Annotated in this window: 211 protein-coding genes, 1 tRNA gene, 10 pseudogenes and 1 riboswitch (1 of these 223 cut by a window edge); of the genes and pseudogenes, 94 read left to right on the plus strand and 128 right to left on the minus strand. The window is 69.9% G+C overall.

Annotated features, from left to right (window positions below; all coding sequences use genetic code 11):
• The 6 genes and pseudogenes from ACIQHQ_RS13980 to ACIQHQ_RS14005 form a co-directional block, all read left to right on the plus strand.
• A pseudogene (locus ACIQHQ_RS13980) lies at positions 1-495 on the plus strand (alpha-1,4-glucan--maltose-1-phosphate maltosyltransferase); the annotation flags it as partial.
• Complete coding sequence (gene treS / locus ACIQHQ_RS13985) at positions 492-2,192, plus strand: maltose alpha-D-glucosyltransferase (protein ID WP_107455377.1); 1,701 nt, start codon at positions 492-494, stop codon at positions 2,190-2,192. The pseudogene ACIQHQ_RS13980 and the gene treS, both read left to right, overlap by 4 nt.
• Positions 2,193-2,382: 190 nt before the next feature.
• Entirely contained in the window at positions 2,383-3,825 is a 1,443-nt protein-coding gene (locus ACIQHQ_RS13990; protein WP_402612189.1) for a maltokinase, read from the plus strand.
• Between the two features lie 27 nt (positions 3,826-3,852).
• Positions 3,853-6,675, plus strand: coding sequence for a 1,4-alpha-glucan branching enzyme (glgB, locus tag ACIQHQ_RS13995; protein WP_402612190.1), 2,823 nt, complete (start codon positions 3,853-3,855; stop codon positions 6,673-6,675).
• 128 nt (positions 6,676-6,803) lie between these two features.
• Positions 6,804-7,268: a hypothetical protein gene (locus ACIQHQ_RS14000; protein WP_402612191.1), complete on the plus strand. Its 465-nt coding sequence runs from the start codon at positions 6,804-6,806 to the stop codon at positions 7,266-7,268.
• On the plus strand, positions 7,265-7,675 hold the full coding sequence (locus ACIQHQ_RS14005) for a hypothetical protein (protein WP_402612192.1): 411 nt from the start codon (positions 7,265-7,267) through the stop codon (positions 7,673-7,675). The genes ACIQHQ_RS14000 and ACIQHQ_RS14005 overlap by 4 nt, the downstream gene beginning before the upstream one ends.
• Positions 7,676-7,720: 45 nt before the next feature.
• On the opposite strand, the gene ACIQHQ_RS14010 is transcribed toward ACIQHQ_RS14005, so the two are convergent.
• The 4 genes from ACIQHQ_RS14010 to ACIQHQ_RS14025 all read right to left on the minus strand — a co-directional run bounded on the left by ACIQHQ_RS14010 (position 7,721) and on the right by ACIQHQ_RS14025 (position 11,404).
• Positions 7,721-9,982 carry a HelD family protein gene (locus tag ACIQHQ_RS14010; protein WP_402612193.1) on the minus strand — a complete coding sequence of 754 codons (2,262 nt, stop codon included), beginning with the start codon at positions 9,980-9,982 and terminating at the stop codon, positions 7,721-7,723.
• A 140-nt stretch (positions 9,983-10,122) separates the two neighbouring features.
• On the minus strand, positions 10,123-10,437 hold the full coding sequence (locus tag ACIQHQ_RS14015) for a thioredoxin domain-containing protein (RefSeq protein ID WP_361302446.1): 315 nt from the start codon (positions 10,435-10,437) through the stop codon (positions 10,123-10,125).
• Positions 10,438-10,451: 14 nt separating this feature from the next.
• Positions 10,452-10,865, minus strand: a complete 414-nt coding sequence (locus ACIQHQ_RS14020; RefSeq protein ID WP_402612194.1) for a MerR family transcriptional regulator — start codon at positions 10,863-10,865, stop codon at positions 10,452-10,454.
• A 29-nt stretch (positions 10,866-10,894) separates the two neighbouring features.
• Positions 10,895-11,404 carry an Lrp/AsnC family transcriptional regulator gene (locus tag ACIQHQ_RS14025; RefSeq protein WP_402612195.1) on the minus strand — a complete coding sequence of 170 codons (510 nt, stop codon included), beginning with the start codon at positions 11,402-11,404 and terminating at the stop codon, positions 10,895-10,897.
• 45 nt (positions 11,405-11,449) lie between these two features.
• On the opposite strand from ACIQHQ_RS14025, the gene ACIQHQ_RS14030 reads away from it, so the two are divergent.
• The 3 genes from ACIQHQ_RS14030 to ACIQHQ_RS14040 all read left to right on the plus strand — a co-directional run bounded on the left by ACIQHQ_RS14030 (position 11,450) and on the right by ACIQHQ_RS14040 (position 13,622).
• On the plus strand, positions 11,450-12,364 hold the full coding sequence (locus tag ACIQHQ_RS14030; RefSeq protein ID WP_402612196.1) for an NAD-dependent epimerase/dehydratase family protein: 915 nt from the start codon (positions 11,450-11,452) through the stop codon (positions 12,362-12,364).
• A gap of 1 nt (position 12,365) precedes the next feature.
• A complete protein-coding gene (locus tag ACIQHQ_RS14035) occupies positions 12,366-13,265 on the plus strand; it encodes an aldo/keto reductase (protein WP_402612197.1) in 900 nt (299 codons plus the stop codon).
• Positions 13,266-13,331: 66 nt separating this feature from the next.
• Positions 13,332-13,622: a WYL domain-containing protein gene (locus tag ACIQHQ_RS14040; RefSeq protein WP_402612198.1), complete on the plus strand. Its 291-nt coding sequence runs from the start codon at positions 13,332-13,334 to the stop codon at positions 13,620-13,622.
• Here the strand turns inward: ACIQHQ_RS14040 and ACIQHQ_RS14045 are convergent.
• Together ACIQHQ_RS14045 and ACIQHQ_RS14050 are read right to left on the minus strand one after the other, a co-directional pair.
• Positions 13,623-13,970 (minus strand): annotated as a pseudogene (locus ACIQHQ_RS14045) (IS5/IS1182 family transposase); the annotation flags it as partial.
• 276 nt (positions 13,971-14,246) lie between these two features.
• A pseudogene (locus ACIQHQ_RS14050) lies at positions 14,247-15,919 on the minus strand (DHA2 family efflux MFS transporter permease subunit).
• 109 nt (positions 15,920-16,028) lie between these two features.
• On the opposite strand from ACIQHQ_RS14050, the gene ACIQHQ_RS14055 reads away from it, so the two are divergent.
• Complete coding sequence (locus ACIQHQ_RS14055) at positions 16,029-16,643, plus strand: TetR/AcrR family transcriptional regulator (protein ID WP_402612199.1); 615 nt, start codon at positions 16,029-16,031, stop codon at positions 16,641-16,643.
• An 80-nt stretch (positions 16,644-16,723) separates the two neighbouring features.
• On the opposite strand, the gene ACIQHQ_RS14060 is transcribed toward ACIQHQ_RS14055, so the two are convergent.
• Positions 16,724-18,121, minus strand: a complete 1,398-nt coding sequence (locus ACIQHQ_RS14060) for a cation:dicarboxylate symporter family transporter (protein WP_402612200.1) — start codon at positions 18,119-18,121, stop codon at positions 16,724-16,726.
• Between the two features lie 178 nt (positions 18,122-18,299).
• Between ACIQHQ_RS14060 and ACIQHQ_RS14065 the strand changes: the two genes are divergently transcribed.
• From ACIQHQ_RS14065 to ACIQHQ_RS14075, 3 genes are all read left to right on the plus strand, one after another.
• Entirely contained in the window at positions 18,300-19,970 is a 1,671-nt protein-coding gene (locus tag ACIQHQ_RS14065; RefSeq protein ID WP_402612201.1) for an ATP-binding protein, read from the plus strand.
• Positions 19,967-20,656, plus strand: coding sequence for a response regulator (locus ACIQHQ_RS14070; RefSeq protein ID WP_390990959.1), 690 nt, complete (start codon positions 19,967-19,969; stop codon positions 20,654-20,656). The genes ACIQHQ_RS14065 and ACIQHQ_RS14070 overlap by 4 nt, the downstream gene beginning before the upstream one ends.
• A 122-nt stretch (positions 20,657-20,778) precedes the next feature.
• Complete coding sequence (locus ACIQHQ_RS14075) at positions 20,779-21,057, plus strand: hypothetical protein (protein WP_402612202.1); 279 nt, start codon at positions 20,779-20,781, stop codon at positions 21,055-21,057.
• On the opposite strand, the gene ACIQHQ_RS14080 is transcribed toward ACIQHQ_RS14075, so the two are convergent.
• Positions 21,054-21,482, minus strand: a complete 429-nt coding sequence (locus ACIQHQ_RS14080) for a PPOX class F420-dependent oxidoreductase (RefSeq protein WP_402612203.1) — start codon at positions 21,480-21,482, stop codon at positions 21,054-21,056. The two genes, ACIQHQ_RS14075 and ACIQHQ_RS14080, sit on opposite strands and share 4 nt — an antisense overlap.
• 201 nt (positions 21,483-21,683) lie before the next feature.
• Between ACIQHQ_RS14080 and ACIQHQ_RS14085 the strand changes: the two genes are divergently transcribed.
• Positions 21,684-22,460 (plus strand): helix-turn-helix domain-containing protein, encoded by a 777-nt coding sequence (locus ACIQHQ_RS14085; RefSeq protein WP_402612204.1) that lies wholly within the window; start codon positions 21,684-21,686, stop codon positions 22,458-22,460.
• Here the strand turns inward: ACIQHQ_RS14085 and ACIQHQ_RS14090 are convergent.
• The gene (locus ACIQHQ_RS14090; RefSeq protein WP_402612205.1) at positions 22,457-23,482 is read right to left on the minus strand and encodes an ATP-dependent 6-phosphofructokinase; all 1,026 of its coding nucleotides are present in this window, start codon (positions 23,480-23,482) and stop codon (positions 22,457-22,459) included. The two genes, ACIQHQ_RS14085 and ACIQHQ_RS14090, sit on opposite strands and share 4 nt — an antisense overlap.
• Positions 23,483-23,704: 222 nt before the next feature.
• Here ACIQHQ_RS14090 and pta point away from each other — a divergent pair, with 222 nt between their 5' ends.
• From pta to pyk, 3 genes are all read left to right on the plus strand, one after another.
• Positions 23,705-25,807: a phosphate acetyltransferase gene (pta, locus tag ACIQHQ_RS14095; protein ID WP_402612206.1), complete on the plus strand. Its 2,103-nt coding sequence runs from the start codon at positions 23,705-23,707 to the stop codon at positions 25,805-25,807.
• Positions 25,804-27,018 (plus strand): acetate kinase, encoded by a 1,215-nt coding sequence (locus ACIQHQ_RS14100; protein ID WP_402612207.1) that lies wholly within the window; start codon positions 25,804-25,806, stop codon positions 27,016-27,018. Before pta ends, ACIQHQ_RS14100 begins: the two co-directional genes overlap by 4 nt.
• A 73-nt stretch (positions 27,019-27,091) precedes the next feature.
• Complete coding sequence (pyk, locus tag ACIQHQ_RS14105; RefSeq protein WP_402612208.1) at positions 27,092-28,519, plus strand: pyruvate kinase; 1,428 nt, start codon at positions 27,092-27,094, stop codon at positions 28,517-28,519.
• A gap of 100 nt (positions 28,520-28,619) precedes the next feature.
• On the opposite strand, the gene ACIQHQ_RS14110 is transcribed toward pyk, so the two are convergent.
• From ACIQHQ_RS14110 to ACIQHQ_RS14130, 5 genes are all read right to left on the minus strand, one after another.
• On the minus strand, positions 28,620-29,009 hold the full coding sequence (locus ACIQHQ_RS14110) for a hypothetical protein (RefSeq protein WP_402612209.1): 390 nt from the start codon (positions 29,007-29,009) through the stop codon (positions 28,620-28,622).
• Positions 29,010-29,132: 123 nt separating this feature from the next.
• Positions 29,133-30,521, minus strand: coding sequence for a hypothetical protein (locus ACIQHQ_RS14115; RefSeq protein ID WP_402612210.1), 1,389 nt, complete (start codon positions 30,519-30,521; stop codon positions 29,133-29,135).
• Entirely contained in the window at positions 30,511-31,068 is a 558-nt protein-coding gene (locus ACIQHQ_RS14120) for a DUF6114 domain-containing protein (protein ID WP_402612211.1), read from the minus strand. Before ACIQHQ_RS14120 ends, ACIQHQ_RS14115 begins: the two co-directional genes overlap by 11 nt.
• 117 nt (positions 31,069-31,185) lie before the next feature.
• Positions 31,186-31,818 (minus strand): DUF6230 family protein, encoded by a 633-nt coding sequence (locus tag ACIQHQ_RS14125; RefSeq protein ID WP_062929130.1) that lies wholly within the window; start codon positions 31,816-31,818, stop codon positions 31,186-31,188.
• A gap of 620 nt (positions 31,819-32,438) precedes the next feature.
• The gene (locus tag ACIQHQ_RS14130) at positions 32,439-33,413 is read right to left on the minus strand and encodes a tetratricopeptide repeat protein (protein WP_402612212.1); all 975 of its coding nucleotides are present in this window, start codon (positions 33,411-33,413) and stop codon (positions 32,439-32,441) included.
• 236 nt (positions 33,414-33,649) lie between these two features.
• Here ACIQHQ_RS14130 and ACIQHQ_RS14135 point away from each other — a divergent pair, with 236 nt between their 5' ends.
• Positions 33,650-34,273 (plus strand): TetR/AcrR family transcriptional regulator, encoded by a 624-nt coding sequence (locus ACIQHQ_RS14135; protein ID WP_402612213.1) that lies wholly within the window; start codon positions 33,650-33,652, stop codon positions 34,271-34,273.
• A gap of 81 nt (positions 34,274-34,354) precedes the next feature.
• Here the strand turns inward: ACIQHQ_RS14135 and ACIQHQ_RS14140 are convergent, their stop codons facing one another.
• From ACIQHQ_RS14140 to ACIQHQ_RS14165, 6 genes are all read right to left on the minus strand, one after another.
• The gene (locus tag ACIQHQ_RS14140) at positions 34,355-37,357 is read right to left on the minus strand and encodes a polymorphic toxin-type HINT domain-containing protein (RefSeq protein WP_402612214.1); all 3,003 of its coding nucleotides are present in this window, start codon (positions 37,355-37,357) and stop codon (positions 34,355-34,357) included.
• Positions 37,358-37,739: 382 nt separating this feature from the next.
• Positions 37,740-39,440, minus strand: a complete 1,701-nt coding sequence (locus ACIQHQ_RS14145) for a methylmalonyl-CoA mutase (RefSeq protein WP_402612215.1) — start codon at positions 39,438-39,440, stop codon at positions 37,740-37,742.
• A 118-nt stretch (positions 39,441-39,558) separates the two neighbouring features.
• A complete protein-coding gene (locus ACIQHQ_RS14150; RefSeq protein WP_402612216.1) occupies positions 39,559-39,897 on the minus strand; it encodes a DUF3817 domain-containing protein in 339 nt (112 codons plus the stop codon).
• Positions 39,898-39,940: 43 nt separating this feature from the next.
• Positions 39,941-40,450, minus strand: a complete 510-nt coding sequence (locus ACIQHQ_RS14155) for a MarR family winged helix-turn-helix transcriptional regulator (protein WP_402612217.1) — start codon at positions 40,448-40,450, stop codon at positions 39,941-39,943.
• A 71-nt stretch (positions 40,451-40,521) separates the two neighbouring features.
• Positions 40,522-40,815 (minus strand): MTH1187 family thiamine-binding protein, encoded by a 294-nt coding sequence (locus ACIQHQ_RS14160; RefSeq protein ID WP_030854324.1) that lies wholly within the window; start codon positions 40,813-40,815, stop codon positions 40,522-40,524.
• On the minus strand, positions 40,812-41,156 hold the full coding sequence (locus ACIQHQ_RS14165) for a DUF3817 domain-containing protein (protein WP_390990996.1): 345 nt from the start codon (positions 41,154-41,156) through the stop codon (positions 40,812-40,814). The genes ACIQHQ_RS14160 and ACIQHQ_RS14165 overlap by 4 nt, the downstream gene beginning before the upstream one ends.
• A 170-nt stretch (positions 41,157-41,326) precedes the next feature.
• On the opposite strand from ACIQHQ_RS14165, the gene ACIQHQ_RS14170 reads away from it, so the two are divergent.
• The 4 genes from ACIQHQ_RS14170 to ACIQHQ_RS14185 all read left to right on the plus strand — a co-directional run bounded on the left by ACIQHQ_RS14170 (position 41,327) and on the right by ACIQHQ_RS14185 (position 44,000).
• Positions 41,327-41,959 carry an AIM24 family protein gene (locus ACIQHQ_RS14170; RefSeq protein WP_031105041.1) on the plus strand — a complete coding sequence of 211 codons (633 nt, stop codon included), beginning with the start codon at positions 41,327-41,329 and terminating at the stop codon, positions 41,957-41,959.
• Complete coding sequence (locus tag ACIQHQ_RS14175) at positions 41,959-42,609, plus strand: AIM24 family protein (protein ID WP_402612218.1); 651 nt, start codon at positions 41,959-41,961, stop codon at positions 42,607-42,609. Before ACIQHQ_RS14170 ends, ACIQHQ_RS14175 begins: the two co-directional genes overlap by 1 nt.
• Complete coding sequence (locus tag ACIQHQ_RS14180; RefSeq protein ID WP_402612219.1) at positions 42,606-43,406, plus strand: AIM24 family protein; 801 nt, start codon at positions 42,606-42,608, stop codon at positions 43,404-43,406. The genes ACIQHQ_RS14175 and ACIQHQ_RS14180 overlap by 4 nt, the downstream gene beginning before the upstream one ends.
• Positions 43,407-43,523: 117 nt before the next feature.
• Positions 43,524-44,000, plus strand: coding sequence for a MarR family winged helix-turn-helix transcriptional regulator (locus tag ACIQHQ_RS14185; RefSeq protein WP_402612220.1), 477 nt, complete (start codon positions 43,524-43,526; stop codon positions 43,998-44,000).
• Positions 44,001-44,013: 13 nt separating this feature from the next.
• On the opposite strand, the gene ACIQHQ_RS14190 is transcribed toward ACIQHQ_RS14185, so the two are convergent.
• Positions 44,014-45,426, minus strand: a complete 1,413-nt coding sequence (locus ACIQHQ_RS14190) for an ATP-binding protein (protein ID WP_402612221.1) — start codon at positions 45,424-45,426, stop codon at positions 44,014-44,016.
• Positions 45,423-46,091 carry a response regulator transcription factor gene (locus ACIQHQ_RS14195; RefSeq protein WP_402612222.1) on the minus strand — a complete coding sequence of 223 codons (669 nt, stop codon included), beginning with the start codon at positions 46,089-46,091 and terminating at the stop codon, positions 45,423-45,425. The genes ACIQHQ_RS14190 and ACIQHQ_RS14195 overlap by 4 nt, the downstream gene beginning before the upstream one ends.
• Positions 46,092-46,207: 116 nt before the next feature.
• Here ACIQHQ_RS14195 and ACIQHQ_RS14200 point away from each other — a divergent pair, with 116 nt between their 5' ends.
• Positions 46,208-46,849 (plus strand): PepSY domain-containing protein, encoded by a 642-nt coding sequence (locus ACIQHQ_RS14200; RefSeq protein ID WP_402612223.1) that lies wholly within the window; start codon positions 46,208-46,210, stop codon positions 46,847-46,849.
• A gap of 486 nt (positions 46,850-47,335) precedes the next feature.
• On the opposite strand, the gene meaB is transcribed toward ACIQHQ_RS14200, so the two are convergent.
• Positions 47,336-48,292 (minus strand): methylmalonyl Co-A mutase-associated GTPase MeaB, encoded by a 957-nt coding sequence (gene meaB, locus ACIQHQ_RS14205; RefSeq protein WP_388251787.1) that lies wholly within the window; start codon positions 48,290-48,292, stop codon positions 47,336-47,338.
• 34 nt (positions 48,293-48,326) lie between these two features.
• Positions 48,327-49,526 carry an acetyl-CoA C-acetyltransferase gene (locus ACIQHQ_RS14210; protein ID WP_402612224.1) on the minus strand — a complete coding sequence of 400 codons (1,200 nt, stop codon included), beginning with the start codon at positions 49,524-49,526 and terminating at the stop codon, positions 48,327-48,329.
• 148 nt (positions 49,527-49,674) lie between these two features.
• Here ACIQHQ_RS14210 and mce point away from each other — a divergent pair, with 148 nt between their 5' ends.
• From mce to ACIQHQ_RS14245, 7 genes are all read left to right on the plus strand, one after another.
• A complete protein-coding gene (mce, locus tag ACIQHQ_RS14215; RefSeq protein ID WP_102911843.1) occupies positions 49,675-50,115 on the plus strand; it encodes a methylmalonyl-CoA epimerase in 441 nt (146 codons plus the stop codon).
• Between the two features lie 233 nt (positions 50,116-50,348).
• A complete protein-coding gene (gene scy, locus ACIQHQ_RS14220) occupies positions 50,349-54,296 on the plus strand; it encodes a polarized growth protein Scy (protein WP_402612225.1) in 3,948 nt (1,315 codons plus the stop codon).
• A 183-nt stretch (positions 54,297-54,479) separates the two neighbouring features.
• Positions 54,480-55,415, plus strand: coding sequence for a cellulose-binding protein (locus ACIQHQ_RS14225; RefSeq protein WP_184850054.1), 936 nt, complete (start codon positions 54,480-54,482; stop codon positions 55,413-55,415).
• Positions 55,416-55,500: 85 nt separating this feature from the next.
• Positions 55,501-56,469: an ATP-binding cassette domain-containing protein gene (locus ACIQHQ_RS14230; RefSeq protein ID WP_402612226.1), complete on the plus strand. Its 969-nt coding sequence runs from the start codon at positions 55,501-55,503 to the stop codon at positions 56,467-56,469.
• 2 nt (positions 56,470-56,471) lie between these two features.
• Positions 56,472-57,242: an ABC transporter permease gene (locus ACIQHQ_RS14235; RefSeq protein WP_402612227.1), complete on the plus strand. Its 771-nt coding sequence runs from the start codon at positions 56,472-56,474 to the stop codon at positions 57,240-57,242.
• Between the two features lie 126 nt (positions 57,243-57,368).
• On the plus strand, positions 57,369-58,730 hold the full coding sequence (locus tag ACIQHQ_RS14240; RefSeq protein WP_402612228.1) for an ABC transporter ATP-binding protein: 1,362 nt from the start codon (positions 57,369-57,371) through the stop codon (positions 58,728-58,730).
• The gene (locus ACIQHQ_RS14245; protein ID WP_402612229.1) at positions 58,727-59,605 is read left to right on the plus strand and encodes an ABC transporter permease subunit; all 879 of its coding nucleotides are present in this window, start codon (positions 58,727-58,729) and stop codon (positions 59,603-59,605) included. Before ACIQHQ_RS14240 ends, ACIQHQ_RS14245 begins: the two co-directional genes overlap by 4 nt.
• Positions 59,606-59,611: 6 nt before the next feature.
• Here the strand turns inward: ACIQHQ_RS14245 and ACIQHQ_RS14250 are convergent, their stop codons facing one another.
• Complete coding sequence (locus ACIQHQ_RS14250; protein ID WP_402612231.1) at positions 59,612-59,944, minus strand: ATP/GTP-binding protein; 333 nt, start codon at positions 59,942-59,944, stop codon at positions 59,612-59,614.
• Between the two features lie 441 nt (positions 59,945-60,385).
• Here ACIQHQ_RS14250 and ACIQHQ_RS14255 point away from each other — a divergent pair.
• Positions 60,386-60,800, plus strand: a pseudogene (locus tag ACIQHQ_RS14255) (IS200/IS605 family accessory protein TnpB-related protein); the annotation flags it as partial.
• A gap of 207 nt (positions 60,801-61,007) precedes the next feature.
• Positions 61,008-62,036, plus strand: coding sequence for an LLM class flavin-dependent oxidoreductase (locus ACIQHQ_RS14260; protein ID WP_402612671.1), 1,029 nt, complete (start codon positions 61,008-61,010; stop codon positions 62,034-62,036).
• Positions 62,037-62,117: 81 nt separating this feature from the next.
• Here ACIQHQ_RS14260 and ACIQHQ_RS14265 read toward each other — a convergent pair whose 3' ends face one another.
• The gene (locus tag ACIQHQ_RS14265; protein ID WP_030246492.1) at positions 62,118-62,510 is read right to left on the minus strand and encodes an SCO5389 family protein; all 393 of its coding nucleotides are present in this window, start codon (positions 62,508-62,510) and stop codon (positions 62,118-62,120) included.
• Between the two features lie 253 nt (positions 62,511-62,763).
• Between ACIQHQ_RS14265 and nucS the strand changes: the two genes are divergently transcribed.
• Positions 62,764-63,435 (plus strand): endonuclease NucS, encoded by a 672-nt coding sequence (gene nucS, locus ACIQHQ_RS14270; RefSeq protein ID WP_031140730.1) that lies wholly within the window; start codon positions 62,764-62,766, stop codon positions 63,433-63,435.
• Between the two features lie 67 nt (positions 63,436-63,502).
• Here the strand turns inward: nucS and ACIQHQ_RS14275 are convergent, their stop codons facing one another.
• The 4 genes from ACIQHQ_RS14275 to ACIQHQ_RS14290 form a co-directional block, all read right to left on the minus strand.
• Positions 63,503-66,007, minus strand: coding sequence for an ATP-binding protein (locus tag ACIQHQ_RS14275; protein WP_402612232.1), 2,505 nt, complete (start codon positions 66,005-66,007; stop codon positions 63,503-63,505).
• A 267-nt stretch (positions 66,008-66,274) separates the two neighbouring features.
• Entirely contained in the window at positions 66,275-66,598 is a 324-nt protein-coding gene (locus ACIQHQ_RS14280; RefSeq protein WP_186284954.1) for an STAS domain-containing protein, read from the minus strand.
• Positions 66,599-66,747: 149 nt separating this feature from the next.
• The gene (locus ACIQHQ_RS14285; RefSeq protein WP_402612233.1) at positions 66,748-67,596 is read right to left on the minus strand and encodes a 3-hydroxyacyl-CoA dehydrogenase family protein; all 849 of its coding nucleotides are present in this window, start codon (positions 67,594-67,596) and stop codon (positions 66,748-66,750) included.
• Between the two features lie 126 nt (positions 67,597-67,722).
• On the minus strand, positions 67,723-68,364 hold the full coding sequence (locus ACIQHQ_RS14290; RefSeq protein ID WP_402612234.1) for a TetR/AcrR family transcriptional regulator: 642 nt from the start codon (positions 68,362-68,364) through the stop codon (positions 67,723-67,725).
• A gap of 78 nt (positions 68,365-68,442) precedes the next feature.
• Here ACIQHQ_RS14290 and ACIQHQ_RS14295 point away from each other — a divergent pair, with 78 nt between their 5' ends.
• Genes ACIQHQ_RS14295 through ACIQHQ_RS14305 form a run of 3 tightly spaced genes read left to right on the plus strand, consistent with a single transcriptional unit; the run spans position 68,443 to position 70,578 of the window.
• The gene (locus ACIQHQ_RS14295) at positions 68,443-69,225 is read left to right on the plus strand and encodes an ABC transporter ATP-binding protein (RefSeq protein WP_402612235.1); all 783 of its coding nucleotides are present in this window, start codon (positions 68,443-68,445) and stop codon (positions 69,223-69,225) included.
• A 17-nt stretch (positions 69,226-69,242) separates the two neighbouring features.
• Positions 69,243-69,986 carry an ABC transporter permease gene (locus ACIQHQ_RS14300; protein WP_402612236.1) on the plus strand — a complete coding sequence of 248 codons (744 nt, stop codon included), beginning with the start codon at positions 69,243-69,245 and terminating at the stop codon, positions 69,984-69,986.
• A gap of 19 nt (positions 69,987-70,005) precedes the next feature.
• Complete coding sequence (locus tag ACIQHQ_RS14305; protein ID WP_402612237.1) at positions 70,006-70,578, plus strand: cob(I)yrinic acid a,c-diamide adenosyltransferase; 573 nt, start codon at positions 70,006-70,008, stop codon at positions 70,576-70,578.
• Here ACIQHQ_RS14305 and ACIQHQ_RS14310 read toward each other — a convergent pair.
• On the minus strand, positions 70,575-70,763 hold the full coding sequence (locus ACIQHQ_RS14310; RefSeq protein WP_402612238.1) for a DUF5708 family protein: 189 nt from the start codon (positions 70,761-70,763) through the stop codon (positions 70,575-70,577). The two genes, ACIQHQ_RS14305 and ACIQHQ_RS14310, sit on opposite strands and share 4 nt — an antisense overlap.
• Positions 70,760-71,338 carry a hypothetical protein gene (locus ACIQHQ_RS14315; protein WP_402612239.1) on the minus strand — a complete coding sequence of 193 codons (579 nt, stop codon included), beginning with the start codon at positions 71,336-71,338 and terminating at the stop codon, positions 70,760-70,762. The genes ACIQHQ_RS14310 and ACIQHQ_RS14315 overlap by 4 nt, the downstream gene beginning before the upstream one ends.
• Positions 71,339-71,490: 152 nt before the next feature.
• On the opposite strand from ACIQHQ_RS14315, the gene ACIQHQ_RS14320 reads away from it, so the two are divergent.
• The 4 genes from ACIQHQ_RS14320 (at position 71,491) to ACIQHQ_RS14335 (ending at position 75,646) form a co-directional block, all read left to right on the plus strand.
• A complete protein-coding gene (locus ACIQHQ_RS14320) occupies positions 71,491-72,684 on the plus strand; it encodes a sensor histidine kinase (RefSeq protein WP_402612240.1) in 1,194 nt (397 codons plus the stop codon).
• Positions 72,681-73,322, plus strand: a complete 642-nt coding sequence (locus ACIQHQ_RS14325) for a response regulator (protein ID WP_402612241.1) — start codon at positions 72,681-72,683, stop codon at positions 73,320-73,322. Before ACIQHQ_RS14320 ends, ACIQHQ_RS14325 begins: the two co-directional genes overlap by 4 nt.
• Positions 73,323-73,446: 124 nt before the next feature.
• On the plus strand, positions 73,447-75,270 hold the full coding sequence (locus ACIQHQ_RS14330; RefSeq protein ID WP_402612242.1) for a glycosyl hydrolase family 18 protein: 1,824 nt from the start codon (positions 73,447-73,449) through the stop codon (positions 75,268-75,270).
• Positions 75,271-75,415: 145 nt separating this feature from the next.
• Positions 75,416-75,646, plus strand: a complete 231-nt coding sequence (locus ACIQHQ_RS14335) for a hypothetical protein (protein ID WP_402612243.1) — start codon at positions 75,416-75,418, stop codon at positions 75,644-75,646.
• Between the two features lie 58 nt (positions 75,647-75,704).
• Here ACIQHQ_RS14335 and ACIQHQ_RS14340 read toward each other — a convergent pair whose 3' ends face one another.
• The 26 genes from ACIQHQ_RS14340 to ACIQHQ_RS14465 form a co-directional block, all read right to left on the minus strand.
• Complete coding sequence (locus tag ACIQHQ_RS14340) at positions 75,705-76,151, minus strand: DUF2550 domain-containing protein (protein WP_062929096.1); 447 nt, start codon at positions 76,149-76,151, stop codon at positions 75,705-75,707.
• A 130-nt stretch (positions 76,152-76,281) separates the two neighbouring features.
• The gene (locus ACIQHQ_RS14345) at positions 76,282-76,659 is read right to left on the minus strand and encodes a F0F1 ATP synthase subunit epsilon (RefSeq protein WP_102908178.1); all 378 of its coding nucleotides are present in this window, start codon (positions 76,657-76,659) and stop codon (positions 76,282-76,284) included.
• 112 nt (positions 76,660-76,771) lie between these two features.
• The gene (gene atpD / locus ACIQHQ_RS14350; RefSeq protein WP_390991063.1) at positions 76,772-78,208 is read right to left on the minus strand and encodes a F0F1 ATP synthase subunit beta; all 1,437 of its coding nucleotides are present in this window, start codon (positions 78,206-78,208) and stop codon (positions 76,772-76,774) included.
• Positions 78,209-79,126, minus strand: coding sequence for a F0F1 ATP synthase subunit gamma (locus ACIQHQ_RS14355; RefSeq protein WP_402612244.1), 918 nt, complete (start codon positions 79,124-79,126; stop codon positions 78,209-78,211).
• A 20-nt stretch (positions 79,127-79,146) separates the two neighbouring features.
• On the minus strand, positions 79,147-80,736 hold the full coding sequence (gene atpA, locus ACIQHQ_RS14360; RefSeq protein WP_283972410.1) for a F0F1 ATP synthase subunit alpha: 1,590 nt from the start codon (positions 80,734-80,736) through the stop codon (positions 79,147-79,149).
• Between the two features lie 126 nt (positions 80,737-80,862).
• Positions 80,863-81,678, minus strand: a complete 816-nt coding sequence (locus ACIQHQ_RS14365) for a F0F1 ATP synthase subunit delta (RefSeq protein WP_402612245.1) — start codon at positions 81,676-81,678, stop codon at positions 80,863-80,865.
• A complete protein-coding gene (locus tag ACIQHQ_RS14370) occupies positions 81,675-82,223 on the minus strand; it encodes a F0F1 ATP synthase subunit B (RefSeq protein WP_390991072.1) in 549 nt (182 codons plus the stop codon). Before ACIQHQ_RS14370 ends, ACIQHQ_RS14365 begins: the two co-directional genes overlap by 4 nt.
• A gap of 38 nt (positions 82,224-82,261) precedes the next feature.
• Positions 82,262-82,498 (minus strand): ATP synthase subunit C, encoded by a 237-nt coding sequence (locus tag ACIQHQ_RS14375; protein WP_031104199.1) that lies wholly within the window; start codon positions 82,496-82,498, stop codon positions 82,262-82,264.
• Positions 82,499-82,577: 79 nt separating this feature from the next.
• A complete protein-coding gene (gene atpB / locus ACIQHQ_RS14380) occupies positions 82,578-83,345 on the minus strand; it encodes a F0F1 ATP synthase subunit A (RefSeq protein WP_402612672.1) in 768 nt (255 codons plus the stop codon).
• A 273-nt stretch (positions 83,346-83,618) separates the two neighbouring features.
• Complete coding sequence (locus tag ACIQHQ_RS14385; RefSeq protein ID WP_402612246.1) at positions 83,619-84,056, minus strand: hypothetical protein; 438 nt, start codon at positions 84,054-84,056, stop codon at positions 83,619-83,621.
• A 297-nt stretch (positions 84,057-84,353) separates the two neighbouring features.
• A complete protein-coding gene (locus tag ACIQHQ_RS14390) occupies positions 84,354-85,697 on the minus strand; it encodes an MraY family glycosyltransferase (protein WP_402612247.1) in 1,344 nt (447 codons plus the stop codon).
• A 129-nt stretch (positions 85,698-85,826) separates the two neighbouring features.
• Positions 85,827-87,065, minus strand: a complete 1,239-nt coding sequence (glyA, locus tag ACIQHQ_RS14395; RefSeq protein WP_402612248.1) for a serine hydroxymethyltransferase — start codon at positions 87,063-87,065, stop codon at positions 85,827-85,829.
• Positions 87,066-87,133: 68 nt separating this feature from the next.
• On the minus strand, positions 87,134-87,814 hold the full coding sequence (locus ACIQHQ_RS14400) for a protein-tyrosine-phosphatase (protein WP_402612249.1): 681 nt from the start codon (positions 87,812-87,814) through the stop codon (positions 87,134-87,136).
• Positions 87,811-88,458, minus strand: coding sequence for an L-threonylcarbamoyladenylate synthase (locus tag ACIQHQ_RS14405; protein WP_402612250.1), 648 nt, complete (start codon positions 88,456-88,458; stop codon positions 87,811-87,813). The genes ACIQHQ_RS14400 and ACIQHQ_RS14405 overlap by 4 nt, the downstream gene beginning before the upstream one ends.
• Positions 88,459-88,528: 70 nt before the next feature.
• Positions 88,529-89,374, minus strand: coding sequence for a peptide chain release factor N(5)-glutamine methyltransferase (gene prmC / locus ACIQHQ_RS14410; RefSeq protein WP_390991086.1), 846 nt, complete (start codon positions 89,372-89,374; stop codon positions 88,529-88,531).
• Between the two features lie 39 nt (positions 89,375-89,413).
• Positions 89,414-90,490, minus strand: coding sequence for a peptide chain release factor 1 (gene prfA, locus ACIQHQ_RS14415; protein ID WP_062929083.1), 1,077 nt, complete (start codon positions 90,488-90,490; stop codon positions 89,414-89,416).
• A 291-nt stretch (positions 90,491-90,781) separates the two neighbouring features.
• Entirely contained in the window at positions 90,782-91,003 is a 222-nt protein-coding gene (gene rpmE, locus ACIQHQ_RS14420) for a 50S ribosomal protein L31 (protein ID WP_031140670.1), read from the minus strand.
• Between the two features lie 139 nt (positions 91,004-91,142).
• Positions 91,143-92,279 (minus strand): LCP family protein, encoded by a 1,137-nt coding sequence (locus ACIQHQ_RS14425; RefSeq protein ID WP_402612251.1) that lies wholly within the window; start codon positions 92,277-92,279, stop codon positions 91,143-91,145.
• Between the two features lie 207 nt (positions 92,280-92,486).
• A complete protein-coding gene (locus ACIQHQ_RS14430) occupies positions 92,487-94,274 on the minus strand; it encodes a trypsin-like serine protease (protein WP_402612674.1) in 1,788 nt (595 codons plus the stop codon).
• 136 nt (positions 94,275-94,410) lie between these two features.
• Entirely contained in the window at positions 94,411-96,459 is a 2,049-nt protein-coding gene (gene rho / locus ACIQHQ_RS14435; protein ID WP_402612252.1) for a transcription termination factor Rho, read from the minus strand.
• A 402-nt stretch (positions 96,460-96,861) separates the two neighbouring features.
• Entirely contained in the window at positions 96,862-97,791 is a 930-nt protein-coding gene (thrB, locus tag ACIQHQ_RS14440; RefSeq protein WP_402612253.1) for a homoserine kinase, read from the minus strand.
• A gap of 342 nt (positions 97,792-98,133) precedes the next feature.
• Positions 98,134-99,192: a threonine synthase gene (gene thrC, locus ACIQHQ_RS14445; RefSeq protein ID WP_402612254.1), complete on the minus strand. Its 1,059-nt coding sequence runs from the start codon at positions 99,190-99,192 to the stop codon at positions 98,134-98,136.
• Between the two features lie 6 nt (positions 99,193-99,198).
• Positions 99,199-100,491, minus strand: a complete 1,293-nt coding sequence (locus tag ACIQHQ_RS14450) for a homoserine dehydrogenase (RefSeq protein WP_402612255.1) — start codon at positions 100,489-100,491, stop codon at positions 99,199-99,201.
• A gap of 155 nt (positions 100,492-100,646) precedes the next feature.
• Positions 100,647-102,038, minus strand: a complete 1,392-nt coding sequence (lysA, locus tag ACIQHQ_RS14455) for a diaminopimelate decarboxylase (RefSeq protein WP_402612256.1) — start codon at positions 102,036-102,038, stop codon at positions 100,647-100,649.
• A 16-nt stretch (positions 102,039-102,054) separates the two neighbouring features.
• Positions 102,055-103,290, minus strand: a complete 1,236-nt coding sequence (gene nrtL / locus ACIQHQ_RS14460; RefSeq protein ID WP_402612257.1) for an ArgS-related anticodon-binding protein NrtL — start codon at positions 103,288-103,290, stop codon at positions 102,055-102,057.
• Positions 103,291-103,393: 103 nt separating this feature from the next.
• Positions 103,394-103,906: a PleD family two-component system response regulator gene (locus ACIQHQ_RS14465; RefSeq protein ID WP_402612258.1), complete on the minus strand. Its 513-nt coding sequence runs from the start codon at positions 103,904-103,906 to the stop codon at positions 103,394-103,396.
• A 115-nt stretch (positions 103,907-104,021) separates the two neighbouring features.
• Between ACIQHQ_RS14465 and ACIQHQ_RS14470 the strand changes: the two genes are divergently transcribed.
• Positions 104,022-104,093 (plus strand) — tRNA-Arg (locus tag ACIQHQ_RS14470).
• 219 nt (positions 104,094-104,312) lie between these two features.
• Here ACIQHQ_RS14470 and ACIQHQ_RS14475 read toward each other — a convergent pair.
• From ACIQHQ_RS14475 to ACIQHQ_RS14525, 11 genes are all read right to left on the minus strand, one after another.
• On the minus strand, positions 104,313-105,167 hold the full coding sequence (locus ACIQHQ_RS14475; RefSeq protein WP_402612259.1) for a nuclease-related domain-containing protein: 855 nt from the start codon (positions 105,165-105,167) through the stop codon (positions 104,313-104,315).
• A 106-nt stretch (positions 105,168-105,273) separates the two neighbouring features.
• Positions 105,274-106,647: a tyrosine-type recombinase/integrase gene (locus ACIQHQ_RS14480; RefSeq protein ID WP_402612260.1), complete on the minus strand. Its 1,374-nt coding sequence runs from the start codon at positions 106,645-106,647 to the stop codon at positions 105,274-105,276.
• On the minus strand, positions 106,644-106,838 hold the full coding sequence (locus tag ACIQHQ_RS14485) for an AlpA family transcriptional regulator (protein ID WP_030246378.1): 195 nt from the start codon (positions 106,836-106,838) through the stop codon (positions 106,644-106,646). The genes ACIQHQ_RS14480 and ACIQHQ_RS14485 overlap by 4 nt, the downstream gene beginning before the upstream one ends.
• Positions 106,814-108,133 carry a replication initiator gene (locus ACIQHQ_RS14490; RefSeq protein WP_402612676.1) on the minus strand — a complete coding sequence of 440 codons (1,320 nt, stop codon included), beginning with the start codon at positions 108,131-108,133 and terminating at the stop codon, positions 106,814-106,816. The genes ACIQHQ_RS14485 and ACIQHQ_RS14490 overlap by 25 nt, the downstream gene beginning before the upstream one ends.
• Positions 108,134-108,263: 130 nt before the next feature.
• Positions 108,264-108,521 (minus strand): SpdD protein, encoded by a 258-nt coding sequence (locus tag ACIQHQ_RS14495; protein ID WP_402612261.1) that lies wholly within the window; start codon positions 108,519-108,521, stop codon positions 108,264-108,266.
• 26 nt (positions 108,522-108,547) lie between these two features.
• A complete protein-coding gene (locus ACIQHQ_RS14500; RefSeq protein WP_030901895.1) occupies positions 108,548-108,742 on the minus strand; it encodes a hypothetical protein in 195 nt (64 codons plus the stop codon).
• Positions 108,743-108,751: 9 nt separating this feature from the next.
• Positions 108,752-108,943, minus strand: a complete 192-nt coding sequence (locus tag ACIQHQ_RS14505; RefSeq protein WP_142159485.1) for a mobile element transfer protein — start codon at positions 108,941-108,943, stop codon at positions 108,752-108,754.
• Positions 108,943-109,134 carry a hypothetical protein gene (locus tag ACIQHQ_RS14510; RefSeq protein WP_104783024.1) on the minus strand — a complete coding sequence of 64 codons (192 nt, stop codon included), beginning with the start codon at positions 109,132-109,134 and terminating at the stop codon, positions 108,943-108,945. Before ACIQHQ_RS14510 ends, ACIQHQ_RS14505 begins: the two co-directional genes overlap by 1 nt.
• Before the next feature lie 18 nt (positions 109,135-109,152).
• A complete protein-coding gene (locus ACIQHQ_RS14515; protein WP_402612262.1) occupies positions 109,153-109,809 on the minus strand; it encodes a DUF2637 domain-containing protein in 657 nt (218 codons plus the stop codon).
• Between the two features lie 79 nt (positions 109,810-109,888).
• A complete protein-coding gene (locus tag ACIQHQ_RS14520) occupies positions 109,889-111,262 on the minus strand; it encodes an FtsK/SpoIIIE domain-containing protein (RefSeq protein ID WP_402612263.1) in 1,374 nt (457 codons plus the stop codon).
• Positions 111,263-111,267: 5 nt separating this feature from the next.
• The gene (locus tag ACIQHQ_RS14525; protein WP_398663734.1) at positions 111,268-111,618 is read right to left on the minus strand and encodes a hypothetical protein; all 351 of its coding nucleotides are present in this window, start codon (positions 111,616-111,618) and stop codon (positions 111,268-111,270) included.
• Positions 111,619-111,970: 352 nt separating this feature from the next.
• Between ACIQHQ_RS14525 and ACIQHQ_RS14530 the strand changes: the two genes are divergently transcribed.
• A complete protein-coding gene (locus ACIQHQ_RS14530; protein ID WP_398663733.1) occupies positions 111,971-112,201 on the plus strand; it encodes a hypothetical protein in 231 nt (76 codons plus the stop codon).
• Positions 112,202-112,215: 14 nt separating this feature from the next.
• Here ACIQHQ_RS14530 and ACIQHQ_RS14535 read toward each other — a convergent pair whose 3' ends face one another.
• From ACIQHQ_RS14535 to ACIQHQ_RS14545, 3 genes are all read right to left on the minus strand, one after another.
• Positions 112,216-112,944, minus strand: a complete 729-nt coding sequence (locus ACIQHQ_RS14535) for a GntR family transcriptional regulator (protein WP_398663732.1) — start codon at positions 112,942-112,944, stop codon at positions 112,216-112,218.
• Between the two features lie 86 nt (positions 112,945-113,030).
• Positions 113,031-113,471: an ATP-binding protein gene (locus tag ACIQHQ_RS14540; RefSeq protein WP_402612264.1), complete on the minus strand. Its 441-nt coding sequence runs from the start codon at positions 113,469-113,471 to the stop codon at positions 113,031-113,033.
• A 276-nt stretch (positions 113,472-113,747) separates the two neighbouring features.
• The gene (locus ACIQHQ_RS14545; protein WP_402612265.1) at positions 113,748-114,488 is read right to left on the minus strand and encodes a GntR family transcriptional regulator; all 741 of its coding nucleotides are present in this window, start codon (positions 114,486-114,488) and stop codon (positions 113,748-113,750) included.
• A gap of 144 nt (positions 114,489-114,632) precedes the next feature.
• On the opposite strand from ACIQHQ_RS14545, the gene ACIQHQ_RS14550 reads away from it, so the two are divergent.
• Positions 114,633-115,730 carry a DUF1152 domain-containing protein gene (locus tag ACIQHQ_RS14550; protein ID WP_402612266.1) on the plus strand — a complete coding sequence of 366 codons (1,098 nt, stop codon included), beginning with the start codon at positions 114,633-114,635 and terminating at the stop codon, positions 115,728-115,730.
• Between the two features lie 717 nt (positions 115,731-116,447).
• Here the strand turns inward: ACIQHQ_RS14550 and ACIQHQ_RS14555 are convergent.
• From ACIQHQ_RS14555 to ACIQHQ_RS14575, 5 genes and pseudogenes are all read right to left on the minus strand, one after another.
• A complete protein-coding gene (locus tag ACIQHQ_RS14555) occupies positions 116,448-117,410 on the minus strand; it encodes a hypothetical protein (protein ID WP_402612267.1) in 963 nt (320 codons plus the stop codon).
• A gap of 1,064 nt (positions 117,411-118,474) precedes the next feature.
• On the minus strand, positions 118,475-119,056 hold the full coding sequence (locus tag ACIQHQ_RS14560; protein WP_402612702.1) for a hypothetical protein: 582 nt from the start codon (positions 119,054-119,056) through the stop codon (positions 118,475-118,477).
• 93 nt (positions 119,057-119,149) lie between these two features.
• Positions 119,150-119,734: pseudogene (locus ACIQHQ_RS14565) on the minus strand (DNA adenine methylase); the annotation flags it as partial.
• 21 nt (positions 119,735-119,755) lie between these two features.
• Positions 119,756-121,141: a hypothetical protein gene (locus tag ACIQHQ_RS14570; protein ID WP_344458771.1), complete on the minus strand. Its 1,386-nt coding sequence runs from the start codon at positions 121,139-121,141 to the stop codon at positions 119,756-119,758.
• A 16-nt stretch (positions 121,142-121,157) separates the two neighbouring features.
• On the minus strand, positions 121,158-123,215 hold the full coding sequence (locus ACIQHQ_RS14575; protein ID WP_402612268.1) for a helicase HerA domain-containing protein: 2,058 nt from the start codon (positions 123,213-123,215) through the stop codon (positions 121,158-121,160).
• A gap of 819 nt (positions 123,216-124,034) precedes the next feature.
• Between ACIQHQ_RS14575 and ACIQHQ_RS14580 the strand changes: the two are divergent.
• A pseudogene (locus ACIQHQ_RS14580) lies at positions 124,035-124,304 on the plus strand (hypothetical protein); the annotation flags it as partial.
• A 364-nt stretch (positions 124,305-124,668) separates the two neighbouring features.
• Positions 124,669-125,124 carry an Asp23/Gls24 family envelope stress response protein gene (locus ACIQHQ_RS14585; RefSeq protein WP_402612269.1) on the plus strand — a complete coding sequence of 152 codons (456 nt, stop codon included), beginning with the start codon at positions 124,669-124,671 and terminating at the stop codon, positions 125,122-125,124.
• Positions 125,125-125,309: 185 nt separating this feature from the next.
• On the opposite strand, the gene ACIQHQ_RS14590 is transcribed toward ACIQHQ_RS14585, so the two are convergent.
• Entirely contained in the window at positions 125,310-126,167 is an 858-nt protein-coding gene (locus ACIQHQ_RS14590) for an MBL fold metallo-hydrolase (RefSeq protein ID WP_402612270.1), read from the minus strand.
• Positions 126,168-126,244: 77 nt separating this feature from the next.
• Positions 126,245-127,273 (minus strand): Ku protein, encoded by a 1,029-nt coding sequence (locus ACIQHQ_RS14595; RefSeq protein WP_402612678.1) that lies wholly within the window; start codon positions 127,271-127,273, stop codon positions 126,245-126,247.
• Between the two features lie 54 nt (positions 127,274-127,327).
• On the opposite strand from ACIQHQ_RS14595, the gene ligD reads away from it, so the two are divergent.
• Positions 127,328-128,209 (plus strand): non-homologous end-joining DNA ligase, encoded by an 882-nt coding sequence (ligD, locus tag ACIQHQ_RS14600; RefSeq protein ID WP_402612271.1) that lies wholly within the window; start codon positions 127,328-127,330, stop codon positions 128,207-128,209.
• A gap of 203 nt (positions 128,210-128,412) precedes the next feature.
• Here the strand turns inward: ligD and ACIQHQ_RS14605 are convergent, their stop codons facing one another.
• A complete protein-coding gene (locus tag ACIQHQ_RS14605; RefSeq protein WP_402612272.1) occupies positions 128,413-129,216 on the minus strand; it encodes a nuclease-related domain-containing protein in 804 nt (267 codons plus the stop codon).
• Between the two features lie 119 nt (positions 129,217-129,335).
• On the opposite strand from ACIQHQ_RS14605, the gene ACIQHQ_RS14610 reads away from it, so the two are divergent.
• The 7 genes from ACIQHQ_RS14610 to ACIQHQ_RS14640 all read left to right on the plus strand — a co-directional run bounded on the left by ACIQHQ_RS14610 (position 129,336) and on the right by ACIQHQ_RS14640 (position 136,095).
• The gene (locus ACIQHQ_RS14610) at positions 129,336-129,839 is read left to right on the plus strand and encodes a dual specificity protein phosphatase family protein (RefSeq protein WP_402612273.1); all 504 of its coding nucleotides are present in this window, start codon (positions 129,336-129,338) and stop codon (positions 129,837-129,839) included.
• Between the two features lie 239 nt (positions 129,840-130,078).
• Positions 130,079-130,813 carry a hypothetical protein gene (locus tag ACIQHQ_RS14615; RefSeq protein WP_402612274.1) on the plus strand — a complete coding sequence of 245 codons (735 nt, stop codon included), beginning with the start codon at positions 130,079-130,081 and terminating at the stop codon, positions 130,811-130,813.
• Complete coding sequence (locus ACIQHQ_RS14620) at positions 130,810-132,057, plus strand: ATP-binding protein (RefSeq protein ID WP_402612275.1); 1,248 nt, start codon at positions 130,810-130,812, stop codon at positions 132,055-132,057. Before ACIQHQ_RS14615 ends, ACIQHQ_RS14620 begins: the two co-directional genes overlap by 4 nt.
• A gap of 114 nt (positions 132,058-132,171) precedes the next feature.
• A complete protein-coding gene (locus tag ACIQHQ_RS14625; RefSeq protein ID WP_402612276.1) occupies positions 132,172-132,630 on the plus strand; it encodes an SH3 domain-containing protein in 459 nt (152 codons plus the stop codon).
• Positions 132,631-132,682: 52 nt separating this feature from the next.
• Entirely contained in the window at positions 132,683-134,047 is a 1,365-nt protein-coding gene (locus ACIQHQ_RS14630) for an FtsW/RodA/SpoVE family cell cycle protein (protein WP_402612277.1), read from the plus strand.
• A complete protein-coding gene (locus ACIQHQ_RS14635) occupies positions 134,044-135,537 on the plus strand; it encodes a penicillin-binding transpeptidase domain-containing protein (RefSeq protein ID WP_402612278.1) in 1,494 nt (497 codons plus the stop codon). Before ACIQHQ_RS14630 ends, ACIQHQ_RS14635 begins: the two co-directional genes overlap by 4 nt.
• 45 nt (positions 135,538-135,582) lie before the next feature.
• Positions 135,583-136,095, plus strand: a complete 513-nt coding sequence (locus ACIQHQ_RS14640; RefSeq protein ID WP_402612279.1) for a DUF3291 domain-containing protein — start codon at positions 135,583-135,585, stop codon at positions 136,093-136,095.
• 7 nt (positions 136,096-136,102) lie between these two features.
• On the opposite strand, the gene ACIQHQ_RS14645 is transcribed toward ACIQHQ_RS14640, so the two are convergent.
• Positions 136,103-137,215 carry a ferritin-like domain-containing protein gene (locus tag ACIQHQ_RS14645; protein ID WP_402612280.1) on the minus strand — a complete coding sequence of 371 codons (1,113 nt, stop codon included), beginning with the start codon at positions 137,213-137,215 and terminating at the stop codon, positions 136,103-136,105.
• 121 nt (positions 137,216-137,336) lie between these two features.
• On the opposite strand from ACIQHQ_RS14645, the gene ACIQHQ_RS14650 reads away from it, so the two are divergent.
• On the plus strand, positions 137,337-138,275 hold the full coding sequence (locus ACIQHQ_RS14650; protein ID WP_402612281.1) for a diiron oxygenase: 939 nt from the start codon (positions 137,337-137,339) through the stop codon (positions 138,273-138,275).
• Positions 138,276-138,329: 54 nt separating this feature from the next.
• Here the strand turns inward: ACIQHQ_RS14650 and ACIQHQ_RS14655 are convergent, their stop codons facing one another.
• Positions 138,330-139,076 carry a hypothetical protein gene (locus ACIQHQ_RS14655; protein ID WP_402612282.1) on the minus strand — a complete coding sequence of 249 codons (747 nt, stop codon included), beginning with the start codon at positions 139,074-139,076 and terminating at the stop codon, positions 138,330-138,332.
• Between the two features lie 565 nt (positions 139,077-139,641).
• On the opposite strand from ACIQHQ_RS14655, the gene ACIQHQ_RS14660 reads away from it, so the two are divergent.
• The 3 genes from ACIQHQ_RS14660 to ACIQHQ_RS14670 all read left to right on the plus strand — a co-directional run bounded on the left by ACIQHQ_RS14660 (position 139,642) and on the right by ACIQHQ_RS14670 (position 141,917).
• Positions 139,642-140,295 carry a TetR/AcrR family transcriptional regulator gene (locus tag ACIQHQ_RS14660; protein WP_402612283.1) on the plus strand — a complete coding sequence of 218 codons (654 nt, stop codon included), beginning with the start codon at positions 139,642-139,644 and terminating at the stop codon, positions 140,293-140,295.
• A gap of 10 nt (positions 140,296-140,305) precedes the next feature.
• On the plus strand, positions 140,306-140,629 hold the full coding sequence (locus tag ACIQHQ_RS14665; protein ID WP_402612284.1) for a hypothetical protein: 324 nt from the start codon (positions 140,306-140,308) through the stop codon (positions 140,627-140,629).
• A gap of 106 nt (positions 140,630-140,735) precedes the next feature.
• Positions 140,736-141,917, plus strand: coding sequence for an NlpC/P60 family protein (locus tag ACIQHQ_RS14670; RefSeq protein ID WP_402612285.1), 1,182 nt, complete (start codon positions 140,736-140,738; stop codon positions 141,915-141,917).
• Positions 141,918-141,935: 18 nt separating this feature from the next.
• Here the strand turns inward: ACIQHQ_RS14670 and ACIQHQ_RS14675 are convergent, their stop codons facing one another.
• Genes ACIQHQ_RS14675 through ACIQHQ_RS14695 form a run of 5 tightly spaced genes read right to left on the minus strand, consistent with a single transcriptional unit; the run spans position 141,936 to position 147,853 of the window.
• A complete protein-coding gene (locus ACIQHQ_RS14675; RefSeq protein WP_402612286.1) occupies positions 141,936-143,198 on the minus strand; it encodes a styrene monooxygenase/indole monooxygenase family protein in 1,263 nt (420 codons plus the stop codon).
• 12 nt (positions 143,199-143,210) lie between these two features.
• Positions 143,211-143,858, minus strand: coding sequence for an ATP/GTP-binding protein (locus ACIQHQ_RS14680; protein ID WP_352115310.1), 648 nt, complete (start codon positions 143,856-143,858; stop codon positions 143,211-143,213).
• Complete coding sequence (locus ACIQHQ_RS14685) at positions 143,839-144,261, minus strand: DUF742 domain-containing protein (RefSeq protein ID WP_097220385.1); 423 nt, start codon at positions 144,259-144,261, stop codon at positions 143,839-143,841. Before ACIQHQ_RS14685 ends, ACIQHQ_RS14680 begins: the two co-directional genes overlap by 20 nt.
• Positions 144,258-144,782 (minus strand): roadblock/LC7 domain-containing protein, encoded by a 525-nt coding sequence (locus tag ACIQHQ_RS14690; RefSeq protein WP_402612287.1) that lies wholly within the window; start codon positions 144,780-144,782, stop codon positions 144,258-144,260. Before ACIQHQ_RS14690 ends, ACIQHQ_RS14685 begins: the two co-directional genes overlap by 4 nt.
• On the minus strand, positions 144,779-147,853 hold the full coding sequence (locus tag ACIQHQ_RS14695) for a nitrate- and nitrite sensing domain-containing protein (RefSeq protein ID WP_402612288.1): 3,075 nt from the start codon (positions 147,851-147,853) through the stop codon (positions 144,779-144,781). The genes ACIQHQ_RS14690 and ACIQHQ_RS14695 overlap by 4 nt, the downstream gene beginning before the upstream one ends.
• A gap of 368 nt (positions 147,854-148,221) precedes the next feature.
• On the opposite strand from ACIQHQ_RS14695, the gene ACIQHQ_RS14700 reads away from it, so the two are divergent.
• On the plus strand, positions 148,222-149,007 hold the full coding sequence (locus ACIQHQ_RS14700; RefSeq protein ID WP_402612289.1) for a protein phosphatase 2C domain-containing protein: 786 nt from the start codon (positions 148,222-148,224) through the stop codon (positions 149,005-149,007).
• Positions 149,008-149,019: 12 nt separating this feature from the next.
• Here the strand turns inward: ACIQHQ_RS14700 and ACIQHQ_RS14705 are convergent, their stop codons facing one another.
• Positions 149,020-149,511: a MarR family winged helix-turn-helix transcriptional regulator gene (locus ACIQHQ_RS14705; protein WP_402612290.1), complete on the minus strand. Its 492-nt coding sequence runs from the start codon at positions 149,509-149,511 to the stop codon at positions 149,020-149,022.
• A 175-nt stretch (positions 149,512-149,686) separates the two neighbouring features.
• Positions 149,687-152,149 carry an endopeptidase La gene (gene lon / locus ACIQHQ_RS14710; RefSeq protein WP_402612291.1) on the minus strand — a complete coding sequence of 821 codons (2,463 nt, stop codon included), beginning with the start codon at positions 152,147-152,149 and terminating at the stop codon, positions 149,687-149,689.
• A gap of 175 nt (positions 152,150-152,324) precedes the next feature.
• Between lon and ACIQHQ_RS14715 the strand changes: the two genes are divergently transcribed.
• The gene (locus tag ACIQHQ_RS14715) at positions 152,325-152,984 is read left to right on the plus strand and encodes a GNAT family N-acetyltransferase (RefSeq protein WP_402612292.1); all 660 of its coding nucleotides are present in this window, start codon (positions 152,325-152,327) and stop codon (positions 152,982-152,984) included.
• A 12-nt stretch (positions 152,985-152,996) separates the two neighbouring features.
• Here ACIQHQ_RS14715 and ACIQHQ_RS14720 read toward each other — a convergent pair whose 3' ends face one another.
• Positions 152,997-153,797, minus strand: a complete 801-nt coding sequence (locus tag ACIQHQ_RS14720; RefSeq protein WP_402612293.1) for a rhomboid-like protein — start codon at positions 153,795-153,797, stop codon at positions 152,997-152,999.
• A 173-nt stretch (positions 153,798-153,970) separates the two neighbouring features.
• Here ACIQHQ_RS14720 and ACIQHQ_RS14725 point away from each other — a divergent pair, with 173 nt between their 5' ends.
• From ACIQHQ_RS14725 to ACIQHQ_RS14745, 5 genes are all read left to right on the plus strand, one after another.
• Positions 153,971-154,648 (plus strand): spermidine synthase, encoded by a 678-nt coding sequence (locus ACIQHQ_RS14725; RefSeq protein ID WP_402612294.1) that lies wholly within the window; start codon positions 153,971-153,973, stop codon positions 154,646-154,648.
• 136 nt (positions 154,649-154,784) lie between these two features.
• A complete protein-coding gene (locus tag ACIQHQ_RS14730) occupies positions 154,785-155,525 on the plus strand; it encodes a response regulator transcription factor (RefSeq protein ID WP_030851757.1) in 741 nt (246 codons plus the stop codon).
• Complete coding sequence (locus tag ACIQHQ_RS14735) at positions 155,522-156,634, plus strand: sensor histidine kinase (RefSeq protein WP_402612295.1); 1,113 nt, start codon at positions 155,522-155,524, stop codon at positions 156,632-156,634. Before ACIQHQ_RS14730 ends, ACIQHQ_RS14735 begins: the two co-directional genes overlap by 4 nt.
• Positions 156,635-156,915: 281 nt before the next feature.
• Complete coding sequence (locus ACIQHQ_RS14740) at positions 156,916-160,764, plus strand: multifunctional oxoglutarate decarboxylase/oxoglutarate dehydrogenase thiamine pyrophosphate-binding subunit/dihydrolipoyllysine-residue succinyltransferase subunit (RefSeq protein WP_402612296.1); 3,849 nt, start codon at positions 156,916-156,918, stop codon at positions 160,762-160,764.
• A gap of 86 nt (positions 160,765-160,850) precedes the next feature.
• The gene (locus ACIQHQ_RS14745) at positions 160,851-161,030 is read left to right on the plus strand and encodes a DUF6104 family protein (protein WP_003992906.1); all 180 of its coding nucleotides are present in this window, start codon (positions 160,851-160,853) and stop codon (positions 161,028-161,030) included.
• Between the two features lie 58 nt (positions 161,031-161,088).
• Here the strand turns inward: ACIQHQ_RS14745 and ACIQHQ_RS14750 are convergent, their stop codons facing one another.
• Positions 161,089-161,919: a hypothetical protein gene (locus tag ACIQHQ_RS14750; RefSeq protein WP_402612297.1), complete on the minus strand. Its 831-nt coding sequence runs from the start codon at positions 161,917-161,919 to the stop codon at positions 161,089-161,091.
• Between the two features lie 149 nt (positions 161,920-162,068).
• On the opposite strand from ACIQHQ_RS14750, the gene ACIQHQ_RS14755 reads away from it, so the two are divergent.
• Both ACIQHQ_RS14755 and ACIQHQ_RS14760 read left to right on the plus strand, forming a co-directional pair.
• Positions 162,069-163,034: a DUF4097 family beta strand repeat-containing protein gene (locus ACIQHQ_RS14755; protein WP_402612298.1), complete on the plus strand. Its 966-nt coding sequence runs from the start codon at positions 162,069-162,071 to the stop codon at positions 163,032-163,034.
• A gap of 1 nt (position 163,035) precedes the next feature.
• Positions 163,036-164,103: a helix-turn-helix transcriptional regulator gene (locus tag ACIQHQ_RS14760; protein WP_402612299.1), complete on the plus strand. Its 1,068-nt coding sequence runs from the start codon at positions 163,036-163,038 to the stop codon at positions 164,101-164,103.
• An 18-nt stretch (positions 164,104-164,121) separates the two neighbouring features.
• On the opposite strand, the gene ACIQHQ_RS14765 is transcribed toward ACIQHQ_RS14760, so the two are convergent.
• From ACIQHQ_RS14765 to ACIQHQ_RS14780, 4 genes are all read right to left on the minus strand, one after another.
• The gene (locus tag ACIQHQ_RS14765; protein WP_402612300.1) at positions 164,122-164,694 is read right to left on the minus strand and encodes a Clp protease N-terminal domain-containing protein; all 573 of its coding nucleotides are present in this window, start codon (positions 164,692-164,694) and stop codon (positions 164,122-164,124) included.
• Positions 164,694-164,903, minus strand: coding sequence for an HTH domain-containing protein (locus tag ACIQHQ_RS14770; protein ID WP_024884443.1), 210 nt, complete (start codon positions 164,901-164,903; stop codon positions 164,694-164,696). Before ACIQHQ_RS14770 ends, ACIQHQ_RS14765 begins: the two co-directional genes overlap by 1 nt.
• Positions 164,904-165,003: 100 nt before the next feature.
• Positions 165,004-165,969: a zinc-binding dehydrogenase gene (locus tag ACIQHQ_RS14775; RefSeq protein WP_402612302.1), complete on the minus strand. Its 966-nt coding sequence runs from the start codon at positions 165,967-165,969 to the stop codon at positions 165,004-165,006.
• A gap of 452 nt (positions 165,970-166,421) precedes the next feature.
• A complete protein-coding gene (locus ACIQHQ_RS14780; RefSeq protein WP_402612303.1) occupies positions 166,422-167,654 on the minus strand; it encodes an NADP-dependent malic enzyme in 1,233 nt (410 codons plus the stop codon).
• 626 nt (positions 167,655-168,280) lie between these two features.
• Here ACIQHQ_RS14780 and ACIQHQ_RS14785 point away from each other — a divergent pair.
• The 4 genes from ACIQHQ_RS14785 (at position 168,281) to ACIQHQ_RS14800 (ending at position 172,353) form a co-directional block, all read left to right on the plus strand.
• Positions 168,281-169,231: an ABC transporter substrate-binding protein gene (locus ACIQHQ_RS14785; protein ID WP_402612304.1), complete on the plus strand. Its 951-nt coding sequence runs from the start codon at positions 168,281-168,283 to the stop codon at positions 169,229-169,231.
• 32 nt (positions 169,232-169,263) lie between these two features.
• Complete coding sequence (locus ACIQHQ_RS14790; RefSeq protein WP_402612305.1) at positions 169,264-170,205, plus strand: amino acid ABC transporter permease; 942 nt, start codon at positions 169,264-169,266, stop codon at positions 170,203-170,205.
• A complete protein-coding gene (locus tag ACIQHQ_RS14795) occupies positions 170,202-170,963 on the plus strand; it encodes an amino acid ABC transporter ATP-binding protein (RefSeq protein WP_402612306.1) in 762 nt (253 codons plus the stop codon). Before ACIQHQ_RS14790 ends, ACIQHQ_RS14795 begins: the two co-directional genes overlap by 4 nt.
• A 730-nt stretch (positions 170,964-171,693) precedes the next feature.
• Positions 171,694-172,353 (plus strand): CGNR zinc finger domain-containing protein, encoded by a 660-nt coding sequence (locus ACIQHQ_RS14800; RefSeq protein ID WP_402612307.1) that lies wholly within the window; start codon positions 171,694-171,696, stop codon positions 172,351-172,353.
• Between the two features lie 65 nt (positions 172,354-172,418).
• Here ACIQHQ_RS14800 and sodX read toward each other — a convergent pair.
• Positions 172,419-172,904: pseudogene (gene sodX / locus ACIQHQ_RS14805) on the minus strand (nickel-type superoxide dismutase maturation protease); the annotation flags it as partial.
• Between sodX and sodN the strand changes: the two are divergent.
• Positions 172,816-173,211, plus strand: a complete 396-nt coding sequence (gene sodN / locus ACIQHQ_RS14810) for a superoxide dismutase, Ni (protein WP_020136639.1) — start codon at positions 172,816-172,818, stop codon at positions 173,209-173,211. The pseudogene sodX and the gene sodN sit on opposite strands and share 89 nt — an antisense overlap.
• Before the next feature lie 60 nt (positions 173,212-173,271).
• Here the strand turns inward: sodN and ACIQHQ_RS14815 are convergent, their stop codons facing one another.
• Both ACIQHQ_RS14815 and ACIQHQ_RS14820 read right to left on the minus strand, forming a co-directional pair.
• A complete protein-coding gene (locus ACIQHQ_RS14815; RefSeq protein ID WP_402612308.1) occupies positions 173,272-173,460 on the minus strand; it encodes a hypothetical protein in 189 nt (62 codons plus the stop codon).
• A gap of 57 nt (positions 173,461-173,517) precedes the next feature.
• A complete protein-coding gene (locus tag ACIQHQ_RS14820) occupies positions 173,518-174,672 on the minus strand; it encodes an anion permease (RefSeq protein ID WP_402612309.1) in 1,155 nt (384 codons plus the stop codon).
• A gap of 104 nt (positions 174,673-174,776) precedes the next feature.
• On the opposite strand from ACIQHQ_RS14820, the gene ACIQHQ_RS14825 reads away from it, so the two are divergent.
• Positions 174,777-175,511, plus strand: a complete 735-nt coding sequence (locus ACIQHQ_RS14825) for a VOC family protein (RefSeq protein WP_402612310.1) — start codon at positions 174,777-174,779, stop codon at positions 175,509-175,511.
• Here ACIQHQ_RS14825 and ACIQHQ_RS14830 read toward each other — a convergent pair.
• The 5 genes and pseudogenes from ACIQHQ_RS14830 to ACIQHQ_RS14850 form a co-directional block, all read right to left on the minus strand.
• On the minus strand, positions 175,508-175,744 hold the full coding sequence (locus tag ACIQHQ_RS14830; RefSeq protein ID WP_402612311.1) for a hypothetical protein: 237 nt from the start codon (positions 175,742-175,744) through the stop codon (positions 175,508-175,510). The genes ACIQHQ_RS14825 and ACIQHQ_RS14830 overlap by 4 nt on opposite strands.
• Before the next feature lie 46 nt (positions 175,745-175,790).
• A pseudogene (locus ACIQHQ_RS14835) lies at positions 175,791-176,044 on the minus strand (sigma factor); the annotation flags it as partial.
• A gap of 29 nt (positions 176,045-176,073) precedes the next feature.
• Complete coding sequence (locus ACIQHQ_RS14840; RefSeq protein ID WP_402612312.1) at positions 176,074-176,487, minus strand: YciI family protein; 414 nt, start codon at positions 176,485-176,487, stop codon at positions 176,074-176,076.
• Positions 176,488-176,573: 86 nt separating this feature from the next.
• Positions 176,574-176,858 carry a hypothetical protein gene (locus tag ACIQHQ_RS14845; RefSeq protein ID WP_402612313.1) on the minus strand — a complete coding sequence of 95 codons (285 nt, stop codon included), beginning with the start codon at positions 176,856-176,858 and terminating at the stop codon, positions 176,574-176,576.
• 26 nt (positions 176,859-176,884) lie between these two features.
• Positions 176,885-177,469, minus strand: coding sequence for a dihydrofolate reductase family protein (locus tag ACIQHQ_RS14850; protein WP_402612314.1), 585 nt, complete (start codon positions 177,467-177,469; stop codon positions 176,885-176,887).
• Between the two features lie 397 nt (positions 177,470-177,866).
• On the opposite strand from ACIQHQ_RS14850, the gene ACIQHQ_RS14855 reads away from it, so the two are divergent.
• Complete coding sequence (locus ACIQHQ_RS14855) at positions 177,867-177,959, plus strand: hypothetical protein (protein ID WP_402612315.1); 93 nt, start codon at positions 177,867-177,869, stop codon at positions 177,957-177,959.
• Between the two features lie 394 nt (positions 177,960-178,353).
• Here the strand turns inward: ACIQHQ_RS14855 and ACIQHQ_RS14860 are convergent, their stop codons facing one another.
• The 3 genes from ACIQHQ_RS14860 to ACIQHQ_RS14870 form a co-directional block, all read right to left on the minus strand.
• On the minus strand, positions 178,354-178,968 hold the full coding sequence (locus ACIQHQ_RS14860; protein ID WP_402612316.1) for a GNAT family N-acetyltransferase: 615 nt from the start codon (positions 178,966-178,968) through the stop codon (positions 178,354-178,356).
• 364 nt (positions 178,969-179,332) lie between these two features.
• Positions 179,333-180,499, minus strand: a complete 1,167-nt coding sequence (locus tag ACIQHQ_RS14865; protein ID WP_402612317.1) for a family 2 encapsulin nanocompartment cargo protein polyprenyl transferase — start codon at positions 180,497-180,499, stop codon at positions 179,333-179,335.
• A 111-nt stretch (positions 180,500-180,610) separates the two neighbouring features.
• Positions 180,611-182,017, minus strand: a complete 1,407-nt coding sequence (locus ACIQHQ_RS14870) for a family 2B encapsulin nanocompartment shell protein (RefSeq protein ID WP_402612318.1) — start codon at positions 182,015-182,017, stop codon at positions 180,611-180,613.
• Between the two features lie 253 nt (positions 182,018-182,270).
• Here ACIQHQ_RS14870 and ACIQHQ_RS14875 point away from each other — a divergent pair, with 253 nt between their 5' ends.
• Positions 182,271-183,179: a 1-aminocyclopropane-1-carboxylate deaminase/D-cysteine desulfhydrase gene (locus ACIQHQ_RS14875; RefSeq protein WP_402612319.1), complete on the plus strand. Its 909-nt coding sequence runs from the start codon at positions 182,271-182,273 to the stop codon at positions 183,177-183,179.
• A 15-nt stretch (positions 183,180-183,194) separates the two neighbouring features.
• Here ACIQHQ_RS14875 and ACIQHQ_RS14880 read toward each other — a convergent pair whose 3' ends face one another.
• Entirely contained in the window at positions 183,195-184,793 is a 1,599-nt protein-coding gene (locus ACIQHQ_RS14880; RefSeq protein ID WP_402612320.1) for a Na+/H+ antiporter, read from the minus strand.
• 62 nt (positions 184,794-184,855) lie between these two features.
• Between ACIQHQ_RS14880 and ACIQHQ_RS14885 the strand changes: the two genes are divergently transcribed.
• From ACIQHQ_RS14885 to ACIQHQ_RS14895, 3 genes are all read left to right on the plus strand, one after another.
• A complete protein-coding gene (locus tag ACIQHQ_RS14885) occupies positions 184,856-185,116 on the plus strand; it encodes a UBP-type zinc finger domain-containing protein (RefSeq protein ID WP_402612321.1) in 261 nt (86 codons plus the stop codon).
• 259 nt (positions 185,117-185,375) lie between these two features.
• A complete protein-coding gene (locus ACIQHQ_RS14890; RefSeq protein WP_003992877.1) occupies positions 185,376-185,789 on the plus strand; it encodes a hypothetical protein in 414 nt (137 codons plus the stop codon).
• Positions 185,790-185,806: 17 nt separating this feature from the next.
• Entirely contained in the window at positions 185,807-186,940 is a 1,134-nt protein-coding gene (locus ACIQHQ_RS14895) for an RNA polymerase sigma factor SigF (RefSeq protein ID WP_402612322.1), read from the plus strand.
• A gap of 3 nt (positions 186,941-186,943) precedes the next feature.
• Here ACIQHQ_RS14895 and ACIQHQ_RS14900 read toward each other — a convergent pair whose 3' ends face one another.
• A complete protein-coding gene (locus ACIQHQ_RS14900) occupies positions 186,944-187,393 on the minus strand; it encodes a hypothetical protein (RefSeq protein ID WP_402612323.1) in 450 nt (149 codons plus the stop codon).
• Positions 187,394-187,509: 116 nt separating this feature from the next.
• Here ACIQHQ_RS14900 and ACIQHQ_RS14905 point away from each other — a divergent pair, with 116 nt between their 5' ends.
• A complete protein-coding gene (locus ACIQHQ_RS14905) occupies positions 187,510-188,478 on the plus strand; it encodes a diacylglycerol/lipid kinase family protein (RefSeq protein WP_402612324.1) in 969 nt (322 codons plus the stop codon).
• A gap of 321 nt (positions 188,479-188,799) precedes the next feature.
• On the plus strand, positions 188,800-189,057 hold the full coding sequence (locus tag ACIQHQ_RS14910; RefSeq protein WP_003992873.1) for a WhiB family transcriptional regulator: 258 nt from the start codon (positions 188,800-188,802) through the stop codon (positions 189,055-189,057).
• Positions 189,058-189,261: 204 nt separating this feature from the next.
• Here ACIQHQ_RS14910 and ACIQHQ_RS14915 read toward each other — a convergent pair whose 3' ends face one another.
• Positions 189,262-190,728: a sensor histidine kinase gene (locus tag ACIQHQ_RS14915; protein WP_402612680.1), complete on the minus strand. Its 1,467-nt coding sequence runs from the start codon at positions 190,726-190,728 to the stop codon at positions 189,262-189,264.
• 351 nt (positions 190,729-191,079) lie between these two features.
• Positions 191,080-191,769, minus strand: a complete 690-nt coding sequence (locus ACIQHQ_RS14920; protein WP_402612325.1) for a TetR/AcrR family transcriptional regulator — start codon at positions 191,767-191,769, stop codon at positions 191,080-191,082.
• A gap of 97 nt (positions 191,770-191,866) precedes the next feature.
• On the opposite strand from ACIQHQ_RS14920, the gene ACIQHQ_RS14925 reads away from it, so the two are divergent.
• Both ACIQHQ_RS14925 and nagB read left to right on the plus strand, forming a co-directional pair.
• Complete coding sequence (locus tag ACIQHQ_RS14925) at positions 191,867-192,619, plus strand: SDR family oxidoreductase (RefSeq protein ID WP_402612326.1); 753 nt, start codon at positions 191,867-191,869, stop codon at positions 192,617-192,619.
• 415 nt (positions 192,620-193,034) lie between these two features.
• Positions 193,035-193,820, plus strand: coding sequence for a glucosamine-6-phosphate deaminase (nagB, locus tag ACIQHQ_RS14930; protein WP_390991307.1), 786 nt, complete (start codon positions 193,035-193,037; stop codon positions 193,818-193,820).
• A 242-nt stretch (positions 193,821-194,062) separates the two neighbouring features.
• On the opposite strand, the gene ACIQHQ_RS14935 is transcribed toward nagB, so the two are convergent.
• The 4 genes from ACIQHQ_RS14935 to ACIQHQ_RS14950 all read right to left on the minus strand — a co-directional run bounded on the left by ACIQHQ_RS14935 (position 194,063) and on the right by ACIQHQ_RS14950 (position 198,810).
• Positions 194,063-195,601 (minus strand): glycoside hydrolase family 3 protein, encoded by a 1,539-nt coding sequence (locus ACIQHQ_RS14935; protein ID WP_402612327.1) that lies wholly within the window; start codon positions 195,599-195,601, stop codon positions 194,063-194,065.
• A gap of 9 nt (positions 195,602-195,610) precedes the next feature.
• On the minus strand, positions 195,611-196,456 hold the full coding sequence (locus tag ACIQHQ_RS14940; RefSeq protein WP_402612328.1) for a carbohydrate ABC transporter permease: 846 nt from the start codon (positions 196,454-196,456) through the stop codon (positions 195,611-195,613).
• Positions 196,453-197,442, minus strand: coding sequence for a carbohydrate ABC transporter permease (locus ACIQHQ_RS14945; protein ID WP_402612329.1), 990 nt, complete (start codon positions 197,440-197,442; stop codon positions 196,453-196,455). The genes ACIQHQ_RS14940 and ACIQHQ_RS14945 overlap by 4 nt, the downstream gene beginning before the upstream one ends.
• Positions 197,443-197,529: 87 nt before the next feature.
• Entirely contained in the window at positions 197,530-198,810 is a 1,281-nt protein-coding gene (locus tag ACIQHQ_RS14950) for an extracellular solute-binding protein (RefSeq protein ID WP_402612330.1), read from the minus strand.
• A 310-nt stretch (positions 198,811-199,120) separates the two neighbouring features.
• Between ACIQHQ_RS14950 and ACIQHQ_RS14955 the strand changes: the two genes are divergently transcribed.
• Positions 199,121-199,885, plus strand: a complete 765-nt coding sequence (locus ACIQHQ_RS14955) for a GntR family transcriptional regulator (RefSeq protein ID WP_363117207.1) — start codon at positions 199,121-199,123, stop codon at positions 199,883-199,885.
• 141 nt (positions 199,886-200,026) lie between these two features.
• Positions 200,027-200,533, plus strand: a complete 507-nt coding sequence (locus ACIQHQ_RS14960; RefSeq protein WP_402612331.1) for a DinB family protein — start codon at positions 200,027-200,029, stop codon at positions 200,531-200,533.
• A 12-nt stretch (positions 200,534-200,545) separates the two neighbouring features.
• On the opposite strand, the pseudogene ACIQHQ_RS14965 reads toward ACIQHQ_RS14960, so the two are convergent.
• Positions 200,546-200,763, minus strand: a pseudogene (locus tag ACIQHQ_RS14965) (IS5/IS1182 family transposase); the annotation flags it as partial.
• Positions 200,764-201,101: 338 nt separating this feature from the next.
• On the opposite strand from ACIQHQ_RS14965, the gene ACIQHQ_RS14970 reads away from it, so the two are divergent.
• The 5 genes from ACIQHQ_RS14970 (at position 201,102) to ACIQHQ_RS14990 (ending at position 208,009) form a co-directional block, all read left to right on the plus strand.
• On the plus strand, positions 201,102-201,371 hold the full coding sequence (locus ACIQHQ_RS14970) for a DUF3311 domain-containing protein (RefSeq protein WP_402612332.1): 270 nt from the start codon (positions 201,102-201,104) through the stop codon (positions 201,369-201,371).
• Entirely contained in the window at positions 201,368-202,996 is a 1,629-nt protein-coding gene (gene mctP / locus ACIQHQ_RS14975) for a monocarboxylate uptake permease MctP (RefSeq protein ID WP_402612333.1), read from the plus strand. Before ACIQHQ_RS14970 ends, mctP begins: the two co-directional genes overlap by 4 nt.
• Positions 202,997-203,184: 188 nt before the next feature.
• Positions 203,185-203,318, plus strand: a riboswitch (cobalamin riboswitch).
• Positions 203,319-203,439: 121 nt separating this feature from the next.
• Entirely contained in the window at positions 203,440-205,791 is a 2,352-nt protein-coding gene (locus ACIQHQ_RS14980) for a ribonucleoside-diphosphate reductase subunit alpha (protein ID WP_402612334.1), read from the plus strand.
• Positions 205,791-206,798 carry a ribonucleotide-diphosphate reductase subunit beta gene (locus ACIQHQ_RS14985; RefSeq protein WP_402612335.1) on the plus strand — a complete coding sequence of 336 codons (1,008 nt, stop codon included), beginning with the start codon at positions 205,791-205,793 and terminating at the stop codon, positions 206,796-206,798. The genes ACIQHQ_RS14980 and ACIQHQ_RS14985 overlap by 1 nt, the downstream gene beginning before the upstream one ends.
• 248 nt (positions 206,799-207,046) lie before the next feature.
• Positions 207,047-208,009, plus strand: a complete 963-nt coding sequence (locus tag ACIQHQ_RS14990; protein ID WP_402612336.1) for a GlxA family transcriptional regulator — start codon at positions 207,047-207,049, stop codon at positions 208,007-208,009.
• 13 nt (positions 208,010-208,022) lie between these two features.
• Here ACIQHQ_RS14990 and ACIQHQ_RS14995 read toward each other — a convergent pair whose 3' ends face one another.
• The 10 genes from ACIQHQ_RS14995 to ACIQHQ_RS15040 form a co-directional block, all read right to left on the minus strand.
• A complete protein-coding gene (locus ACIQHQ_RS14995) occupies positions 208,023-209,393 on the minus strand; it encodes a cytochrome P450 (protein ID WP_402612337.1) in 1,371 nt (456 codons plus the stop codon).
• A complete protein-coding gene (gene cyc1, locus ACIQHQ_RS15000) occupies positions 209,390-210,475 on the minus strand; it encodes an epi-isozizaene synthase (protein ID WP_402612338.1) in 1,086 nt (361 codons plus the stop codon). Before cyc1 ends, ACIQHQ_RS14995 begins: the two co-directional genes overlap by 4 nt.
• Positions 210,476-210,770: 295 nt before the next feature.
• Positions 210,771-211,421 carry a peptide deformylase gene (def, locus tag ACIQHQ_RS15005; RefSeq protein ID WP_390991344.1) on the minus strand — a complete coding sequence of 217 codons (651 nt, stop codon included), beginning with the start codon at positions 211,419-211,421 and terminating at the stop codon, positions 210,771-210,773.
• A 127-nt stretch (positions 211,422-211,548) separates the two neighbouring features.
• The gene (locus ACIQHQ_RS15010; protein ID WP_402612681.1) at positions 211,549-212,529 is read right to left on the minus strand and encodes a tetratricopeptide repeat protein; all 981 of its coding nucleotides are present in this window, start codon (positions 212,527-212,529) and stop codon (positions 211,549-211,551) included.
• Between the two features lie 117 nt (positions 212,530-212,646).
• On the minus strand, positions 212,647-213,894 hold the full coding sequence (locus tag ACIQHQ_RS15015) for an HD-GYP domain-containing protein (protein WP_402612339.1): 1,248 nt from the start codon (positions 213,892-213,894) through the stop codon (positions 212,647-212,649).
• Positions 213,891-215,228 carry an HD-GYP domain-containing protein gene (locus tag ACIQHQ_RS15020; RefSeq protein WP_402612340.1) on the minus strand — a complete coding sequence of 446 codons (1,338 nt, stop codon included), beginning with the start codon at positions 215,226-215,228 and terminating at the stop codon, positions 213,891-213,893. The genes ACIQHQ_RS15015 and ACIQHQ_RS15020 overlap by 4 nt, the downstream gene beginning before the upstream one ends.
• Positions 215,229-215,378: 150 nt before the next feature.
• A complete protein-coding gene (gene rsrA / locus ACIQHQ_RS15025; protein WP_402612341.1) occupies positions 215,379-215,690 on the minus strand; it encodes a mycothiol system anti-sigma-R factor in 312 nt (103 codons plus the stop codon).
• Positions 215,687-216,373: an RNA polymerase sigma factor SigR gene (gene sigR, locus ACIQHQ_RS15030; RefSeq protein ID WP_030232305.1), complete on the minus strand. Its 687-nt coding sequence runs from the start codon at positions 216,371-216,373 to the stop codon at positions 215,687-215,689. Before sigR ends, rsrA begins: the two co-directional genes overlap by 4 nt.
• Positions 216,374-216,629: 256 nt before the next feature.
• Positions 216,630-217,277 carry an alpha/beta family hydrolase gene (locus tag ACIQHQ_RS15035; protein WP_402612684.1) on the minus strand — a complete coding sequence of 216 codons (648 nt, stop codon included), beginning with the start codon at positions 217,275-217,277 and terminating at the stop codon, positions 216,630-216,632.
• 10 nt (positions 217,278-217,287) lie between these two features.
• On the minus strand, positions 217,288-218,103 hold the full coding sequence (locus ACIQHQ_RS15040) for an SOS response-associated peptidase (protein ID WP_402612342.1): 816 nt from the start codon (positions 218,101-218,103) through the stop codon (positions 217,288-217,290).
• A gap of 50 nt (positions 218,104-218,153) precedes the next feature.
• On the opposite strand from ACIQHQ_RS15040, the gene ACIQHQ_RS15045 reads away from it, so the two are divergent.
• The 4 genes from ACIQHQ_RS15045 (at position 218,154) to ACIQHQ_RS15060 (ending at position 221,809) form a co-directional block, all read left to right on the plus strand.
• On the plus strand, positions 218,154-218,876 hold the full coding sequence (locus tag ACIQHQ_RS15045) for a M50 family metallopeptidase (RefSeq protein ID WP_402612343.1): 723 nt from the start codon (positions 218,154-218,156) through the stop codon (positions 218,874-218,876).
• Between the two features lie 110 nt (positions 218,877-218,986).
• Positions 218,987-220,303, plus strand: coding sequence for a 3-phosphoshikimate 1-carboxyvinyltransferase (gene aroA / locus ACIQHQ_RS15050; RefSeq protein WP_402612344.1), 1,317 nt, complete (start codon positions 218,987-218,989; stop codon positions 220,301-220,303).
• Between the two features lie 17 nt (positions 220,304-220,320).
• Complete coding sequence (rsgA, locus tag ACIQHQ_RS15055) at positions 220,321-221,331, plus strand: ribosome small subunit-dependent GTPase A (protein WP_402612345.1); 1,011 nt, start codon at positions 220,321-220,323, stop codon at positions 221,329-221,331.
• A 154-nt stretch (positions 221,332-221,485) separates the two neighbouring features.
• Positions 221,486-221,809 (plus strand): DMT family transporter, encoded by a 324-nt coding sequence (locus ACIQHQ_RS15060; protein ID WP_402612346.1) that lies wholly within the window; start codon positions 221,486-221,488, stop codon positions 221,807-221,809.
• Positions 221,810-221,816: 7 nt separating this feature from the next.
• Here ACIQHQ_RS15060 and ACIQHQ_RS15065 read toward each other — a convergent pair whose 3' ends face one another.
• The 3 genes and pseudogenes from ACIQHQ_RS15065 to ACIQHQ_RS15075 all read right to left on the minus strand — a co-directional run.
• On the minus strand, positions 221,817-222,425 hold the full coding sequence (locus tag ACIQHQ_RS15065) for a TetR/AcrR family transcriptional regulator (RefSeq protein WP_402612347.1): 609 nt from the start codon (positions 222,423-222,425) through the stop codon (positions 221,817-221,819).
• A 219-nt stretch (positions 222,426-222,644) separates the two neighbouring features.
• Positions 222,645-222,830: a hypothetical protein gene (locus ACIQHQ_RS15070; protein WP_402612348.1), complete on the minus strand. Its 186-nt coding sequence runs from the start codon at positions 222,828-222,830 to the stop codon at positions 222,645-222,647.
• A pseudogene (locus ACIQHQ_RS15075) lies at positions 222,827-223,027 on the minus strand (ABC transporter); the annotation flags it as partial. The pseudogene ACIQHQ_RS15075 and the gene ACIQHQ_RS15070, both read right to left, overlap by 4 nt.
• A gap of 402 nt (positions 223,028-223,429) precedes the next feature.
• Between ACIQHQ_RS15075 and hisN the strand changes: the two are divergent.
• Entirely contained in the window at positions 223,430-224,230 is an 801-nt protein-coding gene (hisN, locus tag ACIQHQ_RS15080) for a histidinol-phosphatase (RefSeq protein ID WP_402612349.1), read from the plus strand.
• A gap of 695 nt (positions 224,231-224,925) precedes the next feature.
• Positions 224,926-225,079, plus strand: the 5' end (the start) of a protein-coding gene (locus ACIQHQ_RS15085; protein WP_402612685.1) for a DUF1353 domain-containing protein. It continues 401 nt past the right edge of the window; 154 of the gene's 555 nt are visible here — the first part of the coding sequence; the start codon lies at positions 224,926-224,928; its stop codon lies off the right edge, out of view.

A 225,079-nucleotide genomic window follows, 5' to 3' on the forward strand; every position in this document is an offset into this window, starting at 1 on the left:
TCCGGCTACGAGCTGTGTGAGAACACCCCGCTGAAGGAGGGCGGCGAGGAATACCTGGACTCGGAGAAGTACCAGCTCAGGCACCGTGACTGGGAGGCGGCCGAACGTGAGGGCCGCACCATCACCGGGCTGCTGACCCGGCTCAACACCGTCCGGCGGGAGAACCCGGCCCTCCAGCAGCTGCGCGACCTGCACTTCCACCACGCCGACCAGGAAGCGGTGATCGCCTACTCGAAGCGGAAGGGTTCGAACACGGTTCTGGTGGTCGCGAACCTCGACCCCCACCACACCCAGGAGGCCACGGTCTCGTTGGACATGCCGCAACTCGGCCTCGACTGGCACGAGTCGGTGCCGGTACGCGACGAGCTCACCGGTGAGATCTACCACTGGGGCAGGGCCAACTATGTGCGCCTCGAACCGGGCCGCAGGCCCGCGCACGTCTTCACGGTTCTGCGACCGTCCACCCCGGAGATCGGAGGGTCACCCACAACATGATCGTCAACGAACCCGTTCCGGACACCTTCGAGGACACTCCCGCGAGGGACCGTGACCCGGAGTGGTTCAAACGCGCCGTCTTCTACGAGGTGCTCGTCCGCTCGTTCCAGGACAGCAACGGCGACGGCGTCGGCGACCTCAAGGGCCTGACCGCCAAGCTCGACTACCTCCAGTGGCTGGGCGTCGACTGCCTGTGGCTGCCGCCGTTCTTCAAGTCCCCGCTGCGCGACGGCGGCTACGACGTCTCCGACTACACGGCCGTACTGCCGGAGTTCGGCGACCTGGCCGACTTCGTGGAGTTCGTCGACGCCGCACACCAGCGCGGCATGCGCGTGATCATCGACTTCGTCATGAACCACACCAGCGACCAGCACCCGTGGTTCCAGGAGTCGAGGAAGGACCCCGACGGACCCTACGGCGACTACTACGTGTGGGCCGACGACGACAAGCAGTTCCAGGACGCGCGGATCATCTTCGTCGACACCGAGGCCTCCAACTGGACCTACGACCCGGTCCGCAAGCAGTACTACTGGCACCGCTTCTTCTCCCACCAGCCGGACCTCAACTACGAGAACCCGGCCGTGCAGGAGGAGATGATCTCCGCACTGAAGTTCTGGCTGGACCTGGGCATCGACGGGTTCCGGCTGGACGCGGTGCCGTACCTGTACCAGCAGGAGGGCACCAACTGCGAGAACCTCCCGGAGACGCACGACTTCCTGAAGCGGGTGCGCAAGGAGATCGACGCGCAGTACCCGGACACGGTGCTGCTGGCGGAGGCCAACCAGTGGCCCGAGGACGTCGTCGACTACTTCGGCGACTACCCGAGCGGTGGCGACGAGTGCCACATGGCGTTCCACTTCCCGGTCATGCCGCGCATCTTCATGGCGGTACGCCGCGAGTCCCGCTACCCCGTGTCGGAAATCCTGGCCAAGACACCGGCCATTCCGTCGAACTGCCAATGGGGCATCTTCCTGCGCAACCACGACGAGCTCACGCTCGAGATGGTCACCGACGAAGAGCGCGACTACATGTGGGCCGAGTACGCCAAGGACCCCCGCATGCGCGCCAACATCGGCATCCGCAGGCGGCTGGCCCCGCTGCTGGACAACGACCGCAACCAGATCGAGCTGTTCACGGCCCTGCTGCTGTCGTTGCCAGGCTCGCCGATCCTGTACTACGGCGACGAGATCGGCATGGGCGACAACATCTGGCTCGGCGACCGCGACGCGGTGCGCACGCCGATGCAGTGGACCCCGGACCGCAACGCCGGCTTCTCCTCGTGCGATCCGGGGCGGCTGTTCCTGCCCACGATCATGGACCCGGTCTACGGCTACCAGGTCACGAGTGTCGAGGCGTCCATGGCCTCGCCGTCCTCGCTGCTGCACTGGACCCGCCGCATGATCGAGATCCGCAAGCAGAACCCCGCCTTCGGACTCGGCTCGTACACCGAGCTGCCGTCGACGAACCCGGCGGTGCTGGCGTTCCTGCGGGAGTACGAGGACGACCTGGTGCTGTGCGTGAACAACTTCTCCCGTTTCGCGCAGCCCACGGAACTGGACCTGAGCGCCTTCGAGGGGCGGCACCCGGTGGAGCTGTTCGGCGGGGTCCGCTTCCCCGCGATCGGCGAACTGCCGTACCTGCTGACGCTCGGGGGCCACGGGTTCTACTGGTTCAGGCTTCGCAAGGAAACCATGTGAGGCCTGAAAAGGCCTGTTGAAGCCTGATGCGCGGGGCGGGCGGCAAACCCCGGCGGCGGGGCGTTTCCTCCGCCCCGCCCGGGGCACGCATCAGTAACACCCCGCCCACCCGCGTGAGCCGGAGGGGCGCCGTCCGGGCCGGCCGCAGGCGCCGGAGGCGCACCAAACATGGGTGAAAGGACGCGACGCCATGTCGGAAGCCGTCACACGCACCGTCACCACCCCGCCCGGCCTTCTTGCCTCCCTGGATCCGCTGCTACGGGAATGGCTGCCGCGGCAGCGCTGGTTCGCCGGCAAGGGACGGCCGGTCACCGGGTTCACGCTGGTCGAGGCGACCGAGCTGCTCCCGGCCACGTCCAAGCTGGGCCTGTACCACCTGCTCGTCCGCGCCCACCAGCCCGTCGTGCCCTCCCACGGTGCGCCGGGTCACCCCGGTGACTGCTACCAGCTGCTGATAGGCGTGCGCGAGGCGCTGCCGCCTCGGCTGGCGCCCGCGCTGATCGGACATGTGCCGACGGGACCGCTGGCCGGCCGGACCCTCTACGACGCCCTGCACGACACCAGGCCGGCCGAGCTGCTCCTGGAGGCGCTGCGCACCCGGGCCCGTATCGGCAGGCTCCGCTTCGACCGGGACGCCGGGCAGGACATCCGCTCCCCGCTGGTGCCGCGCGTGGTCACCGCCGAGCAGTCCAACTCGTCGATCATCTACGGAGATACGTTCATCCTGAAGCTGCTCCGCCGGATCGTGCCCGGGGTCAACCCGGATCTGGAGCTGCCGCTCGCGCTGGCCCGCGAGGGGTGCCCCCGCGTTCCCGCTCCGACGGCCTGGATGGTCGCGGACATCTCCCCCACGGCGGACCCGGTCGTCACGGCGGGTCCGGGCGACCCCGCCGGCCAGCCGTACGTCCTCGGAGTGCTCCAGCCGTTCCTGCAGGGCGCCTCCGACGGCTGGGAGCTGGCCCTGCGCGAGCTGGCCAAGGGCGAGGACTTCAGCGCCGAGGCGCGGGCCCTGGGGCGGGCGACCGCCGAGGTGCACACCGCGCTGGCCCGGGCGCTGCCGACCGTCACGCTCGGTCACATGCAGCTCCAGATGATGGTCGACGGCATGATCGAGCGGCTGGACGCGGCCGTCCAGGCGGTGCCCGCGCTGCGGTCGTACGCCGGTGGGCTGCGGTCGGCGTTCACGGCGCTGGGCGATCTCGCCGCCGAGGGCCGCACCTGGACCGCGCAGCGGGTGCACGGCGATCTGCACCTCGGCCAGTGTCTGCGCTCGCCGTCCGGCGAGTGGTGGCTGATCGACTTCGAGGGGGAGCCGGCCCGGCCTCTCGCCGAGCGGCGCATGCCGCAGCCGGCGGTGCGGGACGTCGCCGGCATGCTGCGGTCCTTCGACTACGCGGCGCGCTCGGCCGACCCTCCCCGGCCGGACTGGGCCGAGACCTGCCGTTCCGCGTACTGCTCCGGCTACGCGGAGGCCTCCGGCCTCGACCCGCGCACCGACCCGGTGCTGCTGCGGGCCTACGAGACGGACAAGGCGATCTACGAGGTGGTGTACGAGGCCCGGCACCGCCCCGACTGGCTGCCGGTGCCCCTGGCCGCCATAGACCGGCTCGCCTCGTCCGGCCACCTGACCTGACCGACCCTCGTCCTGGAGGCTCCGCCCGTGACCCCCCGTCCTGAGTCCAGCGGTTCACATCCCAAGGGCACCGCCGGGGAGAAGATCCCCGAGCAGCCCACGGCCGCGCAGAAGAAGAGCGCCGCGAAGAAGACGGCGGTGCCGAAACAGGCGGCGGCGAAGAAGACGGCCGCCGCGAAGAAGGCCGCCGTCAAGAAGACGCCCGCCGCGCAGTCACCGGCGGTGAAGGCCACGGCCAAGAAGGCGACGCCGGCGAAGACGACGGCGAAGAAGGCGGTGGCCAAGAAGGCGGCTCCCGAGGAGGCGGTGGCGCCCGGGAAGGCGGCGGCGAAGAAGGCTGCGCCGGCGAAGACGGCCGCGAAGAAGGCGCCGGCCGAGAAGGCGGCGCCCGTCAAGGCCGCCGCCAAGAAGGCCGTCACGAAGAAGGCCGCCGCGACGAAGGCCACGGCTGCGAAGTCCCAGGCCTCGAAGGCACCGGCCACCAAGGCGGCCACGCCGAAGACGACGGCCAAGAAGGCGGCCACCACGAAGACGGCCGTCAAGAAGGCCACCACCGCCAAGGCCCCCGCGAAGAAGGCGCCCGCGGGCAAGGCGCTCATCGGGACGGCCTCCGCCGAGCCGGCCGCCTCCGCCCAGGTCGCCCCTCCGGAGATGGAGGTCGCCGTCTCACCCGCCGTCGACGCGGTGGACCGCGAGCGGCTGCTCGGCGGTACGCACCACGACCCGCACTCGGTGCTCGGGGCGCACCCGGTGCCCGGCGGTATCGCCTTCCGGGCGTTCCGGCCCTACGCCCTGTCGGTGACCGTCGTCGCCGGGGAGCTGCGCGCCGAGCTGCACGCCGACGGCGAGGGGTTCTTCTCCGGCCTGTTGCCGCTGCGCGAGGTCCCCGCCTACCGGCTGGTCGTGGAGTACGAGGGGACGGTCCTGGAGACCGAGGACGCCTACCGCTTCCTGCCCACGCTGGGCGACCTCGACCTGCACCTGATCGGTGAGGGCCGGCACGAGGAGCTGTGGACGGCGCTGGGCGCGCACCCGATGACCCACGAGGGGGTGACCGGCACCCGGTTCGCGGTGTGGGCGCCGAACGCGCGCGGTGTGCGCGTGGCCGGCACGTTCAACTTCTGGGACGGCACCGGCCACGTCATGCGGTCGCTGGGTTCGTCCGGGGTGTGGGAGCTGTTCCTGCCGGACGTCGGCGAGGGCGAGCTGTACAAGTTCGAGATCACCCGGCCCGACGGTTCGAGGACGATGCGTGCCGACCCGATGGCCCGCCGCACGGAAGTACCGCCCGCGACCTCGTCGGTCATCACGTCCTCGCAGTACGAGTGGGGCGACGCCGAGTGGCTGGCCCGGCGCGCCGAGGCCCCGGCGCACGAGGCGCCGTTCTCGGTGTACGAGATCCATCTGCCCTCCTGGCGGCCCGGCCTGACGTACCGCCAGCTGGCCGAGCAGCTTCCCGGGTACGTGAAGGACCTGGGCTTCACGCATGTGGAGCTGATGCCGGTCGCGGAGCATCCGTTCGGCGGCTCCTGGGGCTATCAGGTGACCGGCTTCTACGCTCCGACGGCCCGGCTGGGCACGCCGGACGACTTCCGGTTCCTGGTCGACAAGTTGCACCAGGCCGGTATCGGCGTCCTCATGGACTGGGTGCCGGCGCACTTCCCGCGGGACGACTGGGCACTGGCCGAGTTCGACGGCCGGCCGCTGTACGAGCACGCGGATCCGCTGCGGGCGGCGCACCCCGACTGGGGCACGCTGGAGTTCGACTTCGGGCGCAACGAAGTGCGCAACTTCCTCGTCGCGAACGCCGTGTACTGGTGCGAGGAGTTCCACATCGACGGCCTGCGCGTGGACGCGGTGGCCTCGATGCTCTACCTGGACTACTCGCGCGAGCCGGGCCAGTGGACGCCCAACGAGCACGGTGGCCGGGAGAACCTGGACGCGGTGGCGTTCCTGCAGGAGATGAACGCGACGGTGTACCGCAGGGTGCCCGGCGTGGTCACGATCGCCGAGGAGTCCACCGCCTGGGACGGCGTCACCCGGGCCACCCACCACAAGGGCCCGAGCGGCTTCGGCGGCCTCGGGTTCGGGCTGAAGTGGAACATGGGCTGGATGCACGACTCGCTCCAGTACATGAGCCACGAGCCGGTGCACCGCAAGTACCACCACGGTGAGATGACGTTCTCGATGGTGTACGCCTACAGCGAGAACTACGTCCTGCCGATCTCCCACGACGAGGTCGTGCACGGCAAGCACTCCCTGGTGTCGAAGATGCCCGGCGACTGGTGGCAGCAGCGCGCCGGGGTGCGCTCCTACCTGGGCTTCATGTGGGCCCACCCGGGCAAGCAACTGCTGTTCATGGGACAGGAGTTCGCGCAGGGTGCCGAGTGGTCCGAGGCGCACGGCCCCGACTGGTGGCTGCTGGACCCGGGCTACGGGGCCGAGCCCGACCACCGGGGCGTGCGTGACCTGGTGCGCGACCTGAACACCGTCTACCGGGCGACCCCGGCGCTGTGGCGCCTGGACACGGACCCGGCCGGTTTCGAGTGGATCGTCGGGGACGCCGCCGACGACAACGTCGTCGCGTTCCTGCGGCTGGATCCGGAGGGCACCCCGGTGCTGGCGGTGTCCAACTTCGCGCCGGTCACCCGCCAGGACTACCGCCTGGGCGTTCCGGAGGACGTCCCCGCCTGGCACGAGGCCGTCAACACCGACGCGGCCCGCTACGGCGGCAGCGACGTCACCAACCCCCACCCGGTCAAACCGGAACCCCAGCCCTGGCACGGCCGCCCGGCCAGCATCCGCCTCACCCTGCCACCGCTGGCGACGGTGTGGCTCCGGCCGGCATAGGGGGGCCGGGGCTCCTGTGACAGGGCTGTGACCGGAGGTATGGCCTCCGTCACAGCCCGTCCGGGCGGGTGCTGGTGGGGTGTCCGTATGCGTGCCGTCCCGTTCACCTCGCAGATCCAGCCGCGCTGATGGGCTTCGGCATCTCCGCGGCCTGTGCCGTCGGCGCACTCGTCGCCGCGGCGGGTGTCGTCGCGATGGCGTTGCCCGGGCGGCCCCGGCCGTGGCCGGTGCATCTGATGCGCCGTGCGGCGGGGGCGGCCGCGTGGGCGGCGGCGGCCGTGTACTCGCAGGGTGCCTTCACCGTGCTGATGTCGGAGCAGGCCTTCGGTGACGGCGCGAACTCGATGCCCGCCCCGGCCTGCCGCGACGGCTTCGACCCGGCCACGGTCGAGGGCCTGAGCCACCACCGGTCCTCGTACCTGCCGCTGCGTTTCGACTGCGTCCGCGAGGACGGCTCCGTCTACGCCGGCGATCCGGACTACGTGTGGATGAACTGGGCGAGCGCGTCCCTCGCCCTGTCCGCCGCGCTGCTCGTCATCGGCGCGGGCTACGCGAGCGAGCTCCGGGCCCGCGAGGCGGCCGTGACGTCATGATGCTGCTGCCCGTCTTCGCCGGGCTGGTCGTCGGCTGGGTCGCGCTGCGGGGGCTGCTGGCGCATCCGCTGCTGCCGCTGTGGGTGAAGACGTCGGTCTTCTGGGCGGTGCCGCTCACCGCGGCCACGTGGCTGTTCATCATGGCGGCGGACGACCCCGTCCTCTTCCCGGAGACCGCCCCCTGCCCCAGGGAACCGTTTCAGGAGGGCGTCATCGGGAGCGGAAAGGTATCGGGAGTCTCCACCCCGTTTCCGCCGCGGGCCTACTGCGTGTGGGAGGACGGCACCGTCTACGAGCTCGCGCCCGGGGCCGAGTTCCTGTTCTGGGTCTTCTTCGCCCTGACGGTCGTACCGCTCGCCGCCGGGCTGTGGCACGCCCTGCGGGATCCGAAGTCGCTGCTGGGATAGACGACCCCGCACCCGGCCCAAGGGGGCGGGTACGGGGCCGCTTCGCTACCCGAAAGCCTCGGCCAGGGCCTTCGGCAGTTCCCCCGTGTGCAGGAGGCCCAGCCGCTGGGTGGCCCGGGTCAAAGCCACGTACAGATCGCTGGTGCCGTACCGGCCGGGCTCGACCACCAGAACGGAGTCGAACTCCAGGCCCTTGGCCTGGCGCGGGTCGAGCAGGACGACGTTCCGGGTGAGGTCGGGTTCCGCGCCCGCAGTGACGCCTTCCAGCCGGGCCGCGATACCGCGGTGCAGGTCGCGCGGCGCGATCACCGCGAGCCGCCCCTCGGCCGGGGTGAGCTCCTCGACCGCCTTGGCGACGGCGCCCGGGAGGTCGTCGGTGGCGCGGGCCCAGGGGCGCACGCCCGTGGAGCGGACGGAGCTGGGCGGTTCGAACCCGGGGTGCTCGGCGCGCACCACGGCCGCCGCGACGTCCATGATCTCGGCCGGGGTGCGGTAGTTGACGCCCAGGCGGGTGTGCTCCCAGCGGTCCTCGACGTACGGGGAGAGGATGTCCGACCAGGAGCCGACCCCGGCGGCCTCCGCGGTCTGGGCCGGGTCGCCGACCAGGGTCATCGAGCGGGTCGGGCTGCGCCGCATCAGCAGCCGCCACGCCATCGGCGACAGTTCCTGCGCCTCGTCGACGATGATGTGCCCGAAGGCCCAGGTGCGGTCGGCGGCGGCTCGCTCGGCGGCGCTGCGGTGGTCGTCCTCCTCGTGCCGCTCGGCGAACCGCTCGGCGTCGATGATGTCGTGCGCGGACAGCACCTCGGAGCTCTCGGGGTCGCCCTCCTCCTTGTCCTCGAACTCGTAGGTTCGGGACGCGTACGACACCTCCAGCACGCCCTGCGCATAGGCGATCTGCTGCTCCCGCTCGCGCTGGGCGCGCTCGCGGGCGAGCCGGTCGTCCTCGCCGAGGAGTTCGGCGGCCTCGTCGAGCAGCGGCACGTCCGCCACCGTCCAGCGCCGGGTCACGGGGCGCCGTACGGCGTCGGCGTCCGCGGGGGGCAGGAACTCCTCCGGGGCGGCGAGGAAGTCGGCCACGAGCCGTTGCGGGGTGAGCACCGGCCACAACTGGTCGATGGCGGACCAGACTTCGGGGTTCTCGGCGAGGTCGTCACGGATCTGGGTGATGTCGCTGGGGTCGAGCAGGCTGGACCCGTCGAAGGGATCGGTGCCGATCCGCTCGGCGTACATATCGGTGAGGGCGTTGAGGATGTGCCCCTCGAAGTGCTCGCGGGCGGCGTTGTGCGGCAGCTTGGCGGCACGCGCGCGCTCGCGCGCGACGCCCACCAGGCCGTCGTCGAGCATGAGGACCTCGCGGTCGTGCTCGATGGCGATCACCGGGTCGGGCAGCGCCTGCCGGCTGCGGACGACGTCGGCGAGCACGTCGGCCATGCCGGCGCGGCCCTTCACGGCGGCCGCCTCGGGCGGGTCGGTGGCGGTCGCCCTCACGCCGGGGTACAGCTCGCCGACGGTCGCGAGGAGCACGCCGGTCTCGCCGAGGGAGGGCAGCACCTCGCCGATGTAGCCGAGGAACGCCGGGTTGGGCCCGACGATCAGCACCGCCCGCTTGGCGAGCAGTTCCCGGTGCTCGTAGAGCAGGTAGGCGGCGCGGTGCAGGGCGACGGCCGTCTTGCCGGTGCCCGGGCCGCCCTCCACCACCATCACGCCGCGGTGCGGGGCGCGGATGATGCGGTCCTGGTCGGCCTGGATGGTCTGCACGATGTCGCTCATGCGGCCGGTGCGCGCGGAGTCGAGGGCGGCGAGCAGGACGGCGTCGCCCGTCGGGTCCTCATGGCCGGTGCGGGTCCGGTCGCCGAGGTCGAGGAGTTCGTCGTGCAGCTGGGTGACCCTGCGGCCGTCGGTGGCGATGTGCCGGCGGCGCCTGAGGCCCATCGGGGTGTGGCCGGTGGCCAGGTAGAAGGGCCGGGCGACGTCGGCGCGCCAGTCGATCAGGACGGGGGTGCGCTCGGCGTCGTCCGTGCGCAGCCCGATCCGGCCGATGTGATGGGTGACGCCCGAGGTGAGGTCGATCCGGCCGAAGCACAGGGAGCCGTCGACCGCGTTCAGGGCGGCGAGCAGCCCGGAGCGCTCGGCCACGAGGATGTCCCGCTCGAGTCTGGCCTGCATGGGGGTGTCGCCCTGCGCGAGAGCGTCCGTGACGGAGGTCTCGGCGTCGCCGCGCAGCGCGTCCACGCGCGCGTACAACTCGTCGATGAATTCCTGTTCCCGGCGCAATTCATCGTCCGGAAATTCGGTGTTTGACAATTCCACTCCCGCCCCGATATACTGTGCTCACTGAACTTCACCGTGCCTTCAGTCGACTTGAAGTCACGAACAAACAAATATACGCAAGGAAATCCCCCGAGCGCAATTGCTCGGGGGATTTCCTTGTGTCGGGGGCAGTGTCACAGCACGTCGGCGAGTTCCTCCAGCAGCCGCCGCTTGGCCCGCGCGCCGACCATCGCCTTCACGGGCTCACCGCCGCGGAACACCATGAACGTCGGCATGGAGAGCACCTTGTAAGCGTTGGTCGTCTCCGGGTTGGAGTCGACATCCAGCTGCACGACCTTCAGCCGGTCGCCCTCCTCGGAGGCGAGGGCCTTGAGCACCGGGCCCATCTGCCGGCACGGCGGGCACCAGTCGGCGGTGAACTCCACCAGCACCGGCAGCTCCGCGCCGATCACCTCCGCCTCGAAGTCCGCGTCGGTCACATCGGTCACTTCGGTCACTCCGGTCACGTTGTGTCCCCTCCCAGCTCGCATATGGGTTCCGGGCCGCCCGGAACCTCCGCCTCGGCGGCCAGCTCGGCCCGGGCCAGCTGCCGCGCGACGGTGTCCCGCACGCCGGTCAGCTGGCCGATCAGCGCGTCGAGTTCGTCCAGCTTGCGCCGGTAGACCGCGAGCGACGCCGGGCAGGAGTCGCCCTCGGGGTGCCCGGCTCGCAGACACTCCACGAAGGGCCGTGTCTCCTCCAGGTCGAATCCGAAGTCCTGGAGCGTCCTGATCTGCCGGAGCAGCCGCAGATCGCTCTCGTCGTAGGTCCGGTATCCGTTCCCGGTGCGCCGCGCGGGCAGCAGCCCCCGCGACTCGTAGTACCGCAGCGTCCGCGTCGTGGTCCCGGCCCGTGCGGCCAGCTCGCCGATTCGCATGCACACGAACGTATTCCTTGACCCCGGCGTCAAGGCAACAGCGGTTTCCGCTCCACCGGGGAGGTCAGCACGATCGAGGTCGTGGTGCGGCCCAGGGCGGACACGTTCTCCAGGACCTCCTCCAGGTGCACGGTGTCGCGGACGGCCACCTTGACGATCCAGCAGTCCTCCCCGACCACGTGGTGCACCTCGGTGATCTCGGGCCGCTCGATCAGCTCCAGGGTCCTCGGGTGCTTGAGGTTGTAGCCGCCGTGCGGGTCGACGCGGATGAACGCCTGGATGCCGTAGCCGAGCCGGGCCGGCACGACGTGGGCGCCGTAGCCGCTGATCACGCCCGCCGCCTCCAGCCGCCGCACCCGTTCGGTGACGGCCGCGGGGCTGAGCCTGACCCGGCGGCCCAGCTCGCTGAGCTTGATCCGGCCGTCGGTCTGGAGCAGCTGGAGGATCTGCCGGTCCAGCGTGTCGAAGGCCACCGATGTTTCGTCGGCGGCAGTGCGCAGATACCGTGGTTCTTTCGGCACGGCGGCCTGAACTCCCATGGTTCCCCCTTCAGAGCGTGGATGTACGCCGGGAGAATTATGGCCATGGAAAAGGCCCTGGAAGTACTGGTCATCGGCGGGAACCGTTACGTCGGAAAGCGTCTGATCGCACGGCTGCTCGCCGAAGGCCACCGTGTCACCGTGCTGAACCGGGGGTCCTCCCCGCCGCCCGCCGGGGTGGAGCCGCTGCGGGCGGACCGGGACGACGAAAGGTCGCTGACCGGCGCGCTCGGCGCGCGGGTCTTCGACGTGGTCGTCGACCAGGTCTGCTACACCCCGCGCCAGGCCGCGATCGCCCGCCGCGTCTTCGCCGGCCGTACCCGGCGCTATGTGATGACCTCCACGGTCGAGGTGTACGAGTACGAGGACTCCCTCGCCCTCGTGCGCGAGGAGGCCGTCGACCCGTCCGCCGTCGCCGTCGACCTCGATCAGCCCTGGGACGACCCCGCGTTCCTGGAGGCCCACTACGGGGAGGGCAAGCGGCAGGCCGAGGCGGTCCTCGCGGCCGGCGGCGCGGCGTTCCCGTACGCGGCGGTGCGGGTGGCCCATGTGCTGGGCGGGGACGACGACTTCACGGGCAGGCTGGTCCACTATGCCGAGCGGATACGCACCGGCGAGCCGATCGCCGTGCCGGCGGCGAACCGGCCGGCCACCTATGTGTACGTCGAGGAGATCGCCCGCTTCCTGGCCTGGGCGGCGGGCGAGGACTTCACCGGGCCGGTGAACGCGGCGTCTTCCGGGGCGTTGAGCACCGAGGAGCTGTGCGCGGCGGTGGCCGCTCATGTCCCGGGCGGCCGGGCGGAGTTCCGGCCCGTGGAGGTCGGCGAGGTCTCGCCGTTCTCCTTCCGCCGCTCCTACGGCATGGACAACGCCCGGGCCGCCCGGCTCGGCTTCACCTTCACCGACGCCCGGCAGTGGCTGCCGCGGGCCGTCGCCGAGACGCTCGGGAAGGGCGACTGACATGCGGTACAGGACACTTGGCGGCCTGCGGGTGAGCGCCGTCGGGCTCGGGGCGATGCCGCTGTCCATCGAGGGCCGGCCGGACGAGGAGCGCGCCCTGGCCACCGTGCACGCCGCGCTCGACGCGGGTGTGACCCTCCTGGACACGGCCGACTCGTACCATCTGCCGGGCGCGGAGCCCGGCCACAACGAACGTCTGGTGGCCCGCGCGCTGGCCACCTACGGCGGTGACACCTCCGGCGTCCTGGTGGCGACGAAGGGTGGCCGCGGCCGCCCGGCGGGCGGGGACTGGACGGTGAACGGCTCCCCGCGCCACCTCAAGGCAGCCGCCGAGGCGTCGCGCAAGCGGCTGGGCGTGGAGGCGGTCGGCCTCTACCAGTTGCACAAGCCCGACCCCGCGGTGCCCTTCGAGGAGTCGGTCGGCGCGCTGCGCGAGCTGCTCGACGCGGGCACGATCCGGCTGGCCGGTGTGTCCAACGCGGACGCGGACCAGATCCGCCGGGCGCGCGAGATCCTCGGCGACCGGCTGGTGTCGGTGCAGAACCGGTACTCCCCCGCCGTCCGGGACAGCGAGCGGGAGCTGCGGCTGTGCGCGGAACTGGGACTGGCGTTCCTGCCGTGGAGCCCGCTGGGCGGACTGGCCCGCAGCTCCCTGGACGGGCCGTCGCGCACGGAAGGGGAGCAGCGCTTCGCCGCGTTTCACGCGGTGGCGGCGGAGCGCGGGGTCAGTCCCCAACAGGTCGGACTGGCCTGGCTGCTGGCCCGGTCCCCGGTGGTCGTCCCGATCCCGGGGGCGAGCCGCCCGCAGACGATCAGAGATTCGGCGTCCGCGGCGGACCTGCTGCTCACCGAAGAGGAAAGGACCCGACTGGACGAGGCGGCCGGGCCGGGCCGCGCCTGACTACCGAGGCTCAGCGCCCTCCCCCTGGTTGAATCCCATCTCCACCCCGATCCGGTCGCATTCGTCATGAGCACGCACGACCGGGGCGACACCCTGGCGGAATGGCCATGTTGCGGGTCGGCGCTCGTCGCGCTACCTGCGCCCATGGTCGCCCGGTTCGCCCCAGGCGGGTCGACGGTCGAGCACGACACCGACTCCAGCTGCCGACTCACGCTCGGCGCGTGGTCATGGGCGGGGCTGGCAGGACTGCTCCTGACTTTCGACGCTGACGTCACGGACATAGAACCGGCAGAGCTCAGGCAGGCGCTGCGCTCCCTGCGCACCCGCATCGACGAAGGACTCAGGTGTGCTACGTGAGTTCGCCGAGAACCGGTAGGTGCGCCAGGAGGTTGCGACTTGCGGGTCACGGACCGGGACCAGGGTGCCGTCCGTGATCCATGACTGGTCGGTGCCCGGTACCGGCCTGGGCGCCGACTCCAGCGCAAGCAGCGGGCCAAGGCACCGGATGAGCCGGCAGACGGTGGCAGATGAGCAGCCGAAGAGCGGCGCGAGCTGCCGGCCGGCGCAAGACACCACGGCCGGCCACCACCGGGGCCGTTGCCGCCTCGCTCCCTCACCACCCGAAGCAGCTTCTCAAAGCGCCCCACCGGCAACCCGGTGAACATCTCCACCCACCGGCTCAGCCTTCAACTCCCCACCCGACAGGCAAAATGCTCGACACCAAGCCTTCTGCAACACTCTCAGGGGTGCCGCCCCATCGCGCCGTCCGCCCGGACAGCGGGCCCGGCGCCATCCGGCGCACGCTCCCGGCACCGCCGGACTTCGCGGGGCAGGGGGGACGTCGCGGACGCCCTCTGGGGCCGGGAACGAGTGTGGCGCCTGCCGCCTCGTCGGCGGTGGCACCTCCCTCGCGACCGGTCTCAGGGGGTGCTGTTCGAAGAGTCCTGCCTGCCCCGCGTCGCCCGGCACGCTCCCCGAGTACTAGCGGGCCCCGGCCGACTCCAGTTCCTTGTCCTCCCCGGCGGGTTCGTCCACCGGCTTCGCCCTGCCGGGCAGCAGCAGCGCCACCACCACCGTGCCGGCGCCCAGGATCACGGCTCCGATCAGGCTGGTGTGCGCCACCGCGTCGGAGAACGCGGATCCGACCGCGTCGGCCATCTGCCGCGCGCCGCCGCCCAGTTGTTCGGCCTGCGACCGAAGCCGCTCCGCCTGCTGGGGGTCACTGGTGTGCGCGGCCTGCTCGGCGAGCTGCCGGGCCTTGTCGCCGATGCCGTGGGCGACGGCGTACCCGGCCCCGACGGAGTCCTGGGCCGTGGCCAGGGAGGAGGCGGGGAGCTTGCTGCCGGCCGTCGCGTCCGAGAGGTGGCCGGAGTACGACGTCGCCAGCAGCGAGCCCAGGATCGCGATGCCCAGCGAACCGCCGAGCTCCAGCGACGTGTCGTTCACGGCGCCGCCGACGCCCAGCTCGGACTCCGGGAACGCCCCCATGATCGCGTCCGTGCAGGGCGAGAGCGCGAGCCCGATCGAGAGGCCGAGGACGACGAGGGGCGCGATGAAGCCGCCGTACGACGAACCGGCGTCGACCTGGGTGAGCAGCGCCAGGGCCGCCGTGCCGCCGACCATGCCGGCCGTGACGGTCCACTTCATGCCGAGCCGGGGCGTGAGGAAGCCGGTGAGGGCCGCCCCCACGAACACGGCACCCGCGAGCGGCAGCATGCGCAGTCCCGTGTCCAGGGCGTCGTAGCCGAGGACGAACTGGAGGTGCTGCGTCAGGTAGTAGAAGGCCCCGAAGACCGCGAGGAAGAACAGGGCGACGGCGAGGTTGGAGCCGGCGAAGCCGCGGTCCGTGAAGCGGCGGACGTCGAGGAGCGGGCGGGGGTGGCGCAGCTCCCACAGGACGAAGGCGACGAGCCCGGCGCCGGCGAGGACCGCCGCGGTGACGGCCTTGACTCCCCAGCCGAAGTGCGGGCCCTCGATGATCATGTAGACCAGCGCGGCGATCCACACCACCGACAGCAGTCCGCCGCCGTAGTCGATGCGCCCCCGGTCGGTGGCCTGGGACGGCGGTACGAGGACGAGGGCGCCGACGAGGGCCAGGACCGCGACGGGGACGTTGATGAGGAACGTCGAGGACCAGCCGTGGTCCTCCAGCAGCACCCCGGCGACCAGCGGTCCGGCCGCGATGGCGAGCCCGGCCGTGGCGGTCCACAGGGTGATGGCCTTGGCCCGTTCGGCGCGCGGGAAGGTGGCGGCGAGCAGGGACAGCGTGGCGGGCATGATCATCGCGGCACCGACGCCCATCACGGCCCGTGCGGCGATGACCGTCGTGGAGCTTCGGCGAGGAAGCCGAAGACGGAGCCGCCCGCGAACACGACCAGCCCGAGCACGAGCGCGCCCCGGCGGCTGTACTTGTCGCCTATCGCGCCGAGCAGCAGCATCAGCGCGGCGTAGGGGACGGTGTAGCCGTCGATCACCCACTGCAGGTCGGCGCTGGACAGCCCGAGGTCCTCGGTCATGTCGGGCGCGGCGACGGTGAGGGCGGTGTTCGCCATCACGATGATCAGCAGGCTCAGGCAGAGCACGAGGAGCGCCCACCAGCGGCGTGCGTAGGGGCGGTCCATCCTCTCGGCCGGTTCGTTCATGACGAGTCGCATGGCAGGGGTTGCCTTCCTCGCTGAGTTGCACATGGCTGTGCATTTACACAACAGTGTGCAATCTACGTCGTTGCACAGAAGTGTGCAACTCGATGGGGGAAGGGGCACAATGACGTCCATGACCACGGGACCCAGCCGCGCCGACGCCAACCGCCGCCGCATCCTCGACGTCGCCCTCGCCGAGCTGCTGCGCGACGCCGACGCGTCCATGGACCAGATCGCCCGCGCCGCGGGCGTCGTACGGCGGACGGTGTACGGCCACTTCCCGAGCCGCGAGGCGCTGATCAGCACGCTCGTCGACGAGGCGGTGGAAGCCCTGTCCGGCGCGCACGCGGCGGGCCGCGCGGGCGTGCGGGACCCGGCCGAGGCGGTGGCGCGCTCGGTGCTGGCCGTGTGGGAACTCGCCGACCGCTACCGGCTGCTGATCGCGCTCGCCCAGCGCACGGTCACCATGCAGGGCATCAGGGAACGGCTCGCCCCCGTCCGGGAGGCCGCCACCGAGGTGCTCCGGCGCGGCCTCGACCAGGGCGTCTTCAGCTCACCCCTGCCCGCGCCGGCCCTGGCGTACGTGCAGGAGCAGATGCTGGTCGCGCTGATGGAAGCGGTGAACGACGGGCTCGTGGCAGCGCAGGAGGCGGGCCGCTGCGCCGCGGTCACGATTTTGACCGCGGCGGGCGTGCCCGCCTCCGATGCCACCGAGCTGGTGGCGAAGCTGAACGACTGATCTTCTCTGCGGGTGGACCGGGCGGCTGAGCGACGGGGGGACACCCAGCCGCCCGGAGTCTCGCGGGGGCGGCGCGGCCCTCAGGCCTTCGCCAGCTCCTTCTCGCCGCCCTGGTCGGGCACCTCGGCCTCGACGCGGTCCTCGGCCGGGCCGCCGTGCCCGTCGTCCAGCAGCGTCTTCTCGTCGAAGGGCAGCTGACCGGCGAGGACCTGGTTCACGCGGTCCTTGTCGATCTCCTTCGTCCAGGTGCCGATCAGCACGGTGGCCACGGCGTTGCCGGCGAAGTTGGTCAGGGCGCGGGCCTCGCTCATGAAGCGGTCGATGCCGACGATGAGGCCGATGCCGTCCACCAGGGCCGGCTTGTGCGACTGCAGACCGCCGGCCAGCGTCGCGAGGCCGGCGCCGGTGACACCGGCGGCGCCCTTGGAGGCGACCAGCAGGAAGAGCAGCAGCGGGATCTGCTCGCCGATCGACATCGGCGTACCCATGGCGTCGGCGATGAACAGCGAGGCCATGGTCATGTAGATCATGGTGCCGTCGAGGTTGAAGGAGTAGCCGGTCGGGACGGTGATGCCGACCACCGGCTTGCTGACGCCCAGGTGCTCCATCTTGGCGATGAGCCGCGGCAGCGCGGACTCGGAGGAGGACGTGGACAGGATCAGCAGGAACTCGCGGCCCAGGTACTTGAACAGGGTCAAGATGTTCAGGCCGGAGACGGCCCGCAGCAGGATGCCGAGCACGATGAAGACGAACAGGAAACAGGTGACGTAGAAGCCGAGCATCAGCACGGCGAGGCTCTTGAGCGCGTCCAGGCCGGCGGAGCCGGTGACGGCGGCGATGGCGCCGAAGGCACCGATCGGGGCGGCCCACATCACCATCGCGAGGATGCGGAAGACGAGCCGCTGGATGTGCTCGATGCCGCGCAGGATGGGCTGGCCGGCCGAGCCCATCCCCTGGAGCGCGAAGCCCGCGAGGAGGGCGATCAGCAGGGTCTGCAGGACCGACTCGTTGGTGAAGGCGGAGACGATCGTGGTCGGGATGATGCCGAGCAGGAACTCCGTGGTGTCCTTGGCCTCGGCGTCGACCTGCGCATGACCGGCGTCCTTGATCGCGTCGGTCACCGCGAGGCCGGTGCCCGGCTCCAGGATGTTGCCGACGACCAGGCCGATGCCCAGCGCGACCAGCGACATCACCGTGAAGTAGCTCAGGGCGATACCGCCGACGGCACCGACCTTGGCGGCTTTCCGCACCGAGCCGATGCCCAGGACGATGGTACAGAAGATGATCGGCGAGATCATCATCTTGATCAGGGCCACGAAACCCGTGCCGATGGGCTTCAGCCCGACAGCGAAGTCGGGTGCGGCCAGACCCACCGCGATACCGGCGGCGACCGCGATGATCACCGCGATGTAGAGATAGTGCGTGCGGTCCCGCTTGGCTTTGGGTGCGGCAGGTGCCGTATCGGCTGCGCTGGTCACGGCGGCCCTCCTTGACGACGTCGTCGGCATCACCGGCGTGCGGCTCACGTCCGGGGGAAAGGGAGCGGGGCTCCCGGGGATGCGTTATGGGGAATGCCCGTGACTATGTCCTGCTCTGTGAGCGCGGTCACCCTTCCGTTCATTTAGTTCACAATCAGCCACGGTGCACACTGACGGCATGCGCCTCACCGTCCCCGGTCCCCGCAGTCTGGCGGGCCAGCTCTTCGCCATGCAGGCCGTGCTGATAGCCGTCGTCGTGGCCGGATACGCGCTGTTCACCTATGTCAGCGACCGCAGCCAGGCCGAGGAGGCCGCGACGCGCCAGGCCAGGGCGGTGGCCCGGTCCGTCGCGGACTCCCCGTCCGTGCTGGCGGCGACCCGCACCAGCGATCCGACGGCCGAGCTCCAGCCGTACGCGCTGAAGGTGATGCGGGACACCGAGGTCGACTTCATCACGATCATGGATCCGCGGGGCATCCGCTGGACGCACCCCGACCCCCGGCAGATCGGCCAGACCTTCCGGGGCCACACCGAGCGGGCCCTGAGGGGCGAGACGTTCACCGAGACCTACACCGGCACGCTCGGTCCGTCGGTCCGCGCGGTCACCCCGATCCGGGACGGCCGGAAGGTGGTCGGTCTGGTCAGCGCGGGGATCCGGGTCGACCAGATCACCCAGCGGGTCCAGGGCCAGCTGACGGCCCTGCTCGGCGTCGCGGCGGGCGCGCTGGTGCTGGGCGCGGTCGGCACCTACGTCATCAACGCCAGGCTGCGCCGTCACACCCACGGCATGAACGCGACCGAGCTCAGCCGGATGCACGACTACCATCAGGCCGCCCTGCACGCCGTACGCGAGGGCCTGCTGATGCTGGACGGGCAGTACCGTGTGGCGCTGATCAACGACGGAGGTCGTGAGTTGCTCGGCGTGGCCGGGGACGTGGTGGGCAGGTCGGTGGCGGAACTGGGATTGCCCGCCCCGCTGACGGGTGCCCTGCTGGCGTCGGAGCCACGGGTGGACGAGGTGTATCTGACGGCGTCCCGGGTCCTGGTCGTCAACACCTCACCGGTGTCGGGCGGCGAGCGGCGCGGTACGGTCGTCACGCTGCGCGATGTCACCGAACTCCAGTCGCTGATGGGCGAGTTGGACTCCGAGCGGGGCTTCACACAGGCGCTGCGCTCACAGGCCCACGAGGCGGCGAACCGGCTGCACACGGTCGTGTCGCTGATCGAGCTGGGCCGGGCGGAGGAAGCGGTGGAGTTCGCGACCGCCGAGCTGGAGCTGGCGCAGGCACTGACCGACCAGGTCGTGGCGGCGGTGAGCGAGCCGGTGCTCGCGGCGCTGCTGCTGGGCAAGACGGCCCAGGCGAACGAGCGGGGCGTGGAGCTGATGGTGTCGCAGGACAGCAGCCTGGACGACGGCCTGCTGCCGCAGACCCTGCCCGCGCGGGACCTGGTGACCATCCTCGGCAACCTGATCGACAACGCCGTGGACGCGGCGCAGGGCAGCACGGGGGCCCGGGTGACGGTGGCGGCGTACACCCGGGACACCGGGGACACCCCGGAGCTGGTGCTGCGGGTCTCCGACACGGGCCCGGGCGTGGACCCCGAGCACGCCGAGGCGGTCTTCCAGCGCGGCTTCACGACGAAGCCGGCGGGCCCGGGCGGCCGGGGCCTCGGGCTGGCGCTCGTACGACAGGCGGCGCAGCGGCACGAGGGCTCCCTGACGGTGACGGAGGCCGAGGGGGGCGGAGCGGAGTTCGAGGTTCGGCTGCCGCTGCGGGAGTCCGGGGCGGCGGGCGCGATCGTGACATCCGGGGCCACGGTGGCCAGAGGCGCTGGAGGCGACGCATGACGGACACCGAGCAGGCCATTCGGGTGCTGGTGGTGGAGGACGACCCGGTCGCCGCCGACGCGCACGTGATGTACGTGGGCCGGGTGCCCGGGTTCGTGGCCGTGGGCAAGGCGCATTCGGGTGCGGAGGCCCGCCGGGTCCTGGAGCGCACCCCGGTGGACCTCCTCCTGCTCGATCTGCACCTGCCGGACGTGCACGGGCTGCAACTGGCCCGGTCCCTCAGGACGGCCGGTCACCACGCGGACGTCATAGCGGTGACGTCGGCGCGCGACCTGGCCGTCGTACGCGAGGGCGTCTCGCTGGGGGTCGTGCAGTACGTCCTGAAGCCGTTCACCTTCGCGACCCTGCGCGACCGCCTGGTGCGCTACGCGGAGTTCCACGCGGCGGTCGGCGAGGCCAGCGGTCAGGACGAGGTGGACCGGGCGCTCGCGGCCCTGCGCGCGCCGGGCCCGGCCGCCCTGCCCAAGGGGCTGAGCGCGCCGACGCTGGAGCGGGTGACGGTGGCCCTGCGCGACAGCGCGGAGGGCCTCACGGCCGCGGGAGTCGCGGAGACCGTGGGCATCTCCCGGATCACGGCCCGCCGTTACCTGGAGCATCTCGTCGACGCGGGCCGCGCGGCCCGCCGCCCGCAGTACGGCACGGTGGGCCGGCCGGAGTTGCAGTACCGCTGGGTCACGGGCCAGTGACGGCCCATCAGCCGCCGATCGAACCGCCGCACACGCATCGACCCGACGGGACCCACGCAACTCAGGTTCACGACGCAACCGTCCCGGCCACGACGACGTGCGCCCGGAAGGAGGTCGTGCCCGTGCGCCCCACCGCCGCCCTCACCCCCCTCGCCGCCCTGGTCCTCGCCTCGAGCAGCCCTCACCGCCTGCGGCGGGGGCCCGGCAGCGACCCGGATACCGTGCAGGTCTCCTTCAAACAGTCCACGGACACCTCCGTCAAGGCGATGGACACCTGTCTCACGGACATGGGGAAGCAGTTCGAGAAGGCCCACGTCGCCATCGCCCGGTCCGCCGACGTGCAGGACGCCCGACGTCCGCCGGGCCGCGCCCGATGCGCGGCCGGACGCGGACACCCCTAAGGGATGTCCGTCCCCTCCGGCAGTACGCCCGGCCGGAACGGCTCGACCCCCTCCAGCCTCCGCACCCGTGTCGGCTCGATCAGCAGCATCACCCGGCGCTCACCCGGCAGCAGCCACGGGTACCGGTCCTCGCCGAGGTACTTCCGCGCCAGCCGGTCCATCGCCCGCTCCGCGGCCTCTCCCTCCACGAACCGCACGACCTTCCCCCGGATCTCCGCCCGGTCGTACGGGTTGCCGGGGTCGTGGTGCGACAGCGAAACGTAGGGATTGCGCCGCAGATTCTCTTCCTTCACCCGCCCCATCGAGGTGTTGACCATGACGTACTCTCCTTCGATGTCCGCCCACATGGGCGACACCTGAGGCGCCCCGTCCGCCCCCACGGTCGCGAGGTGCCAGAAGTTCGGCGCGAGAAGACGCTCGCGCATATGCCCTTTGAGCTTGCCGTTCACGTGAGTCGCCGCCTTTCCGGGCCCGCGATCACCGGCCCCGGCGCCATCCTCACCCCGCCACCGCCCCGGCCGACAGACGATCTTCGGCCGCGGTCCAACCCGCCGGTAGCCGTAGCTTCCTACAATCCGTGATCCTGGCCGAACAGACCGTAGTCAGCCCTCTCCGGTCGCCCTAACTTGTGGGCCGTGCGCCGACCTTCAGCCCGACCGAGCCAGCCCCCGTACCCTCCCCCGCCGCGGTCCGCCCCCGCGGTCCCGCCCTTCAACGCCCCCGCCGCCCGCCGGCTGCGCGCGGCCCTCGGCATGGCACCCGAGCACGTCGCCTACGGCATGCGCGTCTCGTACGGGCATCCCCACGTCACCCCGGACCACGTGAGGGCCTGGGAACGCGGGGCCGCCGCCCCGACCAACTCCGAGCTCACCGCACTGGCGGGCGTGCTGTGGTGCTCGCCCGCCGAACTCATCGGCAGACCGCGCACCCTGCGAGAACACCGCATCGCCCGCTGCCTCGCCCCGGAGGACGTGGCCCGGGCCGTGGGGCACGACGTGCACGCGTATCTGCGCATGGAGGAGTCCGGCATCTGGCGCGGCACCGACCGCCAGTCAGCCGCCCTGGCCGATCTGCTCGGGCTGGGACTGCCCGACTTCGTCACCGTCACCGGCAGGAACGCCAAGCTCGGGGACCTGCTGCGCAGCGCCGCCACCACCCGCTGGCAGGCCCGGGTCCGCCCGGTGGCCACACTCGTGCCCCTGGACCGGCGGTTCCTGGAACGCGCCCTGCGGGCGCTGCACGCGGACTACCAGGGCTACATGGCCGCCACCCTGAGCTGGGGCGGCGGCAGCGGTGACGCGGGCGGCGCCGGCCAGGACTTCCTGGACCGGATCGTGGAGCACTTCTGGACGAAGCTCCAGGACGACACCGACCTGGGGGCCGGCTGGGCAGCCGCCCTCTAGAAGACCGACTCCGCCTCGTCCATCCGGTCCTTCGGTACCGTCTTCAGCTCGGTCACGGCCTCCGCGAGCGGGACCATCACGATGTCCGTCCCGCGCAGGGCGGTCATCCGGCCGAACCTCCCCTGGTGTGCCGCCTCCACCGCGTGCCAGCCGAACCGCGTGGCGAGCACCCGGTCGTAGGCGGTCGGCACACCACCGCGCTGAATGTGGCCGAGGATGACCGGCTTGGCCTCCTTGCCGAGGCGCCGCTCCAGCTCGTGGGCGAGGGCGGTGCCGATGCCCTGGAAGCGCTCGTGGCCGAACTTGTCTATGGCGCCCTTGACGTAGTCCATGGTGCCTTCGGCGGGATGGGCGCCCTCGGCGACGCAGACCACGGCGAACTTCTTGCCGCGGGAGAAGCGCTCCTCGACCATCTTCACGAGGTCGGCCGGGTCGAACGGGCGCTCCGGCAGGCAGATCCCGTGCGCGCCGGCGGCCATGCCGGACTCCAGCGCGATCCAGCCGGCGTGCCGGCCCATGACCTCCACCACCATCACCCGCTGGTGGGACTCGGCGGTGGTCTTCAGCCGGTCCATCGCCTCGGTGGCGACCCCCACCGCGGTGTCGAAACCGAAGGTGCGGTCCGTGGAGGAGATGTCGTTGTCGATCGTCTTCGGGACGCCCACGACGGGCAGGCCCGCGTCGCTGAGCATGCGCGCGGCCGTCAGCGTGCCCTCGCCGCCGATCGGGATCAGCGCGTCGATCCCGAATTCGTGGATCATGTCGGAGGCGTTCTCGCACGCCTCCCGGAGCCGGTCGCGCTCCAGCCGGGACGAGCCGAGGATGGTGCCGCCGCGGGCCAGGATGCCGCTGACCGCGTTCAGATCGAGGGAGCGGTAGCGGCCGTCGAGCAGGCCCGCGTAGCCGTCCTCGAAGCCGATGACCTCGTCGCCGTAGTTGTCGACCGCCCGGTGCACGACCGACCGGATCACGGCGTTCAGGCCGGGGCAGTCGCCGCCTGCGGTGAGAACTCCGATACGCATCGTGCTGTGTCTCCTGCTCGCTGTTGATACCGGTGAGCCACTGCCGATTGTTTCACGCTCCGCGGCCCGGTGCGGCACCCCCGGCCTGCCGGGTGCCTTATATAGCCGCAGAGGTATTGTCAAGAGGGTTCTGCTCACCTCGGTGGGCGATTTTTGTGCCCCTGGCTGGATAGCAGTGGGGCGAGAGGCGTACCCCCATCCGAGACGAAACGGAGAGCGCGCGTGACCCGCAGCGTGTACGTGACCGGCATCGACCGAGGCGACGGACGCCAGGTCGTCGAACTGGGGGTCATGGAGCTCCTCACCCGGCAGGTCGACCGGGTGGGCGTGTTCCGCCCCCTGGTCCACGACGGGCCCGACCGCCTCTTCGAGCTGCTGCGCGCTCGTTACCGGCTCACCCAGGACCCGGTCACCGTCTACGGCATGGACTACCACGAGGCGTCCGCCCTCCAGGCCGAGGCCGGCACCGACGAGCTGGTGTCCACGCTCGTCGACCGTTTCCACCTCGTCGCCCGGGACTACGACGTCGTCCTGGTCCTCGGCACCGACTACGCCGACACCCAGCTCCCGGACGAGCTGTCGCTCAACGCCCGCCTGGCGAACGAGTTCGGCGCGTCCGTGATCCCGGTCGTCGGCGGCCGCAAGCAGCCCGTGGAGTCGGTGCTCGCCGAGACACGCAACGCCTACCGCGCCTACGCCACCCTCGGCTGCGACGTCCTGGCCATGGTCGCCAACCGGGTGGCCCGCGAGGACCGTGACGAGATCGCCGGCCAGCTCGACTCCCGGCTGCCGGTGCCCTGTTACGTCCTGCCCGACGAGCCCGCGCTGTCCGCGCCGACCGTCTCGCAGATCGGTCACGCCCTCGGTGCCAAGGTGGTGCTCGGCGACGACTCGGGGCTCGCCCGGGACGTGCTCGGCTTCGTCTTCGGCGGCGCGATGCTGCCGAACTTCCTGGGCGCCCTGACCCCGGGCTGCCTCGTCGTCACCCCGGGCGACCGCGCCGACCTGGTCGTCGGCGCGCTCGCCGCGCACAGCGCCGGCACCCCGCCGATCGCGGGCGTGCTGCTCACCCTGGACGAGGTGCCCGGCGACGACATCCTCACCCTCGCCGACCGGCTCGCCCCCGGCACCCCGGTGCTGTCGGTGGCCGGTACCAGCTTCCCCACCGCCGAGCAGCTGTTCTCCCTGGAGGGCAAGCTCAACGCCGCCACGCCGCGCAAGGCGGAGCGGGCCCTCGGCCTGTTCGAGCGGTACGCCGACACCGGCGACCTCGCGCGCCGCGTCTCCGCGCCGAGCAGCGACCGCGTGACGCCGATGATGTTCGAGCACAAGCTGCTGGAGCAGGCGCGCTCCGACCTGCGCCGGGTCGTCCTGCCCGAGGGCACCGAGGAGCGTGTGCTGCACGCGGCCGAGGTGCTGCTGCGCCGCGGCGTGTGCGAGCTGACCCTGCTCGGCCCGGTCGACCAGATCCGCAAGAAGGCCGCCGATCTCGGCATCGACCTCGGTGAGTCCCAGCTGATCGACCCGGCCGCCTCCGAACTGCGTGACGCCTTCGCCGAGAAGTACGCGGCCCTGCGCGCGCACCGGGGCGTCACCGTGGAACTGGCCTACGACGTGGTGTCCGACGTGAACTACTTCGGCACGCTGATGGTCCAGGAGGGCCTCGCCGACGGCATGGTGTCGGGCTCGGTGCACTCCACGGCCGCGACCATCCGGCCGGCCTTCGAGATCATCAAGACCAAGCCGGACGCCGACATCGTCTCGTCCGTGTTCTTCATGTGCCTGGCCGACAAGGTCCTCGTCTACGGCGACTGCGCGGTCAACCCGGACCCGAACGCCCAGCAGCTCGCCGACATCGCCATCCAGTCGGCGAGCACGGCCGAACAGTTCGGCGTGGAGCCGCGAATCGCGATGCTGTCGTACTCCACCGGCACCTCCGGCTCCGGCGCCGACGTCGACAAGGTGCGCGAGGCCACCGAGCTCGTCCGCTCGCGCCGGCCCGACCTGAGGATCGAGGGCCCGATTCAGTACGACGCCGCCGTGGAGCCGTCGGTCGCGGCGACCAAGCTGCCCGGCTCCGAGGTCGCCGGGCAGGCGAGCGTGCTGATCTTCCCCGACCTGAACACCGGCAACAACACCTACAAGGCCGTGCAGCGCTCGGCCGGCGCGATCGCCGTCGGCCCGGTGCTCCAGGGTCTGCGCAAGCCGGTCAACGACCTGTCCCGGGGCGCCCTCGTCCAGGACATCGTCAACACCGTCGCCATCACGGCGATCCAGGCCCAGACCCCCGCCCCGTCCCCGAGCGAGAAGGCGACCGCCCAGTGAGCCCCACCCGTGTCCTCGTCCTGAACTCCGGTTCCTCGTCGGTGAAGTACCAGCTGCTCGACATGCGCGACAGCAGCCGGCTGGCGGTGGGCCTGGTCGAGCGCATCGGCGAGCAGACCTCCCGGCTGAAGCACACCCCGGCCGGCGGTGAGAGCCGGGAGCGCGGCGGTGCGATCGCCGACCACGACGCCGCTCTGAAGGCCGTCGCCGAGGAGCTCGCCAAGGACGGCCTCGGCCTGGACTCGCCCGAACTGGCCGCGATCGGGCACCGGGTGGTGCACGGGGGCAAGACCTTCACCGAGCCGACCGTCGTCGACGACGCGGTGCTCGCCGAGATCGAACGGCTCATCCCGGTGGCCCCGCTGCACAACCCGGCCAACCTCACCGGCATCCGCACGGCCCAGGTACTGCGCCCCGACCTGCCGCAGGTCGCCGTCTTCGACACCGCCTTCCACACGACCATGCCGGAGTCGGCCGCCCGCTACGCGATCGACGTGAAGACCGCCGACGAGCACCGCGTCCGCCGCTACGGCTTCCACGGCACCTCGCACGCCTACGTCTCCCGGGCCACCGCCGGGCTGCTGGGCAAGGACCCGTCCGAGACGAACGTGATCGTGCTGCACCTGGGCAACGGGGCGTCGGCGTCCGCCGTGCGGGGCGGCCGGTGCGTGGACACCTCCATGGGTCTGACGCCTTTGGAGGGGCTCGTGATGGGTACGCGCTCCGGAGACATGGACCCGGCCGTCATCTTCCATTTGATGCGTGTTGGGGGAATGTCCGCCGACGAGATCGACACTCTTCTCAACAAGAAGAGCGGCCTGCTCGGCCTGTGCGGTGACAACGACATGAGGGAGATCCGCCGCCGCGTCGACGAGGGTGACGAGCAGGCGGAGCTGGCGTTCGACATCTACATTCACCGGCTGAAGAAGTACATCGGCGCCTATTACGCGGTACTCGGGCGCGTGGACGCGGTCGCCTTCACGGCCGGTGTCGGTGAGAACGCGGCTCCCGTGCGGGCGGCCGCCCTGGCGGGCCTCGAGGAGCTGGGCCTGGCGGTGGACGGCGAGCGCAACGCCGTGCGCGGTGACGAGGCACGGCTGATCTCGCCCGAGGGCGCCCGGGTCGCCGTGGCGGTGGTGCCCACCGACGAGGAATTGGAGATCGCGACACAGACCTACGCGCTGGTAATTGGTTCGGGGAATCACACCTGAGCGGCAACCCGCCCTTTTGTATTTTCCGCCAGACGGAATATTCCGTTGCGAAACAAACCGATAGGATCGCCCCATGCGCCGTTCGAAAATCGTCTGTACTCTCGGCCCCGCGGTCGACTCCCACGATCAGCTTGTCGCGCTGATCGAAGCCGGCATGAACGTGGCCCGCTTCAACTTCAGCCACGGCTCGCACGCCGAGCACCAGGGCCGGTACGACCGGGTCCGTGCCGCCGCCAAGGAGACCGGCCGGGCCATCGGTGTCCTCGCCGACCTCCAGGGCCCGAAGATCCGTCTGGAGACCTTCGCCGAGGGGCCCGTGGAGCTGGTGCGCGGTGACGAGTTCACCATCACCACCGAGGACGTCCCCGGCGACAAGACGATCTGCGGGACGACCTACAAGGGACTGCCCGGAGACGTCTCCCACGGCGACCAGATCCTCATCAACGACGGCAACGTCGAGCTGAGGGTCACCGAGGTCGAGGGCCACCGGGTGAAGACGATCGTCATCGAGGGCGGCGTCATCTCCGACCACAAGGGCATCAACCTGCCCGGCGCGGCCGTCAACGTGCCCGCCCTGTCCGAGAAGGACGTCGAGGACCTCCGCTTCGCGCTGCGCATGGGCTGCGACCTGGTCGCGCTGTCCTTCGTCCGCGACGCCAAGGACGTGGCCGACGTCCACAAGATCATGGACGAGGAGGGCCGCCGGGTCCCCGTCATCGCCAAGGTGGAGAAGCCGCAGGCGGTGCAGAACATGGAGGACGTCGTGATGGCGTTCGACGGTGTGATGGTCGCCCGCGGTGACCTGGCCGTCGAGTACCCGCTCGAGAAGGTCCCGATGGTGCAGAAGCGCCTGATCGAGCTGTGCCGGCGCAACGCCAAGCCGGTGATCGTGGCGACCCAGATGATGGAGTCGATGATCACCAACTCCCGTCCGACCCGCGCCGAGGCCTCCGACGTGGCCAACGCGATCCTGGACGGCGCCGACGCGGTCATGCTGTCCGCAGAGTCGAGCGTGGGCGCGTACCCGGTCGAGACCGTCAAGACGATGTCGAAGATCGTCACCGCGGCCGAGCAGGAGCTGATGTCCAAGGGGCTCCAGCCCCTCGTCCCGGGCAAGAAGCCGCGCACGCAGGGCGGTTCGGTGGCCCGTGCCGCGTGCGAGATCGCCGACTTCCTCGGCGGCCGGGGCCTGGTGGCCTTCACCCAGTCCGGCGACACGGCCCGCCGCCTGTCCCGCTACCGCGCCCAGCAGCCGATCATCGCCTTCACCACCGACGAGGGCACCCGCAACCAGATGGCGCTGAGCTGGGGCGTGGAGCCGCACGTGGTGCCGTTCGTGAACAGCACCGACGAGATGGTCGACCTGGTCGAGCAGGAGCTGGTGAAGCTGAACCGTTTCAACGACGGCGACATCGTGGTCATCACCGCCGGTTCACCCCCCGGCGTGCCCGGCACCACCAACATGGTGCGGGTCCACCACCTGGGCGAGGCCAAGGGCTGATCCGCCCAGGGCCGTGAAGGCCCGCACACGCCACCGAGGGCGCCCCCTGGGATCCAGGGGGCGCCCTCGTCCTGATGCGCTCAGTGGTTTCCGTCGCGTGTCACGCCTCGGCAACCGCCCGAAGGACGGCTTGGGCCAGGGCGTAGAAGTTCTCCCGGTAGAAGCCCAGGCGGATGTTGAACGGCTCCTCCGCGAAGAGGCCACCGCGCTCGACGAACATGACGGGTGCGGCGGTCAGCGCGCTGTGCACCATGTGGAGTTCCTCCATGGTGAGGCGGAAGTCGCGCGACTCCGTGTGCCGTCCTGCCAGGCGTTCCACCAGCGCGTCGACGGCCTCCCGGCCCGAGCCGACCAACAGGGTCAGCTCCGTGTCACCGCGGTCCCGCTCGCGCAGATAGCTCAGCGCCTCGTACATCGCCGCCACCTGCCGGGGCGCGAGCCGGGCGGTGAACGCGTCGCCGTCGCGGGTCAGTTTCAGCTGGGTTCTCACGTGTCTCTCCTTCCCGAGTCAGCGCAAGAGGGCCGTGAAGGCCCGCACACGCCACCGAGGGCGCCCCCTGGGATTTAGGGGGCGCCCTCGGAGTGCGGCTCTCGAACGGGCCCTGAGGGGCGCTCAGTCGGTGATGAAGTTGTGCAGCCCGGGCACGTGCAGGGTCCCGCCGAACTGGCCGGCCTGAGTGACCTTCGCGTTGGTGAAGTAGATCAGCGGGATGTTCAGCGGCGGCGGGTGCTCCGGGTCGAACGTGACCGGGATCAGCCCGAGCAGGTTGCCGGAGATGCTCTCCGTGTACATCACGGTGTCGCCACCGGTGATCGTGGACGTCGAGCCCTTGGCTGCCTGCACGTGGTAGGTCTTGCCGGACTGCTTGTCCTTGACCGTCTGGTGGAGGTCGCCGATGTCGGTGCCGCCCGATATGACGTACTTCAGGACCTTCTTGACGGTGCCGTTGGCGGTCCGCACCTCGACGATGCCCTTGTAGTCGGCGCCCTTCAGCGTCAGGGAACTGGCGTTGAGATACCACGGGTCGTCGGGCAACGGCACCTTGTTGTCGACGCCGCCCTCGGCGTCGGTGGCGGCCGGGCAGTCGTCCGGGTCGGTGGTGGCGCTCGGGGAGGGGCTGGGCGAGGCGGTCGCCTCCGCGGCCTTCTCCGCCGCCTCCGCGGCCTTCTCCGCCGCCTTCTCGACGGCCTTGGTGGTGTCCTCCACCGTCTTGCCGGTGTCCTTCGCCGTGTCGGACGCCTTGCCGGTGGTGTCCTTGACGGTGTCCTCGACCGTGCCGGCGGCCTTCTCGGCCGTGTCCTCGCCGGCGCCGGAGGTGTCCTCGGCCGGCTTCTCGGTGCTCTGCGACGCCGATGCGGACGGGGTCGGGTCGGGGCTCGCCTCGTCCTTGTCCTCGCCGTTTCCGCCGTCGAGGATGCCGCCGATGGCGTCGCCGATGTCCTCCAGCACGTTGCCGCCGCTCTCGGACGGCGAGGGGGACGGCGTGGCCGTCGCGTCGTCGCCGCCCGTGGCGGGCGCGCTCGTGGACGGGGCCGGCTCCGGCTCGGGCTTGTCGTCGGCACCTGAATCCGACGAAGAGGAACCGCCGTTGTTCGCGTCCGTGCCGCCCGAGGGGGACGGCTCCGGGGCCGTGTCGCCCTGGTTGTCCTTCTCGTCCGTGGCGCCGTCGCTCGCCGAGGGGGACGGCGTGGGCGAGGCGGACTCGTCGTCCTTGGAGTCCTTGTCGGAGTCCTCCAGGGCCGCCACGCAGTCCTTGTACTCGTCGGCCGTCAGGCTCTTCGACGTCGGGGCCGCCGGGGTGTCGCTGTCAGCGATGGCGAGCGTCGACGTGAAGCCCATGCCCATGAGCACCGCCGTCGGCATCGCCGCCATGGCTATCGCCTTGCCGGTCGGCCTGCTGAACCTGGTGAACAGCGGCTTCTTGGGCGCCGCGTGGCGCGGCCCGGTTCTCACACGGGACGCCTCCACCTCAACCCCGTGGGTCACCTCGTCAGCCGGCACTGTGCCTCCCGTTCGCCCCGTTGGCCGGGTTCGTTCCTGACAAATCGTTCGGCCCGTCCACGCCGTCCACGGTCTTCAGCAGCGTGGTGTCGTGGTCGGTGGCCTCGGGAGCCTTGCCCGTGCCGGCCATGACGGCGGGCTGTCCCGCGGGCCCCGCGCCCGGCGCCCAGGCCACGGCCATCGCCCCGCCCACGAGGGCGAGGAGGAAGCCGATGAGGAAGCCGCCGAGATTCGACACGGGGAGGGACACCAGCGCCAGCAGGATCGCCGCGACTCCCGCGAAGACGCGGACGTGCTTCTGGAACCAGAGGCTGACGCCCAGTACGACGAGCAGCACGCCGATGATCAGGGATCCGGCACCCGCGGTGGTCGCCATCGCCAGCGTCAGGTGACCGATCTGGAGGTTCGCGTACGGGAAGTAGGCGATGGGCAGGCCACTGAGAAGGACCATCAGCCCGGCCCAGAACGGCCGCTCACCCCGCCAGGCGCGGAACTGCTGCCTTCGGACGGCGAACTGGTCGGTGGCGGCAGGAGTCTCGGCGCTCATGGAAAACAGCTCCCTGGTACAGCGTTGCTGTGGTGGTGATGTGGGCCCCGCGTGAAGGCGCGGCCGGAAGGTGGACGGGCGGGGGCGCCACCGGCTCCCCCGCCCGTCAACGAGTGCTTAGTAGCACTCCTTGACACCCGTCGACAGCGACATCTTCAGGCCGCTGAGCTTGAAGGTTCCGGCGGTGGTCGCCCACGCCGTCTGCTTCACGTCGGTCAGGGTCGCCTTGTCGGCCTGCTGGGCGAAGCCGTACGGGTTCGCCGTCTCGCCCTTCCGCATGGCCGGACCCTTGGTGGCGTCCTTGGCGGCCACACCGATGTCGATGTTCTCGAACGTCGCGTCGGCGCTGAGGTCGGCAACATCGATGTAGAGGTTCTGGGCCTCTACCGGCTTCGCACCCTGACCCGCACGCAGGATCAGGCTGACGTTCCCGAGCACCGGAATGTTCGGGGTGACGACCGACTGGCACAGGTTCTTGATCGTCGCCTGCTTGAACGACGAGACGGCGACCGGGTGGACGGCCTTCTTGCCGTCCATCGTGTATCCCTCATCGAGGGCGCCGTACTGCGAGAAGCCCGTGCCGACGAGCTGGTCGGTCGTGACCTTGAACGACTGCCCGGAGACACTGAACGACGCGGCGAGAGCGCCCTGCGCGAGGGCGACACCTATCGCAGCCGTGGCGGCGACGCTGGGCACCATGACCACAGCGAACCGCTTCCATCTGGTCCCGCCACGCACCTGGGACTCCATATTTCCTCCTTCTCGGACGTACATCTCCTGTCCTGGCTCGCCCCGATTGGCGCTCTGCCGGGCAGGGATGGGAGAAGTGCTACGTCCTCGGGAAGGAGAGCGCCTGCACTCGGCGGCGCAACTGCGCCCGAATCACCGGCGATCACCCCCGAGCGACAACCACTGGTCGCGCCTGACACGCATCACGCACAACCCTGCTGGACAGGCTTCGCCGGAAGGGCGAAGACCCCCCTGTCCAAGAGCCGGCGCCACTGCCGCCGGCTCTGCTCGGTGGGGACCCAGGTTGTCCCGTGACCCAACCGGCTGCCGGGGTACGGGAATGGACCGAGCGTGGCCGATCGTGGTGCATTCTCGCCGCACGCACAAGGGGGTTCGTTACTCGCTAGTAACGGCCGGATAACCGAACAGCGACCCATCGGTCTCGGCCGACGACACAGGGTGGCCTCGAACGCCGACACAAAGCTGTTGATCGATGGACAGAATCCGACAGATCAACGCCCGAGACTTACTCGTAGTAACAGCGGCCGCGATTACCAAGATTTGGTAAAGCGCGGCCGCAGTGACCTTCTATCGGCAAACTTTTCACGCGGGCACCACATGCCCGCGCGTTTAACGACTGGTCAGAACAGGGCGCGCGCCAGGGCCCTGCGCGCAGCGATCACGCGGGGATCGTCGGGCCCGACGACCTCGAACAGCTCCAGCAGCCGCACCCGTACGGTGTCCCGGTCGTCACCCACCGTGCGCTGCACGGTCTCGATGAGCCGGCCGAACGCGTCCTCGACGTGGCCGCCCACCAGATCCAGGTCGGCGGCGGCGATCTGCGCCTGCACATCGGCCGGCTTGTCGGCCGCGTCCCGGCGCACCTGCTGCGGGTCGACGCCCTGCACCCGCTGGAGCAACTCGGCCTGGGCGAGGCCCAGCTTGGCCTCCTCGTTGGCCGGGTCCTCGTTCAGTACGTTCTTGTACGCCTGGACGGCGCCGGACAGGTCGCCCGAGTCGAGGGCCTGCACGGCGGCCTCAAGAAGCCCGTCGTGCGGGCCGGCCGGCCGCTCGGGAGCCGCCGGGGCGCCGCCCGGCTGGGCCTCGGGGTCGACGGTGAGACCGGTCAGGCCGAAGCGCTGCTCGCCGACCTGCACCAGCTGGTCCAGGGTCTGCCGGATCTGCGCCTCGCCGGCCGCTCCCTGGAAGAGGGGCAGTGCCTGACCCGCGACGACCGCGAACACCGCGGGGATTCCCTGGATGCCGAACTGCTGCATCAGCATCTGATTGGCGTCGACGTCGATCTTGGCGAGCAGGAAGCGGCCGTTGTACTCGACGGCCAGCCGCTCCAGGACCGGGCTGAGCTGCTTGCAGGGCTCACACCACTCGGCCCAGAAGTCGATGACGACGGGCACCTCGGCGGAACGCTGCAGGACGTCCCTCTCGAACCCCGCCTCGTCGACGTCGATGACGAGGTCGGCCGGGGAGATCGCCCCCGTCCCGCCCTCCTGGGCGGACTGCGCGCGCGCCTGCTCCGCCTTCGCCTTGGCCTCCTGGGCCGCCTTCACCGCGGCGAGGTCGACGACTCCGCTCATGGACATGTTCCGTGGCTGCATGCGCCTATCCTCCCCCGTCCTGCGCGCGCGTGTGAAAAACGGTGTGAAAGCCAGGCCGGTCGAGTGCCTTTCGGCGCCGGGTCCCCACCCCACGCCGGGTGCGCGAGGCCCGTGTACGTCCATCGCGGGCTTCCGCTACGAGTCGTAGCGTAATGCCCCGCCGTGGCGCCGGGACACCACCCCCCGGTGATCTCCCTCACGGCCGCGACGGGAATCGCCAGGTCTATGGTCGTGACATGCAGAGCCGCAGCCCAGCCAGCCGCACCGGGCGCCCGCGCAGCGCCACGGCGGACGCCGCGATCCTGGCGGCGACACGCGAGGCTCTGGTGGAACTGGGCTGGTCCAAACTCACCCTGGGGGACGTCGCCACGCGCGCCGGGGTTGCGAAAACCACGCTCTACCGCCGCTGGGCGGGCAAGAACGAACTGGTGGTCGACGCGGTCGCGGAACTCTTCGACGAGCTGGAACTCCCCGACTGCGGCTCCCTGGCCGCCGACATCGAGGGCGTGGTCCTGCAGTTCGCGGCGATCCTGGCCCGTCCGGAGGCGCGGAGCGGACTCATGGCGGTGGTCGCGGAGTCAACGAGAGACGACGCCCTTCGGGAACGTATCCGCGAGTCGATCGTGAACCGCCAGAAGTGTCTGGTCGTGGAGGGCCGGACCAGAGCACAGGCCCGTGGCGAGCTGCTGCCGGAGACGGACCCGTCGGAGTCAGCCCGCGCGGTGGATCTGATCTTCGACATGATCGCAGGTGCCGTCGTGCACAGGGCCCTGGTGAGCGCTGAGCCCGTCGACACAGACTGGGCACAGAGTCTCGCCAGGCTCCTGGTGAACGGCCTGACGGCGTCCGCGACAGCCTGACGCCCATTCCGATTTCATGGCGAGGGCCCGCGCTCGGGTGAGTGCGGGCCCTCGCAGCGGCCGGGGTTCCCCCACCGTCGCCTACCGAACCAGGTGCTCGATCTCCTCGACGTGGTACTCGCCGTATCCGAACCGTTCGCCGATGGACCGGTACCGCTCGTACTGCCCCCGCGTCACCGGTACTGACAGCACCAGCAGGAGCCGGAGGAACAGTCGGAATCCGAGGTCGGGGTCGACCTGATGGACCACCTGTTCCAGCGCAGCCGTGGCCTCCGAGGCCGAGACCGGCTGCCAGTGAGGGCTGACGAACTTGTCCGCCACCGCGAGCGCCGTCTCCCGCACCTCATGCGACACCAAGTCCGCCAGCTCCGTACGTGCAGGCGGCACGACAGGGGCGTAAGCGGGGGCAACCTCTCGCTGCCGCGCCCTGCACACGTCCTCGACCAGCCGCAGCCATTCGCGTCCGTCGACACGTAGTGCCGCGTCCGAGACGGCGACCCACAGCGTGGTGATCGTGCCACCGGACAGTGGTGAATCCAGCAGACGCAGTGCATCCTCCAGCAGAAGAGCCGCTGCCGTGCCCGGGGACTGCCCGGGCTCGTCCGCGTCGGCTACCCGCTGGATCTCTCGCCGGGCCGTGTCGGCACTCCAGTCCTGGTGCGCGTTCCCTGCGAGGGCCGAGAACCCGAAGTCCCACTTGGTGTCACGGCGCGTGGTGTCGATGGGCGGCCAGTCGGCGGCGAGACCCTCGCGCACGACCGCAACCGGGTACCCGAGCCGCTCGGCGAAGCCAAGGAACCGGTGGTATCGCTCCTTCGAGACCCGTATCGAGTAGAGCTTGAGGGTTCGCAGGAAGAGCCGGAAGCCGAGATCGGCGTCGCTGCTTGTGACCACCCGCTCCAGCCCCGGGACCAACTCGGGCAACCGCGCGGCGCGGGTCAGCTTCGTGGCCAGCCCGCGGATCTCCGCGACGATCTCCTCGGACAGCCCCTCATCGCGTACCGGCTGGACCGGAGGGGGGACGTAGGAGCGCTTGTTCTGCCGGAGGCGGTCCGTGGCGAGGTCCGACACCGCCCGCAGCCAGGTACGGATGTCCATGCCGTGGTCGGCCGGATCAAGAATCCGGCCGACCACGGCCAGCCACACCGTGTGGAGGACCTCCTCCGGCAACGGGCCGGCCAGCAGCCGACGGGCGTCCTCCCCCAGTTCCACGGCTTCCTCACCATCCGACCCGTCCGCCAGCCGAGCCACGACACCGAGCGCTGTCGGAAGATCGACGGCGGGGGCGGCGGCAGAACGGTCTGGGCAGCACAACTGCTCCGCCAGACCGGTGAGCCCGAAGTCACCGGAGTAACCCAGTTCGACATACGTCGGACGTTGCTTGGGCATGGATCGTGTCCTACCTGAGTGTGAGCTAGAGCGGGTATGCGGTCTCGACGACGAAGCCGTACCGGCCGTTGTGTGGCCCCTGACCTTCATCAAGATCACCCGAACCTCGTTGCCGGCGTTCTCGACCGTCACCCCGTCCGGGTGGTACCGCTTGCCCAGGGACGGATAGGCATCCCACTTCCCGGTGATCGCCCGGTATTGCTCACCGTCCCTGGCCTTCGAAGCCCAGCCCAGGAACTTCTGCCACTTGTCGTTGTCGAACACCTTCTCTCCGGTCGAGAGCCGCTTGCTGAAGTAGTCGCCGACCACACGGTCCACCGCCTGCTGGGCGATCTCCTGGCTCGTCCAGATCGTCTTGATCTCGTTCTTCTGCTGAGCGAGGGCGAACGCCTGCTGCGGAGTCCGCCGGACGTGATCCTTCAGCGTGTGGATCTCATCCTCGTATCTCGACAGGGCCGAGAGGTCCTCGTCGCCCAGGTTCAGGCAGTTGTGGACGAGCACGTCGGCCGCCGCGGCTCCCTCGGTGCGCACATAGAACGTGTGCAGGCCGTCGACCGTGAGGTCGAACACCCGGCGCGGGGTGACCGACCGGTCGCGTACCTCGGTCACGGTGCGGAGCGTTCCGTCCGGGCCGATCAGGCGGTCCCCCGGACGCAGTTTCGAGGCAAGGACCCATCCACGTTCGCTGGTGCGGATCTTGTGTCCAGCGGTGGTGTCCAGGCTGCTGTCACCGGCCAGGTTGACGGTCACCAGCCGCTCGGTGTCGTGCCGGAACGTGTCGGTGACGGACTCGGAACGCAACCGTCCGGTGCTCGGATCGGCAGCCACGACCTGGTCGCCTTCACGCACCTCACGGATTGCCTTGCGGCTTCCGTCGGCCATCAGCACCTGGGTGTCACCGGGGAAGCTGTTGACCTTGCATGTCGTGACGACGTCCTCGTAGGCGTTCACACCGGCCTCAAGCTTGGCCAGCGTTGCCGGACTCACGTCCAGGGCCTTCAGCGCCTTGAACGCGTCCGCGACCCCGACTCCGGTCTTCATGGCGGCGTCGAGCGCGCGGATCCCGTCGGCGATCTTCGTGAACGCCTTGCCGGGGATGAAGTTGGACGCGAACCAGGCGCAGCTCGACTTGTCACCGTGGTAGCAGCGGGCGACATCGCCGAGCACGATCTCGTACAGGACCGCGCCGACCATCTCTCCGAAGAGGTTCTGCCAGCCGATCCGGGTGATCTCGCCGAAGCTGAAGTGGTGGGTCCACTTCTGCTTCTGGTTGGGAAGGGTCTCGGTCTTGAGGAAGACCGTGTCCGCTTTCGGGCAGCCGCTCTCGGTGGCGGGCACGTCGGGGTTGACGCAGAAGTAGTAGCTGACCGTGAGGTTCAGGTTCAGCTCGTACGTCACCGTGCAGCCCTGCGGGACGTAGTCGCACGTGTCGAGCGGCCTGGCCGGCCCCGCCTCGGTGATCTTGTCGATGATGTAGAAGACACCGCCGACGCCAGTTCCGGCACCGTCCTGGACGACCTGGTTGGCCTCCTTGCGCGCGGCCGACTCGGCCGCCTCCTGTGCCGACTGCGCGTACTTCTCGGCGTCCTTCGCCGCCTCCTCCGCTGCCGTGGCTTCGGCGTCCGCGCGGTTCGCCGGCCGTCGGCCGCGCCGAGGGCCATGCCACGGCCGCCCGGTCCTCAGCCGACCAGGCAACCGCGACAGCGGACGTCAGAACGGGCGTGAGCAGTCCGGATCTATGGCGTCCGGGGCTGATGAACCCTCGTTTGGGGCGCACGAAAGCATCCCTTTCATCGCATGGCGGGCAAACGGGGGCGTTCGTCCGGCAGGGCATGCGAGAAGGGCCGGTTGCTGCGCACGACGGCCTGTCCCTCCCCCGTGGCGACGGTGTCCCCCCGATCGCCTGTGGTCACGCGCGGCGACGAAGTGGTCAGCTTCGTGAAGCGCGACGGTCACTATAACTTCACAAATAAGGTCAGGATTAGGGGTTTTCAGGGCACGCTTGTGCAACAAATGCAAAGAACTGGGCGGGTCAGTGAAGTCTCCACTGACCCGCCCCATCCCGCCTCTCAGGGCGTCAGAAGCCCGCCGGCTCCGTGTACACCCCCCACTCGTCCCGCAGCACTCCACAGATCTCCCCGAGCGTGGCCTCCGCGCGCACCGCGTCCAGCATCGGCTCGATCATGTTGGCGCCGCTGCGGGCGGCGGCCAGCATGGCGTCGAGGGCGGTGCGCACCGCGGCGTCGTCACGGGCCGCCTTGCGCCCGCCGAGGACCCGGACCTGCTCGCGCTCCACCTCGTGGCTGACCCGCAGGATCTCCAGATCCCCGGTCACCGACCCGTCGTGACAGTTCACGCCGACGACCCTCTTGTCGCCCTTCTCCAGGGCCTGCTGGTAGCGGAACGCCGACTCGGCGATCTCCCCGGTGAACCAGCCGTCCTCGATCCCGCGCAGGATGCCGGAGGTGATCGGTCCGATGGGGTGCTTCCCGTCGGGGTGCGCCCGCAGTCCGCGCTCCTTGATCTGCTCGAAGATCTTCTCCGCGTCCGCCTCGATGCGGTCGGTCAGCTGCTCGACGTACCAGGAACCCCCCAGCGGGTCGGCCACGTTGGCCACCCCGGTCTCCTCCATCAGCACCTGCTGCGTGCGCAGCGCGATCTCCGCCGCCTGTTCGCTCGGCAGGGCGAGGGTCTCGTCGAGCGCGTTGGTGTGCAGCGAGTTCGTCCCGCCGAGCACGGCCGCCAGCGCCTCCACCGCCGTCCGTACGACGTTGTTGTACGGCTGCTGCGCGGTGAGGGAGACGCCCGCGGTCTGCGTGTGGAAGCGGAGCCACTGCGCCTTCTCGGACGTGGCGCCGTAGACGTCCCGCATCCAGCGGGCCCAGATGCGCCGCGCCGCGCGGAACTTGGCGATCTCCTCGAAGAAGTCGACGTGCGCGTCGAAGAAGAAGGACAGGCCGGGAGCGAAGACGTCCACGTCCAGCCCGCGCGAGAGACCCAGCTCGACGTACCCGAAGCCGTCCGCCAGCGTGTACGCCAGCTCCTGCGCGGCCGTCGAGCCGGCCTCGCGGATGTGGTAGCCGGAGACCGACAGCGGCTTGTAGGCGGGGATGCCGGCCGCGCAGTGCTCCATCAGGTCGCCGATGAGCCGCAGGTGCGGCTCGGGCTGGAAGAGCCACTCCTTCTGGGCGATGTACTCCTTGAAGATGTCCGTCTGGAGCGTGCCGTTGAGGACGGACGGGTCGACGCCCTGCCGTTCGGCGGCGACCAGGTACATGCAGAAGACGGGGACGGCCGGGCCGCTGATGGTCATCGACGTCGTGACGTCGCCCAGCGGGATGTCCTTGAACAGGACCTCCATGTCGGCCGCGGAGTCGATGGCGACACCGCAGTGCCCGACCTCGCCCAGCGAGCGCGGGTCGTCGGAGTCGCGGCCCATGAGCGTCGGCATGTCGAAGGCGACCGAGAGCCCGCCTCCGCCGTTGCGGAGGATCATCTTGTAGCGCTCGTTGGTCTGCTCGGCGTTGCCGAACCCGGCGAACTGCCGGATGGTCCACGTCCGCCCTCGGTAGCCGGTCGCGTACAGGCCGCGGGTGAAGGGGTACTCCCCCGGCCAGCCGATCCGGTCGAACCCGTCGTAGGTGTCACCGGGCCGCGGCCCGTACACCGGCTCCACGGCGTCGCCGGAGAGCGTGGTGAAGTCGGCCTCGCGCTTGCGCGCGGCGTCGTACCGGGCCTGCCAGCGGCGGCGGCCCTCCTCGATGGCGTCAGCGTCCATACCCTCGAATTTACTTGGACGTCCTAGTAAATGTCGATGGCTGACGGGAGTGACCTGGCGAACGGGTGAGACCGACCGCCGCACGCGCGCGTGCGGCGGTGACGGAGCCTGCGCGCGGTTACGCCTTGGCGGGTGCGGGCGCGCCCTCGGCGATCCGGGACTCCAGCTCGTGGCTGATCCGGCGCTCCACGAAGAACGCGGCCGTCGGGATGGTTCCGGCGAGCAGCACCCACAGCTGCTTGCCCACCGGCCACTTCGCCTTGGAACCCAGGTCGAAGGCGAAGATCAGGTACACGACGTACAGCCAGCCGTGCGCGATGCTGACGACGCGCGTGAAGTCGGCCGCGCCGTTCAGGTCGAGCACATACTTGCCGATCATGCCGAAGGTCAGCAGGACCAGCAGCACGCCGGTGACGTAGGCCATCACGCGGTAGCGAGTCAGCACGCTCTTTTTCATGCGGTCGAGCGTAACGACCCGTTCCGGGAGATCTTGCCCCGGGTCACTCCTCTTCGAAGTCGCCCGCCGCCACGCGCAGCGGCCGCAGCATCGCGAAGATCTCCGCGCACTCCTCGGCGTCGTACACCCCGAGCCCGAAGTCCATCGCCATCAGGTCCCGGGTGGCCGCCTCGACGACCTCGCGGCCCTTTTCGGTGATGCTGGCGAGGGTGCCGCGGCCGTCGTTCGGGTTGGGCCGCTTGGCGACCAGACCCGACTTCACCAGCCGGTCCACGGTGTTCGTCACGGAGGTGGGGTGCACCATGAGCCGCTCACCGATCTTGGACATCGGCAGTTCGCCGGACTTGGAGAAGGTGAGCAGCACCAGCGCCTCGTAGCGCGCGAACGTCAGCCCGTAGGGCCTGACCACGGCGTCGACCTCGGCGAGGAGGATCTGCTGGGCACGCATGATCGAGGTGATCGCGGCCATGGACGGCACGTTTCCCCAGCGCTGCTTCCAGCGTTCGTCGGCGCGCGCGATCGGATCGAAGGAGAGACTGAGCGGCTTCGGCACGAACCCGACCCTACCGGCCGGTCACATGGTGGTCAGCCCTGTCTCGCCCTTCGGTCCGCCCCGCGCCGCACCTACTCGGCGAGGTGCCGTTCCACCGTCTCCACCTTGGACGTGAGGCCGTCCGTCACGCCGGGGCGGATGTCCGCCTTGAGGACGAGGGAGACCCGGGGCGCACGCCGCTCGACCGCGGCGACCGCGCGGCGGACGACGTCCATGACCTCGTCCCACTCTCCTTCCACGGAGGTGAACATCGCGTCGGTCCGGTTCGGCAGCCCCGACTCGCGCACCACCCGCACGGCGTCGGCGACGTACTCCCCCACGTCCTCGCCGACCCCGAGCGGCGTCACGGAAAAGGCGACGATCACGCGCCCACCACGCCTTCCTTGCGGGCGCGGGACGCGATGACCGCGTCGTCGGCCTCACGCCGCAGCCTGCGCTCGGCGAAGAACCCGCCGGCGGGCAGCACCGAGAGGACGAAGTACAGCGCGGCGGTCTTCAGCGACCACTTCGCACGGTTCCACGCGTCGGCCCAGAAGATCACGTACAGGACGAACAGCACCCCGTGCACCATGCCCATCACCGGCACGGCGTTGAAGTCCGTGGTCCGCTTCAGTACCGAGCAGACCAGCAGGAGGAGGAACGAGATCGCCTCCGGGGCCGAGACCAGACGGAGGCGGCGGATGGCGGTGGCGGTCTTGAGGTCCACGGGTCACCTTCGGTGGGAGAGAAACGGTTTGTGAACGCACGCACAAGCGTCCCGCCCATTGTGGCAAACCGCTGGGGCCCCTCGGCCCCTCGGGGTGCACTCAGGGACGTTCTCCACCCACGGGCCCTGTCCGCGGGGCCCGGCCTGCGGATACCTTCGCGTACGTGGCGATGTTCCGACTTCAGAGCAGCAAGGTGCTCGCCGTCGACATGACCGGGGATGCCGTGAAGGCGAAGAACGGCTCGATGGTCGCGTACGACGGGGAGATGGCCTTCAAGAAGCTCAGCGGCGGCGGCGAGGGCATCCGGGGCATGGTGACCCGGCGGCTGACCGGTGAGCAGATGACGTTGATGGAGGTGAAGGGGCGCGGGACCTGCTGGTTCGCGGACCGCGCCTCCGAGATCAACCTGGTCAGCATCCAGGGCGACAAGCTCTACGTCGAGTCGAGCAACCTGCTCGCGACCGACGGCGGGCTGCGCACGGGCACGGAGTTCACCGGCCTGCGCGGCGCCTCGCAGGGCAACGGGCTGTTCACGACGACCGTCGAGGGCCACGGCCAGGCCGCGATCATGTCGGACGGCCCGGCGGTGGTGCTGCGCGTGAGCGCGCAGTACCCGCTGACCGTCGATCCGGGGGCGTACGTGGCGCACCAGGGGAACCTGCGGCAGTCCTTCCAGTCCGGTGTGACGTTCCGCACGCTGCTTGGAGAGGGTGGCGGCGAGGCATTCCAGATGCGGTTCGAGGGGGACGGTCTGGTGTACGTGCAGCCGAGCGAGCGGAACACGATCGCGGGAGACGTGTGATGGCCTTCCGGGAGATCAACGCGAAGATGGTCGAGGCGACGGTCACGCCGGGGCAGCGGCTGTTCAGTCAGCGCGGCGCGATGCTCGCCTACAAGGGCGAGGTGTCCTTCACGCCCAACAGGGCGGGCGGCCAGGGCGGGATCATGTCGATGATCGGCCGCCGCGTCGCCGACGAGGACACCCCCCTGATGACCGTCGAGGGCAGTGGCACGGTCCTCTTCGGGCACGGCGGGCACCACGTCCAGGTGATCCGGCTCACCGGTGACACGCTCTACGTGGAGGCGGACCGCCTCCTGGCCTTCGAGGGTTCGCTCCAGCAGGGCACGATGTTCCTGGGCTCGCAGGGCGGCGTCATGGGCATGGTGCGCGGCCAGGTCAGCGGCCAGGGGCTGTTCACGACGACGCTGAAAGGGCACGGGGCCGTCGCGGTGATGGCCCACGGCGGCGTCGTCGAGATCCCGATCAGCCCGCAGCGGCCGGTCCATGTGGACCCGCAGGCCTACGTCGCCCACCACGGCGATGTCCGCAACAGGCTGTCCACCGCCCTGGGTTGGCGGGACATGGTGGGCCGCGGCTCGGGCGAGGCGTTCCAGCTGGAGCTCAGCGGCAGCGGTGCGGTGTACGTCCAGGCGTCGGAGGAGAAGCTGTGAGCACGTACGGAAGCCCCGGCTCCGGCCCCGTGGTCTTCGACCCGGCGACGCTGCCGCCCGACGACAACGTCAACGCGTACTCCTTCTGCGTGGAGCTCAAGGGGAGCCAGTGGTTCCTGCAGAAGGGGAAGATGATCGCCTACTACGGCTCGATCGACTTCAACGGCGTCGGACACGGCCGGCTGGACCGTCTCGTCCGCACGTCCTTCCATTCGCCACTGCACGCGAGCGACTGGGTCGTGGCGGAGGGCTCGGGCAAGATGCTCCTCGCCGACCGGGCCTTCGACGTCAATTCGTACGACCTCGAAGAGGGCAACCTGACCATTCGCTCGGGCAACCTCCTCGCTTTTCAGCCAACTCTGGCACTGAAGCAATCAATCGTGCCGGGTTTTCTGACCCTCATCGGAACCGGAAAGTTCGTGGCCGCGTCGAACGGCCCGGTGGTGTTCATGGAACCCCCGATCCGGGTCGACCCCCAGGCCCTGGTCGGCTGGGCCGACTGCCCCTCCCCGTGCCACCACTACGACCACGGGTACATGACCGGCGTCATGGGCGGTCTACGTGCACTGACGGGCCTCGGCGGAGCCTCCGGCGAGGAGCACCAGTTCGAGTTCGTCGGCGCCGGGACGGTGCTGCTCCAGTCGTCGGAGACCCTGATGACCGAGCACGCCACAGGATCCGTTCCGCACCAGGCGGGCGTGCCCGGCGGCGGGGCGCACAGCCCCCAGGCCGGGCAGTCCGGGGTACCGCGTCTTCCCGGACAGCTGGGGGACCTCCAGCGTCGCTTCGGGCTGTGAGCGGTAGTCTGCGGAGTGTGACATCGAACGCCTGCGCACTGCTGTTCGCCCAGGTGTGCGCGGTCACACGCCACCCCTCACTAGTTCGCCTTTCAACATTTTAGGTAGACTTCATTCATGGAGACCGAGACGGCCACCCGCTGGCTGACCGATGCGGAGCAGTGCGCCTGGCGCACCCACCTGGAGGTCAACAGGCTGTTGACGTACCAGCTCGAGAAGGACCTGCAGCCGTTCGGCCTGACAATGAACGACTACGAGATCCTGGTGAATCTCTCCGAGTCCGAGGACCACAGGATGCGGATGAGCGACCTCGCCTCCGCCACCCTCCAGTCCAAGAGCCGCCTCTCACACCAGATCACGCGCATGGAGAACGCGAACCTGGTCCGGCGGGAGAACTGCGAGTCGGACCGCCGGGGACTCTACGCGGTCCTGACCGACCACGGCATGGCGACGATGCAGAAGGTCGCGCCCCACCATGTGGCGTCCGTGCGCAGGCACTTCATCGACCTGCTGTCCCCCGATGCCCTGACCGAACTCGACAAGTCCCTCAAGCCCATCGCGGAGCACCTGCGCGGGCAGCGCGGACGCCCGTGACCGCAGCCCCCGGCTAGGCGAGCGGCAGGCGGAGTTCGAACAGGGCTCCGCCTGCTGGCCCCCGGCCGGCGGTGAGCGTGCCGCCGTGCCGGACGGCGACGTCCCGGGCGATGGCGAGCCCCAGCCCCGCCCCGCCGTCGTCGCGGCTGCGGGCGGCGTCCAGGCGCACGAACCGCTCGAAGATCCTCTCCCGGTCGCCCTCGGGCACCCCGTCGCCGTCGTCCGCCACCCCGGCCACGGCCCGGTCCCCCTCGCGCCGCACGCTCACGGTGACGGCCGACCGGGCATGCCGCTGGGCGTTGTCGAGCAGATTGGCGAGCACCCGCCCCAACTGCCCGCGTGATCCGGCCACCTCCACCGGCTCCGCGTCCACGGTGACACCCGGCCGCCCCTCGGCCGCCTCCCGGGCGAGCCCGGCGAGGTCCACCTTCGTGTCGCCCCGCCGCTCCCCCGCGTCCAGCCGGGCGAGCAGCAGCAGGTCGGCCGCCAGCCGCTGGAGCCGGACGGTGTCCTCCACGGCCCCGTCGAGGTCCAGCAGCTCGGGGTGCGCGGCGGCCACCTCCAGCTGCGTCCGCAGCGAGGCGATCGGGCTGCGCAGCTCGTGGGAGGCGTCGGCGACGAAGCGCCGCTGCCGCTCCACGGACGTCTCCAGTGCCGCGAGCGTCTCGTTGGTGGTGCTGGCGAGCCGGGCGATCTCGTCGTGCGTGTCCGGCTCGGGAACGCGCCGCGCGAGATCCTCGGACCGGGTGATCGCGGCCATCTCGCGCCGGATCCCCTCGACGGGCCGCAGCGCCCGCCGGGTGACCAGCCAGGTCACGCCCGCGACGACACCGAGCAGCAGCGGGAACCCGATCAGCATCACCGTCAGCGCGGTCCGCACGGCCCCGTGCTCGGCGGACAGCGGGGAACCGGCGTAGACCTTGAGGTGCCCCCGGTCGTGGGTCTCCACCTCGACGGCGGCGAACCGGTAGTCCTGCGCGCCCCCGTCGATCGTCGCGGATCCGTTGCTGAAGACGGTCTCCCCGGAGATCTCACCGGGTTCGAGGGCCTCGCCGGCGTCCTCCGCGTCGTCATCGTCGTCGCCCCCGGACGGCTTCGCCGCCGGCTGCGGCTTCACCCGGCCGGTGTCCGTCCCGCTGATGCGCTCCAGATCCTCACTGGCCGCGACCAGCCGCCGGTTCTCGTCCAGGACCTGCACCGGCCCGTCGTCGCCGTCCAGGCCCGAGAGCTTGTCGTACGGCGTCCCGGCGGCGAGCTCGGAGGCGACCGCCCGGGCGGAGCGCTCCGCCTGGGTACCGGCCTCGCCGATCAGATTCGAGCGCAGGGACAGCAGCACGGCGGCCCCGGCCGCGACGAGCGCCACCGCGACCACGAGCGTCGCCCCCAGCGTGGCCCGCGCCCGCACGGACCCGAACAGCCGCCTCACGAGGGCGTCTCCAGCCGGTACCCGGCCCCGCGCACGGTCCGGATCAGCCCCGCCCGCAGCTTCCGCCGCAGGGTGCTGACGTACACCTCGACGATGTTCGGATCACCCTCGTACGCGAAGTCCCACACGTGCTCCAGGATCTCGGACTTGGACACCACCTCGCCGGCCCGCAGCACGAGTTGCTCCAGCACGGAGAACTCCTTGGCGGTGAGGGCGATCTCGTCCTCACCCAGGAACACCCGCCGGGCCGCGGTGTCCACCTTCAAATCCCCGTGCACCTGCACCGGCGAGGCCCCCGTGCCCTGTCCACGCCGCCGCAGCAGCGCCTTGATCCGGGCGACGAGCACGACGTACGAGAACGGCTTGGTCAGATAGTCGTCCGCGCCGGTGTCCAGACCTTCGGCCTCGTCGTACTCGCCGTCCTTGGCGGTCAGCATCAGGATCGGCACCTCGTGCCCGGCGGCGCGCAGGGCGGCGCAGACCCGGTAGCCGTTGAGGCCGGGCAGCATGATGTCGAGAATGACCAGGTCGTACGCCCCCTCCGAGGCCTGGTGCAGGCCCTCCCGTCCGTCGTGGACGACGTCCACGGCGTACCCCTCGGCCGTCAGGCCCCTGGCGAGCGACAGGGCCAGCCGCTTCTCGTCCTCCACGATCAACAGGCGCATGCGTAAAGAGTCGCAAAAGCAACCTGAAGATCCCTTCAGGGGTCTTCAGGTTCCTCTCAGCCTCGATCAGCCAGAGTCGAAGACGTCGAAAACGAAACGACTCGGGAGGAATCCGCATGAAGCGCAACATCGTGATCGCCGCTGTGACCGCCGCCGCTCTGATCGGAGGCGGCACGGCCACGGCCCTCGCGACCACGGGAGACGACGAGGGCTCGGCGCGGCAGGCGGCCGACACCCGGCTGACGGGCGACGACGCCCGGGACGACCAGGACGACCGTGACGACGATGCCGAGCGGGTCGCTTCCACCGACGTCACCGCGCCCGAGGCGATCGCCTCCGCGCTGAAGCACACGTCGGGTACGGCCGTCTCCGCCGAGCTGGACGACGAGGACGACGGCGGCAAGGTGGTCTGGAAGGTCGACGTCCTGTCCGGCGACAACGCCTGGCACAGCGTGAGCGTCGACCCCTCGAACGGCAAGGTGCTCGGTGCGCACACGGACGACGAGGACGACACGGCGCAGGTGCGGGCGGCGCTGAAGGGTTCCTCGCTGACGGCCGAGGAGGCCGCGAAGGCCGCCGCCGGCAAGGGCGTGGTGACCTCCGTCGGCCTGGACGAGGACGGCAAGGACAAGTCCTGGGAGGCCGAGACGCACAAGTCCGGCGGTGCCGAGCAGGACTGGAAGATCGACCTCAAGACGGGCAAGGTCACGGCGGACCGCTCGGACGCGCAGGACGACGACGCCGACGACCAGGACTGATCGGTTCTGCCAGATCTCCATCGCCCCGGCGTCCGTGCTGACGCCGGGGCGTTGCGCAGCTCGGCGCGACGAGGTACCTCCCCCAGGGCCTGTCGTTCGGATCACGCCGCAGACGCGCGGTCTGCACGCACATCTGCGGCGTTGTCGTCGGTCGCCGACGCTCCGCGTCGGCTCCCTCCGCCTCGCAGGTGCACGCACCAGAGCGCGCTCACCGGAACGGACAGCACCGTCACGTCCCTGCGACCTGATCCGATCGACAGGCCCTGGCGGCGCGCATGCCCGCAGCTGGTGCGCCCGCCGACGCACGGAAGGGGACGTGTCGGGGGGTGTCCGCCCGCAGCGGTTGGCCCGTCAACGGACAGTCAGCCGGTTCGCAGCCCCATCGCGCCGTTCCGAGGACGGGCCCCCGGGCGCGGCCCGACCCCCCACGGAGGGAAGGCGAAGGCGCGCACCCCACCCCCGGCCGAGCGCCGCAGGCACCCGCGCTCAGCCCTCCGTCAGCCCCGCCACCAGTTCGTCCGCCGCCCGGTACGGATCCAGCTCCCCCGCCACGATCCGCTCCGCCAGGGCCCCCAGCCGCCGGTCCCCGTGCAGGTCCCCGATCCGTTCCCGCAGGGCCGTCACCGCGATCGTCTCGACCTCGCGCGAAGCCCGGGCCGTGCGCCGCTCGGCGAGAACCCCTCGCTCCTCCATCCAGGCACGGTGCTTCTCCAGCGCCTCGACGACCTCGTCGACGCCCTCACCCCGCGCGGCCACCGTCTTCACGATCGGCGGACGCCAGTCGCCCGGCCCCCGGGACTCCCCCAGCCCCAGCATGTGGTTCAGCTCGCGGGCCGTCGCGTCCGCCCCGTCCCGGTCGGCCTTGTTCACGACGTACACGTCGCCGATCTCCAGGATCCCGGCCTTGGCCGCCTGGATCCCGTCGCCCATCCCCGGCGCGAGCAGCACGACGGAGGTGTCCGCCTGCGAGGCGATCTCCACCTCCGACTGCCCCACTCCCACCGTCTCGACGAGGATCACGTCACAGCCGGCCGCGTCCAGGACCCGGATCGCCTGCGGGGCCGACCAGGCCAGTCCGCCCAGATGCCCGCGCGTGGCCATCGAGCGGATGTAGACGCCCGGGTCGGACGCGTGCTCCGACATCCGCACCCGGTCCCCGAGCAGCGCGCCGCCCGAGAACGGGGACGACGGGTCGACGGCGAGCACGCCGACGCGCTTGTCCTGCTTGCGGTACGCGGACACCAGCGCCGAGGTCGACGTGGACTTGCCGACCCCGGGCGACCCGGTCAGCCCCACCACGTACGCCCCGCCCGTCAGCGGCGCGAGCGCCGCCATGACCTCCCGCAGCTGCGGGGACGCCCCCTCCACCAGGGAGATCAGCCGGGCCACGGCCCGTGGCCGGCCTTCCCTGGCCTGGGCCACCAGTGTGGAGACGTCCTGCATCACAGCTCCGTTCAGATCAGGGACGTACCGGAAATCAGGCCTTGGGCACGCGCACGATGAGCGCGTCGCCCTGCCCGCCGCCACCGCACAGCGCGGCCGCACCCACGCCGCCGCCGCGCCGCTTCAGCTCCAGCGCGAGATGCAGCACGAGACGCGCGCCGGACATCCCGATCGGGTGACCCAGGGCAATGGCGCCACCGTTGACATTCACCTTTTCGGTGGAAACACCGAGGTCCTTCATGGACTGCACGGCCACGGCCGCGAACGCCTCGTTGATCTCGATGAGGTCGAGGTCCGAGACCTCCAGGCCCTCCTTCTTCAGCGCGTGCAGGATCGCGTTGGACGGCTGCGACTGGAGCGAGTTGTCCGGCCCGGCCACGTTGCCGTGCGCCCCGATCTCGGCGATCCACTCCAGGCCGAGCTCCTGGGCCTTGGCCTTGCTCATCACCACGACGGCGGCGGCACCGTCGGAGATCTGCGAGGCCGACCCGGCCGTGATCGTGCCGTCCTTGGCGAAGGCCGGACGCAGCTTGCCCAGGGACTCGGCGGTGGTGTCGCCGCGGATGCCCTCGTCCTTGCTGAAGAGCACCGGGTCGCCCTTGCGCTGCGGGATCTCGACGGGCGTGATCTCGGCCTCGAACAGGCCGTTCTTCTGCGCGGCGGCGGCCCGCTGGTGCGACAGGGCGGCGATCTCGTCCTGCTCGGGCCGCGCGATGCCGAGACGGGTGTTGTGCTTCTCGGTCGACTCGCCCATGGCGACGCCGTCGAAGGAGTCGGTCAGACCGTCGTGGGCCATGGCGTCGAGCATCTGGACGGCGCCGTACTTGTAGCCCTCACGGGACTTCGGAAGCAGGTGCGGGGCGTTGGTCATGGACTCCTGACCACCGGCGACGACCACGTCGAACTCACCCGCACGGATGAGCTGGTCCGCGAGCGCGATGGCGTCGAGGCCCGACAGACACACCTTGTTGATGGTCAACGCCGGGACGTTCATCGGGATGCCGGCCTTGACCGCGGCCTGGCGGGCCGGGATCTGCCCCGCTCCGGCCTGGAGCACCTGGCCCATGATCACGTACTGCACCTGGTCGCCGCCGATCCCCGCACGGTCGAGGGCGGCCTTGATCGCCAAGCCGCCGAGGTCGGCTCCGGAGAAGGACTTCAGCGATCCGAGCAACCGCCCCATGGGCGTACGCGCCCCCGAGACGATCACCGAGCTGGTCGTAGCAGAAGACATGAGCTGCGATCCCCTTACCGGCTGCACAGCCGAGGAGTGAACGAGGGTTTACTTCGAATGTACTGAGTGGCACTCCGTGCCGTCATCGGGCTGTCGGTGTGATCGCGCGCACGTTGCGTAACCACCTCCGGAGCGCTGCACTGAATCCATGCTGACGCGAATCGACCACATCGGAATCGCCTGTTTCGACCTCGACAAGACCGTCGAGTTCTACCGTGCCACCTACGGCTTCGAGGTGTTCCACTCCGAGGTCAACGAGGAGCAGGGCGTGCGCGAGGCCATGCTCAAGATCAACGATACGTCCGACGGCGGCGCCTCGTACCTGCAGCTCCTGGAGCCGACCCGCGAGGACTCCACCGTCGCGAAGTGGCTGGCGAAGAACGGGGAGGGCGTCCACCACATCGCTTTCGGTACGGCGGATGTCGACGGGGACGCCGACGAGATCAAGGGCAAGGGCGTACGCGTGCTGTACGAAGAGCCGCGACGCGGTTCCATGGGGTCACGGATCACCTTCCTGCACCCCAAGGACTGTCATGGCGTACTGACAGAACTGGTCACTTCGGCGCCCGTTGAGTCACCTGAGCACTGACCCTCGTACAGAGGGGCCGGTAGGGTTGGGGGCGGTCGCCGCTCAATCCAGGGCGACCGCGGTCCCGCCGTGCGACGGCAGGACCACCGGGGTCCGGGTTTCGGGGGACGAGCGTCGGGGCAGCAGCCTGCGCTCCGCCGATGATCTGACACCATTCCCCGGGGGCCCCGTCCGGCGGATGGACGGAGCTCGTTTGGAGAGAGTTGCGACCAGGGGACGGATGGGACCGCGCAGTGCGGGGCTACGAGAGCCAGGAGCGAGAGCCGGCGGCTGACGTCGACCACCTCTCTCGGTTCGAAGCCGAGATGAAGCGGCTGAAGACCGAACGGGAAAAGGCGATCCAGCACGCCGAGGACCTCGGCTACCAGGTCGAGGTGCTGCGCGCCAAGCTGCACGAGGCGCGGCGCACCATCATGTCCCGGCCCTCCTTCGAGGGGGGCGACATCGGCTGGCAGGCCGAGCAGTTGCTGCGCAACGCGCAGATGCAGGCCGACCAGATCCGCGCGGACGCCGACCGCGAGCTGAGCGAGGCCCGGGCGCAGACCCAGCGGATCCTCCAGGAGCACGCCGAGCAGGCGGCCCGGCTCCAGGCCGAGCTGCACCAGGAGGCGGTGACCCGCCGCCAGCAGCTGGACCAGGAGCTGTCCGAGCGCCGCCAGACGGTCGAGTCGCACGTCAACGAGAACGTGGCGTGGGCCGAGCAGCTGCGGGCCCGTACCGAGCAACAGGCCCGCCGGCTGCTGGAGGAGTCCCGGGCCGAGGCCGAGCAGGCCCTGGCCACCGCCCGTGCGGAGGCCGAGCGGCTGGCGACCGAGGCACGGCAGCGGCTGACGAACGCGGCCGAGGAGGCCCGCGCCGAGGCCGAGCAGATCCTGCGCCGCGCCCGCACGGACGCCGAGCGCCTGCTCAACGCCGCCTCCACACAGGCCCAGGAGGCCACCGACCACGCCGAGCAGCTGCGTACGTCCACCGTCTCGGAGTCGGAGTCGGCGCGCCGCGAGGCCCAGGAGCTGAGCCGGGCCGCCGAACAGCGGATGGCCGAGGCCGAGGAGGCGCTGCGCAAGGCGCAGACGGAGTCGGAAAAGCTGCTCTCGGAGGCCAAGGAGACCGCCGCCAAGGCCCTGGCGAGCGCCGAGTCCGCGAACGAGACCCGTACGCGCACCGCCAAGGAGCAGGTCGCCCGGCTCGTCGAGGAGGCCACCAAGGAGGCCGAGAACACCAAGTCCGAGGCCGAGCAGCTGGTCGCCGACGCTCGCGCCGAGGCCGAGAAGATCGTCGCGGAGGCCGCCGAGAAGGCCCGCACGCTCACCGCCGAGGAGACCGCGACCCAGCTGTCGAAGGCGGCCAGGACCGCCGAGGAGGTCCTCAACAAGGCGTCGGAGGACGCCAAGAAGACCACGAAGGCCGCGGCCGAGGAGGCCGAGCGGATCCGCTCGGAGGCCGAGGCGGAGGCGGACCGGCTGCGGGCCGAGGCGCACGACATCGCCGAGCAGCTCAAGGGCGCGGCGAAGGACGACACCAAGGAGTACCGCGCCAAGACGGTCGAGCTGCAGGAGGAGGCCCGCCGACTGCGCGGCGAGGCCGAGCAGCTGCGGGCGGACGCGGTCGAAGAGGGCGAGAAGATCCGCGCCGAGGCCCGCAAGGAGGCCGTGGCGCAGATCGAGGAGGCGGCGAAGTCCGCCGAGGAGCTGCTCGCCAAGGCCAAGGCGGACGCGGACGAGCTGCGCACGACGGCCCAGGCGGACAGCGAGAAGGTCCGCACCGAGGCCATCGAGCGGGCGACGACGCTGCGCCGGCAGGCGGAGGAGACGCTCCAGCGCACCCGGCAGGAGGCCGAGCGGCACCGCGAGGAGGTCGTCGAGCAGGCCGAGGCGCTCAAGCAGGACGCCGAGCGGGCGGCGCGGGAGCTGCGCGAGGAGACCGAGCGGGCCGTAGAGGCCCGTCGTGCCGAGGCCGCCGAGGAGCTGACGCGGCTCCAGGCGGAGGCCGAGGAGCGGCTGACGGCCGCAGAGCAGGCGCTGTCGGACGCCCGTGAGGAGGCCGCGCGGATCCGCCGCGAGGCCGCCGAGGAGAACGAGCGGCTGCGGGCCGAGGCCGCCGAGCGGATCCGTACGCTCCGGCAGCAGGCCGAGGCGGAGGCCGAGCGGCTGCGCGACGAGGCCGTGTCGGACGCGTCCGCGGCGCGTGCCGAGGGCGAGGCCGTCGCCGTACGGTTGCGCTCGGAGGCGGCGAACGAGGCCGAGCGGCTGAAGTCGGAGGCGCAGGAGAGCGCCGACCGCATGCGCGCGGAGGCGCAGTCGGCCGCCGAGCGGCTCGCCGCGGAGGCGTCCGAGACGCTGGCCGCCGCCCAGGAGGAGGCCAACCGGCGCCGCCGCGAGGCCGAGGAACTCCTCGGCAGCGCCCGGCAGGAGGCCGACCAGGAGCGTGAGCGGGCCCGCGAGCAGAGCGAGGAGCTGCTGGCCTCGGCGCGCAAGCGCGTGGAGGACGCCCAGTCCGAGGCCGTACGGCTGGTCGAGGAGGCCGACCGTCGCGCCACGGAGATGGTGTCGGCGGCCGAGCAGCACGCCCAGCAGGTCCGGGACTCCGTCGCGGGGCTGCACGAGCAGGCCCAGGAGGAGATCACCGGGCTGCGCTCCGCCGCCGAGCACGCGGCGGACCGGACACGCCGGGAGGCCCAGGAGGAGGCGGACCGGGTCCGCTCCGACGCCTACGCCGAGCGGGAGCGGGCGAGCGAGGACGCGGGCCGGCTGCGGCGCGCGGCGCACGAGGAGTCCGAGGCCGCCAAGGCGCTCGCCGAGCGGACGATGTCCGAGGCGATCGCGGAGGCGGAGCGGATCCGCACGGACGTCGCCGAGCACGCCCAGCGGGTGCGCACGGAGGCGTCGGACGCGATCGCAGAGGCCGAGCAGAGCGCCTCGCGCACCAGGGCGGACGCCCGGGAGGACGCCAACCGCATCCGGTCGGACGCGGCGACGCAGGCGGACACCCTCATCACCGAGGCGCGCAACGAGGCGGAGCGGCTCACGACGGAGACGATCCAGGAGACGGACCGGCTCCGGATGGACACGGTCACCGAGGCCGAGCGGGTCCGGACGGAGGCGATCTCCGAGGCCGAGCGCGTCCGCTCCGAGGCGGCCACCGAGGCCGAGCGGGTGCGGGCGGAGTCGGTCGCCAAGGCCGAGCAGCTGGTCGGGGAGGCCACCGGCGAGGCGGAGCGGCTGCGGGCCGAGGCCGCCGAGACGGTCGGTTCGGCGCAGCAGCACGCGGAACGGATCCGCAACGAGGCCCAGCGCGTCAAGTCGGACGCGCAGGCCGAGGCGGAGCGGCTGGTCAGCACGGCGCGCGAGGAGGCCGACCGCACGCTGGACGCGGCCCGCAAGGACGCCAACAAGCGGCGTTCCGAGGCGGCCGAGCAGGTCGACAAGCTCATCACGGAGACCACGGCCGAGGCGGACAAGCTGCTGACCGAGGCACAGCAGCAGGCGCGCAAGACCACCGCGGATGCCGAGTCGCAGGCCGACACGATGGTGGGCGCGGCCCGCACCGAGGCCGACCGGCTGTTGTCCGAGGCGACGGTCGAGGGCAACCTGCTGGTGGAGAAGGCCCGTACGGACGCGGACGAGCTGCTGGTCGGCGCGCGCCGGGACGCCACGCAGATAAGGGAGCGCGCCGAGGAGCTGCGCGACCGCATCACTTCCGAGATCGAGGATCTGCACGAGCGGGCCCGTCGCGAGTCGGCCGAGACGATGAAGTCGGCGGGCGACCGGTGCGACGCGCTCGTCAAGGCGGCCGAGGAGCAGCTGGCGAAGGCGCAGGCCAAGGCCAAGGAGATCGTCTCGGAGGCCAACTCCGAGGCGGGCAAGGTCCGTATCGCCGCGGTGAAGAAGGCGGAGGGGCTGCTCAAGGAGGCCGAGCAGAAGAAGTCCACGCTGGTCCGGGAGGCCGAGGAGCTCAAGGCCGAGGCGATCCGCGAGGCCAAGCGCACGGTCGAGGAGGGCAAGCGCGAGCTGGAGGTCCTGGTCCGCCGTCGCGAGGACATCAACGCCGAGATCTCCCGTGTCCAGGACGTCCTGGAGGCGTTGGAATCCTTCGAGGCCCCCTCTTCGGGCAAGGACAACGGAGTCAAGGCCGGCGCCACGGTCGGCGCACCCCGTTCGGGTGGCAAGTCCTCGGATAGCTAGCCAAATGGGGCGAATCCGGTGTGTGCTGGGGCCTTTGACCAAGTCTTTGGCAAGCGGTCCGGGGGTTAGCCACTCAAAAGGGGTGTCATTTTCCAGATCAAACGCGCATCCGCTCGATGACACACCGTTTCGGCCCCTAGGATTCCACCTATCACCTCACCGGTCTCATTCGACAGGAACCCCATGAGCGACACTTCCCCCTACGGCTTCGAGCTTGTGCGGCGTGGATACGACCGCGCTCAGGTGGACGAACGTATCTCCAAGCTCGTCTCCGACCGTGACAGCGCTCTCGCCCGCATCACCGCTCTGGAAAAGCGCATCGAAGAGCTCCACCTCGAGACGCAGAACGCCCAGGCCCAGATCACCGACGCCGAGCCGTCGTACGCGGGTCTCGGTGCGCGCGTGGAGAAGATTCTCCGCCTCGCCGAGGAGGAGGCGAAGGACCTGCGCGAGGAGGCCCGCCGCGCCGCCGAGCAGCACCGCGAGCTCGCCGAGTCGGCGGCCCAGCAGGTGCGCAACGACGCCGAGTCGTACTCCGCGGAGCGCAAGGCGAAGGCCGAGGACGAGGGCCTGCGGATCGTCGAGAAGGCCAAGAGTGACGCCGCCCAGCTGCGTTCCGAGGCGCAGAAGGACGCGCAGTCCAAGCGTGAGGAGGCGGACGCCCTCTTCGAGGAGACCCGCGCGAAGGCCGCCCAGGCCGCCGCCGACTTCGAGACGAACCTGGCCAAGCGCCGCGAGCAGTCCGAGCGCGACCTGGCCTCCCGTCAGGCCAAGGCCGAGAAGCGCCTCGCCGAGATCGAGCACCGCGCCGAGCAGCTGCGTCTGGAGGCCGAGAAGCTCCGCACGGACGCCGAGCGCCGCGCCCGCCAGACGGTGGAGACGGCCCAGCGCCAGGCCGAGGACATCGTGGCCGACGCCAACGCCAAGGCCGACCGCATCCGTTCGGAATCCGAGCGCGAGCTGGCCGCCCTCACCAACCGCCGCGACAGCATCAACGCCCAGCTGACGAACGTCCGCGAGATGCTCGCGACGCTCACGGGCGCCGCGGTGGCCGCCGCCGGCACGCCGGCCGAGGACGAGCCGATCTCCCGCGGGGTCCCGGCGCAGCAGTCCCGGTAACAGCCCGGCATACGGAGTCTGAACCTCCGTAAAGCCCTCTGCCGCTCGGGTGGCAGAGGGCTTTGCCACGTTCTAGCGTGGCGGCATGATTGAGCTGGAGGGGCTGACCAAGCGGTACGGCGAGAAGGTGGCGGTCAACAACCTGTCCTTCACCGTGAGACCGGGCATCGTCACCGGCTTCCTCGGGCCCAACGGCGCGGGCAAGTCCACGACCATGCGGATGGTCCTCGGTCTCGACCACCCGACCGCCGGCGACGTCCGTATCGACGGCAAGCACTACCACCAGCTCAAGGACCCCCTGACCTACATCGGCGCCCTGCTGGAGGCCAAGGCCTGGCACGGCGGGCGCACCGCCTACAACCATCTGCTGTGCCTCGCGCAGAGCAACGGCATTCCGAGCAGCCGTGTGCGAGACGTGCTGGAGACCGTCGGGCTGACGGCGGTCGCCAGGAAGAAGACCAAGGGCTTCTCGATGGGCATGGGGCAGCGGCTCGGCATCGCGGCCGCGCTGCTCGGCGACCCGCGGATCCTGATGTTCGACGAGCCGGTCAACGGCCTCGACCCCGAGGGCATCCACTGGATCCGCACCCTGATGAAGTCGCTCGCCGCACAGGGCCGGACCGTGTTCGTCTCCTCCCACCTGATGAGCGAGATGGCGCTGACGGCCGAGCACCTCGTCGTCATCGGGCAGGGCCGGCTGCTCGCGGACACCTCCATGGCGGACTTCATCGACCGCAACTCGCGGTCGTACGTCCGGGTCCGCAGTCCGCAGCGGGAGCGGCTGCTCGACGTGCTGCACCAGGCGGGGATCGTGGCCGTGGAGAGCGGCGAGGGAGTGCTGGAGGTGGACGGCGGCAAGGCGGAGCAGATCGGTGAGGTGGCAGCGCAGCACCGGATCACGCTGCACGAGCTGAGCTCGCAACAGGCTTCCCTGGAGGAGGCGTTCATGCAGCTGACGGCGGGGTCGGTGGAGTATCACGCACACAGCGAAACCGGCATGGCGAGTTCCGAGCCTCCGCGGCAGCAGTGGGGCGACGGCTGGAAGAGGGGCTGAGCATGGCGGTGACACAGGTCGTACGGTCGGAGTGGACCAAGATCCGGTCGGTGGCGTCCACGGTGTGGACACTCTCGCTGGTGGTGGTCGTGACGGTCGCCCTCGGCATGCTCATCTCGGCCCTGTCGAAGAGCGAGTTCGACTCCATGAACGCGCAGGACCGGGCGGAGTTCGACCCGACGTTCATCAGTTTCGCGGGGATGAGTCTCGGCCAGCTGGCGATGATCGTCTTCGGTGTGCTGGTCGTGTCGAACGAGTACAGCACCGGCATGATCCGCACCTCGCTGGCCGCGGTGCCGCAGCGCGGCTCCTTCCTGTTCAGCAAGATCGCGGTCGCGTCGGCGCTCGCCCTGCTGGTGGGCCTCGTCACCAGCTTCGCCGCCTTCTTCCTGGGGCAGGCGATGCTGGGCTCGCACCGGGCGGAGATCGGCGACCCGGGGGTGCTGCGGGCCGTGATCGGCGGCGGCCTCTACATGGCGCTGATCGCGATGTTCTCCATGGGTGTCGCCGCGATGCTGCGCTCGCCGATGCTGTCACTGGGCATCCTGATGCCGTTCTTCTTCCTGATCTCCAACATCCTGGGCAACGTCGACGCGACGAAGAAGGTCGGCCGATTCCTGCCGGACCAGGCCGGCAGCAAGATCATGCAGGTGGTCACGCCGATCGACGACGACACCCCGTACGGGCCCTGGGGAGGCCTCGGGATCATGGGGCTGTGGGTGCTCGCGGCGCTGATCGGCGGTTACGTCCTGCTGAAGAAGCGGGACGCCTAGAGGGGACAGGCTCGCCCCCCCGGCCCTTTACCTCCTCTTGGGTGGAACCGTCAGCGCCTCGATATCCTCCTAACCCTTACGGGGGCGTGTGCCCCGCTGTCCTGAACCTTGCGATGGGTGCGGAGCATGATCGAAGCAGTCGGCCTGACGAAGCGCTACGGCGACAAGACCGCTGTGTACAACCTTTCCTTCCAGGTGCGGCCCGGAGCCGTCACCGGCTTCCTCGGGCCGAACGGCTCGGGCAAGTCGACGACGATGCGGATGATCCTCGGTCTGGACAACCCGACGGCCGGACATGTGACGATCGGCGGCCACCCGTACCGCAGGCTGCCCAACGCCGCCCGCCAGGTGGGCGCGCTGCTGGACGCCAAGGCGGTGCACGGCGGCCGGTCCGCCCGCAACCATCTGCTGTCCCTGGCCCAGCTGTCGGGCATCCCGGCCCGGCGGGTGGACGAGGTGCTCGGGGTCGTCGGTCTGCAGGACGTGGCCAAGAGGCGGTCCAAGGGCTTCTCCCTCGGCATGGGGCAGCGGCTCGGCATCGCCGCGGCGCTGCTCGGCGACCCGCAGGTGCTGCTGTTCGACGAGCCGGTCAACGGCCTCGACCCCGAGGGCATCCACTGGGTGCGCAATCTGATGAAGGCACTGGCGGCGGAGGGGCGCACGGTCTTCGTCTCCTCCCACCTGATGAGCGAGATGGCGCTGACCGCCGACCACCTCATCGTCATCGGGCGCGGTCAGCTGCTCGCGGACATGAGCGTGACCGCCTTCATCTCGGCGAACTCGGCGGACTTCGCGCGGGTGCGCACCCCCGACACCGAGCCGCAAGCGCGCGAGAAGCTGTCGGCCGCGCTGACCGAGTCGGGCGGGCACGTGCTGCCCGAGCAGGACGGCGCTCTGCGCGTGACGGGGCTGGCCCTGTCGCGCATCAGCGACATCGCGCACGACCACGGCGTACGGCTGTGGGAGCTGTCGCCGCACCAGGCCTCCCTGGAGGAGGCGTACATGCGGATGACGCAGGGCGCCGTCGACTACCGCTCGACGACCGACCAGAAGGAAGGGCTCCAGCAGCCGCTGCCGCCCGGCGCGCAGCCGCCGATGCCGGTGCCCGGGCAGGGTCAGGCGGGCTGGTACGCCCCGCCGCCGCCCCAGCAGGGCGGCCGGCCGTTCGCTCCGCCGCAGGGTGCACCGGGCCAGGCCCCGGCGGGCCCGTACGGCGCCCCGGAGGGCGCCCCGAGCGTCCCCGGTGTGGGAACACCCAACCCGTACGCCCAGCCCACGCCTGAGGCGTCTGGGGCACCGCAGGGCGCCCCGCAGCCCGCGGCGCCGGCCGCCGCGGGCCAGGCGGCCGGCACCGGATCCCCGTCCGCGCCGCAGGACTCGGCCCCGTCCGCGCCGCAGGTGCCCGCCGCCCCGCCGGCCACCTCGGCACCCGCGCGACCCGCCGCCGCCCCGACCTCCGACCTGACCAAGCCCGAGGACGCCCGATGAGCAGCCCCCAGTCCCAGATGCCGCAGGCCGCGCCCGCCTGGCAGCCGGCGCCCGGTTCCGCCCCCCACTCCGGCCAGGGCTACACCTCGCCGATCCCGGTCGTGCGCACCCACCTCGGGAACGCCATCGCCTCGGAGTGGACGAAGATCAGGTCGGTGCGCTCCACGATGTGGACGCTCGGCGTGTTCGTCCTGCTCGTCGTCGGCATCGGACTGCTGACCGGCGTGGTGGTGGCGAACTCCGACCCGGCCCTGGACGGCCAGAGCCCGCTCGGACTGGGCTTCTTCGGACTCCTGCTCGGCAGCATGTGCATCATCACGCTGGGCGTGCTGACCACGGCCTCGGAGTACGGCACCGGCATGATCCGCACCACGATGGTCGCGTGCCCGAGCCGCGGCCGGGTGCTGGTGGCGAAGGCAGTGGTGTTCTTCCTGGTCGCTTTCGTGGTGACGCTCGTGTCCGCGTCGCTCGTGGCCTCCCTGCACGTGGCCATGCTGGAGGGCGACGGTGCCAAGTCCCCCTCCGGTGGTGAGTGGCTGAAGGGCACGGTCGGCATCGCGCTCTATGTCGCGCTGCTGGGCCTGCTCTCGCTGCTCATCGGTTCGATCATCCGGCACTCGGCGGGCGCCATCACCATCATGATCGGTGCCGTGCTGGCCCCGCTGGTGATCGCGCTGTTCATGTTCTCGGAGTCGCTGCAGGACGTGCGCGACGCCCTGTTCGAGTACTCGATCCCGAACCAGCTGAGCGTCTTCTACGCCAACTCCCTCAGCGATTCCGGCCCGTCCGGCTGGGACCCGCTGTGGATCATCCTCGGCGTCACGGCCGTGGCGTTCGCGGGCGCCTTCGCGCTGCTGGAGAAGCGGGACGTCTGAGTTCCCTCAGAACCTCGGCGCGTTACGGGACCGCCGCACCCCGGGGGTGCGGCGGTCCCGCGCGTTCCAGCAGGCCTTGTGCCAGTGCCGTCTGTCGTCGACGCCCGTGTGCTCCGACCAGGCCACCACGTGCGGCACCCCGTCCGGGATCATCTGGTCGCAGCCGGGACAGCGGTACGACTTGCCCTGCGCGCTCGCGCCGGCCACGTGCCGCACGCTCCAGTTCTCGCCCTGCCAGTTCTCCGAGGACTGCCAGCCCCCGTAGCGGCCTGGGCGGTCGTCCTCGACGCTGCGGCCGAACGAAACGGCGTCCTTGGGTCGGTTGCGACGCGGGGACACGGGACACCTCTCGGGGCTGTACGGGAAGCAGGGGCCGAGTCCAGCCTACGCGGATCCACGGGGTTGGTACGGCTGCCGCTTGACCGAGCGTAAGCGTGTACAGGCGCGTGTGAGTGAGTGCCGGTGGTGACGACGGGGCGGCGGGTGCGGAGTTGACTGAACGGGAGTTTGCAGGTCGAACGCGTGACCTTTGCGGCTGGGGCTCGTTGGATGCGGTGACGGATCTTCGACATCGGGCCGGGGGTGGCGGGGTGGGCGGGCTGCGGGAGGTGGCGGCGCCGTTTGTGGTGCCCGGCCCTTCGGGGGTGGCGGTCCGAGCCCGGCTGCGGGTGTCGGAGACGGACGCGGCGGTGCTGGCCGAGGTCGGTGTGTTCCTCGGTGGGCTTGCATCCCGGGATCTCGCGGTGCGCTCGCGGCAGGGTCTGGCTCATGATGCCACCGCGGCTGGTGTCGACGGCTGCCGAGCAGGGCATCGCGGTCGTCGCGGTGGATCCGGCGTACACCTCCCGGTGGGGTGCCCAGTACTGGCAGCGGCCGCTGACGACGCCCACCCGTCAAGCGTCCCGGCACGATGCGGCAGGCATCGCGATCGGGCGACGCGCTCTCGGGCATCCGATCAGGCGACTGACGGCACCGCCCCCACACGACCAGAGTGATCGTGCGGGGCATCGGACCGCCCAGGCCTCACCGGAGACCCGACGGCGTGAGGAAACCCGCCCCCGCCTTCCCGGACACCGATCACGAGTCGTGCCGCCCGGACGCGGGGCGAAAGCGGGCGACCAGCGTGCCCCACACCGTTTCAGGGCACGCGGCTGAGCATGAGCCCTGGCAACAGGGCTCAATCCCGCTCAGTCTTCAGGAACGGTACGCGTACGGCGCCAATACGCCCCAAGTCCCTCACGGGCAGGGCGGGCTTCTGCGGCTGCTCTCCCCCGGCCCCCGGCGGAGCGCCCCATTCTGCAGACAATCCGCAAAATACTCCGCCCGGCCGTGTCCTCGGCACGTGTCCGACGGTTATGCCCTGTGGGGAGCTCCGTGTCGGAGCCAAGGAAGCAGGAAAGCAATGCGCGTTGGAAGTTTCGTGTTGGCGGCCCAGTTCCCCGGTCAGGGCGAAGGGGAGGCGCTGCACCGGGCGGTCCGTTCGGCCGAGGTGGCCGAGGAGGCCGGGCTCGACACGGTCTGGCTGGCCGAGCACCACTTCGTGCCGTACGGCACGTGTCCGTCGGCCATCACCCTGGCGGCCTTGCTGCTGGGCCGCACCCGCCGCATCCGGGTCGGCACGGCGGTCAGCGTCCTGCCCACCGTCCACCCCGTGGCCCTGGGCGAACAGGCCGCGCTGCTGCACCACACGAGCGACGGCCGTTTCACACTGGGCGTCGGGCGCGGCGGCCCGTGGATCGACCTCGAGGTGTTCGGGGCGGGCCTGGAGGCGTACGAGAAGGGGTTCCCGGAATCCCTGGAGCTTCTGGTGCGGTGGCTGCGCGAGTCCTCCGTGGCCGCCGACGGGGAGCGCTTCCGCTTCCGTGCGGTCCCGGTGGTGCCACGGCCGTCTCAGGCCCTGGCGGAAGGGCCGGGACCCGAGCTCGTCGTCGCCTGCACCTCGCCGGCGAGCGTGCGGCTGGCCGCCGAACGAGGTCTGTCGATGCTGCTCGGCATGCATGTGGGGGACGAGGAGAAGGCCGAGATGGTCGCGCTGTGGCGACAGCACGCCCGGGCGAGCGGACGTTCGGCGGAGGAGATCCACGGCGCCTCCCATGTGTCGGCCGGTGTCTGTCAGATCGCGGACCGGCGGGTCGACGCGGCGGAGACACTGATGAAGGCCATGCCGGGCTGGCTCAAGCAGGGCCTGGAGGCGCATGTCACGGTCGACGGGCGCACGCGCCGGATGCGTGACCCGCTGGCGTACACCGAACTGCTCTGCGGGCTGCACCCGGTGGGCACTCCGCGGCTGTGCGCGGACCGGCTTGCGGCGACCAGCGAGCGGACGGGCATCTCCCGCTTCGCGCTGCTCGTCGAGGGCTCCGGAGACCTGGCGGCGACCGAGGAGAACGTGCGTCGGCTGGGCGCCGAGGTGCTCCCCCAACTCGTCTGACGGCGCCGTGGATTCCTGGGGGCTTGCCGCTCCGGTACAGAACTGCACCTCCCGCGTACGGAGCGGCAAGCACGCGGTTCGTCAGCAGTCCCGGAACTCAGGTGACTGGTTCAGCACCTGACTGCGGACCGAGGTGAAACGACCCAGCTTCTCGTCGACCGAGGAGTCAAGCGGGAACACGGCCACCCGGTGGCAGTTCTGGAAGGCCAGACGCACACCGAAGTGCCGCTGCAGCGCGCCGCGTATCGCGTCACTCGCAAGCGCACGCAGCAGCTGGCCGCGTGCCTGCTCGTCCGGCGGAGGCGTCTGGTTGTCGGCGAACGCACCGCCGTCCACCTTCAGCTGGGCCACCAGGGAGCTGATCATCTCCCACGCATAGGGCAGGGAGGTCCGGACGCAGTCGACGAATTCCGCTTCGTCGACCTCGCCTCGCTCGGCCTGTTCGAGTAGGGCCGGTGAGACGTCGAGCGACATGAGTTCTCCTCTCGCACCCCCAACGAGCAGGGGTTGCCTGACAGATAGGGGAGTTTCGCGACACCGGACACGCTGCGTACACGCACCGCGACCTCCCGTTCCTACGGTAAGCAACGGACGGTGACGGCACCAGGAAAATGCGCAGATGAGACACTCCCGGTGAGCACACCCTGCACACAATCGGCCATTACCGAACACGTGTTTTCCAGGGCGAATCGCGTGGACAGGTGCCCGTCGAGTAGCGTTGCCGACCATGCGTCTCGTCATTGCCCGCTGCTCCGTGGACTACGCCGGGCGGCTCACCGCCCACCTTCCCTCGGCCCCGCGCCTGATCCTGGTGAAGGCGGACGGCAGCGTCTCGATCCATGCCGACGACCGGGCCTACAAGCCCCTGAACTGGATGTCGCCGCCGTGCACCCTGAAGGAGGGCACCGGCGAGGAAGAAGGCGTCTGGACCGTCGTCAACAAGGCGGGCGAGAAGCTCATCATCACGATGGAAGAAGTCCTCCACGACTCCTCGCACGAACTGGGCGTCGATCCCGGCCTGATCAAGGACGGCGTGGAAGCACACCTCCAGGAGCTGCTCGCCGACCGCATCGAGACACTCGGCGAGGGCTACACGCTCATCCGCCGTGAGTACCCGACGGCCATCGGGCCGGTCGACATCCTGTGCCGGGACGCCGACGGCAAGACCGTCGCGGTGGAGATCAAACGGCGCGGTGAGATCGACGGCGTGGAGCAGCTCACCCGCTATCTGGAGCTGCTGAACCGCGACCCCCATCTCGCCCCGGTGCGCGGCGTCTTCGCGGCCCAGGAGATCAAACCGCAGGCGCGCGTCCTCGCGACGGACCGCGGCATCGGCTGCCAGGTCCTCGACTACAACGCGCTGCGGGGCATCGAGGACGACAAGCTGCGGCTGTTCTGACAGCCCCTACGCCGACGAGCAGGGCCGGGTCCGTGGAACGGACCCGGCCCTGCTGTCTGTACGGGTGTCAGATCACCGTCTCGGAGCCGCTCGGCGTCCCCGTGGCGCTCTGCGAGGCGCTCGCCGTGCTGCTCGTGGGAGCGCTCGGCGCCGGGCCGCTGGCCGAGTCGGAGGTGGACGGACTGGTCGTCGGCGGCTCCGAGGTGGGCGGCTCCGAGGTCGGCGGTTGTGAGGTCGGCGGCTCGGACGTCGGCGGCTTCGACGTCGCGGGCGGCTTGGACGTCGCGGGCGGCTTCGATGTCGCGGGCGGCTTCGATGTGGACGGCGGTTTCGAGGACGTCGGCGGCTTCGACGGTGACGCGGAACCGCTCGGGTCCTGCGAACCGCTCGGGGCGCCCGTCGGCGTCGGGTCGTCCGACGTGCCGGGTGTGCCGTCCGGGCCGGGGTCCGTCGGACGGCTGGTCACCGCACCGGTGTCGCCGTCGTCGTTCGCCGCCGGATCGGCGTCCAGGCTGCCGTCACCGACGTCCTGACTGGCGGACGGGTTGACGCCCACCTGGTCGGACGGCGGGTTCTGCTCGTTGCCGGAGGTGGCGCCGAGCGTCACCACCGTGCCCAGGACGGCGACGAGCAGGGCTCCGGCACCGGCGGCCACGCGGTTGCGCCGGGCCAGGCCCTTGAGGCCGCCGCTGGCCGTGCGGGAGGGCGCGGGCGAGCTGCGGTGGGTGACCAGGGCCGGCGAGGGCGGCGGCTGGAGCGTGGGGAAGGCCGCCGGGACACCGCCGGGCGGGGACGCCGACTCCTCGCCGCGGGCGTCGGGCACCTCCTCCCCCGCGGTCGGGCCGAGCCCGATCGGTGTGCCCGAGCGGTCGGCGACCAGGGCGAGGGCGCGGCGGCCGGCGACGGTGCCGCGCTTGTCGGCGAGGGCGCCGCGCAGGCCGATGGAGGCCTCCAGTTCGGCGCGGGCCCGGTCGAGCTGCCCCCCGCACAGGGCGAGGACGCCGAGCTCGTGGTGGAAATAGGCCTCCTCGGCGACGTCCCCGGCGAGCCGGGCGGCCTCGGCACCGGCCCGCAGGACCCGCTCCCAGGCGCTCCAGTGCAGTCCGGCGGCGAACGCGGGGGCGGCGGTGCGGGCCAGGTGCACGGCCGCGCTCTCCTCGCCCTCGGCGGGCCGGCGGGTGGCCGGCGCGAGGACGGCCAGGGCGGCGAGGATCGCGTCGGCCTCGGCGCACACGCGTTCCGGGGTGACCGAGGGGTGCCCGGCCCACCAGGAGTAGTGCTGGGCGGCGCTGCGGGCGCCGGCCTCGGCCTCGTCGGCGTATCCGGCGGCCTCCAGTTGGGCGGACACGCCCGCCGCGAGGCGGTAGCGGGAGCCGACCGGGGAGACCAGGCCGCAGGAGACCAGTTCACCGAGCGCGGCGTCCGCGTGGGTGTCACCGACCAGGGCGGGCAGATGCGCCTGGTGCGGGACTTCGCCGCCGAGGGCGACGGCGAACCGCAGCGTGGCGCGGGCGGAAGCGCTCAGCCGGGAGGCGAGCAGCGGGGCGGGGGCGGCGGCCTCGCCGAGCGCGGGCAGCGGCACGTCGTCGCCGAGGTCGTAGGTCTCGGCGGTGCCGGCCGGGGGCGCGTCCTCGAAGACACCGAACTCGTCGACGGCACCGGTGCCGGCGCGCAACCGGTCACGTTGCCGCAGCAGGGCGCCGGCCTGGACGAAACGCAGCGGCAGGCCCTCGGACTCGAACCAGAGGTCGCCCGCCCAGTTGGACTCTTCCTCGGTGAGGGACCGGCCCACCGCGTGCTCCAGCAGGTCGAGCCCGGCCGCCCGCTCCAGCCCGCCGAGGAGGACCTCCTCGACGCCGGCGCTCGCGGAGGGAGCGGGCACGTCCGGGGTGGCGCCGAGCAGGAAGGCGCACTCGGGGGTCGCCTCCAGCAGTTCGTCGAGCGCCGCACCGCCGAACTCCAGGTCGTCGACGACGACTACCGCGCCGATGTCACGGACGTGGGTGAGTACGTCGTCCCGGTCCGGGCGGTGCAGCGGGGCGTTGTACACCGCGTGGAACAGGTCGTACAGCAAGTCGTCGCCGGTGCGGCCGAAGCCGTTCAGGCGGACGACGCCGTCGGGGGCGAGGTCGGAGCAGTCCTCGGCGACGAGGTCGAGCAGGCGGGTGCGACCGGAGCCGGCCGGGCCGGTGAGGCGGGTGGAGCGGCCGCGGGCCAGCAGGCGCACCAGGCGCTCGCGTTCGTCCTGGCGGGCCAGCAACGGCAGGGCCGCACGCGCGGGGCCGGGCGGGACGGGCGGGTGGGCCGCGCGGTCGGCCTCGGCGCGCTCGGCCTCGGTCAGCTTCACAGGCCGCGCGGGCCGTTCGGCGGGCGGGCAGACCTCTATCTCGCTGCCGTCGACGGGGTTGACGGTCAGCAGGAAGTCGCCGGAGACGAGCTGCACGGTGCGGGCGAGCGCCGGCGCGTGGTGCGCGAAGTCGGGTGTGAGGGATTCCCTGGGAGGGCGCTGGCGCGGCACCGGGCCGTCGCCGTCGTGGCCGTACTCCTCGGGTCCCCGGTTCTCAGGATCCATAGGTCAAGCCCCCCAAAAGGGTGTGTGTGCTTGGAAAAGCCCCTCCCGGCCTTGCTGCACACCGCGCTGTCGCTTCTGGTCCGGTCCCGCTCGAAGGGTGTCGAGGCAGCGGGCAGCCGAACCCTAAACCTTCGCACAGTATCTACGACAGTCCGGGGTACCGCGCCGTCCGTAACGTCACGGTCTCATGAGGATTGTGCGCGTCGCGCGATTCGACGACGTGCGTCCGGGTCTCCCCGGTCGCCCGGCTCACACCCGTACGAGGCGTCACACACGGGGAAGCGACTCCACCCCGATGCCCCCCTCGATCGCCAGGATCCGGTGCAGGCGGGTGGCCACCAGCAGGCGCTGCATCTGCGGCGGTACACCGCGCAGCACCAGACGCCGGCCGCAGCGGCCGGCCCGCCGGTGGGCCCCCATGATCACGCCCAGTCCGGTGGCGTCCCAGGAGTCCAGTTCGGACAGGTCCAGCACCAGGTCGCCGACTCCGTCGTCGACGGCCGAGTGCAGGACCGTACGGGCGTCCGCCGCGCTCCGGACATCGAGGCGGCCCCCGACGACCAGCTCGGCGTGGTCGCCCCTGATGTGCATATGCGCTCCCCGTGCGTGCGAATCGTGCTCCGCGTTCTGATGTGGGTGATGCAACCTCTGACTGTGTGGAGGAGCCAGAGGTTGCTTCTTGTGAGCGAACCGATACGGAATTCACCCTGGCGTGTGACGCCCCCGCGGCATGTGCGGTTTCAGTGCTTGTAGAAGCCCTGCCCGCTCTTGCGTCCGATGTCACCGGCGTCAACCATCCGGCGCATCGACTCGGGAGCCGCGAACTTCTCGTCCTGGGACTCGGTGTAGATGTTGTTCGTCGCGTGCAGCAGGATGTCGACGCCGGTCAGATCCGCCGTCGCCAGCGGGCCCATCGCGTGACCGAAGCCCAGCTTGCAGGCCAGGTCGATGTCCTCGGCGCTGGCCACGCCCGACTCCTGCAGCTTCGCGGCCTCGACGACCAGGGCGCAGATGAGACGGGTCGTCACGAAGCCGGCGACGTCGCGGTTGACGACGATGCAGGTCTTGCCGACCGACTCGGCGAACTCCCGGGCCGTGGTGAGGGTTGCGTCACTGGTCTTGTAACCGCGGACCAGTTCACACAGCTGCATCATCGGCACCGGCGAGAAGAAGTGCGTGCCGACGACCCGCTCCGGGCGCTCCGTCGCCGCCGCGATCTTGGTGATCGGGATGGCGGAGGTGTTGGAGGCCAGGATCGCCTCGTCCTTCACGATCTTGTCGAGCGCACGGAAGATCTCGTGCTTGACTTCCAGCTTCTCGAACACGGCCTCGACCACGACGTCCGCGTCGGCCGCGGCGTCCAGGTCGGTGGTCGCGGTGATGCGGGCCAGGGCGGCGTCGGCGTCGTGCGCCTCCAGCTTGCCCTTGGCGACGAACTTGTCGTACGACGCCTTGATGCCGTCGGTGCCCCGCGTCAGCGCCTCGTCGGTGACGTCGCGCAGGACCACCTCCCAGCCCGCCTGCGCGGACACCTGGGCGATGCCGGATCCCATGAGGCCGGCTCCGATGACGGCGAGCTTCCGTGCCACTGTGCGACTCCCCTGACGCGCTGCTTATGTCTGCCTCTCGGGCGGACACTAGCGCTCGTGAAGGGCTGTGTGACCAGTAAGTAATGCGCGTCACGTCTCACATGACGGACGTCACACCGGCGTGCGTCATACGACGCCTCGTACGGCGTAGTTGAGCACCTTCTCGCTCAACAACTCCTCGATGTCGTCGAGGAGGACGAGCATCTCTCGTGACACTTCGTCCGGGTTGCGCCCCTTGGCCATCTCGCGGCCGATTGCGACGAAGACGGTGCCGTGGATCCAGCAGATCTGACCGGCGATCAGCCGTGGCATCGGATCACCGCGATCGGCACCCACCTCCTCGCGGAGGGTTGCCTCCAGGTTGTCCTGCACCTCCTGCTGGATGCTCCACAGCCGGGAGCGCAGCGGGGGCGCCTCGTCGATGCAGCGCATGAAGCGGTCATAGCCGTCGATGAGGCCCATCCGGGGCGAGACGGCCTCGATCTCGGCGCGCAGCTCGCGCAGCACCGCCCGGGCGGCCGACTCCCTCGCGTCCCGGCCGCGCACCCAGCGGGAGAGCCGGTCGACGACGCCCCGGGAGCGGTCGAAGAAGAGGTCCTCCTTGGCTGGGAAGTAGTTGTAGACGGTGTTCACGGAGACGTCGGCCGCCTCCGCCACGTCCGCGATCGTCACCGTCACGAAACCGCGCTCCAGGAACAGCCCGGTGGCGATGTCCGAGATGCGCTGCCTGGTCTCGCGCTTCTTCCGCTCCCTGAGCCCCTCAGCCATGCCCGCATCCTACTTCTCTGGGCCCTCCCAAAATTTGGAGCCATTGCAAACTTTAAGAGACTCTGTTTTTCTGGAGTCATGACCATCATCAGTACGGCCGGACTGGCCCGTACCTTCCAGACCAGGAGCGGCCCCGTGGAGGCCGTGCGCTGCGTCGACCTGACCGTCCGCGAGGGCGAGATCCTCGGCTTCCTCGGCCCGAACGGGGCCGGCAAGACGACGACCCTGCGGATGCTGACGACCCTGCTGGAGCCGACCGGCGGTGCCGCCACCGTCGCGGGCTGCGACCTGGCCACCGACGCGGCCGGGGTGCGGCGGGCCTGCGGCTACGTGGCTCAGTCCGGCGGGGTCGATCCGCAGATCAGCGTGCGGGAGGAACTGATCACCCAGGGCCGCCTGTACCGGCTGACCAGGGCGCAGGCCGCCGAGCGCGCCGGGGAGCTCGCCCGCGACCTGGACCTCACCGGGCTGCTGGACCGCAGGTGCGGCGCGCTCTCCGGCGGGCAGCGGCGTCGGCTGGACATCGCGATGGCGCTCACCCACCGCCCCAAGGTGCTGTTCCTGGACGAACCGACGACCGGTCTCGACCCGGGCAGCCGTGCCGACCTGTGGGACCTGGTGCGGCGGCTGCGCGACGAGTACGGCACGACGGTGTTCCTGACCACGCACTACCTCGACGAGGCCGACGCCCTCTCCGACCGGCTGGTCGTGGTCGACCGCGGCGTGGTCGTCGCCGAGGGCACCCCGGCCGCCCTGAAGCTGCGCCACGGCGGCTCGCCGGACGCCTCGCTCCAGGACACGTTCCTGGCCATCACCGGCCGCAACGCCACGCAGGCCGATCCGACCCCCGTCGCCGTATAGCCGCCAGAGGAGTCCCGATGCTGTTGCACGACACCGCGCTCGTCTACGGACGCTACCTCCGTCAGTCCGTGCGCTCCCGCTTCGCACTGCTCTTCGGTGTCCTGATGCCGCTGCTGTACCTGCTGTTCTTCGGTCCGCTGCTGACCGATCTGCCGCTGGGCGGGCAGGGCAGCTCGTGGCAGGTGCTGGTGCCCGGGCTGCTGCTTCAACTCGGACTGTTCGGAGCGTCCTTCACGGGCTTCTCGGTCATCATCGAGAAAGGTCAGGGAGTGGTGGAGCGGATGCGGGTGACACCCGTCAGCCGGCTCGCCCTGCTGCTGGGGCGGGTCCTGCGGGACGCGACCGTGTTCGTCTTCCAGGCGGTACTGCTGGTGCTGGCGGCACTCGTGATGGGCCTGCGGGCCCCGCTCGCGGGCGTTCTCATCGGCTTCGCGTTCGTCGCGCTGCTGACGGTGTCGCTGGCCGCGCTGTCGTACGCGCTGGCGATGAAGGTCCGCACCCCGCAGGAGTTCGGCCCGGCGATCAACGCCATGACGATGCCGATGATGCTCCTGTCCGGCTTGATGCTGCCGATGACGCTGGGGCCGAAGTGGCTGGACGTGCTGTCCCACTTCGTACCGTTCCGCTACCTGGTGGACGCGGTCCGGGACGCGTACGTCGGCTCGTACGCCACGGAGCACATGCTGTACGGCGTCCTGGTGGCCGTCGGCTTCACCGCGCTGTCCGTGACAGTGGGCACACGCGTGTTCCGAACCGCCTGAGCGTAACTACGCTGGCCACATGGTCAATCTGACGCGCATCTACACCAGGACCGGCGACCAGGGCACCACCGCCCTCGGCGACATGAGCCGGGTCGCCAAGACCGACCTGCGGATCTCCGCGTACGCCGACGCCAACGAGGCGAACGCGGCGATCGGCACGGCGATCGCGCTCGGCGGCCTGGACGAGGAGATCGTCACGGTCCTCACCCGTGTCCAGAACGACCTGTTCGACGTGGGGGCGGACCTGTCGACGCCGGTGGTGGAGAACCCGGAGTTCCCGCCCCTGCGGGTCGAGCAGTTCTACATCGACAAGCTGGAGGCGGACTGCGACCGCTTCAACGAACAGCTGGACAAGCTCCGCTCCTTCATTCTCCCCGGCGGCACCCCCGGCGCGGCCCTGCTGCACCAGGCCTGCACGGTCGTACGCCGGGCCGAACGCTCGACGTGGTCCGCCCTGGAGGTCCACGGCGAGACGATGAACCCCCTGACGGCGACCTACCTCAACCGCCTGTCCGACCTCCTGTTCATCCTCGCGAGGACGGCGAACAAGGAGGTCGGCGACGTGCTGTGGGTGCCGGGCGGGGAGCGTTAGTTCCTGCGGCGAGCCTCCTGCCACAGGCCGGAGGCGACCAGTACGCCGCCGACGCACATCATCACGACGCCGACCTTCGTGAGGGTGACGACAGGGACCTCCACATCGCCGGTGAACAGCCACAGCCCGAGGCCGATCACGAAGGTGACGATCCCTTCCACCAGATTCCCGCGGCCCTTGCTCATCGGTGCACCCCCTCCTTCTCCAGCCGCGTCTCCGGCTCGCCCGCGGGAGCCTTCCGCGGCCAGATCGCATAGCTGAGCGCGATCAGGCCGTGGAGCCCGGCCGTGCGCCAGGCCACCCAGCGCCAGCTCTCCAGGGAGGTGACGCGACTCGGGTCGTCCACGTACCAGATGGCGAGCTGGAGCAGCACGGTCGCGACCACGGCCGCCGCCAGCGTCCCCAGCCACACCGTGCCCTCGTGGCGCGCCCGGGCCATGCCGTAGCGCGGAGGCTTCGGCGGGGGCGGGCCGCCACCGAGCCGGTGGGCCGCGTGCCCGTCGAGCCACTTCACGGTGCGGTGGCCGTGCCCGACGGTGTAGCCGATGTACAGCGCGGCCAGGCCGTGCGTCCAGTTCGGATCCGCGCCGTTCTTCAGGTCCAGCGCGGTGGCCACCAACAGGACGACCTCCAGCAGCGGCTCGCACAGCAGCAGCGCCAGTCCGGTGCGCGGCATGCGCAGCAGATAGCGGACGGACAACCCGGCCGCCAGCAGCACCCAGAAGCCGATCTCGCAGGCTGCGATCAAGGCGACGATCACGGTTCGCTCCTCTCGGTCACCCTTCCAGGCTCCCGGTCGGTGCGGCCCGCAGCGTCGTCTCGACTGACGAACCCGCGGTACATCGAAAGATGCAGTCGGGGACCCTACGCGGGGATCACGCGCGGGGCGCGACGGCCGTGTTGGATGGGGCCATGGCCGCACGACTCCCCCGCCCGCACCGCTTCGACCTCTACGTCGCGCTGGGCGGACTTCTCGGCGGACTGCTGCTGTGGGGCCTCGGCCTGGCCACTCGTCCGCACACCGAGCCGTACGTGCTGCTGCCGGGCCGCTGGCCGGTGCTGCTGCCGCTCCTCGTCATGGCCGGCTGCGAGCTGCTGCGCCGAACCGCCCCGCGCACCGCCCTGCTGATCGGCACGGCCGCGATCGTCGCGGACGTCCTCACCCAGGGCAACCTGGTCACGATCCTGATGTACACCGACCTCATGTACGCGGCCGTCCTGTACGGCCCGCCCGCCTCGGCCCACCGCATCCCGCGGATCACCGGGCTGCTGTCGGTGGCGGGAACGGTGGTGCCGTTCGCATGGTGGCGCGAGCCCGAGGCCCTGCTGATCGGCGTGGTCACCGGTGTCGTGGCCTTCGCGCCCGCGGCCACCGGCCTGATCGTCCGCAACCACCGCGACGCCGCCGTGGCGGCCCGGCTGCGCGCCGAACAGACCGCGCTGCTCGCCGAGATGGACCGCACCCAGGCCGTCACCGCCGAACGCGCGCGGATGGCCCGCGAACTGCACGACATGGTCGCCAACCACCTCTCCGCGATCGCGATCCACTCCACCGCCGCCCTGTCCCTCGACGACCGGAAGACCTCCCAGGAGGCGCTGGTGGTCATCCGCGAGAACAGCGTGGCGGGGCTCTCGGAGATGCGACGGCTGATCGGCATCCTGCGCGACTCCAGCGGTGATCTGGAACCGGCCGCGGCTCCGACGCTCGACGGCCTCGCCGCGCTGGTGGAGGGCGCCCGCGCCAACGGTCTCGACGTCAACCTGGACGCCGGCCACGGTGAGGTGCCCGCGCCCGTCGAGCTCGCCGCCTACCGGATCGTGCAGGAGTCGCTGACCAACACCCTCAAGCACGCCGCCCCGGGGCGGGTCGGCGTCACGCTCGCCCGGCAGGACGGCTCGCTGACCGTCACCGTGACCAGCCCCTACGGTGACCGGGACGGCCCGCGCGCTCCCGGCTCCGGAGCCGGTCTGGTGGGCATGCGGGAGCGCGTCGCCCTGCTGGACGGCACCTTCGCGGCCGGCCCCGAGGATTCTCCCGACGGAAAGATCTGGGCCGTACGCGCCACCCTCCCCGTCCACGACACCGTCGAAGGAGACACCGCATGATCCGCGTCCTGGTCGCCGAGGACCAGTCAGCCGTACGCGCCGGTCTGGTCCTCATCCTGCGCAGCGCGCCCGACGTCGAGGTGGTCGGCGAGGCGGCGGACGGCGAGCGGGCGGTGGCACTGGCCCGGGAGCTGCGGCCGGACCTGGTGCTGATGGACGTGCAGATGCCGCGTCTGGACGGGGTGTCGGCGACCCGGCAGGTCGTCGCGGAGCGGCTCGCCGACGTGCTGGTGCTGACCACCTTCGACCTCGACGAGTACGTGTTCGGAGCGCTGCGCGCGGGCGCGTCCGGCTTCCTGCTGAAGAACACCGAGGCGGCGGACCTGCTGGAGGCGGTACGGACGGTCGCGCGCGGAGAAGGGCTGATCGCCCCGGCGGTGACCCGGCGGCTGATCGCGGAGTTCGCCGCGAAGCCGGTCCGGGAACCCGCGGCCGATCCGGCCGTGCTCGACCAGTTGACCCGGCGGGAGCGTGAGGTGCTGGCCTGCCTCGGCGAGGGCCTGTCCAACGCGGGCATCGCCGAGCGGCTCGACATGGCCGAGGCGACCGTGAAAACCCATGTCAGCAGGCTGCTGGGGAAGTTGGGGCTGCGGAGCCGGGTGCAAGCCGCGGTGCTGGCTCAGGAGTTGGGTGTCTGAGCCGGGTTCCGGGTGCGGTGGTCCAGACCTATTGACCGGTGGTCCAGACCTTTCTATTCTCACCGCACCATGTGTGGCGTGAGGCTCAGTCACGCCCCCCACAACTCCATCAAGGAGGCGCAGCATGCGCTTCAGACACAGAGCCGCGGCAGGGTTCGCGACCCTGTTGCTCCCCTTCGCCGGCCTCGTCAGCCTGGCGAGCCCGGCCCAGGCAGCGACGTCCGCCACCGCGACCTACGCCAAGACCCAGGACTGGGGCTCCGGCTTCGAGGGCAAGTGGACGGTGAAGAACACCGGCACCACCGCCCTCAGCTCCTGGACCGTCGAGTGGGACTTCCCCTCCGGCACCTCCGTCACCTCCTCCTGGGACGCCGACGTCACCTCCTCCGGCACCCACTGGACCGCGAAGAACAAGTCCTGGAACGGCACCCTCGCCCCCGGGGCCTCCGTCACCTTCGGCTTCAACGGCTCCGGCTCCGGCTCCCCCGCCAACTGCAAGCTCAACGGTGGCAGTTGCGACGGCGGCACCACGGAACCCGGTGACAGCGCACCGAGCACCCCCGGCACCCCCACCGCCTCGGACATCACCGACACCTCGGTGAAGCTGTCCTGGTCCGCCGCCACCGACGACAAGGGCGTCAAGAACTACGACGTCCTGCGCGACGGCACCAAGGTCGCCACCGTGACGACCACCTCGTACGCGGACAGCGGGCTGACGAAGGGCACGGACTACTCGTACTCCGTCCGGGCCCGTGACACCGCCGACCAGACCGGCCCGGTCAGCGGCGCCGTCCGGGTCCGCACCACGGGCGGCACCACCGAGCCGCCCACCGGTGACAAGATCAAGCTCGGCTACTTCACCGAGTGGGGCGTCTACGGCCGCAACTACCACGTCAAGAACCTGGTGACCTCGGGCACGGCGTCGAAGATCACCCACATCAACTACGCCTTCGGCAACGTCAAGAACGGCCAGTGCACCGTCGACGACACCTACGCCGCCTACGACAAGGCCTACACCGCCGACCAGTCCGTCAGCGGCACCGCCGACACCTGGGACCAGTCGCTGCGCGGCAACTTCAACCAATTGCGCCAGCTGAAGGCCAAGTACCCGCACATCAAGGTGCTGTACTCCTTCGGCGGCTGGACCTACTCCGGAGGCTTCGGCCAGGCCGCGGCCAACGCCACCGCGTTCGCCAAGTCCTGCAAGGCCGTCGTGGAGGACCCGCGCTGGGCCGACGTCTTCGACGGCATCGACATCGACTGGGAGTACCCGAACGCCTGCGGCCTGAGCTGCGACACCTCCGGCCCCGCGGCCTTCAGGACCCTGATGTCGGCGCTGCGCACCGAGTTCGGCTCGAACTACCTGGTCACCGCGGCCATCACCGCCGACGGCTCCTCCGGCGGCAAGATCGACGCGGCCGACTACGGCGGCGCCGCCCAGTACCTCGACTGGTACAACGTGATGACGTACGACTACTTCGGCGCCTTCGACAAGGACGGCCCGACCGCCCCGCACTCCCCGCTCACGTCCTACCCGGGGATCCCGCAGGCGGGCTTCAACTCGGCCGACGCGATCGCCAAGCTCAAGGCCAAGGGCGTCCCGGCCAAGAAGCTGCTGCTCGGCATCGGCTTCTACGGCCGCGGCTGGACCGGCGTCACCCAGTCCGCCCCGGGCGGATCGGCGACCGGCGCGGCTCCGGGCACGTACGAGGCGGGCATCGAGGACTACAAGGTCCTGAAGAACTCCTGCCCGGCCACCGGGACCATCGCCGGCACCGCCTACGCGCACTGCGGCAGCAACTGGTGGTCGTACGACACGCCGGCCACGATCGCCGGGAAGATGAGCTGGGCCAAGAACCAGGGCCTGGGTGGAGCGTTCTTCTGGGAGTTCAGCGGCGACACGAGCAACGGCGAACTGGCGAACGCCATCGACAACGGGCTGAGGTAGGTCCGCACACCTCCCGGGAAACCGGCCGCGGGCAGCCACCGAGGCTGGCCGGGGCCGGTTTCACGCGCCTCTCACGCCTCCCGGCGCACGCCTGACAGCCAAGGGGCACAAGACCCACGACGTCACGCTCAAGCGGCACGCCGGCGTGAACAGCGCGGTCACCTACGACGCCCGGGCGCGCAACCAGATCACCGGCTTCCAGCTCACCGGTTTCGGCGCCACGACCACCAGCGGGACCGTCCCCGTCGTCGGCGAACGGTGTGTGGGCGACGACGGCGTCAACCACAACGGGACGTGGGTGTCGGTCACCGCGGAGTCCAGCACGGGCGACCTGTCCGTCGTCCGCGGAGGGACGGCCGTGCCACTCGGCACCTGACCACCCGGGGGGGGGAGCGGGCCGCATGGGCGCTCCCCCCACCCAGCGAGTGAACGTGCTACGCCACGTTCACTCGCTGTCCGGGCGGGGCTGCCTCCAGCCATGCGAGGAAACCGGTCAGCGCGTCTTCGCTCATCGCGAGTTCGAGACGCGTGCCCCGGTGCAGACAGGTCAGGATCACATGGTCGGAGAGCAGCGCCAGCTCCTCCTCGCCCTCCGGCACCCGGCGGCCGGCCACCTCGATCGCGGAACGCTCCAGGACACGGCGCGGACGCGGCGAGTACGAGAAGACGCGGTACCACTCGACGCGGTCACCGTTGTAGCGGGCCACCCCGTACGCCCAGCCCTTGCCGCTCCGGTCACCCTCCTCCGGGGTGTCCCAGCGCAGGCTGGCGTCGAAGGTGCCGCCCGACCGCTGGATCAGCCGACGACGCAGGCCGAAGACGAACAGGCCCACCACCACGAGGGCCACCACGATTCCGCACACAGTCAGAGCGAGGACCATCGACACCGACCTCCTCGTCTCCTAGGTAACGGAACGTAAAAATCACCCACATCCGCCTCAGCCGCGGCTGGGTCCGGATCTCTCCGGTACCCAGCCGCGGCTGAGTGACGTCATCACACGGCGGACGGGGTCAGCGCGCCGCCGTGGCAGCCCGCAGGCGGACGTCCGCGCGGCGCCGGGCCTCCGCGTCGTCCTCCGCCTTCGCGCGCTCGAGCTCCTGCTCCGCGCGCTGGACATCGATCTCGTCCGACAGCTCGGCGACTTCCGCCAGCAGCGAGAGCTTGTCGTCCGCGAACGAGATGAATCCGCCGTGCACGGCGGCGACGACCGTCCCGCCCTCACTCGTACGGATGGTCACCGGGCCCGACTCCAGCACACCGAGCAGCGGCTGGTGACCGGGCATGACGCCGATGTCGCCGGACGTGGTGCGCGCGACGACCAGGGTGGCCTGGCCGGACCAGACCTCACGGTCGGCCGCGACCAGCGCGACGTGCAGCTCAGCAGCCAAGGGTGGCTCCTCGGGTCACCACCCGGCGGGAGTGCCGGGTGTTGGTTACAAGTCTAGTAGGCGTGAATGAGGGGGCGGGACGAACCCCGCCCCCTCATGACGAGCGCGAGGCTCAGGAGACGCCGAGCTCCTTCGCGTTCTTCTTCAGGTCCTCGAGACCACCGCACATGAAGAACGCCTGCTCCGGGAAGTGGTCGTAGTCGCCGTCGCAGATCGCGTTGAACGCGGCGATCGACTCGTCCAGCGGCACGTCCGAACCGTCCACACCGGTGAACTGCTTGGCGGCGTGGGTGTTCTGGGACAGGAAGCGCTCCACGCGACGGGCACGGTGGACGACGAGCTTGTCCTCCTCGCCGAGCTCGTCGATACCGAGGATCGCGATGATGTCCTGCAGGTCCTTGTACTTCTGCAGGATGTTCTTCACGCGCATCGCGGCGTTGTAGTGGTCCGCCGAGATGTACCGCGGGTCGAGGATGCGGGACGTCGAGTCCAGCGGGTCCACGGCCGGGTAGATGCCCTTCTCGGAGATCGGACGGGAGAGCACCGTCGTCGCGTCGAGGTGGGCGAAGGTGGTGGCCGGGGCCGGGTCGGTCAGGTCGTCCGCGGGGACGTAGATCGCCTGCATCGAGGTGATCGAGTGACCGCGGGTCGAGGTGATGCGCTCCTGGAGGGTGCCCATCTCGTCGGCCAGGTTCGGCTGGTAGCCCACCGCGGAGGGCATACGGCCGAGCAGGGTCGACACCTCGGAACCGGCCTGGGTGAAGCGGAAGATGTTGTCGATGAAGAACAGCACGTCCTGCTTCTGGACGTCGCGGAAGTACTCCGCCATCGTCAGGCCGGCCAGGGCCACGCGCAGACGGGTGCCCGGGGGCTCGTCCATCTGACCGAAGACCAGGGCGGTCTTGTCCAGAACGCCGGACTCTTCCATCTCCGCGATGAGGTCGTTGCCCTCACGGGTGCGCTCACCGACGCCCGCGAAGACGGAGACGCCCTCGTGGAGGTTGGCGACACGCATGATCATTTCCTGGATCAGCACGGTCTTGCCGACACCGGCACCACCGAACAGACCGATCTTGCCGCCCTTGACGTACGGGGTGAGCAGGTCGACGACCTTCAGGCCCGTCTCGAACATCTCGGTCTTCGACTCGAGCTGGTCGAACGCGGGGGCCTTGCGGTGGATGGACCAGCGCTCACCCTCGTGGACCTCGTCGCTGTTCAGCACCTCACCGAGGGTGTTGAACACCTTGCCCTTGGTGAAGTCGCCGACCGGGACGGTGATGCCCGCACCCGTGTCGGTCACCGGGGCCTGGCGGACCAGGCCGTCGGTGGGCTGCATGGAGATGGCGCGGACCAGGCCGTCACCCAGGTGCTGGGCGACCTCCAGGGTCAGCGTCTTCTTCTCGCCCGCCAGCGCCGGGTCTGCGACCTCGACGTGCAGGGCGTTGTAGATCTCCGGCATCGCGTCGACGGGGAACTCCACGTCGACGACCGGGCCGATGACCCGCGCGACGCGGCCCGTCGCCGTGGCCGTCTCAACAGTGGTGGTCATTTATCGGTCACTCCCCGCGGTCGCGTCGGCCAGGGCACTCGCGCCACCGACGATCTCGCTGATTTCCTGGGTGATTTCGGCCTGGCGGGCCTGGTTGGCAAGCCGGGTGAGCGTCTCGATGAGCTCTCCGGCGTTGTCGGTGGCCGACTTCATCGCGCGCCGCGTGGCGGCGTGCTTGGAGGCGGCCGACTGGAGCAGCGCGTTGTAGATGCGGCTCTCGACGTAGCGCGGCAGCAGGGCGTCGAGGACGTCCTCCGCCGAGGGCTCGAAGTCGAACAGCGGGAGGATCTCGCCCTTGGGCGCCGCCTCCGCCGCGACCTCGTCGAGGCTGAGCGGCAGCAGCCGCGCCTCGATCGCCGTCTGCGTCATCATCGACACGAACTCGGTGTAGACGATGTGGAGCTCGTCCACGCCGCCCTCTGCCGTCTCCGTCTCGATGGCCTCGATCAGCGGTGCCGCGACCTTCTTGGCGTCCGCGTACGACGGCTCGTCGGTGAAGCCCGTGAACGTCTCCGCGATCTTGCGCTCGCGGAAGTTGTAGTGGGCGACACCACGGCGGCCGACGATGTAGCTGACGACCTCCTTGCCCTCGGCCTCCAGCTTCGCCGTCAGCTTCTCCGCGGCCTTGATGGCGTTGGAGTTGAAGGCGCCGGCCAGACCGCGGTCGCTCGTGAGGAGCAGGACCGCGGCACGGGTCGGGTTCTCCGCCTCCGTCGTCAGCGGGTGCTTGGTGTTAGAGCCGGTGGCGACCGCCGTGACCGCGCGGGTGAGCTCGGTCGCGTACGGGGTGGAGGCCGCCACCTTGCGCTGCGCCTTGACGACGCGCGAGGCGGCGATCATCTCCATCGCCTTGGTGATCTTCTTGGTCGCGGTGACGGATCGGATGCGACGCTTGTAGACCCGGAGCTGGGCTCCCATGAGTCAGGTCCCTTCCGTCGTCACTTGCCGGCAGCCGGGGCGTCCTCGCCGAGCAGCTTGCCGTCGGAGGTCTCGAACTGCTTCTTGAACTCGACGATGGCCTCGGCGACGGCCTGAAGGGTGTCGTCGGACATCTTGCCGCCCTCACGGATGGAGGTCATCAGACCCTGCTCCTTGCGGTGCAGGTAGTCCAGCAGCTCCTTCTCGAAGCGGCGGATGTCGGCGACGGGGACGTCGTCCATCTTGCCGGTGGTGCCGGCCCAGACGGAGACGACCTGGTCCTCGGTGGCCATCGGCTGGTACTGCGGCTGCTTCAGCAGCTCGACCATGCGCTGACCACGCTCCAGCTGCGCCTTGGACGCGGCGTCCAGGTCGGAACCGAAGGCGGCGAACGCCTCCAGCTCACGGAACTGGGCGAGGTCCACGCGCAGACGGCCGGAAACCTGCTTCATCGCCTTGTGCTGGGCGGAACCACCGACGCGGGAGACGGAGATACCGACGTTCAGCGCGGGGCGCTGACCGGCGTTGAACAGGTCCGACTCCAGGAAGCACTGGCCGTCGGTGATGGAGATGACGTTGGTCGGGATGAACGCCGAGACGTCGTTGGCCTTGGTCTCGACGATCGGCAGACCGGTCATCGAGCCGGCACCCATCTCGTCGGAGAGCTTCGCGCAGCGCTCCAGCAGGCGGGAGTGCAGGTAGAAGACGTCACCCGGGTAGGCCTCACGGCCCGGCGGGCGGCGCAGCAGCAGCGACACGGCGCGGTAGGCGTCGGCCTGCTTCGACAGGTCGTCGAAGATGATCAGGACGTGCTTGCCCTGGTACATCCAGTGCTGACCGATGGCCGAACCGGTGTACGGCGCCAGGTACTTGAAGCCGGCCGGGTCGGACGCCGGGGCGGCGACGATGGTCGTGTACTCCAGCGCGCCGGCCTCCTCCAGAGCGCCGCGCACGCCGGCGATGGTGGAGCCCTTCTGGCCGATGGCGACGTAGATGCAGCGGACCTGCTTGTTCGGGTCGCCCGAGCGCCAGTTGTCGCGCTGGTTGATGATCGTGTCGACAGCCAGGGCGGTCTTGCCGGTCTGGCGGTCACCGATGATCAGCTGACGCTGACCACGGCCGATCGGGGTCATCGCGTCGACGGCCTTGTAGCCCGTCTCCATCGGCTCGTGCACCGACTTACGGACCATGACGCCCGGGGCCTGCAGCTCCAGGGCGCGACGGTCTTCGGTCTCGATCTCGCCGAGGCCGTCGATCGGGTTGCCGAGGGGGTCCACCACGCGGCCGAGGTAGCCCTCGCCCACCGCAACGGAGAGAACCTCACCGGTACGGGAGACCGGCTGACCCTCCTCGATGCCGCTGAACTCGCCGAGGACGACGCAGCCGATCTCGCGCTCCTCGAGGTTGAGGGCGAGACCGAGGCTGCCGTCCTCGAACTTCAGCAGCTCGTTGGCCATGACCGAGGGCAGACCCTCGACCTTCGCGATGCCGTCGCCGGCGAAGGTGACCGTACCGACCTCCTCGCGCGAGGCCGCGTCCGGCTTGTACGCCTGGACGAAGTTCTCCAGCGCGTCCCGGATCTCCTCCGGCCGGATCGTGAGCTCCGCCATCTGGGTTCCCTGCTCTCCTTGTTGGGCCCGAAGTTTCACTTTGGGGGTCTGGGGGCGACCCCCAGGATTCTTCTGCACGGCCCAACCAGGGCCGTCGTAAGTACGTTGTGCCTATTGAGTTGCTGCTCAGCCGGCGAGCCGGCGGCTGGCGTCCTCGATGCGGTCCGCGAGGGAGCCGTTGATGACCTCGTCACCGACCTGCACCCGCATCCCGCCGAGGACCTCGGGGTCCACGTCCAGGTTGAGGTGCATCGTGCGGCCGTAGAGCTTCGCGAGGGCGGCGCCCAGGCGCTGCTTCTGCGGGTCGCTCAGCGGTACCGCCGAGGTGACGATGGCCACCATGCGGTCCCGGCGATCGGCGGCGAGCTTGGACAGGGACTCGAGTCCCGACTCCAGGCTACGTCCCCGCGGCGCGGTCACGAGGCGCGTGACCAGACGCTCGGTGGCCGACTGCGCCCTGCCGCCGAGCAGGCTGCGCAGCAGCTCACCCTTGGCCGAGGTGGTGGCCTTGCGGTCGGTCAGCGCGGCCCGCAGCTCGGTGCTGCCGGAGACGATCCGGCCGAACCGGAACAGCTCGTCCTCGACGTCGTCGAGCTTGCCGGCCTGCTGGGCGGCGGTGAGGTCGGCGGTGTCGGCCAGCTGCTCCAGCGCGTCCACCAGGTCGCGCGACTGCGACCAGCGGGAGCGCACCATGCCCGCCACCAGGTCGGCGGCCGGGCCGCTGACCTGGGTGCCGAGCAGACGCCGGGCCAGTTCGGCCTTGGCCTCTCCGGCCTGCGCCGGGTCGGTGAGGACCCGACGCAGCGACACCTCGCGGTGGAGCAGCGCGGTGACGGCGGCCAGCTCGTCGGCGAGCGAGCCCGCGTTCACGGACGTCGAGTCCGTCAGCGCGTCGAGACGCTCGCGTGCGGCTGCCAGGGCCTCGCGGCTCGCTCCGTTCATCGTCCGGCCTCGGCCTTCTCCTCGAGCTCGTCGAGGAACCGGTCGATGACACGGCTCTGGCGGGCGTGGTCCTCGAGGGACTCGCCGACGAGCTTGCCGGCCAGGTCGGTGGCGAGCTTGCCGACGTCCTGGCGCAGCGCGGAGGAAGCGGCCTTGCGGTCGGCCTCGATCTGGGCGTGACCGGCGGCGACGATCTCCTCGCGCTGCCGCTGGCCCTCGGCCCGCATCTCGGCGATGAGGGCGGCACCCTGCTCCTGCGCCTCCTGGCGCAGGCGCGCGGCCTCGTGCCGGGCCTCGGCGAGCTGTGCCTTGTACTGCTCAAGGACGCTCTGGGCCTCGACCTTCATGGTCTCGGCCTCTTCGATACCGCCTTCGATCGCCGCGCGGCGCTCCTCCAGAACCTTGTTGATGTTCGGAAGCAGCTTCTTCCAGAAGAAGAAGAACACGATGGCGAAGGCGATGGTGCCGATGAGCAGCTCGGGGCCCGGAGGAACGAGCGGGTTCTGCTCTTCCTCGGCCGCCAGCTGCACCAGGTTGGCGATCACATCAGTGCCTTTCGTCGATGCGTGTCAGTAAGCGGTGATTACTTACCGAACACGAACGGCATAACGATGCCGATGAGGGCGAGCGCCTCACAGAAGGCGAAGCCCAGGATCTGGTTGGCACGGATCAGGCCGGCGGCCTCGGGCTGGCGAGCGAGGGCCTGGGTGCCGTTACCGAAGATGATGCCGACGCCGATGCCGGGGCCGATGGCGGAGAGGCCGTAGCCGATGGAGCCGAGCGAACCGGAGACAGCGGCGAGGGTCTCAGTGGCAGCCATGCTGAATCTTCCTTCTCTTTCACGGACCGGCGGGGGTTGGCCACCGGACGTTCTTGGGACTTGCGGGGGCGGGCGGGGCTCAGTGGTGCTCGGCCAGAGCGCCCTGGATGTACGTGCAGGAGAGGAGCACGAAGACGTACGCCTGGACGGCCTGCACGAAGAGCTCGAAGACGATCATGGCCATGGTCATCACGAAGGAGATACCGGCCGCCGGGATCATCCAGCTGTTGAGCAGGTACCAGGAGGCGACGGTGAACATGACCAGCATCAGGTGACCGGCGAACATGTTGGCGAACAGTCGCACCGCGTGCGTGAACGGCCGGACGAGCAGGTTCGAGAAGAACTCGATGATCATGACGAGCGGCAGCACAGGGCCGAGCGACTTGTCGTAACCGGTGATGTTCTTGAAGAACCCGACGAATCCGTGCCGCTTGAAGGTCAGCGACACCCAGGTCACGTAGACGATCGCGGCGAGGACCGCCGGGAAGGCGATGACGGACGAGACCGGGAACTGAGCGAGCGGGATCACGGACCAGATGTTCATGATCCAGATGAAGAAGAAGAGCGAGACCATCAAGGGGACGTACTTCTCGCCCTCCTTCTTGCCGAGGGTCTCGTAGACGATGCCGCGGCGGACGAAGTCGTAACCGGCTTCACCGACCATCTGCAGCTTGCCCGGCACCACCTTGGCCTTGCCGAAGGCCGCGTAGAAGAAGCCGATGACGAGGATGGTGGTGATGAGGGCGAGCAGCATCACCTTGTTGAACTCGTACCCCCCGACCGTGGCGATCGGCTTGAAGAGGAACGAGTGCAGGCCCGGTGCCGGAAAACCACACCCGTCGGACATGATCCGACAGCTCCAGTCAAAGGCGAGCTGGGTCTGGTCAGCACTCACCGCGGGCTCCTTCGGTGTGACGCATAGGTACGGCAACCTCGTTGTGTCGGCGCGGCGCGCAGCCGCGGATCGGCACCGGACTGGTGTTACGGATGTGAGGGCGGCTGGGGGGCATCGAGCCTCGCGTTCGAGCAGGCGTCAGCTCAGATGCCCGCGCCCGCGATGCCGCAGTTGGCACCGGACGATAGCAGGAGTTCCTACTGCCCTTTATCGCGCCCCTACTCGTCACGACGACGACCCGGTCTTCTCGGGCTTCTCACTCTTGTCGGAGTCCGGGTCGATGTAGAAGATCTTGGCCTTCATATGCGCACGAGCCTGCGCGGCCATCCACACGACGGTCGCGATGACGAGCCCGAGGGCGAACGCCTTCGCGTTGAAGAGAGAGGTGTCCTTGAAGAGGGCGACGAAGATCAGGAGAAGCAGCAACTGGGCGACATAGAGCATCAGCCCCATGGCCTGGAACAACTGCGGGAGCGTTTTTGCCGTCCACTGGAGAACGTACAGACCGACCCCCATGAAGAGGATGGCCACTACGGTGCCGACGGCGGCGCCGACAGCTCCCTTTCCTCCGGCCACCACGCCACTGACGGCGACCGCAACGGCACCGGCAGCGGCTGTGGGTACAGCGCACTGCAAGAGGTTCCGGGCGTCATTGGACGGCATGGCGGCAACTCCGCTTTCGCAGGGGGCAGGGGTGTCGTCATGGACGAGCGTAGTCCCGGGCTGAGTGGAGTCCTCACGCCCATGGACCGTCGCACTGCGGTCCTTCGGCTCTATCCGGGGGTTCTCGTGAACCGTATCACAAACTATTTGATGCAGTCTTTACCTGAAGGTGTGCGGACCGTCACACATGAGAGTGAGCATGCGCGTCTGAGCGAGAACCTTGCCGACATGTCTGGTATTGGGGCACTTCGCACCCCCATCGCAACCCCACGACTTGGCAATGCTCTCGTCAGATTCTTACCTTGTCCCCGCCTTGCGCCGGTCGGCCATGTGCGCATGGGGGCCGATGGCGGTCGCCCCGTTGACGCCGGAGACCCCGGACACCACGGGGGTGCGGTTCTCGGAGCCGGCGGCGGGCTGGTCCGCCGGGGAGGCCGGCATCGACGCCTCGGGTGAGAGGGCCGCGACCGAGCCGCGGCGCCGGTAGCGCGGCGGCACGAAACGCTCCATCCAGCGCGGGGCGCGTGGCCGGAAGCGCGGCAGCAGAAGCAGCAGGAGACCGATCGCGCTGAGGAACACGACACCGAGCACGATCCACATGGACGCCGAGTTGACCGAGTAGGCGAGCGCGCCGAAGGCGATCAGCGCCGACCAGAAGTACATGATCAGCACCGCGCGGCTGTGCGAGTGGCCGATCTCCAGCAGCCGGTGGTGCAGGTGGCCGCGGTCGGCGGCGAACGGGGACTGGCCGCGCCAGGTGCGGCGCACGATCGCCAGAATCAGGTCGGCGGCCGGGATCGCGATAATCGTCAACGGCATCAGCAGGGGGATGAAGACGGGAAGCATCGCGTGGGTCGTTTCGCGGTCCCCGCCGAGGTTGACGTTGAGTGCCTCAACGTCCAACTGGCCGGTGACAGACACGGCGCTCGCCGCGAGGACCAGGCCGATCAGCATGGACCCGGAGTCGCCCATGAAGATCCGGGCAGGGTGCATGTTGTGCGGCAGGAAGCCGAGGCACATACCCATGAGCACCGCGGAGAACAGGGTCGCGGGGGCCGCCGCCTCAGCACCGTAGCCGTACCAGATCCGGTAGGTGTACAGGAAGAACGCCGCCGCGGCGATGCACACCATCCCTGCCGCCAGGCCGTCCAAGCCATCGACGAAGTTGACCGCGTTGATGGTGATGACCACGAGCGCCACGGTGAGCAGGTTGCCCTGCCATGGCGTGACGGACACCGTTCCGACGCCGGGGATGGGCAACCACAGAATGGTCAGGCCTTGCAGGATCATGACCCCGGCCGCGATCATCTGGCCGCCCAGCTTGATCAAAGCGCCCAACTCGAACTTGTCGTCCAGCACACCGATCAGCCAGATCAGGGCCGCCCCGGAGAGCAGCGCCCGGGGTTCGTTCGACGTCTCGAAGACCTGGTTGAGGTTGGTCAGGTGGTCGGCGACCAGCAGGCCCGCGCACAAGCCGAAGAACATCGCGATACCGCCGAGGCGCGGAGTGGGCTCCCGGTGCACGTCACGTGCCCGGATCTCCGGCATCGCTCCGGCCACGATCGCGAACTTCCGTACCGGCCCTGTCAGCAGATACGTCACCGCGGCCGTGATGCAGAGCGTCAGGAGGTATTCACGCACGGGCTTCCCCACAGGTCTCGCTGGCCATCTCAGCCCCACACCCTAGCGATGCGCGCATACCAGTGGGGACTTCCGGGTAGCGACGATGGTTGCACGAGTGGCGGTGCACCCTGGTGCGCCTACCCCGACTCAAGTGGGATACGGCGGAAATCGGCCGGCCAGCTCCCGCACATCTTCACGGGCTCTCGAGGTATCCGTCACGCCCCGGAGCACCCCCGCGAGCAGTCCGGCGATCCGCACCATCTCCGCCTCGCCCATGCCCTGCGTGGTGATCGCGGCCGTGCCGAGCCTCAGCCCCCGGGCGTCGCCGTGCGGCAGGGCACAGCAGTCCATGACCAGGCCGGCCGCGGCGAGACGGCCCCGGGCGGTGCGTCCGTCGACGCCGAGCGGCGCCGGGTCGGCGGTGATCAGGTGGGTGTCCGTGCCGCCGGTGGTGACGGCCAGTCCCTCGGCGGCCAGCCGGGCCGCCAGAACCCGCGCATTCGCCACCACCTGATGGGCGTACGCGGCGAACGCCGGTGTCGCCGCCTCCCCGAACGCGACCGCCTTGGCGGCGATGGTGTGCATCTGCGCACCGCCCTGTGTGAAAGGAAACACGGCCCGGTCGACCCGCTCGGCCAGCTCCGCGCGGCACAGGATCAACCCGCCGCGCGGTCCCCGCAGCACCTTGTGGGTGGTCCCGCAGACGATGTCCGCGTACGGCACCGGATTCGGGGCCGCTCCCCCGGCGACGAGCCCGAGGGGGTGCGCGGCGTCCGCGATGAGGTACGCGCCCACCTCGTCGGCGACCTCGCGGAAGAACGCGTGGTCGAGGTGGCGCGGGTAGGCGATCGAGCCGCACACGATCGCCTTGGGCCGGCGCGTGCGGGCCAGGGTGCGCACCTGCTCGTGGTCCATGAGCCCGGACTCGGCGTCCACGCCGTATCCGACGAAGTCGAACCAGCGGCCGGAGAAGTTGGCGGGCGAGCCGTGGGTGAGATGCCCGCCGTGGGGCAGGCCGAGCGCGAGGACGGTGTCACCGGGGCGCAGGAGGGCGGCGTAGGCGGCCAGCACCGCCGAAGAGCCCGAGTGTGCCTGGACGTTGGCGTGGTCGGCGCCGAACAGGGCCATGGCCCGCTCGACGGCGACGCGTTCGGCGACGTCGACGATCTCGCAGCCGCCGTGGTGCCGCGCTCCGGGGTAGCCCTCGGCGTACTTGTTGGCGAGGGGTGAGCCGAGGGCGGCCAGCACGGCCGGGGAGCAGAAGTTCTCGGCGGCGATCAGCTGGAGCGTGGTCGACTGCCGCTCCCGCTCCGCGAGCAGGAGGTCGGCGAGCTCGGGGTCCTGGCGGCGCAGGACGTCGGCCTCGATGGCAGGGGTGACCGTCATGGTGGGCTCCGGGCGTCGACGGTGACGTACGACCAATGTAGGCCCGGGGCGTTCGGAGCGCTCGGTCGTTACGTCCGTGCGGGGACGCCCGTGAGGGCCGTGACGACCGGATCGAGTGCCTGGTGTATCTCGTCCCCGATGGACCGGAAGAACGTCAGGGGGGCGCCGTACGGGTCGTAGACCTCGTCGGCCTCGGCGGTCGGGGCCAGGAGCCACCCGCGTAGAGCGGCCGCGGCGCGGACCAGCGCACGCGCGCGGACGACCACGCCGTCCTCCAGGGACGGCAGGGTCGCCGGGTCGATGGCCTTGACCAGGCGGGTGAACTCCTTGAGCGTGAAGGTGCGCAGACCCGCCGAGTGCCCCATGGAGATGACCTGCGCCCGGTGGTCCCGGGTGGCGGTCAGCACCAGGTCGGCGCGGATCACGTGCTCGTCGAGGAGCTCGCGCCCGGTGAAGCCGGAGGCGTCCGCGCCGAAGTCGGCCAGGACCGTCTCCGCGTGGGACTCCATGGGTGCGCCCTCGTGGCCCCAGGTGCCCGCGCTCTCCACGATGAGCCCACCGCCGAGGATGCCCAGCCGCTCCTTGACGAAATGGCGGGTCAGCCGCTCGGTGATGGGCGAGCGGCACACGTTGCCGGTGCTGACGTGGAGGATGCGGAAGCTGTCGCGCGGAAGTCCCACGAAGGTCGTCGTGATCTCCGCCGCGCTTTCCCCGTTGCCTATGCCACGCCCCGATCCAGGGGCCGTCAATTCGCCACCTCGAGGTCGGGTACGACCTTTCGCAGCTCGTCCGCCGAGAGGGCGCCCGCGCGCAGCAGCACCGGCACCTCACGGGTGACGTCGACGATCGAGGACGGCACGTTGCCGGGGGTCGGACCGCCGTCGAGGTAGACGGAGACGGAGTCGCCCAGCATGCCCTGCGCGGCGTCGCAGTTCTCCGGCGCCGGGTGGCCGGTGAGGTTGGCGGAGGAGACGGCCATGGGGCCGACCTCGGTGAGCAGCTCGATGGCGACGGGGTGCAGCGGCATGCGCACGGCGACCGTGCCCCGGGTGTCCCCGAGGTCCCACTGGAGGGACGGCTGGTGCCGGGCGACGAGCGTCAGGGCGCCCGGCCAGAAGGCGTCGACCAGCTCCCAGGCCAGCTCGGAGAAGTCCGTGACGAGGCCGTGCAGCGTGTTCGGGGAGCCGATGAGGACGGGGGTGGGCATGTTGCGGCCCCGGCCCTTCGCGTCCAGCAGATCGGCGACCGCCTCCGAGGAGAACGCGTCGGCGCCGATCCCGTACACCGTGTCCGTCGGCAGCACCACGAGCTCGCCACGGCGGACGGCGGACGCTGCCTCGCGCAGACCGGTCACACGGTCGGTCGCGTCGTTGGTGTCGTATCGCCGTGCCATCTTTAGCTGGCCTCCTCGTACACGTGCTGCTGGGATGAAGTCCGCGAGGACCGCGGGGCGCCCGGTGTGCTCACGGCAGCGCCTTGCGGGCCGTGGCGAAACGCGGGCGGTTGTTCAGGTCCGGGTGGTCTGCGGCGTCGGTCCAGCCGCGGTCCTCGGCGAAGATCCACGGAACCTGGCCGCCCTGGGTGTCGGCGTGCTCCACCACCACGACGCCGCCGGGGCGCAGCAGCCGGTGCGCGGTGCGCTCCAGGCCGCGGATCAGGTCGAGGCCGTCCTCGCCGGAGAACAGGGCCATGCCGGGGTCGTAGTCCCGGGCCTCGGGGGCGACGTACTCCCACTCGGTGAGCGGGATGTACGGCGGGTTGGTGATGACCAGGTCGACCTGGCCGTCCAGGTCCGGGAAGGCCGTCAGGGCGTTGCCCTGCCGCAGGTCGACCCTGGACCCCTCGACGTTCTTGCGGGTCCACTTGAGGGCGTCCTCGGACAGCTCCACGGCGTGCACGCGCGAACGCGGCACCTCCTGGGCCAGGGCGAGCGCGATGGCGCCGGAACCGGTGCACAGGTCGACGATGCACGGCTCGACGACGTCCATGGCCCGTACGGCGTCTATGGCCCAGCCGACCACGGACTCCGTCTCGGGCCGCGGCACGAACACCCCGGGGCCGACCTGGAGTTCCAGGTAGCGGAAGTAGGCGCGCCCGGTGATGTGCTGGAGCGGCTCGCGGGCCTCACGGCGGGCGATGACCTCCCAGTAGCGGGCGTCGAAGTCGGAGTCCTTGACGGAGTGCAGCTCGCCGCGCTTGACGCCGTGCACGAACGCGGCGAGCTCCTCCGCGTCGGTGCGCGGCGAGGGCACGCCGGCGTCGGCGAGCCGCTGGGTGGCCTGGGCCACCTCCGCGAGCAGCAGGTTCACGCAAGTCCTCCGTATTACTCGTACGTGTTCGTGCGTGCCTTACGCAGCCGCCAGCTTCGCAGCCGAGTCCGCGTCGACGCAGGCCTGGATGACCGCGTCGAGGTCACCGTCCAGGACCTGGTCCAGGTTGTACGCCTTGAAGCCGACGCGGTGGTCCGAGATGCGGTTCTCCGGGTAGTTGTACGTGCGGATCTTCTCGGAGCGGTCGACGGTGCGGACCTGGCTGCGACGGGCGTCGGCAGCCTCCCTCTCCGCCTCCTCCTGCGCCGCCGCGAGCAGCCTGGAGCGCAGGATACGCAGTGCCTGCTCCTTGTTCTGCAGCTGGCTCTTCTCGTTCTGGCAGGAGGCGACGACTCCGGTGGGGATGTGCGTGATGCGCACGGCGGAGTCGGTGGTGTTGACGGACTGACCGCCGGGCCCGGAGGACCGGTAGACGTCGATGCGCAGGTCGTTCGGGTTGATCTCGACGTCGACCTCCTCGGCCTCGGGCGTGACGAGCACACCGGCCGCGGAGGTGTGGATACGGCCCTGGGACTCCGTCGCGGGCACGCGCTGCACGCGGTGCACGCCGCCCTCGTACTTCATCCGCGCCCAGACGCCCTGGCCGGGCTCGGTGGCGCCCTGGCCGCCCTTGGTCTTCACGGCGACCTGGACGTCCTTGTAGCCGCCGAGCTCGGACTCGGTGGCGTCGATGATCTCGGTCTTCCAGCCGACGCGCTCGGCGTAGCGCAGGTACATGCGCAGCAGGTCGCCGGCGAACAGCGCCGACTCGTCGCCGCCCGCGCCCGCCTTGATCTCGAGGATGACGTCCTTGTCGTCGCTGGGGTCACGCGGGACGAGGAGAAGCCGCAGCTTCTCCGTCAGCTCCTCGCGGGCCTTCTCCAGCTCCTTGACCTCGGCGGCGAACTCCGGGTCGTCGGCGCCCAGTTCGCGCGCGGTCTCGATGTCGTCGCCGGTCTGCTTCCAGGAGCGGTACGTGGCGACGATCGGGGTGAGCTCGGCGTAACGCTTGTTCAGCTTGCGCGCGTTGGCCTGGTCGGAGTGGACCGACGGGTCGGCGAGCTTCTTCTCCAGGTCGGCGTGCTCGGCGACGAGTTCCTCGACGGCCTCGAACATCTTGGGCTCCTGTGAACGGACGGGGGTGAAGGGCGGGCGACCAAAAACGCCGGTCCCGGAGCGCCCGGTGTGGGGCGCTTCCGTGGACCGGCGCTAGGGCCTGCCCGGCGGATCAGGTCGGAGGGAAGCCGCTGGACCTGTCAGTGCCGGTGAGCGGGGCCTGGTGCGTGCAGCTGCAAGGCGGAGGAAGGAACCGACGCGGAGCGTCGGCGACTGACGACAACGCCGCAGATGTGCGTGCCAGGCCCCGCGTCTCCGACAGGATCCGCCGGGGAGGCCCTAGGAGGCTCGCTACTTCTTGGAGCCGGCGGCCTTGCCGAAGCGGGCCTCGAAGCGGGCCACACGGCCACCGGTGTCGAGGATCTTCTGCTTGCCCGTGTAGAACGGGTGGCACTCGGAGCACACATCGGCGCGGATGGCGCCGGACTCGATGGTGCTGCGGGTGGTGAACGACGCGCCACAGGTGCAGCTGACCTGCGTCTCGACGTACTCGGGGTGGATGTCGCGCTTCAAGGTGTCTCCTAGGTTCGGGAGGGCGCCGGGTCGCTGACGCGGGATGCGGGAGCGTGAACCGGAGCCGACGTACCAGTCTGCCAGGACTGGGCCCATCCCCCAAAACCGGGGGTTGCCGCGATCTATTCCGCGCGGCCCCTCAGGAGCCGCTGACCACTCCCTTGGCCTCACCCGTGGCCGTTCCCTTGGTGGCGCTCGCGGGGATCGGCTCGTCGTTCTCCAGGGCCTGCCAGATCTGGTCGGCCTTCTTCTCCTGGAGGAGGACACGGTTGGGGTCGGCCGGGTCGTAGGCCACCGGCATGGTGATCATGTGCATGTGGGACGGGCTGATGCCCTTGAGGCCGTTCGCGAAGGACGCGAGCTTGTTGACCGAACCGAGGTCGGAGTCGGTCGTCACGGCCTTGGTAGCGGTTTCCGCGAGGTCGAGCAGCCTCTTCGGGTCCGAGAAGACGCCGACGTCCTTGATCTGGTTGACCAGGGCCTTGACGAAGGCCTGCTGGAGCTGGATGCGGCCCAGGTCGGAGCCGTCACCGACGCCGTGTCTGGTGCGGACCAGGCCGAGGGCCTGCTTGCCGTCCAGCGTGTGGGTGCCGGCCTTCAGCTTCAGATGGCTGTCGGGGTCGTCGATGCTCTTGGTCGTGGTGATCTCGACGCCGCCGAGGTCGTCGATGAGCTTCTGGAAGCCGGAGAAGTCGACCTCCAGGTAGTGGTCCATGCGCAGGTCGGTGATCGACTCGACGGTCTTCACGGCGCAGGTCGCCCCGCCGGTGGAGTACGCGGAGTTGAACATCACGCCGCGGGCGGCGGGGTGCTCTTCGCCCTTGGTGTCCGTGCACGAGGGACGGTCGATGAGGGTGTCGCGCGGGATGGAGACCACGCTGGCCTTCTTGTGGCCCTTGTAGACGTGCACGATCATGGCCGTGTCGGAGCGGGCGCTGCCGTCGTCGGTGCCGCCGCCGAGCTTCTTGTTGCCGCCGGCGCGGGTGTCGGAGCCCAGGACGAGGATGTTCTCGGAGCCGTTGTCGGCCTTCTTGGGCCGGTCCGTACCGAGGGCCTGGTCGATGTCGACGCTCTTGAGGTTGCCGTTGAGCTTGAAGTACATGTACCCGGCTCCGGCGCCGCCCAGCACGACGATGCCCGCGGCGGTCCACGCCGTGATCACCAGGCCCTTGTGACGCTGCTGGGGCTTGTGGCGCCGGCCCTTGCCGCGGTGACGCGCTCCGTTGGTGCCGGTGTCGCCCGGTATGCCCGGCCCCGGCGTGCTCTCGGCAGACATGTGCTCCTCAGCTCTTCTACGGTCGGTTACCCCCTGCGGTCAGTGCCAGGCGTGGCCGGAAAAGACCCTTCCTCGCACTATCGTCGCTCCACCTGGCCAGACGGAGGAACTCGGGAAAGGGTTGCACAACGCACTGTGCCCACCGTGTGGAACGGTGGGCACAGTGCGTGTTCGTCACTGCGGGGTGAACCCCGCTCACCTGCGGTTTCAGCCGAAGATGTCGTACTGCTTGAAATCGGTGCCGACGGACTTCCTTGTGGCGAAGATCTCGCTGGTCCCCTTGCCCGTGCCCGGGTACAGGTAGAGCGTGCCGCCGGGGGTGCGGGCCAGGAAGTCGGCCTTGCCGTCGCCGGTGACGTCACCGGGCGCGTCGAAGGCGTTGTAGCCGCTCCACGTGCGCACCTTGACCCGGGCCGAGAAGGCGCCCGAGCCGGCCGTGCCGGTGCCCTTGTAGAGGTAGAGGTAGCTGCCGGACGAGCTGCGGGCGATCAGGTCGGTCTTGCCGTCCCCGTTGAAGTCGCCCTTGCCGCGCACGGAGTTGTACTGGTTCCAGCCGGAGCCGACCTTCACGCGGGTCGCGAAGGTGCCGTTGCCCTTGCCCGGGTAGATCCACATGACGCCCGCCGAGTCGACCGAGAGCAGGTCGGGCAGGTAGTCGCCGGTGACGTCACCGGGAGTGACGATACGGGTGCGGCTCTTCCAGTTGTCGGCGATCTGCTTGGTGGACCAGGTGCCGCTGGAGATGACGTAGTGCGCCCAGAAGAGGTCGCCGTCGCTGCTGCGCCGGTAGACCAGGTCCTGGTAGCCGTCGCGGTCGAGGTCCGTCTGCAGGACGACGTTCACGCCGCTCCAGTCGCCCCAGGACTCGCGGGCGGCGAAGGACGTGCCGTTGGAGTTCTTGGAGTAGCCGGTCTTGGTGGAGGCGTTGCGCACCCAGAGGTCGGCCTTGTGGTCGCCGCTGATGTTGGTGTCGTCGAGCCGCGGATAGGCGGCGCCGACGTAGGAGCTGACCTTGGCGAAGACGCTGTAGGCGCCCTTCGCGACACAGTCGGTCACGCCCCAGGACACGACACCGACGATCCGGTTGTTGACGACCAGGGGGCCGCCGGAGTCGCCGTTGCACGCGGAGACGGTGCCCGCGTCGCTGCCGGTGGCGGGCTTGCCCGCGCACACCATGTGGCCCTTGACGAAGTCGCTGCCGTACGCGCCGGAGCAGGTCGTGTCGGACTGCATGGGCAGCGTGGCGGTCTTCAGCGTCTCGGAGATGTCGTCGCTGGTGGAGCTGGTGCGGCCCCAGCCGTAGACCTTGGCGCTGGTGCCGGCCTTGTACGACGTGGTGTCGCCGGACGTCGTCATCCGGATCGGGGTGACCTTGACCGGGACCGGCAGGGTCAGCACCGCGATGTCGTTGTCGATGGTCGTCGCGTTGTACGACGGGTGGTTCCACTGCCGCCAGACGCCGGTGACGGTGCCGCCGTGCAGGTCGGTGCCGTCGGCCGAGGGCAGCTGGGCGGTGCCGGTGACGACGGCGCCGTTGCCGTTCCAGTTGTAGCCCTTGACGCAGTGCGCGGCGGTGAGGATCTTCGTCGGCGCGACGACGGCGCCGCCGCAGAAGAAGCCGATGTCATCGCCGGTGGTCGAGGTGCCCCGGTCGTCGTAGTAGTGGAGCTGCGCCATCCACGGGGCCGTGCTGATGGTGGTCTCGTTGCCACCGATGATCTTCGGGTCGATGCCGCCGGCGACCGTGCCCGCGCTGAGCGCGGCCTTGCTCGTCTTGCCGGCGACGTCGTCACCGGCCATGGCGCCCGCGACGCGCTTCTCCAGCTCGGCGAGCGACGGAGAGCTGGTGACGGGCTTGACCGTCGGCTGCGGCAGCGCGGTGGCCGCGTCGGCGGACGTCGTCAGCAGCGCGCCGGCCACGGCGGCGGCGACACCGGCCGCGGCGACGGGCAGTGCGATGCGTATCCGGCGTCTGTGCCGACCGCCCCCGGGCATGGGTGTGCGCACGTATGTCCCCCCTCGGGATCACAAGTTCGAAGAGAGCGTGATCCTACCCGCACACCAACAGCACAAGAGGGCCACCCCCGTTCGGGAGCGGCCCTCTTGTGCGTTCTTACCGGCTCGACCTGCCTCAGTCGCCGTTGCCCGGCGTCGGAGTGGTCTTCTGGATCTGCATCAGGAACTCGGCGTTCGACTTCGTCTGCTTCATCTTGTCGAGCAGCAGCTCGACCGCCTGCTGCTGGTCGAGGGCGTGCAGCACCCGGCGCAGCTTCCAGACGATGGCGAGCTCGTCGGGGGCGAGCAGGATCTCTTCCTTGCGGGTGCCGGACGCGTCGACGTCCACCGCCGGGAAGATGCGCTTGTCGGCGAGCTTCCGGTCGAGCTTGAGCTCCGCGTTGCCGGTGCCCTTGAACTCTTCGAAGATGACCTCGTCCATGCGCGACCCGGTGTCCACCAGGGCGGTGGCGAGGATGGTCAGCGAGCCGCCGTCCTCGATGTTGCGGGCGGCACCGAAGAAGCGCTTCGGCGGGTACAGGGCGGTCGAGTCGACACCACCGGACAGGATGCGGCCGGAGGCCGGGGCGGCGAGGTTGTACGCACGGCCCAGACGGGTGATCGAGTCGAGCAGCACGACCACGTCATGCCCCAGCTCCACCAGACGCTTGGCGCGCTCGATGGCCAGCTCGGCGACCGTGGTGTGGTCCTCGGCCGGGCGGTCGAAGGTCGAGGAGATGACCTCGCCCTTCACCGACCGCTGCATGTCGGTGACCTCTTCGGGACGCTCGTCGACGAGGACGACCATCAGGTGGCACTCGGGGTTGTTGTGGGTGATCGCGTTGGCGATCGCCTGCATGATCATGGTCTTGCCGGTCTTCGGCGGGGCCACGATCAGACCACGCTGGCCCTTACCGATCGGCGCGACGAGGTCGATGATGCGGGTGGTGAGGACGCCCGGGTCCGTCTCCAGACGGAGGCGGTCCTGCGGGTACAGCGGCGTCAGCTTGTTGAACTCCGGTCGCCCGCGCCCGGATTCGGGTGCCATGCCGTTGACGGAGTCCAGGCGCACCAGCGCGTTGAACTTCTCGCGCCGCTCGCCGTCCTTGGGCTGGCGCACGGCGCCGGTGATGTGGTCGCCCTTGCGCAGGCCGTTCTTGCGGACCTGGGCGAGGGAGACGTACACGTCGTTCGGGCCGGGCAGGTAGCCGGACGTGCGGATGAAGGCGTAGTTGTCGAGGATGTCCAGGATGCCCGCGACGGGGATCAGGACGTCGTCCTCGTTGATCTGCGGCTCGGAGGCGATGTCGTCGCGGCCACGACGGCCCCGGCGGTCGCGGTAGCGGCCGCGACGCCCACGACGGCCGCCCTCGAAGTCGTCGTCGTCCTGCGGCTGCTGCTGGCCGCGGTCCTGACGGCCGCCGCCGCCCTGGCTCTGCTGCTGGCCGCGCTGGCCGCCCTGCTGGTCGTCGCCCTTGCCACCGCGACGGTCACGGTCACGGTCGCGGTCACGCCCGCGGTCGCGGCGGTCGCGGCGACGGCCCTCGCCGTCACCGGCGTCGGACTTGGCCTCGTTGTTCTGCGACTGCTGCTGCGACGGCGTCTCGGCCTTGGAGTCGTTCTTCGCCTCGGCGACGATGGTCTCCGTGGCGGAAGCCGGGGCTCCGGCCTCGGCGGTGGCCCGGCGACGGCGGCGCTCGGGCGCGTCGTCTCCCCCACGCTCGTTCTCGCCCGACCGGGAGTCGCCTGCGGCGGGCTGGCCGGGGATCTCGATCTGCTGCTGGGCCACGGCCCTGTCGGCCTTGTCCGCGGGGGCCTGGGAGGCCTCCTTCGCGTCCGCCTTCTTGTCCGCCTTCTCGGCGTTGTCGCCCGTACGGGTCCGCGAGGTGGCGCGGCGCTTGGGCTTGGTCTCGGCGGGGGCGTCGGCCTTCGCGGCCGGAGCGGCGCCGCCGGACGCCTGCGCCTCCTTGATGACCTCGATCAACTGGCTCTTGCGCATACGCGCGGTGCCCCTGATGCCGAGGCCGGATGCGACCTGCTGCAGCTCGGCCAGCACCATGCCCTCGAGGCCGGTACCACGGCGCCGCCGGGAGCCGGCACCGCTGGCAGGCGCGGAGGCGTCCGTGGCGGGCGCGGCAGCGGTCTCCTCGACACGTGCGCCCATCAGATCGGTGGTGTCGCTCACGAAGGGTCCTTCCCTGGAGCGGACGTCGGCCTGTCTGGCTCGGCGACCGGTTGTGCTGTCCGGCTTCGGTTCGTGTGGTGTGAACCGTGCCGGGGCGGTGGTCCGCCTAAGCGGCGGAGGAATCTGGTGATGGCGCTTCCTTGAGCCGTGGCACCCAGTGTCAGTGTCACGCGGCGTGGTCGCACCGGTTCCGGAGCATGCCCTGCGCCCCGCTCAGTGTCCTTGTACGGCGTACGGTCCGACGTACGGAACACAGTGCGGTTTGGGGGGCTCCCGGAAGAATGTCTGTCCCGGACGGGGACACGAGGCACCTCGCCATGGTGGGGTCGGGTGCAGACTTGAGATTAACACTACCGGATCCAACAAACATTCCCCCTCTCGAAATCCGGCAATCGCGCGCTTTCAGATGTCACCTGGGGTCGCGAGCGGCAGCACGCTCGCGCCCTGCTGATCGAGGCGCAGCCGGTTAGCGGCCCAGTCCGCGCCCGCCAGGGCCTCGACCTTGTCGGCGCTGTCCGCGTCGGCCAGCGCCATGACCGTCGGTCCGGCCCCGGAGATCACCGCGGGGATGCCGTCGCCCCGCAGCCGCTCCACCAGTGCCGCGCTCTCGGGCATGGCGGGGGCGCGGTACTCCTGGTGCAGACGGTCCTCCGTGGCGGGCAGGAGCAGTTCGGGGCGTCGTGTCAGGGCTTCGACGAGCAGGGCGGCCCGGCCCGCGTTGGTGGCCGCGTCGACATGCGGCACGGTGCGCGGGAGCAGACCGCGCGCGGTTTCGGTGAGGACCGGCTTTCCGGGGACGAAAACCACCGGAACGATGGAATCCGAGGGCTCCATCCTGATCGCGCGCGCCGCGCCGCCCTCCATCCAGGACAGCGTGAAGCCGCCGAGCAGGCACGCCGCGACATTGTCGGGGTGGCCTTCGATCTCGGTGGCGAGCTCCAGCAGCGCGGTGTCGTCGAGCTTGGCGTCGGCACCTATGGTCACGGCGCGGGCGGCGACGATCCCGGCGCAGATGGCGGCCGACGAGGAGCCGAGGCCCCGGCCGTGCGGAATGCGGTTGGCGCAGACGATCTCCAGGCCGCGCGGCTGCCCGCCCAGCAGGTCGAACGCGGTGCGCAGGGAACGTACGAGAAGGTGCTGCTCGTCGCGCGGGAGGGTCTCGCTGCCCTCACCCGCGATGTCGATGTGCAGCCCGGAGTCGGCCACCCGGACGACCACGTCGTCGTACAAGCCCAGCGCGAGGCCGAGGGCGTCGAAGCCCGGGCCGAGGTTGGCGCTGGTGGCGGGGACGCGCACCCGGACGGCGGCGGCGCGGAACGCTGGACCGGCCATCGCTCGATGACTCTCCTTGAGCTGCGGTGATTGTCGAATGACGTTCAGTGGACATTCGATGCCGTACGAGAACCCTGGGGGCCGCTGCCGGCCGGGGTGGCCGGCAGCTGTCCCGGCCGCGGAGACGGCTCGGCACCGCGCTCCCTGCGGAGGCATATGCGGCGGGCGGGTTCAGTACAGCCTATCGAAGGAAGGTTCTGTGACGACACAGGGCGCACAGGAGGCGCACGATGCGTGTCGTAAGCCCCCTGTGCACCCCCCGTAGGGAACCTCCCCGGGCGAGCGCCGTCTTACGCCGGAACGTGTCGGGCGCTGCACCGGCGCTCGGTGCATACCCGCACGTCAGGCCAGGCCGAGGCGCTCCGCCGCGGTCGCCGCGTCGACGGGTACCGTGACCGGCTGCGGGGCACCGGCGACAGCCCAGTCGGGGTCCTTCAGGCCGTTGCCGGTGACGGTGCACACGATGCGCTGCCCCGGGTCGACCTTGCCCTGCTCGGCCGCCTTCAGCAGACCGGCGACCGACGCGGCGGACGCCGGCTCGACGAAGACGCCCTCCTGCGACGCCAACAGCCGGTAGGCGCGCAGGATCTCACGGTCCGTCACCTCGTCGATGAAGCCGCCCGACTCGTCCCGCGCGGCGAGCGCGTACTGCCAGGAGGCCGGGTTGCCGATGCGGATGGCGGTGGCGATGGTCGAGGGGTCCTTGACGACCTCGCCGCGCACGATCGGGGCGCTACCGGAGGCCTGGAAACCCCACATGCGGGGAGTACGGGAGGCGATGCCGTCGGCGGCGTACTCCTTGTAGCCCTTCCAGTAGGCCGTGATGTTGCCCGCGTTGCCCACCGGCAGGACGTGGATGTCGGGCGCGTCGCCGAGCATGTCCACGATCTCGAAAGCCGCCGTCTTCTGACCCTCGATACGCACCGGGTTGACGGAATTGACCAGCGCCACGGGGTAGTTGTCACTCAGACCGCGCGCGAGCGTGAGGCAGTCGTCGAAGTTGCCGTCGACCTGGAGGATCTTCGCGCCGTGCACGAGGGCCTGGCCCATCTTGCCGAGCGCGATCTTGCCCTGCGGCACGAGCACGGCGCAGACCATACCGGCCCGCACGGCGTACGCGGCGGCGGAGGCCGACGTGTTGCCGGTGGAGGCGCAGATGACGGCCTGCGCGCCCTCCTCCTTGGCCCGGGTGATGGCCATGGTCATACCGCGGTCCTTGAAGGAGCCGGTCGGATTCGCGCCCTCCACCTTGAGGTGGACCTCGCAGCCCGTGCGCTCGGAGAGCACCTGCGCGGGCACGAGGGGCGTGCCGCCCTCACGGAGCGTCACGACCGGCGTGCTGTCGGATACCGGCAGCCGGTCCCGGTACTCCTCGATGATTCCGCGCCACTGGTGGGTCATTGCTGGTTACTCTCCTTCAACCCGCATGATGCTGGCGACACCACGCACGGTGTCGAGCTTGCGCAACGCCTCGACGGTCCCCGTCAGGGCGGCGTCGGACGCACGGTGCGTGACGACGACGAGGGAGGCCTCGCCGTCCTTCCCCGATTGGCGAACCGTATCGATCGAGACTCCGTGCTCGGCGAAGACGGTCGCGACCTGGGCGAGAACACCCGGTTTGTCGGCCACGTCGAGGCTGATGTGGTACCGCGTGACCACGTCACCCATCGGGGACACCCGCAGCGCGGCGTAGGCGGACTCGCCCGGTCCGGTCGTGCCGCTGAGCCGGTTGCGGCAGACAGCCACGAGGTCGCCCAGCACGGCCGAGGCGGTGGGGGAACCGCCTGCTCCGGGGCCGTAGAACATGAGCTGCCCGGCGGCGTCGGACTCGACGAACACGGCGTTGTAGGCGCCGCGGACGGAGGCCAGCGGGTGGCTCAGCGGGATCATCGCGGGGTGCACCCGCGCGGTGACGGACTGCCCGTCCTCGGCTCGCTCACAGATGGCGAGCAGTTTGATGGTGCAGCCCATCTCCTTGGCGGAGGCGAAGTCGGCCGCGGTCACCTCGGTCATGCCCTCGCGGTAGACGTCGTCGAGGCGCACGCGCGTGTGGAAGGCGATACCGGCGAGGATCGCGGCCTTGGCGGCGGCGTCGAACCCCTCGACGTCGGCGGTCGGGTCGGCCTCCGCGTAGCCCAGGGCGGTGGCCTCGTCGAGGGCCTCCTGGTAGCCGGCGCCGGACGAGTCCATCTTGTCGAGGATGAAGTTCGTCGTGCCGTTGACGATGCCCATCACCCGGTTGATCTTGTCGCCGGCGAGGGACTCGCGCAGCGGCCGGATCAGCGGAATGGCACCGGCGACGGCGGCCTCGTAGTAGAGGTCCTTGTCGTGCTGTCCGGCGACGGCGTGCAGGGCGGCCCCGTCCTGGGCCAGCAGCGCCTTGTTGGCGGAGACGACGGAGGCGCCGTGCTCGAAGGCGGTGGTGATGAGGCCTCGGGCGGGCTCGATGCCGCCGATGACCTCGATCACGACGTCGATGTCGCCGCGTTTGACGAGGGCGGTGGCGTCGGTGGTGACGAGTTCTGGCGCGATGCCCTCACGCACCTTGTCGGGCCGCCGTACGGCCACGCCCGCGAGTTCCACCGGGGCCCCGATCCGGGCCGTGAGGTCGTCGGCGTGCGTCGTCATGATGCGCGCCACTTCTGAGCCGACCACTCCACAGCCCAGCAGCGCCACCTTCAGCGGACGCGTACGCATCATCCGACCTCGTTTCCTCTTTACCGTCTTCGGTGGAACCAGTCTCACTCACCGGACGGGAGTTTCTGCCCCCGGTCCGGATCGTGAGACATCTATTTCATTTTCGCGGGGGCGGCAGACAGGAGATCTTCCGCCGCCCGTCGCCCGCGGCTTGTCGCTCAGCCGACGTCGAGACGCAGCAGGTCCTCCTCCGTCTCCCGGCGGACGATCACCCGGGCCTCACCGCCGTCGACGGCGACGACCGGCGGGCGGAGCACGTGGTTGTAGTTGCTGGCCATCGACCGGCAGTACGCGCCGGTGGCCGGTACGGCGACGAGGTCACCCGGTGCCAGGTCGGACGGCAGGAACGCGTCCCTGACCACGATGTCCCCGCTCTCGCAGTGCTTGCCGACGACGCGGGCCAGCATCGGCTCGGCGTCCGAGGTGCGGGAGACCAGCGCGACGCTGTACTCGGCGTCGTACAGCGCGGTGCGGATGTTGTCCGACATGCCGCCGTCGACGGAGACGTACGTCCGCAGCCCGTCGAGGGGCTTGATGGTGCCGACCTCGTAGAGCGTGAAGGCCGTCGGCCCCACGATGGCCCGCCCCGGCTCGACGGAGATACGGGGAGTACGCAGCCGGGCGGCCTCGCACTCCCGCGTGACGATCTCGGTGAGCGCCTTCGCGATCTCGTGCGGCTCGCACGGGTCGTCGTCACTCGTGTACGCGATGCCGAGCCCGCCGCCGAGGTCGATCTCGGGCAGCTCGACACCGTGCTCGTCGCGGACGGCCTTCAGCAGCGAGACGACCCGGTGGGCGGCGACCTCGAACCCGGACATGTCGAAGATCTGCGACCCGATGTGGCTGTGGATGCCGACGAGCTCCAGACCGTCGAGCTGCAGCGCCCGCCGCACGGCCTCGGCGGCCTGCCCGCCGGCCAGGGGGATCCCGAACTTCTGGTCCTCGTGGGCCGTGGCGATGAACTCGTGGGTGTGGGCCTCGACGCCGACGGTGATCCGGATGAGGACCTTCGGCCGCTTCCCGAGGCTCTGCGCGATGTGGGCGACGCGCACGATCTCCTGGAAGGAGTCGAGCACGATGTGCCCCACACCGGCCTCGATGGCCCGGGTGATCTCGTCGACGGACTTGTTGTTGCCGTGGAAGGCGATGCGCTCGGCGGGCATGCCGGCGGACAGGGCGGTGGCCAGCTCACCGCCGGAGCAGACGTCGACGTTCAGCCCTTCCTCGTCGAGCCAGCGCACGACGGCACGGGAGAGGAACGCCTTGCCGGCGTAGAAGACGTCGGCGCCGGCCCCGAAGGCGGTGCGCCAGGCACGCGCGCGGGCCCGGAAGTCGGCCTCGTCCAGGACGTAGGCGGGGGTGCCGAACTCCTCGGCGAGCCGGGTGACGGGAATGCCGCCGACGGTCACGACACCGTCCTCGTCACGCGCCACGGTCTGGGCCCACACCTTGGGATCCAGCGCGTTGAGGTCGGCGGGCGGAGCGGAGTAGTGGCCCTCGGGGAGGACATCGGCGTGACGGGGCCCGGCGGGGTGTGCGGAACGGCTCATGATCTGTACGTGTCTCTCAGAGATGGTCGGGAGCGTCGATGCCGAGCAGGGACAGGCCGCCGGCCAGCACCGCCCCGGCGGCTTCGGCGAGCGCGAGCCGGGCACGGTGGGCGGCCGAGGGTTTCTCCTCACCGAGGGGCAGCACGGTGGGGAACAGGGGCATCGCGGCATCGGCGACAGCGAGCAGGTGCCGGGCCAGGCGGTCGGGGGTGTGATGCGTGGCGGTGGCGGCGAGGACGCGGGGATGATCGCCGAGTGCGGCGAGCAGCGCTTCCGCTTCGCTCACGGGACCGGGCTCGGGGTGGAAGCCGAGGTCGGCGGCGTTGCGCAGGAGGGCCCGGGTGCGGGCATGGGCGTACCGGACGCGGAAGAGGGGATTGCTCTCCCGCTGGACGAGGTGATCACCGGAGATCCGGGGCCGGTCATGAGCGGCCGGGTGCAGCAGGGCCCAGCGGGCGGCGTCCCGGCCGAGGGGCAGGGGATCCGCCGGGGCGGGGACGGGCCGGACGGTGACGACGCGGCCCTCGACCTCACGGGGCCCCCGGACGCTGCCGCGCACGGCGAGGACGGACTCCCACTCGGGGGCGACATGCCCCTCACACTCCACACGAACGGCGTCACCCTGGCTGCGCACCACACGGGCAGCGGCGTCCGCAACAACGAGGGACTCCCACTCAGGGGCGGGACGGCCCTCACACTCCACACGAACGGCGTCACCCTGGCTGCGCACCACACGGGCGACGGCGTCCGCAACAACGAGGGACTCCCACTCAAGGGCGGGACGGCCCTCACACTCCACACGAACGGCGTCACCCTGGCTGCGCACCACACGGGCGACGGCGTCCGCGACCACGACGGCACGCACCTCCGCCGGGCACAGGAGCCGGACGATGTTCCCGCTGAATTCGTCGGCGTGGCCGTAGGACCGTCCGCGCCGCAGGATCTCCTCGACGAGGTCGGCGGCGGCGGTGCGCTCAAGGCTGAAGTTGAGGAACCCGGGCCCGGTGACGACGACGTCGTCGATGCGCTGCTCCTCCACGAGCCTCGCTCGCAGGATCTCGGCCACACGGTGCGGCGGCTCCCCCGCGGTACGGGCCAGCTGGAGGGCGATGTTCGTGGCGTAGTCGCCGCAGCCCCCGGGCCCCGGCGGAGTGACCACGGCCCGCTCCGGCACCGTCACGCTGAGCTCACCCTCGTCGACGGCGCGACGCACGGCGTGCAGCACGGTGCGGGAGAGCTCGACTGGGGTCACGGGACAAGCGTATGGGAGGAAGGGGGTGGGTATGCGAGCCGGTTTCGGTACGGTCCGCGATGTGGACGCGGCACCCGTTCAGCACTGCGCAGGTCCCACTCGCCTACGGCACGGCGGGTAGATCCACTTCCTTCACCTCGGCACCATCGCCGCCGGCATCGGGACCACCACCGCGCTCCCGGCCCCCACCTCGGGCCCGCTCGACCAACTTCCCCACCATGTGGACAAGTTCGGCGGGCTCGAAGGGCTTGGCGAGAAAGGCGTCGACGCCCACCTCGAGCCCGGCCTCGATCTCGTGGTGGCCGCAGGCGCTGATGATGGCGAGGGGCACGTCCCGGGTCCGCGGATCGGCCCGGAGCCGAGCGGCGGTCCGGAGCCCGTCCAACCGCGGCATGACGACGTCGAGGGTCACGACATCGGGCCGCACCTGATGCACGACTTCAAGACACTCGGCACCATCAGCCGCGGTCACGACCTCCAGCCCCTCAAGCTCGAGGTTGACCCTGATCAACTGCCGGATGACCTTGTTGTCGTCGACAACAAGCACCCGGCCCGACGCCCCTGGCACAACTCGAGAGTAGGTCGCCCCCGGCCATCGCGTCCCGGTTTTCCCCACTTCCACCCCGCACGAACGCCCCACACCCCCGCCCCCGACAGCAGAAACCCGTTCATGACCACCCCGAGGGAGCTGGTAGTGTTCTACCCGTCGCCGCGAGCAACGCGACGAACACGCCCCCGTAGCTCAGGGGATAGAGCAACGGCCTCCGGAGCCGTGTGCGCAGGTTCGAATCCTGCCGGGGGCACCTTGTATGAGGTGCCCAAAGACCCCGTCACCAGCGGAAACGCTGAGGCCGGGGTCTTCGCGTATGTGCAGGCGTATGCGGCCCGGAGCGGGTGTATGTCGGGCTCTGTGGACGAGGCGTGGACGGGATCTTGAGGCATCGCCGCAGGTGACGTCCGCAAAAGGGCGGGAGCCCGCAGGAGCGAGGGGAACGCCCGGCACCAGGCTGCGGGGCACGGACTCAAGCCTTGCTCCAGGCCTGGCGATGGCGAGCGACGCTGTACACCTGCTCTACCTGCTCGGTGGTCAGCATGCCTGAGAGCGGGGCCAGAGCCGAGACTTGGCGCTCCTGGTACACCCGGACGTCGAGTTGCGTGGCAACCACCTTGAGGTCGGTGACGCCGACAAAGACAAGCACTGGCTCAACGGGTACGGGGAAGTCGCAGTAGTGCTCAAGCACCCGAACGACTCGCTTGGCCTCCGCTCGGCTCTTGCGTGCGTAGGGCGCCGGCTTTCCGTGATCGACTTTCACAGCATCGTCGCCGACCCATACGGCCTTGTTGTGGTGGTGCTTCTTATTGATGCTGAACACCCCGCCAGGCCCGATCAGCAAATGATCGACATCCACATTGTTGGCGAGTCGGATGGAATGCAGGATCCGCCACCCGCGACGCGCCAAGCGGTTCAGCTCTGCTCCTACTCTCCTCTCCCCCGCCAGACCCTTACGCCACGAGTCCCACTCAGTGGGGCGTCGCAGCAGCAATGAGACGACTCGCTCGATAAGGCCGGGGCCGGACTCGGCGAGCAGATCACGGAGGGATTCCCCGGGACGGTTGGTGGACAGGTCATCTGCCGGCGTCAGAGGGGGCAGCATCGGGCGGGCTGCGGCTCCAGGACGCTCCTGCGGCGAGACCGGCTCAGGACTGTCCCGTAAGTGGTGTGTCAACACGGCGATCACGTCGTCGCGATACTCGGCGACCAGGACCGTAATGTCCCCCGTCCTCACGTCCGCCCAGCCGACAGCAGTGCCATCCGGCAGGTTCGCGCACAGGCGATCATGTCCGTACCGCTTCCAGCGCGTGACCTTCAGCTCCACGAGCCCCCTCGTCTGATCTCCACTCGAAAGCGTCGCAGCAGGTAGGGCTCAAGACGAGAGAGGCCCCGGACAAGATGCCCGGGGCCTCGGTGGAGTGCAGCGTGCTTCACTCGTATTCGCGAAGTAGGTCCTCGATACGCCGGTTGGCGACGTCCTGCCGTCCGTCGAGGCACTTCGCATAGCGGGTCAGCAGGACTTCCACGCTGTTGCCGGCGCGCTCGGCCACTTCTGTGGGGTCGACACCGGCGTTGAGCCACGTCGACAGCGCCGAGTGCCGGAGGTCGTACGGCCGACTCGCGAGCGGCGAAGCCGCGACGGCCGGCGGAAGCGCGAGGAGCCGAGCTTCCTGCCACACGCGGTAGTAGGTCGAGGACGGAACGACTGAGCCCTTCTCGCTGAAGAACAGCCGCCCGTCCTCCGCCGTTCCGAAGGTGGCCAGGTGCTCGCGGAGCACGGCCACGAGGTGAGGTGGGATCGGCACCCGCCTGACGTCCTCGGTCGGCCGGTTCTTCAGCCCGCGGTCGTCATGGGTCTCCCCCGAATCGGTCCACTGCTTGCCGACAGACGGACGGGTCCGGTGGAGCAGCGCCGAGCCCCAGCCTTGCTCAGGAAGGGTCAGATCCGTCTCGGCAAGGCCGACCGCTTCCGCCGGCCGAAGACCGCCGAAGTACATGGCGGCGAAAAGACCCGCGAGGCGACGACCACGGGCGCGCCGGTACCCGCCCACGTAGGAAACCGCCGCCAGGAGGTTCCGTGCCTGCTCCGGATTGGCGACAACCCGCGGGTCGACCTGGTTGGACACCTTCGGCTTCTGCCAGCGGACAGCCGTGATGGGGTTCTCCCTCAGCTCCCCCAGGTCCACGGCGTAGTTCGCGGCGTTGACGAGTGTCCGACGCTTGCGCCGCACGGTCTCCGCCGCTGCTGCCGTGCCGTCGAGCTTGAGCTTCAGCGAGTCGAGGACCGTGCGAGCCGTGGCCGCTTCAGCAAGATCGGCGAGCGGCCGGGATGCCTTGGACACCCAGTGGAGCACGTTCCGCACGTCGTCCGGGATTTCCCGGTCATCGGGCCCCGGCAGCACGAAGGCCCAGTTGCGTAATGCTCTGCGGATCTCCTCGTCGGATGGTCGTCCGGCGCGCTCGTCGAGGAGTTCCAGCGTCACGCTGGTGAGGGCTTCATTGATGCCGTCCCGTGTGTTGGGGGCGGCATGAGGCCATTTCATGGCGAGGTACCTAAGAGCGAAGGCGTACCACGACACGGCCGACTTCTTCTCTTCCATTGAGGCCGGAAGTCCCGACTCCGTGTCGAACTCCTCGCCGTCGCGCATGGCCCGCATGAGCTTCGTGCGGTAGTGGTCGGCAAGTGCCTTGGTGCGGAAGGACTCCGAGAACACATTGCCTGCGACGGACCAGCGGACGCCGTACGAGGGCGTTTTGGTGTCCCGCTTGCGGACTCCCCAGACCTTCACATCGAGAGACTTCACGCCGCCTCCTCCAGCTGTCGCAGCCATGTGTTGAAGTCACTCCGCCAAACCCGCAGCTCTCCGTTGGGCAGCTTGAATGCGGCTGGTCCGTACCCCAGTTCTCGCCAGCGGTAGAACGTCCGACGGGAGACACCGCCCAGCTCATCCAGGACTTGGCGAACGGTCATCAGCTCGTCACGACGGGCGTCCATGTCGGTTCTCCTTCCGTTCCGGGGGCGGGTTCGAGAGATGCGGCCAGCCAGGCTTCACCGGTGCTGAGGCCGGTTCCGGCGAAGACCCAGTGGGCGAGGACGAGCGTGGTTTCGCCTTTTTGGGGAGCGACCGTGTCGGCTTGGGCGCGGCGCCATTCGGCGCGGGCGTCTCGGAGGGCGCCGAGGGTGGTGGAGTAGCGGCGGGACTTGGTGGTGAAGTGGCCGCGGAAGCCGAGCATGTGGGCCCAGGCGCGCAGGCGGAGGTGTTCGAGGTGCTTGTGAGCGCCGAGGGTCCAGGCCGTCCGGATCATGCGGCGTGCGTGGTCGGTGATCCGGGCCTGTGCCAGCTCGGCGAGGAAGCGGATCGGCCGGTCCAGGGTGCCGGTCGCTGTCTCGGCGCCTTTGGTGGCGTACTTGGCGATGTACGCGGCCACCGCCCGGTCGGTCAGCTCCTGGCCGCCGTCGAAGTCGGCGGAGTGGATAGTGCGTACGTCGAGTTGACAGCCGAAGGTGAAGGTGTGGGCGCGGCCGTCGACGTCCGGTCCGTTGACGCGTGTGGCGGTGACGGCAGCATGGACGGCGTCGGTCAGCAGCTCGGCGGACGCCCAGGCCGGAGGTGCCGTGTCGCCGCCCTCCGGGCCATCGAGGCGGATGACCGCATGGAAGTGGACGGCGCCCCGCTTCTGGTACTCGGCGACCTTGGCGAAGGAGACGCGTGCGTGATGCCGAAACGCGCGCTGGGTGAGTCCGGCGCGCTTGGCGATCTCACGGCGCAGGTAGATCGAGAAGCGCCGCCAGAGGGCTCCGGCGTGGGCGTTCCAGAGCACGGCCGCTTCGTAGTCGTACGTGTCCGGGTCGAGGGGTGTACCGAGCACTGGGTCTGTTTCGTCGTGCCGGGTGCCGCAGCGGCAGGGCCGACCGCTGGAGGGGCGGTTGTGGACGGGGCCGAAGCTCGGTGCGGTGAGGGTGGCGAAGACGCGTGGGTGTGTGCCGACCTGTTCGGCGGTGCCCTTGCCGCCGCGGAGTCCGGCGGTGATCAGGTGGAAGGTGTCTCGGCGGTAGACCTCCGCGCAGGCCGCGCAGCGGGTGGCGCGACGGTTGTTGCAGCGGACGAGGAGACTGCCGGCGGGCAGGGAGGACGAGTCGAGGTGCTGGAGGACGCGCCCGATCTCTCCGGTCGTCCGGTCGACGGCGTACTCGGTGCGGTGGCCGTCGAGGCGCACGGGGTTCGTGCAGCCGCCCAGGCCGGAGAGTTGGCGGGCCAGCTCGGGCATGGTGCCGAGGGAGGCCAGCATGGAGAGTTCCGCCAACGGGGGCGGAGTCTGCCAGGTGATGATGGGTCTTCCTTTCGGCTGTTTCGGCGGTTGGGAGGGACGGCCCCGGGGCGGCGGGATGCTTGGCGGCGTTTGCCGCCCCGGCGGCCGGTCAGCGCCTGTTGGCGCCGGTGACGAGGGAGCGCAGGACCACGGCGGCGATGGCCACGGACACGGCCGAGACGGCGACCGCCGCCAGGAGCGCGGTGAGGACGACGCCGACGACGACCACGGCGGCGACCGCACCGGCGCCGACCCTGACGAACGGGGCGACCGAGCGGCCGGCGGAGGGAACCGGGGCGTGGTCCTGCGGGATGTGGGTGGTGATGCTCGGGACGTGCGGGGTGTCGGGCAGCTTGGGGCGGAACATCGCAGGACTCCTTGTCAGTCGGGGTGTCATTCGCGGGTGCCGTTGACGACGTCGACCCCGGAGCGGGTGCCGGACTCGATGGCCGGGGCGAGGATGGTGTGCGAGAGCCAGAAGCCGAACAGCGCGATCACGACGGCGACCCAGAGGCGGATGCCGAGGAACTTGATCGCGGCCCAGGCGATGACGCCCAAGACGAAGACGAGCGGCAGCGAGACGGTCACGGGAACTCCTCAGCGGACGCGGCAGCGGTGGGTGCGCGCGGCCAGCTCGGCGGCGGCGCGGCTGTCGTAGTCGGTGGCGAAGCCGCAGCGCGGAGCCGTGCAGGCGGCGGTGTGCTTCTCGCGGCCCCTGCCGTCGTAGTACGTGGCGACCTGGACGGGGCCGATGCGGACGACGCGGCGGAAACGGCGGTTGGCGGACATCAGGGCATCTCCTTGTCGGTCTCGCCGGTGAAGTCGGTGACGTGGTCGGCCAGCCAGCGCAAGATCTCGTCGCCCTCGTAGCTGTCGGCGGCGAGGATCACCGGCTCGGCGATCAGCACGGCTTCGGTCAGGCGGTTCTGTCGGGTCAGCTCGGCGGCGCGCTTCAGCGCGCGGAGCGTGGACGGGCGCAAGGGGGAGGTTCCTCCGGGTCAGTTGAGTTGGGTGGTGATGGCTTCGGCGAGCGGCGTCGGGACACCGAGCCGGGCGCGAAGGGTCGAGGTGTCGATGTCGGTTCCGGTCCGGGCGCGGTGTTCGTTGGCGACCTTCCGGGCGAGAGTGACGAGCGCGGGCGGTACCGAGGAAGGAGGAAATGAAGCTGACTCCGGCGCGGCGGCAGGCAGTTCGGGCGCTGCCGTGAGCGGCTCGACATCTGCGGCGGTCGGTTCCGGCGCCTGTGCTGTCGAAGGCGGTTCCGGTGCCGTCGCCCGATCCGCGCTGGGATTCACTGCTCCGTGAGCGAGCAGCGTGCCGCCGAGGAAGGCGACCGCGGGCCAGCCAGCGACGAGGATGCGGAGCCACGCCGGTACGTTCTCCAGGTCGAGCAGACCGGCGGTGGCGACGTTGGCGCCCAGGGACGCCATCAGTGCGACGAGGAACCAGCACCACCCGGCCGTTTTCGACTCACCGGAGCGCAGACGCCGCCAGGCCGCGACCAGCAGCAGGTCGACGGAGATCGGATAGGCCCACGCCTTCCAGCCGTCCTGTCCGGCAGCGAGCGCCAGGTCATGCAGGTGAGCGAAGGACAGCGCGGCGGCGATCACGGCTTGCACGAGCACGGCGTCCACGCGGACGGGCAGGGCACGCATGGCCACTCCTTCCAGTTCCGGGCATGGGGGGGTAGAGACTTGGCGCAGGACGGCCGCGCCGACCGTGGAAGCGGGTTGGCTACTCGGTGATCGGCTGAGGAATGGCCAGAGGGCCGGACTCCTTCACCGGCACGGGAGGCGCGTAGGGCCGGAAGGGCGCGAGCGCCGGAACGTCCGGGGCGAGGTGCGCCGTCTCGCGGCAGGTGGCCGCAGCGTCGGCGAGGGACAGGTGAGGGGTGCGGATGCGGGACCAGCCGCCGGAGGTGTCGCCGACGACGGCGAGGCCGGGCAACTCTGCGGCGATGGCGCAGGAGGCCGAGACAGCCTCAGGGGCGATGTCACCGAGCGCCATCTTCGCGGACGCTTCGTCGTTCACCCGATGGCAGATCCGGCCCGTGAGCTGAGCCCGGAGCATGGTCGCTCCCTTGCCCAGCTCGGCCCCGAAGCGCTGCCCGCACACCTCCAGATAGATGCCGGCCGCACGGCCAAGCTGGGCGAGCCGGATGAGCTGGGTGACCATCTCGTCCCGCCGCTCTTCCTCCTTCCTGGTCGCGACGAGGAAGAGTTCTGCCACTTCGTCTACGAACAGCACGATGGGAGCCGGACGTTCGTCCTCCGGCAGGCCCCAGACGTCCGAGGTGATCAGCTCATCCGGGGTGCCAGGCGCGATGCCCTGCCGCGCTTTGATCAGGTCGTATCGGTCCTCCATTTCCTTGACGAGCACGGGCAGCAGCTCGGACGCCTGCTGCGGGTCGGTCGCCAGCGCAGAGAGCCGGGGAGTGAACGGCGCCAGCTCCACCCCGCGCTTGCAGTCGATCCCGACCAGGACCACCGGCTGAGCGGCCAGCCCGGCGAGCAGGTTCCGCAGGAACATGGATTTGCCGGACAGCGTGGCGCCGAGCACGAGTTCGTGAGGTACGGCCCGGTAGTCCCGCACGAAGGCGGTTGCGTCCTCCCGCAGAGCCACCGGCACGCGGAGCGGACCGGCATCGGTCCGGCGGGGCATCCGCACATTGCGCAGGACGTCGAAGCCGACGAGCCGCAGTTCCACGACACCGGGCTTGACGTCCCGCACGTACACGGCGTGAACGCCCCACGCATGCCGGAGCCGTTCGGCCGAGGCCGCCACGTCCGCCGGTTCCTGGCCCGGAGCCAGCCGCAGCCGGAGCCGCAGACCGGTCGAGGTGGGCCGGATCATGCCCCGACGAGGAGGCACCGGCCGGACCTCACGGCGAGTCGTGGCCTTGACGGCCAGGGCCCGCCACCGGGGCGGCTCGACCGTCAGGCCGCACGCGTCCATGGTGGAGGTGTACGAGGCCAGCAGCCGGGCCACCGAGACGGGCAGCCCGACCGTGGACCAGTACGCCGCCGGATGGGCATGCCGGGCGTAGGCCGCGCCGCCTATCGCAGCGAGCGACCCGCCCAGCTCGGCCCACGTCACCAGGTCGGTCACGACGATCAGCCCGCCTGCTCCATCGGGAAGGCGCCAGGAGCAACAGCGGTCGCCCGGTAGGCGATACCGTGCCGCTGCTGCCCGTTGAACACGCTCTCCCACGGCCGAGCGATGAGCCCCGGCAGCGAAACCGGGGCCCCGACGGTCAGTCCGTCTGTCACACCGCTTTCGGGGACGGTGACCTGGAGCAGCGACGACTCACCCTCGTCGATGTAGACGACGCCGACGGTCATCAGCGCCTCACCACTCACGGCGTCCTTGGCAATCTCACCGGTCTGCCGGTCACGCATCTTCGGCGCCGGCGCTTCGGTGAGCAGGATCGTGGCGGCCGAGGCGTCAATACGGATCACACGCACAGAGATTTCTCCTTGTCGATCAACCAACTCGCCACCTGACAAGTTGACTTAGCAAGTTCGAGGCTACGGATGCCAGGTTGACTTGTCAAGTGACTTGGCGGTGGCCAGCGAGCGCCCAAGTGACCCCGAGCGCACCATGAAGTCAGCAGCAAGGGAGGGCGATATGAGCAAGAAGGACCGCGCTCCAGGACCGCAGTCGTGGGGCCCTCGCAATCCGCAAGGGCCAACACCACCGCCGACCACTTGGCAAGGACCACCTCAGGGGTCGCCCCCAAGTCAGCCCCCGCACGAGGGCAACACGGCGCCCCCGCCGAGGAAGCGACACCGTGTCTTCCTGTGGGTCTTCCTCGCAGTGCAGCTCCTGTTCCTGGCCTGGGTCATAGCGGGCGCCACTGGCGCCAGCGGCACGCCCGAAGAATGCCGCGGCCTGACGGGAGACGATCTAGAACTGTGCAACGACGCGAACGACGTCGGCACCACAATCGGGGTGGGCCTGGTGATCGGGCTCTGGGTGGCCGCGGACTTCATCCTGGCCCTCACATACGTGATCTACCGACTTGCCAGCCGCCAACCTCGGAGCTGAGGCGCGTTCACCCGTCAGCTGAGGCGGTAAGTGTCTTCAAGTTCCTGCCGGTCAGCGGGAAGCAGCACGTCAGAGACCTGCAATGCCTGCCCTGACGCGTCGCACACGATGACCAGGACGCTCAGCACGGGCACGCCGTCCGGCAGGCCCAGGAGTCCGGCTTCACCTGCCTCAGGGAGCCGAGCTGAGACCCGTTCCGTGACATGGTCGAATCGGATCTTCTTCCTCGCCTCCAGGTGCTCGCGCACACTGCCAGTGAGGACTTCGGGGCTCGCCAGCTCAGTGCCCTCCACCAAGCCGGCGGGGAAGTACGACGAGACCAGCTCAGCTGCTTCGCCTTCCTCCTCGACGAGGAAGCGGCGCATGAGAACTTTGGCTTTCTTCGGCAAGCCGAGCGCTGAGGCGACTCGCGCCGGAATCACGACTTCAGCGACTTCCACGAGGCGTCCCGAGGTCTGGGACTCATCGCGCTGCAGGGCCTCTCGCCCCCGCCTGTCCTTCTGCTCGACCACTTCCGGCCGGTCCCGAACGATCGTGCCGTACCCCTGTCGGGACTCCAGCCAGCCGTCACGCTTCAGCAGTTCCAGCGCCCGCACGACGGTGGGGCGGGACATCCCGAAGGACTGCACCAACTGGTTCTCGCTGGGCACCCGAGTGCCAGGCGGGTACGTGCCGTCCTCGATGCGACGCTGGATCGTCTGTGCGAGGCGCACGTACTTCGGTGGCTCCACTTCATACGCCATGAACGCCGCCTGTCGGGATTGGCCAAGTCAACTGGTCAACCAGACTAGCGAATCTTCGATTGTCACAGTAGAAGCGGAGCCAACTCTTACCTTTCGGGCCAGGCATCGGCCACCACGAAGGAGACGACGGTTCCGCCGAAGCGGCTCGGTGCGGCGTGCCACGACTCGGCCAGCGAATCGACCAGGAGCAGTCCACGCCCGTGGGCGTCGTCGGCGTCGGGGTGCCTCAACCGCACGTTCGCCGGGAAGCCGGGGTTGTGCACGTCGACCCGGAGCGAAGTCCCCTCACGGAACCACTCGACCCACACAAGCCAGGGTTCGTCCGACCGGCCGTAAGCGATGGCGTTGGTCACCAGCTCCGAGATCATCAACGCACAGTCGTCGACGGAGCAGGCCGGGTTGTACGGGGCGATGAACTTGCGGAACCAGCGCCGAGCCCGTGGCACAGACTCAGCGACGGGGTGCAAGGTCATCGCACCGAGACGCGGTGACTCCTCAGACGGGTAGCGGTCGATCATGTAAGCCATCAGGTGCTCACTTCCTGCCGCTACCGTCGCAGTCGAGGCAGCGCCGCTTTGATGTGGCACGGGTGCGATCGGCGGCTGTGGCAAGCGCCAGGGTCGTTCGTGAGCCGACGCGCTTCCAGCCGCGCCCCCGGCAACCCCGGCAAGGTAAGTGCGTGCCCTGACCCGGCCGCTGACTCGTCACACCGCGCCTCCTCCCAGTGAAGTGGCCTTAGCCACTTCCTGGATAGTGGCATTAGCCACTTGGGCGACGCAAGCGATTCGCCGTAACTGGCCCCCTCAGGTGAGGGGGTAGCCCTGCTCGAACGCCCAGCGATGCGGCGGGTAGGTGGCCTCAGCGAACTCCAACGGCCGGTCCTGGAGGTCGAAGACGACGTGGTGCACGATCAGCACGGCGGAGCCGACGGCAAGTTGAAGGTCCGCGGCCTCTTCCTCAGTTGCCGCACGCGCACACATGCGGTCTTCCGCGTAACTCCCCTGCCGTCCGGTCATGTTCTCGACGTACAGCAGCGTCCCCTCTTGGATCCGCTCCGGCTCCAGGAGCTTCGGCGCGCGCTGACCGACATCCGGAGCGAACCACGAGGTAGACAGCGTGATCGGCCCGTCCTGGTTGTTGGTCACCCGCCGCCGATGCACCGCACGGCGATCCTTCACCAGACCCAGCGCCTCAGCCACATGGTCCGGCGCCTCCAGCCAACCGGCAGAAGTGATCACTGCGTACTCGCCCGGCGTGTAGATCTTCCCGGTCTGCCGAGCGCGCCCGTACAACTCACGAGCCCGCCGGTTGACTTCGAGGCTCCGCACGTACGTGCCCGACCCCTGACGCTTCTCGACGAGCCCCTGATGGCTCAGCGCCTCCAACGACCGTGCGGCCGTGGGCCGGGAGACTTTCCAGTCCGCCGCCAACTGCCGTTCTGACGGCACCTCGTCCCCCGGTCGCAGGTCACCCCGAAGAATCTGATCACGGATGTAGTGCGCGATCTGGAGATACTTCGGCTGAGCCTCCTCGATCTGCGGCATCAGTCCTCCTCACCCAAGGCGAGCCCCAGGCGAGTATGCGGGCACCCCGCTACCGAGCTGAGGCCTGCTTCTCGATACAAGTGGCTATGGCCTCTAGCCACTATAGGGTGAGTGGTCAACCCCCCACCCCGTAGGCTGAGACGTATGACGCGGTTGATCGTCGCAGCAGGAGGAGGGGGCGACGCAGTCGCCGCCGCAATGATTCACGCCGCCCTCTACGGCGACGAGGACCAGGCGGTGATCCTCACGTACGCGTGGGACCGCCTCCTGATCGACCCGGTTCCGGGTCCCCGAGGACCGAACAACTTCACCGGCCTCCAGCCCCTCACTCCAGCAGTCTGGGCAGTGCAGGCCGAGGCCCGCCCCATCGCCCCGGCGGGTTCGACTCTCCCCCGACTCGCAGCAGAGCTCCGGCACACGTTCGCGCTGATCGACGCACGCCACGGGGTCGAGGGTGTCACCCGCCAACTCGAAGAGCTGGTGGACCACTTGTCACCGGCCTCGATCGATCTCCTGGACGTAGGCGGCGACGTCCTCGCCCGCGGCGATGAACCGACGCTGAAGAGCCCGCTCGCCGACGCCGTCACGCTCGCCGCGTGCTGCCAGGTGAACGCTCCTGTCCGCCTCCTGGTAGCGGGCCCCGGCCTCGATGGCGAACTCCCTCTCCACGAACTGTGCGACATGCTCGGCCCGCTCCTCCACACCCTCACCGCGAAGGACACCGAGCCGATCAGCTCGGTCATGGAATGGCACCCCTCCGAGGCAACCGGGATGCTCGCAGCGACAGCCCGAGGCGTACGCGGCACCTGCGAAATGCGAGACGCCGGCCTCCCGGTCCCCCTCACCGACGAAGGACCAACGGTCCACGAGGTCGACCTGGACGAGGCGCTGACCCGCAACCAGTTGGCCCGCGCCATCCTGACGACCGCCACCCTGGACGAGGTAGAGGCACACAGCCGCGAAATCTGCGGCTACTCGGAAATCGACTACGAGCGCAACAAGGCCGCGTGGCTCAAGGACCAGCCACCGGTACAGCTCGACCGAGAGGCCGTACTGTCTCAGCTCGACCAGTTCGAAGCCGAGGCCCGCAGCCGCGGAGTCACCCACACGACGTTCCGCCGCATCACCGAGGCCCTGAACCTCAACGGCTCCCTGCGCGAGGACCTACGCCAACTGCTCATCAACAGCCGTCCGCAGCAGTACGACGCTCCCTTGTGGCGCATCACAGCCACTACCGAGTAACAACCTTCTTCACGAGTTCAAGGCGGCTCACTCCGCTCCCCGCGCGCGGCCCGGCCCCCGGCCGGGCCTGCGCTCCTGTCTCCGCCCCGCTCCAGCCCGGCCGGCGCCCGTGCCGCACGCTCAACAATCAGCCGCCTGATGTCAGAGATAGGAATACGTCGTGGCCGGGATGGCCAGCTCCACGGACCCCCCGGGACGAGGAGCTTCGACTCGGTAGCTACCCCGCAGCAGCGAAAGAGGAGCGCCTGCCACGCCCACTGAAAGCTGGTGTAGGGCCGGGTTAGCGAGGAGCGTGTACTCCAGAGGTGGTGCGAGAAGGAGCAGGCGCCACCCTCCTAAGCGCACAGGACTGCAAGACCTCGTCAACCCCCACACCCGGCAATGCAGAACTTAGGCTCGCCAGTGTCTGCTCTACGGTGTCTTCCCAGAGAATTACACGTCTAACAATCTCATCATCGGGGAACACTTGAGGAGCTTCGGGAGAAATCTCGGATATGTCATCCGAGGAAGTCTCGTTGACCCAACGCTCCAGAAGTTGCGTGAACGTGGTATTCAACTTGAGGGCTTCGTCGGCAACCGCGTCCATCAAACCGGCAGGCCATAGCACGATGTGTCGCACAAGAGTTGATTGACGCCAGGGCGCGCTGTCGTGCATACCGACCTCCCTTGAAACAATATAGATAAATACCACAGTATAGCCGATGGTTGCCCCGCTGTCTACGTTTTACCACTCTCCTCAATATGGCAATGGGGTCGGAGTATTCGGTCAGAGAGGAGTCCCAGACAGTTTAGATTCGGGAAACCCGGACCCTGCCTTTGACCAGCCAGCATAGGCAAATGTAGCGGCGGGGACATTTGGTCGAGCTGCAAATTATCGTTTATGTGGCGTCGCACGAATTCCGCCTCGACCGGCGCGCCGCCAGCACAGCGTCGAACCTCGTGAATGAGCTGGTTTTCAAGCATGTCGGGTTTCGCCCACCACATGTCATCGAATCCTGTTGCCACAATTGCATAGTCACAGTCCTCTGCGACGGAACCCTTCATTAGCATCCTGACTCTGCTTGGATTCTCTTGCACCTCTAGGACCCAGCCGGCGACTGTCTCTACGTTGACTGCCGTATTCATGACCCTTTTAACGTGCTGAGAGAAGACTCCTTGGGAAGTGTGATCCAGGAATCTCATTTGGTTTGGCTCCCCCAAGTGGACCCAGTGTTGCGGATCTGTGAGGTGTCGGTTCTCGTCGTAACTTTCACCTCGGGTGTACACCACGCCCCAAGGGCTTATAACCTGAATCGCACAGCGTTCACCCATGGACCTTAGAAGGGTGAGAACGACGGAGGCAGCGGCTCCCCCTGCCCCAATGACTGCAACCGTTATTCGGTCATTACGGTGACGTTGTAGTCGATGCAGTAGCGGATGTCCCCAGAAATGCTTTGCATCAGAAATTCGGTCGCCATTCAGCTGTCCCTTTACCCCTGTTACGTCACCCGGCCCTGTGATCACCAAGGCATCACCGGTTACAGGTTCATCTTCCCCGGCCATGGTCAAATGCCACCCGTCACGGCCTTTTGCTATCCTGGATACTTGGCCAATCTTGAGTGTCGCCACCTTTTCTTGTTGCGCCTTGGCCATTACCCACTTGAGGTATCTGGCCCACTCGTCCAGATATGGATCCGGCATACCTCGATCAATCCAGGACGCATATTGATTGGCACTCACTCCGCGACTTGATATCAAGTAGGCAGGCCAACTGAAATCCAGCATCAGGGAATCGACCGATCTATCGAGATGGTCCCAGCATTCCGACCGGTAAGGGAAGCCAACATCCTTTAGCGGAGATGTCGCGAGGCTCTGCAAGCCGTCGGTGAAGCCATGCTGCCCAGTCCAGTTGGCGCCTACGTTGCAACAGTCGATAAGCACAACGTGGGGCACGTCTACATCCAGACGCGACAAAGCTGCAGTCTTAGCGGCGAGGGCCACTCCCTTAGGCCCTGCTCCAACTACCAGGAGGCGCTTATGAGCCATAACAGCCCCAACTGTTAAGCGGCACGGCAACCTAGCTGCAAAAATAGTCTACGAACCACCGCGCATATGGTCAAATCGGGCGCAGGGATTGAAGGGTCGAAACCCGAAGTCCGCCGACATGAATGTCTAAAGGCGTGGCGCCCTGGGCCAGCCCTGGGCCGTGCAGGGGTTGGCCAGCGGGACCGATCGCGAGTGACGGTTGTCCCACCGCCTTAATGTGGTGCGCTCGAGCCGACCCGGGGACTCCAAGGCTGTGCGGAGTGCTGACATCCACGTCTGACATCAACGATGCTGGACGAGGGCATGCATGAGCGTTCGTACGGGCTCAGGCATCGCCATAACGGATCGGCCGTCGTGGTTTGCTCTGGTCGACGGCGTTGGCCGCTTGGCTGAAGCCGGTGGTGGTGCAGCGAGGCATACGCGTGCGTGGCCGGTCGACGCCCCCGCCGTCGTGGCTGACTGTCGTCGGCTGAGCTTTAGACGGGGCACATCGAAGGCGCCGGCCGTCAGTGGAGCGCGCCAAAGCTGGGCCGGGCTCTCGGCCGTCGGAGGGCCGCTCAACATTGGCCGAGGACGGCAACCGACGAGCAGCAGGCGCACAGGCCCACCGTCCTTGACTGGCAAAAAACCAGATCACCAGGACCCCCGGCAGGACCAGGGCAAGAAGATGGATCTTTCCTCACTCCATTCCGATTCCCACCGACCTTGCAGTGGACGCGCTAGCTAGAGGTGGCCTCGCTTTTGAGTATGGAGCTGACAGACCGGAAATCATCATTCAACGGGACCGTGGAAGGCGGGAGTGTCGTAATAAGAACCTCCTCTGCCGCCCCGCGGCCTTGCCGTGCGGAAGCCGTATAACGTAGTGTCACTACACGCTTGGCAATATTCCAGCGCTTAACTCCGAGCAGTTCCCTATCGATGCGATTCGGATCCATGCGGTTCGCGGCATAAAGTCCGGAATCTAGGAGAAGTTCCGGCTTAGCGTCATAGGACAGGATCCACCGAAACTGCATTCGATGATTTAGGTACTCCGCCAGACGGTAATGCAGAAGATTATCATCCCACTGCAAATCTGACACCGGGGCATCCGGATACCCTCCCTGTGCCCCGAAAGACGTCTGATAGAGCTTCTGTGACTTCTCCAGGTAGGGGGGGTCGAGGTAAGCCAGTACACGGTCAGGAATTAGATCTGCATACCATTCTGGAACGTCGGCAAGGGTATTCTTCCAATCCTTGCACCACACGTCAACCAGACGGTTTGCGTCGTATAGTTGCCCCACATATCGGATGCGCTCCGCCAATGCATCCACATTGTATCGACAACCTATTGAGTACTTCGACTCCTGTCGACGTCCGCCAATCGGGCCAGCGCTTCCATGTAGGATTCCTGAAAATGTAGTCCGATTCAGGAATAGGCACTTCATGGCCGTCTCAAAACGCGCCGTTGACTCCGACATTCCCGGAGCTGGAATCCAAGAGCGCCAAAAGTCCCAGCGCCCTAGGGCTGTCGCGCCACCCTTGCTGACATAAAGAGCATGCTCTTCCGTCATTCTGTCTACGAGATTCTCCGTGTCAGAAGCCGCAACTTGCCAAAATGCGGCGACAAGTGGGTCTGCATCAGCCAGGAGAATACGATTGACGATTCCTGCTCCAACAAGCCGTAGAGACGTGGAAGCCCCTCCAGCAAACGGCTCAACGAGAAGATCTACGTTTCTAGTCTGAGAGGACCTTTTCGCAGCTTCAATCAATTGGCTAATAAGGCTCGACAAGCCAGTCTTAGCACCTGGGTACCGAAGCGGAGTCTGATACCTTCCCAAGGCAAGAGGGTGCGTGATTTCCCCCACTTCCAGATCAGCTATTGACCGGCCGGGGATACTACGCGGCGCACTCGGAATCGCGGCAAGCCGTGCGTTATGCGACGGCGAGTCAGGCGCACTGGGCCGGACCTCGGAAACACCTGAAGCTCTCACCGAGCTCATGCAGCCCCTCCCACTTCGTCGCTATGGCTTCGATGTCGACGCGTTACCCAAGCCTAGCTTGTGCTCCGCAACTAGCCTCAACACGTCGGTACCGACACCGATGGGGAAAGCCGCCTTACCGTGTGCCACAGCGACCGGGATAATTCCATCCTGATACATGGATGAACCTGTCCGATCAATGACGTCCAAGACGGCTGACAAGGTGGGGTAGCCAGTAGGACCAGGCTGTCCTCCCGCAGCGTCATACGCTGCGCCTCGGTCAGGCATGACGGTGGGTACGACGATACGACCATCCTTGGCCCGATAGACGAACTTCCGCCCCCAGTAGGTTTCTTTTCCGTAAGCTGCCGGATTATCAGTATTTGTTATGACCTTGACGACTTCTTCGTCGCACACGAGCAAGTCGCCGGGTTGAAGTACGTCATGACGAGCAAGCTGACGAGCGTAGTCAACCATTGCTCCCGTCTTTTCCAGGCCACAGATGTACGGTCCATGACCTGGGGTGGTCGAGGCCATCGTCTGAAAGTAGTCTTGAGCTCGGCCGCGGAGCTTAGCTGGCGGTCCGTACATAGCCAAGGGGCCATCCACGATGAACAGCGTGGAACACAGCAGATCATTCCGTGACTGCTGCCACAGCAGGCTAGTTAGCCCGACAAGGACAAGTAGCTCCAGCACGGACATCAGTCGACCGAGAGCCGACTCGTTGGTGCCTTCCTCAGTGACTTCTTCATGAATACGAAGAACGTCCGTTGGGTACAGGGTTTCCTTGCAGGACGGGCAGATTCCCCCGCGGAAGGGAATTGCAACATCCTTGGCGTTGCACTCGCTGGACGGACAGTTCACTGGTACTGCGGCAGCTGGCTTTCCTGGCTCTCCATGAAGCAGAAAGAGGAGATCGAGGAGCGACTGGTTGAGTCGATTGACCTCAACTTTCTTGTTTCTGAATATACGATCGAGGTTTTCCCTCCATGACGTACTGATGCCAATCCCTGGCCGGCTGTAGGCCCCAGCGACGGGCAGGTCCAGTGAGACCAGGGCAGTGTTCACCGCCTGCTCAATCGCAACGGGGTCGACGAAACGGGCCGCCCTTTGAAACTCCATGGCACCCAAGTCAACATAAGCCGCAGCCGCTTGAGCGTATCCGTAGACGACGGACGGTAGCCCGTCACGGACGCGTTCCGTTATCCGCGATCCATCAATTGCAATCGCCGATGTGAGCTGCGTTCCTGCGGAAGGCGATGGGAACGCCCCGGCGCGCTGAATTTTTGGGACAAGCCACTGGAGATCCCCTACTTCCTCGGCAGGAACGTAGAAGTTCGCCTTATCTGCCAGGGCGCGCAGCGCTGCAGTCGTGTGACCCACCCGGGATGCCCGTTCTGGGGAGCCATTCACAGTCTCGTATGGCATGGAAAACCTAGGCCTTCTAGTTCTTAAGAGCCAGAGGAGGGTCGCCTGCCGACGCCCTAGCTTCGTTCACCAGGTTCGCGTCATACCTGTCGATCTGAACCGGAACAATATAAGGAGAAGAGAGAGTCTTCAGACGCACGTACCCTCGATCCTCGGAGGAAAGAATCGCTGGAGCGAAAGCACCAAAGTCATAGAACTTTGCCAGCTCCTGCAGTTCCTTGGTGTTGTTCAGATGCGCCACTACCCAATTCGCGGTGTTAGCCTTCACCTGATGTGCTACCCCGGACACTTCCTGGGTAGCATAGGTCATTCCAATATTTAGCTTGGCTGCTTCCTTGGCAAGCTTTACCCACACGTCGCCATCGTCCTTGTACTTGTCTGACGAGAACAGGTTGTGCGCTTCCTCAAGCATCACCTGGATCGAGGGTGGCACGGCTCCAGAAGTGAAGACTGACGTCTGCTTCGCCAGGAGCCGGCGCGTAATGTTCTCCGACAGCGTTTTGACGATGGGCGGAGCACCCACGTGGAGGTCAACGATGACAATCCTCCCCTGAGTCAACTCCGCGTAAATTTCTTCGGCGGGATCAGCTTGCGTCGCCTCGTTGTGGAATTCCTTCAAATCCAGCAGGTTTCGCCATCCCCGAACGTTTCCGGACTGCCCGGTCTGCCCTGTATAGATGGGCTCAGTAGAAGTCCAGCGGACATCGTCACAGAACTTCACGGCTTCCGCGTCACTGGAGTTTTTCAACTCGATGACTGCGTCTACCACGTCTCGAATGTCGCTACCCTTAACCGCGAAGATAGTCTTCCCTGCTGCGGTGAAGAGCTTTTTGTTCTTCTTTTGCTCGACGGCATCGCGCAGCGGTTCCTTCATCGCGACAAGCACCGAGAATGGGTGTGTAGTCCCAGCGTTGTACTTGGGGAGCGCAAAACCGGCCCGAATGAGCGACGCGTACAGAATCAGTCGTCCCCGCTGCGCACGCGTCGTCTCCCCGAAGTCCCCTTGGACATCCGTGAACCTAGTCACCGCAAAGTCATTGATATAGCCAGCCGACCCGTCTGACCGCAGCTTGTCGGCAATCAACCCCTGCACGGCCCCGACTTGTTCTGGATCGAAGAAATTAATGCCGAGCGGTCGAACATGCGGCTGTGTACCATCGGCCCCGAACTTGAAGATGCGGACGTGCTTGTCACCGATCGCCGCAATCTCTGTCCCATCCTGGGTGTTCGGATTCGCGTATTCGCCCTGAGGGTCGAAGATCAGTTGTCCAATTGGTCCCTCACCATTGGCCCGCCGCCGCTCGGACACGACGAAAGTTCGAGCAATGATGATCTTCGCGGTGTTAGATTTACCCATACGGGTCATGCCGAGCAGGCCCGTTTTAGTGCCGATGAAGTCGTGAATATTGACCGTTACGGCCGAGTCGTCTTGCTTAGCCGCCTTGGCGCGCCGACGCGTGGCTGAGTATCGCACGGCTCCAATGCGTACACGTTCCACATCTTTCTCGGAAGGCTTCAGGTAAGAGGCAATTTCTGACAGCCCATCCCCGATTGGCTTGAGGACGCGATACGTCGAGGTCGCGTAAAAGTTATCAACATCCGCGCCGAAATCGAGGCGCTTGCTGCCGTCGACATCAGTCTCGTAGAAGGTCCCCAAGATCCGACACCGGAGACCAGTGAATGATACCCGGTTCTTCGTGAAGGGATCGAGGTTTACATCTAGGACGACAGAAGGAGAGGCGTCGCCATTACTTGACAACGCGGCTCGCAGCGCTTCCTCTCGTACTGCGTGCAAGTCCGATTCCATCGCAAGCGGAGCAGTTCCATCCACGCGCAGCAGCAGCACTTCGTCGTCATCATGGGAGTCCCCATCAATGTCGCGCGCCGTAGCCAAGAGGAATGTGTACTGCGGAATACCGCCAGCTTCGAATTTCCACTTGTCGTGCGTGAGGACGATCGCCTCGTTGTAGTCAAGGCGATGGATCGCTCCGATACGCATCGACCGGTCCTTTGCGAGGAGCGTCGACTCAAGAAGAGCGCCGGCCCCTACACCTGGAAACAGCGAAACGGACACTATTCCTCCCCCCCCTGGGATGCATGTGCGGGTGACATGTTCTCACAGCGTGCACACCGTCTTAAGAGGATCAACAACTCGCGCTGCAACTGTCTGAAAGACGACTGTTGGCTGATTCTTAGTGTCGTGCCCTCTTCAGGCTGCTTGCACCACCGGCTGACCACCAGGCAGATGAAGGTATGCGGTGCTCAGTCAGGCCGTGGACTATCCGTGGACTCGCCCAGGCTTGGCGGCCTCAGCCTGGCCCCTGACCTGCAGCACTGTGCTACTGCCAAGCAGCCTCCGGAGCCCTGTGCGCAGGTTCGAATTCATGCCGGGGGCACCTTGTATGAGGTGCCCCAAGGCTCCGACATCAGCGCTCTCGCTCGGGACAGGGCCAGCTCAGCAGCACTTCGACGCTGTTGCCCGCGTGCTCCGCATACCTCGGTGGGGTCGACGCCGGCGTTGATTTAGGAGGAGAGCGCGGCGTGCCTCAGGTCGTAGGGCCGAGCGGCAGTGGCGAGGCCACCCGTTCCGGCGTGAATGCCAGGTGCCGGGCTTCGTCCCAGACGCGCCAGTACGTAGTGGAGGCGACCACTCCCCCGCGTTCGTTGGCGAACAGCCGGCCACCGCGATGCCAGGTCCCGCCCGAGGTGCGGTCTCGCCTGAACGTCGACCTCTTGCGCCGCGCTGGGCAGACCTGTTCCCCAACTTCACGGGTCAGTACAACTAGGGTCCGTCTTCAAAGATCATCCGGGTGGTAGATCATGGTGTCGTGGTACGTCGTCATGAACTCAGCGATCAGGAGCGGGAGTTGCTCGCTCCGCTGATACCCCGGGCTGCGACGGGACGGCCCCGCGTGGAGGACCGGCAGGTAATCAGCGGGATGGTCCACAAGCGGTTGAGTTCGCCTACACACCTACGAACAGCTCGTGACTGAACCGCATCGAGGCCCAGTTCACCGGCCTGCGCTACTTCATCCTTGACGGAACCGATCACGCCAGCCGCAAGAAGCAGGGCAGCATGATCCGCCGCTACATCATTTGCCGAAACCGTCACGCCGCCGATCAACGGCTACGAGTCGTGGTCGACAGGGCGAACGTTGCCTGATGCGGCACGAGAGGGCGGGAGTCAGTTTCACTCGCTCCCGCCCTCTTCGGTTTCCGCCTCACGGGTTCGGTGGGTTCTCGCATTTCGCCTCCGGGATCTTCGTGATGCCCGCGATGCCCGCACGCGTCGAGAGTGCCGTCGATCATCGGCATGACCGCCGCGAAAACAGTCAGGCCGGTACCCATTCCCGCAGGGATGCGGGGACGGGTGCCGGCCGGGTACGTGATGGACGCGAGCGGCCTCACCCGGGGAGGGTGAAGCGAAGCAGGGGAACATGTCGGCACTTTCGCCCCATATGCCCCATTGCTCTACCGTGGAGGGGAACGATGCTGCCCATCCCTCACCGATCATCGAGGTGACGGTCATGACGGAGACCACTCAGCGCAGGAACACATCGCAGGACGGAGCGGCTGCTCCCGGCACCCGCGGAAGCACCTCCATCGCGGATCCGGTCGTCGCGAAGATCGCGGGCATGGCTGCCCGGGAGATTCCCGAGGTGCACCACCTCGGTGGCGGCATGTCCAAGGCCTTCGGGGCCGTGCGTCAGCGGGTGCCGGGCGGGGGCGGCGGGGGTGGCGGAGTCACCCAGGGGGTCAAGGTGGAGGTCGGCGAGCGTCAGGCCGCCGTTGATCTCGACCTGGTCGTCGAGTACGGCGCCGCCATCGCCGACACCGCCGCGGACGTCCGGACCAACGTCATCAACGCGGTGGAGCGGATGACCGGCCTCGATGTCGTGGAGGTCAACATCGCCGTCGGCGACGTGCATCTGCCGGACGAGGAGGAGGACGAGACCGAGCAGGAGGGCCGGCGGGTGGCCTGAGCGCCGGAGGGCCGGAGCGCGTGAGCGCCGGAGGGCCGGGGGGCCGGAGCGCGTGAGCGCCGGAGGGCCGGGGGGCCGGAGCGCGTGAGCGCCGGAGGGCCGGGGGGCCGGAGCGCGTGAGCGCCGGAGCGCGTGAGCGCCGGGTGGCCGGAGCGCGTGAGCGCCGGGTGGCCGGAGGGCCGGGGTCAGTAGACCTCCGGGGCCGCCCCGGGGGCGTACGGCACGCGGACGTGCCGGCCGTGGTCGCAGTGGACGACCCGTTCGCCGAGGCCGATGCGGTCGGCCTCGGCGAGGAACGCGGACAGGGGCGAGCGCATCACCGTGTAGTCCCCGTAGTGGACGGGCAGCACGTGCCGGGGGTCGAGGCGGCGGGCCAGTTCGGCGCCCTGGCGGCCGTCCATGGTCACGACGAAGCCGCCGGGCAGGCGAGTGCCACCGAGGTGGAGCACGGCGAGATCGGCGGACGGGAAGCGCTCGGTGATCTCGTCAAGGCCGTCGTACAGGAGTGTGTCGCCCGACAGGTAGAGCCGCATGCGGGGCGGTCCCCCGGCGGGGCCGAACTCCAGCATGCTTCCCATCACCGGCGGCAGCATCCTGCGCAGCAGGGCGTGGCCTGCGTGCCGGCCCGGCAGGGCGGTGATCGTGACCTGGACGCCGTCACGCTGGAGGGTGAGCGCCTTCCAGGTGAGCAGCCCCGCCGTGCGGTGGAATCCTTGCACCACCCTCAGGCGGCGGGCCGCGTGCGGTGTGGTCAGGATCGGCACGGTGTGGTCCAGGTGCCGGCGGGCGCGGCGGTCCCAGTGGTCGCCGTGCAGGTGGGACAGCACGATTCCGTCGAGGCGGGGCAGCTCGTGGACGTCGAGGGCCGGTTCGGTCAGACGGCGGCTCAGCAGGCCGTAGCCGAGGTAGGCGTACTGCCCCCGGTGCAGGAAGTTCGGGTCGGTGAGCAGGGTGAGCGGGCCGTACGACAGCAGCACCGTGGCGTTGCCGATGAAGTGGATGTCGATCGCGTCGTCGGTGTGGTGGTCCGTGCGCTGCGGCATGATGCCCCTCCGGTCTCCCCCTGCGGTGGAGTGCGCCGCTCCCTCCGAGGTGGAGGAATACCGTTGGAGGGAGCGGGTCAGGCTGAGCGCTTGCGGGACGCCGACTTCTTCGCCGTCGTCTTCTTCGCGGTGCTCTTCGACGTCGTCTTCTTGGCCGTTCCCTGGCCCGACTTGGCCGTCGACTTCTTCGCCGCCGTGGTCTTCTTGGCCGCCGTCTTCTTCGCGGTGGACGTCGACTTCTTGCCGCCGGTCTCCTTGGGGGCCGCGCGGGCCGTCTTGCGCTGCGGGAGCGACTTGACCTCCGCGTGCTCGCCCGCCTCCCCCCGGGACTCGCGGGCCGCGCGGACGCTGCTCTCCAGGGCCGCCATCAGGTCCAGGACCTTGCCGCCCGTGGCCGGTTCGGGGGACTGAGGCGGGGCCTCACCTGCGGCCTTGGCGGCGATGACCTCCTCCACGGCCTCGCGGTACTCGTCGTGCAGGTCCTCCAGGTCGACCTCGCCCAGGGTGTCCATCAGCGCGTCCGCCAGGTCGAGTTCCTGGTCCCGGATGGTGACGTCGGTGTCGGGGGCCAGGCCCTCGGGGGCGCGGACCTCGTCCGGCCAGAGCAGGCCGTGCATGGCGATGGCCTCGCCGACGACCCTGAGCATGCCCAGCCGTTCCCTGCCGCGCAGGGCGAACTTGGCGATCGCCACCTTGTTGCTGCGCTTCAGAGCCTCGCGCAGCAGGGTGTACGGCTTCGCCGCCGGGGCGCCGCCGGCCTGGAGGTAGTAGGCGGCGTCCATCTGGAGCGGGTCGATCCGGTCGGCCGGGACGAAGGCGACGATCTCGATCGTCTTGGCCGTCGGGAGCGGCAGGCTGGACAGGTCCTCCTCGGTGATCGGGATGATCGTGCCGTCCGCGTCCTCGTAGCCCTTGCCGATCTCCCCCTGGGTGACCTCGCGGTCCTCCAGTTCGCAGAATTTGCGGTAGCGGATGCGGCCGCCGTCCTCGGTGTGGATCTGGCGGAAGGAGATCGAGTGGCTCTCGGTGGCGTTGACCAGCTTGATCGGAATGCTGACCAGGCCGAACGAGATGGCGCCGTTCCAAATGGATCTCACGTGCAGCACCCTTCCGGTCACGCTCGGGAGTGTTCATCATGGTTTGCGTGGGATTCTTATCGTATGGCGCCTATCACAGAGGTGGAGGGGCGACGGCTCGCTCTCAGCAATCTGGAGAAGGTGCTGTATCCCGCCACCGGCTTCACCAAGGGCGAGGTGCTGCACTACTACGCGACCGTCGCCGGGGTCCTGCTGCCCCATCTGCGTGATCGGGCGGTGTCCTTCCTGCGGTATCCGGACGGGCCGGACGGGCAGGTGTTCTTCACGAAGAACGTGCCGCCGGGTACGCCCGAGTGGGTCACCACCGCCGAGGTGCCTCGGGTGGAGGGACCCTCGCGGATGGTGCTGGTGCAGGATCTGCCGAGCCTGATGTGGTCGGCGAACCTCGTCACCGAGTTCCACACCCACCAGTGGCTCGTCGATACGCCGGACGAGGCCGACCGGATCGTCTTCGACCTCGATCCGGGGGCGCCGGCGAGCATCGTGCAGTGCTGCGAGGTCGCGCTCTGGCTGCGGGAACGGCTCACGCGGGACGGCATCGAGACCTACGCCAAGACCTCCGGCTCGAAGGGGCTGCACCTCCTCGCCGCCGTGCGCGGGTCCTCCTCCGAGCGGGTGTCCGAGTACGCCAAGGCGCTCGCCGTCGAGGCCGAGAAGGCCATGCCCCGGCTCGCGCTCCACCGGATGACCAGGAGCCTGCGGCCCGGGAAGGTCTTCGTCGACTGGAGCCAGAACGCCGCCCGCAAGACGACGGCGACCCCCTACACCCTCAGGGCCCGCGCCGAACCGACCGTCTCGGCGCCGGTGACCTGGGAGGAGATCGAGGAGTGTCACGCACCGGGGCGGCTGGACTTCCGTGCCGGGGACATCGCCCCGCGGGTCCAGGACCACGGCGACCTGCTCGCTCCGCTGCTGGACGCGGACGCGGCCGGGACCCTGCCGTAACGAGACCGGCGGCCGGGCGAGGCACAGCGCCAGCCGGAGGCTCGGCGGCTCGGCGGCTCGGCGGCTAAGGAGCTGTGACCTGCCCGCGCCGGGCGGCGCGGTACGTCGCACCGGCACGGACAGCGCCGGCGCTCTCCGCGGTCGGACTGCCCGCGCCCCTCTGTTCCCTCACACCCCTCTGTTCCTCACACCCCTCTGTTCCCTCACACCCGTGCCCACGTGTTCCGGTCCCGGGCCATGGCGTGCAGGGCCTCCACATCCGCCGGTTTCAGGACCCCGCCCCGGTGGGCCAGTGCCTCCACCTCCGTGGCCGTCAGGACCTGGACCGCTCGCGGAGGGGTCGGGACGGACACCCCGGCCGGGTCCACCAGGACGAGTACCGGGCGGACCTCCGCCGTCAGGGCGTAGGAGGCGCGGTCGGCGTCGGTGCGCAGGCGGCGGAGCAGCGGGTCGGGATCGCGGCGGCCCACGGTGATCACGGGGTCGGTGATCCGGACGCGCTGCTTGCGGGCGTAGAGGGTGTGGACGGCGTAGAGGCCGCCGGGGCCGAGCAGCAGGTGGTGGATGCGGTCGCCGCCGGGGAGCGGCACGGAGTGCAGGGCGTGCCAGCCCGCGCCGTCGAGGCCGTCCAGGGCTTCGCCGACCGTCTGCTCGGCCGCCAGGGCCCTGCGGCGCGGGTCGGGGCGCAGCCGGTGGTTCGGGCCGGGGTCGCGGTCGAGGGCGACGAGGAGGGCCTCGCCGGGGCGGTTGGGGGCCAGGTCGTCGTCGGGGTGGAGGGCGAGGCGGGCCAGTTCGGCGGGGGCCGGCACGGGGGGCGGTCCCACTGTCACCTGGCCGGTGAGGAAGGGCCCGAGGACCCGCAGGACCTCGTCCTCGTGGTCCTCGCCGAGCAGGTTCACCCGGGACGCCTCACGGTCGTACCAGGCGATGTTCCTGCCGTCCGGGAGGCAGACGTAGAGCCGCTCCCGGCCGTGCCGCCTGGTCGGTATGACGCGCAGTCCGTTCATGCACCATCACCCCAGTCCATGGGAACAGGCGGGGTGCTGCGGGGGCAAGAACCCGGTTACCTTTGAGAGGAGTTGGGCCTGCCCGCGGACCCTCGGGCGGTGATGGTGGGGAGGCGCCGTTGCGTACCCGCAGTAAACCCGACGTACCCGCTCCGCAGAGCCCGTGGAGCGAGGTCGTCCCCCGGCTCTGGATGGGCGGTCACGAGTTCACGGGGGCCTTGGGGCATCTGGAGTTCGCCGTCGTGCGCGACGAGTTCGATCTCGTGCAGACGCTGCTGCGGCTGCCGGGCCACGGGCCGGATCCGGGTGTCCGGCACCATGTGTGGCCCATCCCCGACGGGCCGCTGGACGGGACGCAGCTCGCCGGCGTGATCCGGCTGGCCGAGGCCGCGTGTGAGGCGATGGACGAGGGCCGCAGGGTCCTGGTCCGCTGCTACCACGGGTACAACCGCTCCGGTCTCGTCGTCGCGCACGCGCTGATGCGCCAGGGCAGCTCCGCCGAGACGGCGATCCGGCTGATCCGGGCCCGCCGGTCGCCCTGGGCGCTGCACAACGACCTGTTCGTCGCGTACCTGCGGGCCGGGCTGGCCACGGCCCGGCTGCTGGAGGAGCTCACCGAGTAAACCGCACCACACGAGCTCACCGAGCAGCACGGACCACACGAGCTCACCGAGCAGCACGGACCATGCGGCCGCGCGCCTGCGGCTGCGGCTGCGGCTGCGGCTGCGGCTGCGGCTGCGGCTGCCGCGAACGGCCCCCCTCTCGCGCAAATGGGACTTCCCCACGAATAAGGTGTACGCGGCTGACGGTCGCGTCCGTCGTGTGCCCGCCGCGTCATCACCCACGAACCGCCAGGAGTGCAGTGCCCCGCAGCCGCCCCGGACGGGCCGTCCGTCGCCTCTTCGTCGTCGCCCTCGTGCTGGCCACCGCCGTGGGCTGCGGGGACGCGGGCGGTCTGGAGGGCGCGGGATCGACCCCGACGGCGCGGGGGCCGGCCCGGCTCTGGCCGGAGCTGACCCCGGCGTCCAGCCCGGCCTTCGAGATCGGCGAGGTGAACACGGTGGTGGTCAAGGGGGTGAAGGTCCCCGGCGACGACATCCGCCGGGTGGACCCGGTCGCGATCGTCCGGGCCGAGATCGCCGGGAACCCGGGCGACTACGACGGCGACAAGGCGCCCTACCGCGACACGAGGCGCGAGATGGCCGACTGCGCGCGGGGCCCGGGGCACGGGAAGTGCCCGGTGCTCAGGCCGTACTACCGGGACCTGACCGGCGACGGGCGCGACGACCTGACGCTGGGTTTTCCGTTGCTGCCGGGCAGGACGACCGCGGTGCGCGTCTACACCGTCGAGAAGCACCGGCTGGTGCAGGTGATGGCGTGGGAGGACGCGCTCAGCGGTGTCGAGCTGGCCGGGCGCTCCCTGGTCATCCGCTCGCCGTCCGAGGTGGCGGGGTACGAGTACCGCCTGCAGTGGACCTGGGACCGGGACCAGCGGGCCATGCTGCTCACCCATGACGAGATGTTGCGCACCGGTCCGCGCAAGCCCTCCCCGCACCGTTCGGCCCCCACCCTCTCCCCCTCGGCGAGCGGCGGATGAGGCCGGTGCTCCCCCCGTGGTCGGGGACGCTCGCCGCGAAGGCCGCCGCCTTCATCACGGTGATGTGCTGCGCTCTGGCGGCGCTGCTCGGCGTCCTGGTCCACGTGCAGGTGACGAACCAGACGGTCGGTCAAGCCCGTGACCAGGCGTTGCAGCGGCTGGCGCAGGCGACGGAGCGGTACGAGGCCGGGGACACGCTCCAGCGGGGTGCCGGGGTGGATCCGCCGGGACTGCCCCGTGAGCTGCGGGAGCTGGCGGTGGCGGGGGACCGCGGCACGATGGTCGCCGAGCGCGCGGGGCGCCCCGCGATGTGGGCGGCGGGTCCCGTGGGCGGTGGCCGGGCGCTGGCCGTGGCGGTCGACTACTCCCAGCAGGCCCGCACGATCGACGGCCTCGACCGGGCGATCGTGTGGTCGTCGGGCCTGGCGATCGGGGCGACGCTGCTGGTCGGGGCGTTCGCGGTGACGCGGGTGACGCGGCGGCTGCACACCACGGCGCTGGTGGCCCGGCGGATCAGCGCGGGCGACCTGGACGCGCGCGTGCACGACCCCCGCTCGGGCCCGCGCACGAAGGCCCGCCCGCCGGACGAGGTGGCCGCGGTCGCCGCCGCGCTGGACTCCATGGCGGCCTCGCTCCAGGGCAAGCTGCTCGCCGAGCAGCGGTTCACGGCGGATGTCGCGCATGAGCTGCGCACACCGCTGACCGGTCTGCACGCGGCGGCCGAACTGCTGCCGCCGGGCCGTCCGACGGAGCTGGTCCGGGACCGGGTGGCGGCGCTGCGCACCCTCACCGAGGACCTGCTGGAGATCTCCCGCCTGGACACCGGGCGGGAGCGGGTGGAGCTGGACACCGAGCGGTTGGGGCCGCTGGCCGAGCGCGCGGCGCGGGCGGCGGGACACGGCACGGAGGTCAGAGTCGTACGGGATGTGGCGGTGGAGACGGACCGGCGGCGGCTGGAGCGGGTGCTGGGCAATCTCGTGGCGAACGCCCACACGCACGGACGGGGGCCGGTGGTGCTGACCGTGGACGGGCCGGTGGTGACCGTTCGGGACCACGGGGACGGGTTTCCGGAGTACCTCGTCGCGCACGGGCCGCAGCGGTTCCGCACGGAGGGCGGCACGCGGGGTCACGGGCTGGGACTGACCATCGCGTCGGGGCAGGCCGAGATGCTGGGGGCGCGGCTGGAGTTCGCGAACGCGCCGGAGGGTGGGGCGGTGGCCACCCTGAGGCTGGCGGCGCAGTGAGGCGTCGGGGCGCGTCCTCCTATGGCCCAGTGTGAGGAGCGGAGTCCCCCGGGCGCTCCTAATGTGGCGATTGGTCAGATTCGGCCATTCCGCCCCCACATGGAGGTATCTCCCATGTCCTTGCGCTTCCGTATCTGCATAGCCGCTGCCGCCGGACTCCTCGCCGCCGCGGCCGCCGTCACGCCCGCCGCCGCCTCCGACGACTGGGACCCGAGCGGGGGCAACGGCAACAGCCACCACGACCCGAGCGGCGGCAACGGCAACGGCCAACAGGACCCCAGCGGCGGCAACGGCAACAACCACCACGACCCCAGCGGCGGGAACGGGCACCACGACCCGAGCCTCTACGAGGGGGTCGTCACGGCGGACACGCTGGCGCTGCGCAGCGCCCCGAACCGCGGTTCGCAGATCATCCGCTACACCCACCGGGGCGAGGTCGTCAAGATCTTCTGCAAGACGGGCGGCGAGACCGTCCAGGGCAATCCGCTCTGGTACCTCCTGACGGACGGCACCTGGGCCTGGGGCGCGGCCCGGCACATCGACAACATCGGCCCCGCGCCACGCTGGTGCTGACGCCCTGTCACCCAAAGGCGCACGAGTCACTCTGTTTGGGTAGGTTCCGGACATGAGCAAGGCCGGAATCACCGTGGCGACGGCGGACCCGCCCGCACCCGCCGTCCGCCCCCTCCCCCGGCGCCGGGGCATCGAGCTCACCCTCATCGTGCTGGCCGTCCTGCTGTCGGTGTACGGCTACTGCGCCGTCGGCCTGGCCCGGCACGGGGCGCTTCCGCCCGGTGCCGCCGGCTACGGCGCCGGGCTGGGTGTACTGGCGCTGCTGGCCCATCTGGCGGTACGCCTGCGGGCCCCGTGCGCCGACCCGCTGCTCCTGCCGATCGGGGTGCTGCTGAACGGGCTCGGCCTGGTGCTGATCTACCGGCTCGACCTGGAGACCCCCGGCGATCGGGCGGCACCGGCCCAGCTGGTGTGGTCGACCCTGGGCGTGGCGCTGTTCATCCTGGTCGTCCTGCTGCTGCGCGATTACCGGGTCCTCCAGCGCTACACGTACGTCTGTGTCGTCGCGGCCCTGGTGCTGCTCACCCTGCCGATCCTCTTCCCGGCGGTGAACGGGGCCCGCATCTGGATCCGGATCGCGGGGTTCTCCATCCAGCCGGGCGAGTTCGCGAAGGTGCTGCTGGCGGTGTTCTTCGCCGCGTACCTGGCGGCGAACCGCAACGCCCTCGCCTACACCGGCCGCCGTGTCTGGAAGCTCCAGTTGCCGACCGGCCGCGTGCTCGGCCCGATCGTCGCCGTCTGGCTGGTGAGCGTGGGTGTGCTCGTCCTGGAGCGCGACCTCGGCACGTCGCTGCTCTTCTTCGGCCTCTTCGTGGTCCTCCTCTACGTCGCCACCGGACGCACCGGCTGGATCGCGGTCGGCCTGCTGCTGGCCGCGCTGGGCGCGGTCGCCGTCGGCCGGCTGGAGCCGCACGTGCACAGCAGGATCGAGACCTGGCTGCACCCCTTCGCCTCCATCGAGGCGGGCGAGGGAGCGAACCAGCTCGCCCAGTCGCTGTTCGCCTTCGCGGAGGGCGGCATGCTCGGCACGGGCCTCGGACTCGGCCACTCGTTCCTCATCGGCTTCGCCGTGAAGTCGGACTTCATCCTGGCCACCGCGGGCGAGGAACTCGGCCTGGCCGGTCTCAGCGCCGTCTTCCTCCTCTACGCGCTGCTGGTGGAGCGCGGCTTCCGGGCGGGTCTCGACCAGCGCGAGCCCTTCGGCCGACTGCTCGCGGTGGGCCTCGCCTCACTGGTGGCGCTCCAGGTGTTCGTGATCGCGGGAGGCGTGACCGGACTGATCCCGCTGACCGGCATGGCGATGCCGTTCCTGGCCCAGGGAGGGTCGTCGGTGGTCACCAACTGGGCGATCGTGGCGCTGCTGGTCCGGGTGAGCGACTCGGCCCGGCGGAGTTACGACGGGCAGGGCGTCCGGTGACCCGGCACATCCGGCACGCCGGATACTTCTGCGCCCTGCTGCTGGTGGCGCTGCTGCTGAACGCGGCCCGGGTCCAGGTCGTCCAGGCCCCGTCGTACGACCGCAACCCGGCCAACCGGCGTCCCGACATCGCGCGCTACGAGCTGCCCCGCGGGAACATCCTGGTCGGGGGCCGGCCCGTCACCGGGTCCAGGGACACCCGCGAGCACCTCCGCTACGAACGGACCTACGCCGACGGGCCCCTGTACGCCCCCGTCACCGGCTTCGCCTCCCAGCTGTACGGGACGACTCTGCTGGAGAGCACCGAGGACGGCGTGCTGTCCGGCGCGGACCCGATGCTCGCGCCGTTCCCGCTGTGGAACGACTTCACGCGCGCCCGCAACGCCGGCGGGGACGTCGTCACGACGCTCCACCCGGCCGCGCAGCAGGCGGCGTACCAGGCACTCGCCGGCCGCAAGGGCGCCGTGGCGGCGCTGGAGCCGTCGACCGGCCGGATCCTCGCCCTGGTGTCCGCCCCGTCCTACGACCCGCAGCCGCTGTCCGGCAACGGCTCCGCGGCGGCCGAGGCCTGGACGCGGCTCAACGCCGACAAGGACCGGCCGATGCTCAACCGGGCGGTGCGGCAGACGTATCCGCCGGGCTCGACCTTCAAGGTCGTCACGGCCGCCGCCGCGCTGGACGCCGGTGTGGTCACCGACCTCGAAGCGCCGACCGACTCCCCCGATCCCTACCGGCTGCCCGGGACGCGCACCCGCCTGACGAACGCGTCGAAGGGCTGCGCGGACGCGTCCGTGCGGGAGGCCTTCACCTTCTCCTGCAACACGGTGTTCGCCAAGCTCGGGGTGGAGGTGGGGGTCACGGGCATGACGGCCACGGCGCACGCCTTCGGCTTCAACAACGGGCAGTTGAGGATCCCCTTTCCGGTGGCCCGGTCCACCTTCGACACCACCGTCGACAAGGCCCAGCTGGCCCTGTCGTCGATCGGCCAGTACAACACCCGCGCCACACCGCTGCAGATGGCGATGGTCGCGGCGGCCGTGGCGAACGGCGGCCAGGTGCGAGACCCCTACCTGGTGGAGCGCACGACCCGGCCGGGCGGCAGCACCCTCGCGACGGGCGGCTCGCGGGCGATCCGCCAGGCGATGTACCCGTCCACCGCGGTCCGGCTGCGGGCGATGATGCGGGAGGTGGTCGAGAACGGCACCGGACACAACGCCGCGATCCGCGGTGCCACGGTCGGCGGCAAGACCGGCACCGCCCAGCACGGCCTCGGCAACTCCGGTACGCCGTACGCCTGGTTCGTCTCCTGGGCGCAGGGCGACCGGGACCTGGCGGCGCGGGTGGCGGTCGCGGTCGTCGTGGAGGACGCCGAGGCGGACCGCGGGGAGATCAGCGGGGGCGGCGACGCGGCACCGATCGCGCGGGCGGTGATGGAGGCGGTGCTGACATCCCCTGACGCCTCGCCCGGTTGGCGGCCGACCGGTGGATGAGACGGGGGTGGCGGGAGAAGGATCTCCCGACCTACCGTTCGGTCCATGACTGAGCCCTCCGCCGCGTACGAACTCGCCCAGGTCAACCTCGGCCGTCTCAAGGCCCCGCTGGACTCCCCGCAGCTGAAGGACTTCGTCGACAACCTCGATCCGGTGAACGCGGACGCGGACGGGGCCGACGGTTTCGTCTGGCGTCTGCAGGGCGAGGCCGGCGACGACGCCACGGACGTGCCCGTCTTCGGCGACTCCTGGCTGATCATCAACATGTCGGTGTGGCGCGACACGAACGCCCTGACCGCGTACATGTACCAGGGCCGGCACCGGGAGATGCTCGCCCGCCGCCGCGAGTGGTTCGAGCGTGTCCAGGAGGCCATGGTGGCCCTCTGGTGGGTCCCGGTGGGCCACCGCCCCACGGTCGCCGAGGCCGAATCGCGCGTGTTGCACCTGCGCACCCACGGGCCGACGCCGTACGCCTTCACCCTGCGGACGTCGTTCCCGCCCCAGGGGGCGACGCCACTGATCGGCGAGGTGCCGGAGGGTCTGGGCTGCGCGCTCTAGCGGGAGTTCACCCGGCGGTTCCTCGCCCCGCGTCGATCGCATCGCGCACCTCGGCGACCCGTTCCCTCTCCTCCGCCGCGAAGCGCTCGGCGTCGAGCTTCTCGGCGATCTCCTCGTCCTGGGACATCAGCAGGTCGAGGCTGGAGTCGCCCATCTCCAGCACACCCATGTCGACGTAGGCCTGCTGGAGGCGTTTGCCCCACAGACCGATGTCCTTGACGCAGGGGACGATGCGGCTGAAGAGGAGCTTGCGGAACAGGGTGAGGAACTCGGACTGCTCGCTGTACTCCTCCGCCTCGGCCTTGGGGATGCCGAAGTTCTCCAGGACCTCCACGCCCCGCAGCCGGTCCCGCATGAGGTAGCAGCCCTCGATGACGAACTCCTCGCGCTCCCTCAACTCGGCGTCCGTGAGCTGACGGTAGTAGTCGCGCAGGGCCATCCGCCCGAAGGCCACGTGCCGGGCCTCGTCCTGCATGACGTAGGCGAGGATCTGCTTCGGCAACGGCTTGTCCGTCGTGTCCCTGATCATCCCGAAGGCGGCCAGCGCGAGGCCCTCGATCAGCACCTGCATGCCCAGGTAGGGCATGTCCCAGCGGGCATCGCGCAGCGTGTCGTCCAGCAGGGACTGGAGGTTGTCGTTGATCGGGTACAGCATCCCGATCTTCTCGTGCAGGAACCGGCCGTAGATCTCGGCGTGCCGGGCCTCGTCCATGGTCTGGGTCGCGGAGTAGAACTTCGCGTCCAGGTCGGGGACCGACTCCACGATCCGCGCGGCGCAGATCATCGCGCCCTGCTCGCCGTGCAGGAACTGGCTGAACTGCCAGGAGGCGTAGTGCCGGCGCAGGTCGCCCTTGTCCTTCTCCGTCAGCTTCGCCCAGTGCCGGGTTCCGTGGAGTGTTATCGCCTCGTCCGGGGTCCCGAGCGGATCGTAGGGATCCACCTCCAGCTCCCAGTCGATGCGCTTCTGGCCGTCCCACTGCTTGTCCTTGCCCTTCTGGTAGAGGGCCAGGAGGCGGTCGCGGCCGTCGTCGTACTCCCAGTTGAAGCGGGCCGCGCCGCTCGCCGGCACCTGCCGGACGGGCTCTTGCGGTTCCATGGCGTACAGGTCGAAGGTCGGCATGCCCGCAGGCTCACACGTGGTAGACACCGGGTCAACAAGTTGCGCGCAGGGGATTGACGAGCTTGCTGACAGGCAGTCTCATAAGAGAAACAGTGACGTGTGCACAACGAGGTGGGCAGCCATGACGACCCTGACGGAAGCCGACGCGCTCGACGGACTGCGCGATGCCCTCGGCCTGCTGAAGGACCGGGAGCAGGTGGCCCAACGGCTGCTCGACTCCTCCGCCAAGCACTCCTTCGACCCGGACAAGGAGCTGGACTGGGACGCGCCCTTCGAGGAGGGCAAGTGGTTCTGGCCGCCCGAGCTGGTGTCGCTCTACGACACCCCTCTGTGGAAGCGGATGGGCGAGGAGCAGCGGATCCTGCTCTCCCAGCACGAGGCCGCGGCCCTGGCCTCCCTGGGCATCTGGTTCGAGATCATCCTGATGCAGCTGCTGGTCCGGCACATCTACGACAAGGCGGCGACGAGCGCGCACGTCCGCTACGCGCTCACCGAGATCGAGGACGAGTGCCGGCACTCCAAGATGTTCGCCCGGCTGATCGCCCGGGGCGACACGCCCTGGTACCCGGTCAGCCGCGCACACCAGCAGCTCGGCCGCCTGTTCAAGACCATCTCCACCACCCCGGGTTCCTTCACGGCGACCCTGCTGGGCGAGGAGGTCCTCGACTGGATGCAGCGCCTGACGTTCCCCGACGAGCGGGTCCAGAGCCTCGTCCGCGGTGTCACCCGCATCCACGTCGTGGAGGAGGCGCGCCACGTCCGGTACGCCCGCGAGGAACTCCGCCGCCAGATGGTGACGGCCCCCAAGTGGTCCCAGGAGTTCACCCGCGTCACCTCCGGCGAGTTCGCCCGCGTCTTCTCCGTGGCCTTCGTGAACCCCGAGGTCTACACGAACGTGGGCCTCGACAAGCGCGAGGCCCTCGCCCAGGTCCGGGCGAGCGGCCACCGTCGGGAGGTCATGCAGAACGGCTCCAAGCGCCTGACCGACTTCCTCGACGACATCGGGGTGCTGCGGGGGGTCGGCCGCCGGCTGTGGAAGTCGTCGGGGCTGCTGGCGTAGCGGGGCGGACGGCTCGACGCCCCACTCGGCGGACCCGGGTGGGGCGTCGCGAGGTCACCGCTGCTCGTCGCTCTCGCCGTCGGGCTTGAGGCGGTCATCGACACGGATGGTCACGGGGTCGCAGTCGGGACCGGTACGGGGATCCTGCGCGATCTCCTTGACGATGTCGCCGATGCGCTGGTGGAGGTGGTGGGCGATGGCTTGGGTGCCGAGGTCCGCGGCCGTGTCCCGCCTGACGTCGTCGAGGCTGGTGAGGACGGCTACGAGGCTGGGCCCGGAGAGGTGGGCGCAGACGGTTTCGTCCACCTCCGTGACGGCGCCGGGGACGTGGAAGTGCTGGTCCGTCCCGGCGCGCTTGACCAGGAACTCCCAGGTGTCCCGGTGCGCCAGGAGCCTGGCCGCCGAGATGCCGGCGGCCGCCCGCAGTGTCGCGACGTCCGACGGGCCCTCGCCCGGAGTCTTCGGCTCGGGCCCGGCGGCGGCCCTGGTGGGCGACGGGGGTTGCGGTGCGGCCGCTTCCGGGGCCGGCGCGGCGGTGGAGCGAAGCCGGTCCTCCAACCGGGCGATGGCACCGCCGATGGTGACGAGCTCACGCTCGATGTCGGCGACGCGCCCGTCGACGACGCTCTCGGCTCCTTCGGGGACGGCGGTCCGGATGTCGGCGAGTGCTGCGGCGACGGCAGCGGCGACGGTGTCCTGCCGGAACTGGTCGATGGCGTACTGCTGATCCGTCACCTGCTGCTTGACCGCCGCGAGATCGGCTGTGAGCTGACCGACCTGGTCGCTGATCCGACGGAGCACATCCCTGTCATCCCGGCCGAACGGCACGTTCCCCCCTCATGGTCACCAGTAACCCTGAAAGGGTGAAGCCGGGACAACCCGCCGACAAGACCGCGAACCGGCCACACCGTGGCTCCCCCGCCACCCGGTGCCGTCACGTCTGTGCCGGGTGTCCAAGGACCAGTACCTGCCCGATTCGCCGGGCGAGCGTAGGGCCCCCTTCACTCGCCCCATGGCAGCTCCCGGGCCACCCTCCTTCGCAGCGCCTGCCGGCGGAGCGGCCAGGAAGGCGCGGCCGACGGCGTGACGGCCACCAGGTTCTTCGCCGAGTCACCCGCCCACCCGGGCCTCTGCGCCCTCAGTGACCGCCGACGCGGCGCGCTCGCCCCGTTCCGCACGACATGTTCAGAGCCGGGGCACGGCAGAACTGATCGCCAAGGCGCCCCGGATGACCGCCGTCGACTTCCCGTTCGTGGACGCCGGACGGCGCGAGAGGCCGCGTCGGCCCACACCCGCGAGAAGGCACTCCGCACCCGCCCCGTTCTCCGCTACGCAGCGCCCCGGCCCCCCGATTACCCTGCGGAGCATGACACCAGCCGCCCCCACCCCCGCCTACCGGCGACTCAGCGTCGAGGAACGCCGCAGTCAGCTGCTCACCTCCGCGCTGGGCCTCTTCGCCCACCGCGCCCCGGAGGAGGTGTCCCTCGACGACGTGGCGGAGGCGGCCGGGGTCTCGCGGCCCCTGGTGTACCGGTACTTCCCGGGCGGCAAGCAGCAGCTCTACGAGGCCGCCCTGCGCTCCGCCGCCGACGAGCTCCAGCACTGCTTCGACGAACCCCGCGAGGGCCCCCTCCTCGCCCGGCTGTCCCGCGCCCTCGACCGCTACCTCGCTTTCGTCGACGAGCACGACACCGGCTTCAGCGCCCTCCTCCAGGGCGGCAGCGTCGTGGAGACCTCACGCACCACCGCCATCGTCGACGGTGTCCGCCGTGTCGCCGCCGAGCACATCCTCAGCCACCTGGGCGTCACCGGGCCCGGCCCGAGCCTGCGTATGACCATCCGCATGTGGATCACGGCCGTCGAGGCGTGTTCACTCATCTGGCTCGACGAGGACAAGCAACCCCCCGCCGGGGAGCTGCGCGACTGGCTCGTCGAGCAGTTCATGGCGATGCTGACGGTGACCGCCCGGCGCGACCCGCAGACCGACGCCCTGGTCCGGGCCCTCGCCGAGGATGTCTGACACTGGTCCCGTGAGAAGCGAAGAGACCCCCTTCGAGGGCGGGCCCATGGACGGCAGGGTCCTGCCCGTCCTCCTCGGCATCACCGGCCACCCGCCCAAGACGTACCGCATCCCCGTCCCTGACCCCGACGGCGGGCCGGACACCGTGCTCGTCTACCGCCGTGTCCCCCGGGGGCCGGGCAAGGTGGGCCTGACCAACCGCTGGAAGTACGAGTACGCCCCGGAAGGCGTCCCGCCCCGCCGGCTCAACTGGCCCTGGTCGAAGCCGAGCGCCACGCCCCGCGGCAGGCCAGACACCACGCCGCCCGGCAAGCCGGACGACGCCGACGGGTGAACCCGTTGCGCCGAACCGCGCACACCCACCGCGCGCACCGCGCGCACACGCCTGATCCTCACGATGTCCGGCGGCACCACGCCGCCCCCGCAACGGAGGTGATGGCATGTCAGCAAATTTCCTGCGTCTGGTCTGCATCGCGGCGTCGTCGGCCGGAACCGTCCTGGCGCCCGTCCCGGCCGCGGCCGTGCCCGAGCCGGGCACGGAACAGCGCGACATCGCCGGACTCCTGACGGATCTTCAGACGCTGTACCGGAAGGCCGAGGAGGCCACCGAGGCCTACAACGCCACCGAGGAGAAGCTGAAGAAGCAGCGCGCCGAGACCGACCGTCTGGACCGGGCCCTGGCCCGCGCCCGGCTCTCCCTGCACGACAGCCGGGGCGCGGCCGGCCGGCTGGCCCGGCAGCAGTACCAGAGCAGCACCGGCATCTCCCCGTACGTACGCCTGCTCCTGGCCCGCGACCCGCAGCGCGCGATCGAGCAGGGCCATGTGATCGGCCGGCTCGCACGGGAGCGGGCGGACACCACCGGCCGGCTGACCGTCGACGAGCGCAAGGCCCACGAGCTGGCCCGCAAGGCCCGCAAGGCCCTCGACGAGCAGCTCGCCCTCACCGAGCGGCGCAGGAAGGAACGGGACGAGGTCCGCTCCCGCCTCCACGACGTGGAAGGAATGCTCGCCTCCCTCAGCCTCGACCGGCTCAGCGACCTCGCCGAGTTCGAGCGGAACGGCGTCACGAAGGCGCAGGAGAAGTTCGTGACGTCCGGCGCGCTCGGGCACGCGGGGAGCAGCGGCACCGTCCGCACCCCGTCGGCCGGGGGCGCCCGGGCCGTGCGCTACGCCGTGCGGCAGATCGGCAAGCCGTACGAGTGGGGCGCGGAGGGCCCGGGGGCGTACGACTGCTCGGGGCTGACCTCGCGGGCCTGGGCCGCGGCGGGTACGCCCATCCCCCGGACCAGCCAGGAGCAGTGGGAGCAGTTGGAGCGGGTCCGGCTGGACGAGCTGCGCCCGGGCGACCTGGTGGTGTACTTCCCCGAGGCCACGCACGTCGCGCTGTACCTCGGGGACGGCATGGTCGTCCAGGCGCCCCGTCCGGGCGCGAAGGTGAAGGTGTCACCCATCGCGGCCAACCCGGTCCTGGGCGCGGTGCGGCCGGACCCGGACGGGGAGCCCTTGCGGCGTTACGAGCCGCCGGAGCTCCCCGAGGGCGCCATGGACGGCTCGGACGAGGGTTACGACGGCGACGGGGGTGATGCGGACGACGGGGATCGTGCGGACGTCGGGGATTAATCGTGCGGACGTCGGGGATTATGCGGCGCCCGCGCCCGACACCTCGGCCAGGTAGGCCTGGGTCTTCGCCGGGTCGTAGAAGAAGTTCTCGAAGTCGGCCGGGTTGTTGAAGCCGTTGGCGAAGCGGTCGGCGACCGGCTGGAGCTCACCGGCGGCGCCGATGAGGTTCAGGATGTGCTCCGGCGGCGGCGCGAGCATCGCGTTGGTCCACTTGGTGACGTGCTGGGCGGTGTCCCAGTAGCGGTCGAAGGTGGCCCGCATCCACTCCTCGTCGAACGGCTTGTCGCCGTGCTCGACGATCGAGGAGAGGTACGCGGCGGCGCACTTGGACGCCGAGTTGGAGCCCTGCCCGGTGATCGGGTCGTTGGCGACGACCACGTCGGCGACGCCGAGGACCAGCCCGCCGCCCGGGAGGCGGCCGATGGGGCCTCGGACGGTGGGGGCGTAGCGCCCGGCCAGCGTGCCGCCGGCGTCGGTGAGTTCGACCTTGGTGGCCCGCGCGTACTCCCAGGGGACGTACCGCTCCATGAGTTCCAGGGTCAGGGAGAGGTGCTCCGCGGGGTCCTTGACGCCGTTGAAGACGTCGAGCGGGCCGCCGGGTATGCCCTCCCAGAACAGGATGTCGGCGCGACCGGAGGTGGTCAGACAGGGCATGACGAACAGTTCGCCGACGCCCGGCACGAGATTGCAGCGGACCGCTTCGGTGCCGGGGTGCTCGGGGCGCGGGCCGAGGCCGTGGACGTACGCCACGGCCAGCGCGCGCTGCGGCTCGCTGTAGGGGGAGCGCTCGGCGTCACGGCCGAACATCTGGACCAGCTCGCCCTTGCCGGCCGCGACGAGCACCAGGTCGTAGGTGCGGGAGAAGTAGTCGAGGTCGCCGACGGCCGCGCCGTGGATGACGAGCTGGCCGCCGCGCTGGGCGAACGTCTCCATCCAGCCGGCCATCTTCACGCGCTGGTCGATCGACTGGGCGAATCCGTCGAGCTTGCCCAGCCAGTCGATGGCGCGGGCGGACGGGCCTTCGGCCCAGGAGCCGGGGGCTGCGACCGAGACGCCGAGTCCTTCGATCTTCGGGGCCTGGGACTCCCAGAAGTTCAGCTGGAGATCGCGCTCGTGCTGGAGTGCCGTGTGGAACATGCACTGCGTGGACATGACCCGGCCGGTGCGGATCTCGTCCGCCGTCCGGTTGGACATCAGGGTGACCTCGTACCCCTGTGACTGGAGGCCGAGGGCGATCTGGAGCCCGGACTGACCGGCTCCGACGACGAGTATCTTCCGCATGCGGGCTGTCCTCTACTCGGGGGTTTCGTCGAGCGCGTGGCCCACGAGGGCCAGGAGGGTCTCGATCACGGAGATCCGGCGACGCGCGTCCATGATCATGACAGGTATGTGGCGCGGGATGGTCAAGGCCTCCCGCACGTCCTCCGGCTCGAACAGCTCGCTGCCGTCGAAGTGGTTGACCGCGACCACGTACGGCAGCCCGGAGCTCTCGAAGTAGTCCAGGACCGGGAAGCAGTCCTTCAGGCGGCGGGTGTCGGCCAGGACGACGGCGCCGATCGCGCCGCGCACGATGTCGTCCCACATGAACCAGAACCGCTGCTGGCCCGGCGTGCCGAACAGGTAGAGCACCAGATCGTCGTCGAGCGTGATGCGCCCGAAGTCCATGGCGACGGTGGTGGTGGTCTTGCCGGGCGTGGCGGTGAGGTCGTCGGTCGCCTCGCTCGCCTCGGTCATCAGCGCCTCGGTCTGCAGGGGCGTGATCTCCGAGACGGCGGTGACCAGGGTGGTCTTGCCGACGCCGAAGCCGCCCGCCACCACGATCTTCGTGGCGATCGGGGCACGGGTGCGGTCCGTCTCCCAGGCGTGCATGCTCTCGCCGGGCTGGACGAACGGGGAGGAACCAGATACGCCGTGAGCGGCGTCAGAGACGACGGAGTCCACTCAGCACCCTTTCCAGCAGAGCGCGGTCCGGGCGGCCCGTGCCATGGCCGGTACCCGTTCCGTACACACGGATCTTTCCCTGGTCCGCGAGGTCGCTCAGGAGCACGCGGACCACGCCGAGCGGCATCTTCAGCAGCGCGGCGATCTCGGCCACCGTACGCATCCGGCGGCACAGCTCGACGATGGCCCGCAGCTCCGGCATGACGCGGGTGGAGAGGTTGCCGTTCGTCAGTTCCTTGCGCTCCTCCGGGGCGTCCAGCGCGGCCGTGCTCGCCACGAAGGTCTCCACCAGGAGGACGTGGCCGAACCGGGTGCGGCCGCCGGTGAGCGAATAGGGGCGGACCCGGGCGGGTTTGCGGTCGCCGCCGCGGACCGGGAGGTGGTGCTTGGGCGTACTGCTCATCGGGCACTCCCCGTCGTCTGGGACTCCTCCAGCGATTTGCGGAGCTCGCTGCGGAGTTCGGGCGTCAGCACATGGCCGGCCCGGCCGACGAACAGGGCCATGTGGTACGCCACGACGCTCATGTCGCAGTCCGCGGAACCGTGGACGCCGAGCAGCGAGCCGTCGCTGATCGACATCACGAACAGACTGCCCTCGTCCATCGCGACCATCGTGTGCTTGATCCCGCCGAAGTCCATCAGCTTCGCGGCGCCGATGGTGAGGCTGCCGATGCCGGAGACGATGGTGGCCAGGTCGGCGGCGGAGCCGCGCGGCCCGGTGCGCCGGGACCCGGCGGCTTGCAGCGCCTCCCTCGCCTCCTTGTTGCGGGTGTCGTCGGAGGAGAGCAGGAGCAGTCCGTCGGACGAGACGACAGCGACCGAGAGGATGCCGGGCACCTCCTCGACGAGGTTGGTCAGCAGCCAGTGCAGGTTGCGGGCCTCACTGCTCAGTCCGATCAGTCCGAAGGTACTGGGAGCGGTCAACTGCTTGCCTCCTCGACTGTGCCCCCCGTGGCTTCTTCGGATTCAGCTGGTCCTGCGGTGCCGGCGGCCGGCCGCTGGTGCGAGGCCGTCCCCTCGGCGATCTCCGCCTCCACGTCGCGGTAGCCGGCCTGCGCCCCCTGGCGGAAGCCGCCGAGACGGCGGCGCAGGGCATCGGCGTCGACGGAGCCGCTGCGCTGGCGCGGGGCGGTGGTCGGTGCGGTGATCTTGGGAGTGCGCTTGGGGAGGCCCTTGTCGGTGACGCGGTCCTCCTCCCCGTCGGGAGCGCGCTCGTGCTCCCGGCTCTCGTCCCCGTCCGCATCTCCCGTGCGGGGTGCGTCCTCGGGTGCGAGCGGGCTCCGAGGGCCGGTCCCGTCCTCGGCTGCCGCCGTCTCACCCTGAGCCGGGTCCGGCGCCCCCTGTTGCGCCGGGATGAGCAGTTCCATCGTGGTCTCCGCGGGGGACTCCACGGGTGCCGCGGTCCCGGCCGGTTCGGCGGAGGCGGCGGGTTCCACGGGTGCGACGGGTGCCGCGGTCCGGGCCGGTTCGGCGTCTGCGGCGGCGGGTTCCATGGGCGCGGCCGGTTCGGCGGGTGCCGCCGGTGCCGCGGTCCCGGCCGGTTCGGCGGGTGCCGCGGGTGCTTCCGGCTCGGCGGGTGCCGCGGGTGCTTCCGGCTCGGCGGGTGCCGCGGGTGCTTCCGGCTCGGCCTGGGCCGGCGGTAGGGCCGCCTCGGCCGTCTCCGTCGCCTCTGCCCCCTCCGTCGCCTCTGCCGTCTCCGGCTCCCCTGCCGGTTCCGGGTGCTGGGCGGCACCGGTGCTCTCCGCGGTCTCGTCCCGCTGCACCGCCTTCTCCGCCAGGGCCACCAACGGGTCGTCACCGGCCGTGCGGCCGGGCAGGACATTGGAGTTGGCCTCGGCGTCGGCACCCGGGAAGGAGAAGGAGTGGGTCGCGCCGGCCTGGGTGCCGGAGGCCGGGACGGCCACGGTCGGGGCGGCGGCGAGGAGCGTGCGGGGCAGGACGACGACCGCCGCGACACCGCCCTGCTTCTGCTCGCGCAACTGGACGCGCACGCCGTGGCGGTGGGCGAGCCGGGCCACGACGTACAGGCCGAGGCCCAGACCGTCCTCGCCCTCCTGGTCGTACGGCGCCTCGGGGTCGAAGTCGGTGAGGCGGGAGTTGAGGCGCTCCAGCCGTTCCTCGGTCATGCCGATGCCCTCGTCCTGGACGGAGAGCACGACCTCGCCGTTCTCCAGGAGCCAGCCGGAGATCTCGACGGGCAGGTCGGGCGGGGAGAACGAGGTGGCGTTCTCCATGAGTTCGGCCAGCAGGTGGGAGAGGTCGTCGGCGGCGAACCCGGCGATGTGCGCGTGCGGCGGCAGCGCGGCGATCCTGACCCGCTCGTACCGCTCGATCTCGCTCACCGCGGCCCGCACGACGTCCACCAGCGGCACCGGCCCGGCGGCGTGCTGGACGTGCTCGGTGCCGGCGAGGACCAGGAGGTTCTCGCTGTGCCGGCGCATGACCGTCGCGAAGTGGTCGAGCTTGAACAGCGTGGCGAGCCGGTCCGGGTCCTGCTCGCGCTCCTCCAGGTTCTCGATCACGGCCAGTTGCCGCTCGACCAGGCCGAGCGTGCGCAGCGCGAGGTTGACGAACGTCCCGCCGATGGCCGTGCGCAGCCGTTCCAGCTGGGCGGCGGACTCGGCGAGTTCGCCGCGCAGCTCCTCGCGTGCGTCGGCCATCTTCTGGCGCTGGCCGACGAGGTGCTTGCGGTCGGACTCCAGCGTGGTGATGCGCTCGGTGAGGGCGGCCGCGTGCGCGTGCAGGGCGTTGACGGAGCGGACGACCTGGGCGAACTCGTCGTTGCGGCCGGTGAACTTCACCGGCTCCTCGGCCGCCGGGTCCTCGGCCTCGGCGAGGCGCTTGGACCCCAGGCGCAGGACCGCGAGCGGGCGGGTGAGGCTGCGGGCCATGCCCGTGGCGACACCGACGGCGAGCAGCATGAGCGCGCCGAGGACGGCGATGCGGATCTCCAGCGCGGTGACGTCGTCGTCGCGCAGCGCCTCGAGGTCCTTGGTGCGCCGGTCGTAGAGGGCCGACTCCACGCCGCGCATCAGGTCGACGCGGGCGGACAGGGCGGCGTCGAGCTTCTTGGTGCTGGTGGCGAGATCGCTGCGGGAGAGCGTCGGCTGGTCGGTCAGGGAGGCGAGGTACTTGTCGGCGGAGTTGACCTCGGTGCCGGTCACCGTGGAGTCGAAGGAGGCGCGGGCCGGCTTGGGGGCGGTGCCGCGGAAGTCGGCCAGGGCCGCGTCGGAGCGCAGCCGGGCCTGCTGGGCGGCGGCGCTCAGGACGTCGCGCTGGCGGGTGTCTGCGTCCGAGGAGGAGGTGGTCTCGGTCGGCAGGCCGGTGACGGGGTCGATGACCGTCTGGGTGCTGCTCGGCACGCTGAGCGCGGCGAGCAGCAGCCCGCGGGCCGCGGCGGCCTGCTGGACGGCGGAATCGAGCTCGGCCAGGGCGTAACCGCCCTCACCGGCGCGCGGCGGCGTCTGCTGCGCCAGCTGTTCGGCGAGCCGGTGGAGTTCGGTGATGGTGATGGAGTACGCCTGGTGCGCTTCGAGGGCGCTGCTCTTGCCGGTGAGCGCCGCCCTGCGCACGGCCGCTATGGCGTCGAGGTCCGAGCGGAGCGGGGCTGGCGTGTCGGTGTCGGACCGCAGTTCCTCGACCTGCCGGTCCACCCGGGCGCTGCGCTGCTCGGAGGGCGCCTTGGTCTTGGGGCGCCCGGCCGCGATGTAGGAGGTGACGTCGTCCCGCTCGTCGGCGAGGGAGTGCGCGAGGGTGAGCGCGTCCTGGGTCTGCTCCGCGAGCGTCACCAGTTCCTGGGAGTCGTGGAGTTGCCCGGAGGCGGCGAGGACGGACGGGGTGCCGGCACCGGCGATGGCCGCGGCGACCACGGCCACGGCGACGATCAGCCGGTTGCGTACGTGGGTGGGGCGGCCCTTGCCGGTGGGGGATGCCGGCTCAGCGCCCTGAACAGGGGCCGTCTGCTTGCCTGTGCGACGAGGCCGCGTCTTCTGCACCGGTGCTCGCATTCCTGACTCGTGAACCCTTGGGCCCGGATAACGCTCCGTCAACTGGCGCGTACTCCCGGTACACTTCCCGACCCTCCCAGCGCCGGTGGGCAGCGCATGCGCATCACCTGACCCGCCACTCGAAGGAGTGAACCTCGGAGGGGAGTTGAGGGGCAAGTTCCGCGGGCTTTCGCAGCGGCCGTGCGCGGCACGCCGGTTGGACGACGGGGACAGCCGGTGGCAGTATTCGCCACCACGCCTTCCCGGAACAAATCATTCCAGCCCAAACCTGGCGTCTGACCTGCGTGGCTGCGCCGGTCACGCGACCCTTGCCGACCTCTTGCGAACTTTGTGAAGGGCTCGTGCAGACTGGCCGGATGCGAACTGAACTCGCCTCGGAGCCGGGAGACGCCGACCGCCCCAACGAGGACTTCGCCGGCGTCGGGCTACCGGCTTCGGGGCAGGGCGGTTCGGTCGTCGTCCTGGACGGGGTCACGCCACCGAAGGCCGGGACGGGCTGTCTGCATTCCGTCCCCTGGTTCACCGCTCGCCTCGGTGGAGCACTGACCGAACTGACCGTTTCACTGCCGGATGTTCCCCTGGTCGACGCCTTGTCCCGTGCCATCGCGCGTACCTCCGGGGCACACGCCGCAACCTGTGACCTTTCTCACCCTCGGACGCCTCAGGCCACGGTGGTGGCGGCCCGCTGGGATCCGGACACGGTGGAGTATCTGGTCCTGTCGGACTCCGCCCTTCTCCTGGAGTCCCCGGACGGCCTGGTGACGCCCGTCCTCGACGACCGGCTGGCCCTGCTCCCCCGCTCGGCGCTGGCGACCGACGCGCTGGTTGACTCCACGCTCCGCAACAGGGAGGGCGGCTTCTTCACGGCGGCCGCGGACCCTTCGGTGGCCCGCCGAGCGGTGACCGGCACCCTGCCGCGCAACGAGGTGCGCGCCCTGGCCGTGCTGACGGACGGTGCCACCCGCTGGGTGGAGCGGTTCGAGGAGGGCGACTGGGCGGACTGCTTCCACGTCGTCCGCAAGGAGGGCCCGCAGGCACTTCTCGACCGCGTCCGGACACTGGAGCGGTCGGACGCCGCCGCGACGTTCCTGGGCAGGAGCAAGAGGCACGACGACGCGACCGTGGTGTTCGTCGAGTTCTAGGGGGTGTCCGGTCTACTTCTCCATGCCGCGGTTGAGCTGGTGCAGCAGCCGGGCCAGTTCCGTGACCTCGCGGGAGTCCCAGTCGGCCAGGCGGCCGGCGTAGCGGGCGCGGCGGGCCTCCCGGACCCGGCGGACCCGGTCGTGGCCCTCCTGGGTGAGGGCGACGAGCCAGGCGCGTCCGTCGGCGGGGTCGGGCTCGCGCGCGACCAGCCCGAGGTCCTCCAGGGCGCGCAGCTGGCGGGACATCGTCGCCTTGCCGACCCCGATGTAGGCGGCGAGCTCGGTGGCCCGCTGTTTTCCGCACTCGTCCAGCCGGACCAGCAGGCCGTACGCGGACGACTCCAGGTCGGGGTGGACCTCGCGGGCCATCTCGCCCTGGCTGGCCCGGGCGCGCCGCAGCAGCACGGTCAGCTCGCGCTCCAGCGCCAGGAAGGCGGGCTGATCCACACCGCTTGCGGCCACACCGGCGTCGCGGTGTCCGTCGTCGTTGCCGCCCTCGTGCACGTCAGCCCCTGCCTCGGTCGTCGCCCGGTCGTGAGAATGCCGGTACTGGGATTTTCCGCCACCTGCCGTGATCGGCGCAGTTCGGCAAGTATTCCGCAGGTCAGGGCACTCCTGCCCACAGGGCCATCACATCGTGAAGGCCCGGGCCTCCCGCGCGGGAGGCCCGGGCCTTCCTTCATCCGGCCACGTCCTCCCCCAGTGCCCGAAGCCTGGGAGATGCCCCCATCGCCGCGACCGGAACCTCCGGCGCCGCCGCGCTCGTCGCGGGCGCGAGCGCCAGTTCCAGGACCTGACGGACGTCGGTGACGGCGTGGACGTCGAGCGTGTCCAGCACCTCCGCCGGGACGTCGTCCAGGTCGGGCTCGTTGCGCTTGGGGATGATCACTGTGGTGACGCCGGCCCGGTGCGCCGCGAGCAGCTTCTGCTTCACACCGCCGATCGGCAGGACCCGCCCCGTCAGTGAGACCTCGCCGGTCATCGCCACGTCCGTGCGGACCAGACGTCCGGACAGCAGGGACGCGAGGGCCGTGGTCATCGTGATGCCGGCGCTCGGGCCGTCCTTGGGGACCGCGCCCGCCGGGAAGTGGATGTGCACGCCCCGGTCCTTCAGGTCGCCCACCGGCAGTTCGAGTTCGGCACCGTGGGAGCGCAGGAAGCTCAGCGCGATCTGCGCGGACTCCTTCATCACCTCTCCGAGCTGACCGGTCAGCGTCAGTCCGGCCGCGCCCGTCTCGGGGTCGGCCAGCGACGCCTCGACGTACAGCACGTCACCGCCCGCCCCGGTCACCGCGAGCCCGGTGGCCACGCCCGGCACGGACGTCCGCCGCTCGGCCGGGTCCTGGGCGGACTCGGGCACGTGGTGCGGCCGGCCGATCAGGTCGCGCAGGTCCTCGTCCCGGACGGTGAACGGCAGCTTGCGCTCGCCCAGTTCGTGCTGGGCGGCGATCTTGCGCAGCAGGCGCGCGACGGACCGCTCCAGGGTGCGCACGCCCGCTTCGCGGGTGTACTCGCCGGCCAGCTTGCGCAGGGCGCTCTCGTCGATGATCACCTCGTCCGTGCCGAGCCCGGCCCGCTCCAGCTGGCGCGGGAGCAGGTGGTCGCGGGCGATGACGACCTTCTCGTCCTCGGTGTAGCCGTCCAGGCGGACGATCTCCATCCGGTCGGCCAGGGCCTCCGGGATCGCCTCCAGGACGTTGGCCGTGGCAAGGAAGACGACGTCCGACAGGTCCAGCTCGACCTCCAGGTAGTGGTCCCGGAAGGTGTGGTTCTGCGCCGGGTCGAGCACTTCGAGCAGGGCGGCGGCCGGGTCGCCCCGGAAGTCCGAGCCGACCTTGTCGATCTCGTCGAGCAGCACGACCGGGTTCATGGACCCGGCCTCCTTGATGGCCCGCACGACACGGCCCGGCAGGGCACCGACATAGGTGCGCCGGTGGCCGCGGATCTCCGCCTCGTCGCGGACGCCGCCGAGGGCGACGCGGACGAACTTGCGGCCCATCGCGTGGGCGACGGACTCGCCGAGGCTGGTCTTGCCGACGCCGGGCGGCCCGACGAGCGCGAGCACGGCACCGCCGCGCCGCCCGCCGATGACGCCCAGCCCCCGGTCGTTGCGCCGCTTGCGCACCGCCAGGTACTCGGTGATGCGCTCCTTGACGTCCTCCAGGCCGGAGTGCTCGGCGTCCAGCACCTCCTTGGCGCCCCGGATGTCGTAGGCGTCCTCGGTGCGCTCGTTCCACGGCATCTCCAGGACCGTGTCGAGCCAGGTGCGGATCCAGGAGCCCTCGGGCGACTGGTCGGAGGACCGCTCCAGCTTGTCGACCTCCTTGAGAGCGGCCTCGCGGACCTTCTCGGGCAGGTCGGCGGCCTCGACGCGGGCGCGGTAGTCGTCGGACTCCTCGCCCTCCTGCTCGCCGTTCAGCTCGCGCAGCTCCTTGCGGACCGCTTCCAGCTGGCGCCGCAGCAGGAACTCGCGCTGCTGCTTGTCGACGCCCTCCTGGACGTCCTTGGCGATGGACTCGGCCACGTCCTGCTCGGCGAGGTGGTCGCGCAGCTGCTGGGTGGCGAGCTTGAGCCGGGCCACCGGGTCGGCGGTCTCCAGCAGCTCGACCTTCTGGTCGGTGGTCAGGAACGGCGAGTAGCCGGAGTTGTCGGCGAGCGCCGAGACGTCGTCGATGGCCTGGACCCGGTCGACGACCTGCCAGGCGCCGCGCTTGCGCAGCCAGGCGGTGGCGAGGGCCTTGTACTCCTTGACCAGTTCGGCGACCTGCCCGGGCAGCGGCTCCGGCACGGTCTCGTCGACGCTGGTGCCCTCCACCCAGAGGGCGGCGCCAGGACCGGTCGTCCCCGCACCGATGCGCACCCGGCCCCGGCCCCGGATCAGCGCACCGGGATCACCGTCGGCCAGCCGGCCGACCTGCTCGACGGTGCCGAGGACACCGGTGTTCGCGTACGTCCCGTCGATGCGTGGCACCAGGAGTACCCGGGGCTTTCCGGGCGTTGACCGGGCAGCGGCCTGTGCGGCCTCCACCGCGGCACGGACCTCGGAATCGCTCAGGTCCAGCGGGACCACCATCCCGGGCAGCACGACCTCTCCGTCGAGCGGCAGCACGGGCAGGGTGAGCGGTGTGGACGTCGAAGCCATGATCTCCCCTTCGGCAGTCAAGTTGAGCTATGCCGACTCAATGCTTGGGTGACCCCGGATGTTCCCAGCCCGCTGTTCGCTGTCAGCGATCACCCGTGACACCGGGAGCCGGAAGGCGCGTAAGGTCCCCCATGTAAGGGATGATCAGGTTTCTCGCTCATTACAGGGGGATGACGTGGACGGAACTGTGCAGGCCTGGGTGAACGGATGGGTCGTGTCGCGCGGTGCCGCCCCGCCCCTGGCCGAGCCGTGGGGCTGGACCATCGACATGGGGATGTACGGCCACGTCACGCGGCACGTGTTCGGCGCGACGGGCGAGAGCCTCGACGAGACGACCGTCCGCAAGGTGGCCGACGGGGTGACCGGCCAGGGTGTGTGGCTGAAGGCCTTCCGGGACCCCTCGGTGGTCTCCGGCTGGCTGGACGACAGCTGGTGGATCGACCCCGAGCCCGGCTGCCTGATGACGGTCCCCTTGAAGGCGGACGATGCTCCGGCCGTTCCCGAGGGCTTCCGGCTGCGCGAGTGGTCGCGCGGTGGAGTGACCCGTCTGATGGTGGCCGCGCCGGACGGGTCCCTGGCCGCCCGCGGACAGGTCACCCCGACGGGCGAGACCGCCGTGGTCGACCAGATCGAGACGGCCCCCGAGCACCGCCGCAAGGGTCTGGGCAGCCTCGTCGTGCGGACGTTGCAGAACGCCGCCGTCCGGCAGGGGGCGCGGACCGGAGTCCTGGCCGGCACCCCCGCGGGCCGAGGGCTCTACGAGGCGCTGGGCTGGGAGATGGTGGCCCCGCTGACCAGCGCCAAGCACGGGCCGCCGGCCCCCGCCCGGGCCTGAAGGACCTCGCGGTCAGACCCCGGCCGGGCCGAGGCGCGCCGCGTACCACCGCCGGACCACCGGCCAGGTCGCGATCCCGACGCCCAGGGCGATCACATGCCCCCAGTTCGTCATCGGGTCGGTGAAGGCGAGCAGGTCCTGGAGCAGCATCCAGCCGAAGCCGGCCAGCAGCGGCAGGCGCAGCCACAGCGGCAGAAGGCCCGCCAGGGCGCCGATGCCCGCGGCGACGCCGAAGCTGACGCCGTAGTCGAGGCGGTGCAGGGAGCTGTCGGGCAGATGCCCGGCCAGGACCGCGACGCCCACCGGAACCTCGGTCGCGAGGGTGGCCAGCACATGCCCGAGCAGGAAGACGGCGGCCGTCCGCACGGCCCCTACCCGCCGTTCCAGCGCGGTCAGCACCAGCACGAAGGCGATGGCGAACAGCGAGGTCACCCCGCCCGCGACCCACAGCGCGCTGCCGATCAGCACCAGCCCCGGCGTCCGCGCCAGGTGCGTCACATCCGTGCTGGAGCCCTGGAGCAGGGCGTGCACCAGGGCCGGGTCCGCGTACGCGGCGATCAGCGAGGTGAGGCAGAGGACGACCGCGTATCCGAAGGTGAACGGCGTTCCGGTGGGGGTGGGCAGCAACCGCCAGGGGCGCGGCGACCACCGCCGGGGCGCTGCCGCGGGAGTGGGTTCCCGTAGCGTCGCGCCCACCGTCTCGCGCGGACTCCGCTGCCGCGGCACCCCGTCCAGCAGCCCGGGCACGTCCGGGACGGGCGCGCCCCTCGGCGTCGGTGTGGCCCTCTCGTGGGGCGGCGCGGCGCGTTTCACGACGGGCGCTCCTTTCCCTCGTGTCCCAGCCTTCGCCCCGGACCGTCCGCTGTCTGTGACCCGCGCCACGCGAGGGCGGATTCACAGCAAACCGACAGCCTCGCCCCGCGCCCCCTCGCGGGCCACGGCGGAATTCGCGGCGCCGCACCCTCCTCCCCTGCCAGGATGTCCCCATGCCTACCCCTTACGACATACCCGACGTCCTGGACCGTCGCGAGGGCCCGCACGGTGAGGTGGTGCTGCGGCGGCACGACGACCGGCTGGAGATCATCTCCAACGGCTGTTTCCTGATGGACACCTCCGACGGCCGCTCGGAGCGGCGGCTGGTCGACGCGGCACTCGACGCCCTGGCCGGCCGGGACCGTCCCGACGTCCTGATCGGTGGACTCGGCGTCGGCTTCTCCCTCGCGCACGCCGCGGCGGACCCCCGCTGGGGCGGGATCACGGTGGTGGAACGCGAGCACGCGATCGTCGAGTGGCACCTCGACGGCCCGCTCTCCGCGATCTCCGCCCAAGCCCAGGCGGACCCCCGCACGACCATCGTCGAAGCCGATCTCGTCGCACACGTCAATGAGACATCCGACACGTACGACGCCCTGTGCCTCGACATCGACAACGGACCGGACTGGACCGTCACCCAGGGCAACGGACATCTCTACCGGGAGGCCGGACTGGCAAGCTGCGCAAGGGTGTTGAGACCCGGCGGGGTTCTCGCCGTCTGGTCCGCCCAGCCGTCTCCGGAATTCGAAGAAACCTTGCGGAATGCCGGGTTCCAGCAGGTGCGTACCGAAGAGATCCCGGTTGCCCGGGGCGTTCCGGACGTCGTGCACCTCGCCATCAGCCCTGGATAGCAAAGGTGTACTGACTCCCCGTACGCTGCTCCCCTGACGCCGATCATTCAAGCGTCAATCGCAACCATGCGCAGGCATAGCCAGTCAGAAGGAATCACCCCACTGATTCCGGGAAAGCACACCCCAGGGGCGGGCGATGGAGCAGACACAGACCTCCCACAACGGTTCGGCGACGGCTACTCCGGGCGCACAGCGCCGGGTCCTGGTGGTCGAGGACGACGCGACGATCGTGGACGCCATCGCGACCCGCCTGCGGGCCGAGGGGTTCCTCGTGCAAACGGCGGGTGACGGTCCGGCCGCGGTCGACACGGCCGAGGCGTGGCAGCCCGACCTGCTGATCCTCGACATCATGCTGCCCGGCTTCGACGGCCTGGAGGTCTGCCGGCGTGTGCAGGCCGCCCGCCCGGTGCCGGTGATGATGCTCACCGCGCGCGACGACGAGACCGACATGCTGGTCGGGCTCGGCGTCGGCGCCGACGACTACATGACCAAGCCGTTCTCGATGCGGGAGCTGGCGGCGCGCGTGCACGTCCTGCTGCGCCGGGTGGAGCGGGCCGCCATCGCGGCGGCCACCCCCCGATCCGGCATCCTGCGCCTGGGCGAGCTGGAGATCGACCACGCCCAGCGCCGGGTCCGGGTGCGCAGCGAGGACGTCCACCTCACGCCCACCGAGTTCGACCTGCTGGTGTGCCTGGCGAACACCCCGCGCGCGGTGCTCTCCCGTGAGCAGCTGCTCGCCGAGGTCTGGGACTGGGCGGACGCCTCCGGCACCCGCACGGTCGACAGCCACATCAAGGCGCTGCGCCGGAAGATCGGCGCCGAGCGGATCCGCACGGTGCACGGCGTGGGTTACGCCCTGGAGACGCCGACGCCATGAGCGGCGGGCCGACCGGACGGAGAAACCCCGGGGAGCCGGATCCCTGGGGCGGGGTGAGCCCGTTCTCGATCAAGACCAAGCTGGGCGCACTGGTCGTCATCTCGGTGCTGATCACCACCGGTCTGTCGGTGATCGCGGTGCACACGAAGACGGAGCTGCGCTTCATCACGGTCTTCTCGATGATCGCCACACTTCTCATCACGCAGTTCGTGGCCCATTCGCTCACCGCACCACTGGACGAGATGACGGCGGTGGCCCGCTCCATCTCGCAGGGCGACTACACCCGCAGGACGCGGGAGAACCGCCGTGACGAACTGGGCGACCTGGCCGTGACGATCAACGCCATGGCCGACGAGCTGGAGGCCCAGGACAGCCAGCGCAAGGAACTCGTGGCGAACGTCTCGCACGAGCTGCGCACACCCATCGCGGGCCTGCGCGCGGTGCTGGAGAACATCGTCGACGGCGTCACGCAGGCCGACCCGGAGACGATGCGCACGGCACTGAAACAGACCGAGCGGCTCGGGCGGCTGGTGGAGACACTGCTGGACCTGTCCCGCCTGGACAACGGCGTCGTACCGCTGAAACAGCGGCGGTTCGAGGTCTGGCCGTATCTGTCCGGCGTGCTGAAGGAGGCCAACATGGTGGCCTCGGTGCGCGCGGGCATCGCCACCGGCTCGGGCAGTCACACCCGTACCGACGTCCATCTGCACCTCGACGTCCACCCGCCGGAGTTGACCGCGCACGCGGACCCGGAGCGCATCCACCAGGTCGTCGCCAATCTCATCGACAACGCGGTCAAGCACAGCCCGCCGCACGGCCGGGTGACGGTCAAGGCGCGACGCGGCGCCCTTCCGGAGTCGCTGGAGCTGGAGGTCCTGGACGAAGGACCCGGCATTCCGAAGTCCGAGTGGCACCGCGTCTTCGAACGGTTCAACCGCGGCAGCGCCAAGCGGCCGCAGGGGCCGGGCAGTGACGGCGGCACGGGTCTCGGCCTGGCGATCGCCCGCTGGGCGGTGGACCTGCACGGGGGCCGGATCGGAGTGGCCGAATCCGAGCGCGGTTGCCGGATTCTTGTCACCCTTCCGGGACTGCCATCTCTGCCAAGTTGACGTAAAGTTCGAAGCGGAGCCACAAGATCCACGGACGTCCGCGCTGGCGGACACGTGTGATCAGGCACAGGCCCGCGCCATCGGCGCCAGGGGCCCTGCCCCTCTCTTCCCTCCTGACGCGGAACCACGCTTGTTTCCCGCCATTTCAAGGCCCGAAACACGGTTCCAGATGTGACTTGCACGACGTTGAACGGGCCCGGCCTGACCTTCCCCGTCCGGGGGGCGTAGCCTTGATTCCCGCTGTCCATCATCTTGTGAAGCGGAAGAGGGCGGTTGCCGCCGTGTCGCCACAGTCCCCCAGTAACTCGAGCATCTCGACCGACACCGACCAAGCGGGGAAGAACCCTGCCGCGTCGTTCGGTGCCAACGAGTGGCTCGTCGACGAGATCTATCAGCAGTACCTCCAGGACCCGAATTCGGTAGACCGAGCCTGGTGGGACTTCTTCGCTGACTACAAGCCAGGGGCGGCCGCCGCCTCGGCTCCGGCGGGTACCGCGGCCGCGGGGGCCGCGGGGACCACCACCGCTCAGCCGGCCGCTCCGGCCCAGGCCCCCGCCCCGGCGGCCGAGAAGCCCGCCGCCGCGCCGGCTCCCGCCCCGGCTCCGGCTCCGGCCCCGGTGAAGCCCGCCGCGCAGGCCCAGGCCCCAGCCCCGGCCCAGGCCCAGGCCCAGGCCCCAGCTCCGGCGCAGGCCGCCCCGGCCGCCAAGCCCGCCGCCAAGCCCGCCGCCGCGAAGAAGGCCGAGCCCGCCGCGGAGGCCGCCTCGGGCCCCGAGCAGGTCGTGCTGCGCGGCCCCGCCGCCGCGGTCGCGAAGAACATGAACGCCTCCCTGGAGGTGCCCACGGCCACGTCCGTGCGCGCGGTCCCGGTGAAGCTGCTCTTCGACAACCGCATCGTCATCAACAACCACCTGAAGCGGGCCCGGGGCGGGAAGATCTCCTTCACGCACCTGATCGGCTACGCCATGGTGCAGGCCATCAAGGCCATGCCGTCGATGAACTACTCCTTCATGGAGAAGGACGGCAAGCCGACCCTGGTCAAGCCGGAGCACATCAACTTCGGTCTCGCCATCGACCTGGTCAAGCCCAACGGCGACCGTCAGCTCGTGGTCGCGGGCATCAAGAAGGCCGAGACGCTGAACTTCTTCGAGTTCTGGCAGGCCTACGAGGACATCGTCCGCCGCGCCCGCGACGGCAAGCTCGGCATGGACGACTTCACCGGCGTGACGGTCTCCCTGACCAACCCCGGCGGCCTCGGCACCGTCCACTCCGTGCCGCGTCTGATGCCCGGCCAGTCGGTGATCATGGGCGTCGGCTCCATGGACTACCCGGCGGAGTTCCAGGGCACCTCCCAGGACACCCTGAACAAGCTCGGCATCTCGAAGGTCATGACGCTCACGTCGACCTACGACCACCGGGTCATCCAGGGCGCCGCCTCCGGCGAGTTCCTGCGGATCGTCGCGAACCTCCTCCTCGGTGAGAACGGCTTCTACGACGACGTCTTCGAGGCGCTGCGCATCCCCTACGAGCCGGTCCGCTGGCTCAAGGACATCGACGCGTCCCACGACGACGACGTCACCAAGGCCGCCCGCGTCTTCGAGCTGATCCACTCCTACCGGGTCCGCGGCCACGTCATGGCCGACACCGACCCGCTGGAGTACCAGCAGCGCAAGCACCCCGACCTGGACATCACCGAGCACGGGCTCACCCTGTGGGACCTGGAGCGCGAGTTCGCCGTCGGCGGCTTCTCCGGCAAGTCGATGATGAAGCTGCGCGACATCCTCGGCGTCCTGCGTGACTCGTACTGCCGCACCACCGGCATCGAGTTCATGCACATCCAGGACCCGAAGCAGCGCAAGTGGATCCAGGACCGCGTGGAGCGCCCGCACTCCAAGCCGGAGCGCGAGGAGCAGCTGCGCATCCTGCGCCGGCTGAACGCGGCCGAGGCCTTCGAGACCTTCCTGCAGACGAAGTACGTCGGCCAGAAGCGCTTCTCCCTGGAGGGCGGCGAGTCCGTCATCCCGCTGCTGGACGCCGTGCTGGACTCGGCCGCCGAGTCCCGCCTGGACGAGGTCGTCATCGGCATGGCCCACCGCGGCCGGCTGAACGTCCTCGCCAACATCGTCGGCAAGTCGTACGCGCAGATCTTCCGCGAGTTCGAGGGCAACCTCGACCCGAAGTCGATGCACGGCTCCGGCGACGTGAAGTACCACCTGGGCGCCGAGGGCACCTTCACCGGCCTCGACGGCGAGCAGATCAAGGTCTCCCTGGTCGCGAACCCCTCGCACCTGGAGGCGGTGGACCCGGTCCTGGAGGGCGTCTCGCGCGCCAAGCAGGACATCATCAACAAGGGCGGCACGGACTTCACGGTGCTGCCGGTCGCGATCCACGGCGACGCCGCCTTCGCGGGCCAGGGCGTGGTGGCCGAGACCCTGAACATGTCGCAGCTGCGCGGCTACCGCACCGGCGGCACGGTCCACATCGTCATCAACAACCAGGTCGGCTTCACGGCGGCCCCCGAGTCCTCGCGTTCCTCCATGTACGCGACGGACGTGGCCCGCATGATCGAGGCCCCGATCTTCCACGTGAACGGCGACGACCCGGAGGCCGTGGTCCGCGTCGCGCGGCTCGCCTTCGAGTTCCGCCAGGCGTTCAACAAGGACGTGGTGATCGACCTCATCTGCTACCGCCGCCGCGGTCACAACGAGTCGGACAACCCGGCCTTCACCCAGCCGCTGATGTACGACCTGATCGACAAGAAGCGCTCGGTGCGCAAGCTCTACACCGAGTCCCTCATCGGTCGCGGCGACATCACCCTGGAAGAGGCCGAGCAGGCGCTGCAGGACTACCAGGGCCAGCTGGAGAAGGTCTTCACGGAGGTCCGTGAGGCCACGTCCCAGCCGGCGACGGTCGAGTCCTCGGACCCGCAGGCCGAGTTCCCGGTCGCCGTGAACACCGCGGTGACCACGGAGGTCGTCAAGCGGATCGCCGAGTCCCAGGTCAACATCCCCGACCACATCACCGTCCACCCGCGTCTGCTGCCGCAGCTGCAGCGCCGGGCGGCGATGGTCGAGGACGGCACCATCGACTGGGGCATGGGCGAGACCCTCGCGATCGGCTCCCTCCTGCTGGAGGGCGTCCCGGTCCGCCTGGCGGGCCAGGACTCGCAGCGCGGTACGTTCGGCCAGCGCCACGCGGTCATCATCGACCGCAGCACCGGCGAGGAGTACACGCCGCTTCAGTACCTCTCCGAGGACCAGGCGCGGCTCAACGTCTACAACTCCCTCCTCTCCGAGTACGCGGCGATGGGCTTCGAGTACGGCTACTCGCTGGCCCGTCCCGAGGCGCTCGTGATGTGGGAGGCGCAGTTCGGCGACTTCGTCAACGGCGCGCAGACGGTCGTGGACGAGTTCATCTCGTCGGCCGAGCAGAAGTGGGCCCAGACGTCCGGCGTCGTCCTGCTCCTGCCGCACGGCTACGAGGGCCAGGGCCCGGACCACTCCTCGGCCCGCCCGGAGCGCTTCCTCCAGATGTGCGCCCAGAACAACATGACGGTCGCCATGCCGACGTCTCCGTCGAACTACTTCCACCTCCTGCGGTGGCAGGTGCACAACCCGCACCACAAGCCGCTGGTGGTCTTCACGCCGAAGTCGATGCTGCGCCTGAAGGCGGCGGCGGCCAAGGCGGAGGAGTTCACGACGGGCCAGTTCCAGCCGGTCATCGGTGACGCGTCGGTCGACCCGGCCGCGGTGAAGAAGGTCGTCTTCTGCGCCGGCAAGGTCTACTACGACCTGGAGGCCGAGCGTCAGAAGCGCGGTGTGACGGACACGGCGATCATCCGCATCGAGCGCCTGTACCCGCTGGCGGGTGCCGAGCTCCAGGCGGAGATCAAGAAGTACCCGAACGCCGAGAAGTACCTGTGGGCCCAGGAGGAGCCGGCGAACCAGGGCGCCTGGCCGTTCATCGCGCTCAACCTGATCGACCACCTGGACCTGGCGGTCGGCGCGGACGTCCCGCACGGCGAGCGGCTGCGGCGCATCTCGCGCCCGCACGGCTCGTCCCCGGCGGTGGGTTCCGCGAAGCGGCACCAGGCCGAGCAGGAGCAGCTGGTGCGCGAGGTGTTCGAGGCGTAATCGTCCTCGCACGTGCCGCGTGACCGGGCCGCATCCCCGCTTCGGGGATGCGGCCCGGCCGTTTGCGCACACCTATCCTTGGGGGCATGTACTTCACGGACCGTGGCATCGAGGAACTGGAGAAGCGGCGCGGCGAGGAGGAAGTCACCTTCGAGTGGCTCGCCGAGCAACTGCGGACGTTCGTCGATCTCAATCCCGACTTCGAGGTTCCGGTGGAGCGGCTGGCGACGTGGCTGGCGCGGCTGGACGACGAGGACGACGAGTAGGACACGCGCCGCCGTCGAGGCGTCAGGCGTCAGGCGTCAGGCGTCAGGCGTCAGGGTGTCAGTCGGGCGGATGCGTGAGGGTGTACGCCAGGCCCAGTGCGCCGTGCGCGAGGAGCAGCGCTCCCGCCGTGACCCAGCCGCCGCTGCGCCGTCTCAGGCCCCGGGCGATGAGCGGGATGCCCGCCGCCACCTGGGCGATGGCCAGGGCGCGGGCCCTCGGACCGCCCGTCCAGGGCATCCAGGGGCCGAGGCGGCTGTGGTCGACGGTGTCGCGTGCCCCGACCGCCTCACGCCATCCCGGCCACTCGACGGGCACGGAGTCCGGCCGGCGAGCCGCGGCCTCCCGGAGCCGGTCGGCGGGTTCGCCGGGGGCGAGTCCGGCGGGCAGGGAGACCCCCACGCGCGCGAGCACCGCGAGCAGGCCGCGCAGGCGGGCGCCGGCGTCGGCCGCGGAGTCGGGTTCGGTCAGCTGCCCGAGGGCCTGGACGTCCAGGACGGGGTCGAGGCCCAGGCGTGCCGCGAAGGTGCGCATCGCCTCGTCCTCCCCCGCCGGGACGCCGCTCGCGAGCCATACGAAGCCGACCGGGCGGCGGAAGCCGGACGCGAACGTGAATCCCGCGTGCTCGGAGTCCCACCACAGGGCGAGGACGGGCCAGGGCGCGCCGACGGCGAGGGCCGTGGCCCAGCCGGTGACCACCCGGTCGACGGGATCGGCGCCGTCCCGCCAGGGACGGCCCTCGGGGACGAGAGCACTCCATTCGTCGCCCGCGCGGGTGAGCTGCATCGGTTCGCGCAGCAGATGTGCGACGGAGGCGACGGAGGCGGGCGACGCCCGGCACAACAGCAGCGCCCCGGGGGCGGGACCGGTGCGGTCAGCTTCCGTCGACATGCTCACACGCTAGGGCGATTTGCCACACCTTGAAGACTTTTGCGCACTCGGCTGTCGCCAGAACGGGTGCCTTGACTTTCCAGGACCGCGATATATCGTGATTATGAGGGGACGCGATATGGCGCGTCGATTCGTGGGAGGTCTGCACCATGTCCGAGTGGTCCGTCACGGAACCGAGGAAGCTCACCTTCGACGAGCCCGTGAGCGATCTGCACGTACGTCTCGTCAACGGAACGGTGAACGTGGTGGGCACCGACGAAGGTTCCGCCCGCCTGGAGATCTCCGAGATCGAGGGGCCGCCCCTGAGGGTGAGCCGCCAGGACGGCACCCTCACGGTGGCCTACGAGGACCTGCCGTGGAAGGGCTTCCTCAAGTGGCTGGACCGCAAGGGCTGGCGCCGCAGCGCGGTGGTCTCCCTGGCCGTCCCGGCCGGCACCCGGGTGGAGGTCGGGGTGGTGGGCGCGGGTGCCGTGATCTCCGGGATCCAGGGCCCGTCGGTGGTGAAGGGCGTCACCGGCGACACGACCCTGGTCGGCCTCTCCGGCCCGGTCCGCGCCGAAACGGTCTCCGGGAACCTGGAGGCCCAGGACGTGACCGGCGACCTGCGGTTCACATCGGTCTCCGGCGACCTCACGGTGGTCGAGGGCTCCGGCCCCTCCGTGCGGGCGGAGTCGGTCAGCGGCTCGATGATCGTCGACCTCGATCCGAACGGCCCGACGGACGTCCGGCTGACCAGCGTCTCGGGCGAGATCGCGATCCGGCTGCCGTACCCGGCGGACGCGGACGTCGAGGCGAACACGGCGAGCGGCTCCGTCTCCAACGCCTTCGACGGACTGCGGGTGCACGGCCAGTGGGGCGCCCACAAGATCACGGGCCGCCTCGGCGAGGGCACCGGCAAACTCCGGGCCACCACCGTGTCCGGCTCGATCGCCCTGCTGCGGCGCCCGGCCCGGGAGGACGAGGACGAGGAGCCGTGGGACACGCGGCCCGGCGCCGCGTCGGCGGACCCGGCGGGCGATCCCCGGGGCGGCTCGGGAGACAATTCCGTCTCCGGCCCCGGCGGCGCCCCCACCACCGCCCCGGCCGACGGCACGACCGACAAGAAGGTGCTCTGACATGCCCCCCGTCTTCGCCCACGGCCGCCTCCGCCTCTACCTGCTGAAGTTGCTGGACGAGGCCCCCCGCCACGGCTACGAGGTGATCCGCCTCCTCGAAGAGCGCTTCCAGGGGCTGTACGCGCCGTCGGCCGGCACGGTCTACCCGCGCCTGGCCAAGCTGGAGGCCGAGGGCCTGGTCACCCACACCACCGAGGGCGGCCGCAAGGTCTACTCGATCACGGACGCGGGCCGAGCCGAACTGGCCGACCGCAGAGGTGAGCTGGCCGACCTGGAGCTGGAGATCCGGGAGTCCGTGGCGGAGCTGGCCGCGGAGATCCGGGCCGATGTGCGCGGAGCCGCCGGTGACCTGCGCCGCGAGATGCGCGCGGCGGCGACCGAGGCCCGCCGGGACACCGGCACCAGGACCGACGGCCCGGCGGGTGCCCCTGACGGTGACTTCTCGCAGTACGGCGACGGGGAGGCCTGGCGCATCGCCAAGGAGGAGATGCGCCGCGCCCGGCAGGAGTGGAAGGAACAGGCCCGGCGCGCCAAGGACGAGAGCCGCCGCGCCCGGGAGGACGCCCAGCGCGCCCGCCGCCAGGCGAAGGAGGCCCAGGAGCAGGCCCGCGCCCAGGCCCAGGAGCAGGTGCAGCGCATCACCCGCCGCGTCCAGGAGCAGGTGCAGGACCACTTCGCCCGCGGCGACTGGCCGACGGGCCTGCGGGAGGGCCTGAGCGAGCTGGTCAAGGAGGTGGGCGAGTTCGGAAAGGACTACGGCAAGGACTTCGGCAAGGATTTCGGCTTCGACTGGACCGGCACCGGCAAGCCGGCGGAGCCGACCTCCTCATCACAGCCCCCGGAAGACTTCCCGGCCGCCTACGTACCGGCCTGGGCCCACGAGGACGCCGCGGACTCCACCGGCGACCCTGCGCGCGACCTGGATCGTCTCCTCGACCGCTTCCGGGACGACATCCGGGACGCGGCCCGCGACCACGGCGTCCGCCCCGACCAGCTCCGCGACGCCCGCCGCCACCTGTCGACGGCGGCGGCCCACATCGGAGCCCTCCTGCGCACGCAGAAGAAGTAGGCGCCCGGGGCGCAGCCCTCAGCCGGCCTTGGCCTCGCCGCCACTGCCGTACAGCACCCGCACCAGGGACTCGTACGTCACCCCGTGGTCGGCGAGGACCTCGGCCGGCACATCGGGACGCAGGGTCAGGGCCAGCAGGATGTGCTCGTCCCCGATGTGCCGGTCCCGCTGGGCGAGAGCGACCCGCAGCGAACGCTCCAGCACGTCCTTGGCACCCCGGCCGAAGGAGACCCGCCCCGACCACCACCGCTTGTCCTTGCGGTCGCCGGCCAGGGCGCCGACTCCGTGCACATCCTCCACCCGGGCGACGATCTCCTTCACGTCGATCCCCAGCCCGGCCAGCGCATCGGTGTCGGCCTGTGTCAGCCCGGCCCGCCGCCGCGCTTCACGCAGCGCCTCGCGCACGGACTCCCGCCGCTCACCGAGCCCGAGAGCCGTGAGCGCGAAGGAGCCGCGACTGCCTTCCCGGTCGAGCAGTGCCAGCAGCAGATGCTCCGGCTCCACACACTGCCCGCCCCCACCGCTCCCCTCCACATGCTCGTACGCGTCCTTCACCACATCCCTGGCGTCCTTCGTGAACCGCTCGAACATCAATGCCTCCCGTACTTCTTGTGCACGGCCTGCCTGCTCACACCGAGTTCGGTGGCGATCTCCTGCCAGGACCAGCCGTGGTTGCGCGCATTGCGCACCTGCACGGCCTCCAACTGCTCCAGCAGCCGGCGCAGCGCGGCGACGGCTCGCAGGCCGACCCGAGGATCACGGTCACCCGCGCGCTCGGCCAGATCCGTTGCTTCGGTCATGATGTCAACCTATGTTGACACCCCGCTCGCGTCAACCCCAGTTGACATACGAAAACGGCCGGCCCGCTCGGACCGACCGTCAACGCACCCTCAGCAGTGCTCAGGGATTCGTCAGCACGACCTTCCCGAACTGTTCACCCGAAGCCAGCCGCTCGAAGCCCTCCCGCGCGCGATCCATGGGCATGACCTCGTCGATGACGGGCCGCACACCGGTGGCGGCACAGAAGGCGAGCAAGTCCTCCAGTTCGTCCTTGGTGCCCATGGTGGACCCGACGACCTTGAGTTCGAGGAAGAAGATCCGGGTCAGCTCGGCGTGCGAGGGCCGGTCACCGCTGGTGGCACCGGAGATCACCAGCGTGCCGCCGGGCTTCAGTGACTTCACGGAATGCGACCAGGTGGCGGCCCCGACGGTCTCGATCACGGCGTCGACCCGCTGCGGCAGCCGCGCTCCGGACTCCAGCGCCTCCACGGCCCCGAGCTCCACGGCCCGCTTCCGCTTGGCCTCGTCCCGGCTGGTGGCGAAGACCCGGAGACCGGCGGCCTTGCCCAGCACGATGGCGGCCGTGGCGACACCACCGCCGGCGCCCTGCACCAGCACGGAGTCGCCGGGGCGGACACCCGCGTTGGTGAACAGCATCCGGTACGCGGTCAGCCACGCCGTGGGCAGACAGGCGGCCTCCTCGAAGGAGAGCTCCTTGGGCTTGGGCAGGATGTTCCAGGTCGGCACGGCGACCTGCTCGGCGAAGGTGCCCTGGTAACGCTCGGTGAGGATGGACCGGGGTTCCTTCGGGCCGACCCCGTGCCCGCTCTGTCCGATCACGGAGTGCAGGACGACTTCGTTGCCGTCCTCGTCGACGCCGGCGGCGTCACAGCCGAGGATCATCGGCAGTTTGTCCTCTGCGAGGCCCACGCCACGCAGGGACCAGAGGTCGTGGTGGTTGAGGGATGCGGCCTTGACCGTGACGGTACTCCAGCCGGGACGGGCCTCGGGAGCCGGGCGCTCTCCCAACTCCAGGCCGGACAGCGGCTGGTCGCGGTCGATTCGGGCGGCGTAGACAGCGAACATGACCTTGACGATAGGTTCCGCGAGGGGCCGAAGGAACCATCCGCCCCTGTGAGACACGCCCTCTTGCCAGGGACGGGCGGTGTGGTGCCGGGCCGGACCCGGCGCGCCGACGTGCAGCCGCAGCCACAGCCACCGGACGACGCGAGGGGACGCGTCGGGGGTGTCCGGCCGCGGCCGGTTGGCGCGTCAAGGCCAGTCAGTCGGCGTGAGACCCCCTCGCGCCGTGCCGAGGAGGACACCACCCGACGCGCCCCCCGGCCCGCCACCGGCAATCAGGCGAAGCACCCCCGCACCCCCGCACCCCACGACCCGGAAACACCCGCACTCCACCGCCGGAGACACCCACACCCCCACCGCCGGAGCACCCGCACACCACCCGAACGGCCCCACCCGAACGCAAAGAAATGGCCCCGCCCGATCCCGGGCGGGGCCACATCACATCTGCGTCGGCCTCAGCGCCGAGCCACACCCTCGGCCCGGGCCGCGGCCGCCACCGCGGCGGTGACCGCCGGAGCGACCCGCTCGTCGAACGGCGACGGGATGACGTAGTCGGCGGCGAGATCGTCCCCGACCACAGCGGCCAGCGCCTCCGCGGCGGCCAGCTTCATCCCCTCGGTGATCCGGGAGGCCCGCACCTGCAGCGCCCCGGCGAAGATCCCGGGGAACGCCAGCACGTTGTTGATCTGGTTCGGGAAGTCCGACCGTCCGGTCGCGACGACCGCCGCGTACTTGTGCGCCACCTCGGGGTGCACTTCGGGGTTCGGGTTCGCCATGGCGAAGACGAACGCGCCCTCGGCCATCGTCGCCACCGCGGACTCCGGGACCGTCCCACCGGACACGCCGATGAACACATCGGCCCCGTTCAGCGCCGACTCCAGCGACCCGGTGATGCCGGCCTTGTTCGTGAACCCGGCCAGTTCCTGCTTCACCGGCGTGAGGTCGTCACGGTCAGCCGACACGACACCCTTGCGGTCGGCCACCGCCACATCCCCGATCCCCGCCTCGACCAGCATCTTGGCGATGGCGACACCCGCCGCGCCGGCGCCGGAGATGACGGCCCTCAGCTCGCCCAGTGCCCGCCCGCTCAGCCGCGCGGCGTTCCGCAGGGCGGCCAGCGTCACCACGGCCGTACCGTGCTGGTCGTCATGGAAGACCGGGATGTCCAGCCGCTCCTGCAGCTTCCGCTCCACCTCGAAGCACCGGGGCGCCGAGATGTCCTCCAGGTTGACCCCGCCGAACGACGGCGCGAGCCGCACCACGGTCTCGACGATCTCGTCGACATCCGTGCAGTTCAGGGCGATGGGAACCGCGTCCACGCCGCCGAACTGCTTGAACAGGATCGCCTTGCCCTCCATCACCGGGAGGGAGGCCTCGGGGCCGATGTCACCGAGCCCCAGCACGGCCGTACCGTCCGTCACGACGGCCACGACCGATGACTTCCACGTGTAGTCGTGCACCAGCTCCGGCTGCTCCGCGATCGCGCTGCACACCTTCGCGACGCCGGGCGTGTACGCCAGGGACAGATCGTCCTTGTCACGGACCGGCACGGTGGCCTGCACGGCCATCTTGCCGCCGCGGTGCAACGCGAACGCCGGGTCGAAGGAGTCGAGGGGCTCCGCACCGCCCTCGTGATCCGTATCGCCGGTCCTGCTCTCGCTGCGAGGATTGACAATCTCCGCTGCCACTTCGTTTTACCCCTTAAATCTTCATTGGTTTGAGGGTGGCCACTCCTGGTGAGGGGTGGGCGGGCACCGCGTAGGCCCATGTCGTGCTTGTACGTGTATACGTACGGGCGCGTACGCGACGGGCGCGCCGCACACGCGCCCTGAGCCCCGGATGAGGGGTGTAAGGACCCTTCTTACCGGACGGACGGCATCGAGGACGAGTCCATAACGCGAAGGTCACATGGCGGCGCTCTGACTCTTCGTCCAAAATCAGGACAAGACCTGGACAAACCCGATACAACCACTCAACCACTGGCGAAGCCCGCGGCCCTCGTGTCGACATCCCGGGATTTACCGAAGTTCTTCCGGCCGGAAGGGGTGATTCCCGTAGAAGGTCCGGCCGTGATGTACCGGAGTGGTGCGGTTCGGGGGTCGCCCGTTATCCGATTTTGACATGACTGGCGCCCAGAATCGCGCAGTCCGAATGGCAAGATGCCGTAATCACACGAGGTCGCGACACTCGAAGACGTGTGCTCTCGTCGACCCACGGCACTGCCGAAACCTTCGGCGTGCCACGGCCGTGTCGAACCCCATCGGCAGCGGCCCGCCCCATCGGCAACTCCACCCATCCGCCGGAGGAACCCACCATGACCGCAAGCTCCACCCGTCGTACGACCGCCGCGCACTCCCGGCTAGCAGCGGTCGGTGCGATCGCGGTCGCAGGCGCGCTGATGCTCACCGGATGCGGTGACCAGACCAAGGACACCGGCTCGAGCGACACCGCGGCCTCGGCCCCGCTCGCCGACAAGCTGCCCAAGGCCATCCGCGACAAGGGTGTCATCAAGGTCGGCTCCGACATCGCCTACGCCCCGGTCGAGTTCAAGGACAGCTCCGGCAAGGTCGTCGGCATCGACCCCGACCTCGCCGCCGCCATGGGCAAGCAGCTCGGGGTCACGTTCCAGTTCGAGAACGGCACCTTCGACACGCTGATCACGGGTCTGCGCTCCAAGCGGTACGACATCGCCATGTCCGCGATGACCGACACCAAGGACCGCCAGGAGGGCATCGACTCCGACACCGGCAAGAAGGTCGGCGAGGGCGTCGACTTCGTGGACTACTTCACCGCCGGTGTCTCGATCTACACCAAGAAGGGCGACGACCAGGGCATCAAGACCTGGTCCGACCTGTGCGGCAAGAAGATCGTGCTGCAGCGCGGCACCGTCTCCGAGGACCTCGCCAAGGCGGAGTCGAAGAAGTGCCCGGGCGGCAAGAAGATCGCCATCGAGTCCTTCGACAACGACCAGCAGGCCCAGACGCGGCTGCGCGCGGGCGGCGCCGACGCCGGCTCGTCCGACTTCCCGGTCGCCGCGTACGCCGTGAAGACCTCCGGCGGCGGCAAGGACTTCCAGCTGGTCGGCGAGCAGGTGGAGGCCGCTCCGTACGGCATCGCGGTCGCCAAGAACCAGACGCAGCTGCGGGACGCCCTCAAGGCCGCCCTCGACGCCGTCATCGAGAACGGCGAGTACGAGAAGATCATGAAGAAGTGGGGCGTCACGGATGGCGCCATCGAGGAAGCCACCATCAACGGCGGCAAGTGACCGCGACGCAGCGGCACTGAAAGGCAACACCCGTGACTGTTGACATCGACAAGACCCCGGCCGACACGCCCCCGGCCGGGCCGGAGGCCATCAAGGCCATCCCGGTCCGGCACTACGGGCGGTACGTGTCCGCCGCCGTCGCCATCGCCCTGCTGGCCGGGGTCGTCTACGCGTTCGCCCAGGGCAAGATCAACTGGGACGCGATCCCGGACTACTTCTTCGACGACCGCATCCTCGACGGCGTCGGCAAGACGCTCCTGCTGACCGTGCTGTCCATGGCGATCGGCATCATCGGCGGCGTCCTGCTGGCCGTGATGCGCCTGTCGAAGAACCCGGTGACCTCGTCGATCGCGTGGTTCTACATCTGGTTCTTCCGCGGCACCCCGGTCCTGGTCCAGCTGATCGTCTGGTTCAACCTGGGCCTGGTCTTCGAGTACATCAACCTCGGGCCGTTCTACAAGGACGAGTGGTCGGACTTCATGACCCCGTTCCTGACGGCGCTGCTGGGCCTCGGCCTGAACGAGGCCGCGTACATGGCGGAGATCTGCCGTGCCGGCCTGCTCTCGGTCGACGAGGGCCAGACCGAGGCGTCGCACGCCCTCGGCATGAGCCACTCCAAGACGCTGCGCCGGATCGTCATCCCGCAGGCGATGCGCGTGATCGTGCCCCCGACGGGCAACGAGGTCATCAACATGCTGAAGACGACCTCGCTGGTCTCGGTCGTCCAGTATCCGGAGCTGCTCCGTGCCGCTCAGGACATCGGGCAGACCTCCGGCGCCCCCGCCGAGATGCTGTTCCTGGCGGCGGCCTGGTACCTGCTGCTGACCTCGGTCTTCAGCATCGGCCAGTACTACCTGGAGCGGTACTACGCGCGTGGTTCGAGCCGGTCCCTGCCGGCCACCCCCTTCCAGAAGATCAAGGCGAACGTGCTGTCCCTGTCCAACCGCTCGGCGTCGACGGGAGGCACCGCATGACCGCCATGGTCAAGGCCGAGGGCGTCCACAAGTCCTTCGGCGCCGTAGAAGTCCTCAAGGGGATCGACCTTGAGGTGAAGTCCGGCGAGGTGTTCTGCCTCATCGGTCCCTCCGGCTCCGGCAAGTCCACCTTCCTCCGGTGCATCAACCACCTGGAGAAGATCAACGCCGGCCGCCTGTACGTCGACGGCGAGCTGGTCGGCTACCGGCAGAAGGGCGACAAGCTCTACGAGCTGAAGGACAGCGAGGTCGCCGTCAAGCGCCGGGACATCGGCATGGTCTTCCAGCGCTTCAACCTGTTCCCGCACATGACGTCCGTGGAGAACGTCATGGAGGCGCCGATCCAGGTCAAGGGCGTGAGCAGGGCCAAGGCCAGGGAACGCGCCCTGGAACTGCTGGACCGGGTGGGCCTGGCCGACAAGGCGGGCAACTACCCCTCGCAGCTCTCCGGCGGCCAGCAGCAGCGCGTCGCCATCGCCCGGGCCCTCGCCATGGACCCGAAGCTGATGCTGTTCGACGAGCCGACCTCGGCACTCGACCCGGAGCTGGTCGGTGACGTCCTGGACGTCATGCGCGACCTGGCCGAATCGGGAATGACGATGATCGTCGTCACCCACGAGATGGGTTTCGCCCGCGAGGTGGGCGACAGCCTGGTCTTCATGGACGGCGGTGTGGTGGTGGAATCCGGTCACCCGCGCGAGGTGCTGACGAACCCGCAGCACGAGCGGACGAAGTCGTTCCTGTCCAAGGTGCTCTGACGTCACGCACGCGAAGGGGCGGTACGGGGTGTCCGTACCGCCCCTTTCGCCTGCCTGCTTCCCGGACGGCAGCAGGTGTCCGAGGGCGAGCCCCGCACCGGCCCGGCCTCGCCGACCCCCTCCTCGCTCGCACGCGCGACGCCGGGCCGACCACATGTCACCGCCCGCGTGCTCTCCGTGGAGCGCTGGCGCCGGGCCGTGGATCCGGCGAGGAGCAGGCCCTCGCGGCGAGCTGCCACCACACAGTCCGGTCGAGGAGGCCGCCCCACTCGGCCCGATCCGCGCGGACGCCCCGCCGCGCCGTGGATCCGGCGAGGAGCAGGCCCTCGCGGCGAGCTGCCACCACACAGTCCGGTCGAGGAGGCCGCCCCACTCGGCCCCACCCGCGCGGACGCCCCGCCGCGCCGTGGATCCGCGATCCACGCGAACGCGCCGCCGCGCCCGCACCGGCGGGTTGATCCGGGGCGTCGACTCGTCGATCATGTGCTCCGCGTTCATGAAGGCACTGCCGGCGAGGTCGAGGACGCGCGGGGCGGTGCCCGCGAAGGTACGGCAGCACGATCGGGAATCGCGCCTGCCGCAGGTCCCGGTTCTTCTGCCGGGGGGCCGGCCGGCGGTGGCCTCAGGTTGTCGGGCGTCCGCCGCCGAGCCCTTCGTAATACCCTGGATGCACCATCAGCTGTTACAAGTGCGCACCCACGACCATGAAGCCCCTCCGTAAGGACTCCAAGTGGAACTGGCCTATTACTCGGACTACGCCGTGCGCCTCGTCAACACCGAGGAGCCGGCCCGGGGCAAGGACGCCCTGACGTCGGTCGAGGCCATCCGCGATCTGTTCGGCGGCCAGCAGTCCGCGGCCCGCCGCGCCACCGACGCGGACGTCACCCGCTTCCGCTCGGTCCGGGCCCGGCTGCGCGCGGTCTTCGAGGCGGCCGACTCGGGCGACGAGAGGCTCGCCGTCGACCTGCTGAACTCGCTGCTGCTGGAGTTCCCGGTGAGCCCGCAGATCTCCGGGCACGACGTCCGTGACGACGACGGCCGCCCCCTGTGGCACATGCACCTGGCGGACCACCCGTCGAACGCCACCGCGGGCTATGCGGCGATCGCGGCGATGGGCCTGGCGTTCCACCTGACCGAGTACGGCGTGGACCGCCTCGGCCTGTGCGAGGCCGCCCCCTGCCGCAACGCCTACCTCGACACCTCCACCAATCGCTCCCGGCGCTACTGCTCCGACCGCTGTGCGACCCGCGCCAACGTGGCGGCCTACCGCGCCCGCAAACGCCTGGAGGCCGCCCGGCCCGACCTGCCCGAAAGGACAGGCCTGGCCGCCGACAGCGCCCAGCCCAGCAGCGCCCCCGGCGACCGCCGGTCCGGCCTGCGCGGCCGGTAGCGGAACCGGACCCGCCCGAGGACCAGTTCGTCGGGCACGACGCCGTAGTCGGTGCTGTCGCCGCCGGCGTACGCGTTGTCCCCGAGCACCCACCAGCCGCTCTCGCGCCGCTGGGCAACCCGCTTGACGACCAGCAGGTCCTGCTGGAAGGGGTGCCGCAGCACCACGACGTCCCCGGGCCTGACCCGGGCCCCGTAGTGCACCAGGAGCCGGTCCCCGTGGTGCAGTGTGGGCACCATGGACGGCCCGGTCACCTCGGCCAGCCCGAAGGGCGGGGCCGGCCTCCCCCGCTCGGACTCCTGCGGCAGCTCCGGCATCACCCGGCACCTCCCCGGTTCTTCGTCCACCAGTCTCAGTCTCACCCCGGACTTTTGTCCTAAGCCCATGGGGGCACCCGCCAAAAGCCGTCCCTCACGGAGTAATGTCCCCTGTGAGAAGACGATCACGAGGAAGGAATGCTCCATGCTTTCCCGCCTGTTTGCCCCCAAGGTCAAGGTCAGTGCGCACTGCGACCTTCCCTGCGGTGTGTACGACCCCGCCCAGGCCCGCATCGAGGCGGAGTCGGTGAAGGCCGTGCAGGAGAAGATGGCCGCCAACGACGACCCGCACTTCCAGGCGCGCGCCACCGTCATCAAGGAGCAGCGCGCCGAGCTCGCCAAGCACCACGTGTCGGTGCTGTGGAGCGACTACTTCAAGCCTCCGCACTTCGAGAAGTACCCGGAGCTGCACCAGCTGGTCAACGACACCCTGAAGGCCCTCTCGGCCGCCAAGGCGTCGACCGACCCGGCCACCGGCCAGAAGGCGCTGGACTACATCGCCCAGATCGACAAGATCTTCTGGGAGACCAAGAAGGCCTGACCGCCTCGTACGACGAAGGGGCCCGACCGAGAACCGGCCGGGCCCCTTCGTCGTGGCGCCCTACCGGGGGGGACGATCAGGTGTCCCGTACGCCACCACGGCCGTGCGGGCGAGGAAGCACAGGGTGGCCTGGGCGAGACCGAGGGCGGACGCGCCGCCCCGCTGCTCGCGGGTGCCCTCCAGCCGGGCGAGGCCGCGGACGCCGAGCACGAAGACGACGACCACGGTGACGGAGGCCTCGACGCTCACCCGCGGTGGCCCGGCCGAGCGCGGTCCGGTCCAGATGCATGTCCGGCTCCCTGTCTCTCAGGCGGCCGTGCCGACCTTGGCCGGCTGCTGGGTGCGGATGCCGACCTCGTGCGCGTCGTTGACGTTGCGCGCGTGCACCGGGTTACGGCGCGAGACGACCACCATGCCCGCGGCGAGGACCGTGCCGACCAGCGCGACGACCGCCGTGCCGGCGTCCCCGCCGTTCTGCACGACCGCGGCGATCAGGCCGCCGACCAGTGCGGCGGCGGGCAGGGTGACCGTCCAGGCGACCGCCATCCGCCCCGCCACGCCCCAGCGGATCTCCGCGAGTCTGCGACCGAGGCCCGCGCCCAGGATGCTGCCCGAGGCCACCTGGGTGGTGGACAGGGCGAAGCCGAGGTGGGCGGAGGTCAGGATGACGGTCGTGGAGGCCGTCTCGGCCGCGAAGCCCTGGGGCGACTGGATCTCGGTGAGGCCCTTGCCCATGGTGCGGATGATCCGCCAGCCGCCCAGGTAGGTGCCGAGGCCGATGGCGAGGCCCGCGGACGCGATGACCCACAGCGGCGGTCCCGCGTCATGGCCGAGCGCACCGACCGAGATCAGCGTGAGGGTGATGACGCCCATGGTCTTCTGCGCGTCGTTGGTGCCGTGGGCGAGGGAGACCAGCGAGGCGGAGGCGATCTGGCCGATACGGAAGCCCCGGGTGACGGAGTCCTCGCGGGCGCGGTCGGTCAGCCGGTAGGCGAGGTGGGTGGCGAGCAGCGCGGCGACACCGGCCACCACCGGCGAGGCCACCGCCGGCACCAGCACCTTCTCAACGACCTTGCCGAAGTCGACGCCGTGGCTGCCCGCCCCGACCCACACGGCCCCGATCAGCCCGCCGAACAGGGCGTGCGAGGAGCTCGAGGGCAGCCCGACCAGCCAGGTCAGCAGATTCCAAAGGATCGCGCCGACGAGCCCCGCGAAGATCATGCCCGGGGAGACGAGGGTGTCGTCCACGATGCCGCCCGAGACGGTCCTGGCGACCTCCGTGGACAGGAAGGCACCGACGACGTTGAGGACACCGCTGATCAGGACCGCCGTACGGGGAGCGAGCGCGCCGGTGGCGATGGACGTGGCCATCGCGTTCGCCGTGTCGTGGAATCCGTTGGTGAAGTCGAAGGTGAGTGCCGTGACGATGACGACCGCCACGAGGAACGTGATGTGGTCCATTCCTGCATGCAAACAAGCGCGGGCCAATGGACGGGCAACGGTGCGCAACGGCTGGTCAAGGTTCACGCGGGTGGCCGTGGCGCGCGCCCTCTACGATCGCGCCCATGAGGATCAGCTGGACGTACGCCTTCATCGACCGCCCGCGTGAGGCCTTCGGCGCCGCCTGCGACTTCTGGACGGCGGTCACGGACACCCGACTGTCCGAACTGCGCGGAGACCACGACGAGTTCGTCACCCTGCTGTCCGACGGCGCCGACGCATGCGTGAAGATACAGGCGGTCGGGCCGCGTTCCGGCGGCGCGCACATCGACTTCTGTGTGGACGACGTACCGGAGTTCGCCGCCGCTGCGGTACGGCTCGGCGCGAGTGTCGTGGCGGACCTCGGTTCCCTCGTCGTGCTGCGTTCGCCGACCGGCCAGTTGTTCTGCGCGGATCCCTGGCGCGGGCAGTCGTCGCGCCCGGACGTGGTGCGGGGCAGCCGGCTCGACCAGGTGTGCGTGGACATCGCGCCCTCGGCCTACGACACCGAAGTCGCCTTCTGGAGCGCGCTGCTCGCCGGCTGGGAGTCGCTGCCGGGCTCCCTGCCCGAGTTCCACGTGGTCAAGCCGCCGCCCGGTCTTCCGGTCCGTCTGCTCCTGCAACGGCTCGAGGAGGAACGTCCGGCCTCCGCCCACCTCGACCTCGCCTGCGCGGACGTCACGGCGACCCGGGCGCGGCACGAGGAACTCGGAGCCGCGTTCGTGTCCGCCTTCTCCGGCTGGACGGTGATGCGCGACCCGGCGGGCGGCACGTACTGCCTGACCACCAGGAATCCGGTGACGGGCGGCCTGGACGGCTAAGGGGCCTCGTAGGCCCCGTAGGCGCAGTCGACAGCCAGGCCCTCGTCACGCCTCGGACAGGGCGGCAGGTCCGGTGGCTCGTCGAGGTCGGTCTCCATCCAGACGTACGGTCCCCGGGGCTTCGTGGAGTCCTGCATCCACAGCGTCAGCCCGCCCGCGACGGCCACGATCAGCGCCCACACGATCACCACCATGCGCCACACCCCGCTGCGGCGCTCCCCCGGTCCGCCCATGCCGCACACGCTAGTCGATCGACTGTGCCGCCCGGGCCCGGAGGTTGCGCTCCTCCCACTGCCGCCGGGTCCCCTCGCTGCGCGGGGTGCCGGTGAGCCGCCGTGCGGCGACCATGATCAGCCAGCCGCGAGGGTTGCCGGGCACGCCCGCCGAGGGCCACTGCGCGGCCGCCGCGAGCAGCGCCTCCTGTACGGCGTCCTCGGCCGCGTCGAAGTGCCCGTACCGCCTGACCAGCGCGCCGAGAACCTGCGGCGTGTGGCGTCCGGCAGCAGGTCCTCGATCTCGGCTGCGTTCCTCACCAGCGTGTCCGTCGGTGCCGGCCCGTTTCTCAGATGTCCCCGGAACCGTCCATGATCGGGCGGATCACGACGGGGTAATCGGGGGCGCCGGCCGGCTGAGGGCAGCCGGCGACACGGGCGGCGATCTCCGTGACCCGCTCCAGGCTTTCGCACTCCAGGACCCAGTAGCCGGCCAGCAGCTCCTCGGTCTCGCTGTACGGCCCGTCGGTGATCACAGCCTTGCCGTCGTCACCGAGGGTGACGTGCCGGGTCTGCGCCGGCTCGGCCAAGCCCTGCCCGTCGACGAGCTCGCCCGTCTCGGCCAGGTCGTCGTTGATGGCGCCCATGTAGGCGAACATGGTCTGGAGCTCCTCCTCGCTCCAGCCCGGGGAGTTCGCCGACGTCCTGCCGCGCATGGCTTCGTAGTCCGCCTGTGTGCCCTGCACCATGACCAGGTACTTCATCGGTCCGCTCCTTCGGCTCTCACCGCCCTGCCGGGCGGCTCTTCACGCGGGACGTCGAAGCCGGGCCGCAGATCTCGACACGCATCTCAGGAGTTTTTCGGGACGGTTTCCCCGGGAGCGGTTTCGGGCCGGGGCGTGGTGGGCGGAGTGGCGGGCCGTGCGGGCTCGGCCCGCTGAGGACCGTCGGCGGGCCGGGTGTCCTCGCCGGTACCGCCGCTGTCGGCGCCCTCTGTGTCGGAGGCGCCGCACTCGGGGTTGCGGCATGGGCCCGCCACCCATCGCGGGACCCATGTACCCAGCGTCTTGTGGCGCCGGACGACTGTTTCCACTGGCTGTCCGCAGGCCGGACAGACGTGTTGTTCGCTGCCCATGTCCCCAGGGTAGGCCGGTCGGGAGCTCAGCGCTTCCTGCTGTACGTGCGGACCAGCACGCCGTTGCCGAATGCGCGCACGGACTCCAGGGTGAAGTCCGAGATCATGACCCCGGAGCCGAACATCGGCATGCCCGAGCCGTACACCATGGGGTAGGTCTTGACGATGATTTCGTCGATCTCGTCGAGCAGTTCACCGGCGACCTTCGAGCCGCCGCACAGGTAGATGCCGAACTCGTTCTCCTCCGCCTTCAGTTCGCGGACCTTGCCCACCAGGTCGTCCGCGATGATCTCGACGTTCGGGTCGGGCGACTTGGCCAGGGTGCTGGAGACGACGTATTCGCGCAGGTGGGCGTAGGGGCTGGTGATGCCTTCCCGTAGGGCGAGGTCGTAGCTGCGCCGCCCCTGGATCAGGGTGTCGAACCGCTTGTTCGGCAGGTCGTCGATGCCGAGGGCCCGGCGGGGGTGGGTGGGCAGGGTCTCCGGGTGTTCCGCCTTGAGGAAGGCGAGGAACTCCTCGTCGACGAAACGGATCATCGACGTCCCGTCGCCGCTCGGGTCGCCGATGAAGCCGTCGATGGAGCAGGCGATGACATACGTGAGCTTTCGCAAGCCGGGTCTCTTTTCGTGGGCTGACACGGTAACGACTTCACTTGTAGTACTTTCACTGTAGTGGTTGCAAGCCGATAGCCGAGAATCATCGGAAGTGGGAGAAGGAACTCCGCATGGTCGGCAAACCCGGGGCGAGCCAGGCCGCGCTCGTCGACGAGGTGTCGAGGTGTCGAGGCACTCGCACGCGAGGCGGCGCGCGGCTGACCTTCCGCACCGTGGACGTGAAGGCCCGGGAGCCCGTCGGGACCGCATCGAACTACGTCACCGGACGCGCCGACCTGCTGCGCCAGATCGACACCCGATTGCACGCACGGCTCGCGCCCGACCCCGACGTGGCCGCCCGGCTGAGACGCGGCCGAAGGACCGTTCGCTGGTCACGGCCTTCATCCACGGCCTCATGGCCCGCGCGACCCGCGACCGCACGGGCTGTCTGGCCCTGATGGAGCCACGCCTGGAGGCGACCCGGCGCCCCGAACTGCTCGCTTCCTGAACCAAGTCGGTGCGCGAGGATCTGAAAGAGGCGGCCTGGAGTTCCACCGCACGGCCGCACGGCCGGGCTGCCGGGCTGCCGGGCTGCCGGGCTGCCGGGTGGCGACGAGTCCCTCGCCGTGCTGTATCTGGCCATGCTCGGGCTGATCCTGGAGCAGATGACCTTGCCCGGCGTGCTGAAGGGCGTACTGGAGGGCGTACTGCCGGGGGTGGGAGTGCCCGACGGTCTGGTGGAGCGGATCGTGGCGACGGTACTGCCGGTGGGCGACCGGCCACGACGAGACCTCAGGGGCGCAGGGGGCTCGGGGCGGGCACGGCTGCGAGAGTGCCGTCGGCGGCCGAGGGGCGGGGGCGAGAGGGGGCGCCGGGCGGTATACGTCCTCTCCCGGCAGGGCCTACGAGGGCCGGTGCGCTCCGGGCTCGCGCCACATGGGCCACATGGCCGGGCCGTCGGGGAGGCCGAGGGCCGGGCCGGCCGACTCGAACCCGAGGCGCTCGTACAGCTTCCGGCTGCGGGCGCTGCTGGCCTCCAGGTAGGCGGGCAGACCCTCGCGGTCGCAGCGGTCGAGGACCTCCTGGATGAGAGCGGTGCCGAGGCCCTCGCCCTGGCGGCCGGGGGCCACGCCGATCATCCACAGGTACTCGTGCGCCCGCCCGGTGGGATGGACGGCGGCCGTCAGCCGGCCGATCGCCTCGATGCGCTCGTTCTCCGGGTCGACGGCCTCCCGCACCTGGGACGGGCCTGCGTCCTCTGCGTCACTGCCGTGGTCCTCACCCGCGGGCACGGGGAGCCACAATGCGCAGGCCGAGCCGTCCTCGGTGACGTCGATGCGGCCGGCCGCGAGCACGATGTCCGTGAAAGCGGCCATCAGCCCGGGGTGTTTGGCACGGCGGTCCTCCGCCTCGGGGAAGACCCAGCCGCTCACGGGGTCGTCCTGGAACGCCTCGTCCAGAAGCTGGATGATCAGCTCCCTGTCCCCTTCGCCCGCCGTCCGGATGGCCACGCCCATGCCCCGCCCCTTCGCTCGCCCCGACGGGCGTCGATCGTAGGGTGGTTGGCCCACGCGGAGGGGTACGCGCAGGATCTTGGCGGGATTCGATCGAACATTTGCCCAAACTCGACCAGTACGGGAAAGGGGCGGGTCCCGCACACCGTGGGGCAGTGCGGGACCCACCGACCGGAGGCCGGTGACCGTGCGGGGTCAGGAGCCGCACGGCCCCGGCACTCCGGGGCTCTTGGGCCTTCGGCTCGCCCGAAGGCCGTCACATGCTGCCGCTCATCGGCCTGCCGTCGCCTGCGACCGCCCGACAACCGGTCGGCCGGCCATCATCGGCGCCCCTCGACCGCTGCCGCCCGAACAGCGTCACCGGTCGTCAACTGGTGCGCCGGGTCACGAATTCGGCGAGGGCCAGCAGCCCACCCGCCGCCTCCGGGTCCGGCACCGCGCGAGCCAGCTGCTGCATCGCCCGGGCCATCCGGTCGGCCGCCTGACCCTGTGCCCAGTCTCGGCCGCCCGCGCGCTCCACGGTCAGGGCCATGTGGTCCAGGTCCTCCTTCTCGCTGGGCCGTGCGTACAGTTCGGCGAGTTCGGCCGCCGCCGGTGTGCCGGAGGCGAAGGCCGCGACCACCGGCAGGGACTTCTTGCGGGCGGCCAGGTCGGCACCGACGGGCTTGCCGGTACGGCGCGGGTCACCCCATATGCCGATGACGTCGTCGATGAGCTGGAAGGCGAGGCCGGCCTCCCGGCCGAACGCGTCCAGCGCCGCCACTTCCGCGTCCGAGGCACCCGCGTACAGCCCGCCGATCGCACAGGCACCTCCGAGGAGGGCGCCTGTCTTGGCCTCCGCCATGGCGAGCACCTCGTCGAGTGTGACCTCGCTCGGGGCACACCGTTCCAGGGCCGTGTCCGCGTGCTGCCCGGCGCACAGTTCGACCACACAGTCCGCGAGCCGGGCGGCGGCGGCCGGAGACGCCGGATGCGGGTCCTGCGCGAGCAGCCGCAGGGCCAGCGCTTGCAGGGTGTCTCCCGCGAGGATGGCGTCGGCGTCGCCGAACACCGTCCAGGCGGTGGGCCGGTGCCGGCGGGTGGTGTCACGGTCCATCACGTCGTCGTGCAGCAGCGTGAAGTTGTGGATCAGCTCCACGGCCGCTGCCGCCCGAGCCGCCCCCGCCCGCGCTTCGGGCCCTCCGAGGGCGGTTGCCGCGGCGAGCACCAGCGCGGGCCGGATCGCTTTGCCCGAACCTCCGTCCGCGGGGGTGCCGTCGGCCTGCTCCCAGCCGAAGTGGTAGAGCGCGATCCGGCGCATCGGCCCGGGCAGCGAGCCGAGCGCGGCCCGCAGCACCGGGCCGACCTCCGCCCGGGCCTGCTCCAGCAGCATGACCGCCTCGTGCTCTTCGACCGGCTCCGGCCCGCGGTCCGGCTGTGTCCCGATGACCCCCCGTCCTTCCGTCCCGGCCGCCTGCCGGGGCTCGGCGCCGCGCTGTCCACCGGGGATGGGCAGCGTCGTCTCCGTCCTGGACTCCGTGAGGGACTCACTCATGGGACCACCTCGGAGAAGGAGCGGACGGTGGCGCTTCCGCTGCCGCTGGGCTCACACCCGGAGGATGTACCCGCCCTGAGGGGCGGGAACACGGCCGGCATACCGGGAGCGTCACTGCCAGCGGCCGATCTCGACGTTCTCCAGGACACCGAGCGCGTCCGGTACCAGCACCGCGGCCGAGTAGTACGCCGTGACCAGGTACTTGATGATGGCCTGTTCGTTGATGCCCATGAAGCGCACCGACAGGCTCGGCTCGATCTCGTCCGGGATGCCGGAGGCGCGCAGGCCGATGACACCCTGGTCGGCCTCGCCGGTACGCAGCGCGATGATGGACGTCGTACGGGTGTCCGACACCGGGATCTTGTTGCACGGGAAGATCGGCACACCTCGCCAGGTGGGGATGCGGTTGCCGCCCATGTCGATGGTCTCGGGTACCAGTCCGCGCTTGTTGAGCTCGCGTCCGAACGCGGAGATGGCGCGCGGGTGCGCGAGGAGCATCTTGGTGCCGCGGCGCCTGCTGAGCAGTTCGTCCATGTCGTCCGGGCCGGGTACGCTGTCGTGCGGCTGGATCCGCTGGTCGTACTCGCAGTTGTGCAGGAGCCCGAAGTCGCGATTGTTGACGAGCTCGTGCTCCTGGCGCTCCTTCAGCGCCTCGACCGTCAGCCGGATCTGCTGCTCGGTCTGGTTCATGGGCTGGTTGTAGAGGTCGGCCACGCGCGTGTGGATGCGCAGCACGGTCTGGGCGACGCTCAGTTCGTATTCACGGGGCCGGGCGTCGTAGTCGACGAAGGTGTGCGGGATGTCCGGCTCGCCGGAGTGGCCGGAGGAGAGGTCGATCTCCTTCTCGCCGTAACGGTTGGAGCGTTGCGAGGGGATGGAGCGGCGCTGCTGGAGGTGTTCGCGCAGGGTGTCGGAGCGCTCCGCGATCTGCTCGAACTCCTGGCGGGGCAGCACGAGCACGGTGCACGCGGTGAGCGCGCGGGCCGTGTACTCCCAGATCGCGTCCTCGTTCAGCAGCGCGTCGTCGCCGAAGTAGGCGCCGTCGGCGAGCACTCCGAGGGACTCGTCGTCCCCGTACGGGCCCGTGCCGACCTTCTCCACCCGGCCGTGCGCCAGGAGGTACACCTCGTCGGACGCGCTGCCGAACGAGACGATGACCTCGCCCGCCGGGATCTCCCGCTGCTCGCACCGGCGGGCGATCTCGAAGAGCACCTCCTCGTCCTCGTACGACCGCAGTGCCGGGAGCTCGCACAGCTCCGCGGGGATGATCTCGACGCGGTCGCCCGTCTTCACGAACGTCAGCCGGCCGTCGCCCACGGCGTACGTCAGCCGTCGGTTCACCCGGTACGTACCACCCTGGATGTCGACCCACGGCAGCATCCGCAGCAGCCAGCGGGAGCTGATCTCCTGCATCTGTGGCACGGACTTGGTCGTGGTGGCCAGGTTCCGCGCGGCCGCCGTGCCGAGACTCTGCTGCGGCTTGGTCTGCTCCGTGCGGACCTCTTCGCCTACCGACATAGAGAACTGCCCTCCCGGTTGTGACCGACGCCCATATGCCCCGGGCATCGATGTGCACGGGCAAGCCTTCCTCACTCAGCGTCGTGGTGCTATTACCCGAAAGAGCGGGAATGGATCTTTGCCCGGCTGGGCAGAGGGGGCCTGTTCGGTTCGGCAGCGCACGCTTCCTGACGCCTCGGCCGGGGCGCCCTTCCGCCGAGAAGCGCGTCAGCCCCGATCCTCCGTCTCTCACCTCACGGGTGACAATGGCCCGGTGACCAGCCCCGACACCCCAGGACTCGCCGCGCTCGGCCCCCGGCTGCCCTCGCCGGTGCAGGAGGTCGTGGACGACCGGTTCGAGCGCCGGGGCGTGCGGTTGCTGCTGAAGCGGGACGACCTGATCCACCCGGAGCTGATCGGCAACAAGTGGCGCAAGCTCGCGCCGAACCTGACCGCGGCGGCCGGCCGTACCGTCGTCACCTTCGGCGGCGCCTGGTCCAACCACCTGCGCGCCACGGCCGCGGCCGGCCGCCTGCTCGGTATCCCCACGGTCGGTGTGGTACGCGGCGACGAACTGGCCGGCCGGCCTCTCAATCCGTCACTGGCCCGCTGCGCCGCCGACGGCATGCGGCTGCACTTCGTCGACAGGGCCACGTACCGCCGCAAGTCCGAGCCGCCGACCCTGGCCGGCATCCTGGGCGCGGCGGACGCGGAAGGGGCGTACGTCGTCCCCGAGGGCGGCAGCAACGCCGAGGCCGTACGCGGCTGCCGGGCCCTCGGCGCCGAGCTGCGCGGCCGAGCCGAGGTCGTCGCGGTGGCCTGTGGCACCGGCGGCACGCTCGCGGGGCTGGCCGCCGGCCTCGCGACCGGCCAGCGGGCCCTGGGCGTGCCGGTCCTCAAGGGCGGGTTCCTGACCGCCGAGACGGAAGCTCTGCAGCGTGAGGCCTTCGGTGCCCGGCGCGGCACCTGGAGCCTGGACGACCGTTTCCATGGCGGCGGCTACGCGCGCGTGCCCGCCGAGCTCGACGCCTTCGCGGCGGACTTCGAGGACCGGCACGGCCTGCCCGTCGAACGCCTGTATGTCGCCAAGCTGCTGTACGGACTCGTCGCCCTGGCCGGCGAAGGCGTCTTCCCGCGCGGGACGGCGGTCGCGGCCGTGGTCACCGGGCGCCCCTTCCCCTGAGGCGGCGCTCCGCCTTCACGCCGCTTCCCGGAACGCCGCGGCCTCCTCCAGGTCCAGCCTGCGCAGCAGGATCCGCAGCATCTCGTCGTCGATGTGGCGGCCGTCCCGGAGCCTGACGAACACCTCACGCTCGGCGCTGATCATCTCGCGCGCCAGTCGCCGGTAGGTGTCGTCGACGGACTCCCCGGTGATCGGGTTGGCCTGCCCGAGCCGTTCCCAGACGGCGTTGCGGCGGCGTTCCAGGACGGTGCGCAGCCGGTCGGCGAGCGGAGCGGGCAGGGCGTTGCGCTCATCGGCGAGGAGTTCGTCCAGGCGCCTTTCGGCAGCCCGGGAGGCCTGCGCCTGGGCGTTGGCCTCGGCGAGCGTCTCGGTCTGCGCGTCCCGCCCGGGGAACTTCAGCAGCCGGATCAGCGGGGGCAGGGTCAGGCCCTGCACGACCAGGGTCCCGATGACCGTCGTGAAGGTCAGGAAGAGGATGAGGTTGCGCTGCGGGAAGGGTTCTTCACCGTCGTGCATGGTGAGCGGGATCGAGAAGGCGATGGCCAGCGAGACCACGCCCCGCATCCCGGCCCAGGCGATGACGAACGGCCCCTTCCAGGTCGGGTTGTCCTCCCGTTCCCGGACCCGGGCCGACAGCAGCCGCGGCAGGAAGGTCGCCGGGTACACCCAGACGAACCGGACGGCGACGACGACCAGGAACACGGCGACCGCGTACCAGGCGGCTTCGACGCCCTCGAACTCCCCGAGGCCCTTCAGGACCACCGGGAGCTGGAGTCCGATCAGTGCGAACACGGCCGACTCCAGGACGAAGGCGACCATCTTCCAGACCGCCTCCTCCTGGAGCCGCGTGGCGAAATCGACCTCCCACGCGCGGTGTCCGAGGTAGAGCGCGACGACCACGACCGCGAGGACACCGGAGGCGTGCACCTGCTCGGCGACGGCGTATGCCACGAACGGGATCAGCAGGGACAGCGTGTTCTGCAGCAGCACTTCCTTCACGTGCGTGCGCAGCCAGTGGATCGGAGCCATCAGCAGCAGGCCCACCACGACGCCGCCGACCGCCGCGAGCAGGAACTCGCCGATGCCCTCGGCCCAGGTCGCGCCTTCACCGACGGCGGCGGCCAGGGCCACCCGGTAGGCGGTGATCGCGGTGGCGTCGTTCAGCAGGGACTCGCCCTGGAGGATCGTGGTGATCCGCGACGGCAGCCCGACCCGGCGGGCCACGGCCGTCGCCGCGACCGCGTCCGGCGGCGCCACCACCGCGCCGAAGACCAGGGCCGCGGTCAGCGGCAGGTCCGGCACGATCTCGTACAGGGCCCAGCCGACGGCGAAGGTCGCGAACAGCACGTACCCGACGGACAGCATCGCGACCGGCCGCAGTTGCGCCCGCAGGTCGAGGTAGGAGCTGTCGGTCGCGGCCGTGTGCAACAGCGGAGGCAGGATGAGCGGCAGGACGATGTGCGGGTCGAGCGCGTAGTCCGGCACTCCGGGGACGTAGCTGACCGCGAGCCCCACGGCCACCAGCAGCAGCGGCGCCGGCACCGGGGTGCGCCGTGCGGCTGCGGCGATCACCGCACTGCCCGCGACGAGCAGCAGCAGTGGCATCACGTCCATCGTTCTCGCCCACCCTCATTTTTCGACGCGGTCTTCCGCCCGACCGTCGTAACCTGGCAATCATGAAACAGTGCACGCACGCCGACGCGCTGCCGCACCCCGAGCCCGGCCCGCTCAGCGAGACGTGTCCGGAGTGCTTGGCGGAGGGCCTGGATCCTGTGCAGCTGCGGCTGTGCCTCAGCTGCGGTCACGTCGGCTGCTGCGACTCCTCGCCGGGGCGGCACGCGGCGGAGCATCATAGAAAGTCGGGGCACCCCGTGATGCGGACGCACGAGCCCGGGGAGACCTGGCGCTGGTGCTTCGTCGACCATGTCCTGGTCTGACGCGACGGCCCCCTGGCGCCGGACGGTTCGACCCTCTGACGTCTGGGTACGTCAACCCGGCGCGCGCTCTTCCCATTTGAGCCCGCCCAACCCCTAGACACGGAGCGTATTCACAGGTTTACTGTGTGTAACGACAGGGGTTGGGGTCCCGGGGACAGGATCGTCGAGAGCGCGATAGCGTCACCGCTGAACCACGTATCGCGTTACCCCGGGGGGCGACCCTCGGCCCTGAAACGCTTGTACCACCATGGAGGTGAGGGTGTCCCAGATCGCAGGCGAGCCCGCGACCCAGGACTTCGTCGAAGTCCGGCTGCCGGCCGCGGGTGCCTACCTGTCGGTGCTGCGTACGGCCACGGCCGGTCTCGCGGCCCGTTTGGACTTCACCCTCGACGAGATCGAGGACTTGCGCATCGCGGTGGACGAGGCCTGCGCGATCCTGCTTCAGCAGGCCGTGCCCGGCTCGGTGCTCAGCTGTGTTTTCCGCCTCGTCGACGACTCGCTCGAGGTCACCGTCTCGGCACCGACCACGGATGGCCATGCCCCCTCGCGGGACACCTTCGCGTGGACCGTCCTGTCCGCTCTCGCGGGCAAGGTCTCCTCCGCCGTGGACAAGGACAAAACCGTTTCGATCAGCCTCTACAAACAGCGCGGCGCGGGACCCGGGCCGGCGTGAGGAGCGAGGACGGGCCGGTGCGGGACGAAGATCGCGGCACACGAGAGCTGCCGGCCGAGGCCACGGGCACGAGCGGCCCGAGCAGTGCCCGGCGCATGGCGGACGGCATCGACGGCATCCCCGAGCAGGCCCGCCCGCATCCCGAGGACGACTCCACGGGAGCCGTCCTCCCGGGCGGCGGGCGGGACCGGGACGGTGCCGTGCGGAACGCGCCTCCGGGCGGGGGGATCGCCGCATCGCCGCCCCAGGGGGGTCCCCCCACTCCCGCGGAGTCGAGAGTGGCGGAGGAGGCGAGGGCTCGGGGAAGGGCGACGGGCGGGACGATGAGCGAGCACGAGCGACACTCCGAGGACCAGGCGCCGCGCACGCACCACACACAGAATGCGCACCACGGCTCCCCGGACCGCAGCGAGGCGCGCGAGATGTTCCTCAAGCTGCGCACCTTGAGCAGTGGCAGCCCGGAGTACGCGGAGCTGCGCAACCAGCTGGTCCGGATGCATCTGCCGCTCGTGGAGCATCTCGCGCGCCGCTTCCGCAACCGCGGCGAGCCGCTGGACGACCTCACCCAGGTCGCCACGATCGGCCTGATCAAGTCGGTGGACCGTTTCGACCCGGACCGCGGCGTGGAGTTCTCGACGTACGCGACCCCCACGGTCGTCGGCGAGATCAAGCGGCACTTCCGCGACAAGGGCTGGGCGGTGCGCGTCCCGCGCCGGCTGCAGGAGCTGCGCCTGGCGCTGACGACGGCCACGGCCGAGCTCTCGCAGATGCACGGCCGCTCCCCCACGGTCCACGAGCTCGCCGAGAAGCTGGCGATCTCGGAGGAGGAGGTCCTGGAGGGCCTGGAGTCCGCCAACGCGTACTCCACGCTGTCCCTGGACGTCCCCGACACCGACGACGAGTCCCCGGCGGTCGCGGACACCCTCGGCGCCGAGGACGAGGCGCTGGAGGGCGTGGAGTACCGGGAGTCCCTCAAGCCTCTGCTGGAGGATCTCCCGCCGCGTGAGAAGCGGATCCTGCTGCTGCGGTTCTTCGGCAATATGACCCAGTCGCAGATCGCGCAGGAGGTCGGCATCTCACAGATGCACGTCTCCCGGCTGCTGGCGCGCACACTGGCGCAGCTGCGGGAGAAGCTCCTCGTCGAGGAGTGACGGCTACTTCTCCAGGTTGCCCGGGTTGCCGGGCCCACGGATTCCGAGGGCCCGGGTCGTCTCGGGGTTCACCAGCAGCACGAGCGAGGCGACGGCCACGACCGCGAGGGCGATCCCGGCCGGAATGGCCATGCTGTCGGCCTGCAGCAGGTTGTAGGCCACCGGCAGCGCCATGAGCTGGGTGATCACCGCCGGACCGCGGCTCCAGCTGCGCAGCGCGAGCAGGCCGCGGGCCGCGAGCAATGGCAGCAGCGCGAGCACGACCAGCGTGATGCCTCCCGTGACCGCCTGCTGCCGGTCGTCCGGATGCCCCGTGAGACCGAGGACGAGAATCCAGACGCCACCGACGACCAGCGCGAGCCCCTCCAGTGCGGCCAGCAGCGCGGCGTACGTCAGACGCCGGGGGCGGGGGCCGGTGGTTTCCTCGGTGGCGGGGGTCTGCTCGCTGCTCACCCCTGAAGGGTAGCCCTCGTCGTACACGCCCCCCGTGGCGCGGTTCACCTCCGTCCTCTTACCCGATCCCTACCTCGGTATGGGCCAGGTACCACCCAGTAGGTACGCTGCCAGTCATGCGTGCACTTCTCGTGGTCAATCCGGCGGCAACCACCACAAGTGCGCGCACACGCGACGTACTGATCCATGCGCTCGCCAGCGAGATGAAGCTGGAGGCGGTCACCACCGAGTACCGCGGCCATGCGCGCGACCTCGGCCGGCACGCGGCCGACAGCGACGACATCGACCTGGTGGTGGCCCTCGGCGGCGACGGCACGGTCAACGAGGTGGTCAACGGCCTTCTGCACGCCGGCCCTGCTCCGAGGCATCTGCCCGGCCTCGCCGTGGTCCCGGGCGGTTCCACGAACGTTTTCGCCCGCGCCCTGGGCCTGCCCAACGACGCCGTGGAAGCCACCGGCGCCTTGCTGGACGCCCTGCGTGACGGCAGCGAACGCACCGTGGGCCTGGGTCTGACCTCGGGCACGCCGGGCACGGAGGACGAGGCAGTGCCGTCCCGCTGGTTCACCTTCAACGCGGGCCTCGGTTTCGACGCGGGTGTGGTGGGTCGTGTGGAGCAGCACCGCGAACGCGGCCGGAAATCCACACATGCTCTTTACGTACGCCAGGTCGTGCGCCAACTCTTGGGCGAACCGAACCGCCGCAACGGGACGATCACGCTGGAGCGGGCCGGCGAGGACCCGATCACCGATCTGGTGCTGTCCATAGTCTCGAACGCCTCCCCCTGGACGTTTCTGGGGAATCGCCCGATCTACGCGGCACCTAAAGCCTCGTTCGATACCGGGCTCGATCTCTTCGGCCTCAGCCGCCTGTCCACCGCGGCAGTTGCCCGGTATGGCACCCAGTTGCTCACTTCGTCCCCCGAGCGGGGACCGCACGGAAAGCACGCCACCTCTCTGCATGACTTGACAGAGTTCACCTTGCATTCGAAGGTCCCGCTACCCCTCCAGATGGACGGTGACCACCTGGGCCTGCGAACAAGCGTGACGTTCACAGGCGTACGCCGTGCACTGCGTGTGATTGTGTGAGCAGAACTGGCTAAAGTCCTTTCACTCGAACGTTTAGGCCAGGATCCACCCCATGGAAGTACGGCTGTGACCTAGTCGACACCGAAGAATCAAAAAAAACTTTCCAGAAGGGGTTGTATCCGCCGCTGAGGTTTGCGAGTCTCTACGTGGCGATCGAGACGGCCCGCAACACCGGCCTCCACTGATCACCAGACCCCTCTTCACATCACAGGACCTTCGCCGGGGAACCTGGCAGTCGGCCCTTCACTTGTTGAGGGATTCGTGAAAGCGTTCACATTCACAAGCACACCCTGCACGTAATACCAAGGAGAGGTAGCAGCCATGGACTGGCGTCACAACGCCGTTTGCCGCGAGGAAGACCCCGAGCTCTTCTTCCCCATCGGCAACACCGGTCCTGCGCTGCTGCAGATCGAGGAAGCCAAGGCCGTCTGCCGTCGCTGCCCGGTGATCGAGCAGTGTCTGCAGTGGGCGCTCGAGTCCGGCCAGGACTCCGGCGTCTGGGGTGGTCTCAGCGAGGACGAGCGCCGCGCCATGAAGCGCCGCGCCGCCCGCAACCGGGCCCGTCAGGCCTCCGCCTGACAACCCACCCCTGCTGACAGCCTGAGCTTGGCGGCGCGTACAGCGAGTACGCATCTCCCGCCCCCGAGCCGCAGCGCGCAGTTCCCCCGATGCGCTTAGTTAAGCAGCAACGAGCTTTAGCCCCGGGCCACTTGGTGGCCCGGGGCTCATTGCTTTCCGGCCCCTCTTCGTTATTCGGCCCCTCTTCCAGGACTGTGGTTTCCGCTACTTCTGCGCTCGCACGGGGAGGTCAAGGATCACGCGGGTGCCGCGGTCCGGGGCCGGGACCATGTCGAAGGTGCCGCCCAACTCGCCCTCCACCAGGGTTCGCACGATCTGCAGGCCGAGATTGCCGGCGGTGTGCGGATCGAACCCTTCCGGCAGGCCGACCCCGTCGTCCTGGACCGTGACCAGCAGCCGGGCTTCCTTGGTCGTGCCGCCGCGGACCGCCGAGACCTCCACCGTGCCGGTGTCGCCCTCTCGGAAACCGTGCTCCAGTGCGTTCTGCAGCACCTCGGTCAGCACCATCGACAGCGGGGTGGCGACCTCGGCGTCGAGAATGCCGAAGCGGCCGGTGCGCCGGCCTGCGACCTTGCCCGGGGAGATCTCGGCGACCATGGCCAGCACACGGTCGGCGATGTCGTCGAACTCGACACGCTCATCCAGGTTCTGGGAGAGCGTCTCGTGCACGATCGCAATCGATCCGACGCGCCGCACCGCCTCTTCGAGGGCCTCGCGCCCACGGTCGGACTCGATGCGTCGAGCCTGGAGGCGGAGCAGCGCCGCCACCGTCTGGAGGTTGTTCTTGACCCGGTGGTGGATCTCCCGGATCGTCGCGTCCTTGGTGATCAGCTCGCGCTCACGGCGACGCAGTTCGGTGACATCACGCAGCAGCACGAGGGAACCGATCCGGGTGCCCTTCGGCTTGAGCGGGATGGCGCGGAACTGGATGACTCCGTCTGTCGCCTCGATCTCGAATTCGCGCGGCGCCCAGCCGCTGGCGACCTTGGCGAGCGCCTCGTCCACCGGGCCCCTCGTCGGGGCGAGTTCGGCGGTGGTCTTGCCCAGGTGCTGTCCGACGAGGTCGGAGGCGAGGCCGAGCCGGTGGTAGGCGGACAGAGCGTTCGGGGAGGCGTACTGCACGATGGCATCCGCGTCGAGCCGGATCAGGCCGTCGCCCACCCGAGGTGAGGCGTCCATGTCGAGCTGTTGGTTCGCGAACGGGAATGCCCCGGCCGCGATCATCTGCGCGAGGTCGGACGCACTCTGCAGATAGGTGAGCTCCAGACGGCTCGGGGTGCGCACGGTGAGGAGGTTGGTATTGCGCGCGATGACACCGAGGACGCGCCCTTCGCGCCGTACGGGGATCGACTCGACCCTGACGGGTACCTCCTCGCGCCACTCGGGGTCGCCCTCGCGCACGATGCGGCCCTCGTCGAGAGCTACGTCCAGCATCGGACGGCGGCCACGCGGGACCAGATGGCCCACCATGTCGTCCTGGTACGAGGTCGGGCCGGTGTTGGGTCGCATCTGGGCGACCGAGACGTACCGGGCGCCGTCGCTGGTGGGGACCCACAGGACCAGGTCGGCGAAGGAGAGGTCGGAGAGCAGCTGCCACTCCGAGACCAGCAGGTGCAGCCACTCGAGGTCGGTGTCGTCGAGGGCGGTGTGCTGGCGTACGAGTTCGTTCATGGAGGGCACGTGTGCGAGCGTACCCGGGGGTTCGTACAGCCCTGAAACACCCGCGGGCCGCGGCGCCTGAGAGGGACCCTCAACCCTCCCGGCACCGCAGCCCGGAGCAACATCGGCCGTGGGGTGTGCGGTCCCGGTCGGCCGAAGGATGAGGAGCCGGGGCAGTCAGGGCAGAGAGCCTCGGTTCCTCGATCCGCCTTCCTGTGCGGGGAAGACGGAGGCTGGTGCGCGTTGCACACGCGCTCTCGTACGCATTGTGGACTAGACCACTTATGGGTGTCCATGCGTGGGAGGCTGTTCGTTGTTGTCATTTCTGCGGCACGTCGGACACAACGCCGCCCAGCAGGCAGCCTAACCCGTGTGGGTTCCTGTGCGGGGCCAGATGGACAGGGCAATTTCCGCGACGGCCTCCAGTTCCTCCCGGCTCGCCCCGTCGCGCGCCTGTTGTGACATGCCCTGGATCATCGCCCCGGTGTGGCGGGCCAGGGCGGCGGCATCGGTGGCCGGGGACAGCACGCCGGCGGCGACATCGGCCCTGATGCGGCTCTCGAACGCGGCGATGTTGGCGTTGCGGCGGTCCCGCAGCGATTGCTCCACCTCGGGGTTGGAGCAGTTCGCGGCCGCGTGGACGACGAGACAGCCGTGCGGGTGGCCGGGTTCGGTGTAGACGACGGCGGCTTCGCGCAGGATGCGCTCGACGGCGGCCCGCGCGGTGGGCTCCTCGGCGAGGGCGCGGTCGGTGAAGGATCCGTGCCGCGTGCCGTACACGCGGACGACCTCTTCGAAGAGGGAGCGCTTGTCCCCGAAAGCCGCGTAGAGACTGGGCGCGCCAATGTCCATGACACGGGTGAGGTCGGAGACGGACGTGGCCTCGTAACCGTGCTCCCAGAAAGCCAGGAGGGCTTTTTCCAGTGCGGTCTCGCGATCGAAGGAGCGGGGACGGCCGCGAGGCCTGGACTTGGCCTTGCCATCCCCGGCGCCGCTCGCGCTCGTGGCGCCGGAGTGCTTCGAGGCCTTCGCGGTTCCGTCGTCGTTCACCATGGGATGCATTTTATAGCGAACACTAGAGAAATGTGGGCGGTCTGCTGTACGGTCATTTCTGTAGCGACCGCTATGCAAATGAGAGGGGGGCGCCGACATGGGCGTACTCGCGGGCAGGACGGCACTGGTCACGGGCGCGAGCAGGGGCATCGGGCGAGGAATCGCCGAGCGACTGGGACGTGACGGCGCCCGGGTCGCGGTCCACTACGGCAGGAACGAGACGGCGGCGAAGGAGACGGTCGCGGCGATCGAGAGGGCCGGGGGCTCGGCGTTCGCGGTGGGCGTGGAGCTGGGGGTACCGGGGGACGCCGAGGCGTTGTGGGAGGAGTTCGACCGGCACGCGGACGGGCTGGACATCCTGGTGAACAACGCGGCGATCGGTAACACGCGGCCGATCGGGCAGTTGGAGGAGCAGGAGTACGACGAGGTCTTCGCGGTGAACGTGAAGGCGCCGTTCTTCATCCTCAAGCACGGCATGACGCGCCTGCGGGACGGCGGCCGGGTCGTGAACATCTCGTCGGGGCTGGCCCGGTCGGCGGTGATGCCGGACAACATGGCGTACGCGATGACGAAGGGCGCGCTGGACGTCTTCTCGCGGGACCTGTCCAAGGTGCTGGGGCGCCGGGGCATCACGGTGAACTCGGTGGCCCCGGGCATCATCGACACGGACAACACGGCGGAACTGCTGCGCGGCAGCCCCGACGGCTGGGCGAAGGCCGCGGCGATATCGGCACTGGGCGGGGTCGGTGAGCCCGCCGAGGTCGCCGACGTGGTGGCGTTCCTGGTGTCCGACGGGGGGCGATGGATGACGGGGAGTTGGGTGGATGTGACGGGGGGTTCGCTCACGTAGGCGCGGAGGGGTGGGTCACCTCCCGCGCCATGGTCCCGGCCCGGGAGCTCGCTGAGGTGGTCCGATGTGGCGGCGCTCATCGCGTGGGCGTCGTCGCCGCGTGTCCTTCCGGGGGCGGGGCGACTGCAGACCCCATTCCACTCCCTCGGGCCGGACAGTGCCCGCCCGGGGCCCTCGATGCCTCCTCCGCTCCTCCATCGAGGGCAATGCCTCCGAGGGCGATGCGGAGCGGCACTGTTCACCCCGTGGTGACCTGGTCGGCACGGCGGCGTCGCCCGCGCGGGAGCGGCGGTGCCGACCCTGGGAGGGGCAGGCCTCCTCTGTTAGATTGGTCTAAACCACGTGACCCTCCCGGGTCCAGTCCCAGTTGAGCTCTCCCCCAGATCGGCACTCCTCTCAGATCGGCAGGCCCAGCGTGGAAGTTGTCATCGTTCCGGACGCCAAGTCGGGCGGCGAGCTCATCGCCGAGGCCATGGCCCAGCTGCTCCGGCGCAAGCCCGGTGCCCTGCTCGGCGTGGCCACCGGCTCGACGCCGCTGCCCGTGTACGAGGCGCTGGCGGCGAAGGTGCGCTCCGGTGCCGTGGACGTCGGGCGGGCGCGGATCGCGCAGCTCGACGAGTACGTGGGACTGCCCGCCGACCACCCGGAGTCCTACCGCTCGGTGCTGCGGCGTGAGGTGCTGGAGCCGCTGGGAATCGGGATGGACCAGTTCACGGGCCCGGACGGCACGGCGGAGGATGTGCAGGGGGCGTGCGAGGCGTACGACAAGGCGCTGTCGGACGCCGGAGGTGTGGACCTTCAGCTGCTGGGGATCGGGACCGACGGGCACATAGGGTTCAACGAGCCGTGCTCGTCGCTGGCGTCGCGGACCCGGATCAAGACGCTGACCGAGCAGACCCGGATCGACAACGCGCGGTTCTTCGACGGCGACATCGACCAGGTGCCGCATCACGTGATCACACAGGGCATCGGCACCATCCTGGAGGCCCGGCATCTGGTGCTGCTCGCCACCGGCGAGGGCAAAGCCGACGCGGTCGCGGCGACCGTGGAGGGGCCGATCGCCGCGGTGTGCCCGGCCTCCGCGCTCCAGCTCCACCCGCATGCGACTGTCGTCGTCGATGAGGCCGCCGCGTCGAAGCTGAAGCTGGCGGACTACTTCCGGCACACCTACGCCAACAAGCCGGAGTGGCAGGGGATCTAGGGGCCTCCCGGCCGAGCCGGTCTGTATCGTCACGTCCCTGCCGCCCGAGCCGAACGACAGTCTGGCGGCCGAGAACCCCAGCGGCCGAGTACCTCCGCCTCCAGTACGTCGTCCTCGGCCGGTTCGTTGTGGGCGCGCCGGCCGGCCACCCACAGGGTCATCACTCGGTGGACGGCGAGGACGAGGGGTGCGGCACGGCCTCGGGGCGTCGCCGGCGCCCCGTCCGGGTCACCCGCGCGCTCTCACCACCCCGTGATCCCGGCGATCACCTCGGCCGCCGCCCGGCCGCAGACGCGGGCCGCGCCGTGGGTGGCGAGGTGCAGGGCGCCGCGCGGGGCGGCCTGAGGAACGCCCATCTCGACGACGATGGTGTCGGGGCGGGCCGCCAGCAGGGTGTCGAGGGCGGAGGCCATCCAGGGGTGACGGTGTTCGTCGCGGACGACGGCGACGATACGGCGGGGACCGGCCGCCTGCAGGGCCGCCCTGCCGGCGTTCTCCCCTGCCTCGTTCCCCGGGCCGTCCCCGGCGCAGAAGCTGCCCGTCACCGTGCCCGGCAGGAGGTGGACGAGTTCCGCGGCGACGCCCCACGGTGTCTCGTCGCCCACGGCGATGTTGGCGACGGGGGTGAGGGCGGCGACGTAGGGCGGTTCGCTGAGGGGCTCGAAGGCGCCGGGGCCGCCGAGGGCCGGTGCGGCGGTCACGGTCAGGGCGCGGCGGGCGGCGTGCAGGCCGACCTCGGTGCCCTGGGTGTCCTCGGCCGGGCGGCCTGTCGTGCCCGCCCAGCGGGCCAGGGCGCGTACCCGGTCGGCGGCCTCGGCCAGGCGCTCCTGTGGGAGTTCACCGGCCCGCACGGCTCCGACGAGGGCGTCGCGCAGGCGCAGTACGGTCGCGTCGTCGGCCAGGCCGCCACCCACGCAGATCGCGTCGGCGCCCGCGGCGAGGGCGAGGACGCTGCCGCGTTCGATGCCGTAGGTGCCGGCGATGGCGCGCATCTCCATGCCGTCGGTGACGATGAGGCCGTCGTAGCCGAGCTCGCCGCGGAGCAGGCCGGTGAGGATGCGGTGGGAGAGGGTGGCCGGGCGGTCGGGGTCGAGGGCGGGGACCAGGATGTGGGCGCTCATGACGGCCCGGGTGCCGGCGGCGACGGCGGCGCGGAACGGGGACAGTTCACGCTCGGCCAGCACGTCGGCGCTGATGTCGATGCGCGGCAGGGCGTGATGGGAGTCGACGGCCGTGTCACCGTGTCCCGGGAAGTGCTTGGTGCAGGCGGCGACCCCGGCGGACTGCAGGCCGGTGACGTAGGCGGCGGTGTGCCGGGCGGCCAGTGCGGTGTCGGCGCCGAAGGAGCGGACGCCGATGACCGGGTTGCGCGGGTCGGAGTTCACGTCGGCGGACGGGGCCCAGTTGAGGTTGACGCCACAGGCGGCGAGGCGGCGGCCCAGCTCGTGGGCGACCTGGTGGGTCAGTTCCACGTCGTCTACCGCGCCGAGGGCGTGGTTGCCCGGGAAGGAGGAGCCGCTGCGCACCTCCAGGCGGGTCACGTCACCCCCCTCCTCGTCGATCGCGACGAGGACGTCGTCGCGCTCGGCCCGCAGCTGGGCGGTGAGGGCGGCCAGTTGGCCGGGTGAGGCGATGTTGCGGCCGAACAGTCCGACGGAGGCGAGGCCCTCACCGAGCCGCCGCAGCAGCCAGTCGGGGGCGGTGGTGCCGGTGAAGCCGGGCTGGAGGACCGTCAGGGCGTCGCGGGTGAGTGTGTCGGTGCCGCTGGCGAGTGTCGTCATCGGGTGAGGTCATCCCTTCACGGCGCCCGCGGTCAGGCCCGCGGCCATCTTGCGCTGGACGAGGAGGAAGAGGGCGACGATCGGCACGGCCATCATCGTGGCGCCGGCCATCATCGGGGCGTATTCGGTGCCGTGTTTGGTGGTGAAGTTGCCGAGCCAGACGGTCGCGGTCTGGTTCTTCTGGCTGAGCAGCATCAGGGCGTAGAGGTACTCGTTCCAGGCCTGGATGAAACCGTAGACCGAGGTGGCGACCATGCCGGGGGCCAGGAGCGGGAAGACGACCCGCAGGAAGGCGCCGGTGCGGGAGCAGCCGTCGACCATGGCCGCCTCCTCCAGTTCCTTCGGGATGTTGACGATGAAGCCCCTCAGCGTCCACACCGTGAACGGGAGGATGAAGGTCAGGTACGTGAGGATGAGGCCGGTGAGCCGATCGTACTGGCCCAGGTCGTTGAGGAGCAGGAACACCGGGATGATCATGGCGACCAGCGGGACCATCTGCACGGCGAGGATGCCCACGATCACGATTTTCCGGCCACGGAAGGCGAACCGGGAGATGGCGAGCGCGGCCAGCAGCCCCACGACCATGCCGATGACGACCACGGCCAGCGACACCACCAGGCTGCGGCCCACCGGGCCCCAGAAGTCGGCGATGTCGAGCGCACGGGTGAAGTTGTCGAAGGTGATGCCGGTCGGCAGCAGGCTCGGATCCGCGTCGATGGCGTCCTCGGCGGGCTTGAACGCCGTGTTGAGCATCCAGTAGAGCGGGAAGCCCGCGGTGACGAAGACGAGGAGGCCGAGGATGTTCCAGCCGAGCCGCGCGTGCTTCCGGCGGCCGGCTCCGGGGAGCGTGCTCATTCGACCTCTCCGATCTTCAGCATCTGCCGCATGTAGACGGCGACGACGCCGAGCAGCAGCAGGACGGTGACCAGCGCGATGGCCGAGCCCTGGGCGTAGTCGTTGACCACGAACGCCCGGTCGTAGGAGTAGGTGTTGAGGACCTGGAACTCCGGCTCGGGGTGGCCGCCCCGCATGACGAACACCTGGGGGAAGACGCCCATGTCCCAGATGACCGACAGGGTCGTGAGCATCACGATGATCGGCTTGAGGACGGGCAGGGTGACATAGCGGAAGACGCCCCAGGAGCCGGCGCCGTCCAGGCGTGCGGCCTCCTCCAGTTCCTTCGGGACCTGGGTGAGGCCGGCGCTGAGCGTGATGACCACGAACGGCACGGCTCCCCAGATCACCAGCAGCATGATCACCACCAGGCCCTCGGGGCCGCTCGCGAACCAGTTGTGGCCGATCATCTCGACGCCGGGCAGCTTGCTGAGCAGGGCGTTGAAGACGCCGTAGTCCGAGTCGAAGAGCCACTTGAAGACCGTGGTCGCGACGATCACCGGCATGCCCCAGCTGGCCACCAGCACGATGTTGAGGAGGATCTTCAGCCAGCCGGAGACCCGCTGGAGCAGCAGGGCGAGCGCCATGCCGATCACCATGGTGAAGACGACGGCACCGGCCGCGAAGACGATCGTGCGCAGGACGACGGCCCAGAACTCGCCGTCGCCCAGCACCTTGGCGAAGTTGTCGAACCCGACCGTCTCGGCCGGCTGGAAGCCCCACAGCTGGGACTGCCCGAACTCCTGGAAGGACAGGGTGACCAGCCGGACCAGCGGATAGCCCATGACCAGGGCGAGGATCAGCAGGCAGGGCGCGAGCAGCAGCCAGGGGGCGAAGGCCCCGCCGGACGTGCGCTGCCCGCCGGGCCGCCGGTCCTTCGGGGGCGGCGGCGGTACCTGCCGCGGTGGCGGCACCTTGGCAGGGGTGGTGGTGTCTGCGGCACTCATCGCGCGCTCCTTGGCGGTCCCTCAGGTCGTACGAGGATCAGGGCCCCGTCCCGGACTGCGGGGAGGCGACGGGGCCCTGTGCTCAGGTCACTTGGTGTTGATGACCTTGTCGATCGCCGCGTCCGCGTCCTTGGCGGCGGCCTCGACGGACTTCTTGCCGGTGCCGATGCTCTGCAGCATGGTCTGCAGGATCTGGGCCTTCTCCACCTGCCCCCAGCCGGGAGCCATCGGGACGAACCAGTTGGACTCGGCCGCGGTGGCGGGCACCGCCGTCTTCGGGTCGTTCTTGAGCGTCGCGAGGTCGGTCTTGTTGTTGGGCAGGTTGCCCTTGGCCATCAGGCCCTTCTGCCCGGAGGAACCGGTGAACGCGTTGATCCACTCAGCGGCCAGGGCCTGCGCGTCGGACTTCACCGGCACGGCGAGGTCGGAGCCGCCGAGGAAGACGGGCATGTTCTTGCCGGACGGGCCGGGCATCACGAAGTTCTCGAGGTTGCCCTTGAGCTTGCCGGTCTTGTCGTTCTTCGGGTCCTCGGCGGTGGCGCCCTCCCAGGCGGCCGCGAAGATCATGGCGGATTTGCCCTGGCCGTAGACGATGTAGCGGTCGGACTCGTCCTTGGTCTTGTCGCCGTGCATGTAGCGGTCGACGACGTTCTTGAACTCGGTGAGGCCCTTGAGTGACTCGGGCGAGGAGAGGGAGGCCTTCCACTGACCGCCCGACTCGGTGGCGATGGCGCCGCCGGCGTCGTAGACGAAGGACATGGCGGCGTACCAGTCGCGGGTGGGCTGGTACCAGGCGCTGTACTTGTCGCCCTGCTTCTTCTGGATCTTGTCCAGGGTGTCGGTCAGTTCCTTGTACGTCTTCGGCGTGGATTTCACCCCGACCGAGGCGGCGACGTCCCGCCGCCAGTTGGCGACGCGGCCGCCGGCGTAGTACGGGACGCCGTAGGTCTTGCCCTCGTAGGTGACGGAGGCCTTGAGGCCGTCCAGCCAGGCGTCCGCGTTGTCGAACGCGCCCTGGTCGAGGGGGGCGAAGGCGCCTTTGACCATGTAGCCGAGCATCTCGGTGTTGCCCATCTCGACCACGTCGGGGGCCTTGTCCGTGGCGAGGACGGCGTCGAGCTTGGCGTTCTTGTCGGGCCAGCCGTAGTACTCGTGGTTGATCTTGATGCCGGGGTGCTTCTTCTTCACCGCGGCGTCGGCGGCCTTCACCAGCTCCGGCCAGTTGTTCTGGGCATCGACGGTGAGCCAGACGGTCAGCTCCTTGGCGTCCGCGCCCTTGTCGGAACCCCCGCCACCCTCGCCGCCGCACGCCGCGATGGAGACCATCATGCCCGCGATACCGATCGCGGCTGTCAGCTTGCGCTTCACGCCACCCTCCTCAGGGATCCCACAACCCCCTGGCTCCCGCAGTGAGCGTGGGGCCGGGCCTGGACCAATGGTGTAGACCAGTACGGGGAGCTTGGACCAGGCCAGCAGACCTGTCAAGGCTCCCGATAAAGCCCTGACCAGCCGTTATGCGACCTACATATGCAGGAACCTTTAAGTAAGAAGCCAACGAAAACCCGGGTGCACACGGCATACTGCGGGTAGACCACAGGGAATGGTGGACTAGACCAAAAGTGGCGCCGCCGGTATACAAGTGGGATCGTGTCGGCGGACCGAGCCGGGAAGGCGGAGCATGAGCACCGACGTCAGCAGTGCGGAGAACGAGAACGGGGTGCCCGTCCGTACCGCGCGCGTGCCCAAGTACTACCGCCTGAAGAAGCACCTGCTCGACATGACGGAAACCCAGGCGCCCGGCACACCGGTCCCGCCCGAGCGCACGCTGGCGGCGGAGTTCGACACCTCACGCACGACCGTGCGCCAGGCGTTGCAGGAACTGGTCGTCGAAGGCCGGCTGGAGCGCATCCAGGGCAAGGGCACGTTCGTCGCCAAGCCGAAGGTCTCGCAGGCGCTGCAACTGACCTCGTACACCGAGGACATGCGCGCCCAGGGCCTCGAACCCACGTCCCAGCTGCTGGACATCGGCTACATCACCGCCGACGACCGCCTGGCCGGGCTGCTCGACATCACGCCCGGCGGCCGCGTGCTGCGCATCGAGCGGCTGCGCATGGCCAACGGCGAGCCGATGGCCATCGAGACCACCCACCTGAGCGCCAAGCGCTTCCCCGCCCTGCGCCGCTCCCTGGTGAAGTACACGTCCCTGTACACCGCGCTGGCCGAGGTCTACGACGTCCGTCTCGCGGAGGCCGAGGAGACCATCGAGACGTCCCTGGCCACCCCGCGCGAGGCCGGCCTGCTCGGCACGGACGTCGGCCTGCCGATGCTGATGCTCTCGCGGCACTCGCTGGACCGGGACGGCCGGCCGGTGGAGTGGGTGCGGTCGGTGTACCGGGGCGACCGGTACAAGTTCGTGGCCCGGCTGAAGCGGCCGGCTGACTAGGGCCCGTCCGGCGGATCGGGCCGGCCGGCCCCGGCATTGAATCGCTGTAGCTACCCGCCGGGCAGGGAGCTGGGTGGAGCGGGTTGGACCCATCGATAAATGCCTCGACATCGGTCCCGGTGATCGGGGACGCTTCGCGCGATGACCAGAATCGACGACACGCCGCCCGCGTGGGACGAGCGCACCCAGCTCACCACGTTTCTCGACTACACACGTGACACCGCCCGTGCCAAGTGCGATGGCATCTCTGCGGAGAACGCTCGCAAGGCGCTCCTGCCGGCCTCACCGCTGATGACCATGAGCGGAGTGATCAACCACCTGCGCTGGGTCGAGTACTACTGGTTCCAGGTGGTCTTCCTCGGCGAGGAGGACCGGGGCCCCTGGACCGAGGAGGACCCCGACCGCGAGATGCGTATCGCCGTCGACTTCCCGCTGACGCAGTTGCTCGACGAATACGCCGAACAGAGCGCCCGCTACCGCGAACTGGTCGCCGGGAACGGATTGGACGACAAGGCCGAACGAGCCGTCCGCGACGGCCTCCACGTCGACCTGCGCTGGATCCTCCTCCACCTCACCGAGGAGACAGCCCGCCACAACGGCCACCTGGACATCCTGCGCGAGATGCTCGACGGCACGACCGGCGGCTAGCTCCGGCGGAGGTCATGGGCGGAGCCAGAGACGGATCGAGGCGACGGTGACGGTGCCGTGGAAGACGCAACCGCACGTGTCGAACCTCGTGGCCACGGCCCGGCAGTTCTTCGGCGCGTGATCGTTCGCTCGGCTTCGTTCCCTCGCTTGTGGATCGTCTTGTCCAAGCCGACAGGCCGGCCGCCCTTGCCACCGCGGCGTTGTCGGTTGTCCCGCTGGTTCTTCGGTTCGCAATAACCGTTGATGACCTTGCGGTGGGTGGTTGGCCCAACGGCCGACGTGCTGCCCGGACTTCGGCAGGTGGGGTTTCAGCCGGGCCCACTCCTCATCCGTTTGGTCTCCCCACCCCAGCCTCATGCCAACCGCCCCCAAACCGCGACGGTCACATGATCCGCCGGACAGGCCCTTCCGGCCCCGGGCAGGGGCTTCGCCGCCGGCCGAGGGCCTGCTGCCGGACCTGATTTCGGTTGGGTACCGCATTGCGGACGAGGGGTTCCGCTGTCGCCGCACCCTGACCTAGATTGCCTGCGCATTACACAGGTGATCACCAAGGGGACGGAGCCGCCTGATGTCGCAAGCCCCAGAAGTCAGCAGCAGAGGGCCGGTGTTGACGCCCTTGCGCGTCGTCATCGCCGTCTGCCTCATAGCGCCGTTCGTGGCCATGCTGTGGGTCGGCTCGTACGCGAAGACCGGCCCCGTCTTCATCGGGATCCCATTCTTCTACTGGTACCAGATGGCGTGGGTGCTCATCTCCACCGTCCTGACGATGATCGCCTACAAGCTGTGGCAGCGTGACCAGCGCGCCCGCTCGGCCGCGAAGGGCGGTGCTGCGCAGTGAAGGACGGCGTGAACGGCGTCGCACTCGGCGTCTTCATCTTCTTCTTCCTGGCCGTGACGGTCATGGGCTTCCTGGCCGCGCGCTGGCGCAAGGCCGAGAACGAGCACAGCCTCGACGAATGGGGCCTGGGCGGCCGCTCGTTCGGCACCTGGATCACGTGGTTCCTGCTCGGCGGCGACCTGTACACGGCGTACACCTTCGTCGCCGTCCCGGCCGCGATCTACGCGGCGGGCGCGGCCGGCTTCTTCGCGGTGCCGTACACGATCCTCGTGTATCCGCTGATCTTCACGTTCCTCCCCCGCCTGTGGTCGGTCTCCCACAAGCACGGGTACGTCACGACGTCCGACTTCGTGCGCGGCCGCTTCGGCTCGAAGGGCCTGTCGCTGGCGGTGGCGCTCACCGGCATCCTGGCGACGATGCCGTACATCGCGCTCCAGCTGGTCGGCATCCAGGCCGTGCTGGACGTGATGGGTGTCGGCGGCGGCGAGAACACCAACTGGTTCATCAAGGACCTGCCCCTGCTGATCGCGTTCGGCGTGCTGGCGGCGTACACGTACTCGTCGGGTCTGCGGGCCCCCGCGCTCATCGCGTTCGTGAAGGACACGCTGATCTACATCGTCATCGCGGTGGCGATCATCTACATCCCGATCAAGCTGGGCGGCTTCGACGACATCTTCGCCAAAGCCGGCGAAGCCTACAGCCAGACCAACCCGGCCACGGGCGCGCCGCGCGGTGCGCTGGTGCCGGCGGAGGCGGGCCAGTGGACGTACGCCACACTGGCGCTGGGCTCCGCCCTGGCCCTCTTCATGTACCCGCACTCGATCACGGCGACGCTGTCCTCGAAGAGCCGTGAGGTGATCCGCCGCAACACCACGATCCTGCCGCTGTACTCCCTGATGCTGGGCCTGCTCGCGCTGCTCGGGTTCATGGCGATCGCGGCCGGCATCAAGGTGCAGAACGGGCAGCTGGCCATTCCGCAGCTGTTCGAGACGATGTTCCCGGACTGGTTCGCGGGCGTGGCGTTCGCGGCGATCGGCATCGGCGCGCTGGTGCCCGCGGCCATCATGTCCATCGCGGCCGCGAACCTCTTCACCCGCAACATCTACAAGGACTTCATCAAGCCGGACGCCACACCGGCGCAGGAGACGAAGGTCTCCAAGCTGGTCTCCCTGCTGGTGAAGGTGGGCGCCCTGGCCTTCGTCCTCACCATGGACAAGACGGTCGCCATCAACTTCCAGCTCCTGGGCGGCATCTGGATCCTGCAGACCTTCCCGGCCCTGGTCGGCGGCCTGTTCACCCGCTGGTTCCACCGCTGGGCGCTGCTCGCGGGCTGGGCGGTCGGCATGATCTACGGCACGGTCGCCGCGTACGGTGTGGCCTCTCCGACCCAGAAGCACTTCGGCGGCTCCGCGAAGGAGATCCCCGGCATCGGGGAGATCGGCTACATCGGTCTCACGGCGTTCGTCCTGAACGTCGTCGTCACGGTCGTCCTGACCTTCGTCCTGAAGGCCGTGAAGGCCCCCGACGGCGTCGACGAGACCAGGCCGGAGGACTACACGGCGGACGCGGGCGATCCCGGGGTCCAGGTGGAGCTCCCGCCCGCCACCGCCGGTTCGGCCCACTGACGTCAGGGGCACGAGACAGCGCACACCAGCCGCAGCGGGCCACCGTGACCGACCGTCACGGTGGCCCGCTGTCGTGCGCGGTTCCCGCGGTCCCCATGCGGCTCCGGGACATCACTCTGCCGACCTACCAGTTGACGCTCTGAAACCAGTGCGACACAACATCTGGGGGTGCCATGCGCGCCCGGCACAAGATGTATGCTCATGCTCGCTGTCGCCGCAGGGGAATCCGGTGCGAATCCGGAACTGTCCCGCAACGGTGTACTTGTGCATGTTTCGTGCGCAGGAGTCAGTCCGAGGACCTGCCGACAGCGCACCCGGCCACCCGGCCGGTGTGCCTGACGTCCGGGCCTCGTGGAATGGGCCGGTGGACGCGACGCCGTGTGCGCTCGTGTGCTGCCCCCTGCCCTCGACGAGGCCCCGTGCCGAGCGAGGGAGAGCCCCACGTGACCATCGCGCCAGCCGAACCGGTCTCAGCCGCCGAAGAAGTGCAGGACGCTCCCGGAGCCGCGTTGCTGCGGACCCTGACCGAGCTGACCGCCGACCTCCCCGACACCGACCCCGGCCGGGTCGCCGCCGCCGCGCTGCGCGGCCGGTCCGCCCGGGCGGACGAGACGGAGTTGCGGGAGCTGGCGACGGAGGCCGCGGCCGGTCTGATCTCCGAGGACCCCGCTTACTCCCGGCTGGCCGCCCGGTTGCTGACCATCGGCATCCGCGACGAGGCCGCCTCGCAGGGCGTCACCTCCTTCAGCGATTCCGTCGCGGTCGGTCACCGCGAGGGCCTCATCGCCGACCGCACCGCCGAGTTCGTGCGGCTGCACGCCGCCCGGCTCGACGCGCTCATCGACACGGGCGCCGACGACCGCTTCGGCTACTTCGGCCTGCGCACCCTGCACAGCCGCTACCTGCTCCGGCACCCGATCACCCGCAAGGTCGTCGAGACGCCCCAGCACTTCATGCTGCGCGTCGCCGCCGGCCTGGCCGAGGACGACACCAGCCGCTCGGTGGACGAGGTCGCCGCGCTCTACACCCTCATGAGCCGCCTCGACTACCTCCCCTCCTCCCCCACCCTCTTCAACTCGGGCACCCGGCACCCGCAGATGTCGTCCTGCTACCTCCTCGACTCCCCCAAGGACGAGCTGGACTCCATCTACGACCGCTACCACCAGGTGGCCCGGTTGTCGAAGCACGCCGGCGGCATCGGACTGGCCTACTCCCGCATCCGCGCCCGCGGTTCGCTGATCCGCGGCACCAACGGGCACTCCAACGGCATCGTCCCGTTCCTGAAGACCCTCGACGCCTCGGTCGCCGCCGTGAACCAGGGAGGCCGCCGCAAGGGCGCCGCCGCCGTCTACCTGGAGACCTGGCACTGCGACATCGAGGAGTTCCTGGAGCTGCGCGACAACACCGGCGAGGACGCCCGCCGTACGCACAACCTGAACCTCGCGCACTGGGTGCCGGACGAGTTCATGCGGCGTGTGAACGCAGACGCGCAGTGGTCGCTGTTCTCCCCCTCGGACGTGCCCGAGCTGGTCGACCTGTGGGGCGAGGAGTTCGACGCCGCGTACCGGGCGGCCGAGGCGAAGGGCCTGGCGAAGAAGACGCTGCCGGCACGCGAGCTGTACGGCCGGATGATGCGTACCCTCGCGCAGACCGGCAACGGCTGGATGACCTTCAAGGACGCCGCCAACCGCACCGCCAACCAGACGGCCGAGCCGGGCCACGTCATCCACTCCTCCAACCTCTGCACGGAGATCCTGGAGGTGACCGACGACGGGGAGACGGCGGTCTGCAACCTGGGCTCGGTCAACCTCGGCGCCTTCGTGAGCGACGGGGACCTCGACTGGGAGCGCCTGGACGAGACCGTCCGCACGGCCGTGACCTTCCTCGACCGGGTCGTCGACATCAACTTCTACCCGACCGAGCAGGCGGGCCGCTCCAACGCCCGCTGGCGTCCGGTCGGCCTGGGCGCGATGGGGCTGCAGGACGTCTTCTTCAAGCTGCGCCTGCCCTTCGACTCGCCCGAGGCCAAGGCGCTGTCCACCCGCGTCGCCGAGCGCATCATGCTCGCCGCCTACGAGGCTTCGGCCGACCTCGCGGAGCGGAGCGGCCCGCTGCCGGCCTGGGAGAAGACCCGGACGGCCCGGGGCGTGCTGCATCCCGACCACTACGACGTGGAGCTGGCCTGGCCCGAGCGCTGGGCGGCCCTGCGCGAGCGGATCGCGACGACCGGCATGCGCAACTCCCTGCTCCTCGCCATCGCGCCCACGGCCACGATCGCCTCGATCGCGGGCGTGTACGAGTGCATCGAGCCGCAGGTGTCCAACCTGTTCAAGCGCGAGACACTGTCGGGTGAGTTCCTCCAGGTCAACTCCTACCTGGTGGACGAGCTGAAGCGGCTCGGCGTGTGGGACGCCCGCAGCAGGGAGGCCCTGCGCGAGGCCAACGGCTCGGTGCAGGACTTCGCCTGGATCCCCGAGGACGTCCGCGCCCTCTACCGCACGGCGTGGGAGATCCCGCAGCGCGGCCTGATCGACATGGCGGCGGCCAGGACCCCGTTCCTGGACCAGTCCCAGTCCTTGAACCTCTTCCTGGAGACGCCGACCATCGGCAAGCTCTCCTCGATGTACGCCTACGCCTGGAAGTCCGGGCTGAAGACGACCTACTACCTGCGCTCGCGCCCGGCGACCCGTATCGCCCGCGCCGCCCAGGCCACCGTCCCCGTGCAGGCCACCGCGGATCCCGAAGCGGTCGCCTGCTCGCTGGAAAACCCCGAGTCCTGCGAGGCCTGCCAGTAATGAGCACCCAGAACCTTCTCGACCCCGGCTTCGAGCTCACCCTGCGCCCCATGCGCTACCCGGACTTCTACGAGCGCTACCGGGACGCCATCAAGAACACCTGGACCGTGGAAGAGGTCGACCTCCACTCGGACGTCGCCGACCTCGCCAAGCTGTCCCCCGCGGAGCAGCACCTGATCGGCCGCCTGGTCGCCTTCTTCGCGACAGGTGACTCGATCGTCGCGAACAACCTGGTGCTGACGCTGTACAAGCACATCAACTCCCCCGAGGCGCGGCTGTATCTGAGCAGGCAGCTCTTCGAGGAGGCCGTGCACGTCCAGTTCTACCTGACCCTGCTCGACACCTATCTGCCCGACCCGGAGGACCGTGCGGCGGCCTTCGCCGCGGTGGAGAACATCCCGTCCATCCGCGAGAAGGCCTCGTTCTGCTTCAAGTGGATGGACTCGGTGGAGAAGATGGACCGGCTGGAGACCCGGTCCGACCGCCGGCGTTTCCTGCTCAACCTGATCTGCTTCGCCGCGTGCATCGAGGGCCTGTTCTTCTACGGCGCCTTCGCCTACGTGTACTGGTTCCGCAGCCGGGGCCTGCTCCACGGCCTGGCCACCGGCACCAACTGGGTGTTCCGCGACGAGACGATGCACATGTCCTTCGCCTTCGACGTGGTCGACACCGTCCGCAAGGAGGAGCCTGACCTGTTCGACGACCGGCTCCGGCAGGAGGTGACGGACATGCTCCGGGAGGCCGTCGAGGCGGAGCTGCAGTTCGCGCGTGACCTGTGCGGGGACGGCCTCCCGGGCATGAACACCGAGTCGATGCGGCAGTACCTGGAGTGCGTCGCCGACCAGCGGCTCACCCGCCTGGGCTTCGCCCCGGTGTACGGCTCCGAGAACCCCTTCTCCTTCATGGAGCTCCAGGGGGTTCAGGAGCTGACCAACTTCTTCGAGCGGCGGCCCTCCGCGTACCAGGTTGCGGTCGAGGGGACCGTCGACCTGGACGAGGACTTCTGAGCCGGTTCGCTCTCCCGGGCCTCCTGGGCCTGCCTGATCTGACGGTCGATGCGCCGCTCGCGCACCAGGCCGATCACGGACGGGAGGACCAGGAGGACCAGCATCCCGAGTACGAAGATCATTGCGATGAGTGTCTGCGTCTGGTTCGTGTCCATGGACACCACTGTCGCGCCGAATACTCCTTACCGTCAGTGGCAGTACTGCCGCAGACCCTCGAATTACTGCCAACGGCGAGGCACACTGGAACCATGCTGCAGAACGTGGCCGTCGCCCTGCTCGACGGCGTGAACCCCTTCGAACTCGGCGTGGTGTGCGAGGTCTTCGGCACCGACCGCAGTGACGACGGTCTGCCCGTGTACGACTTCGCCGTCGCCTCGGCCGAGGGCCCGGTCCTGCGCATGAACTCGGGCTTCTCGCTGCACGTCGAACACGGGCTGGAGCGGCTGGAGAGTGCCGATCTGATCGCCGTGCCGGCCGGGCAGAGCTATGCGTCCCGTGAGTTTCCGCCCGAGCTGCTGGACGCCCTGCGGCGCGGGGTGGACCGCGGCGCCCGGGTCCTCAGCGTCTGCTCCGGCGCTTTCGTGCTGGCCGCCGCCGGTCTGCTGGACGACCGCCGCTGCGCCGTGCACTGGAAGCACGCGACGGACCTCGCCCGTCAGTACCCGCGCGTGACCGTCGAGCCCGACGTGCTCTACGTCGACGAGGACCCGGTGATCACCTCCGCCGGCACGGCCGCCGGGATCGACGCCTGCCTGCATCTGGTGCGCAAGGAGCAGGGCAGCGAGGTCGCCAACAAGATCGCCCGGCGGATGGTGGTGCCGCCGCACCGCGACGGCGGCCAGGCCCAGTACATCGAGCGCCCGCTGCCGCACTCCGAGGCCGACACGATCGGCGAGGTCCTGGCCTGGATGGAACGGCACCTGGACGAGGAGGTCACCGTCGAGCAGCTGGCCGAGCGCGCCCACATGTCCCCGCGGACCTTCGCCCGCCGCTTCCAGCAGGAGACGGGCACGACTCCCTACCGCTGGATCCTGCGCCAGCGCGTGCTGCTGGCCCAGGGGCTGCTGGAGGCGACGGACGAGACCATGGACGCGATCGCCGGCCGAACAGGCTTCGGCAACGCGGCCGCACTGCGCCACCACTTCGTCCGGGCGGTCGGGACCACCCCGCACGCCTACCGGCGGACATTCAGGGGACCCGAGGCGGCCTGAGGCCAGGGGGCTCTCACCTCGCCACCGGCCGCACCCGCAGGTCGTACGGCCGGAGCGTGATCCCCACCCGTGTGTCGTCCCTCGACCCCGCCACCTGCTCGAAGCGGTACCTGGTCGCCAGCGCCGCCGTGATCAGCGTCAGCTGGGCCATCGAGAAGTGGTCGCTCGGGCACTTGCGGTTGCCCACGCTGAAGGGGCTCATGGCGTGCTTGGGGACGTCCTTGACCCGGTCCGGAAGCCAGCGGTCGGGGTCGAACTCCAGGTGCCGCTCATAGGACTCCGGGTCGCGCTGGATCGCGTACGGGCTGTAGACGATGTCCGCCCCGGACGGAATACGGTATCCGCCGAGTTCCGTGTCCCGTACCGCCCGGCGTGTGAGAATCCAGACGGCCGGACTCAAACGCATGGACTCGACGACGACATTGTTGGTGTGCCTGAGTCCTCGGACGTCTGCGAATGCCACCGGTCTCCCACCGGTGACGGCCCGCACTTCGTCCCGCACGCGGTCGGCGTGTTCCGGGTACTCCGCGAGCATATGCAACAGCCACATGATCGTGGAGGCGATGGTTTCGCTGCCGGGGGTGAGGATCGCGACGACCTGATCATGAATCTCCTGTTCTCCGATCGGGTCACCGTTCTCGTCCTTCGCCTCCAGCAATGCCGTCAGCAAATCGTCCGGCTTTTGACCGGATGCCCGGCGCTCGGCGACGATCTCGTCGACCAGGAGATGCAAATCGGCCAATGCCCGGTTGAATTCGCGGTTGGCCGGGAACGGCAGGCTGTAGAGCGGCCCGAGCGGGACCACCATCCGCCGGTACATCCCGCGGAAGACGGTGGCGAGGGCGACGCACAGCCGCTCCGCCCGCTCGTCCATGAAGTCGCCGCGCAGCAGGCAGCGCGCCGCGATGCGCACGGCCACCCGGAAGGACTCGGAGGTGCAGTCGATCGTCTCACCAGGCTTCCAGCGCTCGGTGAGCGCGTGCGCCTCCTCCTCCATGATCGGGCCGTAGGCGGGGATGGCGTCGAGCCGGAAGGCGGGCTGGATGGTGCGCCGCTGGCGCCGGTGCCGCGGGCCGTTGGCCGTGGCCACGCCCTCCTTGCCGAGCAGGCCCTCCAGGGACTCCCACAGCGGCCCGGCGATGATGAAGTCGTTGCTCAGCGCCAGGGCGCCGGTCAGGTCCGGGGTGGTGACCGCGTACACCGTCTTCGGCCCGAGCTTCAGACGGACGACATCGCCGTGCTCGCGCAGCCGGGACATGAACGCCAGCGGGTCGCGCGCCAGCTTCCAGCCGTGACCGAGCACGGGGACCCCGCCGCCCGCCCGGGGCGGTTCCCGCAGCTCCACCGCCGGCGGGGTCTCGGGCTTCACAGACTCGACGGTCATTTCTCACCTGCCGCTTCGTTGTTGACGTACGGGGGCGTGGACCGGTCGTCCCAGCTGTCGACCATGTACCGGCCGGACTCGTGGTGGAACCAGTAGACGGAACTGAACCAGTTCCGCATATTGCTCAGACAGGCCCGCACGGCGGTGTTCAGTTCCTTTCCCCGCACGGTGCCGTCGGCGAGGTCTTCGGCGAACCGTAAGGCTTCCCGCTCGGCATCGATGAAATCAGTGATGCTTTTCTCGACGCGGCCCCTCACGTCCACGACCGCCTGTTCCAGTGTCAGCCCCTCATGGGTGATGAGACTGATTCCGAGATTGTGCACCTCGTCGCCCGCTATCTCCTTCGGGAGCGAGCACAGATCGTTGTACCAGGCGGCGAATTCCTGGCTCAGCAACGCCGCCCGCCGATATGCCGGGTGTTTCCGAACGGCCTCGGGAAGTTCACAGCCCGCGGTCGGCTCCAGCAGGTCCGTCCATATCCAGTGCGCGAAGGTGAGTCGGCGCAAACGGAGGTATTCCTCGACGGTCGGCACGATTCCCCGGGTGCGATTGTGGAACTCCTGGTCGTACGCGTCGATCACCGCGTGGAAGTGCCGGGCGAACCGGAGGTTCCACGTCTGGGGCAGGAAGCCGTACAGCCGTAGCACGCTGTCCGCGAATCCGGCGACCAGCGGGTCCCCGTGGTGCAGGTGCTCCCCCGGGGAGTCGAGGGCCGAGTGCAGCCGGTTCCGCAGCAGCCGCCAGGCGGCGGGACGGCCGTGCACGATGTCGCGGTCGTGACGGTCGTCCCAGACGAAGAACCATGCGCTGTAGTCGGCGATCGCCTGCATGACCTCATCGGAGGCGCCGATGTAGTACCCGGCCATGAGGTCGGTGTAGCAAAGACCGTCGGCATATTCCTCCACCTTGTCCGCGGGCATGAGCCGCATTTCGAGCAGCCAGGCCCGGGTCTTCTCCTGGCACTTCGGCCAATACGGGTGGAGTTGCCGGGGAAACGCCGCCTCGATCACCGGGAGGGAGAGCGACGGTGGAACTGCGATCGTGGCCGGTGCCGGTGTGGTGCCGTGTGACAAAGCATGCACGAACTAACCCCTCTCAGCCGCCAGTTGGCGCGGGCGCCCCTCCCTTCGTGCCGGGCGTGCGCCGTTGCATACCCCGCTCATCCCATTCAGCACTACAACTGACCGGTCTGGGAACGTATTTGCTTCATTCGCTACCCCACAGTGCGGGGAACCTCCCGCTGTGTGACTGCCGGCGGATCACAGGAGAAGCAGAAGCGATCGAACAGGCGACGGACAGGCGAACGGCACAGACGAACGGCGCCTGTTCGGGGTGGGAAACCCGAACAGGCGCCGTGCGCCTGGTGAGGCTGAGATCTCAGTCGTTGGCCACCACGGGGTAGCGGGGCTCGTTCTCGGCCATCTGCCGCAGCGCGTCCTTGCGCTCGCGCTTGGAGAGCCGGTCGATGTACAGGTAGCCGTACAGGTGGTCCGTCTCGTGCTGCAAACACCGTGCGAAGTATCCGGTGCCGCGCACCTTGATCGGGTTGCCCTTCTCGTCCTGCCCGGTCACCTCGGCGTAGTCGGGCCGGGCGAGCGGCGCGTACGCGGTGGGCACCGACAGGCAGCCCTCGTTGCTGTCGTCCAGGCGGCGCTTGTCTGCGGGCAGTTCGACGAGCTTGGGGTTGCAGACCACGCCGGTGTGCCGGACGCCCTCGTCGTCCGGGCAGTCGTAGACGAAGACCTTCGCGTCGACCCCGATCTGGTTCGCGGCAAGGCCCACGCCCTCGGCGGTCCGCTGGCTGGCGAACATGTCCGCGACGAGCTGCTGGAAGTCGTCACCGAAGTCGGTGACGTCCTTGCACTCCTTGTGCAGCACCGGGTTCCCGACCACGGTGATCGGCCGCGAGGTCCCCCGCTCCCGCCAAGCCGCCTCGCGCTCCTCGCAGTCCTCCGTGTCGATCACGTACCCCTCGTCATCGACGGGGAGCACGCCCGAGCGCTGCTGATCGGTGTCCTGCTGAGCCATGACGTTACGTACGCCTTCCTGAACCTAACCGGGCTGAGATGCTGATACAGGGTACGGGGCAGGCGCCCCTTCCGGAGCGCGGAGAACTACGCGACAAGCCCCACGCCGCCGCAGCGACACGACGGCCTCAGCACACTTCTTCCAAATCCCGCCAATCCCGAGAATCAGGACTGTCGGCCACCCACCCGTCCAGCAGCCCTCGAACCAGCGAAGCCGGCGCAGCCAACCCGCACTCCCGCTCCGGCACCCACAGCTGCCCGTCCGTGCGGTGCCCCAGCGGCCCGGGGTGCCCGGGCTCACTGTGATCGTGCGGATCGAGATGCTCCCCGTCGCCCTCGTCGGACGGCATGCGGGACTCCGAGCACATCCGGCACAGCAGCCGCACCGAAGAAGACCAGTCCTCCGCGGCGAACCCGGCGTCCCCGGCGAGCTGCTCCAGCGCGTCCCGGTCCGCCTCCGTCGCGGCCTCCAGCAGCACCACCCACGTCGGCACGGGCGACGGCGCCCACAGCTCGATCTCGTCGAACACCGGATACGTGTGCCCGGCGGCCGTGGTCCGCTCCCCGTGCGGCACACCGTCGTGCAGGACGACCTCGCCCCAGCGGCGTCCGGACGAGGGCAGCGGAATGGACAGCACCTCGATCCGGGCGGGATCCAGCCGCCGTCCCCACACGACCTCGGCCTCCCCTTCCGGGGACAGCCTTACGGCCGCGCTGCCGAGGTCCATGCCGACGGGCTCACCGGAGTCGTTGGCCGCCCCCGGCACCCGCAGCCCGTAGGCCTGCCAGGCGCGCCGGGCCAGCGGCCAGTCCTGGAGCGCGGTCGCGGCGATGCCCACGTTCCACCAGTCGGGCGCGCCGGCGTCCCGGTCGAGCAGCGCCACGGCCCGCAGTCCGGCCGCCCGCGCCTGCTCCCAGTCGTGCCGGAACTTGTGCAGCAGCGCGAGGTTGAACCAGGACTCGGAAAGCCAGGGCTCCAGATCGGCGGCACGTGTCAGCAGCGCGCCTGCGTCCTCGTACCGGCCGTCGCCGATGAGGGTGAACGCCCGGTCTGTGGCCTGCCGCCAGGAGGCGGAGGGCCGGTGCCGTCCCTTGCCGAAGATCCTCACGATTCCCGCCTGCCAGTTCCGTGCGGTGGGCTGGCCGTAGCTGTGTTTCGAGCCCCCGGACACCTTCTCCTTCGCATCCAACCACGTACGGCCTCGAGGGCGCTCATTACCCATGGGTTACCCAGTCACGGGCAGGGTCAGACTGCTCCTTGCCAGTACCCGGGCCAGTGATTCCACCACCTCCGGGGCGTACGTCCCGGAGGTGGCGAGCCGGAGTTCCTCCAGCGCCGTCAGCGGCCCGCCGGGCCCTCCTTCCCGGGACTTCTCCTCGTACGCGTTCACGGCCCGGACGATTCGCGCGGCGAGCGGCTGCTCGGTGTAGGGGTCGGCCTGCCGCTCCACGACCACGGCCACCCCTTCGTCGACGCCCGTCTGCCGTACGACGGCCCCCCCGAGCAGCGCGATCCGCCGCTGCTCGGCGGCGGGCAGCGCGGCGGTGGCGCCCGCCGGCACCGGGTCGACGAGGCTCAGCTGGCCGATGTCGTGCATGAGGGCGGCGTACTCCAGCACGTCCAGCTCGGGTTCGGTCATCCCCAGGTCCCGCCCCACGGCCTGGCTGAGCGCGGCGACGCGCCGGGCATGCCCGGCCGGGGTGTACCCGGCGACCTCGGTGGCCCGGGCGAGGGAGGCGATGGTTTGCCGGTAGGTCGCCCGGACCGCGGCGTAACGCCGGAACGACATCTGGGCGAGCAGCAGCGGCACGGAGAAGACGGGCAGCGCCCACAGCCCCACGACGGCGACCGCCAGCGCCATCACCGCCCCCGTGGCGATGACCGCGGACCCGATGCCGCAGACGCCCCGCAACTCGTCCCGCAGCACCGGTCCGAAGGGCCAGCCGGTGCGGGTGTGGGCCAGGGCGGCGGCGAGCACCGCGTCGCACAGCGCGGTCAGGGACAGCAGGGCGAGCAGCAGCAGCGCATAGGCGGGGCCGCCCCAGTCATCGAACATGCCCCGGTTGTAGGGGGGCTGGAAGCACACGGAGACGAAGCCGGTGGTGAGCACACGGCGCGCCAGGTGGTCGAGCGTGGGCCCCTGCCCGCGAGCGATGTGCGGCACGCTGCCGAGCAGTGAGGCGGCCAGCACGACGGCGACGACCTGGGCCGGGCCGTGGTGCGTGGCCCGCCCACCGGCTTCCCCGAGCAGCGCGTAGGACAGGGCCGCGGCGGCGCCGAGCGGTGCCGGCTCGCGCACCTGCGCGCCGTTGCGGCGGGTGAGCTCGCCGACGGTGACGAGGACGCCGAAGGCGAGGGCGACCCGGCGTTCCTCCAGCCCCTGGTGGAGGGTGGCGGCGAGGGAGGCGGCGGCGAGGAGGGCGGCGCAGGCGTGGACGAGGGTGAGGAGCGGTGGCGGCCGGTCCGCGCTCACCGGTGTGCCCCCGGGCGGCTGGACAGGGGCGCGCCGGGCGGGGGCACCCGGGCCGGGCGGGTCTCCTCGTCGTCGGCGGTCACGGCAGGGTGCCATCCCTGGCGCCCGACGGCCTCGACGAGGGCCGTGACCATCACCGGGTCGAACTGGCTGCCCGCGCACCGCTCCAGCTCCGCCAAGGCCACGGAGACGGGCCGGGCCCTGCTGTAGCTCCGGGTGGAGGTCATGGCGTCGAAGGCGTCCGCCACCGCCACGACCCGTGCGGACTCGGGAATCTGACAACCCACCAGACCGTAGGGGTAGCCGCTGCCGTCCAGTCGCTCGTGGTGGTGCAGCACGGCGGCGCGGGCCTCGCCGAGGAAGCCGATGCCGCGCACCATCTCGTGCCCGTACTCGGGGTGCAGTTCGATCACCCGCCGCTCCTCGGGCGTCAGCGGCCCGTCCTTCCTGAGCAGCCGGGTGGGCACGCCCAGTTTCCCCACGTCGTGCAGGATCCCGGCGAAGCGGAGCACCTCGACGCGTTCGTCGTCCATGCCCAGCTCACGCGCGATCATCAGGGAGGCCTGGCCGACACGCTCGCTGTGCCCGCGGGTGTACCCGTCCTTGATGTCGACGGCCTGGACCAGCGCCCGGATGGTCGCCTGGTGGGCGGCACGTTCCCGGTGGTACTGCGCGAACGACCACCACGAGACGCACATGGGCAGCAGCACGAGCAGCGCGGCGACGGGACCGTACGGGCTGCGCCACAGGACGGCCATCATCAGCCCGGCGAGGCCGTGTACGGCGATCGGCGCGAGGGAGCGCGCCACCAGTCCTCGCCAGGCCCGCCGCACCGGAACCCGCTCCGCCACGGCCAGGATGCCGCCGTCCAGCAACGCCAGCACCAGGCAGAACATCAGCACGGCCGCCCCGGCGGGCCCGAGGGCGTAGGGGACGTCGCCCGCGACGACCGCGTCGCGCCCGCCGAGCAGCCGGTGCGTCGTGGCCGCGGCCCACACTCCCAGGACGAGCTGGGCGGCCCGCCATGTGCGCCGCAGCACCACGGGCCGCTGCTCGACCTGCGAGAGCAGCGCCCCGGGGACGGCCACCAGCGCGGCGGCGGGTGCCGGCAGCAGGAAGGCACCGGCGAGCAGCACGGGGTAGAACGTCCCGGCCGGATGGGAGAGCCCGACGAACCTCGACCGGGCGACGCGCTCGCAGCCGGCGTACAGCGCGGCGAGCAGCGCGACCGCCCCCCAAGGCGTGCGGACGCCCGGCGGCGGCAGCAGGCAGAGCAGCGCGGCCACGGCGACACAGGCGATGTAGACACGGGCCCGTGCCGGTACCGCTTCCATGATCCCCTCCCCGGCCATGTCCGTCAGGCCCGGAGCCTAGGGCGGCGGCAGGGGGGTCCGCGGGCGGACAGCCCGCGGTTAGCACGTTCGAGTGACGCGTTCGAAGGGACTACCCACGCGGAGGGTGGGTAGTTGAAAAGCGCAGGAGTGTCAGGACTCCTGGGGCGCGGTGGGCGAGACCGTCACGTCCTGGTCGGGGACGGCCTGGCCGGAGCGGATCAGCTCGATCCGCCCCATGACCTTGTCCCGCAGGTCGCCCGGCACGTCGTCATGCCCGCAGCAGCGCTTGACGAGCTTCTTCACGGCCTGCTCGAGCCCGTACTTCTCGAGGCAGGGCGAGCACTCCTCGAAGTGGTGCTCGAACTTCACGCAGTCCGAGTCCGGCATCTCACGGTCGAGGAACTCGTAGAGATGATCGAGGATTTCGCTGCAATCCGTCTCGTGCGGCTCTCCGCAGCTCATGACCCCGAGCCTTTCGCTTCGTTCGACTCTCCGGCACCGGCCGGAACCATCCCGCGCTCACGGGCGTAGTCCTCCAGCATGCCGCGCAGCTGACGGCGGCCCCGGTGCAGCCGGGACATCACCGTACCGATGGGTGTCCCCATGATGTCGGCGATCTCCTTGTAGGCAAACCCCTCGACGTCCGCGAGGTACACGGCGATGCGGAACTCCTCGGGTATGGCCTGGAGCGCCTGCTTCACGTCCGAGTCGGGCAGGTGGTCGAGCGCCTGCGACTCCGCGGAACGCAAGCCCGTCGACATGTGCGACTCGGCACGGGCGAGCTGCCAGTCCTCGATCTCCTCGGCCGCGGAGCGCTGAGGTTCACGCTGCTTCTTGCGGTACGAGTTGATGAAGGTGTTGGTGAGGATCCGGTACAGCCACGCCTTGAGGTTGGTGCCCTCGCGGAACTGGTGGAAGGACGCGTAAGCCTTGGCGTACGTCTCCTGCACCAGGTCCTCGGCGTCGGCCGGGTTGCGCGTCATGCGCAGCGCGGCCGAGTACATCTGGTCGAGGAACTCGAGCGCGTCCCGCTCGAAGCGCGCACTGCGCTCCGCGGCCGTCTCCGCGCCCGTGCCGCCCTGGCCCTCGGGCTGCTCCGCCTGGCCGTTTTCGGTCCCTGCGTCGGTCCCAGTGACCGGACCCACCTCCTCGAGTGTTCTCGTGAGACCGATACCGGTCTCACCCGAATCGGAGGATAGACGACGATCCGGTCCGCCCGCCGCCCGAACAGGGGCGGTCTTGGCCGCGTGCAGCACCGTCCAGTCCAGGTCGGCGCGGCTGCTGCGGGTCGGGCAGATGGTCGAACCCATGCGGCGGACTTCCTCTCCTACGACGTCGGTGCTGGTCTCCAGCACGTACGCCCCGCACAACAGTGACCGCCGCCCCGGCATTCCCGAAGCTTTACCCGAGTGACCCGGCCCACCGCACCACCGCGTCCGTGATGAGGGCCACGGCCGCGTCCTGCGAGATCTCCGCACGCTTCGGCACGGCGAAGCCGTGATCTCCGTACGGGATCTCCACGAGTTCGTACCCACCCTCGGGGAACTCCTCCGGCTTGCCGAACGGGTCGTTGCCGCCCTGCACGACCAGGGTCGGCACCCCGGAGCCCAGCAACTCGTCGGCGCGGGACTTCTCCGGCTTGCCCGGCGGATGGAGCGGGAAGCTGAGCGCGAGCACGGCGTGGGCCCCCAGCTCGGTGGCGGTACGGCAGGCGACCCGGGCCCCGGCGCTGCGCCCGCCGGCGACGACCGGCAGCCCGGGAGCGGCCAGCGCGGGCCAGATGCCGCGCCAGCCGGCGTCCAGGGTCTTGGGGGCGGGCGCCAGCTTCTTCCCGGCCACCCGCCAGGGCTGCTCCACCCGGGCCACGGTCACACCGTGCGCGGGGAGGACCTCGGCCAGGGCTTTCAGGTCACGGGCCTCGATGCCGCCGCCCGCGCCGTGGCTGACCGCGAGGACGAGCCGGGCCTTTCTGGCCCGGTGCCAGGTGATGCGGGCGGTTCCGGCCTCGGTCTCGACGGTCCCGGTCGTCTCACCGGTCGCCTTCGTCACGTTCGTCACGTCAGAAGAGTGTGCCCTCTTCCGGTCCTTCCAGCTCCTTCAGCAGCTCCGGCCCGTTGTTGCGGACGTTGCTGACGGCCGTGGTGACCGGGTAGGCGCGCATCAGCCCGGCGGGCGGCGGGGCGAGCAGTTCGCGCAGCTCGTCGGCGTCCGTGCGGGACGGGTCCAGCCAGGCGTCCCAGCGGTCGGGTGTCAGCATCAGCGGCATCCGCGGGTGGATGTCGGCCAGTGCCCGCGGGCCCTCGGCCGGGGACACCGCGAGCGGGCTCTGCTCGGCCTCCGTGGTGATGACCGAGCACGTCACCCACCAGGACCGCGGGTGGTCGTCCGGCAGCGTCTTGTCCCGCCAGAACTCGTACAGCCCGGCCATGGCGAAGACCGACCCGTCCGCCGGCGTCACGAAGTACGGCTGCTTGCGGGGCCGCTTCTTCTTGCCCTCGACCTCCAGCTCGCGCTCCTGGCTGCCGGTGACCCACTCGTAGTAGCCGTCGGCGGGCAGGACGCAGCGCCGGGAGGTGAAGGCCCGGCGGTAGGACGGCTTCTCGTGGACGGTCTCCGCTCGGGCGTTGATCATCCGGGCGCCCCCCTCGGGGGTCTTCGACCAGGAGGGGACGAGTCCCCACTTCAGCGTGCGCAGCTGCCGAACCGGCCGCGGGTCGTCCGCGTCTTTCAGGGGGCGGTCGAGGACGGCGTAGACCTCTTTGGTGGGCGCCACGTTGTAGTCCGGCTCGAGGGTCTCCTCGGGCTCCCACTTCTCGACCTCAAAGATTCCTGCGAGATCCTCTGGCCTACGACTCGCTGCATACCGTCCGCACATACGTGCCACACTGCCAGATTCCGTACGACCACAGGGAGCCAACGCCACACATGGACAGCACCGCAATCGCCTCGCTCCCCTCCCTCTGGGACGAGGTGTCCGGCACGCAGCCCGACCCCGATCTGTGGGTGGTGATCGCGACCCTGGGCGCCGCGCTCGCCGTGGTGATCCCGCACGGCCTGTGGCGCATCTCCCGCAACGCCATCACCATCGCCCACGAAGGCGGCCACGGGCTCGTGGCCCTGCTCACCGGCCGCACCCTCACCGGCATACGACTGCACTCGGACACCAGCGGCCTGACCGTCAGCCGCGGCAAGCCGCACGGCATCGGCATGATCCTCACCGCCGCCGCCGGCTACACCGCCCCGCCCCTGCTGGGCCTCGGCGGCGCCGCCCTGCTCGGCTCCGGCCGCATCACGCTCCTGCTGTGGCTGGCGACGGCCCTGCTGCTCGCCATGCTGGTGATGATCCGCAACGCCTACGGCGCCCTGACCATGCTCGTCACCGGTGGTCTGTTCGTGGTGGTGTCCTGGCTGGCCGGTCCGCAGGTGCAGGCGGCGTTCGCTTACGCGGTGGTGTGGTTCCTGCTGCTCGGCGGGGTCCGCCCGGCCTTCGAACTCCAGGCGAAGCGGGCCCGGGGCGGGGCCGGCGACTCGGACGCGGACCAGTTGTCGCGGTTGACGCACGTACCGGCGGCGCTGTGGTTCTTCCTGTTCCACGCGGTGTCGCTGTGCTCGCTGCTCGGTGGCGGCCGCTGGCTCCTGGGTCTGTGACAGCCGGCCCGAGGGGTGCGGGGCCTCCCTCTTGAGCGGCTGCGCGCTCGCGGCGCCACCGGCCCCGACGGCGCCGCACCCGGACCACGGCCTGCTTATAAAGTAAAGGCATGGCCCCGAACACCGCAGACACCGCCCTCTGGCCCGCCCCGCACGCGAGCGGAGCCGTCGACGCGACGGTCCACGTGCCCGGGTCCAAGTCCGTCACCAACCGCGCCCTGGTCCTCGCCTCGCTTGCCTCCGAGCCCGGCTGGCTGCGCCGGCCCCTGCGCTCCCGCGACACCCTGCTGATGGCCGGGGCGCTGCGCGCGATGGGCATCGAGATCGAGGAAGGCGTGGGCCCCGACGGCACCGGCGAGGCCTGGCGGGTGCTCCCCACGGACCTGCGCGGCCCGGCCCGGATCGACGTCGGCAACGCCGGCACGGTGATGCGGTTCCTGCCGCCGGTCGCCGCGCTGGCCGACGGCTCCGTCCGGTTCGACGGCGATCCTCGTTCCTACGAGCGACCGCTGAACGGCGTCATCGACGCGCTGCGTCAGCTCGGCGCCCGCATCGACGACGACGGTCGCGGCGCGTTGCCGATGACCGTGCACGGCAGCGGCGCCCTGGACGGCGGCACGGTCGCCGTCGACGCCTCCTCCTCCTCGCAGTTCGTGAGCGCCCTGCTGCTGTCCGGCCCGCGCTTCAACCAGGGCGTCGAGGTCCGCCACACCGGCGCCACGCTGCCGTCCATGCCGCACATCCGCATGACCGTCGACATGCTGCGCGCGGTCGGCGCCCAGGTGGACACGCCCGAGTCGGGCGGCGAACCGAACGTCTGGCGGGTCTCGCCGGGTGCCCTGCTCGGCCGGGACCTGGTCATCGAGCCGGACCTTTCGAACGCCCAGCCGTTCCTGGCGGCGGCGCTGGTGACCGGCGGCAAGGTCGTCGTCCCGGACTGGCCCTCCCGCACCACGCAGCCCGGTGACCGGCTGCGCGAGATCTTCACCGAGATGGGCGGCTCCTGCGAACTGACGGAGTACGGTCTGACGTTCACCGGCTCCGGCTCGGTGCACGGCATCGACGTCGACCTGAGCGAGGTCGGCGAGCTGACGCCGGGTATCGCCGCGGTGGCGGCCCTCGCGGACTCCCCGTCGACCCTGCGCGGCGTGGCACACCTGCGGCTGCACGAGACGGACCGGCTGGCCGCGCTGACGAAGGAGATCAACGAACTCGGCGGCGACGTCACGGAGACCGCCGACGGTCTGCACATCCGCCCTCGCCGGCTGCACGGCGGGATCTTCCACACCTACGACGACCACCGCATGGCCACGGCCGGCGCGATCATCGGCCTCGCGGTCGAGGGTGTGCAGATCGAGAACGTGGCGACGACGGCCAAGACCTTGCCGGACTTCCCCGACCTGTGGACCGGGATGCTCGGGGCGTAGGACGCGGGGATCACGTCATGCGCCGCTATGGCAAGCACACCGACGAGGACGACATCCGCACCCGTCCCGGCCGCCGCAACACCCGGCCCCGGACGAACCTCCGCCCCAAGCACGAGGACGCCGCCGAGGGCCTCGTCCTCACCGTCGACCGGGGCCGCCTGACCTGCCTCGTCGAGGACCGCGTGGTCATGGCGATGAAGGCCCGTGAGCTGGGCCGCAAGGCGGCCGTGGTCGGCGACCGGGTGGCTCTCGTGGGTGACATGTCGGGCAAGAAGGACACGCTCGCGCGGATCGTGCGCATCGAGGAGCGGACCTCGGTCCTGCGCCGCACCGCGGACGACGACGACCCGTACGAGCGCGTGATCGTCGCCAACGCCGACCAGCTGGCGATCGTCACCGCCCTGGCCGACCCGGAGCCCCGCCCCCGGCTGATCGACCGCTGCCTGGTCGCGGCCTACGCCGGCGGCCTGGCCCCCCTGCTGGTCCTGACCAAGTCGGACCTCGCCCCGCCCGACAAGCTCCTGGAGCTGTACGGCCACCTCGACATCCCGCATGTCGTCACCAGCCGCGAGGAACTGCAGAACGGCAGCGCCGTCGCCCGTGTGCGCGAACAGCTCGACGGGAAGATCACGGCGTGCGTCGGTCACTCCGGTGTCGGCAAGACGACCCTGGTCAACGCACTCGTCCCGGAGGAACGACGCCGTACGACGGGACACGTGAACGCGGTGACGGGCCGGGGCCGGCACACCACCACCTCGGCCCTGGCGCTGCCGCTGTCGGGCGGTGACGGCTGGGTGATCGACACCCCGGGCCTGCGGTCCTTCGGACTGCACCACGTGGATCCGTCCCAGGTGATCCACGCCTTCCCCGATCTGGAGCCGGGCACCGAGGGCTGCCCGCGCGCGTGCAGCCACGACGAGCAGGACTGCGCGCTGGACGCGTGGGTGGCCGCCGGGCACGCGGATCCGGCGCGCCTGTACTCGCTGCGGCGACTGCTGGCCACGCGGGAGCGGACGGAAGGCGACTGACCTCCGCGTTGTTTGTCCTGGCGCGCGGACGGTAAGTGCATAATCGCACCCAAGCCGGATGCGGGCCCGGCCGAGCCGGACGAGCGTCAGATCGGTGTGCCCGCGGTGAAACTGACGAAGCGGTCACTGAACGTGGGATACGGGAGGACGACTCATGGCGTGGCTGCTGGTCATCGTGGCCGGGTTGCTCGAGACCGGCTTCGCGGTGTGTCTGAAGCTCTCGCACGGCTTCACCCGTCTGTGGCCCACGATCGCGTTCTGCGTCTTCGCGCTCGGCAGCTTCGGGCTGCTGACGCTCGCGCTGAGAAAACTCGACGTGGGCCCCGCGTACGCGGTGTGGACCGGCATCGGGGCGGCGGGGACGGCGATCTACGGCATGGTCTTCCTGGGTGACCTGGTGTCTACGCTGAAGCTCGTGTCGATCACTCTCGTCATCATCGGCGTGATCGGGCTCCAGTTGTCGGGGTCGGCGCACTGACCCCCTGTCAGCCCGGCTGCCGCTGAAGGGCGCCGCGGACCAGTTCGGCCACACCGCCCTCGCCCGGTGGTGCAGCCACGCAGGACAGGGCGAGCCGCACGGCGAGTTCACAGGTGCGGGCCAGGTCGGCGGTGTCGGACTTGGGCGTGCCGGGTCCGGCCAGGACGGTGACCGCCCGGTCGCGCACCAGGGCGACGAAGTCGCCGGGTGAGGGCAGCGGCCCGTCGGCGCGGCGCTGGGCCGGTACGGCGGAGGCGGATGCCACGGACAGCAGGGCGGGAGCGGGCAGCCGCTCACTCCAGCAGCCGGTGAGCAGGGCGCGCACGAGGAGGTTGTCCCGGGCCGCGGAGGTGGTCCACTCGGCGGTGGCGGTGAGACACTCGCGGGGATCGCTGTACCCGGCGAGAGCGCGTTCCACCCCGGCGAGATATCCGTCGGCCTCTCGCCGCACGAGCGCCCGGGCGAGGCCGTCCTTACTGCCGAACTCGTTGTAGAGCGTCTGCCGGGACACTCCGGCCGCCGCGGCCACGTCGACCATCCGTACGGCGGACCACGACCGGCGCGCCAGCGCCGTGTACGCCGCGTCCAGTAGAGATTCCCGCGCTGCAGGCATCATCGCCTCCCCTTGGGGCGAGCGGCTCTGCGCCCAGATTTGACGCGCGCGGCACCGCTGTCAAGGGTTCGCGAGTGGGCGCGGGGGCGTGTTTTCGGCCTTGTCGCGCGGCCCTGTTGACCCATGCACCGTGCCTCGCCCGTGTCTGCGGACCGGCCACGCACTCCGGCGGGATGCCGGTGTACGCCGCCCCGGGGTGGGGCGCCGGCGGGGCCCGCGTGGTCACGGCGGGATGCCGGGCTGGTTCCAGCCGATCGCCGAGGACCAGCGCGTCGAGCGGGACGAAGAGCAGCAACCGTTGATCGGTGTGAGCAGCAGGTTCAGCGGGAGAGGTGCAGCGCCGGGCGTGCTGGAGTCGCGGCGCGGCATGGTGTGGCCGAGTCGCACGGCGAGGGCGAGGGAGTTCATCGGGTGGTCGCCTTGGGCCGGTGGGGCTTGCCCGGCTGGTCGGTGCTGCCGGTCAGGGCGAAGAACACGTCGTCGAGGTCGGGGGCGTGGACGGTCAGTCCGCCCGCTTCGATGCCGGCGGTGCCGAGCCGGTCGAGGAGGGGGCGCAGCGCGCCCTGGCTGCCGTCGCTGGGGATCTGCAGGCCGAGCATGTCGTCGTGCGGGTGACCTCGCGCTAGGTCGCGGCGGCCTGCGGGTCGGGGTGAGGGCATGGCCGCCGACGGGGATCTCGCGCTTGCGGGGCCCGGGGAGACCAGGGAGGAAAAGATCTTGACGATGGTGGTCTTCCCGGCGCGTTCGGGCCGAGCGGGCAGAAGTTCGTTCCGTCCGGGACGGCCAGGTGGACGCCGTCCCGGACGGTCTTGTCGCTGCAGGACTTCCGCAGCCGGTTCGCCGTGATGGCCAGGTCGCTCACGCCAGGCCCGAGACGGTGCCGGGCGGCACCGCCGAGCGGGCCCGGATCATCGGCCCTCGCGGCCCCGGCGCCGGAGCCGCACCCTTCCCCCACCCTCACCAACCCCCTGTAGCCCCACCCCCACCTCGGCAGATAGGTTCGTTGCATGCCCGACTACCTCGACGATCTGCGTCTCGCCCACGTCCTCGCCGACGCCGCCGACGCCGCGACGACGGACCGGTTCAAGGCCCTCGACCTCAAGGTCGAGACCAAACCGGACATGACCCCGGTGAGTGAGGCGGACAAGGCCGCGGAGGAACTCATCCGCGGCCAGCTCCAGCGTGCCCGCCCCAGGGACGCGATCCTCGGCGAGGAATACGGAGTGGAGGGCACCGGCCCCCGCCGCTGGGTGATCGACCCGATCGACGGCACCAAGAACTACGTGCGGGGCGTCCCCGTCTGGGCCACGCTCATCTCGCTCATGGAGGCCGGCGAAGGCGGCTTCCAGCCCGTGGTCGGCGTCGTCTCCGCCCCCGCCCTGGGCCGCCGCTGGTGGGCCGCCAAGGGCCACGGCGCGTTCTCCGGCCGCAGCCTCACCAAGGCCTCCCGGCTGCAGGTCTCGCGCGTCTCCAAGCTCTCCGACGCCTCCTTCGCGTACTCGTCGCTCAGCGGCTGGGAGGAGCAGGGCCGTCTGGACGGCTTCCTGGACCTCACCCGCGAGGTGTGGCGCACGCGCGCGTACGGCGACTTCTGGCCGTACATGATGGTCGCGGAAGGCGCCGTCGACATGTGTGCCGAGCCGGAGTTGTCCCTGTGGGACATGGCCGCTACCGCGATCGTCGTCACCGAGGCCGGCGGCACCTTCACCGGACTCGACGCCCGACCGGGCCCGCACAGCGGTAACGCGGCCGCGTCGAACGGCCTGCTGCACGACGAGCTGCTCGGATTTCTCAACCAGCGCTACTGATGGCGTTTGCGTTCTGACTTGTGGGTTCCCCAGCAGTGCGAACACCTGTCGCCCGGCGATGAGCTTCACCTGCCGGACGACGTGAACCACGCCCTCGACGAAGTCCACGTCTTCGGCCGCCAGGCCGAGCACCTCGCCTTGGCGCATGCCGCACCCGCCGGCCAAGTCCACCACAGAAGGGGAGGGCTCGCGGTGCACGCGCACTTCTCCCGTCCACCCTGCCACCAATTCCGGCGGCGGCCGCCAAAGCGAGCGAAGTACATCGACAGGCGCCGTGACGACACCGACGGAGAGCGACCTTCCCCCAGCACGGCACGTCCCTGTGTCAGCGCGCCAACCAGATCAAGGTCCGTGCCCGGTTTCCGGTCATCTCCTGAGCCGCAGTGTCGGCAAACTGTTGCGCAGTCACCAGATGCGCCCTGGCCAACACACGCTCGCTCGGGTGCGGGTCATAGAAGGCCCTACCGCCTCCCCATACAGGTGATTCGATCGCGAAGTACATGGCGCCGGTGAGTTCTACGGGGATGGACAGCTTCGGCATTGCGGATTGCGGCACCGAGCTACTGGGCCAGGGCGCGTGAGGTCTACCGACGTGCATCGCTTTGGACATCCTCTAAGATGCGCAACACCTTGACCTGAGGGATAATGGTACAGGGGCATACAGAAAAACCAGGCCAATCAGCGGGGTGTTCGAGATGCCGTTCACGGGTGAGGTCTCGATAACGCAAGTCGATGATCAGCGCTGGGAATTGGATTCTCCACTTAGGCACGCGAGCGAGAGCGGGACGTTCACGGTACCAAAAGGCTTCAAAACCGATCTCGCTTCAGTTCCGCGACACTTCGTGTGGC

The sequence above is a fragment of the Streptomyces sp. NPDC092370 genome (genome assembly GCF_044755265.1).
In the GTDB taxonomy this organism is placed as follows: Bacteria; Actinomycetota; Actinomycetes; order Streptomycetales; family Streptomycetaceae; genus Streptomyces.

Excerpts from the sequence above, each read along its gene's own strand:
- ACIQHQ_RS14495 (WP_402612261.1), bottom strand. The coding sequence starts at position 108,521 with ATGTTCCGCCCCAAGCTGCCCGACACCCCGCACGTCCCGAGCATCACC.
- ACIQHQ_RS14260 (WP_402612671.1), top strand. The coding sequence starts at position 61,008 with ATGCGCGTTGGAAGTTTCGTGTTGGCGGCCCAGTTCCCCGGTCAGGGC.
- ACIQHQ_RS14675 (WP_402612286.1), bottom strand. The coding sequence starts at position 143,198 with ATGCGGAAGATACTCGTCGTCGGAGCCGGTCAGTCCGGGCTCCAGATC.
- ACIQHQ_RS14670 (WP_402612285.1), top strand. The coding sequence starts at position 140,736 with ATGTCAGCAAATTTCCTGCGTCTGGTCTGCATCGCGGCGTCGTCGGCC.
- ACIQHQ_RS14855 (WP_402612315.1), top strand. The coding sequence starts at position 177,867 with ATGGCCCGCGCGACCCGCGACCGCACGGGCTGTCTGGCCCTGATGGAG.
- ACIQHQ_RS14730 (WP_030851757.1), top strand. The coding sequence starts at position 154,785 with ATGGAGCAGACACAGACCTCCCACAACGGTTCGGCGACGGCTACTCCG.
- ACIQHQ_RS14235 (WP_402612227.1), top strand. The coding sequence starts at position 56,472 with ATGGCGGTGACACAGGTCGTACGGTCGGAGTGGACCAAGATCCGGTCG.
- ACIQHQ_RS15020 (WP_402612340.1), bottom strand. The coding sequence starts at position 215,228 with ATGGAAGCGGTACCGGCACGGGCCCGTGTCTACATCGCCTGTGTCGCC.
- ACIQHQ_RS14325 (WP_402612241.1), top strand. The coding sequence starts at position 72,681 with ATGATCCGCGTCCTGGTCGCCGAGGACCAGTCAGCCGTACGCGCCGGT.
- ACIQHQ_RS14845 (WP_402612313.1), bottom strand. The coding sequence starts at position 176,858 with ATGGGCAGCGAACAACACGTCTGTCCGGCCTGCGGACAGCCAGTGGAA.
- ACIQHQ_RS14365 (WP_402612245.1), bottom strand. The coding sequence starts at position 81,678 with ATGAACGGAGCGAGCCGCGAGGCCCTGGCAGCCGCACGCGAGCGTCTC.
- ACIQHQ_RS14820 (WP_402612309.1), bottom strand. The coding sequence starts at position 174,672 with ATGGACCACATCACGTTCCTCGTGGCGGTCGTCATCGTCACGGCACTC.
- def (WP_390991344.1), bottom strand. The coding sequence starts at position 211,421 with ATGGCTCAGCAGGACACCGATCAGCAGCGCTCGGGCGTGCTCCCCGTC.
- ACIQHQ_RS14550 (WP_402612266.1), top strand. The coding sequence starts at position 114,633 with ATGACGCGGTTGATCGTCGCAGCAGGAGGAGGGGGCGACGCAGTCGCC.
- mce (WP_102911843.1), top strand. The coding sequence starts at position 49,675 with ATGCTGACGCGAATCGACCACATCGGAATCGCCTGTTTCGACCTCGAC.
- rsrA (WP_402612341.1), bottom strand. The coding sequence starts at position 215,690 with ATGAGCTGCGGAGAGCCGCACGAGACGGATTGCAGCGAAATCCTCGAT.
- ACIQHQ_RS14970 (WP_402612332.1), top strand. The coding sequence starts at position 201,102 with ATGTCGCAAGCCCCAGAAGTCAGCAGCAGAGGGCCGGTGTTGACGCCC.
- ACIQHQ_RS14080 (WP_402612203.1), bottom strand. The coding sequence starts at position 21,482 with ATGCGCGAGCGTCTTCTCGCGCCGAACTTCTGGCACCTCGCGACCGTG.
- ACIQHQ_RS14425 (WP_402612251.1), bottom strand. The coding sequence starts at position 92,279 with ATGTCTGCCGAGAGCACGCCGGGGCCGGGCATACCGGGCGACACCGGC.
- ACIQHQ_RS14905 (WP_402612324.1), top strand. The coding sequence starts at position 187,510 with ATGCGTGCACTTCTCGTGGTCAATCCGGCGGCAACCACCACAAGTGCG.
- ACIQHQ_RS14935 (WP_402612327.1), bottom strand. The coding sequence starts at position 195,601 with ATGACGACACTCGCCAGCGGCACCGACACACTCACCCGCGACGCCCTG.
- ACIQHQ_RS14135 (WP_402612213.1), top strand. The coding sequence starts at position 33,650 with ATGCAGAGCCGCAGCCCAGCCAGCCGCACCGGGCGCCCGCGCAGCGCC.
- ACIQHQ_RS14450 (WP_402612255.1), bottom strand. The coding sequence starts at position 100,491 with ATGATGCGTACGCGTCCGCTGAAGGTGGCGCTGCTGGGCTGTGGAGTG.
- ACIQHQ_RS14545 (WP_402612265.1), bottom strand. The coding sequence starts at position 114,488 with ATGCCGCAGATCGAGGAGGCTCAGCCGAAGTATCTCCAGATCGCGCAC.
- ACIQHQ_RS15040 (WP_402612342.1), bottom strand. The coding sequence starts at position 218,103 with ATGTGCGGACGGTATGCAGCGAGTCGTAGGCCAGAGGATCTCGCAGGA.
- ACIQHQ_RS14570 (WP_344458771.1), bottom strand. The coding sequence starts at position 121,141 with ATGCCATACGAGACTGTGAATGGCTCCCCAGAACGGGCATCCCGGGTG.
- ACIQHQ_RS14005 (WP_402612192.1), top strand. The coding sequence starts at position 7,265 with ATGATGCTGCTGCCCGTCTTCGCCGGGCTGGTCGTCGGCTGGGTCGCG.
- ACIQHQ_RS14985 (WP_402612335.1), top strand. The coding sequence starts at position 205,791 with ATGAGCACCCAGAACCTTCTCGACCCCGGCTTCGAGCTCACCCTGCGC.
- ACIQHQ_RS14040 (WP_402612198.1), top strand. The coding sequence starts at position 13,332 with ATGAGCACGCACGACCGGGGCGACACCCTGGCGGAATGGCCATGTTGC.
- ACIQHQ_RS15060 (WP_402612346.1), top strand. The coding sequence starts at position 221,486 with ATGGCGTGGCTGCTGGTCATCGTGGCCGGGTTGCTCGAGACCGGCTTC.
- thrC (WP_402612254.1), bottom strand. The coding sequence starts at position 99,192 with ATGACCCACCAGTGGCGCGGAATCATCGAGGAGTACCGGGACCGGCTG.
- ACIQHQ_RS14330 (WP_402612242.1), top strand. The coding sequence starts at position 73,447 with ATGCGCTTCAGACACAGAGCCGCGGCAGGGTTCGCGACCCTGTTGCTC.
- ACIQHQ_RS14645 (WP_402612280.1), bottom strand. The coding sequence starts at position 137,215 with ATGCCGACCTTCGACCTGTACGCCATGGAACCGCAAGAGCCCGTCCGG.
- ACIQHQ_RS14295 (WP_402612235.1), top strand. The coding sequence starts at position 68,443 with ATGACCATCATCAGTACGGCCGGACTGGCCCGTACCTTCCAGACCAGG.
- ACIQHQ_RS14090 (WP_402612205.1), bottom strand. The coding sequence starts at position 23,482 with ATGCGTATCGGAGTTCTCACCGCAGGCGGCGACTGCCCCGGCCTGAAC.
- ACIQHQ_RS14885 (WP_402612321.1), top strand. The coding sequence starts at position 184,856 with ATGAAACAGTGCACGCACGCCGACGCGCTGCCGCACCCCGAGCCCGGC.
- ACIQHQ_RS14625 (WP_402612276.1), top strand. The coding sequence starts at position 132,172 with ATGTCCTTGCGCTTCCGTATCTGCATAGCCGCTGCCGCCGGACTCCTC.
- ACIQHQ_RS14230 (WP_402612226.1), top strand. The coding sequence starts at position 55,501 with ATGATTGAGCTGGAGGGGCTGACCAAGCGGTACGGCGAGAAGGTGGCG.
- ACIQHQ_RS14195 (WP_402612222.1), bottom strand. The coding sequence starts at position 46,091 with ATGCGCCTGTTGATCGTGGAGGACGAGAAGCGGCTGGCCCTGTCGCTC.
- ACIQHQ_RS14630 (WP_402612277.1), top strand. The coding sequence starts at position 132,683 with ATGAGCAAGGCCGGAATCACCGTGGCGACGGCGGACCCGCCCGCACCC.
- ACIQHQ_RS14650 (WP_402612281.1), top strand. The coding sequence starts at position 137,337 with ATGACGACCCTGACGGAAGCCGACGCGCTCGACGGACTGCGCGATGCC.
- ACIQHQ_RS14915 (WP_402612680.1), bottom strand. The coding sequence starts at position 190,728 with ATGAACGAACTCGTACGCCAGCACACCGCCCTCGACGACACCGACCTC.
- ACIQHQ_RS14785 (WP_402612304.1), top strand. The coding sequence starts at position 168,281 with ATGACCGCAAGCTCCACCCGTCGTACGACCGCCGCGCACTCCCGGCTA.
- ACIQHQ_RS14910 (WP_003992873.1), top strand. The coding sequence starts at position 188,800 with ATGGACTGGCGTCACAACGCCGTTTGCCGCGAGGAAGACCCCGAGCTC.
- ACIQHQ_RS14035 (WP_402612197.1), top strand. The coding sequence starts at position 12,366 with ATGCGGTACAGGACACTTGGCGGCCTGCGGGTGAGCGCCGTCGGGCTC.
- ACIQHQ_RS14120 (WP_402612211.1), bottom strand. The coding sequence starts at position 31,068 with ATGAGCGCCGAGACTCCTGCCGCCACCGACCAGTTCGCCGTCCGAAGG.
- ACIQHQ_RS14175 (WP_402612218.1), top strand. The coding sequence starts at position 41,959 with ATGGCCTTCCGGGAGATCAACGCGAAGATGGTCGAGGCGACGGTCACG.
- ACIQHQ_RS14200 (WP_402612223.1), top strand. The coding sequence starts at position 46,208 with ATGAAGCGCAACATCGTGATCGCCGCTGTGACCGCCGCCGCTCTGATC.
- ACIQHQ_RS14320 (WP_402612240.1), top strand. The coding sequence starts at position 71,491 with ATGGCCGCACGACTCCCCCGCCCGCACCGCTTCGACCTCTACGTCGCG.
- lysA (WP_402612256.1), bottom strand. The coding sequence starts at position 102,038 with ATGAGCCGTTCCGCACACCCCGCCGGGCCCCGTCACGCCGATGTCCTC.
- treS (WP_107455377.1), top strand. The coding sequence starts at position 492 with ATGATCGTCAACGAACCCGTTCCGGACACCTTCGAGGACACTCCCGCG.
- ACIQHQ_RS14725 (WP_402612294.1), top strand. The coding sequence starts at position 153,971 with ATGCCTACCCCTTACGACATACCCGACGTCCTGGACCGTCGCGAGGGC.
- ligD (WP_402612271.1), top strand. The coding sequence starts at position 127,328 with ATGGCGCCTATCACAGAGGTGGAGGGGCGACGGCTCGCTCTCAGCAAT.
- atpB (WP_402612672.1), bottom strand. The coding sequence starts at position 83,345 with ATGTCCGACGGGTGTGGTTTTCCGGCACCGGGCCTGCACTCGTTCCTC.
- ACIQHQ_RS14660 (WP_402612283.1), top strand. The coding sequence starts at position 139,642 with ATGACACCAGCCGCCCCCACCCCCGCCTACCGGCGACTCAGCGTCGAG.
- ACIQHQ_RS14275 (WP_402612232.1), bottom strand. The coding sequence starts at position 66,007 with ATGGATCCTGAGAACCGGGGACCCGAGGAGTACGGCCACGACGGCGAC.
- nucS (WP_031140730.1), top strand. The coding sequence starts at position 62,764 with ATGCGTCTCGTCATTGCCCGCTGCTCCGTGGACTACGCCGGGCGGCTC.
- ACIQHQ_RS15045 (WP_402612343.1), top strand. The coding sequence starts at position 218,154 with ATGGACAGCACCGCAATCGCCTCGCTCCCCTCCCTCTGGGACGAGGTG.
- ACIQHQ_RS14130 (WP_402612212.1), bottom strand. The coding sequence starts at position 33,413 with ATGCAGCCACGGAACATGTCCATGAGCGGAGTCGTCGACCTCGCCGCG.
- ACIQHQ_RS14265 (WP_030246492.1), bottom strand. The coding sequence starts at position 62,510 with ATGTCGCTCGACGTCTCACCGGCCCTACTCGAACAGGCCGAGCGAGGC.
- ACIQHQ_RS14830 (WP_402612311.1), bottom strand. The coding sequence starts at position 175,744 with ATGGGCGGACCGGGGGAGCGCCGCAGCGGGGTGTGGCGCATGGTGGTG.
- thrB (WP_402612253.1), bottom strand. The coding sequence starts at position 97,791 with ATGGCCGGTCCAGCGTTCCGCGCCGCCGCCGTCCGGGTGCGCGTCCCC.
- pyk (WP_402612208.1), top strand. The coding sequence starts at position 27,092 with ATGCGCCGTTCGAAAATCGTCTGTACTCTCGGCCCCGCGGTCGACTCC.
- ACIQHQ_RS14385 (WP_402612246.1), bottom strand. The coding sequence starts at position 84,056 with ATGCCGTCCAATGACGCCCGGAACCTCTTGCAGTGCGCTGTACCCACA.
- ACIQHQ_RS14640 (WP_402612279.1), top strand. The coding sequence starts at position 135,583 with ATGACTGAGCCCTCCGCCGCGTACGAACTCGCCCAGGTCAACCTCGGC.
- ACIQHQ_RS14540 (WP_402612264.1), bottom strand. The coding sequence starts at position 113,471 with ATGGCTTACATGATCGACCGCTACCCGTCTGAGGAGTCACCGCGTCTC.
- ACIQHQ_RS14620 (WP_402612275.1), top strand. The coding sequence starts at position 130,810 with ATGAGGCCGGTGCTCCCCCCGTGGTCGGGGACGCTCGCCGCGAAGGCC.
- ACIQHQ_RS14225 (WP_184850054.1), top strand. The coding sequence starts at position 54,480 with ATGAGCGACACTTCCCCCTACGGCTTCGAGCTTGTGCGGCGTGGATAC.
- ACIQHQ_RS14240 (WP_402612228.1), top strand. The coding sequence starts at position 57,369 with ATGATCGAAGCAGTCGGCCTGACGAAGCGCTACGGCGACAAGACCGCT.
- ACIQHQ_RS14170 (WP_031105041.1), top strand. The coding sequence starts at position 41,327 with ATGTTCCGACTTCAGAGCAGCAAGGTGCTCGCCGTCGACATGACCGGG.
- ACIQHQ_RS14185 (WP_402612220.1), top strand. The coding sequence starts at position 43,524 with ATGGAGACCGAGACGGCCACCCGCTGGCTGACCGATGCGGAGCAGTGC.
- ACIQHQ_RS14940 (WP_402612328.1), bottom strand. The coding sequence starts at position 196,456 with ATGAGCACGCTCCCCGGAGCCGGCCGCCGGAAGCACGCGCGGCTCGGC.
- ACIQHQ_RS14555 (WP_402612267.1), bottom strand. The coding sequence starts at position 117,410 with ATGCCGGATCCATATCTGGACGAGTGGGCCAGATACCTCAAGTGGGTA.
- ACIQHQ_RS14870 (WP_402612318.1), bottom strand. The coding sequence starts at position 182,017 with ATGTCGGTAGGCGAAGAGGTCCGCACGGAGCAGACCAAGCCGCAGCAG.
- rsgA (WP_402612345.1), top strand. The coding sequence starts at position 220,321 with ATGCGCCGCTATGGCAAGCACACCGACGAGGACGACATCCGCACCCGT.
- ACIQHQ_RS14020 (WP_402612194.1), bottom strand. The coding sequence starts at position 10,865 with ATGCGAATCGGCGAGCTGGCCGCACGGGCCGGGACCACGACGCGGACG.
- ACIQHQ_RS14995 (WP_402612337.1), bottom strand. The coding sequence starts at position 209,393 with ATGACCGTCGAGTCTGTGAAGCCCGAGACCCCGCCGGCGGTGGAGCTG.
- ACIQHQ_RS14750 (WP_402612297.1), bottom strand. The coding sequence starts at position 161,919 with ATGTCGACGGAAGCTGACCGCACCGGTCCCGCCCCCGGGGCGCTGCTG.
- ACIQHQ_RS14825 (WP_402612310.1), top strand. The coding sequence starts at position 174,777 with ATGAGGATCAGCTGGACGTACGCCTTCATCGACCGCCCGCGTGAGGCC.
- ACIQHQ_RS14065 (WP_402612201.1), top strand. The coding sequence starts at position 18,300 with ATGCGCCTCACCGTCCCCGGTCCCCGCAGTCTGGCGGGCCAGCTCTTC.
- ACIQHQ_RS14305 (WP_402612237.1), top strand. The coding sequence starts at position 70,006 with ATGGTCAATCTGACGCGCATCTACACCAGGACCGGCGACCAGGGCACC.
- ACIQHQ_RS14375 (WP_031104199.1), bottom strand. The coding sequence starts at position 82,498 with ATGGCTGCCACTGAGACCCTCGCCGCTGTCTCCGGTTCGCTCGGCTCC.
- ACIQHQ_RS14840 (WP_402612312.1), bottom strand. The coding sequence starts at position 176,487 with ATGAAGTACCTGGTCATGGTGCAGGGCACACAGGCGGACTACGAAGCC.
- atpA (WP_283972410.1), bottom strand. The coding sequence starts at position 80,736 with ATGGCGGAGCTCACGATCCGGCCGGAGGAGATCCGGGACGCGCTGGAG.
- ACIQHQ_RS14735 (WP_402612295.1), top strand. The coding sequence starts at position 155,522 with ATGAGCGGCGGGCCGACCGGACGGAGAAACCCCGGGGAGCCGGATCCC.
- ACIQHQ_RS14535 (WP_398663732.1), bottom strand. The coding sequence starts at position 112,944 with ATGGCGTATGAAGTGGAGCCACCGAAGTACGTGCGCCTCGCACAGACG.
- ACIQHQ_RS15065 (WP_402612347.1), bottom strand. The coding sequence starts at position 222,425 with ATGATGCCTGCAGCGCGGGAATCTCTACTGGACGCGGCGTACACGGCG.
- ACIQHQ_RS14000 (WP_402612191.1), top strand. The coding sequence starts at position 6,804 with ATGGGCTTCGGCATCTCCGCGGCCTGTGCCGTCGGCGCACTCGTCGCC.
- ACIQHQ_RS14770 (WP_024884443.1), bottom strand. The coding sequence starts at position 164,903 with ATGACCGAAGCAACGGATCTGGCCGAGCGCGCGGGTGACCGTGATCCT.
- ACIQHQ_RS14030 (WP_402612196.1), top strand. The coding sequence starts at position 11,450 with ATGGAAAAGGCCCTGGAAGTACTGGTCATCGGCGGGAACCGTTACGTC.
- ACIQHQ_RS14150 (WP_402612216.1), bottom strand. The coding sequence starts at position 39,897 with ATGAAAAAGAGCGTGCTGACTCGCTACCGCGTGATGGCCTACGTCACC.
- ACIQHQ_RS14795 (WP_402612306.1), top strand. The coding sequence starts at position 170,202 with ATGACCGCCATGGTCAAGGCCGAGGGCGTCCACAAGTCCTTCGGCGCC.
- ACIQHQ_RS14585 (WP_402612269.1), top strand. The coding sequence starts at position 124,669 with ATGACGGAGACCACTCAGCGCAGGAACACATCGCAGGACGGAGCGGCT.
- ACIQHQ_RS14070 (WP_390990959.1), top strand. The coding sequence starts at position 19,967 with ATGACGGACACCGAGCAGGCCATTCGGGTGCTGGTGGTGGAGGACGAC.
- ACIQHQ_RS14485 (WP_030246378.1), bottom strand. The coding sequence starts at position 106,838 with ATGGACGCCCGTCGTGACGAGCTGATGACCGTTCGCCAAGTCCTGGAT.
- prfA (WP_062929083.1), bottom strand. The coding sequence starts at position 90,490 with ATGTTCGAGGCCGTCGAGGAACTCGTCGCCGAGCACGCCGACCTGGAG.
- ACIQHQ_RS14775 (WP_402612302.1), bottom strand. The coding sequence starts at position 165,969 with ATGTTCGCTGTCTACGCCGCCCGAATCGACCGCGACCAGCCGCTGTCC.
- ACIQHQ_RS14490 (WP_402612676.1), bottom strand. The coding sequence starts at position 108,133 with ATGCTGGCCTCCCTCGGCACCATGCCCGAGCTGGCCCGCCAACTCTCC.
- ACIQHQ_RS14280 (WP_186284954.1), bottom strand. The coding sequence starts at position 66,598 with ATGCACATCAGGGGCGACCACGCCGAGCTGGTCGTCGGGGGCCGCCTC.
- ACIQHQ_RS14210 (WP_402612224.1), bottom strand. The coding sequence starts at position 49,526 with ATGTCTTCTGCTACGACCAGCTCGGTGATCGTCTCGGGGGCGCGTACG.
- meaB (WP_388251787.1), bottom strand. The coding sequence starts at position 48,292 with ATGCAGGACGTCTCCACACTGGTGGCCCAGGCCAGGGAAGGCCGGCCA.
- ACIQHQ_RS14290 (WP_402612234.1), bottom strand. The coding sequence starts at position 68,364 with ATGGCTGAGGGGCTCAGGGAGCGGAAGAAGCGCGAGACCAGGCAGCGC.
- ACIQHQ_RS14055 (WP_402612199.1), top strand. The coding sequence starts at position 16,029 with ATGACGTCCATGACCACGGGACCCAGCCGCGCCGACGCCAACCGCCGC.
- ACIQHQ_RS14505 (WP_142159485.1), bottom strand. The coding sequence starts at position 108,943 with ATGTCCGCCAACCGCCGTTTCCGCCGCGTCGTCCGCATCGGCCCCGTC.
- ACIQHQ_RS14745 (WP_003992906.1), top strand. The coding sequence starts at position 160,851 with ATGTACTTCACGGACCGTGGCATCGAGGAACTGGAGAAGCGGCGCGGC.
- ACIQHQ_RS13990 (WP_402612189.1), top strand. The coding sequence starts at position 2,383 with ATGTCGGAAGCCGTCACACGCACCGTCACCACCCCGCCCGGCCTTCTT.
- sodN (WP_020136639.1), top strand. The coding sequence starts at position 172,816 with ATGCTTTCCCGCCTGTTTGCCCCCAAGGTCAAGGTCAGTGCGCACTGC.
- ACIQHQ_RS14025 (WP_402612195.1), bottom strand. The coding sequence starts at position 11,404 with ATGGGAGTTCAGGCCGCCGTGCCGAAAGAACCACGGTATCTGCGCACT.
- ACIQHQ_RS14760 (WP_402612299.1), top strand. The coding sequence starts at position 163,036 with ATGCCCCCCGTCTTCGCCCACGGCCGCCTCCGCCTCTACCTGCTGAAG.
- ACIQHQ_RS14945 (WP_402612329.1), bottom strand. The coding sequence starts at position 197,442 with ATGAGTGCCGCAGACACCACCACCCCTGCCAAGGTGCCGCCACCGCGG.
- atpD (WP_390991063.1), bottom strand. The coding sequence starts at position 78,208 with ATGACCACCACTGTTGAGACGGCCACGGCGACGGGCCGCGTCGCGCGG.
- hisN (WP_402612349.1), top strand. The coding sequence starts at position 223,430 with ATGCCCGACTACCTCGACGATCTGCGTCTCGCCCACGTCCTCGCCGAC.
- ACIQHQ_RS14590 (WP_402612270.1), bottom strand. The coding sequence starts at position 126,167 with ATGCCGCAGCGCACGGACCACCACACCGACGACGCGATCGACATCCAC.
- ACIQHQ_RS14405 (WP_402612250.1), bottom strand. The coding sequence starts at position 88,458 with ATGGCACGGCGATACGACACCAACGACGCGACCGACCGTGTGACCGGT.
- ACIQHQ_RS14310 (WP_402612238.1), bottom strand. The coding sequence starts at position 70,763 with ATGAGCAAGGGCCGCGGGAATCTGGTGGAAGGGATCGTCACCTTCGTG.
- ACIQHQ_RS14430 (WP_402612674.1), bottom strand. The coding sequence starts at position 94,274 with ATGCCCGGGGGCGGTCGGCACAGACGCCGGATACGCATCGCACTGCCC.
- ACIQHQ_RS14300 (WP_402612236.1), top strand. The coding sequence starts at position 69,243 with ATGCTGTTGCACGACACCGCGCTCGTCTACGGACGCTACCTCCGTCAG.
- aroA (WP_402612344.1), top strand. The coding sequence starts at position 218,987 with ATGGCCCCGAACACCGCAGACACCGCCCTCTGGCCCGCCCCGCACGCG.
- ACIQHQ_RS14355 (WP_402612244.1), bottom strand. The coding sequence starts at position 79,126 with ATGGGAGCCCAGCTCCGGGTCTACAAGCGTCGCATCCGATCCGTCACC.
- ACIQHQ_RS14125 (WP_062929130.1), bottom strand. The coding sequence starts at position 31,818 with ATGGAGTCCCAGGTGCGTGGCGGGACCAGATGGAAGCGGTTCGCTGTG.
- ACIQHQ_RS14990 (WP_402612336.1), top strand. The coding sequence starts at position 207,047 with ATGCTGCAGAACGTGGCCGTCGCCCTGCTCGACGGCGTGAACCCCTTC.
- ACIQHQ_RS14700 (WP_402612289.1), top strand. The coding sequence starts at position 148,222 with ATGCGAACTGAACTCGCCTCGGAGCCGGGAGACGCCGACCGCCCCAAC.
- ACIQHQ_RS14955 (WP_363117207.1), top strand. The coding sequence starts at position 199,121 with ATGAGCACCGACGTCAGCAGTGCGGAGAACGAGAACGGGGTGCCCGTC.
- ACIQHQ_RS14765 (WP_402612300.1), bottom strand. The coding sequence starts at position 164,694 with ATGTTCGAGCGGTTCACGAAGGACGCCAGGGATGTGGTGAAGGACGCG.
- ACIQHQ_RS14860 (WP_402612316.1), bottom strand. The coding sequence starts at position 178,968 with ATGGGCGTGGCCATCCGGACGGCGGGCGAAGGGGACAGGGAGCTGATC.
- ACIQHQ_RS14685 (WP_097220385.1), bottom strand. The coding sequence starts at position 144,261 with ATGAGCAGTACGCCCAAGCACCACCTCCCGGTCCGCGGCGGCGACCGC.
- ACIQHQ_RS14145 (WP_402612215.1), bottom strand. The coding sequence starts at position 39,440 with ATGGACGCTGACGCCATCGAGGAGGGCCGCCGCCGCTGGCAGGCCCGG.
- ACIQHQ_RS14245 (WP_402612229.1), top strand. The coding sequence starts at position 58,727 with ATGAGCAGCCCCCAGTCCCAGATGCCGCAGGCCGCGCCCGCCTGGCAG.
- ACIQHQ_RS14605 (WP_402612272.1), bottom strand. The coding sequence starts at position 129,216 with ATGAACGGACTGCGCGTCATACCGACCAGGCGGCACGGCCGGGAGCGG.
- ACIQHQ_RS14920 (WP_402612325.1), bottom strand. The coding sequence starts at position 191,769 with ATGGTGAACGACGACGGAACCGCGAAGGCCTCGAAGCACTCCGGCGCC.
- ACIQHQ_RS14960 (WP_402612331.1), top strand. The coding sequence starts at position 200,027 with ATGACCAGAATCGACGACACGCCGCCCGCGTGGGACGAGCGCACCCAG.
- ACIQHQ_RS14865 (WP_402612317.1), bottom strand. The coding sequence starts at position 180,499 with ATGAGTGAGTCCCTCACGGAGTCCAGGACGGAGACGACGCTGCCCATC.
- ACIQHQ_RS14925 (WP_402612326.1), top strand. The coding sequence starts at position 191,867 with ATGGGCGTACTCGCGGGCAGGACGGCACTGGTCACGGGCGCGAGCAGG.
- ACIQHQ_RS14880 (WP_402612320.1), bottom strand. The coding sequence starts at position 184,793 with ATGGACGTGATGCCACTGCTGCTGCTCGTCGCGGGCAGTGCGGTGATC.
- ACIQHQ_RS15070 (WP_402612348.1), bottom strand. The coding sequence starts at position 222,830 with ATGAACTCCCTCGCCCTCGCCGTGCGACTCGGCCACACCATGCCGCGC.
- glyA (WP_402612248.1), bottom strand. The coding sequence starts at position 87,065 with ATGACGGTCACCCCTGCCATCGAGGCCGACGTCCTGCGCCGCCAGGAC.
- ACIQHQ_RS14515 (WP_402612262.1), bottom strand. The coding sequence starts at position 109,809 with ATGCGTGCCCTGCCCGTCCGCGTGGACGCCGTGCTCGTGCAAGCCGTG.
- lon (WP_402612291.1), bottom strand. The coding sequence starts at position 152,149 with ATGGCTTCGACGTCCACACCGCTCACCCTGCCCGTGCTGCCGCTCGAC.
- ACIQHQ_RS14755 (WP_402612298.1), top strand. The coding sequence starts at position 162,069 with ATGTCCGAGTGGTCCGTCACGGAACCGAGGAAGCTCACCTTCGACGAG.
- ACIQHQ_RS14340 (WP_062929096.1), bottom strand. The coding sequence starts at position 76,151 with ATGGTCCTCGCTCTGACTGTGTGCGGAATCGTGGTGGCCCTCGTGGTG.